The 225,018-nt window shown below is 68.4% G+C and carries 226 protein-coding genes, 3 tRNA genes and 7 pseudogenes (2 of these 236 only partly in view); 110 read left to right on the top strand and 126 right to left on the bottom strand.

Annotated features, from left to right (window positions below):
• On the top strand, positions 1–156 hold the 3' end of the coding sequence (gene trxA / locus JOD60_RS02250; RefSeq protein WP_076688247.1) for a thioredoxin. 168 nt of this gene lie to the left of the window's left edge; 156 of the gene's 324 nt are visible here — the last part of the coding sequence; the start codon falls outside the window, past its left edge; the stop codon is at positions 154–156.
• An 18-nt stretch (positions 157–174) separates the two neighbouring features.
• On the opposite strand, the gene JOD60_RS02245 is transcribed toward trxA (JOD60_RS02250), so the two are convergent.
• Genes JOD60_RS02245 through JOD60_RS02235 form a run of 3 tightly spaced genes read right to left on the bottom strand, consistent with a single transcriptional unit; the run spans position 175 to position 2,516 of the window.
• Positions 175–516 carry a tryptophan synthase subunit alpha gene (locus tag JOD60_RS02245; RefSeq protein ID WP_076688246.1) on the bottom strand — a complete coding sequence of 114 codons (342 nt, stop codon included), beginning with the start codon at positions 514–516 and terminating at the stop codon, positions 175–177.
• Positions 517–576: 60 nt separating this feature from the next.
• Positions 577–1,581, bottom strand: a complete 1,005-nt coding sequence (locus tag JOD60_RS02240) for a ParB/RepB/Spo0J family partition protein (protein ID WP_076688245.1) — start codon at positions 1,579–1,581, stop codon at positions 577–579.
• Positions 1,581–2,516 (bottom strand): ParA family protein, encoded by a 936-nt coding sequence (locus JOD60_RS02235; RefSeq protein ID WP_076692011.1) that lies wholly within the window; start codon positions 2,514–2,516, stop codon positions 1,581–1,583. Before JOD60_RS02235 ends, JOD60_RS02240 begins: the two co-directional genes overlap by 1 nt.
• 567 nt (positions 2,517–3,083) lie before the next feature.
• Between JOD60_RS02235 and JOD60_RS02230 the strand changes: the two genes are divergently transcribed.
• The gene (locus tag JOD60_RS02230; RefSeq protein WP_076688244.1) at positions 3,084–3,377 is read left to right on the top strand and encodes a GIY-YIG nuclease family protein; all 294 of its coding nucleotides are present in this window, start codon (positions 3,084–3,086) and stop codon (positions 3,375–3,377) included.
• Positions 3,378–3,476: 99 nt separating this feature from the next.
• Here JOD60_RS02230 and rsmG read toward each other — a convergent pair whose 3' ends face one another.
• The 6 genes from rsmG to rpmH are packed head-to-tail and all read right to left on the bottom strand — an operon-like array spanning position 3,477 to position 6,678.
• A complete protein-coding gene (rsmG, locus tag JOD60_RS02225) occupies positions 3,477–4,130 on the bottom strand; it encodes a 16S rRNA (guanine(527)-N(7))-methyltransferase RsmG (RefSeq protein WP_076688243.1) in 654 nt (217 codons plus the stop codon).
• A 6-nt stretch (positions 4,131–4,136) separates the two neighbouring features.
• On the bottom strand, positions 4,137–4,658 hold the full coding sequence (locus JOD60_RS02220; protein WP_076688242.1) for a Jag family protein: 522 nt from the start codon (positions 4,656–4,658) through the stop codon (positions 4,137–4,139).
• Between the two features lie 26 nt (positions 4,659–4,684).
• Positions 4,685–5,791: a membrane protein insertase YidC gene (gene yidC / locus JOD60_RS02215; RefSeq protein ID WP_084201850.1), complete on the bottom strand. Its 1,107-nt coding sequence runs from the start codon at positions 5,789–5,791 to the stop codon at positions 4,685–4,687.
• Positions 5,792–5,794: 3 nt separating this feature from the next.
• Positions 5,795–6,196 carry a membrane protein insertion efficiency factor YidD gene (gene yidD, locus JOD60_RS02210; protein ID WP_232321666.1) on the bottom strand — a complete coding sequence of 134 codons (402 nt, stop codon included), beginning with the start codon at positions 6,194–6,196 and terminating at the stop codon, positions 5,795–5,797.
• Positions 6,193–6,531, bottom strand: coding sequence for a ribonuclease P protein component (gene rnpA / locus JOD60_RS02205; protein WP_076688240.1), 339 nt, complete (start codon positions 6,529–6,531; stop codon positions 6,193–6,195). Before rnpA ends, yidD begins: the two co-directional genes overlap by 4 nt.
• Positions 6,532–6,540: 9 nt before the next feature.
• The gene (gene rpmH / locus JOD60_RS02200; protein ID WP_005054680.1) at positions 6,541–6,678 is read right to left on the bottom strand and encodes a 50S ribosomal protein L34; all 138 of its coding nucleotides are present in this window, start codon (positions 6,676–6,678) and stop codon (positions 6,541–6,543) included.
• Between the two features lie 284 nt (positions 6,679–6,962).
• Here rpmH and dnaA point away from each other — a divergent pair, with 284 nt between their 5' ends.
• The 9 genes from dnaA to JOD60_RS02155 all read left to right on the top strand — a co-directional run bounded on the left by dnaA (position 6,963) and on the right by JOD60_RS02155 (position 17,126).
• Entirely contained in the window at positions 6,963–8,393 is a 1,431-nt protein-coding gene (gene dnaA / locus JOD60_RS02195) for a chromosomal replication initiator protein DnaA (RefSeq protein WP_076688239.1), read from the top strand.
• Positions 8,394–8,835: 442 nt separating this feature from the next.
• Entirely contained in the window at positions 8,836–9,978 is a 1,143-nt protein-coding gene (gene dnaN, locus JOD60_RS02190; RefSeq protein WP_076692009.1) for a DNA polymerase III subunit beta, read from the top strand.
• A 52-nt stretch (positions 9,979–10,030) separates the two neighbouring features.
• The gene (gene recF / locus JOD60_RS02185) at positions 10,031–11,215 is read left to right on the top strand and encodes a DNA replication/repair protein RecF (RefSeq protein WP_076692008.1); all 1,185 of its coding nucleotides are present in this window, start codon (positions 10,031–10,033) and stop codon (positions 11,213–11,215) included.
• Positions 11,208–11,702 (top strand): DciA family protein, encoded by a 495-nt coding sequence (locus tag JOD60_RS02180; protein ID WP_076692007.1) that lies wholly within the window; start codon positions 11,208–11,210, stop codon positions 11,700–11,702. Before recF ends, JOD60_RS02180 begins: the two co-directional genes overlap by 8 nt.
• Before the next feature lie 133 nt (positions 11,703–11,835).
• Positions 11,836–13,896, top strand: a complete 2,061-nt coding sequence (gyrB, locus tag JOD60_RS02175) for a DNA topoisomerase (ATP-hydrolyzing) subunit B (protein ID WP_076692006.1) — start codon at positions 11,836–11,838, stop codon at positions 13,894–13,896.
• 29 nt (positions 13,897–13,925) lie between these two features.
• Positions 13,926–16,517 carry a DNA gyrase subunit A gene (gene gyrA / locus JOD60_RS02170; RefSeq protein ID WP_076692005.1) on the top strand — a complete coding sequence of 864 codons (2,592 nt, stop codon included), beginning with the start codon at positions 13,926–13,928 and terminating at the stop codon, positions 16,515–16,517.
• On the top strand, positions 16,514–16,915 hold the full coding sequence (locus tag JOD60_RS02165) for a DUF3566 domain-containing protein (RefSeq protein WP_076692004.1): 402 nt from the start codon (positions 16,514–16,516) through the stop codon (positions 16,913–16,915). Before gyrA ends, JOD60_RS02165 begins: the two co-directional genes overlap by 4 nt.
• Before the next feature lie 38 nt (positions 16,916–16,953).
• Positions 16,954–17,030 (top strand) — tRNA-Ile (locus JOD60_RS02160).
• Positions 17,031–17,053: 23 nt separating this feature from the next.
• Positions 17,054–17,126: transfer RNA gene (locus JOD60_RS02155), tRNA-Ala, on the top strand.
• 36 nt (positions 17,127–17,162) lie between these two features.
• On the opposite strand, the gene JOD60_RS02150 is transcribed toward JOD60_RS02155, so the two are convergent.
• Positions 17,163–17,555, bottom strand: coding sequence for a hypothetical protein (locus tag JOD60_RS02150; protein WP_076692003.1), 393 nt, complete (start codon positions 17,553–17,555; stop codon positions 17,163–17,165).
• Between the two features lie 53 nt (positions 17,556–17,608).
• Here JOD60_RS02150 and JOD60_RS02145 point away from each other — a divergent pair, with 53 nt between their 5' ends.
• On the top strand, positions 17,609–18,031 hold the full coding sequence (locus tag JOD60_RS02145; protein ID WP_076692002.1) for an NUDIX hydrolase: 423 nt from the start codon (positions 17,609–17,611) through the stop codon (positions 18,029–18,031).
• Positions 18,032–18,084: 53 nt separating this feature from the next.
• Here JOD60_RS02145 and JOD60_RS02140 read toward each other — a convergent pair whose 3' ends face one another.
• Both JOD60_RS02140 and JOD60_RS02135 read right to left on the bottom strand, forming a co-directional pair.
• Positions 18,085–18,567 (bottom strand): aminoacyl-tRNA deacylase, encoded by a 483-nt coding sequence (locus JOD60_RS02140; protein WP_076692001.1) that lies wholly within the window; start codon positions 18,565–18,567, stop codon positions 18,085–18,087.
• Between the two features lie 62 nt (positions 18,568–18,629).
• Positions 18,630–19,208 (bottom strand): DNA helicase, encoded by a 579-nt coding sequence (locus JOD60_RS02135; RefSeq protein ID WP_076692325.1) that lies wholly within the window; start codon positions 19,206–19,208, stop codon positions 18,630–18,632.
• Between the two features lie 113 nt (positions 19,209–19,321).
• Here JOD60_RS02135 and JOD60_RS02130 point away from each other — a divergent pair, with 113 nt between their 5' ends.
• Together JOD60_RS02130 and JOD60_RS02125 are read left to right on the top strand one after the other, a co-directional pair.
• The gene (locus tag JOD60_RS02130) at positions 19,322–19,879 is read left to right on the top strand and encodes a peptidylprolyl isomerase (RefSeq protein WP_076692000.1); all 558 of its coding nucleotides are present in this window, start codon (positions 19,322–19,324) and stop codon (positions 19,877–19,879) included.
• Between the two features lie 6 nt (positions 19,880–19,885).
• The gene (locus JOD60_RS02125; protein ID WP_076691999.1) at positions 19,886–20,731 is read left to right on the top strand and encodes a rhomboid family intramembrane serine protease; all 846 of its coding nucleotides are present in this window, start codon (positions 19,886–19,888) and stop codon (positions 20,729–20,731) included.
• 75 nt (positions 20,732–20,806) lie between these two features.
• Here the strand turns inward: JOD60_RS02125 and JOD60_RS02120 are convergent, their stop codons facing one another.
• Positions 20,807–21,055, bottom strand: coding sequence for a cell division protein CrgA (locus JOD60_RS02120; RefSeq protein WP_076691998.1), 249 nt, complete (start codon positions 21,053–21,055; stop codon positions 20,807–20,809).
• Between the two features lie 55 nt (positions 21,056–21,110).
• Here JOD60_RS02120 and JOD60_RS02115 point away from each other — a divergent pair, with 55 nt between their 5' ends.
• The 3 genes from JOD60_RS02115 to JOD60_RS02105 are packed head-to-tail and all read left to right on the top strand — an operon-like array spanning position 21,111 to position 22,646.
• Complete coding sequence (locus JOD60_RS02115) at positions 21,111–21,866, top strand: class E sortase (protein ID WP_076691997.1); 756 nt, start codon at positions 21,111–21,113, stop codon at positions 21,864–21,866.
• Positions 21,866–22,024 (top strand): hypothetical protein, encoded by a 159-nt coding sequence (locus JOD60_RS02110; protein WP_198159096.1) that lies wholly within the window; start codon positions 21,866–21,868, stop codon positions 22,022–22,024. The genes JOD60_RS02115 and JOD60_RS02110 overlap by 1 nt, the downstream gene beginning before the upstream one ends.
• Positions 22,017–22,646 carry an anthranilate synthase component II gene (locus JOD60_RS02105; protein WP_076691996.1) on the top strand — a complete coding sequence of 210 codons (630 nt, stop codon included), beginning with the start codon at positions 22,017–22,019 and terminating at the stop codon, positions 22,644–22,646. The genes JOD60_RS02110 and JOD60_RS02105 overlap by 8 nt, the downstream gene beginning before the upstream one ends.
• Here the strand turns inward: JOD60_RS02105 and pknB are convergent.
• From pknB to JOD60_RS02070, 7 genes are all read right to left on the bottom strand, one after another.
• On the bottom strand, positions 22,643–24,343 hold the full coding sequence (pknB, locus tag JOD60_RS02100) for a Stk1 family PASTA domain-containing Ser/Thr kinase (protein ID WP_076691995.1): 1,701 nt from the start codon (positions 24,341–24,343) through the stop codon (positions 22,643–22,645). The genes JOD60_RS02105 and pknB overlap by 4 nt on opposite strands.
• Before the next feature lie 89 nt (positions 24,344–24,432).
• Positions 24,433–26,148 (bottom strand): serine/threonine-protein kinase, encoded by a 1,716-nt coding sequence (locus JOD60_RS02095; RefSeq protein WP_076691994.1) that lies wholly within the window; start codon positions 26,146–26,148, stop codon positions 24,433–24,435.
• Complete coding sequence (locus JOD60_RS02090) at positions 26,145–27,605, bottom strand: peptidoglycan D,D-transpeptidase FtsI family protein (RefSeq protein ID WP_076691993.1); 1,461 nt, start codon at positions 27,603–27,605, stop codon at positions 26,145–26,147. The genes JOD60_RS02095 and JOD60_RS02090 overlap by 4 nt, the downstream gene beginning before the upstream one ends.
• A gap of 13 nt (positions 27,606–27,618) precedes the next feature.
• The gene (locus tag JOD60_RS02085) at positions 27,619–29,001 is read right to left on the bottom strand and encodes an FtsW/RodA/SpoVE family cell cycle protein (RefSeq protein WP_076691992.1); all 1,383 of its coding nucleotides are present in this window, start codon (positions 28,999–29,001) and stop codon (positions 27,619–27,621) included.
• Positions 28,998–30,236 carry a PP2C family protein-serine/threonine phosphatase gene (locus JOD60_RS02080; protein WP_076691991.1) on the bottom strand — a complete coding sequence of 413 codons (1,239 nt, stop codon included), beginning with the start codon at positions 30,234–30,236 and terminating at the stop codon, positions 28,998–29,000. Before JOD60_RS02080 ends, JOD60_RS02085 begins: the two co-directional genes overlap by 4 nt.
• A 10-nt stretch (positions 30,237–30,246) precedes the next feature.
• Entirely contained in the window at positions 30,247–30,789 is a 543-nt protein-coding gene (locus tag JOD60_RS02075; protein ID WP_076691990.1) for an FHA domain-containing protein FhaB/FipA, read from the bottom strand.
• A complete protein-coding gene (locus JOD60_RS02070; RefSeq protein ID WP_076691989.1) occupies positions 30,786–31,535 on the bottom strand; it encodes an FHA domain-containing protein in 750 nt (249 codons plus the stop codon). Before JOD60_RS02070 ends, JOD60_RS02075 begins: the two co-directional genes overlap by 4 nt.
• A gap of 153 nt (positions 31,536–31,688) precedes the next feature.
• Between JOD60_RS02070 and JOD60_RS02065 the strand changes: the two genes are divergently transcribed.
• Both JOD60_RS02065 and JOD60_RS02060 read left to right on the top strand, forming a co-directional pair.
• Positions 31,689–31,775 (top strand) — tRNA-Leu (locus JOD60_RS02065).
• A 263-nt stretch (positions 31,776–32,038) separates the two neighbouring features.
• Positions 32,039–33,013, top strand: a complete 975-nt coding sequence (locus JOD60_RS02060; protein WP_076691988.1) for an IS481 family transposase — start codon at positions 32,039–32,041, stop codon at positions 33,011–33,013.
• On the opposite strand, the gene JOD60_RS02055 is transcribed toward JOD60_RS02060, so the two are convergent.
• The 10 genes from JOD60_RS02055 to JOD60_RS02010 form a co-directional block, all read right to left on the bottom strand.
• The gene (locus JOD60_RS02055; RefSeq protein WP_076691987.1) at positions 32,969–34,687 is read right to left on the bottom strand and encodes a recombinase family protein; all 1,719 of its coding nucleotides are present in this window, start codon (positions 34,685–34,687) and stop codon (positions 32,969–32,971) included. The genes JOD60_RS02060 and JOD60_RS02055 overlap by 45 nt on opposite strands.
• 621 nt (positions 34,688–35,308) lie before the next feature.
• The gene (locus JOD60_RS02050) at positions 35,309–35,767 is read right to left on the bottom strand and encodes a hypothetical protein (protein ID WP_076691986.1); all 459 of its coding nucleotides are present in this window, start codon (positions 35,765–35,767) and stop codon (positions 35,309–35,311) included.
• The gene (locus JOD60_RS02045) at positions 35,764–36,609 is read right to left on the bottom strand and encodes a replication-relaxation family protein (RefSeq protein WP_084202112.1); all 846 of its coding nucleotides are present in this window, start codon (positions 36,607–36,609) and stop codon (positions 35,764–35,766) included. The genes JOD60_RS02050 and JOD60_RS02045 overlap by 4 nt, the downstream gene beginning before the upstream one ends.
• A 169-nt stretch (positions 36,610–36,778) precedes the next feature.
• The gene (locus JOD60_RS02040) at positions 36,779–38,917 is read right to left on the bottom strand and encodes a type IV secretory system conjugative DNA transfer family protein (protein WP_084202111.1); all 2,139 of its coding nucleotides are present in this window, start codon (positions 38,915–38,917) and stop codon (positions 36,779–36,781) included.
• On the bottom strand, positions 38,914–39,141 hold the full coding sequence (locus JOD60_RS02035; protein WP_076691985.1) for a hypothetical protein: 228 nt from the start codon (positions 39,139–39,141) through the stop codon (positions 38,914–38,916). The genes JOD60_RS02040 and JOD60_RS02035 overlap by 4 nt, the downstream gene beginning before the upstream one ends.
• Before the next feature lie 10 nt (positions 39,142–39,151).
• The gene (locus JOD60_RS02030) at positions 39,152–39,352 is read right to left on the bottom strand and encodes a hypothetical protein (RefSeq protein WP_076691984.1); all 201 of its coding nucleotides are present in this window, start codon (positions 39,350–39,352) and stop codon (positions 39,152–39,154) included.
• Positions 39,353–39,390: 38 nt separating this feature from the next.
• Positions 39,391–40,035 (bottom strand): MT-A70 family methyltransferase, encoded by a 645-nt coding sequence (locus JOD60_RS02025; protein ID WP_084202110.1) that lies wholly within the window; start codon positions 40,033–40,035, stop codon positions 39,391–39,393.
• Positions 40,036–40,231: 196 nt separating this feature from the next.
• On the bottom strand, positions 40,232–41,080 hold the full coding sequence (locus JOD60_RS02020) for a DNA cytosine methyltransferase (protein WP_076691983.1): 849 nt from the start codon (positions 41,078–41,080) through the stop codon (positions 40,232–40,234).
• A 238-nt stretch (positions 41,081–41,318) separates the two neighbouring features.
• Positions 41,319–41,591 (bottom strand): hypothetical protein, encoded by a 273-nt coding sequence (locus JOD60_RS02015; RefSeq protein ID WP_076691982.1) that lies wholly within the window; start codon positions 41,589–41,591, stop codon positions 41,319–41,321.
• A 1-nt stretch (position 41,592) separates the two neighbouring features.
• Positions 41,593–41,898 (bottom strand): hypothetical protein, encoded by a 306-nt coding sequence (locus tag JOD60_RS02010; RefSeq protein WP_157128023.1) that lies wholly within the window; start codon positions 41,896–41,898, stop codon positions 41,593–41,595.
• 100 nt (positions 41,899–41,998) lie between these two features.
• Between JOD60_RS02010 and JOD60_RS02005 the strand changes: the two genes are divergently transcribed.
• Positions 41,999–42,733 (top strand): hypothetical protein, encoded by a 735-nt coding sequence (locus tag JOD60_RS02005; RefSeq protein ID WP_076691980.1) that lies wholly within the window; start codon positions 41,999–42,001, stop codon positions 42,731–42,733.
• 851 nt (positions 42,734–43,584) lie between these two features.
• Here the strand turns inward: JOD60_RS02005 and JOD60_RS02000 are convergent.
• The 3 genes from JOD60_RS02000 to JOD60_RS01990 form a co-directional block, all read right to left on the bottom strand.
• Positions 43,585–44,562: a Gfo/Idh/MocA family protein gene (locus JOD60_RS02000; RefSeq protein WP_076691979.1), complete on the bottom strand. Its 978-nt coding sequence runs from the start codon at positions 44,560–44,562 to the stop codon at positions 43,585–43,587.
• Positions 44,562–45,218: a hypothetical protein gene (locus JOD60_RS01995; protein WP_204981585.1), complete on the bottom strand. Its 657-nt coding sequence runs from the start codon at positions 45,216–45,218 to the stop codon at positions 44,562–44,564. The genes JOD60_RS02000 and JOD60_RS01995 overlap by 1 nt, the downstream gene beginning before the upstream one ends.
• A gap of 301 nt (positions 45,219–45,519) precedes the next feature.
• On the bottom strand, positions 45,520–46,170 hold the full coding sequence (locus tag JOD60_RS01990) for a class I SAM-dependent methyltransferase (protein WP_076691978.1): 651 nt from the start codon (positions 46,168–46,170) through the stop codon (positions 45,520–45,522).
• Positions 46,171–46,489: 319 nt separating this feature from the next.
• Here JOD60_RS01990 and JOD60_RS01985 point away from each other — a divergent pair, with 319 nt between their 5' ends.
• Both JOD60_RS01985 and JOD60_RS01980 read left to right on the top strand, forming a co-directional pair.
• Positions 46,490–46,834 (top strand): ribbon-helix-helix domain-containing protein, encoded by a 345-nt coding sequence (locus JOD60_RS01985; RefSeq protein WP_084202107.1) that lies wholly within the window; start codon positions 46,490–46,492, stop codon positions 46,832–46,834.
• A 172-nt stretch (positions 46,835–47,006) separates the two neighbouring features.
• Positions 47,007–47,504, top strand: a complete 498-nt coding sequence (locus JOD60_RS01980; RefSeq protein WP_076691977.1) for a DUF3846 domain-containing protein — start codon at positions 47,007–47,009, stop codon at positions 47,502–47,504.
• A 109-nt stretch (positions 47,505–47,613) separates the two neighbouring features.
• Here the strand turns inward: JOD60_RS01980 and JOD60_RS01975 are convergent, their stop codons facing one another.
• The 6 genes from JOD60_RS01975 to JOD60_RS01950 form a co-directional block, all read right to left on the bottom strand.
• The gene (locus JOD60_RS01975) at positions 47,614–47,967 is read right to left on the bottom strand and encodes a histone-like nucleoid-structuring protein Lsr2 (RefSeq protein ID WP_076691976.1); all 354 of its coding nucleotides are present in this window, start codon (positions 47,965–47,967) and stop codon (positions 47,614–47,616) included.
• Positions 47,968–48,378: 411 nt separating this feature from the next.
• Positions 48,379–48,738 carry a hypothetical protein gene (locus JOD60_RS01970; protein ID WP_157128021.1) on the bottom strand — a complete coding sequence of 120 codons (360 nt, stop codon included), beginning with the start codon at positions 48,736–48,738 and terminating at the stop codon, positions 48,379–48,381.
• 116 nt (positions 48,739–48,854) lie between these two features.
• On the bottom strand, positions 48,855–50,498 hold the full coding sequence (locus JOD60_RS01965) for a hypothetical protein (RefSeq protein WP_157128020.1): 1,644 nt from the start codon (positions 50,496–50,498) through the stop codon (positions 48,855–48,857).
• Positions 50,499–50,563: 65 nt separating this feature from the next.
• Positions 50,564–50,845, bottom strand: a complete 282-nt coding sequence (locus JOD60_RS01960) for a hypothetical protein (RefSeq protein ID WP_076691974.1) — start codon at positions 50,843–50,845, stop codon at positions 50,564–50,566.
• Positions 50,846–50,859: 14 nt separating this feature from the next.
• Positions 50,860–51,156, bottom strand: a complete 297-nt coding sequence (locus tag JOD60_RS01955) for a WXG100 family type VII secretion target (RefSeq protein WP_039415117.1) — start codon at positions 51,154–51,156, stop codon at positions 50,860–50,862.
• A 112-nt stretch (positions 51,157–51,268) separates the two neighbouring features.
• On the bottom strand, positions 51,269–55,651 hold the full coding sequence (locus tag JOD60_RS01950; protein ID WP_076691973.1) for a type VII secretion EssC family protein: 4,383 nt from the start codon (positions 55,649–55,651) through the stop codon (positions 51,269–51,271).
• A 223-nt stretch (positions 55,652–55,874) separates the two neighbouring features.
• On the opposite strand from JOD60_RS01950, the gene JOD60_RS01945 reads away from it, so the two are divergent.
• Positions 55,875–56,213 carry a DUF6907 domain-containing protein gene (locus JOD60_RS01945; RefSeq protein ID WP_076691972.1) on the top strand — a complete coding sequence of 113 codons (339 nt, stop codon included), beginning with the start codon at positions 55,875–55,877 and terminating at the stop codon, positions 56,211–56,213.
• A gap of 23 nt (positions 56,214–56,236) precedes the next feature.
• Here JOD60_RS01945 and JOD60_RS01940 read toward each other — a convergent pair whose 3' ends face one another.
• Positions 56,237–56,467, bottom strand: a complete 231-nt coding sequence (locus JOD60_RS01940) for a helix-turn-helix domain-containing protein (RefSeq protein WP_076691971.1) — start codon at positions 56,465–56,467, stop codon at positions 56,237–56,239.
• A 169-nt stretch (positions 56,468–56,636) separates the two neighbouring features.
• Here JOD60_RS01940 and JOD60_RS01935 point away from each other — a divergent pair, with 169 nt between their 5' ends.
• Complete coding sequence (locus tag JOD60_RS01935) at positions 56,637–57,608, top strand: LPXTG cell wall anchor domain-containing protein (RefSeq protein ID WP_157128019.1); 972 nt, start codon at positions 56,637–56,639, stop codon at positions 57,606–57,608.
• Between the two features lie 280 nt (positions 57,609–57,888).
• Positions 57,889–58,488, top strand: coding sequence for a hypothetical protein (locus tag JOD60_RS01930; protein WP_157128018.1), 600 nt, complete (start codon positions 57,889–57,891; stop codon positions 58,486–58,488).
• Positions 58,489–58,540: 52 nt separating this feature from the next.
• Here JOD60_RS01930 and JOD60_RS01925 read toward each other — a convergent pair.
• From JOD60_RS01925 to JOD60_RS01910, 3 genes are all read right to left on the bottom strand, one after another.
• A protein-coding gene (locus tag JOD60_RS01925) for an IS3 family transposase (RefSeq protein WP_372430786.1) occupies positions 58,541–59,739 on the bottom strand; the annotation gives its coding sequence in 2 pieces (ribosomal slippage) (positions 58,541–59,463 and positions 59,463–59,739; 1,200 coding nt in all).
• Between the two features lie 91 nt (positions 59,740–59,830).
• Positions 59,831–60,781 carry an integrase core domain-containing protein gene (locus JOD60_RS01915; RefSeq protein ID WP_076691968.1) on the bottom strand — a complete coding sequence of 317 codons (951 nt, stop codon included), beginning with the start codon at positions 60,779–60,781 and terminating at the stop codon, positions 59,831–59,833.
• Entirely contained in the window at positions 60,778–61,095 is a 318-nt protein-coding gene (locus JOD60_RS01910; protein ID WP_022883238.1) for a transposase, read from the bottom strand. The genes JOD60_RS01915 and JOD60_RS01910 overlap by 4 nt, the downstream gene beginning before the upstream one ends.
• Before the next feature lie 86 nt (positions 61,096–61,181).
• Here JOD60_RS01910 and JOD60_RS01905 point away from each other — a divergent pair, with 86 nt between their 5' ends.
• Positions 61,182–61,934, top strand: coding sequence for a hypothetical protein (locus JOD60_RS01905; RefSeq protein ID WP_157128017.1), 753 nt, complete (start codon positions 61,182–61,184; stop codon positions 61,932–61,934).
• Positions 61,935–61,995: 61 nt separating this feature from the next.
• Here the strand turns inward: JOD60_RS01905 and JOD60_RS01900 are convergent, their stop codons facing one another.
• Complete coding sequence (locus tag JOD60_RS01900; protein ID WP_076690049.1) at positions 61,996–63,087, bottom strand: IS630 family transposase; 1,092 nt, start codon at positions 63,085–63,087, stop codon at positions 61,996–61,998.
• A gap of 425 nt (positions 63,088–63,512) precedes the next feature.
• Positions 63,513–65,030 (bottom strand): IS1634 family transposase, encoded by a 1,518-nt coding sequence (locus JOD60_RS01895; RefSeq protein ID WP_076689818.1) that lies wholly within the window; start codon positions 65,028–65,030, stop codon positions 63,513–63,515.
• 751 nt (positions 65,031–65,781) lie between these two features.
• Between JOD60_RS01895 and JOD60_RS01890 the strand changes: the two genes are divergently transcribed.
• Entirely contained in the window at positions 65,782–65,928 is a 147-nt protein-coding gene (locus JOD60_RS01890) for a hypothetical protein (protein WP_157128016.1), read from the top strand.
• Positions 65,929–66,019: 91 nt separating this feature from the next.
• On the opposite strand, the gene JOD60_RS01885 is transcribed toward JOD60_RS01890, so the two are convergent.
• On the bottom strand, positions 66,020–66,838 hold the full coding sequence (locus JOD60_RS01885) for an SDR family NAD(P)-dependent oxidoreductase (protein ID WP_076691966.1): 819 nt from the start codon (positions 66,836–66,838) through the stop codon (positions 66,020–66,022).
• Positions 66,835–67,638, bottom strand: coding sequence for an AfsA-related hotdog domain-containing protein (locus JOD60_RS17270; RefSeq protein ID WP_084202105.1), 804 nt, complete (start codon positions 67,636–67,638; stop codon positions 66,835–66,837). The genes JOD60_RS01885 and JOD60_RS17270 overlap by 4 nt, the downstream gene beginning before the upstream one ends.
• Before the next feature lie 319 nt (positions 67,639–67,957).
• Here JOD60_RS17270 and JOD60_RS01875 point away from each other — a divergent pair, with 319 nt between their 5' ends.
• The 6 genes from JOD60_RS01875 (at position 67,958) to JOD60_RS01850 (ending at position 72,732) form a co-directional block, all read left to right on the top strand.
• Positions 67,958–68,584, top strand: coding sequence for a TetR family transcriptional regulator (locus JOD60_RS01875; RefSeq protein ID WP_076691964.1), 627 nt, complete (start codon positions 67,958–67,960; stop codon positions 68,582–68,584).
• Positions 68,585–69,030: 446 nt separating this feature from the next.
• Positions 69,031–69,396 carry a lactococcin 972 family bacteriocin gene (locus tag JOD60_RS17095; protein WP_076691963.1) on the top strand — a complete coding sequence of 122 codons (366 nt, stop codon included), beginning with the start codon at positions 69,031–69,033 and terminating at the stop codon, positions 69,394–69,396.
• Between the two features lie 14 nt (positions 69,397–69,410).
• Entirely contained in the window at positions 69,411–70,022 is a 612-nt protein-coding gene (locus JOD60_RS01865) for a hypothetical protein (RefSeq protein WP_157128014.1), read from the top strand.
• A 176-nt stretch (positions 70,023–70,198) separates the two neighbouring features.
• The gene (locus JOD60_RS01860; protein ID WP_157128013.1) at positions 70,199–71,062 is read left to right on the top strand and encodes a hypothetical protein; all 864 of its coding nucleotides are present in this window, start codon (positions 70,199–70,201) and stop codon (positions 71,060–71,062) included.
• Positions 71,053–71,661: an ATP-binding cassette domain-containing protein gene (locus tag JOD60_RS01855; RefSeq protein ID WP_076691961.1), complete on the top strand. Its 609-nt coding sequence runs from the start codon at positions 71,053–71,055 to the stop codon at positions 71,659–71,661. Before JOD60_RS01860 ends, JOD60_RS01855 begins: the two co-directional genes overlap by 10 nt.
• A 12-nt stretch (positions 71,662–71,673) precedes the next feature.
• Positions 71,674–72,732 carry a hypothetical protein gene (locus tag JOD60_RS01850; protein WP_157128012.1) on the top strand — a complete coding sequence of 353 codons (1,059 nt, stop codon included), beginning with the start codon at positions 71,674–71,676 and terminating at the stop codon, positions 72,730–72,732.
• A 109-nt stretch (positions 72,733–72,841) separates the two neighbouring features.
• Here JOD60_RS01850 and JOD60_RS01845 read toward each other — a convergent pair.
• Positions 72,842–74,040 (bottom strand): IS3 family transposase gene (locus tag JOD60_RS01845; RefSeq protein WP_372430786.1). Its coding sequence is split into 2 segments (ribosomal slippage): positions 72,842–73,764 and positions 73,764–74,040, totalling 1,200 coding nucleotides; the frame shifts between segments, so codons are not numbered across the junction.
• Between the two features lie 526 nt (positions 74,041–74,566).
• On the opposite strand from JOD60_RS01845, the gene JOD60_RS01835 reads away from it, so the two are divergent.
• The 6 genes from JOD60_RS01835 to JOD60_RS01810 all read left to right on the top strand — a co-directional run bounded on the left by JOD60_RS01835 (position 74,567) and on the right by JOD60_RS01810 (position 80,245).
• Entirely contained in the window at positions 74,567–75,664 is a 1,098-nt protein-coding gene (locus tag JOD60_RS01835) for a radical SAM protein (RefSeq protein WP_076691959.1), read from the top strand.
• 5 nt (positions 75,665–75,669) lie between these two features.
• Entirely contained in the window at positions 75,670–76,251 is a 582-nt protein-coding gene (tmk, locus tag JOD60_RS01830; RefSeq protein ID WP_204981584.1) for a dTMP kinase, read from the top strand.
• A gap of 41 nt (positions 76,252–76,292) precedes the next feature.
• Positions 76,293–77,105 (top strand): endonuclease/exonuclease/phosphatase family protein, encoded by an 813-nt coding sequence (locus JOD60_RS01825; protein WP_198159094.1) that lies wholly within the window; start codon positions 76,293–76,295, stop codon positions 77,103–77,105.
• A gap of 47 nt (positions 77,106–77,152) precedes the next feature.
• Positions 77,153–78,076, top strand: a complete 924-nt coding sequence (locus JOD60_RS01820) for a 5'-nucleotidase (protein WP_076691957.1) — start codon at positions 77,153–77,155, stop codon at positions 78,074–78,076.
• 322 nt (positions 78,077–78,398) lie between these two features.
• Positions 78,399–79,265, top strand: a complete 867-nt coding sequence (locus JOD60_RS01815) for a sce7726 family protein (RefSeq protein ID WP_157128010.1) — start codon at positions 78,399–78,401, stop codon at positions 79,263–79,265.
• A gap of 50 nt (positions 79,266–79,315) precedes the next feature.
• Positions 79,316–80,245: a sce7725 family protein gene (locus JOD60_RS01810; protein WP_157128009.1), complete on the top strand. Its 930-nt coding sequence runs from the start codon at positions 79,316–79,318 to the stop codon at positions 80,243–80,245.
• A 217-nt stretch (positions 80,246–80,462) separates the two neighbouring features.
• On the opposite strand, the gene JOD60_RS01805 is transcribed toward JOD60_RS01810, so the two are convergent.
• The 7 genes from JOD60_RS01805 to JOD60_RS01775 all read right to left on the bottom strand — a co-directional run bounded on the left by JOD60_RS01805 (position 80,463) and on the right by JOD60_RS01775 (position 86,961).
• Positions 80,463–81,980 (bottom strand): IS1634 family transposase, encoded by a 1,518-nt coding sequence (locus JOD60_RS01805; protein ID WP_076689818.1) that lies wholly within the window; start codon positions 81,978–81,980, stop codon positions 80,463–80,465.
• A 286-nt stretch (positions 81,981–82,266) separates the two neighbouring features.
• Positions 82,267–83,730, bottom strand: a complete 1,464-nt coding sequence (locus JOD60_RS01800; protein ID WP_198159093.1) for a ThiF family adenylyltransferase — start codon at positions 83,728–83,730, stop codon at positions 82,267–82,269.
• Positions 83,731–83,749: 19 nt separating this feature from the next.
• A complete protein-coding gene (locus JOD60_RS01795; protein WP_076691954.1) occupies positions 83,750–84,130 on the bottom strand; it encodes a hypothetical protein in 381 nt (126 codons plus the stop codon).
• Positions 84,127–84,549, bottom strand: coding sequence for a multiubiquitin domain-containing protein (locus JOD60_RS01790; RefSeq protein ID WP_076691953.1), 423 nt, complete (start codon positions 84,547–84,549; stop codon positions 84,127–84,129). The genes JOD60_RS01795 and JOD60_RS01790 overlap by 4 nt, the downstream gene beginning before the upstream one ends.
• A gap of 91 nt (positions 84,550–84,640) precedes the next feature.
• Positions 84,641–85,642, bottom strand: a complete 1,002-nt coding sequence (locus tag JOD60_RS01785; protein ID WP_076691952.1) for an ImmA/IrrE family metallo-endopeptidase — start codon at positions 85,640–85,642, stop codon at positions 84,641–84,643.
• A gap of 52 nt (positions 85,643–85,694) precedes the next feature.
• Entirely contained in the window at positions 85,695–86,516 is an 822-nt protein-coding gene (locus JOD60_RS01780) for a helix-turn-helix domain-containing protein (protein ID WP_076691951.1), read from the bottom strand.
• A gap of 52 nt (positions 86,517–86,568) precedes the next feature.
• Positions 86,569–86,961, bottom strand: coding sequence for a hypothetical protein (locus JOD60_RS01775; RefSeq protein ID WP_198159091.1), 393 nt, complete (start codon positions 86,959–86,961; stop codon positions 86,569–86,571).
• 153 nt (positions 86,962–87,114) lie between these two features.
• Here JOD60_RS01775 and JOD60_RS01770 point away from each other — a divergent pair, with 153 nt between their 5' ends.
• The gene (locus JOD60_RS01770; protein ID WP_157128008.1) at positions 87,115–87,513 is read left to right on the top strand and encodes a hypothetical protein; all 399 of its coding nucleotides are present in this window, start codon (positions 87,115–87,117) and stop codon (positions 87,511–87,513) included.
• Positions 87,514–87,810: 297 nt separating this feature from the next.
• Here the strand turns inward: JOD60_RS01770 and JOD60_RS01765 are convergent, their stop codons facing one another.
• Entirely contained in the window at positions 87,811–88,053 is a 243-nt protein-coding gene (locus JOD60_RS01765) for a helix-turn-helix domain-containing protein (protein WP_076691949.1), read from the bottom strand.
• A gap of 177 nt (positions 88,054–88,230) precedes the next feature.
• On the opposite strand from JOD60_RS01765, the gene JOD60_RS01755 reads away from it, so the two are divergent.
• A protein-coding gene (locus JOD60_RS01755; RefSeq protein WP_372430786.1) for an IS3 family transposase occupies positions 88,231–89,429 on the top strand; the annotation gives its coding sequence in 2 pieces (ribosomal slippage) (positions 88,231–88,507 and positions 88,507–89,429; 1,200 coding nt in all).
• A gap of 577 nt (positions 89,430–90,006) precedes the next feature.
• Here JOD60_RS01755 and JOD60_RS01750 read toward each other — a convergent pair.
• The 6 genes from JOD60_RS01750 to JOD60_RS01725 form a co-directional block, all read right to left on the bottom strand.
• Positions 90,007–90,183 (bottom strand): hypothetical protein, encoded by a 177-nt coding sequence (locus JOD60_RS01750; RefSeq protein WP_157128007.1) that lies wholly within the window; start codon positions 90,181–90,183, stop codon positions 90,007–90,009.
• Between the two features lie 2 nt (positions 90,184–90,185).
• Entirely contained in the window at positions 90,186–90,644 is a 459-nt protein-coding gene (locus tag JOD60_RS01745) for a hypothetical protein (protein WP_076691947.1), read from the bottom strand.
• 26 nt (positions 90,645–90,670) lie between these two features.
• Complete coding sequence (locus JOD60_RS01740; RefSeq protein WP_076691946.1) at positions 90,671–91,090, bottom strand: DNA-processing protein DprA; 420 nt, start codon at positions 91,088–91,090, stop codon at positions 90,671–90,673.
• Between the two features lie 314 nt (positions 91,091–91,404).
• On the bottom strand, positions 91,405–92,091 hold the full coding sequence (locus JOD60_RS01735) for a hypothetical protein (RefSeq protein ID WP_076691945.1): 687 nt from the start codon (positions 92,089–92,091) through the stop codon (positions 91,405–91,407).
• Positions 92,092–92,236: 145 nt separating this feature from the next.
• Complete coding sequence (locus tag JOD60_RS01730; RefSeq protein WP_076691944.1) at positions 92,237–92,599, bottom strand: hypothetical protein; 363 nt, start codon at positions 92,597–92,599, stop codon at positions 92,237–92,239.
• Complete coding sequence (locus tag JOD60_RS01725; protein WP_076691943.1) at positions 92,581–93,009, bottom strand: LLM class flavin-dependent oxidoreductase; 429 nt, start codon at positions 93,007–93,009, stop codon at positions 92,581–92,583. Before JOD60_RS01725 ends, JOD60_RS01730 begins: the two co-directional genes overlap by 19 nt.
• A gap of 189 nt (positions 93,010–93,198) precedes the next feature.
• On the opposite strand from JOD60_RS01725, the gene JOD60_RS01720 reads away from it, so the two are divergent.
• Entirely contained in the window at positions 93,199–94,467 is a 1,269-nt protein-coding gene (locus JOD60_RS01720) for an IS110 family RNA-guided transposase (protein ID WP_239541894.1), read from the top strand.
• 58 nt (positions 94,468–94,525) lie between these two features.
• Here JOD60_RS01720 and JOD60_RS01715 read toward each other — a convergent pair whose 3' ends face one another.
• A complete protein-coding gene (locus JOD60_RS01715; RefSeq protein WP_076691942.1) occupies positions 94,526–95,653 on the bottom strand; it encodes a hypothetical protein in 1,128 nt (375 codons plus the stop codon).
• Between the two features lie 173 nt (positions 95,654–95,826).
• On the opposite strand from JOD60_RS01715, the gene JOD60_RS01710 reads away from it, so the two are divergent.
• Together JOD60_RS01710 and JOD60_RS01705 are read left to right on the top strand one after the other, a co-directional pair.
• Positions 95,827–98,427, top strand: coding sequence for a tetratricopeptide repeat protein (locus tag JOD60_RS01710; RefSeq protein WP_084202101.1), 2,601 nt, complete (start codon positions 95,827–95,829; stop codon positions 98,425–98,427).
• Positions 98,428–98,584: 157 nt separating this feature from the next.
• Positions 98,585–99,235 carry an HAD family hydrolase gene (locus tag JOD60_RS01705; protein ID WP_157128004.1) on the top strand — a complete coding sequence of 217 codons (651 nt, stop codon included), beginning with the start codon at positions 98,585–98,587 and terminating at the stop codon, positions 99,233–99,235.
• A 260-nt stretch (positions 99,236–99,495) separates the two neighbouring features.
• On the opposite strand, the pseudogene JOD60_RS01700 reads toward JOD60_RS01705, so the two are convergent.
• A pseudogene (locus JOD60_RS01700) lies at positions 99,496–99,621 on the bottom strand (helix-turn-helix domain-containing protein); the annotation flags it as partial.
• Positions 99,622–99,862: 241 nt separating this feature from the next.
• On the opposite strand from JOD60_RS01700, the pseudogene istA reads away from it, so the two are divergent.
• Both istA and istB read left to right on the top strand, forming a co-directional pair.
• Positions 99,863–101,421 (top strand): annotated as a pseudogene (gene istA, locus JOD60_RS01695) (IS21 family transposase).
• Positions 101,418–102,197 carry an IS21-like element helper ATPase IstB gene (gene istB / locus JOD60_RS01690; RefSeq protein WP_198159083.1) on the top strand — a complete coding sequence of 260 codons (780 nt, stop codon included), beginning with the start codon at positions 101,418–101,420 and terminating at the stop codon, positions 102,195–102,197. The pseudogene istA and the gene istB overlap by 4 nt, the downstream one beginning before the upstream one ends.
• Before the next feature lie 359 nt (positions 102,198–102,556).
• Here the strand turns inward: istB and JOD60_RS01685 are convergent.
• Positions 102,557–102,952 (bottom strand): annotated as a pseudogene (locus JOD60_RS01685) (transposase); the annotation flags it as partial.
• A gap of 71 nt (positions 102,953–103,023) precedes the next feature.
• Between JOD60_RS01685 and JOD60_RS01680 the strand changes: the two are divergent.
• Positions 103,024–104,370, top strand: coding sequence for an IS256 family transposase (locus tag JOD60_RS01680; RefSeq protein ID WP_372431321.1), 1,347 nt, complete (start codon positions 103,024–103,026; stop codon positions 104,368–104,370).
• 38 nt (positions 104,371–104,408) lie between these two features.
• Here JOD60_RS01680 and JOD60_RS01675 read toward each other — a convergent pair.
• Positions 104,409–105,242 (bottom strand): annotated as a pseudogene (locus JOD60_RS01675) (IS256 family transposase); the annotation flags it as partial.
• A gap of 198 nt (positions 105,243–105,440) precedes the next feature.
• Here JOD60_RS01675 and JOD60_RS01670 point away from each other — a divergent pair.
• Positions 105,441–105,779: an RNA polymerase sigma factor gene (locus JOD60_RS01670; RefSeq protein WP_076691939.1), complete on the top strand. Its 339-nt coding sequence runs from the start codon at positions 105,441–105,443 to the stop codon at positions 105,777–105,779.
• Between the two features lie 158 nt (positions 105,780–105,937).
• Here the strand turns inward: JOD60_RS01670 and JOD60_RS01665 are convergent, their stop codons facing one another.
• From JOD60_RS01665 to JOD60_RS01635, 7 genes are all read right to left on the bottom strand, one after another.
• Entirely contained in the window at positions 105,938–106,381 is a 444-nt protein-coding gene (locus tag JOD60_RS01665; protein WP_076691938.1) for a hypothetical protein, read from the bottom strand.
• A 336-nt stretch (positions 106,382–106,717) separates the two neighbouring features.
• Positions 106,718–107,065, bottom strand: a complete 348-nt coding sequence (locus JOD60_RS01660; protein WP_076691937.1) for a winged helix-turn-helix domain-containing protein — start codon at positions 107,063–107,065, stop codon at positions 106,718–106,720.
• Positions 107,066–107,071: 6 nt separating this feature from the next.
• The gene (locus JOD60_RS01655; RefSeq protein ID WP_076691936.1) at positions 107,072–107,917 is read right to left on the bottom strand and encodes a hypothetical protein; all 846 of its coding nucleotides are present in this window, start codon (positions 107,915–107,917) and stop codon (positions 107,072–107,074) included.
• A 72-nt stretch (positions 107,918–107,989) separates the two neighbouring features.
• A complete protein-coding gene (locus tag JOD60_RS01650; protein ID WP_076691935.1) occupies positions 107,990–109,447 on the bottom strand; it encodes an HNH endonuclease signature motif containing protein in 1,458 nt (485 codons plus the stop codon).
• Positions 109,448–109,498: 51 nt separating this feature from the next.
• Positions 109,499–109,732, bottom strand: a complete 234-nt coding sequence (locus JOD60_RS01645; RefSeq protein WP_076691934.1) for a LysM peptidoglycan-binding domain-containing protein — start codon at positions 109,730–109,732, stop codon at positions 109,499–109,501.
• A gap of 105 nt (positions 109,733–109,837) precedes the next feature.
• Positions 109,838–111,457, bottom strand: a complete 1,620-nt coding sequence (locus JOD60_RS01640; protein ID WP_076691933.1) for an acyl-CoA dehydrogenase family protein — start codon at positions 111,455–111,457, stop codon at positions 109,838–109,840.
• A gap of 49 nt (positions 111,458–111,506) precedes the next feature.
• A complete protein-coding gene (locus JOD60_RS01635; protein WP_076691932.1) occupies positions 111,507–112,148 on the bottom strand; it encodes a GntR family transcriptional regulator in 642 nt (213 codons plus the stop codon).
• Between the two features lie 346 nt (positions 112,149–112,494).
• On the opposite strand from JOD60_RS01635, the gene JOD60_RS01630 reads away from it, so the two are divergent.
• Positions 112,495–112,701 (top strand): cold-shock protein, encoded by a 207-nt coding sequence (locus JOD60_RS01630; RefSeq protein ID WP_076691931.1) that lies wholly within the window; start codon positions 112,495–112,497, stop codon positions 112,699–112,701.
• Positions 112,702–112,795: 94 nt separating this feature from the next.
• On the opposite strand, the gene JOD60_RS01625 is transcribed toward JOD60_RS01630, so the two are convergent.
• The 3 genes from JOD60_RS01625 to JOD60_RS01615 form a co-directional block, all read right to left on the bottom strand.
• Positions 112,796–113,488 carry an HAD hydrolase-like protein gene (locus JOD60_RS01625; protein ID WP_076691930.1) on the bottom strand — a complete coding sequence of 231 codons (693 nt, stop codon included), beginning with the start codon at positions 113,486–113,488 and terminating at the stop codon, positions 112,796–112,798.
• Between the two features lie 88 nt (positions 113,489–113,576).
• A complete protein-coding gene (gene nucS, locus JOD60_RS01620) occupies positions 113,577–114,272 on the bottom strand; it encodes an endonuclease NucS (RefSeq protein ID WP_076691929.1) in 696 nt (231 codons plus the stop codon).
• A gap of 243 nt (positions 114,273–114,515) precedes the next feature.
• Entirely contained in the window at positions 114,516–115,757 is a 1,242-nt protein-coding gene (locus tag JOD60_RS01615; protein ID WP_076691928.1) for an MFS transporter, read from the bottom strand.
• A 57-nt stretch (positions 115,758–115,814) separates the two neighbouring features.
• On the opposite strand from JOD60_RS01615, the gene JOD60_RS01610 reads away from it, so the two are divergent.
• From JOD60_RS01610 to mnhG, 7 genes are read left to right on the top strand one after another with little or no spacing between them, the layout of a single operon-like run.
• Entirely contained in the window at positions 115,815–116,870 is a 1,056-nt protein-coding gene (locus JOD60_RS01610; protein ID WP_076691927.1) for a LacI family DNA-binding transcriptional regulator, read from the top strand.
• A 50-nt stretch (positions 116,871–116,920) separates the two neighbouring features.
• Entirely contained in the window at positions 116,921–119,860 is a 2,940-nt protein-coding gene (locus tag JOD60_RS01605) for a Na+/H+ antiporter subunit A (protein ID WP_076691926.1), read from the top strand.
• Entirely contained in the window at positions 119,857–120,411 is a 555-nt protein-coding gene (locus JOD60_RS01600; protein WP_076691925.1) for a Na(+)/H(+) antiporter subunit C, read from the top strand. The genes JOD60_RS01605 and JOD60_RS01600 overlap by 4 nt, the downstream gene beginning before the upstream one ends.
• The gene (locus JOD60_RS01595) at positions 120,408–121,973 is read left to right on the top strand and encodes a Na+/H+ antiporter subunit D (RefSeq protein ID WP_076691924.1); all 1,566 of its coding nucleotides are present in this window, start codon (positions 120,408–120,410) and stop codon (positions 121,971–121,973) included. Before JOD60_RS01600 ends, JOD60_RS01595 begins: the two co-directional genes overlap by 4 nt.
• Positions 121,970–122,545 carry a Na+/H+ antiporter subunit E gene (locus JOD60_RS01590; protein WP_076691923.1) on the top strand — a complete coding sequence of 192 codons (576 nt, stop codon included), beginning with the start codon at positions 121,970–121,972 and terminating at the stop codon, positions 122,543–122,545. The genes JOD60_RS01595 and JOD60_RS01590 overlap by 4 nt, the downstream gene beginning before the upstream one ends.
• Positions 122,542–122,808 carry an MrpF/PhaF family protein gene (locus JOD60_RS01585; protein ID WP_076691922.1) on the top strand — a complete coding sequence of 89 codons (267 nt, stop codon included), beginning with the start codon at positions 122,542–122,544 and terminating at the stop codon, positions 122,806–122,808. Before JOD60_RS01590 ends, JOD60_RS01585 begins: the two co-directional genes overlap by 4 nt.
• The gene (mnhG, locus tag JOD60_RS01580; RefSeq protein WP_076691921.1) at positions 122,805–123,161 is read left to right on the top strand and encodes a monovalent cation/H(+) antiporter subunit G; all 357 of its coding nucleotides are present in this window, start codon (positions 122,805–122,807) and stop codon (positions 123,159–123,161) included. Before JOD60_RS01585 ends, mnhG begins: the two co-directional genes overlap by 4 nt.
• Before the next feature lie 4 nt (positions 123,162–123,165).
• Here mnhG and JOD60_RS01575 read toward each other — a convergent pair whose 3' ends face one another.
• The 3 genes from JOD60_RS01575 to JOD60_RS01565 all read right to left on the bottom strand — a co-directional run bounded on the left by JOD60_RS01575 (position 123,166) and on the right by JOD60_RS01565 (position 127,914).
• The gene (locus JOD60_RS01575; protein ID WP_076691920.1) at positions 123,166–124,605 is read right to left on the bottom strand and encodes a phytoene desaturase family protein; all 1,440 of its coding nucleotides are present in this window, start codon (positions 124,603–124,605) and stop codon (positions 123,166–123,168) included.
• A complete protein-coding gene (locus JOD60_RS01570) occupies positions 124,602–125,159 on the bottom strand; it encodes an SRPBCC family protein (RefSeq protein ID WP_076691919.1) in 558 nt (185 codons plus the stop codon). The genes JOD60_RS01575 and JOD60_RS01570 overlap by 4 nt, the downstream gene beginning before the upstream one ends.
• Before the next feature lie 109 nt (positions 125,160–125,268).
• Complete coding sequence (locus JOD60_RS01565; RefSeq protein WP_084202197.1) at positions 125,269–127,914, bottom strand: penicillin acylase family protein; 2,646 nt, start codon at positions 127,912–127,914, stop codon at positions 125,269–125,271.
• 224 nt (positions 127,915–128,138) lie between these two features.
• Between JOD60_RS01565 and JOD60_RS01560 the strand changes: the two genes are divergently transcribed.
• Positions 128,139–128,750 carry a DUF8616 domain-containing protein gene (locus JOD60_RS01560; protein WP_076691918.1) on the top strand — a complete coding sequence of 204 codons (612 nt, stop codon included), beginning with the start codon at positions 128,139–128,141 and terminating at the stop codon, positions 128,748–128,750.
• On the top strand, positions 128,747–129,136 hold the full coding sequence (locus JOD60_RS01555) for a hypothetical protein (protein WP_157128003.1): 390 nt from the start codon (positions 128,747–128,749) through the stop codon (positions 129,134–129,136). Before JOD60_RS01560 ends, JOD60_RS01555 begins: the two co-directional genes overlap by 4 nt.
• A 53-nt stretch (positions 129,137–129,189) precedes the next feature.
• On the opposite strand, the gene JOD60_RS01550 is transcribed toward JOD60_RS01555, so the two are convergent.
• From JOD60_RS01550 to argG, 3 genes are all read right to left on the bottom strand, one after another.
• A complete protein-coding gene (locus JOD60_RS01550) occupies positions 129,190–129,348 on the bottom strand; it encodes a hypothetical protein (protein ID WP_157128002.1) in 159 nt (52 codons plus the stop codon).
• Complete coding sequence (locus tag JOD60_RS01545; RefSeq protein WP_076691916.1) at positions 129,345–130,010, bottom strand: TetR/AcrR family transcriptional regulator; 666 nt, start codon at positions 130,008–130,010, stop codon at positions 129,345–129,347. The genes JOD60_RS01550 and JOD60_RS01545 overlap by 4 nt, the downstream gene beginning before the upstream one ends.
• A gap of 88 nt (positions 130,011–130,098) precedes the next feature.
• Complete coding sequence (argG, locus tag JOD60_RS01540; RefSeq protein ID WP_076691915.1) at positions 130,099–131,541, bottom strand: argininosuccinate synthase; 1,443 nt, start codon at positions 131,539–131,541, stop codon at positions 130,099–130,101.
• Between the two features lie 303 nt (positions 131,542–131,844).
• Between argG and JOD60_RS01535 the strand changes: the two genes are divergently transcribed.
• Positions 131,845–131,994 (top strand): hypothetical protein, encoded by a 150-nt coding sequence (locus JOD60_RS01535; RefSeq protein WP_157128001.1) that lies wholly within the window; start codon positions 131,845–131,847, stop codon positions 131,992–131,994.
• Between the two features lie 93 nt (positions 131,995–132,087).
• Here the strand turns inward: JOD60_RS01535 and JOD60_RS01530 are convergent, their stop codons facing one another.
• Positions 132,088–132,246 (bottom strand): hypothetical protein, encoded by a 159-nt coding sequence (locus JOD60_RS01530; protein ID WP_157128000.1) that lies wholly within the window; start codon positions 132,244–132,246, stop codon positions 132,088–132,090.
• 62 nt (positions 132,247–132,308) lie between these two features.
• On the opposite strand from JOD60_RS01530, the gene JOD60_RS01525 reads away from it, so the two are divergent.
• Both JOD60_RS01525 and JOD60_RS01520 read left to right on the top strand, forming a co-directional pair.
• Entirely contained in the window at positions 132,309–133,595 is a 1,287-nt protein-coding gene (locus JOD60_RS01525) for an adenylosuccinate synthase (protein WP_076691913.1), read from the top strand.
• Positions 133,596–133,602: 7 nt separating this feature from the next.
• A complete protein-coding gene (locus JOD60_RS01520; RefSeq protein ID WP_076691912.1) occupies positions 133,603–134,652 on the top strand; it encodes a lactonase family protein in 1,050 nt (349 codons plus the stop codon).
• Between the two features lie 163 nt (positions 134,653–134,815).
• Here JOD60_RS01520 and JOD60_RS01515 read toward each other — a convergent pair whose 3' ends face one another.
• A complete protein-coding gene (locus JOD60_RS01515; protein WP_076691911.1) occupies positions 134,816–136,009 on the bottom strand; it encodes an AI-2E family transporter in 1,194 nt (397 codons plus the stop codon).
• Positions 136,010–136,104: 95 nt separating this feature from the next.
• Between JOD60_RS01515 and JOD60_RS01510 the strand changes: the two genes are divergently transcribed.
• A complete protein-coding gene (locus JOD60_RS01510) occupies positions 136,105–136,428 on the top strand; it encodes a chorismate mutase (protein ID WP_076691910.1) in 324 nt (107 codons plus the stop codon).
• Position 136,429: 1 nt separating this feature from the next.
• Here the strand turns inward: JOD60_RS01510 and JOD60_RS01505 are convergent, their stop codons facing one another.
• The 3 genes from JOD60_RS01505 to JOD60_RS01495 are packed head-to-tail and all read right to left on the bottom strand — an operon-like array spanning position 136,430 to position 138,386.
• Positions 136,430–137,116, bottom strand: coding sequence for a hypothetical protein (locus JOD60_RS01505; RefSeq protein ID WP_076691909.1), 687 nt, complete (start codon positions 137,114–137,116; stop codon positions 136,430–136,432).
• Positions 137,113–138,021: an ABC transporter ATP-binding protein gene (locus JOD60_RS01500; RefSeq protein WP_076691908.1), complete on the bottom strand. Its 909-nt coding sequence runs from the start codon at positions 138,019–138,021 to the stop codon at positions 137,113–137,115. Before JOD60_RS01500 ends, JOD60_RS01505 begins: the two co-directional genes overlap by 4 nt.
• Entirely contained in the window at positions 138,018–138,386 is a 369-nt protein-coding gene (locus JOD60_RS01495) for a GntR family transcriptional regulator (protein ID WP_076691907.1), read from the bottom strand. The genes JOD60_RS01500 and JOD60_RS01495 overlap by 4 nt, the downstream gene beginning before the upstream one ends.
• A 345-nt stretch (positions 138,387–138,731) precedes the next feature.
• Between JOD60_RS01495 and JOD60_RS01490 the strand changes: the two genes are divergently transcribed.
• Genes JOD60_RS01490 through JOD60_RS01480 form a run of 3 tightly spaced genes read left to right on the top strand, consistent with a single transcriptional unit; the run spans position 138,732 to position 141,917 of the window.
• The gene (locus tag JOD60_RS01490; protein WP_076691906.1) at positions 138,732–140,021 is read left to right on the top strand and encodes a quaternary amine ABC transporter ATP-binding protein; all 1,290 of its coding nucleotides are present in this window, start codon (positions 138,732–138,734) and stop codon (positions 140,019–140,021) included.
• Positions 140,021–140,971 carry an ABC transporter permease gene (locus JOD60_RS01485; RefSeq protein ID WP_076691905.1) on the top strand — a complete coding sequence of 317 codons (951 nt, stop codon included), beginning with the start codon at positions 140,021–140,023 and terminating at the stop codon, positions 140,969–140,971. The genes JOD60_RS01490 and JOD60_RS01485 overlap by 1 nt, the downstream gene beginning before the upstream one ends.
• 55 nt (positions 140,972–141,026) lie before the next feature.
• Positions 141,027–141,917 carry a glycine betaine ABC transporter substrate-binding protein gene (locus JOD60_RS01480; RefSeq protein WP_076691904.1) on the top strand — a complete coding sequence of 297 codons (891 nt, stop codon included), beginning with the start codon at positions 141,027–141,029 and terminating at the stop codon, positions 141,915–141,917.
• 2 nt (positions 141,918–141,919) lie between these two features.
• Here JOD60_RS01480 and JOD60_RS01475 read toward each other — a convergent pair whose 3' ends face one another.
• The 5 genes from JOD60_RS01475 to JOD60_RS01460 all read right to left on the bottom strand — a co-directional run bounded on the left by JOD60_RS01475 (position 141,920) and on the right by JOD60_RS01460 (position 146,818).
• Complete coding sequence (locus tag JOD60_RS01475; protein WP_076691903.1) at positions 141,920–142,738, bottom strand: hypothetical protein; 819 nt, start codon at positions 142,736–142,738, stop codon at positions 141,920–141,922.
• 25 nt (positions 142,739–142,763) lie between these two features.
• Positions 142,764–143,831 carry a hypothetical protein gene (locus tag JOD60_RS01470; RefSeq protein WP_076691902.1) on the bottom strand — a complete coding sequence of 356 codons (1,068 nt, stop codon included), beginning with the start codon at positions 143,829–143,831 and terminating at the stop codon, positions 142,764–142,766.
• An 82-nt stretch (positions 143,832–143,913) separates the two neighbouring features.
• Positions 143,914–144,048, bottom strand: a complete 135-nt coding sequence (locus tag JOD60_RS16975) for a hypothetical protein (RefSeq protein WP_269746943.1) — start codon at positions 144,046–144,048, stop codon at positions 143,914–143,916.
• A gap of 16 nt (positions 144,049–144,064) precedes the next feature.
• Entirely contained in the window at positions 144,065–146,386 is a 2,322-nt protein-coding gene (purL, locus tag JOD60_RS01465; RefSeq protein WP_076692313.1) for a phosphoribosylformylglycinamidine synthase subunit PurL, read from the bottom strand.
• Between the two features lie 114 nt (positions 146,387–146,500).
• Positions 146,501–146,818, bottom strand: coding sequence for a hypothetical protein (locus JOD60_RS01460; protein ID WP_076691901.1), 318 nt, complete (start codon positions 146,816–146,818; stop codon positions 146,501–146,503).
• A gap of 126 nt (positions 146,819–146,944) precedes the next feature.
• Here JOD60_RS01460 and JOD60_RS01455 point away from each other — a divergent pair, with 126 nt between their 5' ends.
• From JOD60_RS01455 to JOD60_RS01445, 3 genes are read left to right on the top strand one after another with little or no spacing between them, the layout of a single operon-like run.
• The gene (locus JOD60_RS01455; protein ID WP_076691900.1) at positions 146,945–147,124 is read left to right on the top strand and encodes a VOC family protein; all 180 of its coding nucleotides are present in this window, start codon (positions 146,945–146,947) and stop codon (positions 147,122–147,124) included.
• Between the two features lie 4 nt (positions 147,125–147,128).
• Positions 147,129–147,683 carry a hypothetical protein gene (locus JOD60_RS01450; RefSeq protein WP_076691899.1) on the top strand — a complete coding sequence of 185 codons (555 nt, stop codon included), beginning with the start codon at positions 147,129–147,131 and terminating at the stop codon, positions 147,681–147,683.
• Positions 147,680–148,021 (top strand): TraR/DksA family transcriptional regulator, encoded by a 342-nt coding sequence (locus JOD60_RS01445; RefSeq protein WP_076691898.1) that lies wholly within the window; start codon positions 147,680–147,682, stop codon positions 148,019–148,021. Before JOD60_RS01450 ends, JOD60_RS01445 begins: the two co-directional genes overlap by 4 nt.
• Here JOD60_RS01445 and JOD60_RS01440 read toward each other — a convergent pair.
• From JOD60_RS01440 to JOD60_RS01430, 3 genes are all read right to left on the bottom strand, one after another.
• Positions 147,925–148,377, bottom strand: a complete 453-nt coding sequence (locus tag JOD60_RS01440; protein WP_307823833.1) for a hypothetical protein — start codon at positions 148,375–148,377, stop codon at positions 147,925–147,927. The two genes, JOD60_RS01445 and JOD60_RS01440, sit on opposite strands and share 97 nt — an antisense overlap.
• Before the next feature lie 179 nt (positions 148,378–148,556).
• Positions 148,557–150,563, bottom strand: a complete 2,007-nt coding sequence (locus JOD60_RS01435; protein WP_076691897.1) for a heavy metal translocating P-type ATPase — start codon at positions 150,561–150,563, stop codon at positions 148,557–148,559.
• A gap of 96 nt (positions 150,564–150,659) precedes the next feature.
• Positions 150,660–150,893, bottom strand: a complete 234-nt coding sequence (locus JOD60_RS01430) for a heavy-metal-associated domain-containing protein (protein WP_076691896.1) — start codon at positions 150,891–150,893, stop codon at positions 150,660–150,662.
• Positions 150,894–151,057: 164 nt separating this feature from the next.
• Between JOD60_RS01430 and JOD60_RS01425 the strand changes: the two genes are divergently transcribed.
• The gene (locus JOD60_RS01425; RefSeq protein ID WP_076691895.1) at positions 151,058–151,741 is read left to right on the top strand and encodes a Crp/Fnr family transcriptional regulator; all 684 of its coding nucleotides are present in this window, start codon (positions 151,058–151,060) and stop codon (positions 151,739–151,741) included.
• A 78-nt stretch (positions 151,742–151,819) separates the two neighbouring features.
• On the opposite strand, the gene JOD60_RS01420 is transcribed toward JOD60_RS01425, so the two are convergent.
• On the bottom strand, positions 151,820–152,044 hold the full coding sequence (locus tag JOD60_RS01420; protein ID WP_084202098.1) for a protein NO VEIN domain-containing protein: 225 nt from the start codon (positions 152,042–152,044) through the stop codon (positions 151,820–151,822).
• Between the two features lie 256 nt (positions 152,045–152,300).
• On the opposite strand from JOD60_RS01420, the gene JOD60_RS01415 reads away from it, so the two are divergent.
• Together JOD60_RS01415 and JOD60_RS01410 are read left to right on the top strand one after the other, a co-directional pair.
• Positions 152,301–152,681, top strand: coding sequence for an ArsR/SmtB family transcription factor (locus JOD60_RS01415; RefSeq protein ID WP_076691894.1), 381 nt, complete (start codon positions 152,301–152,303; stop codon positions 152,679–152,681).
• Between the two features lies 1 nt (position 152,682).
• Positions 152,683–153,651 (top strand): SRPBCC family protein, encoded by a 969-nt coding sequence (locus JOD60_RS01410; RefSeq protein ID WP_076691893.1) that lies wholly within the window; start codon positions 152,683–152,685, stop codon positions 153,649–153,651.
• A 327-nt stretch (positions 153,652–153,978) separates the two neighbouring features.
• On the opposite strand, the gene JOD60_RS01405 is transcribed toward JOD60_RS01410, so the two are convergent.
• Positions 153,979–155,343 (bottom strand): NAD(P)/FAD-dependent oxidoreductase, encoded by a 1,365-nt coding sequence (locus tag JOD60_RS01405; protein ID WP_076691892.1) that lies wholly within the window; start codon positions 155,341–155,343, stop codon positions 153,979–153,981.
• A gap of 178 nt (positions 155,344–155,521) precedes the next feature.
• Between JOD60_RS01405 and JOD60_RS01400 the strand changes: the two genes are divergently transcribed.
• Positions 155,522–155,845: a potassium transporter Trk gene (locus JOD60_RS01400; protein ID WP_076691891.1), complete on the top strand. Its 324-nt coding sequence runs from the start codon at positions 155,522–155,524 to the stop codon at positions 155,843–155,845.
• A gap of 106 nt (positions 155,846–155,951) precedes the next feature.
• Here JOD60_RS01400 and JOD60_RS01395 read toward each other — a convergent pair whose 3' ends face one another.
• Positions 155,952–156,554 (bottom strand): zinc-binding alcohol dehydrogenase, encoded by a 603-nt coding sequence (locus JOD60_RS01395; RefSeq protein WP_076691890.1) that lies wholly within the window; start codon positions 156,552–156,554, stop codon positions 155,952–155,954.
• A 68-nt stretch (positions 156,555–156,622) separates the two neighbouring features.
• Between JOD60_RS01395 and purM the strand changes: the two genes are divergently transcribed.
• From purM to JOD60_RS01380, 3 genes are read left to right on the top strand one after another with little or no spacing between them, the layout of a single operon-like run.
• Positions 156,623–157,747, top strand: a complete 1,125-nt coding sequence (gene purM, locus JOD60_RS01390; RefSeq protein WP_076691889.1) for a phosphoribosylformylglycinamidine cyclo-ligase — start codon at positions 156,623–156,625, stop codon at positions 157,745–157,747.
• A 27-nt stretch (positions 157,748–157,774) separates the two neighbouring features.
• Positions 157,775–159,256: an amidophosphoribosyltransferase gene (gene purF / locus JOD60_RS01385; RefSeq protein ID WP_076691888.1), complete on the top strand. Its 1,482-nt coding sequence runs from the start codon at positions 157,775–157,777 to the stop codon at positions 159,254–159,256.
• Entirely contained in the window at positions 159,253–160,512 is a 1,260-nt protein-coding gene (locus tag JOD60_RS01380; RefSeq protein WP_076691887.1) for an MFS transporter, read from the top strand. The genes purF and JOD60_RS01380 overlap by 4 nt, the downstream gene beginning before the upstream one ends.
• 39 nt (positions 160,513–160,551) lie before the next feature.
• On the opposite strand, the gene JOD60_RS01375 is transcribed toward JOD60_RS01380, so the two are convergent.
• Entirely contained in the window at positions 160,552–160,731 is a 180-nt protein-coding gene (locus JOD60_RS01375) for a DUF3073 family protein (protein WP_076691886.1), read from the bottom strand.
• 179 nt (positions 160,732–160,910) lie between these two features.
• Here JOD60_RS01375 and JOD60_RS01370 point away from each other — a divergent pair, with 179 nt between their 5' ends.
• A complete protein-coding gene (locus JOD60_RS01370; protein ID WP_076691885.1) occupies positions 160,911–161,438 on the top strand; it encodes a universal stress protein in 528 nt (175 codons plus the stop codon).
• 12 nt (positions 161,439–161,450) lie between these two features.
• Here the strand turns inward: JOD60_RS01370 and JOD60_RS01365 are convergent, their stop codons facing one another.
• Both JOD60_RS01365 and JOD60_RS01360 read right to left on the bottom strand, forming a co-directional pair.
• A complete protein-coding gene (locus tag JOD60_RS01365; protein WP_076691884.1) occupies positions 161,451–162,074 on the bottom strand; it encodes a PadR family transcriptional regulator in 624 nt (207 codons plus the stop codon).
• A gap of 2 nt (positions 162,075–162,076) precedes the next feature.
• Positions 162,077–162,973: a DUF4097 family beta strand repeat-containing protein gene (locus tag JOD60_RS01360; RefSeq protein WP_076691883.1), complete on the bottom strand. Its 897-nt coding sequence runs from the start codon at positions 162,971–162,973 to the stop codon at positions 162,077–162,079.
• A gap of 135 nt (positions 162,974–163,108) precedes the next feature.
• On the opposite strand from JOD60_RS01360, the gene JOD60_RS01355 reads away from it, so the two are divergent.
• Positions 163,109–163,870: a MerR family transcriptional regulator gene (locus JOD60_RS01355; protein WP_076691882.1), complete on the top strand. Its 762-nt coding sequence runs from the start codon at positions 163,109–163,111 to the stop codon at positions 163,868–163,870.
• Between the two features lie 86 nt (positions 163,871–163,956).
• Here the strand turns inward: JOD60_RS01355 and JOD60_RS01350 are convergent, their stop codons facing one another.
• Complete coding sequence (locus tag JOD60_RS01350) at positions 163,957–164,118, bottom strand: hypothetical protein (protein ID WP_198159089.1); 162 nt, start codon at positions 164,116–164,118, stop codon at positions 163,957–163,959.
• A gap of 118 nt (positions 164,119–164,236) precedes the next feature.
• Here JOD60_RS01350 and JOD60_RS01345 point away from each other — a divergent pair, with 118 nt between their 5' ends.
• The 4 genes from JOD60_RS01345 to crcB are packed head-to-tail and all read left to right on the top strand — an operon-like array spanning position 164,237 to position 166,311.
• Positions 164,237–164,506 carry a DUF7218 family protein gene (locus tag JOD60_RS01345; protein WP_076691881.1) on the top strand — a complete coding sequence of 90 codons (270 nt, stop codon included), beginning with the start codon at positions 164,237–164,239 and terminating at the stop codon, positions 164,504–164,506.
• A 10-nt stretch (positions 164,507–164,516) separates the two neighbouring features.
• Positions 164,517–165,479 carry a DNA topoisomerase IB gene (locus JOD60_RS01340; RefSeq protein WP_084202097.1) on the top strand — a complete coding sequence of 321 codons (963 nt, stop codon included), beginning with the start codon at positions 164,517–164,519 and terminating at the stop codon, positions 165,477–165,479.
• A gap of 20 nt (positions 165,480–165,499) precedes the next feature.
• Positions 165,500–165,937 (top strand): fluoride efflux transporter FluC, encoded by a 438-nt coding sequence (locus tag JOD60_RS01335; RefSeq protein WP_232321664.1) that lies wholly within the window; start codon positions 165,500–165,502, stop codon positions 165,935–165,937.
• A complete protein-coding gene (crcB, locus tag JOD60_RS01330; protein ID WP_076691880.1) occupies positions 165,934–166,311 on the top strand; it encodes a fluoride efflux transporter CrcB in 378 nt (125 codons plus the stop codon). Before JOD60_RS01335 ends, crcB begins: the two co-directional genes overlap by 4 nt.
• 16 nt (positions 166,312–166,327) lie before the next feature.
• Here crcB and JOD60_RS01325 read toward each other — a convergent pair whose 3' ends face one another.
• Genes JOD60_RS01325 through JOD60_RS01320 form a run of 3 tightly spaced genes read right to left on the bottom strand, consistent with a single transcriptional unit; the run spans position 166,328 to position 167,725 of the window.
• Positions 166,328–166,885: a GAD-like domain-containing protein gene (locus JOD60_RS01325; RefSeq protein WP_076691879.1), complete on the bottom strand. Its 558-nt coding sequence runs from the start codon at positions 166,883–166,885 to the stop codon at positions 166,328–166,330.
• 10 nt (positions 166,886–166,895) lie between these two features.
• Positions 166,896–167,021: a hypothetical protein gene (locus JOD60_RS16970; RefSeq protein ID WP_269746942.1), complete on the bottom strand. Its 126-nt coding sequence runs from the start codon at positions 167,019–167,021 to the stop codon at positions 166,896–166,898.
• Complete coding sequence (locus JOD60_RS01320) at positions 167,021–167,725, bottom strand: WXG100-like domain-containing protein (protein ID WP_232321663.1); 705 nt, start codon at positions 167,723–167,725, stop codon at positions 167,021–167,023. The genes JOD60_RS16970 and JOD60_RS01320 overlap by 1 nt, the downstream gene beginning before the upstream one ends.
• 184 nt (positions 167,726–167,909) lie before the next feature.
• Here JOD60_RS01320 and JOD60_RS01315 point away from each other — a divergent pair, with 184 nt between their 5' ends.
• From JOD60_RS01315 to JOD60_RS01305, 3 genes are all read left to right on the top strand, one after another.
• Positions 167,910–171,098, top strand: coding sequence for an efflux RND transporter permease subunit (locus JOD60_RS01315; RefSeq protein ID WP_084202096.1), 3,189 nt, complete (start codon positions 167,910–167,912; stop codon positions 171,096–171,098).
• Positions 171,099–171,445: 347 nt separating this feature from the next.
• A complete protein-coding gene (locus tag JOD60_RS01310; protein WP_076691878.1) occupies positions 171,446–173,536 on the top strand; it encodes a DEAD/DEAH box helicase in 2,091 nt (696 codons plus the stop codon).
• A 143-nt stretch (positions 173,537–173,679) separates the two neighbouring features.
• On the top strand, positions 173,680–174,324 hold the full coding sequence (locus JOD60_RS01305) for a hypothetical protein (RefSeq protein WP_076691877.1): 645 nt from the start codon (positions 173,680–173,682) through the stop codon (positions 174,322–174,324).
• 37 nt (positions 174,325–174,361) lie between these two features.
• Here the strand turns inward: JOD60_RS01305 and JOD60_RS01300 are convergent, their stop codons facing one another.
• Positions 174,362–175,447: an Rv2578c family radical SAM protein gene (locus JOD60_RS01300; RefSeq protein WP_076691876.1), complete on the bottom strand. Its 1,086-nt coding sequence runs from the start codon at positions 175,445–175,447 to the stop codon at positions 174,362–174,364.
• Between the two features lie 129 nt (positions 175,448–175,576).
• Here JOD60_RS01300 and JOD60_RS01295 point away from each other — a divergent pair, with 129 nt between their 5' ends.
• Positions 175,577–176,740 (top strand): acyl-CoA dehydrogenase family protein, encoded by a 1,164-nt coding sequence (locus tag JOD60_RS01295; RefSeq protein ID WP_076691875.1) that lies wholly within the window; start codon positions 175,577–175,579, stop codon positions 176,738–176,740.
• A gap of 117 nt (positions 176,741–176,857) precedes the next feature.
• Here JOD60_RS01295 and JOD60_RS01290 read toward each other — a convergent pair whose 3' ends face one another.
• The 8 genes and pseudogenes from JOD60_RS01290 to JOD60_RS01260 all read right to left on the bottom strand — a co-directional run bounded on the left by JOD60_RS01290 (position 176,858) and on the right by JOD60_RS01260 (position 183,335).
• On the bottom strand, positions 176,858–177,424 hold the full coding sequence (locus tag JOD60_RS01290; protein WP_076691874.1) for an ECF transporter S component: 567 nt from the start codon (positions 177,422–177,424) through the stop codon (positions 176,858–176,860).
• Complete coding sequence (locus JOD60_RS16965) at positions 177,424–177,828, bottom strand: siderophore-interacting protein (RefSeq protein ID WP_269746965.1); 405 nt, start codon at positions 177,826–177,828, stop codon at positions 177,424–177,426. The genes JOD60_RS01290 and JOD60_RS16965 overlap by 1 nt, the downstream gene beginning before the upstream one ends.
• A 54-nt stretch (positions 177,829–177,882) precedes the next feature.
• Positions 177,883–178,230: pseudogene (locus tag JOD60_RS16960) on the bottom strand (siderophore-interacting protein); the annotation flags it as partial.
• A gap of 21 nt (positions 178,231–178,251) precedes the next feature.
• Positions 178,252–179,061, bottom strand: coding sequence for an energy-coupling factor transporter transmembrane component T (locus tag JOD60_RS01280; protein ID WP_076691873.1), 810 nt, complete (start codon positions 179,059–179,061; stop codon positions 178,252–178,254).
• Positions 179,058–181,055, bottom strand: a complete 1,998-nt coding sequence (locus JOD60_RS01275; protein WP_084202094.1) for an ABC transporter ATP-binding protein — start codon at positions 181,053–181,055, stop codon at positions 179,058–179,060. Before JOD60_RS01275 ends, JOD60_RS01280 begins: the two co-directional genes overlap by 4 nt.
• A 329-nt stretch (positions 181,056–181,384) precedes the next feature.
• Positions 181,385–181,942, bottom strand: coding sequence for an ECF transporter S component (locus JOD60_RS01270; protein ID WP_076691872.1), 558 nt, complete (start codon positions 181,940–181,942; stop codon positions 181,385–181,387).
• Between the two features lie 56 nt (positions 181,943–181,998).
• The gene (locus JOD60_RS01265; protein WP_076691871.1) at positions 181,999–182,964 is read right to left on the bottom strand and encodes a pirin family protein; all 966 of its coding nucleotides are present in this window, start codon (positions 182,962–182,964) and stop codon (positions 181,999–182,001) included.
• Entirely contained in the window at positions 182,961–183,335 is a 375-nt protein-coding gene (locus JOD60_RS01260; RefSeq protein ID WP_076691870.1) for a GNAT family N-acetyltransferase, read from the bottom strand. Before JOD60_RS01260 ends, JOD60_RS01265 begins: the two co-directional genes overlap by 4 nt.
• A gap of 192 nt (positions 183,336–183,527) precedes the next feature.
• On the opposite strand from JOD60_RS01260, the gene JOD60_RS01255 reads away from it, so the two are divergent.
• The 10 genes from JOD60_RS01255 (at position 183,528) to JOD60_RS01210 (ending at position 194,837) form a co-directional block, all read left to right on the top strand.
• The gene (locus tag JOD60_RS01255) at positions 183,528–185,813 is read left to right on the top strand and encodes a carbon starvation CstA family protein (RefSeq protein ID WP_076691869.1); all 2,286 of its coding nucleotides are present in this window, start codon (positions 183,528–183,530) and stop codon (positions 185,811–185,813) included.
• A gap of 12 nt (positions 185,814–185,825) precedes the next feature.
• Positions 185,826–186,110, top strand: a complete 285-nt coding sequence (locus JOD60_RS16955) for a YbdD/YjiX family protein (protein WP_307823832.1) — start codon at positions 185,826–185,828, stop codon at positions 186,108–186,110.
• A gap of 40 nt (positions 186,111–186,150) precedes the next feature.
• Positions 186,151–187,482: a sensor histidine kinase gene (locus JOD60_RS01245; RefSeq protein WP_076691868.1), complete on the top strand. Its 1,332-nt coding sequence runs from the start codon at positions 186,151–186,153 to the stop codon at positions 187,480–187,482.
• Complete coding sequence (locus tag JOD60_RS01240; RefSeq protein WP_076691867.1) at positions 187,479–188,207, top strand: LytR/AlgR family response regulator transcription factor; 729 nt, start codon at positions 187,479–187,481, stop codon at positions 188,205–188,207. Before JOD60_RS01245 ends, JOD60_RS01240 begins: the two co-directional genes overlap by 4 nt.
• On the top strand, positions 188,204–188,626 hold the full coding sequence (locus JOD60_RS01235) for a heavy metal transporter (RefSeq protein ID WP_076691866.1): 423 nt from the start codon (positions 188,204–188,206) through the stop codon (positions 188,624–188,626). The genes JOD60_RS01240 and JOD60_RS01235 overlap by 4 nt, the downstream gene beginning before the upstream one ends.
• Positions 188,623–190,080, top strand: coding sequence for a sodium/solute symporter (locus JOD60_RS01230; protein WP_076691865.1), 1,458 nt, complete (start codon positions 188,623–188,625; stop codon positions 190,078–190,080). Before JOD60_RS01235 ends, JOD60_RS01230 begins: the two co-directional genes overlap by 4 nt.
• A gap of 194 nt (positions 190,081–190,274) precedes the next feature.
• Positions 190,275–191,471, top strand: coding sequence for a glycoside hydrolase family 3 N-terminal domain-containing protein (locus JOD60_RS01225; protein ID WP_198159088.1), 1,197 nt, complete (start codon positions 190,275–190,277; stop codon positions 191,469–191,471).
• Positions 191,472–191,737: 266 nt separating this feature from the next.
• Positions 191,738–194,275 (top strand): DEAD/DEAH box helicase, encoded by a 2,538-nt coding sequence (locus JOD60_RS01220; RefSeq protein WP_076691864.1) that lies wholly within the window; start codon positions 191,738–191,740, stop codon positions 194,273–194,275.
• 17 nt (positions 194,276–194,292) lie between these two features.
• Positions 194,293–194,445: a hypothetical protein gene (locus tag JOD60_RS01215; RefSeq protein WP_157127998.1), complete on the top strand. Its 153-nt coding sequence runs from the start codon at positions 194,293–194,295 to the stop codon at positions 194,443–194,445.
• Positions 194,442–194,837: a type II toxin-antitoxin system VapC family toxin gene (locus tag JOD60_RS01210; protein ID WP_076691863.1), complete on the top strand. Its 396-nt coding sequence runs from the start codon at positions 194,442–194,444 to the stop codon at positions 194,835–194,837. The genes JOD60_RS01215 and JOD60_RS01210 overlap by 4 nt, the downstream gene beginning before the upstream one ends.
• 174 nt (positions 194,838–195,011) lie before the next feature.
• Here JOD60_RS01210 and JOD60_RS01205 read toward each other — a convergent pair whose 3' ends face one another.
• Positions 195,012–195,929: a MerR family transcriptional regulator gene (locus tag JOD60_RS01205; RefSeq protein WP_076691862.1), complete on the bottom strand. Its 918-nt coding sequence runs from the start codon at positions 195,927–195,929 to the stop codon at positions 195,012–195,014.
• Between the two features lie 222 nt (positions 195,930–196,151).
• On the opposite strand from JOD60_RS01205, the gene JOD60_RS01200 reads away from it, so the two are divergent.
• Positions 196,152–197,468, top strand: coding sequence for a DUF2252 domain-containing protein (locus JOD60_RS01200; RefSeq protein WP_198159087.1), 1,317 nt, complete (start codon positions 196,152–196,154; stop codon positions 197,466–197,468).
• 250 nt (positions 197,469–197,718) lie between these two features.
• On the opposite strand, the pseudogene trxA (JOD60_RS01195) reads toward JOD60_RS01200, so the two are convergent.
• From trxA (JOD60_RS01195) to JOD60_RS16950, 9 genes and pseudogenes are all read right to left on the bottom strand, one after another.
• Positions 197,719–198,039: pseudogene (trxA, locus tag JOD60_RS01195) on the bottom strand (thioredoxin); the annotation flags it as partial.
• Entirely contained in the window at positions 198,033–198,569 is a 537-nt protein-coding gene (locus JOD60_RS01190; RefSeq protein WP_076691860.1) for an RNA polymerase sigma factor, read from the bottom strand. The pseudogene trxA (JOD60_RS01195) and the gene JOD60_RS01190, both read right to left, overlap by 7 nt.
• Positions 198,570–198,842: 273 nt before the next feature.
• Positions 198,843–199,004: a DUF8730 family Cys-rich protein gene (locus JOD60_RS01185; RefSeq protein ID WP_198159086.1), complete on the bottom strand. Its 162-nt coding sequence runs from the start codon at positions 199,002–199,004 to the stop codon at positions 198,843–198,845.
• 29 nt (positions 199,005–199,033) lie between these two features.
• On the bottom strand, positions 199,034–199,309 hold the full coding sequence (locus tag JOD60_RS01180; RefSeq protein WP_076691859.1) for a metal-sensitive transcriptional regulator: 276 nt from the start codon (positions 199,307–199,309) through the stop codon (positions 199,034–199,036).
• A gap of 11 nt (positions 199,310–199,320) precedes the next feature.
• Positions 199,321–199,542: a hypothetical protein gene (locus JOD60_RS01175; protein ID WP_076691858.1), complete on the bottom strand. Its 222-nt coding sequence runs from the start codon at positions 199,540–199,542 to the stop codon at positions 199,321–199,323.
• Positions 199,543–199,588: 46 nt separating this feature from the next.
• Positions 199,589–201,280, bottom strand: coding sequence for an FAD-dependent oxidoreductase (locus tag JOD60_RS01170; protein ID WP_076691857.1), 1,692 nt, complete (start codon positions 201,278–201,280; stop codon positions 199,589–199,591).
• Complete coding sequence (gene trxA, locus JOD60_RS01165) at positions 201,277–201,675, bottom strand: thioredoxin (protein WP_076691856.1); 399 nt, start codon at positions 201,673–201,675, stop codon at positions 201,277–201,279. The genes JOD60_RS01170 and trxA (JOD60_RS01165) overlap by 4 nt, the downstream gene beginning before the upstream one ends.
• A 31-nt stretch (positions 201,676–201,706) precedes the next feature.
• A complete protein-coding gene (locus tag JOD60_RS01160; protein ID WP_076691855.1) occupies positions 201,707–202,072 on the bottom strand; it encodes a rhodanese-like domain-containing protein in 366 nt (121 codons plus the stop codon).
• A gap of 5 nt (positions 202,073–202,077) precedes the next feature.
• The gene (locus JOD60_RS16950; protein ID WP_269746940.1) at positions 202,078–202,212 is read right to left on the bottom strand and encodes a DUF8730 family Cys-rich protein; all 135 of its coding nucleotides are present in this window, start codon (positions 202,210–202,212) and stop codon (positions 202,078–202,080) included.
• Between the two features lie 239 nt (positions 202,213–202,451).
• On the opposite strand from JOD60_RS16950, the gene JOD60_RS01155 reads away from it, so the two are divergent.
• The 5 genes from JOD60_RS01155 to JOD60_RS01135 all read left to right on the top strand — a co-directional run bounded on the left by JOD60_RS01155 (position 202,452) and on the right by JOD60_RS01135 (position 205,915).
• Positions 202,452–202,730 carry a recombinase family protein gene (locus tag JOD60_RS01155; RefSeq protein WP_307823881.1) on the top strand — a complete coding sequence of 93 codons (279 nt, stop codon included), beginning with the start codon at positions 202,452–202,454 and terminating at the stop codon, positions 202,728–202,730.
• Between the two features lie 439 nt (positions 202,731–203,169).
• Complete coding sequence (locus JOD60_RS01150; RefSeq protein WP_157127997.1) at positions 203,170–203,487, top strand: hypothetical protein; 318 nt, start codon at positions 203,170–203,172, stop codon at positions 203,485–203,487.
• A gap of 93 nt (positions 203,488–203,580) precedes the next feature.
• On the top strand, positions 203,581–204,138 hold the full coding sequence (locus JOD60_RS01145) for a copper resistance CopC family protein (RefSeq protein ID WP_232321662.1): 558 nt from the start codon (positions 203,581–203,583) through the stop codon (positions 204,136–204,138).
• Positions 204,135–204,692, top strand: a complete 558-nt coding sequence (locus JOD60_RS01140) for a copper chaperone PCu(A)C (RefSeq protein WP_076691852.1) — start codon at positions 204,135–204,137, stop codon at positions 204,690–204,692. Before JOD60_RS01145 ends, JOD60_RS01140 begins: the two co-directional genes overlap by 4 nt.
• Entirely contained in the window at positions 204,692–205,915 is a 1,224-nt protein-coding gene (locus JOD60_RS01135) for a Dyp-type peroxidase (RefSeq protein ID WP_076691851.1), read from the top strand. Before JOD60_RS01140 ends, JOD60_RS01135 begins: the two co-directional genes overlap by 1 nt.
• Positions 205,916–206,370: 455 nt before the next feature.
• Here JOD60_RS01135 and JOD60_RS01130 read toward each other — a convergent pair whose 3' ends face one another.
• Positions 206,371–206,646 carry a type II toxin-antitoxin system RelE family toxin gene (locus JOD60_RS01130; RefSeq protein WP_076691849.1) on the bottom strand — a complete coding sequence of 92 codons (276 nt, stop codon included), beginning with the start codon at positions 206,644–206,646 and terminating at the stop codon, positions 206,371–206,373.
• Positions 206,643–206,927: a type II toxin-antitoxin system Phd/YefM family antitoxin gene (locus JOD60_RS01125; RefSeq protein WP_198159085.1), complete on the bottom strand. Its 285-nt coding sequence runs from the start codon at positions 206,925–206,927 to the stop codon at positions 206,643–206,645. Before JOD60_RS01125 ends, JOD60_RS01130 begins: the two co-directional genes overlap by 4 nt.
• 102 nt (positions 206,928–207,029) lie before the next feature.
• On the opposite strand from JOD60_RS01125, the gene JOD60_RS01120 reads away from it, so the two are divergent.
• The 9 genes and pseudogenes from JOD60_RS01120 to JOD60_RS01080 all read left to right on the top strand — a co-directional run.
• Complete coding sequence (locus JOD60_RS01120; RefSeq protein ID WP_076691847.1) at positions 207,030–207,371, top strand: hypothetical protein; 342 nt, start codon at positions 207,030–207,032, stop codon at positions 207,369–207,371.
• A 202-nt stretch (positions 207,372–207,573) separates the two neighbouring features.
• Positions 207,574–209,667: a DNA helicase RecQ gene (gene recQ, locus JOD60_RS01115; protein WP_232321661.1), complete on the top strand. Its 2,094-nt coding sequence runs from the start codon at positions 207,574–207,576 to the stop codon at positions 209,665–209,667.
• Between the two features lie 102 nt (positions 209,668–209,769).
• A pseudogene (locus tag JOD60_RS01110) lies at positions 209,770–211,322 on the top strand (glycoside hydrolase family 3 protein); the annotation flags it as partial.
• A 313-nt stretch (positions 211,323–211,635) separates the two neighbouring features.
• Positions 211,636–213,741, top strand: coding sequence for an acyl-CoA dehydrogenase family protein (locus tag JOD60_RS01105; RefSeq protein ID WP_076691846.1), 2,106 nt, complete (start codon positions 211,636–211,638; stop codon positions 213,739–213,741).
• 36 nt (positions 213,742–213,777) lie between these two features.
• Positions 213,778–214,359, top strand: coding sequence for a DNA-3-methyladenine glycosylase I (locus tag JOD60_RS01100; protein ID WP_076691845.1), 582 nt, complete (start codon positions 213,778–213,780; stop codon positions 214,357–214,359).
• 224 nt (positions 214,360–214,583) lie between these two features.
• Entirely contained in the window at positions 214,584–216,941 is a 2,358-nt protein-coding gene (locus JOD60_RS01095) for an ATP-binding cassette domain-containing protein (RefSeq protein ID WP_076691844.1), read from the top strand.
• Positions 216,942–217,215: 274 nt separating this feature from the next.
• On the top strand, positions 217,216–223,323 hold the full coding sequence (locus tag JOD60_RS01090) for an Ig-like domain-containing protein (protein ID WP_076691843.1): 6,108 nt from the start codon (positions 217,216–217,218) through the stop codon (positions 223,321–223,323).
• Between the two features lie 52 nt (positions 223,324–223,375).
• Complete coding sequence (locus JOD60_RS01085) at positions 223,376–224,347, top strand: AAA family ATPase (protein WP_076691842.1); 972 nt, start codon at positions 223,376–223,378, stop codon at positions 224,345–224,347.
• Between the two features lie 56 nt (positions 224,348–224,403).
• On the top strand, positions 224,404–225,018 hold the beginning of the coding sequence (locus tag JOD60_RS01080; protein WP_232321660.1) for a DUF58 domain-containing protein. The gene runs 708 nt beyond the window's last position; only the first 615 of its 1,323 coding nucleotides appear in the window; the start codon lies at positions 224,404–224,406; the stop codon falls past the right edge of the window.

The raw sequence follows: 225,018 nt of genomic DNA, 5'->3' as shown, positions 1-225,018 counted from the left end.
CTCAACGTCGACGAGAACCCCAACCTCGCGATGCAGTACCAGATCACCTCGATCCCCGCGATGAAGGTCTTCAACAAGGGTCAGGTCGAGAAGACGATCATCGGCGCGAAGCCGAAGTTCGCGCTCGAGCAGGACCTCGCCGCCTACCTCGCGTAAGCCGCGCGCCGCGTCGCGCTACGACGCTTCGATCCGCACCGTCGCATCCCAGCGGCGGTGCGGTTCGCTTCCCAGCAGTCGCCACACCGCCCGGGTGAGCGGCGGGTAGTCGAAGGCGATCTGCCGCAGCACGCGGTAGTTGCGCGCCTGCGTCGGACGGTTGCCGCCGTCGGCGGCGATGTTCTCCGCCCGGAGCGTCAAGACCACGAGCTCGTCGACGGAGGGGAGATCCTCCATGAAATCCCACGGGTCCTCGCCGTCACGCAGACGCTCCTCGATGAGCACCGACAGCTCGTCGCCGGCCTCGGCGCGCAGCAGCTCGAGGCTGGCGCGGCGCGGGAGCGAGGGGCGATCAGTCACCCATCCAGCCTACGTGCGTGACGGCGGATGCGGCTCCGGCGGCGCCGGGTCATTGACCGCTCAGCGCGCGCCGAACTCCGTCTCGCCGATCTCCGCGAGGATGCGGTTGAGATCTTGGATCGTCGCGAAATCGACGATGATCTGGCCTTTCTTTGCGGCCAATGTAATGCGGACTTTGGTGTTGAGACGGTCACCGAGCCGCTCTGCGACGTCGTCGAGGTGGGCGCGGCGGGCGCCCGCCTTCGGCGCCGCCGTCTTGGTGCCGGCAGCGGCGACGTTCTTCGCGGCCGCCTCCGCCGCACGCACCGAGAGGTCTTCGTTGACGATCTTGTCGGCGAGCCGCTGCATCGCCTCCGCGTCGTCGAGCGACAGCACGGCCCGGGCGTGGCCGGCGCTCAGCACACCGGCGGCCACGCGCTGCTGCACCGGAACGGGCAGCTTCAGCAGCCGGATCGTGTTGCTGATCTGGGGGCGCGAGCGACCGATGCGGGTCGCGAGCTCCTCCTGGGTGATGCCGAAGTCCTCCAGCAGTTGCTGGTAGGCGGAGGCCTCTTCCAGGGGGTTCAGCTGCGAGCGGTGCAGGTTCTCGAGCAGCGCGTCGCGCAGCAGGTTCTCGTCCGAAGTGTCGCGCACGATCGCGGGGATCGATGTCAGTCCCGCCTCGCGCGAGGCGCGGGTGCGGCGCTCGCCCATGATGAGCTCGTACTTGCCGTCCTCGTTGGTGCGCACGACGACGGGCTGCAGCACACCGAACTCGCGGACGCTGTGTACGAGCTCGGCCAGGTCGTCGGGGTCGAAGTTCGTCCGCGGCTGGCGCGGGTTCGGCACGATCTCGTTCGGGTCGACCTGGATGAGGCGAGTGCCCGGGATGGCGAGAAGCTGCTCCGTGCTCTCGTCGGTGGAGGAGACCGGACTGCTCGTCTCGTCGGCGGCGGATGCCGCGGCATCCTGCCCTGCCGACTGCGCGGCGCCCGGGAAGAACACGTCCACCGGTCGCGCTTCGGCACTCTCGGCCGTGGGGATGAGCGCGCCGATGCCTCGGCCCAGTCCAGTTCGCTTCGCCATCAGGATGTCCCCTCGTCGGATGTCTTCAGTCGCTCTCGCTGCACGAGCTCCACGGCCGCCTCGCGGTACGAGACCGCGCCGGCGGACTGACCGTCGTAGGCGATGACGGTCTGCCCGAAGCTCGGCGCCTCGGAGACGCGCACGGAGCGCGGGATGATCGTGCGCAGCACCTCGTCGGGGAAGTGCGTGCGGACCTCTTCGGCCACCTGCTGTGCGAGTCGGGTTCGACCGTCGTACATCGTGAGCAGGATCGTCGACAGGTGCAGTTTGGGATTGAGGTGCTTCTGGATCATCCGCACGCTGCCGAGCAGCTGGCTGAGCCCCTCGAGGGCGTAGTACTCGCACTGGATCGGGATCAGCAGCTCCCCCGCCGCGGTGAACGCGTTGATCGTCAGCAGGCCGAGCGACGGTGGGCAGTCGATGAGGACGAAGTCGAGCTGCACGTCGGGGCGGGCGAGATAGTCGTCGAGGGCGGTCCGCAGGCGATGCTCCCGGGCGACCTGGGAGACGAGTTCGATCTCGGCGCCGGCGAGGTGGATCGTGCTGGGGGCGCAGAGGAGGTTTGGCGACTCGGGGCTCGTCTGCACGATGTCGGCGAGCGGGAACTCGTCGATGAGCACGTCGTAGACGCTGGGAGTGTCGGCGGTGTGCGGAACACCGAGGGCCGTCGAGGCGTTCCCCTGAGGGTCGAGGTCGATGACCAGGACGCGTGCGCCCACCGAAGCCAGCGCCGCGGCGATGTTCACCGTCGTCGTGGTCTTGCCGACGCCGCCCTTCTGGTTCGAGACCGTCAGAATGCGGGTCTGCCCGCTGAACTCGATCTCCACGGCATCCAGCGCCTTGCGGCGCGATGTGAGGTTCGCGAGTTCGCGGGCGATTGGACTGTCGTCGATGGAGAAGGGTGCGGGAGAGGTCGCGTTCTCCGATTCCGGCACCATCAACTCCTGTCATTCCGGGACCTCTCTACTGTAGTCGAGCCCGCACCCCCCGCCGTTTCACGTGAAACGGGAACCTTCTGCAGGCAGGGCCTCCCCACCCCCGGTGATCGAGTAGCCGCGAGGAACGAGTGGCGTATCGAGATCAACCCGCCCCAATGTTTCACGTGAAACGGAAACACCCTCTCCGGCAGGCACCAACCCGCCGCTTCGGTGATCGAGTAGCCGCGAGGAACGAGCGGCGTATCGAGATCAACCCGCCCCGATGTTTCACGTGAAACGGAAACACCCTCTCCGGCAGGCACCAACCCGCCGCTTCGGTGATCGAGTAGCCGCGAGGAACGAGCGGCGTACCGAGATCAACCCACCCCGATGTTTCACGTGAAACGGAAACACCCTCTCCGGCAGGCACCAACCCGCCGCTTCGGTGATCGAGTAGCCGCGAGGAACGAGCGGCGTATCGAGATCACGCCCGAACAATCTCTCCCCAACGTGACTCAACCGCGAGTTCTCCCCAGTTCGCGCTACTCATCACCCACCGCCACCCCTCGGGCGGGATCATCGGGCATGCCATACATGTACATCCTCGAATGCAGCGACGGCAGCTACTACGTCGGGAGCTGCCGCAACCTCGATCAACGCCTCTGGCTCCACGATTTAGGTGAGGGCGCCGAATACACCAAACGACGCCGGCCACTGAAGCTCGTCTACTGCGAGGAGTTCTCGAATGTCGGCGACGCCTTCGCTCGCGAGAAGCAGGTGCAGGGCTGGGGTCGCGCGAAGAGAACGGCGCTGATCGACGGTCGGTACGGTGACCTTCCGGCGTTGAGCCGCAAGGCGTTCGGGGGCGACTGGGGTTAAGGGTCGTGGTGGTTTCGATACGCCGCTCGTTCCTCGCGGCTACGCAACCACCGGGGGCAGGCTCGTTCCTCGCGGCTACTCAACCACCAGGGGGAGAGGTTAGCGGCGGGTGGCGCGGAGGACGCGGGTGGGCTCTGCGATGACGCCCTCGCCGACGATCTCGACACGCACGTCGTTGAGCTTGTACGTGCGGATGGCCTTCTCCGCCGCCGCGATCTCGTTCTCGGCGTTGGCTCCCTTGAGGAGGATCAGCTCGCCGCCGGAGCGCAGCAACGGTGCGGTCAAGGGGATGAGCGTGCGCAACGCGCTCACGGCGCGGGCGGTGACGGCATCGAGCACCGGACCCTGCTTCCACTCTTCGCCCCGGCCGCGGATCACCTCGACATTGTCGAGACCCAACTCGCGCTGCTGCTCGTTCAGCCACGCCACGCGTCGTTCCATCGGTTCGATCAGGACCCACTCGACATCCGGACGAGCAATCGCGAGCACCAGGCCCGGAAGACCGGCACCCGACCCCACGTCGGCAACGCGACCACCGGTCGGGAACAGGGGAGCGGCGATCGCCGAGTTGAGGATGTGCCGGTTCCACAACCGAGGCGGTTCGAGTGGACCGATCAGGCCGCGCTCCTCGCCGTGCGCCGCCAGCGCGGCGGTGAAACGGCGCGCCAGATCCAACCGGTCACCGAACACAACGGCAGCGGATGCCGGCTCGGGCTCGACCTCGCCCGATGTTTCACGTGAAACGTCGCTCATGACGCGTCAGGAGCGACGGATGACCGTGTGACGATCCGCGCCCTCACCGTAGGACTCAGAAACCAGTCCGCGCGCGGCCACGATGTCGTGGACGAGCTTGCGCTCGTAGCTGGACATCGCCGGGAGGGATGCCTGCGAGGCACCCTCGTCCAGACGGGCGATCGCACGGTCGACGAGTTTCTCGAGCTGCTGCTGCCGAGCGTCACGAGAACCGCCGACATCGAGGATCAGACGGGAGAAGCGCCCGGTCTTCGTCTGCACCGCGATGCGGGTGAGCTCCTGCAGCGCCTGGACCGTGTCGGGGTTCGACAGCACGCGCAGCGCCTCGGCATCGTCGTTCTCGACGGAGACGTATGCCCGTCCGCTGCGCACATCGAGCGCCAGGTCACCGTCGATGTCGGCGATGTCCAGCAGCCCCTCGAGGTAGTCCGCGGCGATATCGCCTTCCTGCTCAAGCTGTGCGACGGTCGCGGTGACACGCTCGGCGCCGTCGTGCTCGGTCGACGCCTGCTCCGGGGTGATGCTCATGGGGTCCTCGCTGTGATCTCGTGCGCTCAGGCGTCCGACTGGGGCTTGTTCTTCTGCTGCTGCTTCTTCGCGCGCTGCTTGCTCACCGGCTGCTGCCGCTTGGGCGCCTCGGCCTTGGCCTTCTGCGCCTCCTCGAACAGACGCTGCTGCTCAGCCTGGTACTTCTCCAGCGGAACGATCTTGCCCTGCGCGTCGATCGCCTTGCCCTTGCGCGCCAGTCGCTCCTCGCGCGCCTTGGCGGCCTCGGAGCCGGGGGTGGGAAGGTTCCGGATGACGAGGAACTGCTGCACCATCGTCCAGATGTTGGAGGTGAACCAGTAGAGCACCACGCCCAGCGGGAAGAACACACCCGAGAAGATGAACGCGAGCGGGAGGACGTACAGCATGATGCGCTGCATCTGGTACGCCTGGCCGGTCCTGGCCTCGGGGGAGAGGTTCTTCGAGATGATCTGCAGCTGCGTGATGAACTGCGACGCGATCATGAGGATCACGAGGATCACCAGGATCACCACGGTCGCGGTCTGGTTGTCGTTGATCGCTTCGATCATGTTGACGTGCAGGGGAGCGACGCCGAACAGCTTGGCCTCGTAGAACTGCCACGTGAGGTCCTTGTTCAGCAGACCCACGCCGCCCAGGCCCCACTCGGCGTGCTTCTTCACATCGCTGAGCGTGTAGAACATACCGAGCAGAATCGGCATCTGCACGAGCAGCGGCAGACAGCTCGACACCGGCGTCGTGCCGTGCTTCTTGTACAGCGCCATGGTCTCGCGACTCATGGCCTCGCGCGAGAGCTGATCCTTCTTGCCGCGGTACTTCTCCTGAACTTTTCGCAGTTCAGGAGCAATTTCCATCATCTTGCGCTGACTCTTGATCTGGCGCACGAACAGCGGGATCAGTGCGGAGCGCACCACGATCACGAGGCCGATGATGGACAGCACCCACGTCAGGCCGGCATCCGCCTCGAGCCCGAGGGACGTGAACAGCCAGTGCCAGAACACCAGGATCGCCTCGACGATCCACTTGAACGGCCACATGATGATCTGGAAGAAGTCCAGTTGCGTCCCCGGATAGGGGGTGGTCGGCGTCGGGACGACCGGGCTCGGTGTCGCGGCGGCGAACAGAAGATCCAGCACGGATCAGTCCTTTCTCGTCGACACGGATGCCGCGGTGCCGCCGTGCGATGAACCATCGCGCGGCGGGACGACGAACCCGTGTCGGGTCAACTCGTGTCGGAAGTTCTTGTGTGCGGGCACGTCGTCGATGCCGCCGCGCGCCCAGGGATGGCACCGCGCGAGGCGCGCCGCCGTCAGCGCCGAGCCCTTGAGGAGCCCGTGCTGCTGCACCGCACCGACCGCATACGCGGAGCAGGAGGGGTAGTACTTGCAGACGTCGCCGTAGAGATGGGAGACCGTCGCGCGATAGCTGTGCAGCAGGGCCAGTCCCGCGTTGCGCGGGATCAGGGGGAGGGCACGCAGGGCGGTGGATGCCGAGAGGCTGCCCGCTCCGAGTGCGTACGAGGGCAGAGTGGTGGCGGTCACGCCGCGGCCCGCCGAGCCAGGCACCGCGTCACCTCGGCGCGCAGCTGCGCGAAGTCGGCGGATGCGGCCGTGGGCAGCGCGCGGATCACGACATCCGCACCGCTGCGGACCTGCGGCAGCGCCTCGGCGCACACGGCCTTGAGCCGGCGGCGGACGGTGTTGCGGGTCACAGCGGTTCCCACCTGCTTGCTCACAATGAATCCGAACCGCGGTGGACGGTCTTCGGATGTGGCGACCACGTAGGTCACCGTGTGCACAGCGGCGCACCGGCTACCCCCACGGACGACGGCCTTGTATTCCGCCCCGCGGGTGATGCGATGATCCCGCGCCAGCACCGTGTCAGGTCAGGCGGACAGCTCGGTACGACCCTTGGCGCGGCGCGCCGACAGGATCGAGCGGCCGGCACGCGTGCGCATGCGGGCGCGGAAGCCGTGCTTCTTGGCGCGGCGGCGGTTGTTGGGCTGGAACGTGCGCTTGCTCATGAGGATCACTCCGGATCGGCGGTCACCGGAACGCTCTAGACCGGGGACACGGGTACAGGGGACTGCCCGCGAGGGCATAAGTCAACCGACTAAGGCTACGTCGCGAACCACAAGAACTCAAACCAGCGATCACTCAGGAAGGGCCGAGGGGACATTATCCACCGACTGTGGATAGCGTCTGGTGAAGACACGCGGGCCGGATCTACAGTGGATTTTGCTCTCGACGGGGTCGCTGGATACCGTGACTCGGGTAGTTATCCACAGGTGAAGGTTCCAGGGGGGACATGTCTCAGCACGAAGTTCCGGATGTCCCGGTCTGGACCGCCGTGCTGGACGAACTCAGCGGCGATGAGCGGGTGACCCCGCAACTCCAGGGCTTCCTGAACCTCGCCGTCGCCCAGGGTGTCATGAGCGGCACCCTCTATCTCGACGTGCCGAACGACCTCACCGCAGCGCAGCTGAACAAGCGGCTGCGCGCGCCGATCATGGAGGCGCTGGCGCGCGTGGACGCCGAGCCGGCCGCATCCGCGTTCCGTGTCGTGGTCAATCCAGAACTCGCCGACGCGCACCTGACCGCGCCCATCCCGGTGCAGTCCGCCGCCGCGCCGATGCCGATCGCGCGGCCGGCAGCCGAGGAGTTCAGCGAGCCGGCGTCGTTGCCGGCGCACGGCAACAGCCGCAGCGACACCCGACTGAACCCCAAGTACAGCTTCGACAACTTCGTCATCGGCCAGTCCAACCGGTTCGCGCACGCGGCGGCCGTCGCCGTGGCCGAGGCGCCGGCGAAGGCGTACAACCCGCTGTTCATCTACGGCGACTCGGGACTGGGCAAGACCCACCTCCTCCACGCGATCGGCGACTATGCCTTGAGCCTGTACACCGGCATCCGCGTCCGGTACGTCTCGAGCGAAGAGTTCACCAACGACTTCATCAACTCCATCGCCAACAACCGCGGCTCGGCCTTCCAGGCCCGCTACCGCGACGTCGACATCCTCCTCATCGACGACATCCAGTTCCTGCAGGGGAAGGCCGAGACGCAGGAGGCCTTCTTCCACACCTTCAACACGCTGCACGACCACGACAAGCAGGTCGTGATCACCAGCGACGTCCCGCCGCGTCACCTCACCGGCTTCGAGGACCGCATGCGCAGCCGATTCGAGTGGGGCCTCATCACGGACGTGCAGGCGCCCGACCTCGAGACCCGCATCGCGATCCTCCGTAAGAAGGCCCAGTCCGAGCGGCTGCTGGTCCCGGACGACGTGCTGGAATACATCGCGACGAAGGTCTCCAGCAACATCCGCGAGCTCGAGGGCGCACTCATCCGGGTCTCGGCGTTCGCGAGCCTCAACCGGTCGAACCTCGACATCTCGCTGGCCCAGACCGTCCTGCGCGACATCGTCGACACCGACGACGCCAACGTCATCTCCCCGACGGACATCATCACCGCGACGGCGCAGTACTTCCGGCTCTCCGTCGACGACCTGTACGGCTCCAGCCGCTCGCAGTCGATCGCCACGGCCCGCCAGATCGCGATGTACCTCTGCCGCGAGCGCACGAGCCTGTCGCTGCCGAAGATCGGTCAGCTCTTCGGCAACCGCGACCACACGACCGTGATGTACGCGTACAAGAAGATCAGCGAGCTCATGAAGGAGCGGCGCTCGATCTACAACCAGGTGTCGGAGATCACGACACAGCTCGGCCGCGTCGGCCGCTGACGGCAACACGCCGATATATTCCGCGTCCGGATCTTGACAGCCTTCACAGCTGTCGCCACTATTCGCGTTCTGCACAGTGTGGACAGCCTGTGGATAACTACATGTCGCGACGGGACTGCTGTGAGCCGATCGACGGATGCTGTGGATGACGGCGCTTCGCGAGCGTGCGCTCGGCTGCCGCTTTCCCCGCGGCATCCGCAGTTCGCCCACAACTTACACGCGTGTGGTTTCCCGCTCTCGACAGCGATCCACCGAGTTGTCCACAGTTTCCACAGCTGTTAACACCATGACAGAGATCTCCTTTGATGAAACCGGTTCGATCACCTCTGCGAGGCGAACGCCGGCCGACGTCGCCGGCGGAAGATCGCTCGACAATCCGGACGGAGGAGGGCACTAGCATGAAGTGGCTTGTCCTTTGTCTAAGCCCGAGTAGGGAGCGCCAGTGAAGTTTCACGTGAATCGCGACGTGTTCAGCGAGGCCGTGTCGTTCGTCGTCAAGCTCCTGCCGCAGCGCAACCCGCAGCCGATCCTGGCCGGTGTGCTCATCGAGGCGACGGAGGACGGACTCTCGCTCGCCGCGTTCGACTACGAGGCGTCGGCACGCACGACGATCGAAGCGACCGTCGACGAGCCGGGCACGATCCTCGTCCACGGCCGGCTGCTGTCCGAGATCGCGAGCCGTCTCCCGAGCGCTCCCATCCAGATCGAGGTCGGCGCCGACGACGGCATCGTCCTCACCTGCGGGTCGGCGCGGTTCACCCTCGCGTCGATGCCGGTGCAGGAATACCCCGCCATCCCCGAGGTCTCCGGCGAATCCGGGCTCGTCCCGGCCGAGGAGTTCGCGAGGGCCATCTCGCAGGTCGCCTTCGCCGCCTCCCGCGACGATGTCACCCCCGTGCTCACCGGTGTGCAGCTGGAGGTCGCCGGAACCGAGCTCAGCCTCGTCGCGACCGACCGCTATCGGGTCGCGCTCCGCGACGTCGCCTGGGACGGCGGCACCGTCGCGGGTGAGGAATCGACGACGGCGCTCGTGCCGGCGCGCACCCTCACCGAGGTGGGGAAGACCTTCGCGCACTCCGGCGACATCCAGATCTCGTTCTCCGGATCGGGCGATCGCGAGATCATCGCGTTCACGGCGGGCAACAAGACCGTCACCTCGCTGCTCATCAAGGGCAACTTCCCGCCGGTGCGCCGGCTGTTCCCCGAGCAGACCGACCACTACGCCGTCGTCAACACCGCCGACCTCGCCGAGGCCGTCCGCCGCGTCTCGCTCGTGCTCGACCGCTCGGCTCCGCTGCGGTTCACGTTCGGCGAGGACGGGGTGTCGATGGACGCCTCCGGCACCGAGCAGGCGCGCGCGACCGAGTCGGTCGACGCGACGCTCGCGGGCGAAGAGGTCACGCTGGGCCTGAACCCGCAGTACCTGCTCGAGGCGCTCGGCGCCGTCAAGAGCGAGTTCGCGCGCATCACGTTCACCTCGAGCGACAACGCGAACAAGCTCAGCCCGGTGCTCATCACCCCGCAGACCTCGGGCGGTCCCGAGAGCTTCAAGTACCTCCTGCAGCCGAACCTGCTGCTGCGCTGATCGCCGCACGGGCGGCGACCAGCGCGTCAGTGCCGCGGCCTAGGCTTGACCGGTGATCGTGGAACAGCTGAATCTCGTGGACTTCCGCAATTACGCGGCAGCCGACGTGACGCTCGCGCCCGGTCCGAACGTCTTCGTCGGGCGCAACGGCCAGGGCAAGACCAACCTCGCCGAGGCCATCGGCTACTTCGCCACCCTCGGGTCGCATCGCGTCTCGCAGGACGCGCCGATGGTCCGCGACGGTGAGGATGCCGCGATCGTGCGCATGCGGCTGGCTTACGGCGAGCGGCGGGTGCTGCTCGAGGCGCAGCTGAACCGCTCCGGGAGCAACAAGGCGCGCGTCAACGGGTCCGCGGTGAAGACCGCGGAACTGCCCCGGTACGCCCAGGTGGTCCTGTTCGCGCCGGAAGATCTGCAGATCGTCCGATCCGATCCCTCCGCCCGTCGCCGGTTCGCCGATCAGCTGCTCATCCAGCGCGCACCGCGCATGGCGGGCGTCCTCGCCGACTACGACCGGGTGCTCAAGCAGCGGACGGCGCTGCTGAAATCGGCGCGGGCCCGCGGCATCCGAGGCGAGAACCTGTCGACCCTCGAGGTCTGGGATGACAAGCTGATCCAGCTCGGCACCGACGTCATCCGCGCCCGCCTCGCCCTCGCGGCGGATCTCGCCGGTCCCGTCGCCGAGGCGTACACGGCGATCGCCGGCGCGGACCACCGCCCCGAGCTGGAGTGGCTGCTGTCGATCGGCGGCACCGATCCCGATGACGACGAGGAGCGTGTCGATGCCGCGGCATCCGACACGCCCTCCGCCCACGCCGCGCTTTCGGCGGCGGACATCGCCGGCGCGTTCCGGTCCGCGCTGACGAGCAAGCGCGCCGCGGAGCTCGAGCGCGGTCTCACCCTCGTGGGTCCGCACCGCGACGATCTTCTGCTGCGGGTGCGCGGACTTCCCGTCAAGGGATACGCGTCACACGGTGAATCGTGGTCGGTCGCCCTCTCGCTGCGCCTCGCGTCGGCGCACCTGCTGCGCGCGCAGTCGCAGCTGGGAGACCCGGTGCTGATCCTCGACGACGTGTTCGCCGAGCTCGACACCGATCGGCGGGCGCGTCTGGCCGGCATGGTGGAGGGCTTCGAGCAGGTCATCGTCACGGCGGCCGTCGAGGAGGACGTCCCGCCGGCCCTGCGCGCCCGCACGGTGCGGGTCGTCGCCGGCACGATCGAGGTGGCGCATGAGTGACGAGACGCCCGCGGTCCCCGAGACGATCGGCACCTACCTGCGCCTGCGCGGACTGGAGCCCTCGCCGCGCGCCGCGCGCCGACGCCGCAAGCGCGGCAGCGACGACGAGGACAAGCAGCCGTTCGCCCCCGGCCGCGACCCGAAGGGGGTCGGCGACGTGCTCGCCGACCTCACCAAGCAGTCGGGATGGGACTCGCAGCTGGCCCGCGAGGACCTCGTGCTGCAGTGGACCGACGTGGCCGGCGAGGAGACCGCCCGCCACGCGCACCCCGTGGCCCTCGCCGACGGACTGCTGACGGTGCAGTGCGACTCGACGGCATGGGCCAAGAACCTCCAGCTCATGCGCGGCGAGATCGTCACGCAGCTGATGCGCCGGTTCCCGGATGCCGGGGTGACCAACGTCCGTTTCGTGGGGCCGGACGTCCCCTCATGGAAATGGGGCCCCAGAGCCGTTCCAGGGCGCGGTCCTCGCGATACCTACGGCTGAGCCACGTCCTGCGGCATCCTGGCGATTTTCCGGGCGCCACAGGGCCGTTCTCGCGTCGATGGCGGGGAAAAAAACGATAGACTCGATCGTTGGAGGACCGCGCCTGCGGTCGGACCCAGGAGCACGCGAGCATATGACGTCTGATACCCCCGACAGCGTTCCTCAGGAACTTCCGCCCACGCCGTCTGAGAGGGCGGGGCAGCCGCAGAAGGTCGAGAACGAGTACGGGGCCGACGCCATCCAGGTGCTCGAGGGCCTCGAAGCCGTGCGCAAGCGGCCGGGCATGTACATCGGCTCCACGGGTGAGCGGGGCCTGCACCACCTCGTCTACGAGATCGTCGACAACTCCGTCGATGAGGCGCTCGCCGGATACTGCGACACGATCGCCGTCACGATCCTCGCCGACGGCGCGATCCGCGTCGTGGACAACGGCCGCGGCATCCCGGTCGACCCCCACGCGTCCGATCCGACGAAGTCCACCGTCGAAGTCGTCCTCACCGTGCTCCACGCCGGTGGCAAGTTCGGCGGCGGCGGATACGCCGTCTCCGGTGGTCTCCACGGCGTCGGCTCGTCGGTGGTAAACGCGCTCTCGACGCGGTTCGAGGTGGAGATCCGCCGCCAGGGCTACGTCTGGCGGCAGACCTTCAGCGGCGGGGGCAAGCCGGAGGGGCCGCTCGCGCGGGGCGAGGAGACGGAGGAGACCGGGACGATCATCACGTTCTGGCCCGACGCCACGATCTTCGAGAGCGTCGACTTCGACTACGACACGCTGCGCACCCGCTTCCAGCAGACCGCGTTCCTCAACAAGGGCCTGCGGATCACGCTGAGCGATCACCGCCCGGCATCCGCCTATGTCGTCGACGGCGATGACGGCCAGGCCGTGGAGATGCAGCCGCACGACGACTTCCACTACGAGCGCGGTCTCGTCGACTACGTCGAGTACCTCAACAAGGTGCGCAAGGCCGAGGTCGTGAACGACGAGATCATCGAGGTCGAGTCGGAGGACACCGAGCGCCACATCTCGCTCGAGCTCGCGATGCAGTGGACGACGAGCTACACCGAGAACGTCTTCACCTTCGCCAACACGATCAACACGCACGAGGGCGGCACCCACGAGGAGGGCTTCCGCGCGGCGCTGACCACCCTCATCAACAAGTACGCCCGCGCGAACAACCTCCTGAAGGAGAAGGACGACAACCTCACCGGCGAGGACATCCGCGAAGGCCTCACCGCCGTCATCTCGGTGAAGCTGTCCGAGCCGCAGTTCGAGGGGCAGACCAAGACGAAGCTCGGCAACACCGAAGCCAAGGCGTTCGTGCAGAAGATCGTGGGCGACCAGCTCACCGACTGGCTCGACCGCAACCCGCAGCAGGCCAAGCGCATCATCACGAAGGCGATCGACGCGGCGACCGCGCGCCTGGCGGCGCGCAAGGCGCGGGAGACCGCCCGTCGCAAGAGCGTGTTCGAGTCGGCATCCATGCCCGACAAGCTCAAGGACTGCACGAGCAAGGATCCCTCGATCAGCGAGATCTTCCTCGTCGAGGGCGACTCCGCCGGCGGTTCGGCCGTGCGCGGCCGCGACCCGGAGACGCAGGCCATCCTGTCGCTGCGCGGCAAGGTGCTCAACGTCGAGAAGGCGCGCCTGGACCGTGCCCTCGGCAACAACGAGATCCAGGCGATCATCTCCGCGTTCGGCTGCGGCATCGGCGAGGACTTCGACGTCGAGAAGGCGCGCTATCACAAGATCGTCCTCATGGCGGATGCCGACGTGGACGGGCAGCACATCACGACGCTGCTGCTGACCCTGCTGTTCCGCTACATGCGCGGTCTCATCGAGGCCGGCTTCGTCTATCTCGCGATGCCGCCGCTGTACCGGCTCAAGTGGTCCAACGCCGAGCACGAGTACGTGTTCAGCGACAAGGAGCGCGACGCGCTGCTCGCGGACGGACTGGCCAACGGCAAGCGGATCCCCAAGGAATCCGGCATCCAGCGCTACAAGGGTCTCGGTGAGATGAACCCGAAGGAGCTGTGGGAGACCACGATGGACCACAACACCCGGACCCTCCGGCAGGTGACCATCGACGACGCCGCCGCGGCGGACGAGATCTTCTCGGTGCTGATGGGTGAGGATGTCGAGTCGCGACGCGGGTTCATCCAGCGCAACGCCAAAGACGTCCGCTTCCTGGACATCTGACCCTTCGACGAGCTCAGGAACGATGACGAATGACTGACGACGTACGCCCCGACCCCAACGCGGGCCACAACCACGGCAACATCGACCAGGTCGACCTCCAGGTCGAGATGCAGCGCAGCTACCTCGACTACGCGATGAGCGTCATCGTCGGGCGCGCGTTGCCCGACGTGCGCGACGGGCTCAAGCCCGTGCACCGCCGCGTGATCTACGGGATGTACGACGGCGGGTACCGGCCGGACAAGAGCTTCAACAAGTGCGCGCGCATCGTCGGCGAGGTGATGGGTCAGTACCACCCGCACGGCGACAGCGCGATCTACGACGCCCTCGTCCGGCTCGTGCAGCCGTGGTCGCTGCGGTATCCGCTCGCGGAGGGCCAGGGCAACTTCGGCTCGCCGGGCAACCAGGGCGCGGCCGCCCCGCGGTACACCGAGACGAAGATGTCGCAGCTGGCCATGGAGATGGTCCGCGACATCGACGAGGAGACCGTCGACTTCGAGGCGAACTACGACGGCAAGACGCAGGAGCCGACGGTCCTGCCCTCCCGGTTCCCGAACCTCCTCGTCAACGGGTCGGTCGGCATCGCGGTCGGCATGGCGACGAACATCCCGCCGCACAACCTGCGCGAGGTCGCCGAGGCCGCGCTGTGGGCGCTGGAGAACCCCGACGCTCCGCGCGAGGAGCTGCTCGAGGCGCTGATGAGTCGGGTGCACGGCCCCGACTTCCCGACCGGCGCGCAGATCCTCGGCACGAAGGGCATCCGTGACGCGCAGCGCACCGGGCGCGGCTCGATCACGATGCGCGCCGTCGTGAACGTGGAGGAGATCCAGGGCCGCACGTGCCTGGTCATCACGGAGCTGCCGTACCAGGTCAACCCCGACAACGTCGCGCTGAAGATCCGCGACCTCGCCCGCGACGGCCGCATCACCGGCATCGCCGACATCCGCGACGAGACCAGCGACCGCACCGGGCAGCGCCTGGTGATCGTGTTGAAGCGGGATGCCGTGGCGAAGGTCGTCCTGAACAACCTGTACAAGCACACGCAGCTGCAGGAGAACTTCGGCGCCAACATGCTGGCGATCGTCGACGGCGTGCCGCGCACGCTCGCGCTCGACGGGTTCATCACCTACTGGATCGACCACCAGATCGAGGTGATCGTCCGGCGCACGCAGTACCGGCTCAACGAGGCCGAGAAGCGCATGCACATCCTGCGCGGCTACCTCAAGGCGCTCGACGCGCTCGACGAGGTCATCGCGCTCATCCGCCGCTCGCCGACCGCGGACGACGCCCGCGAGGGTCTGAAGACGCTGCTGGAGATCGACGACGACCAGGCGAACGCCATCCTGTCGATGCAGCTGCGTCGTCTCGCGGCGCTGGAGCGCCAGAAGATCATCGACGAGGCCACCGAGCTCGAGCTGAAGATCGCCGACCTGACCGACATCCTCGCCTCGCCGGTGCGTCAGCGCACGATCATCAGCGAGGAGCTGACCGGGATCGTCGAGCGGTTCGGCGACGACCGCCGCACGCACATCCTGCACGGCTTCGACGGCGACATGTCGATGGAGGACCTGATCCCTGAAGAGGAGATGGTCATCACCGTCACCCGCGACGGGTACATCAAGCGCACCCGCAGCGACAACTACCGGTCGCAGCATCGCGGCGGCAAGGGCGTGAAGGGTGCGCAGCTGCGCGCGGACGACGTCGTCGAGCACTTCTTCGTCACCACGACGCACCACTGGCTGCTGTTCTTCACGACCAAGGGCCGGGTCTACCGCTGCAAGGCGTACGAGGTTCCCGAGGCCGGGCGCGACGCGAAGGGCCAGCACGTCGCGAACCTGCTCGCACTGCAGCCGGGCGAGGAGATCGCGCAGATCCTCGACATCCGCGACTACAAGGTCGCGCAGTACCTCGTGCTCGCGACCCGCGACGGCAAGATCAAGAAGACGGCGCTCAGCGAGTACGACACCAACCGCCAGGGCGGGATCATCGCGATCCGTCTGCGCGGGCAGGAGGATGCCGAGGGCGGCGACGAGCTGGTCAGCGCGCTGCTGGTCGACGACACCGACGACATCCTGCTCATCTCGCGCCAGGGCATGTCGCTGCGGTTCACGGCGACCGACGACTCGCTGCGTCCGATGGGCCGCTCCACCGAGGGCGTGAAGGGCATGTCCTTCCGCGAGGGCGACACGCTGCTGTCGGCCTCGGTCGCGAAGGATGAGGGGTACGTGTTCGTCGTGACCGAAGGCGGCTATGCCAAGCGGACCGCCGTCGACCAGTACCGGCTGCAGGGACGCGGGGGCCTGGGCATCAAGGTGGCCAAGCTCAACGACGATCGGGGCAGTCTGGCGGGCGGTCTCATCGCCGCGGAGGACGACGAGGTCTTGGTGGTTCTTGCCAGCGGCAAGGTGGTACGCTCTGCCGTGGCCGAGGTGCCCGCCAAGGGCCGCGACACCATGGGCGTCGTGTTCGCCCGTCCCGATGACGATGACCGCATCCTCGCGATCGCCCGCAACGGCGAACGAGCCCTGCGCCACGAGCAGGAGCCGGCCGAGAACGCAGACGCCGCAGACGCCGCAGACGACCCCTCCACTGCGAGCCCCGAAGGAAGTGACACTGACGCATGAGCACGGTAGCCGACAAGCTCGCCAAGAAGTCCTCGAGCAAGACCAGCGCCAAGCAGGTGCGCCTGCGCCTGGTGTACGTGGACTTCTGGTCCGCCGTCAAGCTGTCCTTCCTCGCGGCGGTGGCCCTGGCGATCGTGACGATCGTCTCGGTGTTCCTCGTCTTCATGGTCATCAAGACGACGGGCCTGATCGGCAAGCTCGATGAGCTGTTCACGGCGTTCGACGACAACTTCACGTTGAGCACCTACATCGACCTGCCGCAGGTGATGGCGTTCGCCGCGATCGTGGCGATCCTCAACCTCATCGTCATCACGGTGCTCGGCGCCGTGGTCGCGGGGATCTACAACCTCATGGTGAAGGTGACCGGCGGACTGCTGGTCGGCTTCACGTCCAATTAGGGCTGAGCCCGAGAATCGGGTAAAGTCTACGAGGTTGCGGGGCTATAGCTCAGGCGGTTAGAGCGCTTCACTGATAATGAAGAGGTCCCAGGTTCAAGTCCTGGTAGCCCCACCAATTCCTCCCCTACAACCACATCCGGGGCCTTAGCTCAGTTGGTAGAGCGCCTGCTTTGCAAGCAGGATGTCAGGAGTTCGAATCTCCTAGGCTCCACATCACATCGATCCTTGGCCTCAGTAGGTAGCGGGATCAACCGGGCACGTCGATCGACCAGCCGATCTCGGGCGCCGCGCCGTGGATGAGGATCCACTCGACCACGGAGAGCGCGTCCGGGAGCGCGAGTGTGTCACGGTCCGCGTACTCGTCCTCCTGTCCGTTCTCGAGCAGGTAGCCACCGCTCGTCCCCTGCGCGCCGTCGTCGATCGCATGCCCGGCGCTCCCGTCGGCCCCCATGAGCATGACCATGACCCGCTGGCGGTTCGTGACGAGGTGCAGCATCAGGCCGGTGTCCGACTGCAGCACCGTGGTGAGACTCCCGGCGGCCGCCCGATCGGTCAGGAGCGCGCGGATCTCTGAGACCGTGAGCGGTGAGCCCTCGGCACCTGCCAGTGACCAGCTCGACGCACGGTGCTTCTCGTCCATGTCCCCCATCCTGCCTGACCGCCGCGGACCAGCGACCTCGGTAGGGTGGCGGGATGGACCTCCGCGTCGCGGCCTATGCCGTCATCGTCGACGACGAGGGGCGAGTGCTGCTGGCCCATTGGAACGAGGGGCGCCGCGCCGCGTGGACGCTGCCGGGCGGCGGACTCGAGCCCGGTGAGGATCCCGCCGATGCCGCGCGCCGCGAGGTCCTGGAAGAGACCGGGTTTCACGTGGAACTGGGCGATCTCCTCGGCATCCACTCCCGCGTGATCCCCGCGCGACAGCGCATCACGCCCGGCGCCGATGCTCCCCTCCACACCCTGCGCATCCTCTACCGCGCCCGCATCACCGGTGGTCGGCTGCGCAACGAGGTGGGCGGCTCCACCGACCGCGCGGGCTGGTTCCCCGTCGCCGAGATCGCCGACCTGCAGCACGTGCAGCTCGTCGACATCGGGCTGGAGATGGCGGGGCTCTGATCTCGGTACGCCGCTCGTTCCTCGCGGCTACTCGATCACCGGGGTGGGGGCCGTCAGGGCGCGGCGGGCTGTGAGATGTCGGCGACGACGGCCTGGTAGGCCGCGATCAGGTCGTCGGCATCGACGAACAGGCTGTAGCCGTGCGCGCCGGCGCCCATCGCGATGCGCCGGCCGGCGATTGAGGCATCCGCGTACACGGGCCAGTCCTGCGCGCTGCCGATCGGGGTGATCGTGCCCCGCTCGTATCCGGTCGCCGCGAGCGCAAGCTCCGGCTCGGGCAGGCGCAGCTTGTTCACGCCCACGAGCGCGCGCAGCTTCGGCCACGAGATCGCCCGGTCCCCCGGGATGAGCGCGAACAGGTAGCTGTCGTCGGACCGTTTGACCACGAGCGTCTTGACGATGTCGGCCAGCGTGAGACCCAGCAGTGCGGCGGCCTCGTGCAGAGAGGATGCCGCGGGTCGCTCGCGCAGCTCAATCTCGAGGCCGCGCGCGGCAGCGGCGTAGCGCACGCGCGCGAGGGCGTCAGGGGTGGTCATCGCGTTTCGTCTCGCTCGTTCCTCGCTCGCTCAACGACCGGGAGCGGCGGGTGCGGGGCGGGTCAGGCGTCGGGGGCGCGCAGCGGGTCGTCCGCGACCCAGAGCTCGTCGTCGGCGCGGAGCGTCTGCCACGCGGCGTAGAGAACACCGGCCGCAGCGGCGACACCGAGGATGATGGCGATCACGCCACCGGCGCCGATCCCCTTCTTCGCCGGGGCGGGCGCGGACACGGCGAGCTTCTTCGCGGCATTCTTCCCGTACTTGTCGGCCGCCTTCTGCAGCTTCGCGATGTCGATCGAGCCGAACCCGCGGCCGGCGGCGAGAGCCTCGCGCTTCTCGTTGGCGGCATCCCACACCGACAGCGCCGAGCCGATGAGAGCCCCGACGGCGGGCGCGACGCGCTGGTTGTAGACACGTGCGGAGGTCTGCAGACCCTGGTTCACGTACGGGGCGGCGTACTTCTCGTACGTGTGCTGCACGGTGGGAACGACCTGCTCGCGGTTGTAGTGGCCGAGCTGGCGACCGGCTTCGCGGGCGACGTGCCCGGCCTGGCCGAGCAGCACCTGCTGCGACTCCCACAGCGTCGATGCCTGCTCCTGGAGCTTGCGGAGTTCCTTCTTGCGCTTACGGCTGAGGCTCACGGTGCCCTCCCTGGGGTTCCGGCTGATGTCCGTCATCACGGCGGTACGAATATCCCCATCTTGCCAGACGGGCCCGATGGCGCGAGGGGTTGACAGGTGAGAGAATGCTAAGCATGCCGATCCACACCGCTGTTGCGACGATCCACACCAACCACGGCGACATCGTCGTGAACCTCTTCGGCGACCACGCGCCCCGCACGGTGCAGAACTTCACCGGCCTCGCCGACGGCTCGCAGGCCTGGACGCACCCCGCGACGGGCAAGCCCGGTGAGGGACCGCTCTACACCGACGTCATCTTCCACCGCATCATCCCGAACTTCATGATCCAGGGCGGCGACCCGCTCGGGCAGGGCGTGGGCGGACCGGGCTACAACTTCGACGATGAGATCCACCCGGAGCTGAACTTCAACAGCCCGTACATCCTCGCGATGGCCAACGCGGGTCTTCGCCGCAATGCCATCACCGGCAAGGCCGAGGGCACCAACGGCTCGCAGTTCTTCATCACGACCGACCCGACGCCGTGGCTGCAGGGCAAGCACACGATCTTCGGCGAGGTCGCCGATGACGCCTCGCGCGCCGTCGTGGACGAGATCGCCGCCGTGCCGACCGCGGCCGGTGACCGCCCGATCGACCCCGTCGTCATCCGTTCGATCGACGTCGTGGCGGTCTGACAACGCGTGACCGACTCCGACCCCCGCAGCAATCCGGACAACTTCTGCTACCGGCATCCGCAGCGGCAGAGTTTCGTCCTCTGCCAGCGATGCCTGCGCATGATTTGCCCGGAGTGTCAGACGCCGCTGCCGGTCGGGGTGATCTGTCCGGAGTGCCTGGCCGAGCAGCAGAAGGCCCACAAGGCGACGGTCACGCGGATGCCGCGGCGTCGCGCCGCGGGCCTCGACGGCCGGCCGGTGGTCACGTACACGCTGGTCGTCGTGACGAGCGTGTTCTTCCTCATCGGGCTGATCCCCGGAATGGGCGACGTCGTCACGTCGTGGTTGTTCTACTATCCCCCGCTCGCGTACGCGCAGCCGTGGCGACTGTTGACCGTCACCCTCGTGCACGCGAGCATCTGGCATGTCGCGCTGAACATGCTCGCGCTCTGGGCGCTGGGCCGCAGCCTTGAGCCCCTGCTCGGCCGGTGGCGGTTCCTCAGTCTGTACCTGCTGAGCGCGCTGGGCGGATCGGTGCTGGGCGCGCTGTTGGCGCCGACGACCCCGGTGGTCGGCGCGTCGGGCGCGGTGTGGGGTCTGCTGGGCGCGATGTTCGTGATCGGCCGGCACCTCGGAGCGAACGTCACCGCGATCGCGATCATCCTGGGACTGAACCTCGTGATCACATTCCTGCCGAACTCGAACATCGCCTGGCAGGCGCACATCGGCGGCGGTCTCGTCGGCGCGCTGGTCGGCCTCATCTTCGCCAAGACGCGCAAGATCCGCCAGCGCCGCACGCAGATCTGGCTGCTCGTCGCGGTGGCGGCGGGCCTGCTGACGCTGCTCGCGGTGCCGCTGCTGATCTACCGGTGAGCGTCCCGGCTGACCACGAGAGTTATCCACAGATTCATCCACACATGGGGATGAATCACACCGGTGTAATTCCTTTCAGCGCCAGCGGGTCGTCATGAGGAAGCCGACGAACGCGATCGCGAACCCGATGACGAGGTTCCATGCGCCGATGCCTGGGATTGGCAACGCGACATTGTTCCCGCCGCTCAGATAGAACACGATCACCCACAGCAGGCCGAGGATCATGAGGCCCAGCATGATGGGCTTGAACCACACCGGGTTGGGGGCGGACTCGCTCTCGCCGTACTCCGCGAGCTGCTCATCATCCTTGCCTGAACGTGCCATGGCGAAGATTCTACCTGGCAGCGGCGTCACAGCCGTGCTGTGGAAGAATCGCACCATGGGGGAAGCTCACCAGCGGCGCCGTGTCTCGGTGATCGGCGTCCTCGGCGAGATCCTCATCACCATCGGTGTCGTCGCCCTCCTCTACGTCGCCTGGCAGATGTGGATCGGTGACTGGATCATCGGCTCGCAGAAGCACAACGAGGCCAGCGCCCTCTCGCAGAGCTGGACGCAGCAGACCACCGCCCCGACCGAGTCCGCGACACGCATCCCGCCGCCGACGCCCACCGACACCGCCGATCTGATCGTCCCGGTGCTCGCCCAGCCCGAGCACGGCCAGCAGTTCGGCGTCATGTTCGTGCCGCGGTTCGGACCCGACTGGCAGTTCACGATCGCCGGTGGCACGACGCGCAAGGACATCCTCGACCAGGGCGAGATCGGCCACTACGTCGACACCGCCATGCCCGGCGACATCGGCAACACCGTCTACGCCGCGCACCGCTGGACCTCCGGTGCGCCCTTCGACCCGATCGACAAGCTCGTGATCGGCGACGCGATCGTCGTGCAGACCCCCGACGGCTGGTACACCTACCGGTTCCGCACCCTCGAGTACGTGCAGGACACCCAGGTCGAGGTGCTGCTGCCGGTGCCCCAGCAGGTCGGTGTCGCCGCCAACGGCCGCTACCTCACGCTGACCAGCTGCGCACCGAAGCTCAACATGCTGGAGCGCATCATCGCGTACGCCGTCTTCGACAGCTTCACACCGACCGCCGACGGGCCGCCGGCCTCGCTCACCGAAGGGGTGACCGCCTGATGTACGCCGCCCTCTGGCGCATTCTGCCCGGCCCGGCGTGGGTGCGGGTGCTGATCCTGCTCGTGCTGCTGGCCGCCGTGCTCTATGGCCTGTTCTGGTACGTCTTCCCCTGGGCGGGCCAGTTCATCAACCCGCAGGAGTCCACCGTCGGTGGCTGACGTCCTCGTCGTCGACAACCACGACAGCTTCGTCTACACGCTCGTCGGATACCTCCACGAGCTCGGCGCGACGACGACGATGATCGAGGCGGATGCCGTGGCAGACCCGGCGGCCGCGCTCGCCGGTGTCGCCGGGGTGCTCGTCTCCCCCGGACCCGGGAGGCCCGAGGCGGCCGGCGCGTCGGTGGGGGTCATCCGGGCGGCGGCGGGCCGCGGCATCCCGGTGCTCGGGGTCTGCCTCGGGCATCAGGCGCTCGCCGTCGCATTCGGCGCAGACGTCGATGAGGCCCCCGAACTGCGTCACGGCACGACGTCGCAGGTGCACCACGACGGGCGCGGCCTGTTCCTCGGTCTGCCGTCGCCGTTCACGGCGACGCGGTACCACTCCCTCGCGGTGGTGCCGGCATCCGTTCCGCCGGAACTGGAGGTCACGGCGCGCACCGCGGCGGGCGTCATCATGGGGCTCGCTCACCGCACCCTGCCGCTGTGGGGGGTGCAGTTCCACCCCGAGGCGGTGCTCACCGAGGGCGGGTACCGGCTGCTCGGCACCTGGCTGGAGCGCACCGGCGTGGCCGGCGCGGCGGCCCGTGGGGCGCGCCGCAGTCCGCTGCGGCAGCTCTAGGAGCCGGTGCAGACCGTCAGCTCGACGGTGGAGTGGATCGGCACGTCGCCCGGCGGGAGCGACTGCGCGGCCACGGTCCGATCGGCCGTCGCGGGGCAGCCGGGGTCTTCGATGACGACCGGGTTGAGCTTCAGCGCGTCGGAGGAAAGCTCCCGCTGCGCCGCCTCGACGGTGTAGCCGACGACGTTGTTGAGGGCGACCTTGCCGCTGGCGACCACGAGGTTCACGGTGGTTCCCAGGGGCACCTCGCTCCCCTCCGTCTGATCCGCCGACATGACGGTGCCGGCGGCGAGGTCCGGGTCGCTGCGTGTCGTGATCGCCCCGAGCGTCAGCCCGGCCTCGGCGAGGGCGGCCTCGGCATCCGTCGACGACAGTCCGGTGAGCGTCGGCACGGTGCTCATCTGCTGACCGGTGGACACGTACACCTTGATCATCTGCCCCGGCGCGACGGTGGTGCCGGCCGACGGATCGGTGCGGATGACGTTGCCGGCCGCGATCTGATCGCTACTCTCCTCGAGCCGATCGGCCTGCAGGTCGTTCTTGAAGAGCTCCTCGTTGGCCCGCTCCCACGACATGTCCGTGATGTTCGGCACGATGCGGGCGTTCGGGTGCAGAGTCGGGCCGGGCCGGGCGGTCATCACCCAGATGAGCACCGAGATCAAGACGACGGCGAGCACGGCCACGCCGGCCCAGATCCACGCGACGGGCGGACCCGACTGGGTGCGCCGCATCGTCGTGTCGGTCGTCAGCTGCCGCAGCGACCGCGCCGTCTCGGCCGCCTGACGCGGGTTCGCGCCGTACAGCTCGCTCGTCAGGGCGCCGAGCTGCTTCTTCGTCGGGGCGCGCCCCTCCAGCGTCGCGTCCAGCGCCTCGCGGAACGATGCGGCGTCCTGATAGCGCTGGAACGGGTCCTTCGCCAGGGCGCGCAGCGCGACGGCATCCAGCGATCGCGGCACGGTGTCGACGAGCTCGGAGGGCGGGACCGGTGTCTCGCTGACGTGCTGGTAGGCCACCGCGACCGGCGACTCGCCGCGGAACGGCGCGCGTCCGGTGAGCAGCTCGTAGAGCACGACGCCCGCCGAATACAGGTCGGCGCGCGCGTCGACCGGCTCGCCCTTGGCCTGCTCGGGAGAGAAGTAGGCGGCGGTGCCGAGGATCGCGGTCGTCTCGGCGACGGTCGACGACGAGTCCGACACCGCGCGCGCGATGCCGAAGTCCATCACCTTGACCTGCCCCGAGCCGGCGACCATCACGTTGCCGGGCTTGATGTCGCGGTGGACGACCCCGGCGCGGTGCGAGTACTCGAGCGCCTCGAGGATGCCGTCGAGGTAGCGGACGGCGTCGGTCATCGGCACCGGACCCGACGCGATGATGTCCTTCAGCAGTGTGCCGTCGACGAGCTCCATGACGATGTACGGAACCGAGTGGGTCGTGCCGTCGGCATCCGTCTCGGTGTCCTCGCCGGCATCGAACACCCGCACGATGGTGGGGTGCGACATGCGGGAGGCCGCCTGCGCCTCGAGGCGGAACCGGGTGCGGAACGCGCTGTCGTCGGCCAGTTCGCGCTTGAGGATCTTGATCGCGACCTCGCGGCCGAGCCTGAGATCGCGCCCTCGGTAGACGCTGGCCATGCCGCCGCGGCCGATGAGTTCATCGACGCGGTAGCGATCGGACAGCACGCGTGGCTCTGCAGACACTTCACTCCCAAAGCCCTGACCAACGGGGCGGATTCGACAGCCAGCCTAACCGACCGGCCTGGGCGAGAACCCGGCGCGATCGGCGACGATCAGGGGGCGGTGTCGGGTGTCGGACTCGTCGTCTGCGTCGGGATCGGCGCCTGGCCTTCCGGTGAGGCGGGCGACTCGCGGTCGCCGCACTGCGCGGTGTACGACACGAGCACGAGCGAACCCGGCTGGGCATCGGCGTTCGCGGTGACGGTGAGGCTGCGCGGGCTCGGCGGCGCCTGGTAGGTCGTGCCGTTGTTCGCGTCGAACGTGCCGTTGATCACCGACATGTTGAACGCCGTGAGCGACGACCCCGCGGGGCACGTGAAGGCCGGCCAGGTGACGGTGAACGACGACGATCCGGGCGGGTTGTTCACCACGGTGGGGGCGCCCGGCGTGTCGATGGCGGACTGCTCGTCGTAGAAGGTCAGCGTGATCGACGTGTTCCGCTGCACGTTTCCGGCGGCGGGGTTGGTCTGGTAGATCTTCCCGACGTCGCCGGCCGTCGGCGCAGGGGTGCCGCGTTCGCAGACGACGCCGGTGAGCTCGTTCTCCTGCGCGATCGTCATCGCCTCGTCGCACGTCTTGCCGATGAAGCCGAGGCTGGTGATCGGGATGTTCGTCGGCTCAGGGGTCGGGGTGTCCGAGGGCTCGGTCGGGGTCGTGCTCGGCGTCGACGACGACGGTGCCGGCTCACCGCCGGGGTTGGCGAAGAGGGCGAACAGCGTGCCGCCGAGGACGAGCAGCAGGATCGCGATGAGCGCGATCAGCGGCCATGTCCAGGGACTCCGCTTCTTCTTCTCGGGGGCGGGCTCCTCGGCATCCGCGGCGGGCGCGGCCTGCGGCAGGATGCGCGTGGCCTCGGCGGTGCCGAGAGCACCCGGAGTGAGCAGCTGCGTGACCTCATCGACGGGCACGCTGCCGGCGATCGCCGGCACGATCGCGGCGGCGCCCGCAACGTCGCCGCGGCGCAGGGCGGTCGCCGCGCGCGCCACCGCGGAGGCGGTGGCCGGGCGGTCTTCGGGCTTCTTCGCGATCATGCTCATCACGAAGTTGCGCACCGGCTCGGCGATCGTCGCCGGCAGCGCCGGCGGGGTGTCGTTGATCTGCGCCATCGCGATCGCGACCTGCGATTCGCCCGTGAAGGGGCGCTTGCCGGCCAGGCACTCGTAGGCGACGATGCCGAGCGAGTAGATGTCGGTGGCGGGGGATGCCGGGTGACCGGACGCCTGCTCGGGCGAGAGGTACTGCACGGTCCCCATGACCTGCCCGGTTGCCGTCAGCGGCACCTGGTCGGCGATGCGGGCGATGCCGAAGTCGGTGATCTTGACACGGCCGTCGGGGGTGATGAGGAGGTTCCCGGGCTTGATGTCGCGGTGGACGAGGCCGGCCGCGTGCGCGGCCTGCAGCGCGGCGGCGGTCTGCGCGACGATGTCGAGCGTCTTGTCGGTCGACAGCGACCCCTCGCGCTCGAGGATCGTCGACAGCGCCTCACCGGGGACGAGCTCCATGACGAGGAAGGCGGAGCCGTTCTCCTCGCCGTAGTCGAAGACGCTCGCGATGCCCTCGTGGTTGACGAGTGCGGCGTGGCGGGCCTCGGCGCGGAAGCGCTCCAGGAACCCCGGGTCGCCCATGTACTCGTCCTTGAGGATCTTGATCGCCACGGTGCGGCCGATCACGTGATCGGTGGCCTCCCAGACCTCGCCCATGCCGCCGATCGCGATTCGCGAGTCGAGTTCATAGCGCCCGCCGAAGCTCACACCCTGTGTCGGTCTCATCTGCTCAGCACCGCCTCAATGACTTTCTTCGCGATCGGGGCCGCGATTCCGTTGCTCGTGCCGTGCTGGCCGAGTCCTCCGCCGTTCTCCACCATGACGGCGACGACGACCTGCGGGTCATCCGCGGGCGCAAATCCGGTGAACCACAGCGTGTACGGATCCGAAGGACCGTGCTCCGCGGTACCGGTCTTCCCAGCCACGTCGACCCCGTCTATTCTTGCACCGCTCGCCGCGCCGTCACTGACATTGGCGACCATGAGAGAGGTCATCGTCGCGGCATCCGCCGTGCTCAGCGCACGACCGAACTCGCTGTCCTCGAAGGTCTGCTGCACCGTCAGGTCGGGGGCGACCACGCGGTCGACCAGTCGCGGGTTCATCACGACGCCGTCGTTGGCGATGCCGGCGGCGACCATCGCGATCTGCAGGGGCGTGGCCTGCACGTCGCCCTGCCCGAAGCCGGTGAGAGCGACCTTGTCGTCGGAGAGCTGCCCGGTCGGGTACACCGAGGGCGTGACGGCCAGCGGGATGTCGAACCCGGAGTTGAAGCCGTACTTCTCCGCCTCGGTGCGGATGGCGTCCTCGCCGAGGGCCACGGCCAGCTGGGCCATCGGGATGTTGCAGCTGAGGCGCAGCGCCGTCGCGATGGTGACCTCGTCGCCGGCTCCGCACGTGCCGCCGTCGAAGTTGCTGATCGAGGTCGACGTGCCGGGCAGCGTGTAGCGGGCGGGATTGGGGAAGGTCGAGTCGGGGGTGAACTTCCCCGAGGAGAGCGCGGCCGAGGTCACGACGAGCTTGAACGTCGACCCCGGCGGGTTGAGGTTGCCCTCGATCGCGCGGTTCCACAGCGGGTTCAGGGCGTTCGCGACGAGCTCGTCGTAGGTCGCGTTGACCTGCGCGGCGTTGTGCACGGCGAGCGTGTTCGGGTCGTAGCTGGGGCTCGTCACCATCGCGAGGATGCGGCCGGTCTTCGGCTCCATGGCGACCACCGCCCCCTCGTCGTCGCCGAGGGCGTCGAACGCCACTTTCTGCAGTGCCGGGTCGAGGGTCACCAGGACGTTGGACCCCCGCGCCGGCTGCCCCGTGATGATGCGCTCGATGCCCGCGAGGAACTGCGAGCTCGCCGTGCCGGACAACTCGCGGTTCATCGCCCGCTCCAGCCCCGTCGCGGACTGCAGCAGTGGATTGATGAAGCCGGTCACCGGCGCCCACATCGTTGCATCCGCGTACTGCCGCTGCCAGCTGTAGATGTCGTCGCTCGGCACCGACGTGGCGATCACCTCGTCACCGGCGATGATCGATCCGCGCTGCACCTCGAACGAGTCGTAGAGGGCGCGCTTGTTGTGCGGGTTCTCGCCGAGGTCGCCGGCTTGGACGACCTGGATCCAGCTCGTGGCGCCGAACAGCGCGATGAACATCGCCAGCATGATGAAGCTGAGGCGGCGGAGCTCTTTGGTCATGTGGTCACCCCCCTCATCCGATCACCACGCGGGGCCTCGAGCGGACCGCGTCGGAGATGCGCAGCAGCAGGGCGACGATGATCCAGTTCGCCACGAGCGACGAACCGCCCGCGGCGAGGAACGGCGTCGTCAGCCCCGTCAGCGGGATGACGCGCGTGACACCGCCGACCATGATGAACACCTGCAGCGCGATCGTGAACGACAGTCCCGTCGCCAGCAGCTTTCCGAAATCGTCCTGACCGGCGATGCCGATGCGCACGCCGCGGCTGGCGAAGACCATGTAGAGGCAGAGGATCGCGAAGACGCCGATGAGGCCGAGTTCCTCGCCGAGACTCGGGAAGATGTAGTCGCTCTGCGACAGGGGGGTCAGTCCCGGGCGGCCGCGGCCGAGTCCGGTGCCGATGAGTCCGCCGTGCGCGAGGCCGAAGATGCCGCTGGCCAGCTGCATGCTGGAGCCGTCGATGGTGTCGGGGTTGAAGGTGTCGAGCCAGTTCGTGAACCGGGCGCGCACATACGGCAGGATCTGCGTCGCCACCGCGACACCGACCGCCGCCAGCGAGAGCCCCAGGAAGACCCAGCTGGTCTTGCCGGTGGCGGTGTAGAGCATGGCGATGAACATGCCGAAGATGAGCATGCCAGTGCCGAGGTCGCGCTGCAGCACGATGATGCCGAGGGACGCGAACCAGATGAGCAGCAGCGGGCCGAGGTCGCGCGCGCGCGGCCAGGTGATCCCGAGGAACCGCCGGCCCACCGAGCTGAGCGCCTCGCGGGTGCGCACGAGGTAGCCGGCGAAGAAGATCGCGAGGCAGATCTTCGCGAGCTCGCCCGGCTGGAAGGAGAAGATGCCGCCGATGGAGATCCACACGTCGGCGCCGGCCTCGACGCCCAAGCCCGGCACGAACGGCAGGAGCAGCAGGACGACACCCGCCAGGCCCGAGACGTAGGTGTAGCGGAACAGCACGCGATAGTTGCGCAACGCCAGCACGAGGGCGACGGCGCCGGCCAGCGCGATGCCGAGCCACACCAGCTGCCGGGTCGACAGCGCCTCCCATCCCGAGATGCTGCGGCCGATGTCGATGCGGTAGATCATCGCGAGCCCCAGGCCCGACAGCACGGTCGCGATGGGCACGACGAACGGGTCGGCCTGCGGGGCGCGATAGCGCAGCACGATGTGAAGGCCGAGGACGAGGGCGGTCAGCGCACCGCAGTAGTACAGGAACGTCCAGTCGATGTGGCCGAGGGCGCCGAGCTGCACGAGGGCGACCGCGGCGCCGTTGATGAGGAACGCGAACAGCAGCAGGCCGAGCTCACGGTTGCGCTGTGTCTGCGGCATCCGGAGTCTGCGCAGTGCCTTCACGACGGTGGTGTCGGCCTGGCCGGTGTCGACGGCGGTCATGGCGTGTCCTCCACGGTCTCGCGGAGGGTCTCCACGATCGCCTCAGCGTCGGCCAGCGACCGCGCCGAGATCGTCGCGGTGACCGCGAGCCGCTGGTAGAAGGGCAGTTCCGACAGCAGGATGCCGGTGTCTTCGTGCACCGACGAGAGCGGGATCGGGCCGAGATCCTGCTGGATCCCGCGGTAGATCACCACGGAATCGTCGTCGGCGCCGACGAAGTAGCGCGACTGCGTCCAGCTGTAGGCGCCGAACAGCGCCCCCGCCAGGGCGGCGAGGATGACGACGAACCCGACGACCCACCAGATGCGCCGGCGGCGGGCGCGGCGGCGATCCTCCTCGATGAGCTCTTCGAGGAACTCGGCGGCCGGCTCGAAGTGGGTCGGCTCGTTCGCCGCCTGCCGGGCGGGGTGCAGCCAGCTGGTGCGGCCGGGCCGGGCGGCGGGCACGTCGACGCCCTGCGGGTTCGACGCCGAGCCGACGATCGTCGGGGTGCCGCTGAACATCGGGTGGCTGCCGCCGACGTCGACGATGACGACGGTGACGTTGTCGGGGGCACCGGCGTCGAGCGCCTGCTTGAGCAGCAGATCGGCGGTGCGCCCCGGCGGGAGCTTCTGCCCCAGCACCTTGCTGGTGTGGGCGTCGTCGACGACGCCGGAGAGGCCGTCGGAGCACAGCAGCCAGCGGTCACCCGGCTGGGTCGGCATGATGAACGTGTCGATCTCGGGATCGGGGTCCATGTCGCCGAGCACGCGCATGAGCACGGAGCGGCGCGGGTGGTAGCGGGCCTCTTCGGGGGTGATGCGACCCGAGTCCACGAGGCGCTGCACGAAGGTGTGGTCGGTCGTGATCTGGGTGAGCGCGTCGTCGCGGTACAGATAGATGCGCGAGTCGCCGATATGCGCGATGACGGCGTAGTCGTCGACCATGATGAGGCCGCTGACGGTGGTGCCCATGCCGGCGAGCTCGGGTCGGCGGGCGACGGTGTCGATGAGGACGGATGCCGTGGACCCGATGGCGTCCTGCAGCGCGCGCTCGGCCTCGCCGGTCGACGCGAAGGGGTGGTCGAGCTCTTTCAGGCGGTGCACGGCGAGGCTCGAGGCGACGTCACCGCCGGCATGGCCGCCCATGCCGTCGGCGACGACGAACAGGTTCGAGCCGGCGTAGCCCGAGTCCTGGTTGTTGGAGCGCACCTTTCCCGTGTGGGAGATCGCGACGCTCGATCCCTCGAAGACCATGCGGCGCCGGCTACTTCCTCAACTCGAAGGTCGTCGCGCCGACCTTGATGGGGGCGCCGATGCGCACGGGCACCGGGGTGCTGACGCGGTGGCCGTCGTGCCAGGTGCCGTTGGTCGAGTCGAGGTCCTGGATCATCCACTGGTCGCCCCACAGGAGGAGCCGGGCGTGGTGGCTGGAGGTGTAGTCGTCGCGGATGACGAGGCCCGACTCGCTGGAGCGGCCGATCGTGAGGGCGTCGGTGCCGAGCGGAAGTTCGAGCCCCGCCTTGGGGCCGCTCGTGATGACGATGCGCGAGACGGCGTCTCGCGTCGCCTTCTGCGGGCTGGAGGGGGCCGGGGCGCTGGCCGCGGCGGGCGCGATCGGCGCCGTCGCCGCCTGCGCGGGCGGGGGCGCGGCGGCGGCCGGGGCCGCCGCCGGTGCCGGATCGGGGAGCTTGCGCACCTTCACGCCGAACAGATCGGCGCGGAGGGAGTAGACGACCGCGAAGACGAAGAACCACAGCAGGATCAGGAAGCCGATCTGCAGGAGCAGCAGGGTCAGTTCGCTCGTCACCGGGCGCCCCCCTCGAAGCGGGGACCGTCGAACCCGAAGGCGCGCGTGGCGTCGGAGGCCGACACGCTCGGGCGGGGCGGCGTGGCTTGGGCGATGACGCGGAAGACGATCTCGGTGCGCCCGATCTTGATGACGGAGTCGGGCGGCAGGGGGGCTTCGGAGACCTTGCGGCCGTCGAGCTCGGTGCCGTTGGTGGAACCGAGGTCGCGGACCATGGCGCGCTCGCCGTCCCACAGGATCTCGACGTGACGGCGGCTCGTCCCGGCATCCGCGATCGTGATGTCGGCGTCGCTGCCGCGGCCGATGACGGTGCGGCCCTTCGCGAGCGGATGCCGGGCGCCGGCGATGTCGACGACGCCGCGCCAGGCGACCTGGCCGGCCGCGGTCTGCGAGTCGACGCGCAGGGTGCCCGTGGAGAGTTGCTCGTCGGTGGCGAGGGAGACGGTGACGGGCCCGGCGAAGCTGAAGCCCTGCGCCTTGGCGTGCTTCTGGACGAGGCTCAGCAGTTCGTCGTCGAGTGTCGAGCCCAGTGAGCGCATGCGCTCGGCATCCGCCGGGGCCAGGCGCACCTCGAAGGCGTTGGGCGCGAGGATGCGGTCACGGCTGACGACGGCGGCCTTGGCGTCGAGTTCGCTGCGCAGGGCGGCGGCGATCTCGACCGGTTGAATGCCGCTGCGGAAGGACTTCGCGAACGCGCTGTTGACCGCGCGCTCGAGTCCCTTCTCGAAGCTGTCCAGTAGTCCCACGGGGCTCCTCATGCTCGGGGGCCGGTGGGTACATGCTAGTTGTACAGCCTGAGCGAGTACGGAAACCCCCGCCGGTGCGCGGATTCGGGACCACGCGCGCGCCGTGATATCCTCGGGAAGTTGAGTCCGTGGGATCTTCGGATGCCGCGGCTCGCGCGAGTGGCGGAATAGGCAGACGCGCTGGCTTCAGGTGCCAGTGCCCGAAAGGGCGTGGGGGTTCAACTCCCCCCTCGCGCACCATAGGAGGCTTACTGCAATCGCCCCGGCTTTGCAGGGCGGTAAGCAGGTCACCTACGGTTCCAACGAAAAGGTCACCCTTCGGGGTGGCCTTTTCTGCTGTTTCCGGGCTTCTGCGGGCCGCTTCCGCACTGGCTACGACTATGGCCGTTTCGAGGCTCTGCCCGGCTTCTAGGTGTACTGACCCGGATCGTTGTTGACGTAGGAGAGACCTCCGTAGTCGAGTTGGAGCTGTCTAGGTTCCCTCGAGTCCACGGAGGTCTCTCGTGTCCCACGCTAATGCCCGGCTGACTCCGGCCGGCAGGTTGATCATGGTCCAGCGCATCGAGTCGGGGCGTGCGGTCGCGCATGTCGCGGCGGAGATGGGGATCTCGCGCACGACTGCGTGGCGGTGGTGGCGTCGGTTCCGGGAACACGGCTCCGCAGGTCTGCAGGATCGTTCCAGCGTCGCCCACTCGCACCCGCGTAGGACGGCGGCATGCGTGGAGACGCGGGTGCGGATCATGCGACACGTCACTCGTCGCGGTCCGGTGTTCATCGCGGGCCGGCTCGGCCTGCAGCCCTCGACGGTGGGGCGGGTGCTGCGCCGCCACCACGTCCCGCTGCTGCGGGAGCTGGACCCGGTCACCGGGACGGTGATCCGCGCGACCCGCCGGACGGGACGGCGCTACGAGCACGACCATCCCGGGTCGTTGATCCACGTCGATGTGAAGAAGCTGGGCCGCATCCCCGCCGGCGGCGGGTGGCGCCTCCACGGCCGCGGTGAACGACCCGCCCGCAAGCGAGGGCTGGGTTACGACTACGTCCACACCGTCATCGACGACCACTCCCGGGTCGCTTACGCGGAGATCCACGATGATGAGAAGGGCACCACCGCGGCCGGTGTTCTCGAGCGGGCGATCGCGTTCTACGCGACCCTCGGAGTGAAGGTCGAGCGGGTGATCAGTGACAACGCGTTCGCATACCGCCACTCGACCGCGTTCCGCGCGGTGATCGAGCAGCACGGCATCAAGCACCGGTTCATCAAACCGCACTGCCCCTGGACCAATGGGAAGGTCGAACGCCTGAACCGGACCCTCGCGACCGAGTGGGCCTACGCGAGACCCTGGACCTCGAACGAGGACCGGGCCTCCGGCTTGACGACCTGGCTCGACCACTACAACCTAGACAGGCGCCACCTCGGCATCGGAGGCATCTCACCCATCGACCGCATCAACAACGGTCGAGGTCAGTACAACTAGGGCCGTCCAGCCGCGTTCAGCGGCCAACAACTCGACCAGCGGTGAATTCAGCTCGTCGCCGACCACCTCGTCATTCACGACGTAGATGCGGTTGAAGAATGCCTGGTTCAGTTGACGACGCATCTCGTCCGATGCGCGGCGGTAGAGTTCCTGGGGGTCGGCGAGTAGCTCGAGGTGGGCGTTGATGTATGCCAGTCCTCCGGACAGGTCGAGTTCGACCGCGTCAAGTTGGGCGGCGAGCTTCGCGCGATCGCGGCCAATCTCATGCAGTTTGACCTTGATGCGGGCGGTCGGCAGCTCACCATCGGCGGCGAGGTCGAGGAGATTCTCTTCCTTGACCGCCAGCTGACGGAGTTGGTTTTCCAGCTGCTTTCGGAGTAGCTGCTGGGCTTTCACTTTGTCGGCAACTGCTGACTCGAGGTTCTCGCGGACCGCTGCGATGAACTCGGTGCTCAAGCGGATGGTCTTGTAGTGAGCCTCGATGGCACGCTCAACGCGCTCCATGTTGGAGTAGGGCGCGTCGCAGACATGGTCTTGGACGCCGCGGCAGAAGAAGTAGGCGTACTCTCCGCCGTTTCGACCGGTGGCGCGCATGATGATCATGCGCTTGATCACGCGGTCTTCGAGGCGGCACCTGCCGCACCAGATGGTGCCCTTCAGGTAGTGGTCATTCTTGATGCGCCGTTCGCCAGATTTGTTCCGTGCGTCGAGGAGTGTTTGGACCTTCTCGAAGAGTTCCGGATCGATCAGAGGTTCATGCCTGCCGTCGTAGGTTTCGCCTTTGTATTCGATTTCGCCGAGGTAGTAGCGATCGCGCAGGAGGCGTTGCACCTTCGAGACCGCAATCGGAGCCGCGGGACGCGCTATGGTGGGGCGTGACCGAAGACCGCGATCAGCGAGCTCCGTGGTGACGTCGTCCAGTGTGTAGGTGCCGGATGCATATAGTTCGAACGCGAGCTTCACGAACGGAGCGCGCTCTTCGTCGACCGCGACCGAACGAATCTCCCTACCGTCGATGCGGTCGAGCGTATTCAGATAGCCGATGGGCGCTCGCCCGAGGGTGCCGCCATTCCTGGCCTTCTGGCCCATCTTGTAGGCGATGTCCGCCCCGTCGGCGGCGGACCGGTACTGGTTGAAGGTCGCCAGGATGCCATGCATGAGCTGGCCTTCAGGGGTGCTGTCGATCTGCTCGGTTGCGGAGATCAGCGTCACGCCACGCTTCTTGAGGTCGGCCATGACGATCGCGTCGTCCAGGCGGTTGCGCGCAAATCTCGACAGTTTGTGCACGATGACGTAGTCGACGTCCCGCTCTCGCCGAATCCGCTCAAGCATTTGTTGGAATGCGACGCGCTTGGTCATCTCGGTCGCTGAACGTCCTGGCTCGACGTACTCGCCGACGACGACCAGGCCGAGCTGGTCAGCCTTACGCGCGCACGCAGCACGCTGCGCCGGAATCGAAAGCCCCTCTGGGTCGTAGTCCGTGTTGAGCTGGCCCTTACTGGACACGCGCACATAGACCACGGCGCGGCTTCCGCGCGGTGCGTCTGTTGTCGTGAGCGAGCGGACTTCATCAGAGTCCTCGTACTCATCGTCTCGGGTGACGGGTGCGATGTAGCGCAGCGGTGGTGGGGCATTGTCGAAGACTTGGTGGTTGGTTGCTTGGCGCGGGTTCATTGGCTCCCTCCTTCGGTTAGGTCCTCCGCATTAACGCTCGATTGGGCTTGAAAGTCGAGGGCTTCGACATCGTTGATTGACACTTCGGAACTCCCCACCCCCGTCGCGCTATCGATGTATTTTTCGCATCGATGAGGCGCAACTTTGCCTCCGTCGCCGAGTGAGTGTGTCTGTTGGGCGCGGGCTTCAGCTTCGAGACGAGCCTGTTCTAGACCGGCGGCAACCAGGACCTTGGCGAGGTGTTCTGGCCGCAGGTGGTGATTGAGTTCGGAGAACACCCATACCCGGCGCCCCTGCGTCTTGCGGTAGCGCCGCCGACTTCGTCTATCCGTCATGAGGCACTCCGTTGTGATGAGCCGACGGGCGGCAGAAGGCAATCGTTGGGGGACGACGCGCCGATGAGGTGATGAGGCGCGGCGCGAAGGAAGGAATCGTCGCCCGCTTCACGTCAGTGCCCGAGAGGGGTTCCAGCCTCTCGGCGGGCTGATTAGTTGATGTGGTCATAGTCGCCTCCTTTCGTCGGATCAGCAGGCCCAGTCGGTGCCTCCGGTCTTTGGTTGTCGTTCTTCTCTTGTTGGGTGCGCTTGTGTCCACTTCCACGCGACGGCGGGATGGAAGTCGTTACTTCTGGAAGATGTGCCACCAGCCGTCGAGGTGGACGGCGTCGTAGGTCTCCAGGATCTGGGCGTCGATCGCACCTCGGTTCCAGACGAGATGGTCGGCGGTGATGCCTTGCTCGGTCATGACGTTCTTCACGGCGTCGAGCCAACCGAGGTTTTCCAGGACGACGGTGCGGAACTGGTCGAAGTGTTGCCAGGCGTCGAGGTAGCTGTCGTAGAAGGTGTCAATGATGTTCTCGGCGGCCAGGTTGGTGTCATGGAGCATCAGGTAGGCGGCGAACGCGGCGCCGTTCTGTTCGACGCCACTCAGGATGCGGAGGGCGTCGTCGGGGTCTTTCAGTTGGGCGAGGGAGTGTTCGACGGACGCTACTGCTTCCGGCCCGAACGGCGGGTTGCTGTGTGGGCGCCAGGGCTCGTTCTCGGGTTCCCGCTGGTGTGGTGGGGGTGCTTCGGGGCTCATGGGTTCCTCCCTTCGACTGCTGCGGTGTCGGCGTCGTCTCGGATGGTCGATTCGAGTTGGTCCGGCGTGATGACGGTGAATAGCCGGTCTGGCAGGTCCTTGTTCGTGTGGATGGCGGTGGTGAGGCGCTGCACGCGCCGCTGTGTGGGCACGACCCAGAGGACTCGGGGGAACACGCCGTGCTCGGCTTTGGCGCGGCCGGTGGCCTTATAGGCGGCGTAGGTGCGGCATTTGGCGAGGAGAACGGGGAGGTGTTCGGTGCCGCGGTCGACTTCGATGTACCAGTGGTCGTCGTAGGTTTCCGTCGATACCTTCACGTAGAGGTCGGGCTTGAGGATGGCGGTGGTGCCGTGCCGGGTGAGGAAGCTGCGCCACGCGGCGGTCTCTACGGCGATGCTGCTGAGGTGCGCGTCCCCACCGCGGGTGAGTTCGTGCAGCGCGACGACGGTCTCGGTGACCTGCAGGGTGTGGTCGAGGTATGCGAGGGCGGGTTCGGTGTAGCGGCGTCGTGGTGTGTTTTGTCCGCGGGTGAGGCGTTCGCCGGCGGAGTCGAGGTGCCAGATGTAGGCCGCGGAGCCGCGGGTGGATCCGCCGATCTTCCGCTCCATTCGGGTGATGAGTCGGAGCGTCAAGAGCCGGTCGAGGACGCGGACGGTGGCGCGCGTGGCGGCGCTGGGGGTGGCGTGGTCGGTGAAGAAGACTCGCTGCAGGTGGGCGGTGGAGGCGTAGCGCTGGGCGCTGAGGAAGCGCAGGACGGCGAGGTCTCGGCTTGAGAGCCGCTTCAGGAGGGCGGCGATCTGGTTTCCGCTGATGCGCGTCGCGGGTATGGAGTGTTCGCTCATCTGCGCGTCTCCCTCTCGGCCCTCGCGACGAGCGAGAGGGGTCCCGCCAAGGGCGGGACAGTCCCCTCCCTTACGCGGCGAAAGGTACCGTCGTTACGCGGGGTGCTCGGCTGGTTTCTGCTATCGAACGGTCGGGCGACCGGACACGTTCTCTTCTCTTGCAAGTCACTCATTTCGGGCTCCGTTTCTGGCGGCCGATGGGTTCGTCATCATCTGTGAGGTCGCCGCTCGGCGCGGCGCTCGATGATGCGGGTGACGTCGAGGCCATGGGGTGGGGGCCGTAGCGGGCCTGGGCTTCGGCGATGATCGCGTCGGCCGAAGAGATGGCCTTCGGTGGTGGCAGGACGCGGGCGGAGAACCAGCCGGTGCGAGTGCCTGTGTTCTGGAGGCTGGCGTAGATCTCGTACGGCGGGAGGCGGGTGAAGTCCTCGGCGTCGAGGCCGGTCGTGCGGGCGGCTGTTTTCGCTTCGTCGTCTTCGAGGCCGAAGATGATCTTGTTTCTCGCGTTGGCGTCGATGGCTTTGAGGAGCTTGTCGGGCATCTGTGCGCGGTGTTGGTGGGCGAGGTGCCAGGCGGCTCCGAGTGAGCGCGATTGTTCGAGGGCTTCGGCGAGGTCGCCGAGGTGGAGGAAGTTCTGCGCCTCGTCGATGTAGATGCTGACCGGTTTCCGCTTATCTGCGGGGACGGCGGCGCGGGCGAGGATGAGTTGCCATAGCTGGGCGACGACGAGGGAGCCGAGCAGGCTCGCCGTCTGCGTGCCGAGGAGTCCCTTGTTGAGGCTGACCACCAGGATCCGCGGCTTCACGAACAGGTCTTCGAGCTGGAACGCCGGGGTGGTTTGTTCGAGGACAGCGCGGACGCCGGGGCGCAGGAGGAACTGGCGGAGCCGGGTCATGACCGGGCCGATGGCGGCCGCTTGCTGGCCCGGACTCTTCTGCTCGTATTGGGCCCAGAACTGCAAGAGCGACGGTTCGGTGATGGTCGCGACGACCCTTCTCCGGTAGCGGTCGTCGGTGAGCAGCCTTGGGAGTGCGGCGAGGGAGGCGTCGGGGGCGTAGGTCAGGGTGAGGAAGGAGGCGTGGAGGGTGTCGGCGGTGAGCGGGCCGAAGGCGTTCGGGAAGAGTCCGCGGAAGAGATCGAGCATGATCTCCGCCACCAACGCGCGGTGGTCATCGCCGTCGGGTCCGGCGAGCCCGGCGAACGGGTTGATGCCCGCCGGGCGCTCGAGGGACGGGTCGATAATCGCGACGTCACTCGTCCGGCGCTCGGGGATGAGGGCGAGGATGTCCATGGCGAGGTCGCGCTTCGGGTCGACTACGACGACCGACCGGCCAGCGTCGATGTCGGCCTTTATGAGGTGCAGCATCAGGGTGCTCTTGCCTGCCCCGGTCGGTCCATACAGGTGGGTGTGGCGCAGGGCGTCGGTGATCGCGATCCCGACGGGGACGCTGTTGCCGGGGGACGTCGACGTCGCGAAGGTCCGACCCTTCGGCGGCGTGTAAGTCTTCGGCGGCGGCAGAAGTGCTGGGTGCCGGTTCGGTAGACCCGGGAGGTCGTCGTCGCCGATCGGCCACGCCAGCAGGGGGAGCAGTTCCTCCGGGGTGAGGCGCAGCGGCTGACGCAGTGGGACGAGGCCGGCGTCGAGGTTGGCGGGGTTCTTGGTGGTGAGGGAGATCTTCACGCCGCTGGACTGCAGAGTCCGTATGGCAGCGAGCAGCCCGTGGATGAGCAGACGCCTGCGTACGGTTGAGGGGCTGGTGACGCCGATGCGCACGACGGTGCGGAACCGGTACTGGGCGAGCTTGTCCTGCATGCGCGCGTGCATGCTCCGCTCCGCCGGCTTCGGCCCGCTCAGGAGCACCTTCCCGAGGGACGCGCTCGGATCGGGGGTGCTGGTCGGGAGGAGCTCGGGGGCGAGGGCGCGGCCGAGCACGACTTGGAGGACGAGGGTGTCGTCCTTGCCGGTGGCGCCGGAGAGGGCAGCCAGGACGGCGCGCAGTGTTTCGGTGCGGGCGTCGAGGGCGAGGTTCAGGTACCGGCCGCGCATCTGCACCCTGCCCGCCCGTTCTGCCTCGCGGCGGGGATCCGGTGTCGTGACGGCGACGTTCGGCATGAGGCGACGCAGCGTGGAGAGCGTCGCGGACAGGTCGGTCGGGTCCGCGCCGACGAGGTAGCGGGTGCGCCCGGCCTCGGTACGGATCTCCCAGACGACGCCGCCTCGCCCTTCGGTTGCGGCCAGAGCGCGGAGAAACCCGAGGGCGTGGGCTTCGTCGACCGCGGACAAGTGGAGTTCACGCCACGTCGTCATGAGGCGTTCCCTTCCGTCTCCGAGGTCGACGGCGTCACCGCGCCGTCGACGGACTTCTCGGGCGTGGACGATGCGTCGCGATGGGCGCGTTCTTGCATGGCGGCGTGCTCCAGGAGCGCGCGGGCGAGCTTGTCGTAGTCCGGGTGCTCACGGCGTTCCCCACGGACGCGGATGCGGTACTCGCGCCGGCGCCTGCCCCGACCGCGGCGGGTCGGGCCGCTCATCGGCCGCCTCCTACCGAAACCACCGGTCGCGGCGTCCGCGCAGCACGATCACGACCACCGTCACGATCGCGGCGATGAGCAGGATCAGGAGCAGCCAGCCCCAGATCTGCTGCAGCAGCCACACGGCGAGCCACAGCAGGAAGGCGGCGAACGCGACGGTCGCACAGACGGACACGAGCCGCTGTAGGACGGTCTTCTCGGATGAGGACATGAGGAACCTCCGAAGGGATCAGGGGGAGTTGGATCAGGTCAGGCATGGTCGACCTCCGAACGCGGACCGGCCGTGCGGGGCGGGAGCGCGTCGCTGGGGACGGGGTAGCCGGGGATGGAGATGTCGGATTCGACTTCGTTGCCCCAGATGTCCCACCCCTGCATGGGGCGGCGGGCAAAGAGCTCGACGTACGGGCCGGGGCTGAGGCGCTCGATCATGACATGGACCTCCTCTGGCTTATGACTGTGAGACTGGCGGGGCAGCATCGTGAAGGAGCGTTGCCCACGGAACTTGACCGGGAGCTTCCCCTTCACGCCGAGCAGGAGGGTTTCGTGAGCGTGGCGGAAGTACTGGCCCAGGCCCATCTGGTCTTTCCCCCAGACGAACTCGTCCTTGAACTCGAACCCCCACTCGCGCATGACGTCCTCCGCCACATACCGGGTCGACGGGTAGCACCAGAGGTAGAGGTGCGCATTGTCGTCGGCGAGCTCGGCGACGGGCATCGCCTTGATGCGCTCGAGGCTCATGAGGTCGTAATGGGTGGCGGCGCCGTACTTTCCCTTCTGGCCGGCCTGCCAGGGCGGGTCGGCAAGGATTGTCCGGTAGCGGCGGATGCAGTCCGGTGGTGAGCCCTCGGGGTCCTTCTCTGGGATCTCGGGGACGTTGGTGTTGGTGGTGTGCATGTGTGTGCTCCTTCCCGCAGCGGTCTTAGCCCGCTGGGTTGACGAATATCGCGGTCGTGCGGGGCTGCCTCCCTGGTTATGCGCTCTCAGGCCGGTTTCAGCAACCGTCCAATCGCGCACGGCACAGGCAGCGACGGCAGGCTTCTTGAGGTGGGGTGTGGACAAGTCCGGTGGGTGTTGCAAAAATCACACGGCTTCATCCACAGCTCGACAGAGCGGCGACGACGCTGCGGGCAACGGCCGCCGCGACCGGCACGGCGACCGCGTTTCCGAGCTGCTTACGTGCCTGCGCCTCAGAGACCGGGAAGGTGAACCCGTCCGGGAAGCCCTGCAGCCGACACATCTGCTCGATGCTCAGGTAGCGGGGCTCGCCGTCGACGAGGTACCCGTCGAAGCAGTGCGGGTCGCTGAGCGGTCGGCGGTGCCAGGAGGCCATCAAGGTCCGCCCGATGACGCGGTCGACCTTCCCGCCGAACAGATCGCTCATGGTGAACTCGAGCGGCACCGGCTCAGGGAACGAGAACTCCGTCGACGGATCACGGAACCCAACCATGTAGACCCGAGGCCTCGCCTGGGGGAGGCCGTAGTCCGACGCGCGCAGCACCTTCCAGTGGAACGAGTAGCCGAGGTCACGGGTCAAGATCCGCTGGATGCGGGTGAAGGAGTGCCGCTGGTCCTTGTGCGTGAGCCCACGGACGTTCTCCAACACGAACGCCCCCGGCTGCTTCGCGTCGATGATGCGGGCGATGTCGAAGAACAACGTGCCCCGCGCATCGGCGAACCCACGCCGCAGACCGGCGTTGGAGAACGGCTGACACGGGAACCCGCCAGCCACCACATCGACGTCCGGGACATCGGCCGTGTCGACGGTGCGGATGTCGCCGGCGAACTGGCTCGTATCGAACAACCCCGGCGTGCGGGAGCGGAAGTTGGCCTCGTAGGTGGTGCGGGCGTGGCGGTCGTTCTCGGACGCAAACACCACCTCCCCACCCGCCTGCTCGAACGCGAGGTGGAACCCGCCGATACCGGCGAACAGATCCGCCACCCGAACCGGCGGGCGAGTGCCCACCGGCCGCGACCCGATGCGCGGCCTCCGTGGGGTGGGTGCGACGGTATCCGGGCGGAGAGGTGGACGTGAGAGAGTGACGCGGCGACGAGCGCCACGAGTGATGACAGCAGACATGGATGCCTCCAGGCAGAAGAGGAAGAAAAGGAGTGGGAAGGGGCCGGGGCGGTGCGCTGCAGTCGCGGTGCTGGTGTGCACCGCCCCGGCCGGCCTGAGCTCAGGCGTCCGGAAGTTGGCCCGAAGCGCGGTAGGACTCGCGGATGAGCGCCTTACGGGCCTCGTGGGCTTCCATCCCGAGCGCATCGGCGAGGCCCAGGATGGTGCCGCGCAGCTCCGCCTGCGTCCGGTCGAGCTCCGCCTCGATCGCGGCACGCTTACGGGCCCGGTAACGCTCATACAGGTTCATGAGCCATCCCGCGGCGTACGTGACGCCTTTGATGATCCAGCCGACCAGCAGGATCGGCAGGGAGAGGAGTGCGAGCGCGGCCATGTCAGTGCCACCGCCGGATCGCTGCGGCCGCGCCGAGCGTGTAGCTGTCCACGATCTCCCGATAGCGGGCCTCCCCGAGCGGGGCGATCGTGATGAGATGCTGCTCCATCGCCGTCAGTGCACCGATGTGCTCCAACGCGACGTTGCTGAGTAGCGCGCGCCCGTCCTCGGTGAGCTTCGCGACAACCGCACGTCGCTGGATCTGCTCGACCTCACGGCGCGTCTGCCGCTGGATACCCAGCGACATCGACCCCAGTCGCGTGGGACCCGTCAAGCTCCCGGATGGGAGCAGCTCAGTGGTGGTCATGATGATCCTCCGTTCGTGGTTCAGAGATCCGGTCGGATCTCTGGAATCATCGAATCGGAGGGCGATGTTCACGGTCGTGACAAGAAAGTGACACCCGCTGATGGAAGCTGAGACGCTAAAGGATCGCGTGCTCGCCGAGCTACTCGCGCTCAGGAAGATGAGTTCGGGTGTCACCGTTGATGCGCTCGCGGGCACCCGAGTGATTTGTGACCTTCTCGGCGGTGGGGATCCGTTTGTCGCCTATACGCGTCTGTGTCACGAGATCCTTGACTCAGATCTTGGCCTTGCCGTCAAAGCGGCAGCGGCCTCGCTTGGTCTGCTCGCCGAGGGAGACACGCATCTCAAGCGGCTCGATGCGTTCGGTGCGGATATCGGTATGGAGCAACGTCAAGTGCGGCGCTACTCAGACCGAGGTGTGCGACTACTCGCGCGGCTGATCGCGAGCAACTGGCCCACCGAAACTGTGCCCAGCCTCACGGTCATCGCGGTTCGCGGTCAGGGCAAGTGGGAGCTGCATCTCGCGTCTGGCCGACTGCAGGTGATTCAGATGCGGCCAGTCCTCATCACCGCCCTTCGAGGGGACTTGCAAGACGAGCTCCCACTTCAGTGGACTGTGAATGATCAGGAAGTATGGCAGTTCGCGCACACTGCCGAGTCCATATCCGTGCCAGACGACGCTGTCGAGACGTCACTTGTGATTGTCTGGCGTGGAGAGCTCTGGCCCAAGTTCAACGTGCGTTGGCAAGGAACCAGCGCCGATGTGACGAGCGAGTCGCTTGGTAACAAGCTGGTTCTACGACTTGTGCCTTCAAAGCATCGAGCGCTTCCGGAATGATGCGAGTTGCGGCGCGAGTCACCTGCGCGTCATCACCAAATTGAAACCGGGTCGCCCGTAGGGGCGACCCGGTCGAGGGGACAGGCCCGCTCGCCTAAAGTCTCGGCGGCAGTTCTGTTGCGATCGTGAGCGGTAAGGGACAGATCTCCAACTTGACGATGTCCGCGAGGTGGTAATCGCGAGCATAGTCGTGATGAATCCTGATTCTTACCCGGAACGGACCTCCCAGATAAATCCGGTATCGGACGTTATCGGCAAGACTAACGCGGGGATCCCAGATCGGGACCCACGCCACCATGCTTTCTCTTAAATGTCCGAGCAGAAGCCCGTTAAACGTCCGTGTGCTCATTCTCCACCGCCGTATTCGCGACAGTTGCATCTCGCCTTCGACTGCGCGTCGATGATCTGCGGTGCTTAGCCAGTACGCCTCCACGGTCGACCTCAGCAGTAGTGACCTCATTCGAGCCGAAAGGAAGGCGATATCCACTTCAAGTCGCTGACCGGACTCGCCTTGTCTTAGCAGCACCCGTTGCCCCCCAGCGAGTGTGACGCTTAGGCCAAGCTCAACGTTCTCGTCCGGAGCGAAGAAATTCAAGCACACCTGATCTGCGTGCATTGTCCCGTCCTTCCCATTCACAGTGCAGCGCACCTTCCTGCACCTTGCAGGGCCCCTCACTTCGCAGACGAAGATGAAGAACCCCACAAGCTGCTTGCGGCGGGACCGGAAACGGGGACGCGTTGGCTAGACGAGATGCCTCGCGACAACTGGCATCCACAAGCCCTGGGGAGTCAACGTCGACAAAGACGTAACATCAACCCTCACTCACTTCTACTACTAATCGCTTCTAAAGTCAAGCAATATTCACGCCGCTTTGCTTTGAAATTTGATCAATTAGCTCTAGTCCCATCAAAGCGCGATCCACCGATGCGGCGAGCTCGTTGCTCGCTACTCCGCTCTCCACGGACTGCAGAAAGACCGTCAGCTCATTCACATAGCCGCCTAGATCCCAGTCGTCATGAAGGGTGGAGGGGCGCCAGACTGACTGGTAGCGGTCTCCGCTCGATTCCTCTTCATAGTCGACATATCTCAGTCCTCGCGAGGAGACTCGCTTCCTTTCGGATCCAACGAGCGAGATATCTAGTGAAAATCTCGGAGCGGCATTGGTTACGTGCAGATTGAGTACCCCTCCTGACCCGCCTAGTGTAGCGACGAGAGCATGATTTCCATTGCCCAAGGTGTGCATATTGGCGTGCTCAATCCGAGTTTCTGCTCCAAGAATAAGAGTTGCAATGTCGAGCGCGTGCGTTGCATGCGAGAGAAGAAAAGAGTATCGGTCGCCCACTAGGCCCCACCTTGCACCGTTGGGCTTGCTTGCGTGAAACGAGAGGGAGCCGATCGTGAAATCACCGAATGTGGATCCATCTGCCCACCGCTTCAATTGCATGATCGCCGGACTAAAGCTGAAATTGTGCCCGACGCCTACAATATGACCGTTACGAGTGGCGTCGCGGAACCGTTGGGAGTCTTCTACCGAGACCGCCATAGGCTTTTCGACGAAAACAGGCTTGCCGGCAACAAGGCATTCGTCCAGTACCAATGAGTTTAGCTGAGGGGTAGCGGCGACGATCACCGCATCCACGTCCCCGGCGTGTACTACGTCGCGATAGGTATCAACGATGCGTATGCTTTGCGCAGCTTCTAGGGCGCTTCGATTCTCGGGATCGCAACCCACCCGAACTACTGACGCCTGAGTTCCCGCCAAGGCCGGAATTAAAGCCTCCCGGACATGCTCACCGAATCCGACTATGCCGATCCTGGTCGCCGTCATTATTCCTGCTCGGCTTTCGTGATTCCTAAATTTGGTTCTTCAACATCGCGGCGATGAAGGACGTGAATCCACTCTTGAACCGAGCTGTAGATCATGGGGTCCATCGAAAACGCCGGGCCTCGGAACTCGCCACTCACGGTCTGAACGACTCGTTTGCCCCCAATCGTCGCGGGTTTTCGGCGCTGAGTTGTGTAGGTGGAGAGCAAAATCAGGTTGTCGTCGAAGCGCGCGGAGCAAATCCATCTGAGGTCGGTCACGTAATGGTGATTGACGCGACCTTTGTCGACCTCAATCTGAAGACTCTCGGCGAGGCTGATGGTTGCCTCGATTTCGGACACTTGACTCGCGAGGTCCTTACCGGTGCGCCGCGCTATTACTTCCAGGTTCCTGGTGGAGACCTCGTTTATCTCGGAGCTTTGTGCGCCGTTAGGAATTCGGGGAAGTATCAGTGTCAATGTTCCATCATTTGCGAAGAACTGTTTCCACGCTTTCGCTCGCGGCGATTCCGCCCAGCCGGCCTTCAGTTTACCCGCTGCGTCTTTCTCGTCAGGTCCGGTGAAGAGCCCGTCCCACCCGTGAACGCTCACCTCAATGAGGCTCGCTGTTCGTATCTCGCGATTCCAAGGGAAATCGTCGACTCGTGAGTACTCGTCCACATTCCGTATATATCGCGCCGCAATGAGGAAGGCGACTATGGTCCAGATCGCTGTCGCGGTGAGTCCAACTAAAAGGTCTGCGTAGAAGCCTTGCGCGCCACCAACAGGCTGTGAGCTTTCGCCACTGCCTGCAGGTGGACTGTTCCAGGGCTGGACGTACACGAGCCAGGCGAAAACCCATAGTGCTCCGGCTAAGAGGACTAGTGCCACCAACATCGCCCAGTATCGGCGAAATATTCCGCGTGCTCGACGAGTAAATCGCCGTTGCGACACCGTGAGTCGTGGGGGCATCACAGGTCTCCTAGTCTCGAGTGCAGATGAGGTTCATCCAGTTCTTATTGTTACGTCGGTCGGTGTTGCGCCATTCGCAAACTATTGACAAACCTGCTTGCTTGGCTAGCTCATGCCATTCACCCGGCGTCCATCGGCTCCGGAATCGCGCAGGCGAGCCTTCATAATCGGACTTGTTCTCGAATCCTTCGCTAGGGGTCTGGTGGGCCGTCGTTGCGATATAGATGATTCCGTCGTTCACGAGAAATGAAGTTAGGTGATTGAGAACGTTGAAGGCGTCCACCTTCGGGTACAGGTGAAGAAACGCCTTCGCAAAAACGATGTCAAAGGATTCGCGCCTCTCAATTTCCATGACATCACCCTCAAGCACTTGCGCGGCCGGAGCGTTCTCCTGGGCAATCGTGACCATCTCGGGCGATATGTCAATGCCGGTCACCACGCAACCTTCGTTGGCAAACATTCTCAGGTTTACCCCCGCACCGCAACCGACATCCAGCAACCGTGGCGTACCTTCATGACGGCTACGCCATGCGCTCATCACAGCCGCGACGATCGGAACGTCATTGATTGCGTCGCTAACAGCTCGTGTCTCATACTGCTGTGCGACCCGGTCGTACGCCATCCGGTTCAGCAGCGGCAACTCTGTAACGTCGACCCGCATTTCGCTCCAATGATCCGGGCTCAGGATACATCTCTCGTTGCGACGCTGGCGACCGCTGGCGAGGGGGCGTGGAGGATGTGTAGAGCGATTCATCGCGGACGTACTCGTCCTAGGACCAGTCCTCTTCGCCGCTTCTTGTAAGCACATGCCAGGGCGGCTCTGTGCGCGCAGTGTCGCCATCCGGTCTCCCATCGGACGGTTGTCGTTCGGTGGTCATCCTCGTTCACTGGAAGGGTAGCCATGCTCGTTGCCGGTCTGCGGTCTCGTAGAGAACCAGAAGAGTTCTCGGCCGCACCCGTCAAGGAGGTGACCCGCCCACATGAGCGAGTCCAACGTCAACACCCCACCGGCCACTGCTGCGTCCGCCAACGGACTCGGCTACGGCCCGATCAAACCCCTCGCGGTCAGACTCAACGAGTCCACCCGTACGCAGCTGGACATCATCGCTCAACTGCGTGATCGCAATGTCACCGACGAGGTCCGCCTCGCTATCGACGCCTGGATCGAGCTCGCCAAGGCAGATCCTGCTCTGCAGCGGCTGGCCGAGGCGGCTCGTGAAGAGATCGAACGCGAGGCTGCCGGCAAGCGTGACGCGATCGCCGCCATCTTCGACGCCGCTCCGGCGACGAAGACCACGCGGTCCGCGAAACCAGTCAGCGGCTGACGCCCACCTTGCGGGCGACCGGTCGGGATAGAGCCGTCCTTACGGACGTTGCTCTCCCGCCGGTCGCCCGCGCACCACTCTTCATCTTCATAACACCGTCTCGTTCGCATTCAGCGGTTCAGACAGAGAGCATTCCTCGCTCTCTGGCCGCATGTGTGAAGGAGGACATCTCATGGTGCACGGCATCATCATCCCGGCATCCGACTCGGAGCCATTGGTCGGCGTTGAGTTCGCGAAGCTCGAGGACTACCAGCGCGTGGTCGGCGGCTGGATCGAAGCGGTCGACATCCCGAGCATCGACGCGACAATGTACGTCAACGAGGAAGGACTGCTTCGTGCACTGCCATTCAACCGACGTGCGACGTTCCTCTGGTGGTTTCATGTGCCCGCGAGCCGTGGCCACGCTCAACTTGACGGCAATGCGGTACTGGTCGGGGGAGTGAACTCCGCCGGCCATAGCACCGACCTTTCACCTGCGGTCTCGAAGCTGCTCCTCGGCGCCGGAGAATGCAACGTCAGTACCCGCGAGCCGGATAGCAAGCGGTGGCGATCCGAGCCGGATGTGCACGAGGACTATCTCGAAGCGATCATCTGGGCCACGTTGCTTCAGGAGTACGCGCCCGGTTTACAGGTCCGCGTCACTCCCACCAGTGACAGTCAGAGCGAGTAGCCACCTCCGCACAGCGGTGGGCGCCGGCGAGAAGTCATTCTCTGCCAGCGCCCACCGCTTTTCACTTCTTGCACATCGGCCCTTTCGCCGTCGGTGCAGCCCGTGCTGATTACTGCGCGGCGGCGTACGCCTCAAGCACCGCGGCGGGAACACGTCCACGCTCGCTGACCGTGTGGCCATTGGCGCGTGCCCACTCGCGAACGGCCGCGAGATCGACACCTGAAGCCTTGCGGGCCGAACGTGAAGTGCCACGACGCGCACCAGCGGCGGGTGCGCTGGAGGAAGGGCGTGCGGCGTCGATGAACGGCGCGAGGGCCTTCTCGAGCTTGGCGAGGTTCGCGTCGGAAAGGTCGATGTCATAGGACTTCTTGCCCAGCGCGAAACTCACCGTCCCGCCCTTGCCGTCCTTGATGGGGGTACCGTCGAGATCGTCAACAAGTTCGACGATGACTTTCTGTGCCATGAGGGGTGCTTCTCTCAGAGTTAGTTCGGTGATAGGTAGTCGGGTCCACCTGTTTCGTAGCCACTGTAGTCACACATGCAGGAGATATGTCGGAAGTAGTAGCACGCTTGACAATTGAATCAAAGCCTGATCGGGCTGAGGGGCTCTTCAGGAGGTTATGCCGGGTCTCAGATAGGCGGGGTCATCTGCTAAGTCACGCGCTCGTTGACGCTTTTTTGAGCGACTGCGATGTCGCGGCCAAGGTGGAAACGCGCGACACGCGAGCGCTACTTCGTCTCTCCAGAGTGCGGCAAATTCGAGTGAGCTCACGATGACTCATACTCCGGAGTGGAGCAAGCAATGTTCGCCTGATCGCAGCGGGCCACCTCGCAGTAGAAGGTGGTCTTGCGAGCCCCAATAAGACCGGCGATCTTAGTCCGACGACTTCTTCCCGCATGCAGAGGTTGCCAGGATATTGATCCGTGGACCTGAGGCTGGATCCGACGCATCGGTCACTGAAGCGCCCACATGCTTTTCGGAGTCTGTGACGTCGACGTACGTTGCGGAACGGGGAAGAGATCCTTTCGTCACCGCCCATTGAGCTCCCGCGCTCGCTGGAAGAGCTTCGATAAGCTTCGCGATATCAGTGGATTCGCGGAATGTGATGTCCCACTGGCCGGTGTACATGTAGCCTGCGTTGGAAGAGTCGCCCGTCTTGCAGGCATACGGCTCGCCGTCTGGGCGTTGGACAACGACCGCATCGCTCGGGAAAGTGGCGATGATCTCACCCACGGCAGACAGGGTGTCGTCGCGGACCTCGTCGTAAGACCGAGTTACGGTCACTGTCGAACACCCTCCAACTGCCAGCACTGCGATCGCGAGTGAAGCGATCTTCAAACTTGTCTTGCTCAACGCCTGGACCCCAGCTCACTCAATATCTGACGAACGTTTCGGAGTGAAGTGCCGTTGACGCTTTCATCATCGCTCATGAGGTTGATGTGACTTTCCACGCCCGCGGGCACTTGGACTGCAACGGCGAGGGGGCCAGCAACAGCGGTCTCGAGCTGAGCGATTGTGGGGTTTATTGGTAGTCCACTCATGCCTGAATCGAGGATGTTTATGCCGCGGATTGACTCCGGGGCGACTCCAAATCCTACTTCCCATGCTTGTTGACCAGCGTAGATGCGGTTCACATCGTTTGGCGCCTGGATAGCGTAGCGGGTGACATTGTCCGCGGGTTCGTATCCGTACATCGCGCCGACGCCTCCCGCAAGCACCCGAGCGGTCGGTGTGCCACCATATGCCTCCGCGGCAGACCCTACGGCCGTGGCGTACGAGTGCTCGTAACTCACGGTGGGAACGGCTGGTATGGCGGCGAAGATGCCCCGCTCAAACGCGGCAAGCTCTGGGGCGCGCGCGGAAGCGAAGGCGTTGTTCTGTGGCCCGTTGGACCAGAAGTCCACGGGGGCCGGAGTGAGGTAGGGCATTGGCCCCGTCAACACGGTGAACGCGAGAACACTGTGGCTCGCCGATTTCTCAACCTGCCAGCTTGCGAAGCGGGTTGTGGGGTTGTCGCTGGTGAACTCGCTTATGCTCGCGTTCGTGCCGGGCACCACGAACAGTGCGGACTTCGCGGTGCGTGGGTCCCCGGCCATTTCGATGATTGCGCCCTTCTCGGGGCGCCAGAGGTAGAGCTGCACGTCTCCGTCGGCTACGCGGCGGAGGTAGTTGACCAAGTGTGGGTCGACGAAGTTTGTGTTAACGGTCACAAGGTGGTCGAAGTCAGCGGTGAACTGACGTCGTTCCAGGTCTGGCAGTTGATTCGCCGCGTTGATGCGGTTCGCGGCGACACGGATTGCTGGCGGGAGCCCGTCGAGTGCGCCGATGAGCGTGGATCCGCCGAGGACGAGGGCGTGCTGCTGGTCGAGGGTGAGGCTCTGCCACCATGCTGCGGTCTGTGCGGGGGTCTGTGCGGTGAGGAGCTTGTCGATGAGTTCGGGGTGTGCGGCGAGGAGGGTGGCGATGTCGGTCTCACTCATGCCGGCGAGCTGTCCGAGAGTCACGCTTGCGGGCGCGCCGGGGGTCGACCAGGCGGCGAGCGTTCCGCGAGATGTGATGCCACCAAGGGCGATGAGGGCGGCGTTGTCGGCGGCGGCGCGTTCATTGGCGAGCTGATCGAGCTGAGTGTTCAGTCCTCGTAGACGCCATTGCGTGTCGGCGATACGGGACTCGGAGCGTTCGATGAGGTCCGGGTCGTCCCACAGTTCGAGGTCGCGGCGCAGGACGCGCATCCGGGAGGTCGCTTGGTCGATCTGGCTGGTGATGCTCGTCTGCCGCATCTTGATCGACTCGACCTGTGTGGCATACGCGGACAGCGCGTTCGCGTCTGCCGTGGCCTGCTCGGTGATCTGCTGTAGCTCAGCGGACCCGGAGGTGAGGCCGGACGCGAGAGCGGTGGATGCGGTCGCCTGCCATCCCTGCTCTCGCGCGGCGCCCGCAGCGCTGAGGTCTCCGAGCGCATCGGCAGCTCGTGAGGCGACGGTCGAGTTCATGCCCGCGCCCGCTCGAATGTCCGCAGGGCTCCCTGCGCCCGGGTCGGCCTCGGACCACTGCGCGCTCATCGCGCCCCCACGGCGTTCGCGGCGGCCGTGTCGGCGTCGATCATCGCTGACACCGCGTTGCGTACCCCGTTGGCCCGCAAGAGGAGCGCATCGGATATGACACGCACCCGCGCTGCGCGCAAGCGGCTCGACTCGACGACCGCGCCGGCCACGGCGGCGGAACCCGTCCAGGATGCGTCCCGGATTTCGGTCAACCCGTCGAAGCGTGACGCGGCGGTGTTGATGTGGGTCGCAACCGTGCCGACAGCGGCGTAGTCCGCTATCAGGTTGCCCTGCATGATGACTCCGGGTGTCAGCGGCCGATGCGGGACGCGATCTGCGTGTCGACCTCTTGGAGGGTCTGCGCCGTGGTGCGCAGGAACGCGGCGAGATCCTCAAGGCCACCGATCGTGTTCGTCGCCCCCGACGTGAACCGGTTGTACGCCTCCTGGTAGGCACCCGAGGAACGGTCGGTGACGAAGCCCTGCGCGACGAGCGCGTTGATCTGCGACTGGAGTCGCTGCAGGGTCGTGTTGATCTCGTCGCGGCCGGCGATGAGCTGATCGGCGCGCGAGGTCATTTCACCGTAGGTGACGTTCATGTTGGCCATCAGAGTTCCCCCTCTGTTGTTGCTGCCCCTCGCTTCGCGCGAAGGTGTGTCTCATGTGATGAGACGTTCCGTCTTCCACTTTATGACGGGGTTTCGTGACGAAATGGCCGGATCATGTCCCCTTTTCGGGGGACACGATCGCCACCTGAACCCGCCGCACACGCCCCGCCGTCACCGCGAAACCCCGCCCGACCGGGAAATCCGCCCGCGTCGAGCGCGGGAACTGCACACGGAAGATACTCGCCCCGTCGGCCTCTTCGGGCTGCAGCACGATACCGGCGCGGGCAGTCTTCAACTCGCTGAAGATCTGCCACGCCGATCCCGCGGTGACCGTGTCGGTCTCCACCAGCATCCGCGTCCGCGGGCTCCGGCGAGCGGCCTTCATGAGCTGCGCGACGGCGGACTCGGCGGGAGTGCCCTCGAAGTCACCACTTCCCTCGATGACCACGAAGATCGGTTCCGCGTCCGCCCGACCCAGCAAGGCCGTCAGCGTGCCCGCGAGAAGGCCGGCGGCATCGGGGTCGACGGCCGACTCGGTCCACGGCAGCGCATCACCGAGTTCGCCGGCACGACCGGAGATCAGGTACGCGGGCAGGTGCGGGAAGGCGACGTGCGTGGCATGGGCGATCGTGCGCATCGCTGTCGTGCGGCCGGAACCGAACGGCCCCGTCACGACGAACAGACCGTCGGGGATCGCGACGGCATCCAGCGTGTCGTCGGCGACACCATAGGTCGGCGCTGCGCCCACGGTCGCAGGAAGCGACGACCACGCGATGTGCTCCTCCAGCCGGCGCACGGCCGGAGCCGGCAGCGACGGAGCCGGCACTGCTCGCAGCGCCGCAGCCTGCGTGGCGAGCTCCGCGGTACCCGCCGGCAGCGCGATCTGCACTTCGAGGCCGTGCGCGTAGGCGCGCCCGGGCTCGGCGTCGTCGAGGAGGTCGCGGGGAAGGCCCGCGATGTCGGCTTCGGCGGCCGACGGCATCCGCAGCACGACCCTCTCCGGGACGGACGCGAGGATCGACTGCGGCAGCGCCGCGTACCGTTCGGCCGTGACGACCACGTGGATGCCGACCTGGCGTCCCGAGCTGAGCAGTTGCGCGAACGTGTCGAAGAGTCGACCCGAATCGGTGAACTCGTACTCGGCCCGAAACGCCGCCATCCCGTCGATGAGCAGCACGATCCGCGGCAGCGGTGTCGCCGCCTGCCGGTTGTAGTCGGTGAGGGTCGCGGCGTCCGTGTCGGCGAACCGGCGCGCACGGGTCTGCGCCTCCTCACTCAGCCAGCTGAGCAGACGGTTGACTCGCTCGCTGTCGCCTGCGCCGATCACGGCGCCGACGTGCGGCAACTCCCGCAGCATCGCCAGACCACCCGCCGTATCGACGGCGTAGATCCATACCGGCTCGGGTCCCGACGCCGCAGCGACGGCCACCGTGCGCAGCAGCGTCGTCTTACCGGTGCCGCCGCCGCCGAACACGGCCACGCTGCCGGCGGCATCCCACTCCCACCCGAACGGGCTCTGGCGCTGACGCGCCGGTTCGTCCTGGATGCCGATGACCACCGCGCCCGCGGTCTGGGTGAGCTCTCCGAGCGCCAGCGTCGCGGGCAGCGGGTCGAGCCACGGCCGGCGCGGCGCGGCCAGAGCGAGATCGGCTGCGGCGGCACGGATCGTCTCGGTGATGCGTTCGATGTCGCGCGGCCCGGAGCGGTGCCGCCGCGGGGCGGGGTCGCTCCAGGACTGACCGGGGGCGAACGGCAGGTCACGCACGTGGATGGCCGCATCGGGCGTCACGGCCGATGCCCGCCCGCCGACATAGGCGGTCTGGAAGTCGCGCACACGACCGGCGCCCAGCTTCGCCGCCGCACGTCCCGGGGTATCGGCGTCGAACCAGGCGGCGCGCGGTGTTCCGAGCACGTCCGTCGAATCGGCCTCATCGGCAACGCGCAGCGCGACGCGGAGGTTCGTGTTCGCGCGCAGAGACTCCTTGATGACACCGGCCGGCCGCTGCGTGGCCATGATCAGATGCAAACCGAGCGAGCGCCCGCGCTGCGCGATGTCGATCACTCCGTCGACGAACTCGGGAACCTCCGTCACCAGTGCCGCGAACTCGTCGATCACGATCACCAGCGCGGGCGGCGCGTCCGGATCGCCGCGCTCCTCCAGCGTCGCGAGATCCTTCGCGCCCTTCTCCGCGAACAGCTCCTCGCGGCGCTTCAACTCCGCGCGCAAGCTCGTTAGCGCGCGGGCCACGAGGTGCGGGGTGAGGTCGGTGACCAGGCCGACCGTGTGCGGCAGGCTCACGCAGTCACCGAACGCCGACCCGCCCTTGTAGTCCACCAGGAGGAACGTCAACCGGTCGGGGGACTGCTCGACCGCCATGCCGAGGATCCAGGTCTGGAGGAACTCGCTCTTACCCGCCCCGCTCGTCCCGCCGACCAGCGCGTGCGGCCCGTCGCGGCGGAGATCGATGCGCAACGGTCCCGCGGCGCCCTGCCCGACCAGGGCGGTCAGCCCCGCCGGCTCACGGTTCGCATCCCCCGGCATCCACCTCGCCGTCAGCGAGTCGGAACGCACCCAACGTCCCCGCACCGCGTCGGGGTCACTGGCGATGTCGTCCTCGAACAGGTCCACCAGGCGCACGGCGCGCGGCAGGTCCGACTCGTCGAGCACCGGCGCCCCGTCGTCTTCCAGCGGCGCCAGCGACCGGGCCGCGGCCACCGCGCGCTCACGATCGACCGTCTCGACGGCCTCGAGCGCCACGGTGGAACCGTGCCGCACGAATGACGCGGTCGGCGCGCCGTACTCGTACGACACGAACGTCCGGCACACCACCGGAAGCTCCTGCGGATGCCGTTCAAGCCAAATCGTGTACACGCCCACATCCGGGCCGTCCTCGGCGAGCTGCACCAACCGTCCCCGGTCCACGCCCGCCGCGTCGGCGACGAACAGCACCACCGCCGGGGTGACCGGGTCGCTCTGCACCGGCTCCCACACGTCCACCGCGCCGGGCGTCGCACCCTGCAGATGCGACCGCACCCGGCGCACCCCACCGCGACCCTCGGCGCGTTTCGCGACCAGCTCCTCCAGTTCGGCGAGCAGCCGCGATGCCGCCGGCACGTCGGAGGCCAGTGGCGTCGACACCGGCGTGTGCGGCGAGTCCACGTGCGGCAGCCATTTCATCCACGACCACTCGTCGGCCGCCGCACCCATCGCCAGCGCACACACCGCGACATCGGCCGGGGAGTGCAGCGCCGTCACCTGCAACAGCAGAGCACGCGCGATCCCCGCCGCCGCCGCGTCTTCGGCCGCGATGCCGATCGCGCCGGCATCCGCGAACCGCTCCACGACGGGCACGCCGTCGAGCCGGGCGTGCTCATCCACCAGCGAGCGCAGCCGTTCCCACTCCGCGGTCGCACCGAGATCGCGCGCCGGTAACTGCACCCGGGTGCGGGACGGCAGCTCGCCCAGACCCAGTCTCACCGACAGGAACGCCGCGTGCTCCGGCATCCGCGTCCACACCAGCGAGGAGCGCTCCGCCACCGCGGTCAACGCTTCTCGCGTGGAGGGAGCCTCACGGAGTCGATGCTCCCGCTCCCTGACTATGCCGTCGGCGAGCTCAGCGCGCAGGCTCTCCAACCCGTCGGCGAAGCGCTTCTGCTCCTCACGCGACTGTCGCTTCTGCCGCACCCGCTGGTCCCACCACGACGCGAGCATCAGCACCGGACTCAGTGCGATGAACACCAGCATCAGCGCATTGCGCGTCAACGCGAACAACACCGCGCCCGCCACGATCGGCGCGACCACCGCGATCCACGCCAAGCGGGGCCGCTCACCCGCCCGGGGCAGCGCGGGCGCGGCGACCTCACCCCCCAACCACGGCTCGACCACCCGCGGCGACCGCGAGAACGACGACACCATGCTTGCCGCCACACCCCGAGACGGCAACACCTCGACGCGCAGTTTCGAGTCGCCGATCACCAGCCGATCGCGCGGCGTCAACACGGCCCGCTCAGCACGCGCCCCGTTGACCTCGATGCCGTTCGCCGAGTTCAGATCGTCGACGACCGCCGACTCGCCGCTGACCGTCACGCTCGCATGCCGACGCGACACCAAACCATCCTGCAACCGCACCTGCACCGCCGGGTCACGACCGATGAAGTTCACACCCTCACCCAGCAGGAACACCGCCCCCTCATCGGGACCCTCCACCACCGTCACACGAGCGCGCGCATCATCGCCGGTGACTATCTCCGCCACCGGCTCCGCTACGGCCACCCGGGCGCCCGACCGCACCCCCGACTCGTGGATCGACAGCAGCGGATTCACCACCCGTGGCGCCGCTCCCTCTCCCGCATCGACCCACAGGGTGAGCGGCGTCGACCGCGCCGCACCCGCCAGACGACGAGCCACATCACCCACCGTCGCCGTCGCATCACACGTGACCACCACATCGCGTGGAGCCGCCTCCGGCGACTCCACAACCAGCTTCAGCTTCACACCAACCCCCTCGAGCCATCGCCGGCCGTCAGGCTACAACGACACGTCGCGGGTACCACCTCGCGACGAGCGTCCAGTCCCGAGCAGTCGTGTATCGCGGCTCTCAATTTGTTACGGCGCATTCAGGAAACCGGTGTCATCTAATCCCTCGACAACTTCGCGGATATGAGGCTTACTGGCTTCCGCCCAGTCCGTGCACTGAGATCGAGAGGAGCGTCGCGGCGTGCCAAGAGAACGTCTGTCCTGGCTCACCGAGCCATGCCCAGCGTGGTGCCGGGCGGACCACCAGGACCAGAGCTACCCCGACGATCGGTTTCATCAGAGCCGACAGATCCTCGTCCCCGTCGTCGTACCGAAGCGTGTGACAGTCGAGGATGTCAGCGCCTCGTCAGACCGCGCGGTCGAACCTGATGAGATGGCCGTCGTTGCGTTGCAGCCTGTCGGTCAGATTTCGCAAGCGTGGGTTGCCGTCGTCGGAGAGCGTCAGTTCATCGAGGTGACTCTAGAAAGCGCAGTTCGGCTTCACGCGGCGCTGGGGGAGATCCTCGACGAAGTTCGCTGAGCACGGACCGCCGCCGCGTGTGCCTACTCGGTCGCTGGTGAGGCCTCACGCAGAAGCTCAAGCGGATCGATGTTGAGATCCAGTGCCAGCCGCTCGAGTGAGCGGAGGCTGAGGTTGCGAAGGCCCTGCTCGATGCCGCCGACGTAGGTGCGGTGGTAGCCGAGGCGTTCGGCGAACTGTTCCTGGCTGAGACCCAGCTTTTGGCGGTGCGCGCGGAGGTTGCGGCCGAGCGTGCGCTGTAGGTCACCTTCCACCCATCCAGGCCACCAGGGTGCTACCTATTGGTCTACATACTTATAAGTCGCATTGAGGCGTGCTATGTGCTACTGATAAGTAGCAAGACCAATCGGCTCCACTGGGACACGCCCCCTCGCGATCACGGTGAGTGCCGGCCATGCACCGAAACCTCTGGGGAGTCCATCCATGTCCCGCCCATATTCCGTCACCCGTTCCCGAAGCCTTCGCCGCATCGGCGCCGCCGCAGCGGTGGCCGCGCTGTCGGTTCTGTCCGCAGCGACGCTCGCGACGGCGGCGTCCGCTGCAGATGAGCCGTGGGTGCCGAAGACCAACCTGGTCTACGGCCCGATCTACGACGACCCCGCCCACGACTGCGAGCTACCCGGGAACGGCAAAGGCGACGACCTCTCCTACGTCTACATCGTGAGCGGCTCGGTCGCTGAAGGAGAGTCGGCCAGCAACGTCACGATCGACGGTCACCTCGACCCCGGGGACACCCTCCTCTATTACCCCGCCGGCACGCATACCTACAGCTACACCGTGACCAACCTCAACAGCACCGCGGACCCGAAAGAGACTGCCGTCATCTCGGGCTTCTTCACGATCAAGCGCTGCGACACCACTCCGACGGTCACCCCCGCGACCGCCACCGCGACGTTCAGCGCCACGCTGGTCAACAACGTCCCGACCGTGCAGTACACGATCACCTACGACGCCGGCACCGAAGGCGCGGGCGACGTCGTCATCGCCATCACGGACGCTCCGGTGACGACCGTCCACTTCGACGGCTCCGGCACCCAGACAGGCTCCTTCGCCTACCGGTGCGGCGCGGCGACCTTCTTCCTCGCCATTCAGGGGCAAGACACGGTCAGCGGGACCCCGTACCCGGTCAGCATTCCGTGCGCCGTCGACAACAGCGGCACGGGCAGCACGGGCGGGACGGGCAGCGGGACCAGCATTGGCGCAGGAAGCGGCACGGACCCGTCGACGAGCACTACGACGTCTCTTGCGTCCAGCACGACGACTAAGCGCCTGCCCGACACCGGTCTGAACAGCGCTGCGACCGGCGCGGTGGCTGCGGGATCCGCAGGGCTGCTCCTTCTCGGCACCCTGTCGGTGCTGTTCGCTCGGCGCACGCGGCGTGCTGCCACCCGCTGAGCCCTTCCATGCGGTGCGGGCTCACCATTCGCTGATTAGCGGGTGGCGAGCCCGCCGCGCCGCGATGACCTCCCCACATCGAGAGAGATCCATGATCCAGACCACCAGAGTCCGTCGCTCTGTCACCTCCCAGCCGCGTTCGAGCGAATCACGCAGGATCCTTCGACGCGTCGGGCTCGTCGTCGGCGTGGGTGTGGTGACGGCGTCAGTCGTCTTCGGGGCCGCCGGCTGCTCCGCGCTTCCGGGTAGCGCGCCGAAAGCTGCCAACGCCAGTGCCGCGATGTTCACCGACTCACAGGTCCAACAGGCCTTCGCTTCCCTCGAGACCATGCTGAGCGACCCGTTCATCTACAACGGCAACATCGCTTCCGACCTCACACCGGTCCCGGACTTCACGGCCACGGGCGTCCCCGAGCAGTGCATCCCCGTCGCCGGCGCCTTCACCCTCGCCGTCGCTGCCGACGCGCGAAAGGACATCCGCATCACTGGCGTCTCGACGGGACGCTACGACGGACAGGTCAGCGTCAGCTATCGCACCGCAGCCCGCACCTTCACCAGCGTCGAGGACGCCACCATCTCCCAGCAAGCGCTGGTCGACGCGGCTGGCGACGCCACGTGCACGACGGCAGCGGCTGCGGCGATGAAGCAGCGCAGCCTCACCTTCGACTGCCAGGAAGCCTTCTGCGACATCAAAGCCAGCAGCGGCGAGGGTTCGGCCGCGCAGTACGCCGTCGTCCGGCGCTTCGCGTACGGCAACCTCCTCGTCAACGTCACCGCCAGCGTCTACGGCGACGGGTCATCCCTCGACCAGATCAACCCCGACGACCTGAGCCAGATGGTCGCCAAGATTCAGTCCGCACTCGACGACACGACTCACTAGCCGCTCCTCTCGAGTGAGGTTGCCCCCGAATCCCGGACAGGTGGTTGGTTGGTCAGGCTGCCAGCGCGAGCTGGCGGCGTTCGTACTCTAGCGGGCTGAGGTAGCCGATGCCGGAGTGGCGTCGGCGGGCGTTGTACCAGCCGTCGATCCAGGCGTATGCGCCGCGGCGAGCAGCGTCGATCGTGGCGAACACGTGCCGGTGGTAGTACTCGTTCTTGAAGATCGACCAGAACGACTCGGCGGCAGCGTTGTCCCAGCACACGCCGGTGCGGCCCATCGACCGGAGCACCCCAAGCTCCCTCGCGGCGTCCGCGAGCTGGCCGCTGGTGTACTGGGTGCCCCTGTCCGCGTGGAAGATCACCTTCCGCGGCAGCGCACCGCGGAGCGCGACTGCTTGCCGCAGTGCCGCCTCCACGAGGTCGGTGTGCATGTTGTCGGCGACGCAGCGTCCGAGGACCCGGCGGGTGTGCCCGTCGCGGACGACGCACAGGTATGCCCATCCCTCACCGGTGCGCAGATAGGTGATGTCCGAGAACCAAGCCAGGTCCCTCTCACCCTGGTCGAACTGCCGCTCAACGAGGTCGGGGACGGGGAACGGGTCATCCCCGTGGACGGTGGTCGGCGGGTGCCAGGTGCGGGGGCTGATACCCGCGATCCTCTTGTCCCGCATCAGGCTGGCGACCTTCTTCCGCGATACGGCGACACCGGCGTCCTGCAAGTCGGCGTGGATCCGCGGCGCCCCGTAGGTGCCATCCGATGCGGCGTGGAACGCCGCGATCTGGACGGTGAGGTCCGCGTCCCGCTGCTGCCGCGCAGAGGGGCCCGCGGACTGCCGGGCACGCCACTCGTAGAACCGCCGCCGGTCCACCCCCAGCAGACGGCACATCCGGGTGACCGTCATCGTCGTGCTGCCGGCCTTCTCCGCCTCGATCACCGCGAACCGCTCCTCGGGTTCTGCTTCGACGCGAAGAAGGCCGCCGCTTTTCCCAGGAACTCGTTGTCCATCCGCAGTTCCTGCACCTCACGACGCAGCCGTTCCAGCTCGGCCCGCTCGTCCAGATCCAGCGGCGCCGCCTCGCCGTCACCGGTCCGGGCACGCTCGGTATGCACCCACCGGCCCAGCAGCGCCTCGCCGACCCCGATCTCGCGGGCGACCGCCGCGATCGTGCGATCCGTGTCGATCACCAGCCGGGCCGCCTCACGGCGATACTCCGGCGTATACGACTTCCTCTTCTTGCTCGTGCCCATCACGGACATCCTCCCTGACAGGCCCGCGAACACGCGGATCCCGCCTGGTCAGTGTCCGGGATTCGGGGGCAACCTCACGAGCGCTTGTCCCGCGTCAAGTAGTTGGCAGGATTTCTTCTGTTTCAAAGGTGGGGGTGGTGGGGTCGGCCAGGCCGAGGTGCACCTCCAGTGGCCGGTTCCAGGCGATCGCCTCATGAGGGCGCTCGGTGTTGTACTCGACTCGGTAGTCCTCGGCCCGCTCGATGAGCGTCAAGGCGTCCGGGATCTCGTCGAGGAACAGCCGCTCGTACTTCAGCGTCCCGAACCCGCGTTCGCGTGACCCGTTCTGGCCTGGCGACTTCACCCGGGTGCGGACATGCCGAAGCTCGGGGTGACGCATGATGAACAACTCGAAGTTCAACGACCGGAACGGGCCGCCATTGTCCGTGACGATGGTGAGGACCGGCAGCAGCTCCCCGGTGCCCGCATCGACCTCACACTCGTCGACGAGCGGGTGCCCGAACAGACGCTCGTACTCGGCCAAGGCGAGTTCGATCGCGGCGATCGCGTCGTACTGGTTCGCCGTCGGCGACACATGGAACGGGTACTCGAGCTTCGAGAACCAGTCCCGACACCCCGCGATCCGCCAGGTCCCGCCCTGGGTGGTCTCGAACTCGCTGAAGTCCAGCTGCCACACCTGGTTCGGTCCGTTCGGGTTGCGAGCGAACGCTGCCTTCCGGTCCTTCGCCAACTCCCGACGCTGCTTCTGGTACTCCGACGGCAGGATCAGCCCGTCGTCACGCAGCAGCCGCAGCACCGTCGCCTGCGACACCTTGTGCCCGTCGTGCCGCGTCATCGCCCAGATCTTCCGGTGACCCCACGCCGGCTTCGCCAACGCATGCTTCACCACCAGCGGCCGAGCGGCATCCCTCGCCGGCTGCGGCCACGGCCCCTTCGGCGGCTGTTCCTGCCGCGCCTTGGCCTGCCAGCGTCGCCAGGTGCGTTCGGGCATGTCGATCAGCTTGCAGAACCTCGCGGTCGACATGCCCGCCTCGACGCGGATCACCTCGAGGTCCTCGAAGGGCCCAAGCGTCCCTCCGCGGACTTCTTCCATACCCGGATCTCGACCGCCGCCTCACCGAGCGCCTGGGTCAGCTCCGCGACCTCCGCCTCGAGCTGCTGCTCCCGGGTCGAGGGCCCGTTCTTGCCCGCCGCGAGACTCGTCTTCCCGGCCTCGAGGAAGTCCGCCTTCCACCGGCCGATCGACTGCTCGCTGACCTTCTCGCGCCTGGCCGCCTCGGCGATCGTCATCTCGCCGGCGAGGATGCTCAGCACGATCCTCGTCTTCTTCTCCACCGGGATCACTGGTGGTCTTCCCATGTCGAACTCTCCGCTCAGGACTCAATCAATGGTCCTGCCACAAAGTCTGACGCGCGACACGCTCAACAAGAACAGAGGTGATGTCCATGCCGCAACCAGACCTGGCCGAACGCGAACCGCTCGGCGACGTCACCGCGCTCTGCCGCACTCCAACGAAAGAGAGGCGGCGATCGGCAACCGTCAAAGCACTACGCGTCGCGCTCTCCGGTGGGATCATCGCCGCGTCCCTCGCGGGCTGTGCGGCGACGACCAGTCAGGAAGAAGCGTCGGTGCTTCCCAGCACCCCGATCACCGAGCTCCTGCCCACCACCGAGCAGTACGCCGACTTCAACGGCGACCGCTCGTGGGGAGCAACCACTTCACTCGTTCCCGAGGACCTCTACGGACGGCTCAGTCTCAGCGGCGCCAGTGTGAGCGCCGTTGACTACGGCGAGAGTTGCGCGAAGGCGTTCGAGGCAGCCGGAGCCGTGGACGCCACGATCAAGGAAGCAGCCACGCAGGAGATCGGCATAAACGGGACCGACGAGTTCGCGACCCTCATTCGCTACGACACCGTCGACGAGGCGCGGAGCGTCTTCGATGTCCAAGTGAACCTGCTCAAGGAGTGCTCCAAAAACGAAGGGACCGCCGTCTTCACGCCGGTCGACGTCAAGGTTGAGGACACGATCGCCTACAACTCGCGCACGCCTCACACGGACGACGACTTCATCGGGTTCGGCCGAAGAGGAGACCTGCTTCTCGTAGTCACCAACACGAACGCCGATGCCACTGAGGTCGGGCCAAAGACAATCCGATACGCCATGAATAAACTCGCCGATGGAGTCGCGAGGGATAAATAGGCGGCGCGCGCCCTAGAGGGCTGAGTCGAGAATATGTGCCAGCTCAACGTGAAGCTGCCGCCTAGTGTCCTGATCCGTTAATTCGTTTCAGGTATCGGGCGATGGAGTCGAGGATGTCTTCGGCGGTCTTGGTCCAGATGAATGGTTTCGGGTTCTCGTTCCAGGCTTTCACCCAGTCGCGGAGGTCTCTCTCCAGGGACTGAACGTTGCGGTGGTCGGAGCGTTGCAACAGGTCGCGGGTGACTTCGGCGAAGAGCCGCTCGACCTGGTTGATCCAGGAGGAGTACGTCGGGGTGAAGTGCATGTGGAACCGGGGATGCTTCTCCAGCCACGCCTTCACAGTCGGATGTTTGTGCGTGGAGTAGTTGTCGCAGACGACGTGCACGTCGAGGTGTTCGGGAACGTTCTTGTCGATCTTGGTCAGGAACTTCTTGAACTCAACCGAGCGGTGCTTGCGATGCACCGAGGAGATCACCGTGCCGTCGGCGACGTTCATCGCGGCGAACAGGCTCGTCGTGCCATGCCGGACATAGTCGTGCGTGCGCCGCTCGGGGACGCCCGGCATCAGCGGGAACGCGGGCTGCGAGCGGGCCAACGCCTGCACCTGGCTCTTCTCGTCGACGCTGAGCACGACGGCAGACTCCGGCGGGTTCAGGTAGAGCCCGACGATGTCGTAGACCTTCTCCGTGAACAATGGGTCGTTGGAGAGCTTGAAACCCTCCTCCAGATGGGGCTTGAGTCCGAATGCCTTCCAGATCCGCCCCACCGTCGAGCGCGACAGCCCGGAACGTTCGGCCATCTTCGCCCTCGACCAGTGCGTCGCATTCTTCGGGGTCGATTCCAGAGTGTCGACGATGACCTGCTCAACCCGGTCCACTCCGATCAGCGGCGGCCGTCCCGGCCGCGGCTCGTCGACGAGCCCATCGAGACGCTGCTCAAGGAACCGGGTCCGCCACTTGCGCACCGTGGGCAATGACACCAACAGCCGCCTGGATACCTCGGAGTTGGAGCTGCCCGTCGCGCATTCCAGCACGATCCTCGAACGCAGAGCGAGATCCTGCGCCGACTTGCGGCGACGCACCCACCGCTCCAGCTGATCACGCTCCACATCCGAGAGGGTCAGCTCGGGAAGCACAGGTCCTCGTCGCGACATACTCCATTCTACAAAACTAGAAATGAATTAGCGGTGCAACACACTAGCGTGTCCGACCCGATAGGTTCGCCTCATGGCGTGTTCAGATCTGCTCTCGTGCGCTGCTGCGCTCGTGCAGGCAATCGACGACAGCAACTCTCCGTCATGGCTGGACGGCCTCAATGCGGCCCTTGCCGTCCTCATCGCGGCAACGTCCGTCCTCATCGCGTGGCGAGTATTCACCTTCGACAAGGCGCGTACGCTCCGTGGAGATCGAGAACAGCTTCGAGAGAATCTGCGGCTCTGGTTTCAATCGCTCAGCAAAACTGCACCACGCAAAGTTCGCGAAGCAAGTGGACGGCTCCGATCGGAGTGTGAGGAGATTGCTGATGCCGAGGGTGCGAAGGAGATACTCATTCTCATGCTCTGGCCTGGATCGTGTCAGTTTAGTGCCCCACGCCCGGCCGGAGTGCGGCGATGATGTCGGCGGCTTCCCCCGTTGGCGGGGTGGTCGCGGTGAGTTCGTGTCCGTCGATGGTGATCGTGACGTCACGCAGCGGGCGCAGCGCGCGGACGATACGGCGGACCGTCACGCCGGTGGTCTTGTAGAGGTGCCGGCTGATCGCGAGAGCGCAGAACACGACGGTGAGGTGCGCGTGGATCGAGTCCGCGGTCGACGCGAACATCGGCCTCGCCCGCAGGTCGGTCTTTGCCATCCGGAACGTCGCCTCGACCTGGAACAGGTCATGGTAGGCCGCCACGATCTCTGCAGCGGAAGCCGTCGCGGTGCTGAGGTTGGTGACGTACCCCTTGAGGCCGATGTATTCGCGGGCCTTCTCGACTCTTGCCCAGTTCACGCCGGGCTTGGTGCCGAGGGTGACGAACCGGTCCTTCTTCGCCGGGCGGGTGCCGGCAGCGATCTGCTCGGCGCGTTCGATCTGCTTGTTCAACGTGATGTTGTCGCGGATCTTCCGCTTGTGGGAGTACTGCCACACCACTCGCCGCTCCCGCGCGTTCACACCCGCACCCATGGTTCGGGTGGTCTCGACCGTCTCCCCATCGGTGACGATGTTCCCGACGGTCGCGTAGTGCTCGGCGAGATCGTATGGCGCGGAGGAGGTGCGGGAGCCGACGATGAAACCGAACCCGGCGTCCTCCAGCCGGTTCAGGTTCGCTGCGGACAGCATGCCGGCGTCCGCGACGACCACGACCTCGGTCGCGGAGTGACGTTCGCGGAACTGGTCGAGGACGGGCAGCAGGGTGAGAGTCTCGCCCCTGTTGCCCGCGAACTCGTGGACTTCGAGGGGGAACCCGCCCTGGTCCACGAGGAGGCCGACGAGGATCTGCGGGTCGACGCGGCGCTCTTTGCTCATCCCGACCTTGCGGAGCTTGTCTTCACGCTCCGCCTCGAAGTAGAGGGTGGTGACGTCGTAGAGCACGACGGTGAGCGGGCCAGATCGGGTCGCATGCGCGTAGGCTGCGGCGGCGATCTTCGACCGCCAGTCCTGCTCAACGCTGCGGGCGAGGGTCCGCCACACGGTCGACAGCGACGGCGCACCCGGGACACCGAGCTCGTCCCACACCCGCAGCGTGTCCGCCTTGCTGGTCGGCTCGACGACGCGGGCCAGGACCAGCTTCTTGAATGTGTCGTTGCCGACCGCGTCGAACCCGAGACGGGCGTAGGCGTCCTCGAGGACATCCCACAACAACCTGGACCTCGACCCGGTCACCGTCGGCGCGGTCGTGGCCGGCGGCGTCGCGCCCAGCCCGTCCAGATCGAACGGGACATGCCCGGCCAGCTCCGCGATCCGCTCCCGCGCGATCGCGACCAGCACCGCGAGCTGCTCATCGTCGTGCGCGGAGCCGAGGTGCTCCACGATCGTCCGCACACCACGGGTCTTCGACGCGATCTGCACCGCCGTCGCACCCGACGCGGTGCGCACCTTCCGCACGAACCACCCCACCGAGCGAGTCTAGATCGACGCCGTTAGTGCCCCGCACGAGGCACCAACACCCCCGGAAAATCAAGCCTCAACGATCCTCAACCCGCGAAATCACCCGACGGTGACACGATCCAGGTCTGGGCGCAAGAGATGCTAGGTGAGTCCTACCGGCAAGCCGAAGGGCACAGACTTTCTGCGCAGATTGCGCACGAGCGTCGCGTTGTCATCAAGCGTCGCTTTCGCCAGTTCATCGCGGTCTGGTCGCGCCGGCCGAAGCGCGGCCGGCGACTCATTCTCGACTACACAAGCCGAGGCTGGCCAGCAATTGCGAGCGAGCCATTGGCCTCGACACGTTCCGCTCAGTTCCTTGCGCCGCGCCGAAGCTGGGTGACTCTGTCCTCAGTCTGGCCCGCCGCGGCGTCTGTCGATGAGTAGCCACCCCGGGCAGTGCTGCGTGATCGCCTCCTGAATATGGACGGATGCCGCCACCCGGGGCCTCAAGCGCGGCACCAGGTGATGTTGGCAGGATCGTTGAGGGCCGCCCTCCTGATGCGTACCCGGAGGCTGGGTACAGCCGCCGGGGCTTGGCCAATGCAGCCAGGGACCGTGGCCTCGTCGGAGTTGTGCGGGTGCCTGGCCACCGCGAACGCTCAATGGGCCGCCATGTTGAATCGACATCAATCTCGAGAACACCGTCGCCTACAACCCAAGCACGCCCCGCACGGACGACGACTTCACCGGATTCGGGCACATAGGAGATCTGCTTCTCGTGGTGACTAATGCGGACGCTTATGCCGCCGAGATCGGGCGGAGGACTATTCGATACATCATCAACAATCTCGCAGGCAAGCTGGCGGAGGGCGAGCAACTGCTTGCGATGAGTGCGGGACAACTGGAGGCAGAGCTGACTGATGTGTAGGTACCGCACGTCATCCTGCAGATCCGGCCGGTGGCGCTTCGAGTGCATCCGCAGTATCCCGGACACTCGGAGGTTCAAGGGGCTACGGGGACTAGGAGGTTGCTCTCGCATCAGATCTCGGGGCCAGTTCCGATACGCTTCCGATCTGCGAGGTTCTGGGGCTGAGCGTAGTACCGCCGCTGACATCGAGCAGGCTACCCGTAGTGCGCGCAGCGAGGTCCGAAACGAGAAAGCTCACAGCGTGCGCGACGTCGGCAGGCGAACCAACGTCACCGAGTGGGGCGGCGGAGGCCATGTATTTCAGGCTACTTGGATCGCTGAATGCCGCGTGGCCGTTGTTTGTATAGCCGGGAATGACTGCGTTCACGCGAATGCCGCGAATGGCGAGCGCTGCAGCGAAGTTCTTTGTCATCGATTCGAGGGCTGCCTTACTCATCGCGTAAGCGATGTTCGCGGGACTCGAAATGTGAGCGGACGCCGATGAGATGTTGACGATGCTTCCCCCGCGCGGCATCGACTGCGCCAGCTCCCGAATGAGGAAGAAAGGCGCGCGCGTGTTCACATCGAGGAAGCGGTCGTAATCCTCGACTGTGATTGATTCCCAGCTCGGACCGACCATTACGCCCGCGTTATTTACAATGGCTTTGAGCGCGGATGCGGGGTGGCGGTCTAGGAACCGACGCACCTCTTTTGTCAATGAGGCCAATCCGCTTGGTTGGCTCAGGTTGGCTTGGATCGAGTGGTGAACCCCACCGCTCGCCTTCAGCTCCGTACTCAGCCGCGCTGCGCCGTTCGCGTCGCGGTTGTAGTGAGCCAGGATCACGTACCCGTCATCGACGAGGCGCATGGCGATCGCTCGCCCAATTCCACCCGACGCTCCCGTGACGAGCGCAACACGTGCCGGTCTCATTGCCCTCCACCTGACTCAAGAAATAGCTCTACGGTTCCCCTAGCGCGTGGTACACCACCCTGATCGACCAACGCTAAAAACGTGCCATCCATTTTCGGGGTCAGCGACAAAATGGGGGTCTGATCCGGCTCTAGGTATGACTCAAAGGCCAGAGCGAGGCGCCTCAGTAGTGGGCGTCTCTCGGAGAGCCCCCGCACTGTGTCTTCGATGCTCCTCACGACGGCCATCGCAGTTATGTGGTCCGACTCGTGATCGTACAGCGCTGGGTCGTTCCTGTTCGGCATGACCGGAAACTGCATCGTCGAGTTAGAGTAGCCGAAGCCGGCATAGGTATCTAGGTTCGACCCCATTACGCGAAGACGTCTATAGATCTCCGGCGATAGGAATCTGGCGATTGAACTACCGCGGGCAAACACCGCTTCTCCGTCCGTGAACTCGAATTCTTGCTGGGCTGCCCGCGGCTTGCGCGCGGCGCGCTCTTCGGCGCGAACGAATGCGGCAACCCGTCCTTCGCTCGGATATTGCGCGTATGGCGACGAGGTCGCGAAGCCCAACTCAATCCGATCGAGCACGAACACCTGCGAGTGCGGGATGTCGAGCTGCCGATGAACTTGCGCTAGGCCTGCCTGCCGTTGAACCTCCATGAGGTCCGTGAAACTCGGGTGCCCACGTTCCTCGGGCAATCGGTATGACACCTCCATCTTGTGAGGTGGGGTCTCACTCGGTGAGTGAATCCATACATGCGTCGGCTGTGACTTGTGCACATCGCGTTGGATTGACGCTGGAGATTCCCCATTCATCAAATGGGACTCCCGCGGATATGGGTACAAATCATTCTCCCTGCGTCCTGTTTCGCTATGCGAATTGAGGCAGACCGCCGCACGTCGGCGTCTAGCTAGCCGGGCCAGTTTCGCGTTGGAGCCGCGTAACCGTCAAGGTTGCGAATCTGCCTGGGCACATTGACGCGACGGATCCGAAGTGTCGGTCCCGATGGTGGCAAGTCGGCGGATCACCACGCTGAGGAATCGAAGGTCTCGGCGGCGATGCTCGCTTCGTGTGCGTCCGGATGCTGAGTCCGTCGGAGCGAGTTGCTAGCCTTGCAGGCATTGAGGAGGTGGGATGCCGGAGGCGGATGAGAAGCGGAAACGCGCGCACGGACTGCTGACCCGGCAGGCCCTGTTAGTCGCCGCGGGCACTGTCTTCTCCAGAGTTCCCTATGCTGACGCTCGTCTGAAGGACATCGCGGACGAGGCGGGAATCAGTCAAGGCTCCCTCTACTTCCACTTTGGGAACAAGGCTGATGTCGCGAAGGCCGTGCTGGAAGAGCAACAAGCGCGGATGGCTGGCGTACTGCTGCGAGTCACGGAAAGCGAACGCCGGGGTCTCGAGAGACTGATCCGACTGTTCAGCGGACTTGCTGAGCTTGTTGCGACGGATGAGCTCGTGCAGGCAGGCATTCGGCTAGCTGTGCAGCCGGCGATCGACGTTGAAGACGAAGCGCGTACTCCCTACGCCAGTTGGGTGCTAGTCGCTGCCGAGATTCTCCGCGATGGCGTTGAGGACCGGAGTGTTAGCGGCGATGTTCCAATCGGGCAGATGGCGGAGTTCCTCAACGAGGTGTTTGTTGGGGCGCAAACGCTTGCTGGTCTCGAAGACAAATGGGCGTCCTTGCCGGCCCGCGTGCGCGCGGCCGAGCCGATGATTCGACTCTTGCTGTCGCCTCAACGCGAGCATGGTGCTGCGTAGACAACGCGCGCGGCTGTGAACTGACTCCCTGTATCTGACGTCTTCGGAGCGTGGTGTGGCGTCGTCAAGACGCGTCCCTATGCCTCGAGTCGGGCCGACGTCGACTGGAGCGGGCTCACTCAAGAGCCCCCGATTCCCTGAGGATCGAGCTCGATGGGATGGTGCGAACCGCTACGACGTCAGGACCTCGTACAACCAGGGTTGCGCCTTGCGGCGGTCTGGACTTTGAGTCGACGCTCGGCGTGTGTGGTGCCGACGCGTCCGAATGAGAAGGAGTGTTCGGCCGATTTAGTTGGACCACCGACTAAGTAGCTGCTAGCGTGCGAGTGTGCCGATCCGGCGCGACATAGAGGGTGCAACGTTTGAGGATCGACGATTTGTGGGTTCGAAGCATGTGGGTCGAACCAGTCGTTCTTCATGTCCGAGCGCCGAAAGTTGGGAGAAACGTGAAGATCAGCAAAATCGCAGCGGGCACCGTGCTTGCCGCCGTTCTTGTCTTGGGGAACGCGGGCATCGCGTCGGCGCACAACAACGGTTACGGCGGTGCGCCGAACCACTATGCCTCGAACACGTACGTGACTGGATCGTCCGTCGGCGGGGGGAGCATGTACTACGGAGTGCACTCCATGATCAATGGGTCTGACACCGCGAACGACAGCAGCTACTACCACGGCAGCTTGCTGCACCGTTCGAGTGTCAAGAACTCGACTGGGCAGGTTATTCGCTCTGGGGACAAGGGTGGGGGAATCTGGGCGCAAGCTACCCAGAACGCCACGGCGTGGGGGAACGAAGCGTATTGGTACGTCTATTGATCTCCGGGCCCGCCGTGCGCCGAGCGCTGTCTTTGGCAGCGCTCGGCGCGATCACTATTGCGCTTGCAAGTGGATGCGCGAGCACCGACGGTGATGGGCACGCTTCGACGAACGGCGACTCGGGGATGCCTTCGTTCAGCGGCCCATTTGCTGCCGAGTACCAGGAGGCATGGCAGCGGAGTGAGACGGACGCAGTCCGTGGTGTTCTTCAGGATGGTCACATCTCTGACCAGGAGTGGTCTCAGGTGCTCCAGTCGCTCAAAGACTGCCTGAGCAGCCAGGGGATAACGGTCACCAGCTACAACGAGAAGGACGGATCCTACGAGTCGAACGTCGGCGAAGTTGACGGTGATTCAGCAAACGCCAGTATGGGCAAGTGCGAGGTTCAGAGCGGCGAGCCGTGGATTGGCCGACTGTATCGCGCCCAAACGAGCAATCCGGAGAATATCCCGGAGACACAGCTCCTCACCGACTGCCTGGTGCGCAACCACGCTGTGCCTGAGTCATACACGGTCGAGAAGTACCTCGAGGATGCGCCAACGATGAAGTTTCCATTCATCGATGAAGGAGGCGAGCAGACCTTTGCTCTGTGCAACCAAGACACTAGCTACACTCACACGCATTAATGCAGGCTAAAGCATCTGGGTTTGCATTCGCTGGTGTGGCGCTTGTTTCGGGGCTCGCGATCGGCGCCGGGGTCGCATTGACCTTCTTCGTGCCGACCACTCCGGAAGTTCTTCAGTCCTCTAGTTCTGCGCGCACCGTTCCGGTCACGATGCAGGATTTCACGGACCCTCGCACAGTGGATATCGCGGTCTCCGTCGGCGCACCACAGGGTGTGTCTGTCTCACGGTCGGGCATCATCACCGCGTGGAGTTGTCGGCCGGGAGAGTCGATAGAGTCCGGTAAGTCGGCTGTCACGCTCGATGGTGTTCCACTGGTGAGTCTGTCTACGTCAGTGCCGCTGTGGAGGGATTTGTCGGTGGGTGATGACGGGGCTGACGTGTCAGCGTTGGAGGCCGAGCTTGCGCGGCTCGGATACGCCGTCGACGGGAACGGAACGCTCTCCTACCGCGATCTGGCTGCCTTCTCCAAACTTGCCTCGAGTGTGGGAGCAGACGTCAAGGATGTGGTGCCCCGTGATGCGGTCGTCTGGCTTCCCGCCGCTGCAGTCGAGGTTGATAAATGCGAGATAGGCCTCGGATCGAACGTAAGCGCCGGTCAACTCCTCGCCTCGGTCAGTGCCGATGTGGAGGTCGCGCCTGTGGCGCTACCCGAAGGGCGAATCCCGGGGCCGAGGCTTCTCAATGCGTTCGGCGAGCCGCTAGCTCTTGGTGACGCTGGCGAGCTGCCAACGGACCTGCCAGCAGGGCTCGTACGCAAGTCACCGTTGTTTCGGGAGGCTGTGGGAGGTTCGGACAACGTCACGTCGGTGACCCTGAAAGGCACGGCTGTTCTAGCTACGCCCGTGCAGGTGGCGGCGGTCCCGGCGACGGCGGTCCAGGTCTTGGACAACGGCAATGGATGCGTCTTCACTGACACTTCGCCATATGCGGTCAAGATCGTTGGATCGGAGTTCGGCAACTCATTCGTACTCTTTGCTGATGCCACACCTCCGACGTCCGTCCTGTCCTCCGTGCCCAAGGAGCATCAAGAGTGCGGTTAGCCCTAGAGGACGTCGGACACGCTTACGGCGACGCTTCTCTGTTCCACGAGCTCACTTGGACGTTCACTCCCGGAACCAGCTACGCAATCACCGGAGCCTCTGGATCCGGCAAGAGTACGTTGATGGCCATAATTTCGGGATGGATCGCTCCCGCCGAAGGTCGAGTTCTTCGGGACGAGGTCGATTCAATTAGCTGGGTTTTTCAGAACCCGTTCGGTGTTCCACGCAGGACCGCAGTAGATCATGTGTCTTATCCGTTCGTCGCGAGGGGATTCACGGGTGAGGAGGCAGACCAACGCGCGGCACAGTTGCTAGACGACTTCGAGCTAAGTCACGTTGCCGATCGGCAGTTCAAGCACCTCTCTGGGGGAGAGGCCCAGCGCTTGATGCTGGCGCGTGCGACAGCCGTGTCGCCGGATCTGCTGCTCGTGGACGAGCCAACGGCGCAGCTCGACCGGGCCACGGCCCGCGTTGTAAACCGCGTGCTCTCAAACGTGGTCTCTTCTGAAACGATCGTGATCGTGGCGACCCACGACGAGGAGACGCGCGACGCGTGTGACGCGCATCTGGACCTCACGTCATATCTGAAGGGGAACTAGTTCTCCGTGCGAGTGACAACATTCCTGCGCGAAATTTCACGCAACCTGACCTCGGGCACCGCACGCGTCGGCGTCCTTACCGGACTTGCCGCGGCCCTGCTCACGGCACTGATACTCCTAGAAGTTCTGACGATTGCGGGCTTCGTGAAGCAAGGCGTCGACTACCGGGCTGGGGGAGCATCGATCACGACCTTGGCGTTGACGGGTCGTATCGATGGTCAGGCGTGCGAGGAGCTATCTGCTGTCCCCGACGTCATTGCATCCGGTGCGATGAGGGAAGAGGTCGCCACTGTGTTGGATGTTCTGCCGGCTTCCCCGATCAAGCACTACACCAGTACCCCCTCATTTGCTCGCGTGCTCGGCGCTGGCGATAGCGGCGAAGGGCTCTACTTCTCCGACGCAGTTGTCGAGGCCGTCGGGACCGGTGCCATCGCTGTAGACGGCCGGGAGATCCCGGTGCGGGGCACGTACAACTACCCTTCCGATGGGCGACGTGCAGGTTTTGGCTGGGCAACGTTGGTGCCGACTTATGCCACGGATGGTGTCTTCGATGAATGTTGGGTCCAGGTGTGGCCGGAGCGGGGGGACACCAGGCAACTGCTGCTATCGACTCTGACACCTCCGAAGGACGCGAAGTCGAGTGACGAACCGAAAGTGTCGCAGCTGAACACCAGATTTGGCACCACGTTCGAAGGTGCGCGCGAGTACGCCAAACGCCCAACGCTTTACGCTCCCGCGGTCGCCCTGATCGTCGGCCTGATCATCGCAGCTGTCGCTGTGCGAGCACGCCGGGTTGAGATTGCAGCAAACCTTCACGCAGGCACATCTCGCACGGTGATGACCCTTCAGCAGGTGTCCGAAGCTGGCGTATGGGCGCTTGCCGCCGCAGTCATCTCGTGGGGAGCGAGCGTTCTGGTTATCGCGCTCGTCATTCCGACCGAGATGCATACCCTCGCACTGCGCACAGCTGCGATCGTTCTTGCCTCGTTGGTCGGCTCGTTGATCGGGTCACTGATCGGTACGACTACCGTTCGCGAGAGCAAGTTGTGGGACTACGTGAAGGGTCGATAGGTGGTCGATGTGCGGTCACTAGAACCCTCGACGGTCATCCTCCGACCCGCGATGGCGTGGCCAAGTCGAGGTGAGGTTGCCCCCGAATCCCGGACAGGTGGTTGGTTGGTCAGGCTGCCAGCGCGAGCTGGCGGCGTTCGTACTCTAGCGGGCTGAGGTAGCCGATGCCGGAGTGGCGTCGGCGGGCGTTGTACCAGCCGTCGATCCAGGCGTATGCGCCGCGGCGAGCAGCGTCGATCGTGGCGAACACGTGCCGGTGGTAGTACTCGTTCTTGAAGATCGACCAGAACGACTCGGCGGCAGCGTTGTCCCAGCACACGCCGGTGCGGCCCATCGACCGGAGCACCCCAAGCTCCCTCGCGGCGTCCGCGAGCTGGCCGCTGGTGTACTGGGTGCCCCTGTCCGCGTGGAAGATCACCTTCCGCGGCAGCGCACCGCGGAGCGCGACTGCTTGCCGCAGTGCCGCCTCCACGAGGTCGGTGTGCATGTTGTCGGCGACGCAGCGTCCGAGGACCCGGCGGGTGTGCCCGTCGCGGACGACGCACAGGTATGCCCATCCCTCACCGGTGCGCAGATAGGTGATGTCCGAGAACCAAGCCAGGTCCCTCTCACCCTGGTCGAACTGCCGCTCAACGAGGTCGGGGACGGGGAACGGGTCATCCCCGTGGACGGTGGTCGGCGGGTGCCAGGTGCGGGGGCTGATACCCGCGATCCTCTTGTCCCGCATCAGGCTGGCGACCTTCTTCCGCGATACGGCGACACCGGCGTCCTGCAAGTCGGCGTGGATCCGCGGCGCCCCGTAGGTGCCATCCGATGCGGCGTGGAACGCCGCGATCTGGACGGTGAGGTCCGCGTCCCGCTGCTGCCGCGCAGAGGGGCCCGCGGACTGCCGGGCACGCCACTCGTAGAACCGCCGCCGGTCCACCCCCAGCAGACGGCACATCCGGGTGACCGTCATCGTCGTGCTGCCGGCCTTCTCCGCCTCGATCACCGCGAACCGCTCCTCGGGTTCTGCTTCGACGCGAAGAAGGCCGCCGCTTTTCCCAGGAACTCGTTGTCCATCCGCAGTTCCTGCACCTCACGACGCAGCCGTTCCAGCTCGGCCCGCTCGTCCAGATCCAGCGGCGCCGCCTCGCCGTCACCGGTCCGGGCACGCTCGGTATGCACCCACCGGCCCAGCAGCGCCTCGCCGACCCCGATCTCGCGGGCGACCGCCGCGATCGTGCGATCCGTGTCGATCACCAGCCGGGCCGCCTCACGGCGATACTCCGGCGTATACGACTTCCTCTTCTTGCTCGTGCCCATCACGGACATCCTCCCTGACAGGCCCGCGAACACGCGGATCCCGCCTGGTCAGTGTCCGGGATTCGGGGGCAACCTCAAGGGCGAACTCTCGGGATATTGCCGATGGACACAAATCGCACGGCCTGTGTCGAGTTGTTCTCATCGTCCGAGAGCAGGAGTCTCTCTGGAGCATCGGCTGACGAGGCGTCCGTGATGGCTCATCTTATGGCTGTTCCTTCACCGGCTGCGGACGGCTGCGCAACGTGGGCGGCGGCTCGGATTAATGGGGATGTGCGCCAAGCGCGCTGGCGAGGTGAACGCTGGTGCGACTGTGCACATCGGCAGCAGTTTGGTGCGGCGAATGCGCGCTCTTTTGGGAGAACCGGCGCTTCTTCGGCTCAGCGAGGTGCTAGCGGACGGCCTCCTTCGGGCCGGACCCCCACTGCCGGTATCGAAAATATACGCGTTCATTGGTATGAAGGAGGATGACGGTGCCATGCTGTCAGATTGATTTGCAATTAAACGGGGATAGCCTCGGGAGTTTTGGGCGATGAAGAACAGCCTGATTGTCGAGAGCTCTGCCAACTCGTGCTATTTCCGAACCTCGGTCGATGATGGGAGTCGAAAGGCGCTCGTGCAGATCACGGAAAGATGCAATTTGCATTGCGCTCACTGCTTCGTTTCGTCGATGAGAAATGGACGCGACATGGCGATCGACGACTTTGTTGATGTCGTCATTCCACAATTGCGAGCAGCAAGTGTGGAACGTGTCACACTCACCGGCGGTGAGCCGTTTGAGCACCCAGAATTCCTCGAATTTTGCCGGCACCTGATCGCCGAGGGTATCCCGGTCGGAGTCTGCACGAATGCCACCCTAACGGATGACTGGCAAATCGATGAGCTAAAGGCTCTCGGCGGCGTCCACATCAACGTCAGTTTCGATGGGTTTCGCCCGGAGTCCCATGGAAAGTTCCGTGGCAATCAGGCATCCTTCGCCGCCACGCTTGAGACGACGCGAAAGATTGCGGCTGCCGGCCTACTTCAGGGAATACTCTCGACACCCAACTCGCTCACGACGCCAGACGAGTTCGCTGCCCTTTGCGAGTTCGCCCTTGAGGTGGGCGCGAAGTACGTGCTGATGAACCCCCTGTCCGCCTTCGGTCGCGGCATCAAGAGCAAGGGTCGCCTGGAGGCTCCTTCTGTAATGATGCGGAAGATCAAGCAAGCCACCGCTCGCTTCAACTCTTCGGAGCTTCAGGTCGTCGACATTCGGTTTCCAAACGACACGCTCCCACTCGGCGGCTGCGATGCGGGCAAGCTCATCTACGTTTTCACTGACGGCACAACCGCAGTTTGTCCATATCTGGTGTTTGCTGCTCGGAATCCTGTTTCGCGGCACGATCCGGCAGAGTTTATTGTTGGAAATGTCTTAAGCGACGACGTCGCGAAAGCACTCGACGATTACAGGTTTCACGAACGCTACAGCGTGGGGAACAACTCGGCATGTAGGAGCTGTTCCCTGAACACCACCTGCGGCAAGGGATGCCCCGCTGCGGTGATCGCTGACGGCGGCTTCATCGGCAGCGTGGATTCGCTCTGCCCGGTCCCCTCCGCTACACGTGAACTGCTCCCGCTACGGGCAGTGTGACGACCATGTTCGTAGTCATCGAGGGTCCGGACGGTGCAGGCAAGTCGACGCTGGTCAGTGAGCTCGCCGCGCTGGTCAGCAGCACCTCTGGTCGGACCGTTCGGGCCACGCGGGAGCCCTCTGACTCCCCGCTCGGTGCCTTCATCCGTGCTGAACACGCCGCCTTCTCGCCTCGCGGTCGCGCGCTTGCCGTTGCGGCTGACCGTGCGAACCATATTGACGGCGTAATTCGGCCATCGCTTGAGGCGGGCGACGTTGTGATCTCTGACCGATACGTGCCCTCGTCGCTAGTTCTTCAACGACTTGATGGGCTTTCGCTAGAGGAGATCTGGCGGTACAACTCTTTCGCACCGCCGCCTACGCTAACCGCGATTCTCGTTCCGGATCCTCAAACCGTCTCTAAGCGACTAGATGCCCGTGCATTGCTGACACACTTCGAGGAGCGATCTACTCCCGCCCTCCAAACGCTGCTGTATGGAGAGGCGGCAGACTTCTTGCGGGCGCTGGGCTGGAACGTTGTAGCGATTGACGTCGCTGCGAGCAGCCCGAAGGAAGTCGCTCAGCGTATCCTCGCGCATTTCGCGTGACGCGCCAGTTAGAATCTGGTAAAATCAAACGGGATTAGATGATGACCATTAGCATTACGACTATAAATATCGGCGCTACGTCGAAGGAGCGAGCTGAGCAATTCACCAATTGGTTCGATGAGCGCGGTGATGACGTGTACGTCATCACCGAGGCCAGTGGTGGTGAGGGGACGGCACGTCTCCTCGATCGTTTTCGCGATGCCGGGTACCAAGTGGCAACCAACGGCAACTTCGGTCCTGAACGCGGCGTGGCGATCATCAGTCGTATCCCTTTCCGTACTGATCAACTCGCGCCTTTCGTGGACGTAACAATCCCGTGCCGTGCTGCCGCGGTGGTCCTCGACACTCAGCCGGCTCTTTCTCTAGTCGGACTCTATATACCCAGCCGTGACGCATCGGCAGATAAAGTCGAGCGCAAAAAGTCCTTCCTCGAGTCGCTTCAGCATGCTTTGCGCGCGCTGCCCGCGGTGACTCGAAGCTCAATCATCCTGGGCGGCGATTACAACGTCGTGTCGCGAACCCATCTTCCGAAGTACTCGACGTTCCTTAAGTTTGAGTACGACCTCTTCGACACATTGAGCGAACTCGGACTTGGTGACACGCACATGGCGCTGCACCCCGGTGACCAACCCCATAGCTGGGTTGGCAGGACGGGCGATGGCTATCGGTACGACTATTTTCATGCTGGCGGCGCAGTCCTTCCACTTGTGAAGAGCTCTGAGTATCTCAGCACCACGCGTGATTCTAAGCTCACTGACCATTCCGCGGTGCGTCTTGAAATTGATGCGAAGGCCGATCGTCTAGAAACACGGGGGCTTCGCGATAGTTCCGCTCAGACGCTCTTCGACTTCTAGTCTCCGCTCGGGGTCAGAGTCATCCTTTCGAACGAATTGAGAGCAGCATGGCATACGATCTGGAACACATGCTCGTTGTGGGCGTCGCGTCTAGCGCGTTGTTCGACCTCACTGAAGCCGACCGGGTTTTCCGCGAGCATGGCGAGGCCCGTTACCGTGAATATCAAGAGACGCATATTGCGGACTCGCTTGAACCAGGTGTCGCTTTCCCGTTCATTAAGCGTCTCCTCTCGTTGAATGATCTGTCCGAGGATGGTGCTCCGCTCGTGGAGGTGATAGTGCTCTCGCGGAATGACCCGGAGACCGGTTTGCGCGTCATGCGCTCGATCTCAGATCATCGGTTGCCCATCACGCGCGCTATTTTCATGCAGGGTCGCTCCCCCTACGCATTCATGGGTGCACTCAATATGTCGCTATTCCTCTCTCAGAACGAGAAGGACGTGCGTGTCGCCCTTGAGATGGGCTTCGCGGCGGGGCAGGTCATCGGCTCCCCTGCAGCTGATCCAGAAGGAACGGACCTCAGAATCGCGTTCGACTTCGACGGTGTCCTCGCTGACGACTCTTCGGAGCGCGTTATGCAAGAAGAAGGACTTCCGGCCTTCCACGCACATGAGACGAAGCATATTGACGAACCTTTGCCCGACGGCATGCTCTCAGATTTTCTTCGGGGCATCAACCGTATCCAGGACATCGAAGAGGCGCGGGCATCGGCGGATCCCGGGTATGACCGGCGAGTCCACGTCGCAATCGTGACTGCCCGGAACGCGCCATCTCATGAGCGCGTCGTCAAGACGCTTCAGTCGCGCGGTGTTCGCGTCAATGATGCCTTCTTTCTCGGCGGAATTGAGAAGGCGAAAGTGCTCCGGGTCTTGAAACCCCACATCTTCTTCGATGACCAGATCGGTCACCTTCGTGGGGCGGCCGATGAAGTGCCGAGCGTTCACGTTCCGTTCGGGGTGATCAACGAATAGCGTGCGTTCGTTTACACATTCGAGACGATGTGGTGTCTCGAGACGTCGATCGCTTCGGTGGAAGCTGCTGCTTCGCCTTTCCTTCATGTCGAGGTGATCCTTGAGGCTTCAAAGCCTACGCGAGTGCCGTCCAGCGCATCGTTCATCTCAGAGTCACCATGCCTGCCGCCGGCATACCTGAGGCACCAACCTCGGCGACTCGATACGGCTACTGAGCGGGCCCTAACAGGGCGAACCTAACAGCGGCGTGATGAGTCGCTCGCAGGAAGAAGGTGCTCGAGGTTAGCCCACGCCGGCGCCAGGCTTAGGTAGGCTTCCGTTCGTGGTTCAGCTGGGGGTGCAGGAGGCGCGCAGTCTGGCGACTCTCTTCACCACGGCTACCCTTCGGTCGCTCGCTGCTCCGACACCGTGGGATGCGATACGGCGGCTCGAACCTTTTCCCGACATAGTCGACGCCGACATTCCCCTGGGTGAGGTCCTCGACGAGTTGTTCAACAGTCTCGCGCGCACTCGTGCATCCGAGTACGTCTATAAGAACGCGATTGTGTCTCGCTTAGTCTTCGGGCGCCACCGTCCGACGACAGCCGGCGCAACGACTGAGATGCCAATTGGTCGTTCCTTCGCCGACGTCGTTGTAGTGAACGGAACGATCACGGTCTATGAGATCAAGACTGATCTCGATAGCTTCGCCCGTCTAAACGATCAGCTTGCTGACTATTCAACTGTGGCCGAACACGTGTATGTCGCTACATCACAGCGGCGCGCCGAAGCGGCGCTGCGGATGGCACCGCTGCATGTCGGCGTACTTACAGTGGACAAGCGCGGACGGATCTCGACGCAACGTGAGTCGGCGGGCGGTACTGGCCGCATCTACGCATCGTCACTGTTCGGATCGCTTCGCCAAGCCGAGCGGGTCGAGGTACTTCGCGAGCTTGCAGTGTCCGCGGTCGGATCTAGCACCGGGGCGTTGCGCGAAGCTTTTACGACCATTCCGATCGAGGACCTCTATCCGTCAGTGGTCAGGATACTTCGCACGCGCCTGATGTCCCCGGCCCGTCTGGTCGGTGAGGATAAGTTTCCGCTCTCACTTAGGGCGCTTGCATACGGGGCCGACCTCAATCCGTCTGCTCGGGCGCGCCTTGTATCGAGACTTCGAGGACTTCCTCGAGAACTCTTTGAAATCCCATAGACTTTTATCGCCGCTTCAATGGGGTGCGGCGAGCCTGTTGAGGGGGACAAATGTACTTTCCTTACCTGTACGGTCTGGCCAGCGAATTGCTTGCGCTTCGGGACCTGATCGACGATGAGTTTCAGGGACCACTGCATCCCATCATTGAGCCGGTCAGGGCTGACGCTTCGGCACTCAACACGGCTTTGAGGGCTGTAGGAACTGGAGGCTTCGGGGCCTCGGTCGTGGTGAATCCTTCCCTGCGTGATTTTCAAGTGCCTGCCGCCCGCGCTTCGTGGTGGGAGATGGCTGGCCCGCAGCTCAGTGACGGGTCAGTGCGGCCCGCGTTGGTCATCGACTCTCACACTCGAAGATCTGAAATCGAGGACTTCGAACGCACCTTCGACGGGGGCGCCCTAACCGTGGTTGTGCGATCTGGCGCTGTTGATGCCAGCATGGTTGCCGGCCTGCTCGAGGTTCAAGACGTACTTGTGGTCGTGCACCACAACGTGGACGATGCCGCGTACTCTCAGGCGTTCGGCCCCTCCGCGGTTGTGCGGCTGACAGACTCGTTCAGACGGCAGCCTCGCAATGCTGACTATGAGGGTAGCGACTGGTTCTCAGATGGTCATCGAACCTACGGCGATGGGGGTCGGCCCGGCTTTGGTGACTATACGGTCCTCGCACCTACTCCGTCAGATCCCGGTGGCGGACCCGCGGCGGCTGTTGTGGTGCACGCGTCCTACCTCGGTAGCGACGGCGACCTGTGGGTTGCTCACTATGTTTCAGATGCAATTGAGCGTGGTGAGGGCAGCGCGGGCGAGAAGCTCCTTGAGGCGCTTGATCATCTCGCCGTTGATCGTGACCTTTTCGACAGCACGTCGGGGATGCTTCGTTTCGATGAGCTGAGGGCAGTGCGTCGCTTCACGAATCTCGCAACCAACAAGCGCCACCAGATCTCCCACCACATCGCCATTGCTACCCAGGCAGCTCGCGGTTGAGATTCTCTTCCTCACCTCTGAGCGAGAGGCTTCAGCGCACGATCACGGATCTGACGCCGGGGCGCGATGTCATCCTTTGACGCACCCTCCGGGCAACCCAACTCAGATGTCACCTACTGGTGTGGCGGACCCCCGGGCGTAGAAAATGCGTGAGCTGCGGCTAGGTGATCGCTGCTCAAGAACTAAGGCTTCGCGTCGACGCCTGGATCGTGTCAGTTTAGTGCCCCACGCCCGGCCGGAGTGCGGCGATGATGTCGGCGGCTTCCCCCGTTGGCGGGGTGGTCGCGGTGAGTTCGTGTCCGTCGATGGTGATCGTGACGTCACGCAGCGGGCGCAGCGCGCGGACGATACGGCGGACCGTCACGCCGGTGGTCTTGTAGAGGTGCCGGCTGATCGCGAGAGCGCAGAACACGACGGTGAGGTGCGCGTGGATCGAGTCCGCGGTCGACGCGAACATCGGCCTCGCCCGCAGGTCGGTCTTTGCCATCCGGAACGTCGCCTCGACCTGGAACAGGTCATGGTAGGCCGCCACGATCTCTGCAGCGGAAGCCGTCGCGGTGCTGAGGTTGGTGACGTACCCCTTGAGGCCGATGTATTCGCGGGCCTTCTCGACTCTTGCCCAGTTCACGCCGGGCTTGGTGCCGAGGGTGACGAACCGGTCCTTCTTCGCCGGGCGGGTGCCGGCAGCGATCTGCTCGGCGCGTTCGATCTGCTTGTTCAACGTGATGTTGTCGCGGATCTTCCGCTTGTGGGAGTACTGCCACACCACTCGCCGCTCCCGCGCGTTCACACCCGCACCCATGGTTCGGGTGGTCTCGACCGTCTCCCCATCGGTGACGATGTTCCCGACGGTCGCGTAGTGCTCGGCGAGATCGTATGGCGCGGAGGAGGTGCGGGAGCCGACGATGAAACCGAACCCGGCGTCCTCCAGCCGGTTCAGGTTCGCTGCGGACAGCATGCCGGCGTCCGCGACGACCACGACCTCGGTCGCGGAGTGACGTTCGCGGAACTGGTCGAGGACGGGCAGCAGGGTGAGAGTCTCGCCCCTGTTGCCCGCGAACTCGTGGACTTCGAGGGGGAACCCGCCCTGGTCCACGAGGAGGCCGACGAGGATCTGCGGGTCGACGCGGCGCTCTTTGCTCATCCCGACCTTGCGGAGCTTGTCTTCACGCTCCGCCTCGAAGTAGAGGGTGGTGACGTCGTAGAGCACGACGGTGAGCGGGCCAGATCGGGTCGCATGCGCGTAGGCTGCGGCGGCGATCTTCGACCGCCAGTCCTGCTCAACGCTGCGGGCGAGGGTCCGCCACACGGTCGACAGCGACGGCGCACCCGGGACACCGAGCTCGTCCCACACCCGCAGCGTGTCCGCCTTGCTGGTCGGCTCGACGACGCGGGCCAGGACCAGCTTCTTGAATGTGTCGTTGCCGACCGCGTCGAACCCGAGACGGGCGTAGGCGTCCTCGAGGACATCCCACAACAACCTGGACCTCGACCCGGTCACCGTCGGCGCGGTCGTGGCCGGCGGCGTCGCGCCCAGCCCGTCCAGATCGAACGGGACATGCCCGGCCAGCTCCGCGATCCGCTCCCGCGCGATCGCGACCAGCACCGCGAGCTGCTCATCGTCGTGCGCGGAGCCGAGGTGCTCCACGATCGTCCGCACACCACGGGTCTTCGACGCGATCTGCACCGCCGTCGCACCCGACGCGGTGCGCACCTTCCGCACGAACCACCCCACCGAGCGAGTCTAGATCGACGCCGTTAGTGCCCCGCACGAGGCACCAACACCCCCGGAAAATCAAGCCTCAACGATCCTCAACCCGCGAAATCACCCGACGGTGACACGATCCAGGTCTGACGCCGGGGCGCGATGTCATCCTTTGACGCACCCTCCGGGCAACCCAACTCAGATGTCACCTACTGGTGTGGCGGACCCCCGGGCGTAGAAAATGCGTGAGCTGCGGCTAGGTGATCGCTGCTCAAGAACTAAGGCTTCGCGTCGACGGGGCACAGCGCCAGGCGTACTAGCCGACCATGCGATTTGTGAGGCGTTGCGCCCAGCTCTCCAGCCTGGCGAGAACACGCAGCCGCAGCGGGTGCTTCTTCGACGCCCGTGCAGCGACGATGGATCGCCAGTCGTCCTGGCGTTCTGCGATGAGGGTGCGCCGGTCTCCCGCCGCGGTGGCGTTCTCGTACGGGCAGTAGGGGCCCGAGACTACGGTGGAGTGCTCAAGGCGATGAGTCGACAGGATGTACCGCAGCGGCGCCGGGACCCCGCGACGGCCGGGGTGGGCGGTAAGGCTGACGAACTGAGTCAGCAGCGCGCCGCTCACGCTCGCGGATAGCGTCGCGACGTTCTGGCGCGCGGGCGCCTCTCGGTTGGCGACCTTGATGTACTCGGCGTCGTCGAGGAGTCCGAGCTTGTCCAGGGCGACGTCACCGGCGACGAGCTGACCGATGCAGGCCATGCATGGCCGCCCGGGGACGAGGGTATGGGCTCGCCAGATCCCGTTGCGCATACGGCCGTCTTCAAACGTGTCCAGGGCGATTCCGCCGTCGATGACGGGGATCAGGTCGGCGTAGGCAATGCCGTTGAGTACAGCCCGCGGCCAGGGGCCGTCGACGCAGGAAAAGATCACGTCGTAGTCCAGGGCGATGCGCACTCCTTCAGGGTCGGTGATGCTGTTCTCGTGACGGCGAACCTCGAAGCTGCTTGCTGTCGCGGCGGACCTCATCAGGCGAGCGGCAACGTCGACTTTCGAGCGCTGGAGAGCGGCATCGAGGCGAGTTGCGCCGATCAAGCGGTCGAGGTTGCGGGTCTCGACCGCGTCGAAATCCATCACTCCGACGGTGAGCAGACCTGTCGCTGCGAGACGCTGAGCGACGTCGAGGCCGACACTACCGCCGCCCACGACGAGGACCCGCAGCCGGGAGATCAAGCCTTGAGCGCGTTCGCCCCACGAAGAAACGGTGCGCTCCTGTGAGGCGGTGACGCGGGGCACAGCGCGGAGTTCGTCGTTCCAGGTCACCGTGAAGGTCGGAGCAACGGACCGAACCGACTCGGCCCAAGTTGGTTCGGTCCGGTCGAACCAGAAACGAGCCGACCATGCAGTGTCGTGGGTGCCGAGTGTCATCCCGAGAAGCGGCATCTTGGTTGTAGAGCGAGCGACGCGCTCGTACTCGGACTCGGTGTCCCAGTCCATCCGCGAGAGTAGTTGCCAGCCCTCTGCGCCCGGGTGGGAGTGCAGCAGCACGAGGCCCTCCCCGGCGGCTCGAGCTTCGCTTGCAGCACGGAGGACGTACGCGCTGGTGAACGAGGCGTTGCCGTGCACGAGGCGCTCACCGTCACGGGGGAGGATGACGGATCGGATCAGGGCGGTGGTGCGCTCGAGGCCGGTTGAGAGGACATAGGTGGCGATGAGGACGTCTTCCTGTCCGTCCTCTCGAATGAGGCGGTCGAGCACTGCCGCTTCGGTTGCGCCCGTCATGGCGACCGAGTACCGCATGTCACACCTCCGCGGCGATTGCGATCGAAATGAAACCGCGGACGTGGCTCAGCCATGCCCGCGCCGGCGGCACTGACATGTCGGTGTAGTTGTACTCGCGGGAATGACGTACGAACCCTGGGGCGCAGTCGGTGCTGTCCATGTTGGTCTGCTCGAACAGAATCGTTTCGGGCAAATGGACCCAGTGCGGCGGCACGGCTGGCCAGCTCTGAACCTCAGAGATACTGACGCCGGTGGTAACGACCTGGCCGGCGAGGGCACCGCCCACAGGAGTGACCTCGTAGAGGATGCGGGGGCCGTCGGCCCTCGCCGGGGCGCCCGCAGCAGTCATGTCGTCGATGAACTCCTGGGTCGCCTTGGTGAGGTCCTGGGTGTCGCTCACGCGACACCGCCGACGTGCTTCGCGGTGACGAACTCGTCGCCGTCGACGATGATCACGATCTCGTCAGCGGTGAACGGAGCCGAGGAGCCGACGCGAGCGAGGTCGTAAACGGTCGGGCTCATGCCCGCGAGGCGAAGCAAGTCGGCGGCCGTCTGGTCGTCGTCGTAGGTGCGGAACGGCTCGCCGTCGATGGTGAAGCGAACGCGCTGACGGGAGCGAAACCGCTTCCCATCCTTGAGGTCGATGATCTGGCCGTCCTTGATCTTCTCCTCGACGCCGTTCTTGGCGATGAGGAAGAGGTCGAAGATCTTCGGGTCGCGGCCGGCGAGGCGCAACAGCGCGCCCGCTGTATGGTCGCTATCGGTCGTCGTGTAGCGGTTGTCGTCAATCGTGATGGTGAGGCGGTCCGAAATGGGCATATCTACTCGCTAGGGTTTGCCCCGTGCTGGCCGGGTGGTTCGCATCGGGGGGATGTTTCCATCCGCCCAAGGCAGACGACGTAATTCGGAACTAGCCGGCGCAGCCGACGCAGACGTTCACCTGAGCAGACTGTTCAGCTATCGGCTTGATCAGAAAGCACTCCACGCAGTTGAATTCGTCGACCGTCCGGCACTCGCAGTAGTTGCATTCGGGACATACGGGGGTGCCGCAGGTCTTACACACGTCAGTGGCTACGAAACTGGCGCCACAGCTTGTTCTCTCGCATGTCCAGGACTTGCCGTAGCGTACCCGCGTATCGTGGTAGACCGACAGTTGCCACGGCACTCGTTCGACGGCGGCGACGATGACAACGTGCCCCTTGCCAATCGTGGTGGCCTGCGCATACATGGTCTCGCCTGCCTCAAGACCACTCGAGTAGCGAAATCGAGTCCGGGTCTCCGCAGTGGCGCCGTGGGTTCGAACGTGTGCATCCCAGATCGCTGTGTGCTGTTGGTGGCTTCCCCGGGGAAGCCGGAATGCTCCCCGCGAGGCGCAGATCTCGACGACACCCTCCTCGGTGAGGAGAACGATGTGTCCATCAGTCTGCAGGTTCTTGGACGCGCGGACGACGATAGCCTGGCGGGAGACCGCTGGTAGCCTTGCCCATAAAGCTGCGACGTCGGTCGCTGCGGGCGTGGCATCTCCAAGAACATCGGATGCGATCTGGTCAGGGATCAGTACCGCGGCCGCAAATGCGTCGCACGCCGCTTCTTCGAGCGCCTCGCCAACATCGTCGCGGACGCCGAGGTTGTCGACCAGCTCGTCGGTGGTGCGCTGCAGATGATGGCCCAGTTCGTGCAGAGCCGTGAAGTTCATCCGTGCAGGAGTGGAACGACCGATACCGATTCGCGGGATCAGTGCGGTCGCCCGGTATCCGCCCTCGACATCACAGCGGGGTGAATCTGCTGGAATGTCGGGTCGGGGTCCAAGTAGGCGCAGGTCGACTTCGCTCCATGACTGGAGCCAGGAGATGGGGTCTCCCCGTAAGTCTTCAAGGGCTCCCGGGGAGCGACGCTCGAGTTCGCGAAGCATGATTTCGACCTGCGAGGGGGCATCTAGACGTGCGCGCAGGCGCTCAGCAGGGTCAGTGGTCATTGTCTACCTCGAGGTAGCGCTCGATGCGAGGTTCCCAGTCCTCATCGGTATGGCCCCCTGTTGTTCGGTAGGCCATCGCGAGTGTCCCGAACGCGATCTGTTTCCATGCCGTCGAATCGCTCCAGTCCCACTTTCGTGCCTGGGCGCGGACGGCGTTGCGGAATCGCCGCTTTGACAGGTCTCGCCGGAGGCCAGTCGGGATGGCTTCTAGTAGTCCAAACACCGCTGCGGGAGAAATGCCCAGAAGTTCAGCTATCGAGTACGCCATTGGTGGAGTCGGGACTAGTCGTCCGCGGAACAGGTCGAGCGCTTGTCCAACGCTCACGCCAAGTTGCCTCGCGAGCTGGCTTGGGGTGGTGCCTACCGCTTTGAGTCGAGCCGGCAGGAGCCCGTTGCCGCCTTCGTCAAAGGCATCGAGGCCGTCCCAAAGTTCTTTAGCTCGGGTGTCGTTAGCTGATGCCTGAGGCAAGGTATGGGCGATACGAACGTCGGACTCGATCAGGCTGCCGAGGGTTATCGCCGGGATAGCTCTCGGAGCACCCCAATGCGCGCGTCCATCTCCGAGTGCGCCGGATTGCACGTGCTCCGGTCCGTTGAGCTCATGGGTGTCGTCGAAGGTGACGGGTACGACGACGGGGAGGGACGCGTCCGCCTGTGCGACCAGAACCAACTCCCTGAACGTGTCCCACCTGGCGACCCAGAGCTGACCCGCGCAGACGGTGCGCTCGTCATTGGCAACATCCGGGATAGATACCCGTGATGCCAAGCGCAGGAGATCGTCGACGGTGATCGGCCGAATCTGATCGTTCACGACCGCTGGCCCTTCTGTGTGTAAGCCCGTTCGTGGTAACTGACGACGTAATTCATGCGTGTACCTCAGTTGAGCACATTCGGAGCAGCGGCCCAAGCGCGTCTCTGCCGACATCGGACCCGACCAACACCCGAAGATGGTCGCGGAGCGTGTCGGCGGCTTCAAGTCCCGCATCGCCGAACGACGATTCAATCGCGTCCGAATCCCCGAGGATGGGGACGATCGACCGCTCAAGCGGGCTGAGTTCTGCGAAGAACTCTTCAGCTAGCAACTCAGCGTCGAGATCGGACACTGCGTGTTCGGCCTCGGCCTCAGATGCCGCGCGATCACCGTCAAACCCCGCCACTTGGGGTGGATCGATCAAGTCGAAACGCACCCCGAGGAAGTGAGCGAGGGTCTGAGCGCGTAGCGCGGCGTTCAGCCTTTCGAGGACTCCGTAGGTCATCGTGAGTAGGCTCTCTCGCGCTGGCTTCGGGGTCCTCCCGGCGCGCGGCAGCGAGAGGATTGGTGCAGCCTCGATTCCTATAGAAAGATCGAGCAACTGCCCGACGTCCGCCTGAGAAGGAACCGGAAGGCTACTCGGGAGAGACCAGGCGTCTTGACCCTGATGGAGATCCGATGCATCGATGAAGCGGTCATCCTGCCGAAGCAGAGTCTGCATCCGACGGCGGAGTTTGCCGATCGGCTGCGACTTCGCCTCATCGATCAAATCGTTACGGATCGCGGCCAGCAACAAGCGTTCGAGCGACGCCTGGTCGTCTGCCTTGAGAAAGCAGGCGATGACGAACCCGAATCCGTTCTTGCGCAGGAGAAGCTTGGCGATGTGATCAATCACAGCCTGATCTGTCCATGCGACATGCCCACCTCGGGGCGGGAAAGTGCTAGTCCGAGTGACCTGAGCGACGAGCCGCTGGAGAAGTGCGAGCGTCTCGCGCCCGGGCTGGCGGTGCGCTTTCAGTTCCTCGAACGCGGTCATAGTAGGGCCGCCCCCAGGTGACGACACGCATAATCCTGCAATGTGCTCACTCCCCGCGCTACGGAACAGGCGACGCCGAACCGCTCCGCATTGAGCGGGCGCCCTGTTCTCTGCCTCCAAACGTGTCCCATGAAGCACAGGATTCCCTCAAGTCCGGCTCAGGATTCCCCTAAGACAGCATCGCTCTCGCCCAATGCTCGAGTGCTACGACGCAGCGCTAGGTGATCAGAGGGATCGAGCGCTGAGCTCGAGGACGGAGTCGCTCACCTTCTCGGCACCCGATTCGGCGATCGGGGTCGGATCCTCTTGGTGACGATGTCACGTTGAGCGACCAAGCATGTTCCTCACTGTCGTCGCCGAGAACTCGACCCGTTCCGCAATCTGGTCATACGTCCACCCATCTGCCCTCAGCGCCTGGGCGAGTTCAATCTGCTGTTCACTCATCGACTGAGGACGCTTTCTGATACCGGCGCGCTTCAGTCGATGATGCACCGTCCACTCGTTGATCTCGTACTTGCGTGCGATTGCGGTCGACTTCATCCCGGACTGGTAGTCCGCCACGATCGCAGCGTTTGTCTCCGGACTTAACCGCTTCGGGCCGCGAGCCACATGAACCGGCACCGCACGCCGAGCACCACACTGCCCCTCCGCCTGGGCCTTCAGCTGAGGTTGCCCCCGAATCCCGGACACTGACCAGGCGGGATCCGCGTGTTCGCGGGCCTGTCAGGGAGGATGTCCGTGATGGGCACGAGCAAGAAGAGGAAGTCGTATACGCCGGAGTATCGCCGTGAGGCGGCCCGGCTGGTGATCGACACGGATCGCACGATCGCGGCGGTCGCCCGCGAGATCGGGGTCGGCGAGGCGCTGCTGGGCCGGTGGGTGCATACCGAGCGTGCCCGGACCGGTGACGGCGAGGCGGCGCCGCTGGATCTGGACGAGCGGGCCGAGCTGGAACGGCTGCGTCGTGAGGTGCAGGAACTGCGGATGGACAACGAGTTCCTGGGAAAAGCGGCGGCCTTCTTCGCGTCGAAGCAGAACCCGAGGAGCGGTTCGCGGTGATCGAGGCGGAGAAGGCCGGCAGCACGACGATGACGGTCACCCGGATGTGCCGTCTGCTGGGGGTGGACCGGCGGCGGTTCTACGAGTGGCGTGCCCGGCAGTCCGCGGGCCCCTCTGCGCGGCAGCAGCGGGACGCGGACCTCACCGTCCAGATCGCGGCGTTCCACGCCGCATCGGATGGCACCTACGGGGCGCCGCGGATCCACGCCGACTTGCAGGACGCCGGTGTCGCCGTATCGCGGAAGAAGGTCGCCAGCCTGATGCGGGACAAGAGGATCGCGGGTATCAGCCCCCGCACCTGGCACCCGCCGACCACCGTCCACGGGGATGACCCGTTCCCCGTCCCCGACCTCGTTGAGCGGCAGTTCGACCAGGGTGAGAGGGACCTGGCTTGGTTCTCGGACATCACCTATCTGCGCACCGGTGAGGGATGGGCATACCTGTGCGTCGTCCGCGACGGGCACACCCGCCGGGTCCTCGGACGCTGCGTCGCCGACAACATGCACACCGACCTCGTGGAGGCGGCACTGCGGCAAGCAGTCGCGCTCCGCGGTGCGCTGCCGCGGAAGGTGATCTTCCACGCGGACAGGGGCACCCAGTACACCAGCGGCCAGCTCGCGGACGCCGCGAGGGAGCTTGGGGTGCTCCGGTCGATGGGCCGCACCGGCGTGTGCTGGGACAACGCTGCCGCCGAGTCGTTCTGGTCGATCTTCAAGAACGAGTACTACCACCGGCACGTGTTCGCCACGATCGACGCTGCTCGCCGCGGCGCATACGCCTGGATCGACGGCTGGTACAACGCCCGCCGACGCCACTCCGGCATCGGCTACCTCAGCCCGCTAGAGTACGAACGCCGCCAGCTCGCGCTGGCAGCCTGACCAACCAACCACCTGTCCGGGATTCGGGGGCAACCTCAAGCTTCTCAAGGTGAGCAGTTTGGCGCTCTCGATTGCAGTAGGAGCGCAGGAGGCGCACAGTGTGGCTCTGTTTGGAATTGCAGAGCCCAAGTGTTTGGAAATCGCGACAGGAATCAGGCTGAGGCTTCGAGCTTCAGCCTGAGTCTCGTTTTGGGCGTCGCACGCGCCCGCGGCGGCGTCGAGAGCGCCGTTCCCCGGACATGACCCCACGACGAATAGCCCCTTTCGGGGCTATTTACGTTGTTGTTCGGTTGAGGGTTGAACCGGGGATTCAGTGTGGGAGCGGCATGCCGTGTTCGTCGGTTCGTCGCCTGGTGCGCTGTTTCGGCGTCGTGTCGGTCGCTTCGTCGTGTTGTGTTTTGAGGAAGCTGACGATGCGCCGCATGTTCGAGGCGGCGAAGGCGAGCCCGGCGGTGAGCGCCTGATACGCGTAGGTGCGGGGGCGGCGGCTTTTCGGATTGCCGAGATCGGTGCCGGCTTCCTACGGCAGCGAGACTCGCGACGGTGAGTGCCGGCAGCGCGGGGGAGCGTCTTGTGGTCATCGCTGGCCTCCGTCTCCGCCGGCTCGCTGCGGCAGACGGGTCCATCCGCGGTCGGCGAGATCCGCGATCGCGCGCTCGAGCTCGGGGTTGGGGATGTAGAACGTGGAGGCGTTCTCCAGGCACTCCTGCAGGTCGAGGTAGAACTCCTCTTCGGGCCAGTTGCTACGGGACATGGTCACCACCCCCGGATCCGGTCTTCGACGTATCGTGCGAACGCCGCTCGCTGCGCCCCAGTGAGGGGTCGCGCCGCGTGAGTCAGGGCCTCGATGTGCTGCTCGAGGTGCGCTGCCTGCTTCGCGGCTCTCTTGGATGCGTCGGCATCCGCCTTGAGCTGGTAGGCGGCCCGGTCGGCGACTTGCCAGGCAGTAAGGGTCGGCTCGTCGACGTCGGTGACGTGGCCGGCGATGCGCGGCCCTCGCGGGCCTTTCGAGAAGTAGACGTCGGGCTCGTCGGCAGGCGAGGTGATGGTGATGCGCGCCCCGATCTGCGCGCCGGTCACGAGCGGGGCGGTGTAGTAGCGGGTGCGCTGGCCTTCGAGGTAGGCGTAGCCGAGCTTGCCGTTGCTGGCCAGGGTGCGCCGGCCGATGTAGGTGACGTCTGTCGAGACCGGCTCGGGCGTCTCTGTGGTGCTCATCGTGGTTCCTCTCTGGTCCCTGTAGGTCATAGGTGCGCGAGCGCGTGCGGATCGGACAAGGCGTCGAGCTCGTCCGGGGTCTGGACGAGGGTGGCGAGATCTGCGGCGAGCAGCTGCCGGGTGCCGCGGCCCGGCCGGGACTGATCGGTGGGGGTGACGGCCACGGCCCGGGAAAGTCCGCCGGCGATCGCAGCCGCGGTCATGCCTGCGGATCTCGCCCCGATCTCGACGAGGACGAGGCGAGGCGCGAGTGCGGCGATGAGGCGTGCGCTGCGGTGGGAGGTGGCGCCGTCTCGTGACGGCGGGGCCTCCCAGAGGATCAGCCCATCGCGCTCGAGGATCTCCATCTGCGCGGCACGGGAGACGTAGCCGGCCTCCGCCTCGGCGCCGGCATCCAGCCCGTTGATGACGAGCTGGTCTCTCAGGTCCAGGATCCGTGCTCGCACGATGCTCGGCGTTCGCGTGGGGCTCGAGGCAGGTCTGCGGGAGCGGGGCTGGAAAGCCTCGTCTTCCTCGTCGAGCCACCGTTCACGATGTCCTGAAACCAGACACCACCGTCACCGCCAGCGTCGAAGCCCCGACATCCCTTGCAAACACTGGGATGTCGGGGCTTTCGCTTGTCCCGGAAGTGGCCAGGTGTGAACAAAGTGTGGACAACCGTTTGAGTCACCCCTTTCGATGTCTCAGGACATCGTGAACGGATGAACCCCCGGTGTGGGGTTCACGTCCTTTCCTTGGTGAGCCCGCGGACCCGGCAGCCTCAGCAGCGCGACCCCGGCTGCGTGCGGCTCTCGGCGCTGAAGCCGATCGCGGCGATGAGGAGCCAGAGCGCACCCGGGCCTGCCGCCATGTACTGCAGGGGCGAGATCGCGAGCAGGAGCGTCAGTGCACCCAGGATCGTGCTCGTGATCCCGAGCCAGCCGGACACACCGCCGTGCCGGCGCGCTGCGCCGACGGCGAGCGCGGCGACGCCGCCTCCGAACCACAGCCACGGAATCGTCGCGATCCAGTGGGAGTAGAAGCCGATGTCGCTCGGGAGGTTGATCGCGCTGTCGCCGATCCCGAAGAGGAACTCGGTGTCGAGCCCCGTGCCGAGCATCTGCGCTGCGACCACGAGCAGCAGACCCGAGAACGCGATGAGCGGCACGAGAGAGGCGGACGGCAGAGCGGACGTCAAGCGTCGATGCAGACCGGCCGCGAACACCATGAGCAACCCCGCGGAAGCGAGCGTCACGATGTGGAAGGCGATCATCGACGGGCGTTCTGCCATGAGGCCGGCATCGATGGCCTCGGAGGTGATGACGCTGCCGGGGATGTACTCCGGCGAGAGCGACATCGAGAGGAAGACGCTCGCGAGGGAGCCGATCGCGGAGGCGACGCCCGTCGCGGCCCACCTCCTCGAAGCGGTCGAGACGGGGACGGTGGACGAGTTCACGACGGCGGACATGGTGCCTCTCTGTGGCAGCGGAGTGACGTGCGGATGCGTGCCGGACTCGGCCGGACGATTCCACCGTGACGGTCCCGACGTCCCGGGCGAGAGGGGCCGATGTCGTCGATCGCTGGGACGCTCGCCTGGGACGGCTCGCCTGCGGCTATCGCGTCTCGTCGCGCAGCCGCGCCGCGACCTGGACGAACCGCGCGTAGTCCTCGGACGCGTCTGTGGGCGTGATGGCGCGCAGCACCACCTCGTCGACGGCATCGCGGTAGCGGGCCATGTCGTCCGCCGCAGCCTCGGGCGTGATCGCGGTGTGCTCGGGGTCGATGCCGAGGCGCTCGAAGTGCGCGGCGTACTGCGGGAACCCCGCGTACATCCGGGTCTCTTTGCGCAGCCGTGGGACGGCGGCATCCTCGAGCGCCGCGCGCACGTACAGCGCCACATGCACCGTGGGCTCCACGGCGTGCAGATCACGGGACTGGGATGCCACGGCATCCGTCGTCAGCCAGCTCGGCAGCACGCCATCGGCCTCCGTCGCCCCGAGCCGTCGCATCTTGGGGCCGAGGGCGCCGACGACCACTCGCGCGCCCTCGCGGCGAAGCTGCGCAGCGGCGTCGCGCACGAGGTCCAGTGCGCCGGTCGTGGCGCCCCCGAGCCGATCCCGACGACGAGACGCTCCCGCGGCAGGTCGCCGAGGGCAGCTGCGATCTCGCCGGCGGGGCGACGCGCCACCGGTACGACGCCCGTCGCGAGCGTGAGGTGCTGCGTCGTGCGCGCCGCCGAGGCGAGCCCCGCGAGGGAATCCGCACCGGGGGTGTCGTTCACCCACAGCGCGTGGAAGCCGTGCGCCTCGACGACGGGCGCGATCTGCGCGATCTTCTCCGCACCGAGCGAGCCGGCGACGCCGATGGACAGGAGTGCGTGGGACATACTCCCCCGTTACTTTCTTCGTGACCCGCTCGGCGGCCATGCTGGGCGGTGACGGCCTGCCGGGCCCGGCATGATTGCTGCCCCCTGTCCCTTGATGATCTGGGGGGTGTTGTCACCGGGCCTGGTTGGCGGTGTGTGATCGCTGATAGGGGCTGGACCCGAGCATGCTCGAGGCCGTTCGTAACGTGGATGCCGAGACGCGCCGCCGCGGACGCCGTCACGAGTGAAGCGGAGGACGAAGTGGTCACCAGCATCGACAGATACGACGAGGTCGACGTGTTCGTTGGGCTCGACGTCGGCAAGGGCGAGCATCACGCGGTCGCGCTCGACCGGGAAGCCAAGCGACTATTCGACCGAGCACTCCCGAACGACGAGCGCCAATTGCGGGCGGTGATCGACCAGCTCGCCTCGCATGGCGTGGTGCTGCTGGTCGTAGATCAACCCGCGACGATCGGTGCACTCCCGGTCGCGGTCGCGCAAGCCGCAGGTGCTCTCGTTGGTTACCTGCCGGGGTTGGCGATGCGGCGCATCGCGGATCTGCATCCCGGTGAGGCGAAGACCGACGCGAGAGACGCGGCGATCATCGCCGAAACGGCCCGCACCATGCCGCACACGCTCCGGTCGATCCAGGTAGCCGACGAGAAGGTCGCGGAGCTGAGCATGCTCTGCGGGTTCGACGACGACCTCGCCGGTCAGATCGTCCAGGTCTCCAACCGGATCAGGGGTCTGCTCACCCAAATCCACCCGGCGCTGGAACGCGTGCTCGGGCCGCGGCTGGATCACCCCGCGATCCTGGACCTGCTGCAGCGCTACCCGTCGCCGGCGGCGATGAAGACTGCGGGTGAGAAGCGGCTAGGGAACCGGCTGCTGAAGAACGCGCCCCGCAAAGGTCGTGTCTGGGCGGCAGAGATCATGACCGCGCTCGGCGAGCAGACCGTCGTGGTGACCGGCACCGACGCCGCCGCGCTGGTGCTCCCCAGGCTCGCAGAGCAGCTCCAGGCGTTGCGACGGCAGCGTGATGAGATCGCCATCGAGGTCGAGAAGATCGTCGACGCTCACCCTCTTCAACCGGTCCTGACGAGCATGCCCGGAGTCGGCGTCAGGACCGCAGCCCGGCTCCTCACCGAAGTCACCACCAAGACCTTCGCCACTGCCGGGCACCTCGCCGCCTACGCCGGCCTCGCACCCGTGACCCGACGATCCGGCACCTCGATCCGCGGCGAGCATCCCTCCCGGCGCGGGAACAAGATCCTGAAACGGACCATGTTCCTCTCCGCGTTCGCCGCACTCCGAGACCCCGAATCACGCGCCTACTACGACCGCAAGATCGCCCAAGGCAAACGCCACAACCAGGCCCTCATCGCCCTAGCTCGACGCCGCTCCGACGTCCTCTACGCCATGCTCCGCGACGGCACCCTCTACCAACCGCGACCAGCCCAACCCGCCCTCGCCGCTTGACAGAGGACATAGGGGCACCCCCCTCTCGCATCGGGAAAGGATGCGGGGTCTCGATGCCTCAGCAGTAGACGAGGACGAGGCTGCCGCCTCCGCCGGGCGAGGGGCGGTAGCGCGAGCAGAGGCGCGATCCCTTCGATCCGCCGCCGCTGTTGCCCTCGCGGTTCGCATTCTGCCGGCGCTCCGCCTCGGCGCGGGCGGCCGCTTCAGCCGCTTCCCGTTGCACGACGGCCTCGTGCTCGGCCTGTGCGGCTCGCGCGGCCTCGACATACGCGGCGAGGCCGTCGAGGATGCGAGCGGCGTCTTCCGTCGATGCGATCTCCTGCGCCTGGTGAGCCGCGGTCACCGCGACGTTCGAAGCATCCGGCGCCTTCGGCGCGTGCTCGACGAGCTGTGGTGCCACTGCCGCAGCGCCTTCCGCCGCAGCGCGCAGGGTGGGAACCGTGGATTCGATGGCGCCCGTGAACTCGGCCATGCGCTGCTCCTCGGTGCGGATCAGCGCCGCGAGGTCGGCGGTCTCCTCCTCGATGGACGCCACCTCGGTGCGGGTCTCCTCGATGAGTTCGGGCGTGACGTCGCCGTCGGCGACGGCCCGGACCTTCTCCGGAACGGGCTCGGCCCCGATGACAGCCGCGGCGGCATCGATGTCCAGGGACAGGTACGACGCGGGCGCGAGCGGCTCCGGCAGCTCTTCGCCGGCTGCCTCCGCTTCCGCGCGGGCGGCCTGATCCTGCGCCTGCAGCTCGGCCACGCCCGCGACGAGCCGCTCGTGCGCCTGCGCACGCTGCTGCTCCGGCTCGGTCGCCTCGCCGATGACGGATGCCACGGCCTCGCCGGCCGCGGCGAGCTCGCCCGCGTGCTGCGCGGGCAGGATCGGCTCGGGCGTCTGGCCCAGATCGGCCAGACGCTGCGCGAGAACCCCGGTCTCGCTCTGCTGGGCCAGCGTCAGGGCCATCGCCGCCTCCAGCGTGGCCTCGGCCTGCGCGCGATCGGCGAACGCGGTGTCGCGCAGGCTCACGAGCTCGGCGTACTCGCTCACGCGCTGCGCGTGCACGATCTGCGGAACGGCGACGATCCCGCCGGCGACGAGCACCAGAGCGACACCCCCGCCGATCCACGACAGCCGGCGTCGGCCTCGCTTCTGCCCGTGTCCGTCGACGGGGGGTGTGTCGCCGGTGTCCTCGCTCATCGTGTGCTCCTGCCGATCTCTGTGAAATCGCGGCTGCGCGTCGCTCGCCGCCTCACCACTCTGTCGCCGGGAGGCCAGCCGGCGCACGAATCCCCAACAACCCCGGACACTCCTCCGGCTCGGGTTCCCGGCAGAATCGGGAGGGCCGACGATGCACACGGACGAGGAGCGACATGAGCAGGCCGCCGCTGCGGATCGAGGACGTCCCCGGGTGTCTCCGCTCTTTGAGGGCGGAGGCCGGCGACCCTTCCTATGCGGAGATCGCGCGGCGTGTCACCGCGCAGAGGAGTGGCCACGGCGTCGTCGTCTCGCGTGCGACGGTGTACGACTGCTTCCGCGAGGGGCGCCGGCGCTTCGACGTCGCCCTCGTCATCGGCATCGTCCGGGCACTGGTCACCGAGCCGACCGTGCGCAGCTGGGTTTCGGCTCTCGCCGTCCTGGGTCAGCGAACGGCAGCGGCCGCGCTCGTGGACGTCACGGCGACGGTTCCCCCGGCGACCGCTCCGTTCGTCGGCCGCACGCACGAGCTCACCCGGCTGGCCCGCCCGTCCAGCGCGCACTGGATCCACGCCATGCCCGGCGCAGGCAAGTCGACGCTCGCGCGCCAGGCCGCTCGCAACGCGATCGCGGCCGGCGCCGTGGAGGGTGCGATCATCGCCGACCTGCGCGGGCACAGTCCGGCCGGCCCGCCGGTCGACCCCGATGCGGTCACGCGGGCGGCGCTGCGGCTTCTCGGCGAGAAGAGCAACGGGCTCTCGGCATCCGCTGCTCGCCGGATGCTGCGCAGCCGCCTGCAATCGAGCAGGACGATGCTGGTGCTCGACGACGCAGCATCGCTCGAGCAGGTGCGCAGCATCCTTTCCCTGCCGTCTGGTGTCTCCGTCATCGTGACGAGCCGCGTCGTGCCCGCCGAGTCGAGGTTCCAGCCCCTGCCGCTGGCGCTGTTCGCGCCGTACGAATCGCTTGCTCTGCTCGATGCGATGGCAGGCCGGGACGCCATCGCGCAGGACCCGGCCTCGGCCGAGGTGCTGCTCGAGCTCATGGGGCATCAGCCCCTCGCCGTCAGCATCACTGCGGCGCGCGTCGCCGCTCGCGACACCTGGACCCTCGCCGACCACGTCGAGCTCGCCCGCGCGCGGCGGGCGGGCGTGCACCTGGACGAGCCGATCACGAGGTCGCTCGACCTCACCTATCAGCTGCTGCCGGACACGGCGCAGCGCCTCCTTCGCGCTCTCGCCCACCATCCTGTCGCGCTGCTGGACCGCGACAGCATCGATGCGGTCGCGGGGGACCTCGCACCGGAGACGGATGCTGCGCTGGACGTCCTCGAAACGCACAGCCTCATCGCTCGGGCAGCCTCCGGCCGTATCCACATGCACGAGCTCATCCGCGTGTACGCCGCGGACGTGGGGCTCGAGATCGACTCGCCCTCCGAGCGCCAGGCAGCGGCCGACCGACTGCGGCGGAGCGTCGTCGACCGCGCGTGGTCGGCTCACCGCACCCGCAGCCGGTCGAGGAGGGCGGTGGGCCGTGCGCCCCGAGCGGCGGTGCGCGACGCCGGGCTCTCGGAGGTGGAAGCCGAGGAGTTCCTCGCCGGATCGCTGGATCTTCTGCTCCACATCGCACTGACGGCTGACCGGCACGGCGACGGCGGGGTTGACGGCGGCGGCCGCGGCGACGGCGGTGTTGAGGGCGACATCGCCATCGTGAACCTCATCGCGGAGACGATCGACGACGCGCTGCACCGGGCGGGCCGGGGCGAAGACGCCGTCACCCTCTTCCGCGAGGCTTTGCGGGTCGCCCGACTCCGCACCGACGCGGAAGGCGAGCTGCGCGCGCTCGTCGATCTCGGCGCGACGCTGACCCTGATGGGTCGCGCCGCCGAGGCCGAGGCGGTCCTCTCGAGCATCGACGAAGAGGCGGAAGGGTGGTGGTCGGAGGCGCCACTCGCCCACAACGCGCGGGGAACCAGCCGCCTGCTGCAGGGCCGGTTCGACGAGGCGCGTTCCGCGCTCGAAGCGGGGCTGGCCGCGGCATCCCGTCTCGGTGATCGGTGGCGGGAAGGGCTGCTGTGGAACAGCATCGCGCTGCTGCACCTGCACACGGGCGACCTCGCGGCGTGCCGCATTGCACTCGAGCGATCGATCGACATCAGCACGGAGTGCGGTGACCTCTCGGCCGCGGCCCGCGGCCGGGTCAATCTGGCCAAGCTGCTTCACGACCAGGGCGACCACGCCGCCGCCGAGACCGAGGCGCGCACCGCGCTGTCCGAGATGGAGGCCCTCGGGTATGTGCCCGGCATCGCCGTGGCGTACTCGAATCTGTCGGCCGCGGTGTGCGCCTTGGGCAGGTTCGCCGAAAGCGCCACCCTCGCCGAGCGCGGCCGAGCGGTGGCACGGGATGCCGGCATGCGGCAGACGGAGCTCGAGCTCCTGCGCACCTCAGGCCGCAGCCGGCTGGGCGAGGGGCGCGTCGACGACGCCCGCGGGGCGTTCGAGCTCGCACGCGATCTCGCCGACGCGCTCGGCGATCGCCTGGCCGCCGCAGCGTGCGCCGAGGACCTCGGCGATTGCGCGCACGCGGCGCGCGATCGTGCCGAGGCGCGTAGCCGGTGGGAGCAGGCGGTGGAGGGATACCGGGCGGTGTCGTCGCCGGATGCCGCGGACGTCGAGGGCAAACTCGCCGCCCTCCTCGGCCGCCGGGGTGGCGGCGATGAGGCGGCCCTCACCGTGCCGTCGCCGGACGGGGTGGGTCGCGAAAAGCCCGGCCGGTGACGGCGACACGCCGAGATCCCGGCCCCTCGCCCGGCGCGTCGCACGACGCGCCGGGCTTTCCGCCGACGCGTGTACCGTCAATGTCAGACAAGTATCGAATTTGACTGATCAGCGATCGTGCCGAAGGCCGGGTACCCGGATGGACAATCGGGCGGCCGTGAGCGCTCCTCAGATCGACGGCGTGGTGTTCGACTGCGACGGCGTGCTCGTCGACAGCGAGAGCCTCTCGACGCAGGTCACACAGAAGATCGTCGCGGATCTGGGCTGGCACGTCGAACTCGACGTGCTCGGCGACCTTCTGACCGGCTGCTCCCACGAGTTCTACGTGGAGCAGGTCGAGAAGAACATCGGCCGCACGCTCGAGCCCGGTTGGGATGATCCGTATCGAGGCTGGCTCGAGCGCGCGCTGCGGGCCGAGCTGACGGCGGTGCCCGGCATCCATCGTGCTGTCGCCGACATCGACCTGCGCACTGCGGTGGCTTCCAACAGCAGGCACGAGCACGCGCTCGCGCGCTGTCTGTGCAACCTGCTGAGTGGACTTGCGCAGATTCCACGCAAGTTTGTCCGCGACGTCCTTCGCTCCGCCCTTGTCACCCTCCTCGAGCTTCTGTTGGAGGACGTTCACGAGAGGTTTGAGCTGTTCCTTCGTCAGGAGAAGATCGTCCGCGGAGAACGGGGTGCCCACCAGCTTCTGGAGCTCGCCGATCTGAACCTCGATGGTCGGCAGTGCGCTCGCAACGAGACGGAGGGTGATGCGGCTGTCGTCGGCCCCGATGGTCTGCTGTGTCAGTGCGTGCGTGACACTTGATAGCGACTGGCCGAGATTCATGCTGATCGACCGGATGTGGTCCTTCAACTGTTCGCGAGCTTCGTTCCGGCCGAGGTTCTTCGACACGGCGTGCGAGATGACGACAGGACCAAACGCCGTGAGGATGCCGCCCAGAATCAAGTAAAGACTGCGGTTGTCGGCCTCCGTGCAAGGACCCCGAGAACGATTGACAGCCACGGCACATCCGTCGCGTTCCGCTTCCACCACTCGACAACCTTCGCCAAGTTTCACTCCCGTTCGTCCGACGCCAACGCCGCACGCACCGTGTTCCTCGCGACGCCGAGCCTACGCACGATCGCTTTGATCGGCATGCCCTCGGCCTTATGCAACCGGCGGATCTCCGCCCAATCTTCCACTGAGATCACCCTCCAAGAGTGTCGGAGGGGTCAACATTCAAACGTCACCTCGGGGTCTGTCGGTGGCCATGGAAAACTGCCCGTAGGCGGTCACGAGACCTGCCCGTAGGTGGCCAGGAGAACTGCCCGTTGGTGGCCATGAGTTCTGCCCACGTCTGATGGTTCCGCCCCGCGCGTCGTCGCGATGGTGGGGCCCCTTCCCGGTTCGATGACGGGTGCTTAGGTCGTCGTCGCCCGGGAAGGGGCTGTGTTGAAGTCTGACGGAGAAGTCATGGAGATTCTGGAAGCGTTCGATGCGACGGGGTCGTATCGGGCTGCGGGGCAGCTCGCGGGTTGCTCTCATCACACGGTCGCCGCGTATGTCGCGGCGCGGGACGCGGGCCGGCCTGTCGGCGCTGCGGCGCGCAGGCCGCGCGTCATCGACGAGTTCCTGCCGAAGGTCGAGGAGTTGGTCGAGAAGACGAAGGGCAAGGTTCGGGCCGACAAGGTCCACGAGGTGCTGACCTCGATCGGGTTCGAAGGGTCGGAGCGGTCGACCAGGCGGGCGGTCGCTGCGGTGAAGGCGTCGTGGCGGGCGGGGAACCGTCGGGTGCATCGGCCGTGGGTCACCGAGCCGGGGCTGTGGTTGCAGTACGACTTCGGCGACGGGCCCGTGGTCGGCGGGGTGAAGACGGTGCTGTTCGTCGCCTGGCTCGCGTTCAGTCGGTTCCGGGTGGTGATCCCGATCCGCGACAAGACCCTCCCGAGCGTGTTCGCCGCGTTGGATCGGACGTTCCGGGCGGTCGGGGGCGCGCCGACGTATGTCCTCACCGACAACGAGAAGACGGTCACCACGATGCATATCGCGGGGGTCCCGGTCCGCAACGCGCAGACGGTGTCGTTCGCCGCGCATTACGGGGTCACGGTGCTGACCTGTCAGCCCGCGGACCCGGCCTCGAAGGGTGGCGCGGAAGCGTCGGTGAAGCTCGCGAAAGCGGACCTGGTGCCCACCGATGCGAACCTCCGCGACCAGTACGCCTCATTCGGCGAACTCGAGGCGGCCTGCGACGCGTTCATGGACGACGTCAACGGGCGAGAGCACCGGGTGACCAAGCGGCGCCCGGTCGAGGTGCTCGCTGAGGAGCAGCAGCGGCTGCACCCGGTCCCGGGTCGTGCTCACACCATCGCGTTCGGAGTGTCCCGGCGGGTCGGGGAGAACACGCCGATGGTCGCGTTCGAGAACGGGCAGTATTCCGTCCCGCACCTGCTGATGGGCGCGGAGGTGTTCGTCCGTGTCCAGGGCGCCGCTGACTCCGAGCGGGTCGTGATCGTCCACCACGGCATCGACGGGCCCGTCGAGGTCGCCCGACACGACCGCGCCCGCCCCGGGACCCCCAGGATCGACGACGCCCACTTCCCCGCCCAGCCGGGGTGAAGGTTCCCGGCGACTACACGATCAAGGCCCGCAGCACCGAGGAGGCGGAGTTCCTCGGTATCGGTCACGGCGCCGCGGCCTGGCTGCTCGAGGCCGCAGCGGCCGGGACGCAGCGGATGAACCAGAAGATGCGGGAAGCCGTCCAGCTCGCCCGGATCCACGGGATCGAGGTCGTCGACGAAACCCTCGGCACCGCAGCCGCGTATGGCCGGTTCGATACCGGTGATCTCACGTCGATCCTCGGCAGCCGGATCACCGCGACGCCGGCGAGGGCGGCGTCGGAGACCCGGTCGCTCGCGCAGGGCACGTCCGGGTGGGCCGCGATCGGCCAGCCGCGGGGTGTGATCGTCCCCGTCGTCGAGATCATCGCGACGGACGAGGAGGACGAGCTGTGAGCGTCGCGACCCCTGCCGCCCCGCCGATCCCGGCCGAGTTGGAGCAGACCATGCGGCAGCTGAAGATGCCCTACGCCCGCGGCATCGCACCCGACGTGTTCGCGACCGCAAGGGCACAACGCTGGGAACCCGCGGAGGTTGTCAAAGCACTCCTCGACGCCGAGATCGCCGGCCGGTCCCGGTCCATGCTCGCCGCCCGCCGCAAGGCCGCCGGGTTCCCCACCGGGAAGACCTTCGACTCCTGGGACCAGTCCCTGTCGACGATCCCGGCGCCGACCCAGCAGGCGTTGCGGACCCTGGAATGGGTGCACCGGCGGGAGAACCTCGTGATCTGCGGGCCCGCCGGGACAGGGAAGACGTTCTTCCTCGAAGCGCTCGGCCAGCACGCCGTCGAACAAGGCCTCCGCGTCGCGTGGTTCCGGCTCGAGGACCTCGGCGCGCTGATCCGCGCGCACCGCGTCGACGACACCGTCACCCGCACCGTCGCCCGGATCCTCCGCGCCGACCTCGTCGTCGTTGACGACATCGGTCTACTCGGCGTCGGCGACGACGCCGCGGAAGGCCTCTACCGGCTCGTCGACGCCGCCTACGAGAAACGATCGATCGCGATCAGCTCGAACCTGCACCCCTCCGGGTTCGACGAGCTCATGCCCAAGACCCTCGCGACCGCGACCGTCGACCGGCTCCTCCACCATGCCCACCTCGCGCAGACCACCGGCGAGTCCATCCGCCTCGCGCAGGCCCTCGCCGGCACGGGGGTGACCCCCATGACCTGACCCGGCGGGACTGCCTCACGCGGCCAGGGCCACCACAACCCGGTGGGCAGAACTCCTGGCCGCGAATGGGCAGTTCCACTGGCCACCAGCGGGCACTTCCGCTGGCCGCCTATGGGCAATTCCTACTGGCCGTTGACAGGGTCAGTATTCACCCGTCGTCGACATCTTCGGATTGCCGAGGTCGGTGCCGCCGATTTCACGTACTGGTTGTTCGACTCGACGTGGCTGCGCATCCCGTACCAGGCCCGCCCAAGAGGCTGCCAGCGACGCGACATCGGAGACCTTTCTGGTTCTGTGGCGCCGGTGACGTCCCGCTGGTTGGTGGAGTTTCTCGACACCGTGCGGGTCAGCTTCTGTGATTATGCCGCAGCGAGTTCGGGGATCGCGACCTCCTCTGCTTCGACTTGCAGGAGCTTCATGGAGTGTTCGCTGAAGTAGCGGCGGTCGGCGCCGTCCCATTCGTCGTGTTGCTCGATGAGGACGTGCCCGGCCAGGCGCAGTAGCGCGGCGGGGTTGGGGAAGGTTCCGACGACGTCGGTGCGGCGTTTGATCTCCTTGTTGACGCGTTCGAGCGGGTTCGTGGACCAGATCTGCCGCCAGTGCTGCTGCGGGAATCCGCAGAACGCGAGGATGTCGTTCTTGGCGTCCTCGAGCATGTCCGCGACCTTCGGATGCGACCTGGCGAGCATGCGGACGACCTCGTGGAACTGCGCGAACACGTGCTCCGTGTCCGGCTGCGCGAAGATCGTGCGGATGATCGACGGGGGGTATCAGATGGTCTGTGTAAGGGGTGAGGTTCATCTCGAAGGAGAACATCATGGAGACCATGGCTATCAGTCCGGAGCGCGAGGAGCGTCGTCGCCGGCAGAAGGAGCTCGCTGACCGGCTCAAGGCGTCGGGCGCGATGGACGAGATCTTCGCTCAGATCGACGCCGGCGAGCCCCTCACGGGCGAGCACGGCCTGATCGGTGGAATGCTCAAGGCCGCGCTGGAGCGCGGGTTGGAGACGGAGCTGACCGAGCACGTCGGCTACGAGCGCGGCGACGCGGAGGCCTCGTTGCACCCGAACTCCCGCAACGGCACGAGCGCGAAGACGGTCGCGACCGAGATCGGAGACATCGAGCTGGCCGTCCCGCGGGACCGGGCTGGGACGTTCACCCCGATGCTGGTCCCGAAAGGGCAGCGCCGGCTGGACGGCCTCGATGGGATGATCATCTCGCTGTACGCGGGCGGGATGACCGTCCGCGACATCCAGCACCACCTCGCCTCGACGCTGGGCACGGACCTCTCGCACGAGACGATCTCGAAGATCACCGACCAGGTCGCAGACGAGGTCCTGGCCTGGCAGACCCGTCCGCTGGACGCGCTGTATCCGGTGATCTACCTGGACGCGATCGTGGTGAAGGTCCGCGACGGCGGCCACGTGCGGAACAAGGCCGCGCATATCGCCGTCGGTGTCGACATGGACGGCATCAAGCACGTCCTGGGAATCTGGGTGCAAGCGGTCGAGGGTGCGAAGTTCTGGGCGGCCGTGTGCGCCGAACTCGCCAACCGCGGCGTCCGCGACGTGCTCATCGTCTGCACCGACGGGCTGACCGGGTTCCCCGAAGCGATCGAGGCCACCTGGCCGCAAGCGACCGTGCAGACCTGCGTCGTGCACCTCATCAGGGCAGCGATGCGGTTCGTGAACTACAAGGACCGCAAAGCCGTGGCCGCAGCGCTCAAGCCGATCTACCAGGCGGTGAACGAGGACGCCGCGCTCGAAGCGCTGACCGAGTTCGCGGACTCCGACCTCGGCAAGCGCTACCCGTCGGCGGTGAAGACGTTCCAAGACGCGTGGGACCGGTTCACGCCGTTCCTCGCGTTCCCGCCCGAGCTGCGCCGGGTGATCTACACCACCAACAGCATCGAGTCGCTGAACTACCAACTACGGAAAGTCACCAAATCCCGAGGGCATTTCCCCAACGATGCCGCCGCCGTCAAGCTGCTCTGGCTGGCGATCTGCAACATCGAGGACAAACGAGCCCGAGACCGGCTCAAGGAACGAGGCAAGCCCTCCGAACAGCGCAGAGCCGAGCCCCGACTCATCGAGGGAGCCGTGACCACGAACTGGAAGAAGGCCCTCGAACAGCTCGCCCTCGCCTACCCCGACCGCATCGAACCCCACCTGTAATCAAACCGACACCAAGCCGCTTACACAAAAGTCTTGACACGCCCGATCGACGCGACCATCGGGCCAGCCGTCTTCGGGACGTTGGCGAGCACGTTCCGCATGAAATGCACTCGGCAGCGTTGCCAGGCGGAGCCGACGAACACGGTCTCGATCGCTGCGATCAGCCCGGTGTGCGCGTCGCTGATCACGAGCTTCACCCCGTCCAGCCCACGCGCCTTCAACGAGCGCAGGAACGTGGTCCAGAACGGCTGCGACTCGGTGTCTCCGACCTCGAAGCCGAGCACCTCCCGCCGCCCGTCGGCCGCGACTCCCACGGCAACGACGACCGCCTGCGAGACCACCCGCCGGCCGACCCGGGCCTTGCAATAGGTCGCGTCGAGGAACACGTACGGGTAGGCGCTGTCGGCGAGGGGCCGGTCCCGGAACGCCGCGACGTCCTCGTCGAGGTTGCCGCAGATCCGCGACACCTCCGACTTGGAGATGCCGGTGTCCGCGCCCAGCGCCTTGACGAGGTCGTCGACCTTGCGGGTCGAGACGCCGTGGACGTAGGCCTCCATCACGACCGCGAACAACGCCTGATCGACCCTCCGGCGGCGTTCCAGCAGCGACGGGAAGAAGGACCCGGCCCGCAGCTTCGGGATCCGCAGCTCCAGATCCCCGGCTGTCGTCGACAGGGTGCGGGGCCTGGAGCCGTTGCGGACCGCGACGCGGCCCTCGGTGCGCTCATACGGGGCGGCGCCGATGAACGCCGCCGCTTCCGCGTCGATCAGCTCCTGATAGAGCGTCTCGGTCGCGACTCGGATCCGGTCGGTGACATCGGTGAGTTTCAGTTCCCCGAGGAGCTCGAGGAGGGCAGACTGGTTAAGAGCCATCGTGCGTTTGTGTCTTCCTGTGAGTGACTTTGATCGGTACTCACTGACCATCGCACGATGGCTCACCAACGTCTACGACGCCGACGACCCTGCCGGAAAACCCACCACCCCAGGGGACGTCACCTGTGGCGCCGGCGGAACGATGTGCCAGCGGACCCGTCGGAAGCTGCTCCATATGCATTCGGGGTAGCGCGCCTCGTGCTCCAGAACTTTCAACGACAAGCACGCCGGAAGTTCGAGCGGCACATCCCTCTCGACGACGAGACTCCCCGCGGGGGTGACGACCCAGTCGACTCGCGCTTGGACATTGAGATTGCGCTCCGTAGATTGAAACCCGCCGACCGCGAGCTCATTACCCTCGTCCACTGGGATGGGCTTTCGATTGTCGAAGCGGGGCACTCGCTCGGGCAGACAGCGGCTGTCGCGTATCGACGCCACCGCAACGCTCTCAACGAGCTCCGGATGGTGCTGGAATCAGCTGACGAAACCACACCCGTTCTCGCGGTTCTGATGAAAAGTCCGGCGACGGAGTCTTGACGGGCTCACTTGTCAGGTGTTGAGTGCGACACGGCTCGTCAATGAGTTCTCGACCGGACCCCAGCCTTCGTTGAGTCCCGCATCCAGTCGAATCGCCCGTGGACGGACCGCTCTCCCCGGTGGCGCGGGTCGGGTGGCTCGGCCGACGGCTTGCGAGCTTAGCCGTTGTACTCCTCGTCGATGAGGTCGTCGGCATTGCCCGGGACGCACAGGGCTGAGCCGCGGATGTAGTAGTTGCCGGGGCCAGTCCCGAAGCTCAATCCCGTGACCGGTCCGCCCGTGGCGAAGACCACCGGATCGCTGGAGGTGTCGACACGGACCGTCATGCCGAGTGACCTCCAGTAGTTGGCGACGGTGTTCGCGTCGGCGAGGTGGTCGCCGTCGGGCGGGGGCGACGAGTAGCTGTACCCGTACTTGACACCGTTCCCGCCATCGCACTCTTGGATCGTGGGCGCGGAGGCGCGCTTCCACCCGGGTACGTCGAGCAGTGCGCCGGTGTCTTCGATGGTGGTGACGAGCTGGTCGCGGGCCTCGTGCGGGGTCTCTCCTGGCTGGCAGGCGGTGAGCAGGCCGCCCGTGACCGCGAGCACAGCGATGGTCACGACCCGGTTAGTAGATACCACCGCGTGCTCCTTCGATGAGTGCCCTCTGAAGCGTTGTCGGCTCAGATGGGAGCCGCTCTGTGAGCCTATCTGCGTGGCCTGTCGTCGCGTTCGCGACGTTGCGCAGAGATTCCGTCTCGTTGTCCAGGTATCCGTTGCCGGTGGGTGTGGTGGTGTCGTGGTCGGTGACGGGGGCCGCTCGGGCTCGCCTAGATGATGCGTCCGGTGGCGGGGTCGCGTTCGCTGCGCCACGGGGTCTTGTCCTTCGAGCTCCTCTTCCCCGGTCGAGAGTTCGGGTGACCCCATGAAAGTGAGGTGAGTCGTCGTTGCCCTCTCTCACGACGAATGAGACGAAAGTCGCCAGCCCAGCTCCTGCGAGTCAGTAGGCGATGCCGGTGAGGCGATCTCCTGCAATGCGCGCACGTGAGTGCGGAACGCGCTCGAGCCCTTGGCCGTCGCAGTGACCCACGTCCGGGGGCGGGTTCCGGCGTACCCCTTCGTGACCTTGACGTACCCCGCCCGCTCGAGGTGTGAGATCGCTTTGCTCAGCGTCGAATCGTCCGACTCGAGTAGCTCGCGGAGGGTGCGGAAATCGACCTCATCCCGCGTGCCGAGGGCGGCCATGAGGGAGAACCGCACCGGGGTCTGAAACGCATCGTCCAGCCGATGCCGCGGATGCACCATGCGCGGCTACTCGCCTGCAGCGGGCAACGGGAGGAGCGCCGAGATGATCATGACCACAAGGATGAACACCCCGACGGCGATCGCTGCTCCTGGGCCCACGGAGGACATGGACAGCGCCGCCGTCAACGCGAACATGGCCGATGTGGCAGCGGCGAAGAAGGCCCAGTTCACCGGACCCCAGTGATATCCGGTGCTCCGCAGGCCCCACGGGAGCCGCCAACTGATGAGCACCACACTCAGGGTCACCAACAACGTCGCGGCGGAGATGATCGGATACCAGACCACCGCCGTCGTCGCGGCGAGCAGCCCGAGCACGACCCCGATCCCCGCCGTCGCCCATCGCGCGGGGGTGGGAGGTGGTGTGTTCTCCCACCGGTCTGTGGGAGGCGTGGAACGGTCAGCGACCAGCCTTCGTAGGGGACTGATCGCCATCACCGCGAACAGAACCACCGGGGCTACCACGTTCATCCACGCCGGATACCCGACGTCGGTGATGCTGAGCCATCCGAGGATCATGACGACGGCGATGGCCGCGACCGTTCCGACGACCTGCGCGACAGACGCGCGGTTTCGGATGCCGAACCGCTCGCGAGCGCCGTTGGCCAGGGCGCTGTAGAGCAACACCGGCAACAGCATCAGGTTCGTGTACGTATATCCGCTGCTCCCCGCGGTTGACCCCGACGTCGAGAAGGCGAAAAGGAGCACCCCGGCGTACACGCTGAGCAGGACGGCGCTGCACACGAGAAACCACTGATACCCGCGCGACGGACCGCGACGCTCAAGCCGAAACCGCACCACTTCCTGCTGCTGCAGCAACTGCGCAGCTGTAGTCGCCTCGTCTCTACTTTCCATCTGGAAAGTAGATGCAAATCGGCAAACCGTTCACCAGGTGTAGCCGGCACCACCTCGGGCTCACGCTCGCGTCTAGAAGGGCGGCGGATCTTCGGCGATCCGGTATCCGCTCGGACTCGTCCAGATGATGCGCCCGGTGGCGGGGTCGCGTTCGCTATGCCACAGGGTCTCGTCTTTGATCGGGTGATGCGGGTCGTCGAGAGGCTCCCCGTTGCCGACGGAGGTCGTGCCGCCGTCCTTCCACCGTTTTCGATGGTCGTAGTCGCAGTCGTCGGCGGGTCTCGAGCAGCCCGGGAACACGCACGTCGGATGCAGGGTGTGCAGGAGTCTTCGCATATCGGCCGGCACCTTGTACATGCGGCGGTCGACGTCGACGACTGTGCCGGTGACGGGGTGCGTCAGCACCCGGATCCACGACGTCGCCGCGCCGGCGAGTTCCTTCGCGGTCTCGAGCGGAATCGGGCCGTATCCGTCGAGCGTCGCGGGCTCGTCACCCTGGCCGAGAAGCGTCAGGGCGGGGATCGTGATCCGCACGGTCGCCCGCACACGCGATGCCTTCCCCCGCGTGCCCGTCGCGCCGACGTCGATCGGCTGGGTGAGGAGCAGATCGGCGAACACGTCAGCCCGGATCTGCGCGAGGGTGCGCGTCTCATCGGCCAGGCCGTGCAGGTGCCGGGCGCGCTGCTCGAGATCGGCGTCGATCGCGTGCGCCTGCTCGGCCGGGAGCAGTGCGCTGAGCAGCGCCATCCCGTCGAAGTCGGGAGTGAGGTCGACCTGCCGATCCTTCGCGGCACGCGTGTGGCGTTCGCGGAGCGACTCGGGGTGCACGCTCTCGCGGACAGCGCGGGCGCGCACCCGGAATCGACCCGGCACCGCGGTCGTCGCCGGTGCGGCGATCGCGGCATCGAACGCCGCCCACGCCTCCGGATCGTCGGCGGGGAGCGAGCCGGCGACCTCGGCCGCGATCATCATGTTCTGCTCGGACACCTCACCGGCCAGGCACGCCGCCCACACGCCCGGGGTGCGCTCGCTGAGCGTCTGTGCGCGGTAGGCGCGGCGACGCACCTGGTGGTCGGTCAGCTGCACCCGCGCCCCGATGTCGGCGGCTGCGGAGCGGACGGCGAGGACCCGCCGATACGCCCGCACGTCCGCGTTCGACCACCCCCGCGGGTCCTGCCACAGCGGATCCACCGTCGGGTCGGGGCCTACCCACGGCACCGGATAGGCGGCCGCTGCGGCGAGGACCTCGTGGAAGAGCAGATCCTGCCGCGCCGTCGCGGCCCGCGTGGCGCGGGCGGCAGCGTCGACGCCGTTCACGAGGGCGAAGGGATCGGCCGCAGCAGGGGGTTCGTCCATTCCATCGGGCGCCACGGCGCCGTCGGGCAGCAGCCACGGATCGATGTCCGACGCCCAGGGGCCCTCCGCGCCGCACAGCGACGCTTCGGTGGCGGCACTCCAGTACGCCTCGGTGAAGGCCGGGTCGTTCCAGACCTCGGCATCCGCCGACCCGTCGTGGAAAGTGACCTTCATATCACCCACGATAAGGAGGGCCTCCGACATCGCGACGGGCGGATCAGTCGTTCACTCGGGCACGTCGGCGAAGTAGTCCGCGGCGGCACCGTCGGGGAAAAGTCGGATGGTCTCGCCGGCGTAGAGCTCTGCCGAATCACGGCGGTTGATCATCGCCAGATGAATATCCTCGATGCAAAATCGCTCACCGATGCCCGTGAAGGTGTCGCCGGGTGCAACGACGTACTCGGTGAGGTCATCGTTGGCCGTGCCGGTCGCATGCTCCTTGGCGCCGGCTGCCGGCATCGGCGCCCGCGCTCGGTCGCGTCCGCGACGTCAGATCTTCGGGCGCTCCGGTCGGTGATGTCCCGACGCACGAGACCAGCGGTGCAATGGTAGCGCTCGCCGCCCTCACGCCCGCGCGGCGATGGCCCCGGCATCCGTCCCCGCGGGAAGGTCGCCGTAGAGGGCGCCGCCGAAGGGGCGATCGCCCAGGCGCGTCGCGACGAACGCGTCGGCGACGATCGACGGCGCCGTGCGCAGCAGCAGCGACGCCTGCAGCGCGAGCGCCATCGCCGACACGAGACCGCGCGCTCGTGCCTCCGGCGCCGGATCGGCGGTCACGTCGCGCACGAGCGACCGCACACGCTCCAGATGCGCGTCGAACAGCGGGTGCGTCCCCGCCGCGAGCGCGACCTCGGCATCGAACGCCGCGAGCGCCTCCGGCTCGCGCCCCAGCGCCCGCAGCACGTCGAGCGCGATCACGTTGCCCGACCCCTCCCACACCGCCATGACCGGCTGCTCGCGATACCGCATCGCGAGCGGGAATGCTTCCGTGTACCCGTTGCCGCCCAGGCACTCCAACGCCTCGTACGCGTGACCCGGCCCGCGCTTGCAGATCCAGTACTTCGCCACCGCCGTCGCCAGGCGCGCGAAGGCGCGATCGGATGCCGTGGCATCCTCATCGTGCGCCCGCGCGAGCCGCAGGGCCGTCGCGGTCGCGGCCTCGGTCTCGAGCTGCAGATCGGCGATCACCGCCGTCATCGCCGGCTGGTCGATCAGCGTCCGGCCGAACGCCGCCCGATGGCGCGCATGCCACGCCGCCTCCGCGGTCGCCTGACGCATCCCGGCGGTCGTGCCGTAGATGCAGTCCAGCCGCGTGCGCGCCACCATGTCTATGATCGTGCGGACCCCGCGTCCCTCCTCGCCGACGAGGATGCCGACGGCATCCTCGTACTCCACCTCGCTCGAGGCGTTGGCGCGGTTGCCCAGCTTGTCCTTCAGCCGTTGGATGCGGATCGCGTTGCGCTCGCCGTCCACCAGCCGCGGCAGGAGGAAGCACGACAGGCCGCCCGGCGCCTGTGCCAGCACGAGGAACGCGTCGGACATCGGCGCCGAGCAGAACCACTTGTGCCCCGTCAGGGCATACCGCCCGCCGCCGAGCGGGCGCGCCGCCGTCGTGTTCGCGCGCACATCCGAACCGCCGTGCTTCTCCGTCATCGCCATCCCGAACAGCGCGCCGGGCTTGTCCGCCCGGAGCCGTCCGTCATAGCTGCGGCTGTACACACGCGGCAGCCACTCCTCCCCGACGTCCGGATGCTGCTGCAGCACCGGCACGACCGCGTGCGTCATCGACACCGGGCAGGCATGGCCGGGCTCGACCTGCGCGTACAGCATGAAGGTCGCCGCGCGGGCGACGTTCGCGCCGGGCCGCGGCTCGGCCCACGCCGAGGTGTGCGCGCCGTCGGCGATCGCTGCGCCGATGATGCGGTGGTAGCTCTCGTCGTACTCGACCTCGTCGATGCGGTTGCCGTACCGGTCGTGGGTCTGCAGCACCGGCTCGACGCGGTTCGCCGCGACCGCGTCGGAGTGGAAGGATGCCGCGCCCACGCGCTGTCCGGTCAGGTGCAGCTGATGATGCGCCCACCCCGCGTCGTAGCGCTCGACGCCCTCGAGGAGGGCGGTGTTCGTCGCGTACTCGTCGACGTCGACGCGCGGCGGTGCCTGGTTCACGACAGCGTGGGTGGCCATTCCCTCATCGAACCAGCCGCGTCGCGGCCCGGCAATGGCGCGGCGGCGCTCAGGCGACGCCGTGCAGCTGGCGCAGCGTGAGCTCGGCGCCGTCGGCGTCACGCGCGGCGATCTGGTCGCGCAGCCGCAGGTACGCGTCGGCGCGCGACAGCGGGCCCGCGACGAACGGCGTCCAACCGCGGAGGTTCCGCTGGATCGCGAGCGACGCCTCGCGGATGAAGCCGATGAACACCGAGTTCCCGCTGGCCCGCGTGATGGTGATGAACATGTTCGTGGAGTTCTCGAACAGCGCGAGGCCGTCCTTGCGCAGAGCGCTGTCGACCACGGCATCCGCCCGCTGGAGGATCTCGGCCAGCTGCGCGTCGTCGGCGTGCTGCAGGGCGAGCCGCAGCGCGTTGCCCATGAAGTACGCCGTGAACACGCCGGTCTCGTCGCGCACCCGCTCGTCGGGCGCCGACACCCGCGTGTACCGACCGACGGCGATCTCCACCAGTCCGAACCGCTCCAGGCGCTGCAGTGCCTCGCGCACCGGCGTGCGGGAGACCCCGAGCTGCGCGGCGAGGTCGACGTCGCGCAGGCGCTGCCCCGGGCTGAGGGTGCCGTCGAGGATGGCGGCGCCGATGCGGGCGTAGACCTCGTCGCCGAGGATGGTGCCGCTGCGGAGATCGATCGGGGCGAGGGGCGCGGACATGGCGCACTCAGTGTATGTTGCGCTCCTATGGAACCGGGATCCGTCGATGATGAGACGGCGTTCCGCGCCGACGATTCTGGGCGTTTTCTCGGATGCCGCCCCCTGCCGGCGGGTCTGATATATCGGTACAGTGTGCTCAGTCACGCTTCGCGTGGCCTATCCGGGGGGATCCGTCGACGCCCGGGCGACGCGCATCGCGCGAGCCCGGGCGTCGAATGGTTCACCGGAGCGTCGTGCAACGTTTGTGTCACCATCTGACGTCGGGTAGCGCGGGAGGGAGCATTCCCCATTAGCGTGGGACCCGTCGGCGCAGTTGCGTCGTCATCGCACGTACGTAAGGCAGTTCATGGCAACGCAGGGCACCGTCAAGTGGTTCAACTCGGAGAAGGGCTTCGGGTTCATCGCTCCCGATGAGGGCGGCGCAGACGTCTTCGCTCACTACTCCGCGATCGATTCGAGCGGCTACCGCTCCCTCGAGGAGAACCAGCGCGTCGAGTTCGAGATCGCACAGGGCCCCAAGGGCCTCCAGGCGGAGAACATCCGCCCCCTGTGAGTTTCTGACGGCCCGCCCGGTTTGCCGGCGCGGGCCGTCTCTCTCACACCCGGGCCGCGCTTGCGCGGCTCTTCGTCGTGGCGCGACGACCGGGTCAGACCCGGTCGGCCGCGTCGTCGTCGATCAGCAGGAGTGCGCGCAGCTCGTCGATCGTCTCGACGGATGCCGCCGCGCCGTCAGCCTCGTGCGGCCAGCTGAACCCCCAGCGCACGAAGATCACCGGCACGCCCTGTGCGGCGCCGCCCTCCACATCGTGGTGACGGTCGCCGATGAGCACAGGTCGGCTGATGTCACAGCCCGCCGCCGCCAGTCGCCGCAGCGCCTCGGCCACGATGTCGGCCTTCGACGCGAGCGTCTTCTCATCCGGCGTCGCCCCCGCCATCGCCTGAAGATGCGGCGCGAGGTCGAAATGCTCCATCAGCGCGACGACCTGCACCTCGGGCTTCGAGCTGGCCGTCGCCTGGGCGATGCCCGCGGCATCCAGGTCTGCGATGAGCTCGCCGACGCCGGGGTACAGTCGCGCGCCCGTCGTGTAACCGTCGGCCTTGCCGATCGTCCGGTAGTACGCCACCGCCTCGGCGGACTCCTCCGGCGTCATGCCGACGTTCTTCTGGAACGACTCGAACATCGGCGGGCCGATCCAGTGGACGAGCTCGGCGCGTGTCGGCGCGGGCTTGCCGAAGTGATCCAGGGCCACCGTCAAGCGCCGCAGGATCCCCTCGGAGGCGTCCACGATGGTGCCGTCCACGTCCCACAGCACGCAGGTCCAGGGTGATCTCGAGGCCATCGCTTCAGCCTATTGCCGGGGCGTGGGCGCGGCCGCCGCGCCGTCGTGGGCCGCGGCGCCGGGGCGTCGTCCGCCGCGGCGGCGAGGGTCAGAACAGGCGCGGGGCGCCGGACTCGTCGCCCTTCATGCCCTCGTAGTCCAGCGTCACGCACCGGATGCCGCGGTCGGCGGCGAGCACTTTCGCCTGCGGCTTGATCTCCTGCGCGGCGAACACCCCAGTCACCGGCGCGAGGTGCGGATCGCGCCCCAGCAGCTCGAGATAGCGGGTCAGCTGCTCGACACCGTCGATGTCGCCGCGGCGCTTGACCTCGACGGCGATCGTGCCGCCGGCGGGATTGCGCAGCAGCAGGTCGACCGGACCGATCGCCGTCGGGAACTCGCGTCGCACGAGCGTGAGCCCGTCGCCGATGACGTCGACCTGCTCCGCGAGCAGGCGCTGCAGGTCGGCCTCGACGCCGTCCTTCTGCAGCCCCGGATCGATGCCGAGCTCGTGTGCCGAGTCGTGCAGCACCTCGTAGATGCGCACGAGCAGCGCATCGCCGGTCTTCGCGTGGGTGACCCGCCAGTGCTCGAGCACGCCAGCCGAGCGCGACTCGGCATCCGGCTCTTCGACCGTCAACGTGCACGGCGGGCTCATCCAGTTCAGCGGCTTGTACGACCCGCCGTCGGAGTGGACGAGCAGCGACCCGTCGCCCTTGTGCACGAGCAGGCGCGTCGCGAGCGGCAGATGCGCGTTGAGTCGGCCGGTGTAATCCACGGAGCAGCGGGCGATGACAAGACGCACCCGACGAGTGTACGCGGCGCGCCCGACCCTCGGTCCCGCGCCCGGTCCACGCCCCGGTCCACGCCCGGCCGCGCTCGGTCCGCGCCGTGTCTCCGCCGACTGCGCCCGTTCCCGCCGAGCGGGCCGGGTATCGGCGTGCGATAAGGGGCGCGCTCGGCGAGAAGGGGCGCGCTCGGCGCAGGAGGGGGAAGGCGGGCGCAGGAGGGCGCAGGCGGGCGCAGGGGGTCGCCGCGTCGCGGCGGGTCAGTGGTGGCCGGCGCCGACCTTCGACCCGGCGCCGACCTTCGACCCGGCGATGGGCTTCGCGGCCGTCGAGGCGATGCCGCTCATCGCGATCAGCGCGACGATGATCCAGAGGGTGTTCAGGATGCCGATTCGATGGCTGATCCAGCCGAGCACGGGCGGGCCGCACAGGAACGCGACGTAGCCGATGGTCGCCGCCGCCGAGACGGATGCCGCGGCCTTGCTCGGGTTGTCCGCGGCCGCCGACATCCCGAGCGGAAAACCGAGCGAGGCGCCCGCGCCCCACAGCGCGATGCCGACGAACGCGACCGGCAGGTTCGGCGCGAGGATGAAGACGATGAGGCCGGCGCCGGCGGCGATCGAGAGGATGCGCAGCGTCCACACGCGCCCGATGCGGTCGACGATCGGGCCGCCGATCATCCGGAACACCGTCATCGAGACCGAGAAGACGGTCAGCGCGATCGCGCCGGTGGCCTCGGTCTCGCGGTGGCCGTCGACGACCGCGATCGTGAGCCAGTCGTTGGCGCTGCCCTCGGCGAAGGCCATGCCCAGGATGATCGCGCCGATCGCGTACGTGCGCGGGTCGCGCCACACCTCCAACGCCGCGGCGAGCCGCTCGCGGCGGGAGGGCGTCTCGGCGACGTCGTCGTCGGTCGCGGCCTGCGTCGGGACGAAGCGCAGCGAGACGACGCTGACAACGAGGCCGACGGCGGCGGTGACGCCGAGGTGCCACGAGACCCCGACCTGCAGCGTCGCCATCGCGACGCCGATGCCGGCTCCGGCGACCGTCCCGAGGCTGAAGAAGGCGTGAAACAGCGGCATGAGCGTGCGCGCGAACGCCTGCTCGACGGCGGCCGCCTCGACGTTGATCATGACGTCGGTCGATCCGAAGCACAGTCCCATGAGCGCGAGGCCCGCCGCGGCGATGGGATACGAGCCGAGCGCGTCCACACCGAACGCGGCGATGAGCAGCCCGGCCGCGACGCCGACGAGCGTGACCGACAGGCCGCGCCGGGCTCCCCAGCGCGCGACGATCACGTTGGCGAGCATGACGCCGGCGAGAGAACCCGCCCCCATCGCGAACAGCAGGATGCCGACCTCGAAATCGTCGATCCCGAGGTTCTGCTTCACCGCCGGCAGGCGCGAGGCCCACGACGCGAACACGAGTCCGCACAGCAGGAACAGCGTGAAGATCGCCGTGCGCCAGTGGACGAGTCGGGTTCGAGTCAGCGTGCTGTTCACCGGGTGAGTCTACCGAATCGATTCGACGACCGGATACCCGCGGGTTACCATCGGGTCATGACGAATCGTCGCGCCACGATCGCCGATGTCGCCCGCGTCGCGGGCGTCTCGCCGTCGACGGCGTCGGTCGTTTTCAGCGGCAAGACGCCGGTCTCCGACCCGACCCGCCAGCGGGTGCTCGACGCCGCGGCATCCCTCGGGTACACCGGACCCGACCCCCGCGCGGCGTCACTCCGGCGCGGACGCAGCGGCATCGTCGCCGTCGTGGTGGGATCGTCGCTGAACTTCATGTTCCTCGATCCGGTGCAGCGCCTGCTGATGGACGGGCTCGCCGAGGCCGTGGCGCCGCTCGGTGCGGGGCTGCTGCTGCTGCGCCGCGACGCGGGCATCGACAGCGAGAACGCCCCCACGCTGACCACGGCGTCCATCGACGCGGCCGTCCTCATCGGCTGCGACCGGTCGCTGCGCGAGACGCTCCCCGACGTGCAGGCCCGCGGCATCCCGATCGTCGTCGTCGAAGGGGATGCCGGGGACGACGTCCCCCGCATCGCCCTGGACAACCGCGAGGCTCAGCGCCGCGCCGCCGAGCACCTGAGGGACCTCGGGCACACCCGCGTCGCGATCGTCACCCTGTGGCAGGACGCCGCCGGAACCCGCGGGTGGATCGCGCCGGATGCCGACATCACGATCGACGTGACACGCGACCGCCTCCGCGGCGCGCGCGACGTCTTCCCCGACGCCCCCGCGTTCGCGAGCGCGCACAGCTCCATCGACGACGGCTTCGCCGCCGGACGCGTGCTCTTCGCCGATCCGCAGTCACGACCCACCGCCGTCATCGCACAGAGCGACCTGCTGGCCACCGGCGTCATCCGGGCGGCGGAGGAGGCCGGGCTGCGCGTGCCCCAGGACGTCAGCGTGACCGGGTTCGACGGCATTCCGGTGGACGGCCTGGCGCCGTACGAGCTCACGACGCTGTTCCAACCGGCGACCGACAAGGGCCGCGCGGCGGGCGCCGCCGTCGCCGCGATGCTGGAGGGGCAGGTCCCGGCATCCGTCCTGCTCACCTCGACATTCCGGCCCGGGAATACGACCGCCCCGCCGATGGCACCCTGAGCGCCCGGTAGACTGGGGACCCGACCCCCGCGACCTGTCAGGAGGCCCGCTTGCTCGTGCTCCTGGCTGCGTTCGCGGTTCTGCCGCTGGCGTTGCCGTGGTTGTACGCCCGCATCGGACCCCGCGCATTCCTCGTCGCCGCGCTGCTGCCGGTCGTCGCCTTCGGTCACGCGCTGACGCAGACCGGAGCGGTGATCGCGGGCGACACCCCCGAGGAGTCGTTCGCCTGGATCCCGCAGCTCGGCATCGACCTGTCGATGCGCATGGACACGCTCGGCTGGGTCATGACGCTCATCGTCACCGGCGTCGGCGCGCTCGTCCTCGTCTACTGCCGGTGGTACTTCGACGGCGGGGTCAAGCCGGGCGTCGGGCTCTTCAGCGCGGTGCTCCTCGGCTTCGCCGGGGCGATGTACGGCCTCGTCCTCACCGACGACGTCATCGTGCTCGTGATGTTCTGGGAGATCACCAGCATCCTGTCGTACCTCCTCATCGGCTTCTACCACGCGCGCGGAGCGAGCCGTCGTGCCGCCCTGCAGGCGCTGCTGGTGACGACCCTCGGCGGGCTCGTCATGTTCGTCGGCGCCGTCATGCTCTCGGTGCTCTACGGCACCAACAGCCTCGACGCGATCATCTCCGGCGCCGCGAGCCTGCAGCCGGGCGGCGAGGGGCTGCTCAACGTCGCGATCGTGCTGCTGCTGGTGGGCGCGCTCAGCAAGTCGGCGATCTTCCCCTTCCACTTCTGGCTGCCCGGTGCCATGGCCGCGCCCACTCCGGTGAGCGCGTACCTGCACGCCGCGGCGATGGTCAAGGCCGGCATCTACCTCATCGCGCGGCTCGCGCCGGCCTTCGCCGACAGCGATCCGTGGCGGCCGATCGTCATCAGCCTCGGTCTTCTCACAATGCTGCTGGGCGGCCTGCAGGCCATGCGCGAATCGGACCTCAAGCGCATCCTCGCCTTCGGCACCGTGAGCCAGCTCGGCATGCTGACCGTCGTGCTCGGCTACGGTGAGCGCAACTCCGCCCTCGCCGGGCTCGCGCTCCTCATCGGGCACGCCCTGTTCAAGTCGGCGCTGTTCCTCGTCGTCGGCGTGATCGACCGACAGCTGTCCACCCGCGACATCGGCGAGCTGTCGGGGGTGGGGCGCCAGGCGCCGACCCTGGCGGCGTTCTCGATCGTGGCCGTCGCCTCGATGGTCGGGCTCGCCCCCACCGTCGGCTTCGTCGCGAAAGAAGCCGCGCTGACCTCGCTGCTGGATGCCGGGTCGTCGCCGGAGGCGCTCATCCCGCTCATCGGCATCGTGCTCGGCTCGGTGCTCACGACCGCCTACGGCATGCGCTTCATCTGGGGCGCGTTCTGGACCAAGCGCGACGACGCCGGCCAGACGCCGCCCGTGACGACGTGGCCGGACCCGCCGATCGGCTTCCTCGCGGCCCCCATCGTCCTGTCGGGACTCACGGTGGTCGCCGGCTTCGCCGCGCCGCTGCTCGACGTCGCGTTCTCCGGCTACGCCGACACGCTGCCGAACCCGTTCGGCGACGAGGCCCATCCATACCACCTGGCGCTCTGGCACGGCCTCGAGCCGGCCCTGTTCCTCTCGCTCGGCAGCATCCTCGTCGGCGCGGTCCTGTTCTGGCTCACCTACCGCGCCCGCCGCGTGCCCCGCCGCATCCTGCCGTTCACGGCCGCCGACGTCTACAACGCGACCCTGCGCGGCATCGCCCGCGTCGCGGTGTGGACGACGACCTTCACGCAGCGCGGCTCGCTGCCGGAGTACGTCGGCACGATCTTCGTCGTGTTCGTGGCCGCCCAGGGCACGGCGCTCCTCGCCGGCGACGGGTGGCGGATCGCGCTGGACGCGTGGCAGACGCCGATGCAGCTGATGGTCGCGCCCATCATGATCGTCGCGGGCATCGTCGCCGTGCGCGCCCGCAAGCGCTACACCGGCGTCGTGCTCGTCTCGGTCACCGGCCTCGGCATGGTGGCGCTGTTCGCCACGAGCGGTGCGCCCGACCTCGCGCTCACGCAGATCCTCGTCGAGACGGTCACCCTCGTCGCGTTCGCCCTCGTGCTGCGGCGCATTCCCGCGCGCCTGGGCGAGCACAACGCGTCGGTGTGGCCGGCGGCACGCGCCGTGCTGGCCGTCGCCGTCGGCGCGACCATGGCGATGGTGGCGATGGTCGCGACCGGCGCGCGCGTCGCCGAGCCCATCTCCGACCGGTTCCCCGAGCTCGCCTACGAGGTCGGGCACGGCAAGAACGTCGTCAACGTGGCGCTCGTCGACCTGCGCGGCTGGGACACCATGGGCGAGCTGTCGGTGCTCGTCCTCGCGGCCACCGGCGTCGCCTCGCTCGTGTTCGTGACGCATCGCTCCGACCTCATCTCCCGCGCCATCTCCTCGCTTCCCACCGGCGCGACCCGCACGCGGCGGCCCCTCGTGGAGACCGACCAGGGCCCGCGGCCGCGCACCGCCGACTCGCGCAGCACCCGGCAGGCCTGGCTCGTCGGCGGGCAGCGCCTGCGCCCCGAGAACCGCTCGATCATGCTCGAGGTGATCGTCCGCATCCTCTTCCACACGATCATCGTGGTATCGATCTACCTGCTCTTCGCGGGCCACAACCTGCCCGGCGGCGGTTTCGCGGGCGGACTCGTCGCCGGCATGGCGCTCGTCATGCGCTACGTCGCCGGCGGCCGCTACGAGCTCGGTGCGGCTGCGCCGACGGATGCCGGGCGCCTCCTCGGCGCCGGCATGACCCTCGCTGTCGGGACCGCCGTCGTGCCGCTGCTGTTCGGCGCCGCGCCCCTGACGAGCTGGTTCTGGGAGGCCGAGCTGCCGGTCCTCGGCCACGTCGAGTTCGTCACCTCCACGCTCTTCGACATCGGCGTGTACCTCGTCGTCATCGGGCTCGTGCTCGACGTGCTGCGCTCGCTCGGCGGCGAGGTCGACCGCCAGGCGCAGGCCCTCCGCGACCGGGGGGTGAGCGTCTCGTGACCGTCTCGGGCGTGCTGATCATCATCATGGGCGTGCTGTTCGCCGCCGGCGTCTACGCGATGCTCGAGCGCAGCCTCACCCGCGTGCTCATCGGCTTCCTGCTGCTGGGCAACGCCACCAACCTCTTCCTGCTCGTCGTCATGGGCCGCCCCGGTGAGGCGCCCTTCTCGGGTTCTGCGGATCCCGACGCCATGAGCGACCCGCTGCCGCAGGCCCTCACCCTCACGGCGATCGTCATCACGTTCGCGGTGTCGGCCTTCCTCCTCGCCCTCATCTACCGTTCGTGGCAGCTCGGCCAGGCCGACACCGTGCACGACGACGAAGAGGACATCGCCGTGCGCGGCCGCGGCGCCGAGGAAGAGGACCAGATGGACGACGAGACGTCCATCGAAGACGAGGACGACGACGCAACGACCGACTTCATCGGGACCGACGCCGCCCCGATCACGATCCTGCACCACCGCGATGTCGACGGCATCCGCGACGATGCGCCCACCGACCGTCCCCGTCCGTCGTCCGTTGACGACGGTGAAGGGGGGATGCCGCGATGAGCGCCCTGATCCCGCTGCTCGTGACCCTGCCCCTGCTCGGCGCGGCCGTCGCGCTGTTCTTCGGGCGCGCCCGCCGCGTGCAGGTCGGCGTCTCGCTCGTGACGCTCACCCTCGTGCTCGTGATCGCCGCGGTGCTGCTGTACACGGTGGACTCGACCGGGCAGGCGCTCGCCGTCTCGGTCGGCGGCTGGCCGATCCCGTTCGGGATCGTGCTGTACGTCGACCGGCTCGCGGCGCTCCTCGTCGTCGTCTCGAGCGTCGTGCTGCTCGCGGTCCTCTTGTTCTCGGTCGGCCAGGGTGCCGCCGACGGTGACGACGACACCCCGGTGACGATCTTCCACCCGTCGTATCTGATCCTCGCGGCGGGCATCTTCAACGCCTTCATCGCGGGCGACCTGTTCAACCTCTACGTCGGGTTCGAGATCCTCCTGGTGGCCTCGTACGTGCTGATCACGCTGGGGTCGACGGAATCCCGCATCCGCGCCGGCGTCGTCTACATCGTCGTCTCGCTCGTCTCGTCGATCCTGTTCCTCGCCGCGATCGCCGCGATCTACGGTGCCCTGGGAACGGTGAACATCGCGCAGCTGTCCGAGCGCATGGGCGAGCTCCCGCAGTCCACCCAGCTGGTGCTGCACCTCATGCTGCTCTTGGCCTTCTCGATCAAGGCGGCCGTCTTCCCGCTGTCGTTCTGGCTGCCCGACTCGTACCCGACCGCGCCGGCTCCGGTCACGGCGGTGTTCGCGGGCCTGCTGACCAAGGTCGGCGTGTACGCGATGATCCGCACTGAGACGCAGATCTTCCGCGACAACGACGTCAACACGCTGCTGCTGGTCGTCGCCCTGGCCACCATGATCGTCGGCGTGCTCGGTGCCCTCGCCCAGGCCGAGCTCAAGCGCATCCTGTCGTTCACGCTCGTCAGCCACGTCGGCTATCTCGTGTTCGGCCTTGCGATCGCGACGCCCCTCGCCCTCGGCGCGACCATCTACTACATGGTCCACCACATCATCGTGCAGACGACGCTGTTCCTCGCGGTGGGCCTCATCGAGCGCCGGGCCGGCTCCACGTCGATCCTCAAGGTGAAGGGCCTCATGCGTGCGGCGCCCGTCATCGCGGTGCTCTACTTCCTGCCCGCCGTGAACCTCGGCGGCCTGCCGCCGTTCTCCGGCTTCATCGGCAAGTTCGCGCTGTTCGACGCGGCGGCCGAGGTGGGCACGCCGCTGATGTACATCCTCATCATCGGCGGGATCATCACGTCGCTGCTCACCCTGTACACGCTCATGCGCGCCTGGAACCTGGCGTTCTGGCGCGAGGACGACGACCAGGCCGACGAGCCGGCGATCGTCGAGCGCATCGAGTACCTGGGCGACGCGCCCGCCGCCGACGAGCAGAGCAGGCGCCGGGTCATCCCGCGCATCATGACCGCGGCGACGGCGGGCATGGTGGCGGTCGCCGTCGCGCTGACCGTCTTCGCGGGCCCGCTGTACCAGCTGTGCACCAGCATCGGCGATGCGCTGCTGACGCCCGTGACCCTCGTGCAGCTGGAACAGGAGGCGGGACAGTGAGCCCGACGGCGAAGGCTGCGGCGGTGGCGGTGTGGCGCCGGCTGCCCTTCTTCCTGTGGCTGATCGCGCTCTGGATGCTGCTGTGGGGACAGTTCACGGTGCTCGCTGCCGTCACCGGACTCGTCGTGGCGCTGTTCGTGACGCGTGTGTTCCGTCTGCCGCCCGTGGAACTGTCGGGTCGGGTGAACCTCTGGTACGGCGCCGCGTTCGTCGTGATGTTCTTCTTCGCGGTGCTGCGCGGATCGCTGCTGGTCGCGTGGCAGACGATCAACCTCGCGCGCTACCCCGGCACCGCGATCATCGCCGTGCCGCTGCGCACCGACGACGACCTCATCATGGCGCACGTCGGGGTCACGGCATCCCTCATTCCGGGTTCGCTCATCGTCGACGTCGATCGTGACCGCCGCATCCTGTACCTGCACGTCATCGGCGTCTCGAGCGATCGCGACGTCGAGGCGCAGCGCGCGTCGGTGCAGCGCTGGGAGGAGCGCATCGTGCGGGCCGTCGGCTCGCGGGCGCAGCTCGACGCGATCCGCCGCACGCCGGCGCCGAGAGGAGGTGCGGGCCGATGACCGTGCTCGTCGTCGTCATCTATGTCGTGTTCGCGATCGCGGCGCTGCTCACGCTCTGGCGGATCATCGTGGGACCGTCGATCCTCGACCGTGCCGTCGCCTCGGACGTGCTGCTCACCCTCGTCATGTGCGCGCTCGGCGCCGACATGGTGATCCACCACCACACCCGGACCCTGTCGGTGCTGCTCATCATCGCCGCGGTGGGCGTGTTCGGCTCGATCGCGATCGCCCGCTTCGTCGCACGGAGGGACTCCACCCGATGAACGAGATCCTCGACACCGTCGCGCTCGTGCTGGTGCTGATCGGCGCCCTGCTGTGTCTGACCGCGGCGATCGGCCTGCTGCGCTTCCACGACGTGCCGACGCGCCTGCACGCGGCCACAAAGCCCCAGGTGCTCGGCCTCATCCTCATCTGCATCGCGATCGCGCTCGCGCTGCGGGCGTGGCCGGTCGTCGCCTTCCTCGTGCCGATCGTCATGATCCAGCTCGCCACCGCGCCGCTGTCGGCGCACATGGTCGCTCGCCAGGCCTACCGCAATGGCACGATCGACGAGCGCTCGCTGTACGTGGACGAGCTCGCCGACGCCGGACGCACGCCACCCGCCGCCGGGGGCTGACCCGTCAGGGCGCGAGCGAGGGCGTGTGGCGGATGCCGAACTCGTGCTGCAGGGCGCTGCGCGCGGCGAACCATCCGGACTGGCCGTGCACGCCCGGGCCGGGCACCGTCGACGCCCCGCACAGGTAGACGCCGCGCATCGGGGTGCGCCACGGGTCGGTGCTCAGCACCGGCCGCGCGAGCAGCTGTCCGATGGTCGCGGCACCCGCCCCGATGTCGCCGCCGACGTAGTTGGGGTTGTGGGCGGCGAGGTCAGCGGCGGTCGCGCTGTGCGAGGCGATGACGACGTCGCGGAAGCCCGGCGCCACCCGCTCGATCGCCCGCGTGATCGCCTCGGTCTGGTCGACGGTGGAGCCGGTGGGCACGTGCGTGTAGGTCCACAGGGCGTGAGAGCCATCGGGCGCCCGCGACGGATCGAACACCGACGGCTGCGAGACGAGCACGTAGGCGGATGCCGCGTGTCGCCCGGCCAGCACGGCGTTCTCGCCGGCGGCGATCTCCTCCCGGGTGCCGCCGATGTGGACCGTGCCGGCGCGGGCGATCCGCTCGTCGGCCCACGGGACGGGCGCGGACAGCGCGAAGTGGACGGTCGCGGCGCCGCTGCCGTAGCGGAACCGCTCCAGCGCCCGGCGATAGCGCGCCGGCATCCGCCCCCCGGCGAGACGGACGAGCGCGCGGGGCGTCACGTCCAGCACGACCGCGCGGGCGGTCAGCTCGTCGAGGGAGGCGACCTCGTGGTCGGTGACGATCTCGCCGCCGTGGGCGCGCAGGTCATCGGCGAGGGCGTCGGAGATGGCCTGCGAGCCGCCCAGCGGGATGGGCCACCCGGCCGCGTGGGCGTGCGCCTGCAGGGCGAGGCCGGCGGCGGCGGCGACGGGACTGGGCTGCGGCACGATCGCGTGCGCGGCGACGCCGGTGATCATCGCGGGCGCCGTCGCGCCGGTGAACCCGGCCCCCCACAGCGGCGACCCCTGCCACAGGACGCGGAGGCCGAAGCGGGCGGCGACGATCGGATGCGGCGGCACCCGCAGCAGCGTCGACCCGGTGAAGCGGGCGACCTCTCGAGCATGCGCCGACAGCGGGCCGAGCAGGCGTCGGTAGGCGGCGCCGTCGCGGCCGAGCTCGTCGGCGGTGCGCGCGAGGTCGCGGTAGGCGATGCCGGAGGCGCCGCCGGGCAGCGGGTGCGCGAAGGAGACCTCCGGCGTCACGAACTCGACGCGGCGCGCAAGTCCGAATGCGCGGAAGAACGGCGACGCCAGCGCGAGCGGGTGCACCGCCGAGCACGTGTCGAACCGGAAGCCGGGGGCGGCCTCCTCCCGTGTGCTGGCGCCGCCGCCGAGCTGCGACAGCCGCTCGTACACGCGCACCGACAGACCCGCACGGGCAAGCGTCACCGCGGCCGCGAGCCCGTTCGGCCCCGACCCGACGATCTCGACGTCGGTCATGCCCCTCCTGCGGCGTCGGTCGCCGCGGCCGCGTCGGCGGCGGCATCCGGGGCGGCAGTGCCCTCGTCCGGCTGGGGGACGGCCGGCCGCGCCGTCTTCTCGCCCGCTTCGCGCTCGCGCCGTCGCCCCTCGCTGAGGAAGGCGAGCCGGCGCATGGTCTCCTCGTTGCGCAGGTGCAGCAGCGGCGCCCAGACGAATCGGGGCAGCAGACCCGCCGGGCCGCCGACGGGCTCCTCGCCGATGCGCACGACGCAGCCCTCACCGCGCGGCTTCACCTCGATCACGACGACCGCCCGGCCGAGCGGACCGGCCTTCGCGCGCAGACGGATGCGGCGCGGCGGCGACCACTCCACCATCTCGGTCTCGTCGTCGATGAGGATCGGCCACGCCCCCAGCGAATGGTGGATGCGCGCGCCTTCCGCGGGCCACTCCGGGTCGACGTCGCGCATGCGCGACGCGCCCACGACCCACACCGGATACACCCACCCGTCGCCGAGCACGGCGAACACATCGTCGGGAGTGCAGTCGAACAGTCGGACGCTCGTGGTGGCCATGGGTCTCCTTCGCCGTCCCTCCCGATGCTAGGCGAGGGTGCCGATGAGGACAGGGGGGTTGCGCTCGCCGGCCCGGCGACTCGTGCCGCCGAGGATGACGGCGCGCGACTCAGGATGCCGGGGTCAGCACGAGCGTGTTCGTCGCGGCATCCGCCACCTTCTCCCGCGTGAACAGCCACGGCGTCTGGCGCTGCTGCTGCCAATCGGCGAACTGGTCGTCGTAGTTGGGGTGGAAGGCGTGGCCGCTCGTGCCGGTCAGATGGTTCCAGCGCGAGGCGTCGATGTCGGAGAGGTCGACCGTCATCCGCATCGAGGGCACCGTGTGGGTCGCGAAGGATCCGTCGCCGAGGTACCAGCCCGTCGCGTCGACGACGGCGGATCCGCCGCCGACCGGGAACGGGCCGCGGTTGAACAGCCACTCGATCGGGGCGATGCCGCTCGATCCGAACGTGTCGCTGGTCAGCGTGATGGCGTGCAGGTCGCCCCAGTTCCACGCGTCGGGGTTGTCGCCCTGCAGCGCGACGAGCCGCGCGTAGGCGTCGGTCGCGGCGCGCTGGAGCATCTCGGACTGCCCCGACACGTCGAGGCGGTCGTTGGTCCACCAGGGCGACCCCGGTTCGTCGAGCAGCGTGTCGACGACGAGGAACAGCCGCGCCTGATCCGACAGCGGCGCCGGGTCGTCCCGGCGGGCGAACAGGTCCTGCGCGAGTTCGTCCCAGAGCACGTTGGCGAACGCGGCGGCCGGAGAGTCGGGCGTGTTCTGCGCGTCCCAGCTGTCGAGCAGGTCCAGGGCGCGCTGGGCGTCGGCATCCTCGAGCGTGATGTCGGCATACGCGGCGACGAGGCGCTTGCCGATCCAGAACTCCTGGTCGGTCTGGACCGCGCTCATGTCGTCGGCGGTGAGCTTGCCGCCCGCGATCGCCCGCTCGAGGAGATCGGTGATGCGCGCCGCGCGCCAGCCGTAGTCGAAGTCGGAGCCGAGGAAGTACGGGTAGTCCTGCCCCACCAGCGGGTTGTTCGCGGTGACGATGTACCCGGATGCCGGGTTGTACGACACCGGCAGGTCGTCGAACGGGATGAACCCGGTCCAGTCGTACGCCGAATCCCACCCGGGTTGCGGCATGGTCCCGTCGCCGGCGCCGCGGAGGGGGAGGCGCCCCGGCGCCTGGTAGCCGATGTTGCCGTCGCGGTCGGCGTAGACGAGGTTCTGCGCCGGCACGTCGAACAGCGTCGCGGCGTGGCGGAACTGCGCGAAGTCCTGTGCCCTGTTCAGCGCGAAGATCGCGCTCGCCGTCGTGCCGGGATCGAGCGCCGTCCAGCGCAGCGCGACGGCGTACTCGCCGGCCGGCCCCGTCGGGGCGGGCGACGCGGCATCCGTCGACCCGGTGTACGGATCGGACGCGACCGCGGTGAATCCGTCGGTGAGCCCCGACACGATCGGGCCGTGCACGGTGGAGCGCACCTCGAGGGTGACGTCCTCGCCCCCGGCGACCCGGAACGTCTCGGTGCGGGTCTCGAGCGGCACGAGCGCGCCGTCGCGCCAGTACGCGTCGCCGTCGATCTTCTCGAGGTAGAGGTCGGTGACGTCGGCGGTGAGGTTCGTGAACCCCCACGCGATCTGCGCGTTGTGCCCGATCACCACGCCCGGCACGCCCGAGAACCCGAATCCGGCGACGTCGAACGGGCAGTCCTCACTCACCGTCCGGCAGCGCAGCCCGACCTGATGCCACACGCTCGGCAGCGACGCCCCCAGGTGCGGGTCGTTGCTCAGCAGCGGCAGACCGCTCTCGGTGAGCGCGCCCGAGACGACCCAGGAGTTCGAGCCGATCCCCTCGCCGACTCCTCCCAGAAGGGCCGAGGCCGCTTCGACGACCGAGCCCACCTCTTTCCAGGCGACGGATGCCGTGGGCACCGCGGCCGGGTCATCGCCCGGCGCCGGCGCGGGAGCGTCGGTGGTGATCTCGGGCACGATCACGGGGTTGGTGTCGTACGGGTACCCGGGGTAGAGCTCGGCGATCTGCTCGGGCGAGAGGGTCTGGGCGAGGATCGCGCGCTCCGTCTCCTCCTCGACGTTGCCGCGGAGATCCCACGCCATCGCCTTCAGCCAGGCGACCGAGTCGGCGGGCGTCCACGGCTCGATCTCGTACGACGAGTTCTGCATGCCGAGGATGGCATATTCCAGCGAGACGTCGGCGCCGTCGTGGTCGGCGAGGTAGGCGTTGACACCGTCGGCGTAGGCCTCGTAGTAGCCGCGGGTGGTGTCGTCGAGCGCCGCCACCTCCTCTTCGGCGACGTGGTGCCACCCGAGCGTGCGCAGGAACGTGTCGGTCGGCAGCTGCGACGCCCCGAACAGCTCCGACAGGCGGCCGCTCGTCACGTGGCGGCGGAAGTCCATCTCCCAGAAGCGATCCTGCGCATGCACGTACCCCTGTGCGTGGAAGAGGTCGTGGCTGTCACCGGCGACGATGGTCGGGATGCCGAGCGCGTCGCGGTGGACGGTGACCTCGGCGTCGAGCCCCGCGACCGCGACGGTGCCGTCCAGCTGGGGGAACGAGCGCTGGATCGTCCACACCACGACGCCCGCGGCGATCAGGGCGATGACGGTGAGTCCCGCCACGACCGAGAACGCGATGATCCCGATGCGCCGTCCCAGCGAGCGACGCGCGGGACGGGGTGGGGCGTCGGATGCCGGTGCACCGGCATCCGGCTCGGCATGCGTGGCGTGGGAACCGGTGAGTGCGGGGAGATCGGACATCGTCGTCAGAGTGCCTTCCGGGGGCGGCGGCTTCGGTGCGGCACGCACGGCTCGGGTGCCGCGGACGGATCCACGCCCCCAGTCGGCGGATCCGTCATCGCATGCTAACCCGGCGGACCGACGGCGCGCGTGCACCGATGGGCAGTTCTCCCCATGGGACCACGGCCCGCACCGGCGCTATCGTGTCGGGAGAGCGCATCGGGCGCGGCGGGGAAGGGGGTCGGATGTCGGCGATCAAACCGGTGTTCCGGGAGCTGCGCGAAGCGGTGGTGCACGGCATGGGGCACGCGCAGCGCAGGCTCCACCAGGTCGCGGACAACCTCGACGATCACCTCGACGACGTCGTGAAGGCCGTGCGCGACCAGGACACCTACGACGACGCGGTCTCGCGCGGCTGGCTCAAGAACCTCAAGCTCCGCCGTGGTGAGAAGACCGACGCGGGCTGGCACTTCCTGCCCGAGAAGGATCGTGTGGCGTCGGGCGATGTGCCGAACTACCCGGGCGAGTACACGCTCGACCTGCACGGCTCGCCGACGCAGGTGCAGGGCCCGACCGGATCGATGCTGGACGCCGCGGACTTCGCCGACATGATCAAGAAGCGCACCGACTGGGACGGCGAGACCCCCATCCGCCTGTTCTCGTGCGACACCGGCGCGCGGCCCGACGGCTTCGCGCAGCAGCTGTCGACCATCCTGAAGGTCGATGTGACCGCGCCGACGAAGCCGGTATGGTCGCAGAAGGGCGGCGCGCCGTTCGTCACCGACATCGACCCGGTGACAGGTGCTCCGGTCATTCCGCCGAACGGCACCTGGGTCACCTTCTCGCCGAAGGAGTGAGCAATCGCATGGTCAAGCAGGCATCCGTCTTCCAGTCCGGGTGGGTCGCCACCGCAGAGGGTGAGCGTCCGCCGCTGAACGAGGAGCGGTTGAGCCCCGAGGAAGCCGCCAAGGTCGGCGCGTACCTTGAGAACGGGGCCGTTGTCATGCACACCACGGCGCGTGGCGTGGACGTCCTGGCCGACGACGCCCGGGTGGTGCCGCTGACGATCCGCACCGACGGCGAGTACGTCTGGACGGGGCCGGTCACCTATTACGTGCAGACCTACGGCGTCGCCCCCGACCCGGAGTTCCTCGCCCACGTCCGGGGGCAGGGCTACGAGGCGCGCACCCCGACGGACGACGAGATCGCCGCCGCCGCGAAGGTCTTCGCTCCGCCGGCATAGCCGACGCTCTCCGCCGGCGTAGCCGACGCTTCCCGCCGGCGTAGCCGTCGCGCTCAGCCGATGAGGCTCGGCTGCAGATCGCGCAGGGTGCGCCGGTGCGTCATGCGCGTGACGCCGAGCGTGGCACGCCCGGAACGGTAGGTGAGGGCGGTCGCCGGCAGGGCTTCGTCGCGGCGGCCCTCGGCGACGCCGGTGAGGTCCACGCGCATCACTCGGCCTCGCTCTCCGTGGCGGACGGGCTCGCCGTGTTCTCCGCGGTGTCGAGGAGGGCGGGGTGCGCCGCGAGCAGCGCCTCGCTCTCGCGCCACGACAGGCCCGCGACGCTCAGCACGGTGCGTACCGCGAGCGAGGCCGCGGCGGGCGAGGAGGCGTCGAAGCGGGTGATCGCGAGGCGCGCGGCCTCTTCGATGAGGCGTCCGAGCGTGGGGGCGGCGATGTCGGTGCGCAGCGACGCGTCCTCCTGCCCGGCGCGCACGATCGCCGCGACCGTGCGGCGCAGCGGCGCGAGGGCGGCGCCGGTCTGCTCGACGTGCGCCTCGTCCAGGGCGAGGGCCGCGGCGACCTGGACGTGCGCGGCCTCGGCCCACAGTGCCGCGGTGAGGCGCGCGAGGGCGAGCGGCGGCGAGGGCTCGTCGAGGGCGGAGGCGATCGCATTGAAGCGCTGCGCGCCCGAGGAGATGAGTTCGGCCAGCAGGGACTGACGGTCGTCGAAGTGGCCGTACAGGGCTCGACGCGACAGGCCCGCGGCGCGGGCGATCTGGTCGATCGACGCGCTGGGGTCGGTCGCGAGGGTGGTCGCGGCGGCGCGGAGGATGCCGGCGCGGTTGGCGGCGGCATCCTTCCGGGGACGGCGGGTGGGAACGGTGGACGTCACTCGTTCAGTGTATAAACCTGCACACGCTTGTGCAAGTTTTCACCGAGCCGTTCCGTCTCGGTGCGCTCGCTCGACGACCGGGGACGGGTCAGTCGGCGCCGAAGTCGTACATCGCCGACTCGGATGCCGCCTCGACCGCCTCGGCGAGGGCTTCGGTCTCGGCATCCGGCTGCTGCGCCGACTCGGTGATCTCGCCGGACTCGCCGGCCGTGACGCGGCCGACGAGCTCGCCGGTGGCGCCGCCGATGAGGCCCATGCCGGCGTACTGCTCCAGGCGCGAGCGCGAGTCGGCGATGTCGAGGTTGCGCATCGTGAGCTGGCCGATGCGGTCGGTGGGGCCGAAGGCGGCGTCGCCGACGCGCTCCATCGAGAGCTTCTCGGGTGCGTAGGAGAGGTGCGGGGCGGTGGTGTCGAGGATCGTCCAGTCGTCCCCGCGACGCAGGCGCAGCGTGACCGTGCCGGTGATGGTCGACCCGACCCACTTCTGGATCGACTCGCGCAGCATGAGCGACTGCGGCTCGAGCCAGCGGCCCTCGTACATGAGGCGGCCCAGGCGCCGGCCCTGCTCGTGGTAGGTCGCGAGGGTGTCTTCGTTCAGGATGCCGTTGACCAGGCGCTCGTAGGCGATGAACAGCAGCGCCATGCCGGGCGCCTCGTAGATGCCGCGCGACTTCGCCTCGATGATGCGGTTCTCGATCTGGTCGCTCATGCCGAGCCCGTGGCGCCCGCCGATGCGGTTGGCCTCGAAGACGAGCTCGACGGGGTCGTCGAACGTGACGCCGTTGAGAGCCACGGGGCGCCCGCCCTCGAACGCGACGGTGATGTCCTCGGTGGCGATCTCGACGGACGGGTCCCAGTACTTCACGCCCATGATCGGGTCGACGGTCTCGAGAGACACGTCGAGGTGCTCGAGGGTCTTCGCTTCGTGCGTCGCGCCCCAGATGTTCGCGTCGGTCGAGTACGCCTTCTCGGCGGAGTCGCGGTAGGGGAAGCCGTGCGCCACGAGCCATTCGCTCATCTCCTGGCGCCCGCCGAGCTCGGTGACGAAGTCGGCGTCGAGCCACGGCTTGTAGATGCGCAGGGCGGGGTTCGCGAGCAGGCCGTAGCGGTAGAACCGCTCGATGTCGTTGCCCTTGTAGGTCGAGCCGTCGCCCCAGATGTCGACGCCGTCCTCCTTCATGGCGCGCACGAGGAGGGTGCCGGTGACAGCGCGGCCGAGCGGTGTCGTGTTGAAGTACGTCTTGCCGCCGGAGCGGATGTGGAAGGCGCCGCAGGCGAGGGCGACGAAGCCCTCTTCGACGAGCGCCGTCTTGCAGTCCACGAGGCGCGCGACCTCGGCGCCGTACTCGAGTGCGCGTCCCGGGATCGCGGCGATGTCGGTCTCGTCGGGCTGGCCGAGGTCACCCGTGTAGGTGCAGGGGATCGCGCCCTTGTCGCGCATCCACGCGACGGCGACGGAGGTATCGAGGCCCCCGGAGAAGGCGATGCCGACGCGCTCGCCGACGGGCAGGGACTGGAGGACCTTCGACATGGGACTCAAGTTTAGTGAGCGGATGCCGGGCTCTGCGCGGCCGCATGAGCGAGCGCGCCCGTGCCCGACTCACCCTGGTCGGGTGACGGTGTCGGGTGCGCCGATGCCGCGCGGGTCTCGCGGATCGGCGCCGGACGACGGCGCACGGATGCGCGCGGGCCGCTTCGCCGGGGTGAACGGGCGGAGAGTCCCCTCTAACCTGAGTGGGAGTTGTGCCCGGGGGCGTGCGCCTCGGGCTGGAAACGCGATGGTGGGGGCGCCATGCGCAGAGGTGGCTACGTGACATCGGCGAGAAGCCGAGTGGTGGCGGGATTGACGGCGGTGCTCCTCGCCGTCGGAGGCGTGGTGGGCGGTGTCGCGCCAGCCGCCGTCGCCGCGGGTGACTACCTGCAGATCGACAAGAGCGTCGACAAGCCGCTTCCCCTCCCGGGCGACACTTCACCTACTCGGTGAAGGTCACGTGCTCGGAGGTCGACTGCCTTGACCCCCAGCTCACCGACCTCCTGCCTGCCGCGCTCGCGGGCTTCCCGATCGAAGACGTGGTGTTCACGCCGCAGACGACGCCCATCGTGGTGACTGGTCTTCGACCGGTGATGACACGCCTCCGGCGACCGTGGGGACGAACGCCGCCGACTGGCCTGACGTGACGGGGGCGGATGCCGCGGCATCCGCCCCCGTCACGGCCTGGGCAGCCCCGGTGCCCATCTCGATAGGATGGGGTGTACCGGCATCCGCGGTATGACCGTGCGCAAACGGGGGAGTAGCTCATGCCAGGAATCGTCATCGTCGGCGTCCAGTGGGGAGACGAGGGCAAGGGCAAGGCCACCGACCTGCTCGGCGACCGCACCGACTGGGTCGTCAAGTTCAACGGCGGCAACAACGCCGGGCACACCGTCGTCATCGGCGACGAGAAGTACGCCCTGCACCTGCTGCCCTCGGGCATCCTCTCCCCGGGCGTCAACGCCGTCATCGGCAACGGCGTCGTCGTCGACCTCGAGGTGCTCTTCGCCGAGATCGAAGCCCTCAACGCCCGGGGGCTCGACACCTCGCGCCTCAAGATCAGTGCCAACGCGCACGTCATCACGCAGTACCACCGGACGCTCGACAAGGTCACCGAGCGCTTCCTCGGCAAGCGCATGATCGGCACGACCGGCCGCGGCATCGGCCCCACCTACGCCGACAAGATCAACCGCGTCGGCATCCGCATCCAGGACCTCTTCGACGAGAACATCCTGCGCCAGAAGGTCGAGGGCGCCCTCGAGCAGAAGAACCACCTGCTCGTGAAGGTGTTCAACCGCCGCGCGATCACGGTCGACGAGATCGTCGACGACCTGCTGTCGTACGTCGACCGCCTGCGTCCCATGGTGTGCGACACCGGACTGCTGCTGAATCAGGCGCTGGATGCCGGTGACGTCGTCGTCTTCGAGGGTGGCCAGGCGACCATGCTCGACGTCGACCACGGCACCTACCCGTTCGTGACGTCCTCGTCGGCGACCGCCGGTGGCGCATCGACCGGTTCGGGCGTCGGCCCCAACCGCCTGGACCGCATCGTCGGCATCGTCAAGGCGTACACGACGCGCGTCGGGTCGGGCCCGTTCCCGACCGAGCTGTTCGACGAGCAGGGCGAATGGCTGCGCAAGCGCGGCTTCGAGTTCGGCACGACGACCGGCCGCCCGCGCCGCGTCGGCTGGTACGACGCGCCCATCACCCGCTACGCCACCCGCGTGAACGGCATCACCGACCTCGTGCTGACGAAGCTCGACATCCTCACCGGGCTCGACGAGATCCCGGTGTGCGTCGCGTACGACGTCGACGGCGAGCGGTTCGACGAGGTGCCGGTGAACCAGACCGACTTCCACCACGCGAAGCCGATCCTGGAGTACTTCCCCGGGTGGAAGCAGGACATCTCGGGCGCCCGCACCTTCGAAGACCTGCCGCTCGAGGCGCAGGACTACGTCCTGGCCCTCGAAGCCATGAGCGGCACCCGCATCTCGGTGATCGGCGTGGGCCCGGCCCGCGACGCCGTCATCGTGCGCCACGACCTCGTCGACTGACCGCGCCGTGCGCCTGTTCGCCGGCGGCTACACGGCCGACATGGACGCGCACGCCGAGGGCATCGGCGTGCTCCACGCGGGGTCGCCGGACGGGGTGCTCGCCGGCGGCGCGCTGCGCTGGGCGGGCACGGCTGCGGCATCCGCTTCGCCGTCGTGGATCGCGTGGCATCCGACGCAGGACCTGATCTACGCGGCGCAAGAGGGCGCCGGCACGGTGCAGGCGTTCCGCCGCACCGGCGAGGAGTCGTTCGCCTCGCTCGGCGCCGCGGTCGCCGTCGGCGACGCGCCGTGCCATGTCGCCGTCGCGCCCGACGGCAGGTCGCTCATCGCGTCGTGCTACGGCGACGGTCGGGTCGTCCGGCTGTCGCTGGATGCCGCGGGCCGCCCGGCCGCGCCTGCGGCGGCGCCCGCGGCGGCGCTCGTCGCGGACGTGCCGGGTCTCGCGGAACTTCCGGCAGGCGCGCCCGCCCCGCATGCGCATCAGGCGCGCTTCACGCCGGCCGGACTGATCACGACCGACCTCGGGCTCGATCTCGTGCGCAGCTGGGACGTGCGCGGCGACGGGCTCGCGGAACGTCACCGCGTCGCGCTCCCCGCCGGGAGCGGTCCGCGGCACAGCGTCTGGCACCCGAGCGGGCACCTCTATGTCGTGACGGAGTACTCGAACGAGGTGTTCGTGCTGCGGCCCGCGCCGGGCGGCGCCTTGGCCCTCGTCGGCGGCGCGCAGCTGGTGGGCGCGCAGGTCGGTGCGGACTATCCGGCCGAGATCGCGCTCACGCGCGACGCGCAATATGCCGTGGTCGGCATCCGCGGCAGCAACACGCTCGCGACGCTCCGCGTCGGCGGCGACGGCAGCGCGCTCGCGACGGTCGCTCTCGTCGAGTCGGGCGTCGACTGGCCGCGCCATCACGTCATCGCGCGCGACACCGTGCTCGTCGCCGGTCAGCGCTCCGACGAGGTGGTCTCGCTCACGATCGACGAGCGCACCGGTGTCCCCGGGCGTGTGCGCCACCGCGTCGAAGCGCCGACACCCACCTGCCTGCTGCCCGACCGCTGACACTCGGTGATCGCGTAGCCCGCCGTCACTCCTCCGGTGATCGAGTAGCCCGTGAGGAACGAGCGGGCGTACCGAGATCAACCCGCGCCTCGCAGGGTGGGGGACGTTGGTTTTGGTACCGCGCTGGCGCACCTACTCACCACCGGTGGGGCGGCTTCGGCAGCTAGACCGCGGCATCCTGCTTCGGGATGAAGACCTTCTTCACGATGAGCAGAATCGACGCCGTCACGGGGATCGCGACGAGCGCGCCGAGCAGCCCCATCAGCGTGCCGCCGACGAGCGCGCCGATGACGACGAGCGACCCGGGGACCGAGATCGCCTTGTTCATGACGCGAGGCGTCAGCACGTATGCCTCGAGCTGCATGTAGACGAGATAGGCGAGCGCGAAGATCAGCGCGGCCAGCGGGTTGGCGATCAGGGCGACGACCGAACCGATGCCCCAGAACAGCACTGTTCCGACGAGCGGGATGATCGTGATCGAGAAGGCGATCACGGCCATGAGGGCCGGGAACGGCAGGCCGAGCACCGCGTAGAGCAGCAGCGTGACCATCGAGTTGAAGAACGCGAGGACGACCATGCCGCCGAGGTATCCGCCGACCGAGTCGGTGATCTCCTCGGTCAGTTCCGCGGTGAGCGGCCGCGAGCGCGCGGGCACCATGCGGTAGAACGCCAGCTTCATCTCCGGGAGCGTCGCGAGGAAGTACAGGCTCAGCACGATGACGATGATGAGGCCCGAGATCGTCGTGCCGATCGAGACGCCGATGGAGAGCACCCCGCCGCCGATCGCGGCGATGTTGCCGGGGTTGGTGAGGAACTTCTGCAGCTCGGCGAGCAGGTCAGGCGCCTGGTCGCCGAACTGCGTCACGAGCCACGCGTAGAACTCGGTGCGCTGGAAGGCGGTGATCATGCCCGGCAGGTCGCGGAAGAACTGCGCGATCTGGCCGATGACGGTCGGCAGCACGAGCCAGAGGATCGCCACCATCACGATGGCGAAGACGAAGTACACGATGGCGATCGCCCACGGCCGCTTCGTGCCGTGGCGCTCCAGCCGCCGCACGACGGGATCGAGACCGAGCGCGGCGAACAGGGCGAACGCGATGTAGATCCAGATCGTGACGAGGTTCGAGATCGCCATGCCGAGCGCGATCGCCGCGAGCGCACCGAACGCGAGGAAGAAGCCCGCGACGAACGGCCGGTTCACGCTCGCGAGCACCGGGCGGCCACGCCGCGACTCGGCGGGCGGAGCGGATGCCGCGGCGAGCGGCTCCGGCGCGGTGACGGTCGGACCCGCGGGGGTGGACGCTTTCGCACGACGCAGAAGCGATCGCTTCGGGGACGCGTCCGAACCTGCTGCCATGGTCACACTCTAGAGCCCCCCTCGCGCGCCCGCGGGGGCAACCATCCGGCGAGGGTGACCGCGTCGAGCCGGTAACCTCGGCGGGGGAGGACACCATGACCGACGCCACGACGCAGCTGCACCGCCTACGCGCCAGCATCGACAACATCGACGCCGCGCTCATCTTCCTGCTGGCCGAGCGCTTCCGCAGCACGCAGCAGGTCGGTGTGCTCAAGGCGGAGCACCGGATGCCGGCATCCGATCCCGCTCGCGAGGAGCAGCAGATCGCCCGGCTGCGCGCCCTCGCCCACGACGCCGACCTCGACCCCGAGTTCGCCGAGAAGTGGTTCAACTTCGTGGTCGCGGAGGTCATCCGCCACCACACCGCCGCCGGCGCCCCCGAGGGTGACGCCGGCGGCGACGCGGCCATCGACGACTGACTTACGGCACTGCGCGGCGCAGCGTCAGGAACGAGATCGCCCCGAGCGCGACGGTGGCCACGGCCATTCCGCCGGCGAGTCCGCCCGTGCCGAGTCCTGCGATCCACTCGAACACGGCTCCCCAGGCATCGAGGCGGCCGATCAGCCACATCGCGGCGACGAGGACGACGCCGATCGCGATGAGGGTGATGGTGAGCCCGAACGCGCCGAAGCGGCGGTAGAGCGTCGCGCCCCAGAAGCCGACGACGAACAGCAGCAGCGAGAGCACGGCGAAGAACACGCCGGCCATGAGCGCACCGGAGCGCCATACCCAGTCGAGGTAGAAGAAGTATCCGTTGACGCCCCAGCCGCGCGTCGCCTGTTCGAGGAACCCGCCGACGACGAACGTCACGCCGAGGATCACCGCGGTGACGACCGCAGCGAGCATCGTCCCGAAGAAGAACTCCCTGCGGGTGATGCTCATCGCCTGCGAGAACGGGAACGTGTAGCTGAGCGCCATGATCCCGAGCGCGAAGAAGTACCAGATCGGCGCCTGGCTGCCACCACCGTACTTGGCGCCGTCGTAGGGGATCATCGCGAAGATGACGAGGGACATCACGAACGACGCCCCGAGGATGATGAGCGGCATCCAGATGAACGTGTACTTGTTCACGAACTGCATGCGCACGACGTTCACAGTGCGGTTCATCGGAGTGCTCCTTCGTCAGACGAGATCTGATCCTGCTGTGCGCGCTGGGTCGTGCGCACGATGAGCTGCTGCAGTGAGACCGGCGTGGCCTCGAGCCCGGCAGCTGCCAGGCGGCTGCGATCGGACGCCGTGAGGGCGCCGAGCACGGTGACGGATGCCACGTGGCCGAGCGACTCGCGATGCAGCACCTCCCGCCCGGCGACGAACGCGTCGACCGCGCCGGCGTCACCGACGATGTTCGCGGCCCGCCCCCGCACGGCGTCGGTCTCCTCATCCATCACGATCCGGCCGCCGTCGACGACGAGCACGCGCTCGAGCAGGTCGGAGACCTCGTCGATGAGATGGCTCGAGAGGATGACGGTGCGCGGATGCTCGGCGTAGTCCTCGAGCAGGCGGTCGTAGAAGATCTGGCGCGCGACAGCATCCAGCCCCAAGTACGGCTCGTCGAAGAACGTGATCTCGGCCCGTGAGGCGAGCCCGATGATGACCCCGACGGCCGAGAGTTGCCCTCGGGAGAGCTTCTTGATGCGCCGCTTGAGCGGCAGGGCGAACTCGCGTGCGAGGCGATCGGCGAGGCCTTGGTCCCAGTTCTCGAAGAACAGTCGGGCCATGCGGAACGCGTGACGCGGTGTGGCGTCGTCGGGGTAGCGCTGGCTTTCGCGCACGAAGCACAGGCGCCGCAGCACGCGCGCGTTCTCGTAGGGCTGCTCGCCGAACACGCGGACCTCGCCCGAGGTCGCGAAGTTCTGCGCGGTGAGGATCGACATGATCGTCGTCTTGCCGGCGCCGTTGCGTCCGAGCAGGCCGTAGATCGTGTTCTCCTCGATGCGGAACGAGACGTCGTCGAGCGCGAGGGTGTCGCGATAGCGCTTGGTGAGGTGGTCCACCTCGATGACGGTGGTCATGAACGGCTCCCTTCGGCGCGTTCGTGGATGAGTGCGGTGAGGTCGTCGGCGCTGAGGCCGAGCGTGCGGGCCTCGGCGAGCAGCGGAGTGATGAAGCGATCGGCGAAGGCCGAGCGCCGCTCGGCGAGAAGCTGCTCGCGCGCGCCGACCGCGACGAACATGCCGATGCCGCGGCGCTTGACGAGCACGCCCTTGTCGACGAGCATGTTCACTCCTTTCGCCGCGGTGGCGGGGTTGATGCGGTAGAAGGCGGCGAGCTCGTTGGTCGAGGGCGCGCGGGTGTCCTCCGGGAGCGAGCCGTCGACGATCGACTCCTCGACGCTCTCCGCGATCTGGAGGAACAGGGCCCGGCCCTCTTCGATCACGCCGTCTCCTCTCGGTTCAGTGGTTAGTCACTTGAGTAATTAACCACACAGGCGGCATGACTGTCAAGCGGATGCCGCAACGCGCCCGCGCGCGATAGCGAGCCCGCCGCGCGATGTCCAATTTGCGACCGATTCAGACGCATGAGACGTTGGAAGCGGCCCGTTGCGGGCCGTTACCAGACCAGTCCGCGATCGCCGGAGGTGCTCTGGGGCACCTGACCGACGACCGTATGGTCGGCAGCCTTTGCGCGGATCCGATGTCCGCAGCCGTGCGCCGTCGTGCGCCAGTGGCCGCCACCCGGGCGTGACCGATGCAGCCGATGCACCGGGCTGCCGAGGTGTTCTGTGACCGATGCTCCTGCCGCCGCGCCCGTTCTCGAGGCGCGGAACCTCTTCAAAGTCTTCGGACGTGCCCCGAAAGACGCCGTGCGGCGCCTGCGCGCCGGACAGACCCGCGCCGATGTGGCGGATGCCGGGACCGCCGCCGTCATCGACGCGAGCTTCACCGTCAACCGCGGCGAGATCTTCGTCATCATGGGCCTGTCAGGCTCGGGCAAGTCGACCATCATCCGCATGCTCAACGGGCTGCTGACCCCCACGGCGGGCGACGTCACGATCGAGGGCCGCAGCGTCACGGCGGCCTCGCCCGCCGAGCTGCGCACCATCCGCCGCGAGTCGGTGTCGATGGTGTTCCAGCACTTCGCGCTGCTGCCGCACCTCACGGTGCTCGACAACGCCGCCTACGCGCTCGAGATCCAGGGCGTCGGCAAGACCGAGCGCCGCGCCCGGGCGATGGAGATCCTCGAGCGGGTCGGTCTCGGCGACCGCGCCATGGCCATGCCCGACGAGCTCTCCGGCGGCATGCGGCAGCGCGTCGGCATCGCCCGCGCGCTCACGGCGGGCACCGGCATCCTGCTGATGGACGAGGCATTCTCGGCGCTCGATCCGCTCATCCGCCGCGAGATGCAGGAGCAGCTCGTCGAGCTGCAGCGCGAGCTCGGCCGCACGATCGTGTTCATCACGCACGACCTCAACGAGGCGATGTTCCTCGGCGACCGCATCGCGGTCATGCGCGACGGCCGCATCGTGCAGAACGGCACCCCCGAGGAGATCCTCACCGACCCGGCCAACGACTACGTCGCGCAGTTCGTGCAGGACGTCGACCGGGCACGGGTGCTCACGGCATCCGCCGTCATGGAGCCGCCGTCGCTGGCGACGCCCATCACGGCCGGCGTGCGCGGCGCGCTGCGCGCCATGCGCGAGAACCAGGCCGGGGCCGTCTTCGCCACCGAGAACCGCCGCCTCGTCGGCGTCGTCACCGACCGCGCCGTGATCCGCGCGGTCAAGGCCGGGCAGACCGACCTGCGCCAGATCGTCGACACCGACGTGCCGACGGTCGGGCCCGACGACCTGCTCACCGACATCGTCGAGACGGCGGTCGAGGCGACCGTGCCGCTCGCCGTGGTCGACGACCGGCGGCGCCTCATCGGCGTCATCCCCCGCATCACCCTGCTGGCGGCGCTCGGCAACGTGCCGGCGACGACGCGCGAGATGCCGATCATCCAGACGCCGCTCGAGATGGTCGCCGAGTTCACGCCGCTGGTGGATGCCGCGGCGGAGGGGAGCGTGCAGTGATGGACCAGCTCGAAGACGCCATGCGGCTGCCCGTCGGCCAGTGGGTCCGCAGCTTCGTGGACTTCCTGAAGGACTACCTCGGCGGGCTGTTCGATGTCATCGCCACGGTGTTCACGGCGATCTACGACGTCGCCGCGTGGGTGTTCACGACCCCGCCGTTCTGGGTGATCATCCTCGTGTTCGCGGCGATCGCGTGGCTCGTGAAGGGCTGGAAGCTCGCGCTCGGCACCGTGATCGGCTTCGTCGTGGTGCTCGCGGTCGACCAGTGGGAGAACGCGATGCTCACGCTCGCGCTGACCGTGGTCGCCGTGCTCATCGCGACGCTCATCGCGGTGCCCCTCGGCATCTGGGCCGCGCGGTCGCGGGCCGTCTCGAACGTCGTCCGCCCCGTGCTCGACTTCCTGCAGACGATGCCCGCGTTCGTCTACCTGCTGCCGGCGATCTTCCTCTTCAGCGTCGGGGTCGTGCCCGGCATCGTCGCGACGATCCTGTTCGCGATCGCTCCGGGTGTGCGCCTCACCGAGCTCGGCATCAGGGGAGTGGACGCGGAGGTCGTCGAGGCCGGTCAGGCGTTCGGTGCGACCCCCGGCCGCATCCTGCGTCAGATCCAGCTGCCGCTCGCGCTGCCGTCGATCATGGCGGGCATCAACCAGATCATTATGCTGTCGCTGTCGATGTCGGTCATCGCGTCGATGGTCGGCGCTCCCGGCCTCGGCCGCCCGATCGTGCAGGCGCTGAGCTCGGTGAACATCCCGCTCGGCTTCGAAGCCGGCCTCGCCGTCGTCGTGATCGCCATGATCCTCGACCGCATCACCGGCGCCCTCGGCGCGCCGCGCCGGCCGCGTCGCGCGGTGGCGCCGGCATCCGCCGCCCCCGCCACCCCTGCCGCCTCCGCCACGCCTGGCGCCGAGACCGCGGCATCCGCCGAGAAGACCCCCGCGACCGTCTGAGTCGCGGGCATCCCCAACATCCGCGACACAGCACGCGGAAGGAAAGGAACATCACATGAAGAAGCACCACGCACTGGCCACTCTGGCCCTCGGATCGGTCGCGGCGCTCGCGCTCGCCGGCTGCTCCGGCGACGCCGGCACGGGCTCCGACGCCGACGCGAAGGAGATCACGATCGGCGTGTTCAACGGCTGGCCGGAGGGCGAGGCCGCGTCGTACCTGTGGAAGCTCATCCTCGAGGACAAGGGCTACGACGTCGAGCTCGAATACGCCGACGCCGGGCCGGTCTTCCAGGCCGTCGCGGGCGGCGACTACGACCTCGCGCTCGACGGCTGGCTGCCGCTCACGCACGCCGACTACTTCGCCGAGTACGGCGACGACATCACCGACATCGGCGCCTGGAACGACGACGCGAAGCTCACGATCGCCGTGAACGCCGACGCGCCGATCGACTCGCTCGACGAGCTTGCGGGCGCCGCCGACCAGTTCGGCAACCGCCTCATCGGCATCGAGCCCGGCGCGGGGCTGACGAAGGCGACGCAGGATGCCGTCATCCCGACCTACGGCCTGGAGGGCTTCGACTACATCACGTCGTCGACCCCGGCCATGCTCGCCGAGCTCGACACGAAGCTCGCCGCCGGGGAGAACGTCGCCGTCACGCTGTGGCGCCCGCACTGGGCGTACGACGCGTACGACATCAAGGACCTCGCCGACCCCGAGGGCACCCTCGGCGACGCGGAGTCGATCCACACGTTCACGCGCACCGGGTTCGACACCGACTTCCCGGAGGTGAACACCTGGCTGACCGACTTCCGGATGGATTCGGACGTGCTGTTCTCGCTCGAGAACGCGATGTACAACACCGACGAGCAGGTCAGCGACTACACCGACATCGTGCGGGCGTGGATGGACGAGAACAAGGAGTGGGTCGACTCCCTGACCGCCTGATCTCAGCTCTGCGGTGTAGCCGCCCCGTCGCCGTCGCGCGGCGGGGCGGCTCCGGTCTGTGGCGGGGTGGGCCCGGTCTGGGGTGGGCTGGTCCCGGTCTGCGGCGCAGTGGTCCCGGCATCCAACTGCAGCGCGACCTTCTTCTCGAGGCGTTCGACGGCCTCGTCCGACAGGGCCAGCAGACCGTCGACCTCGTCGCGCACGCGCCGGTAGGCGATCTGCCGCTCGGCGGGCGTCGCGGACTGGTCGAGCGCGACCGCGAGCAGCTGCTGCGCCGTCGCGAGGCGCTTGCGCTCGGTCTCGCTGAACTGCGAGTCGCGCACGCGGCGAGCTTCGCGCTCGGCCAGGTCGAAGGCGACCTCGTAGTCGGTGACGGCATCGCGGTATTCGGCGAGCTGCTCGGCGGTGAGCCGGGCGTCGGCACTCGGCGGCCGCAGCCGGTCGGCGACCTTCTTCGCCCGCAGGAATGCGGCGGTCAGCGGCTGGCGCCCGTCGCTCATGGTCGGGAAGGCGATCATCCGCGCGACGTCGAGCTCGTACTCCAGCCAGCGCGCGGTGATGGCGTCATGGGTCTGGAACAGCTGCTCCAACTGGTGCGGGATCGCGGCGGGCCGGGTGATCGTCTTGGGCTCGGTGGCCGCCGTCACCGTCGGCGCGGTGCGAGCGGCGCGCAGCTGCGCCTTGGCCGACATGACCTCGAGGCGCCGCTTGTGGTGCCGGTCGAGCGCCCGGTCGACGCCGCGGACGGCGCCCCCCAGCACACCGGCGAGGGGGAACACGAGCCACCAGTACCCGCCGACGAACTGCCAGAACTGCTCCACCGTGCCACCCTACTTCTCGGGCGGGTCAGGATCCGGGAGGACGTTGCGTCCGCGACGGCACCGGCCAGACGCGCGGCGGCGACGGCGCCTGCGCGGGCGGGGCCGTGCGGTCGGGCCCAGGCGTGCGGTCGGGCTGCGCCGTGCGGTCGGGCTGCGCCGCCGGGTCTCGGGGCGCCGGGTCTCGCTGCGCCGCCGGATCGGATCGCGGGGGCGGATCGGCGGAGGCAGGCGGCGAGGGCGGTGCGGATGCCGCGCGTGCGGCGCTCGCGCGAGCGATCACCTCGGCGGAGCGGGCGATGACGGTCTGCGCGAGCCCCTGCGCGAAGTCCTGTGCCGCCGTGCCCCACTGCGAGAGGGCCGAGGGCGCCGCGGCATCCGGGTCACCCTCGCGCGGCGTCGCCGGCATGTCACCGGCGGCCCTCGCCCGGCGCCAGGCGTCGGCCTCGGCGGCCTCGAACGCTCGGGTCTCGCGGAGCACGGCGTCGCGATAGGCCGTGAACTGCGCGGCGGTGATGCGCGCCTGCGGCGACGCCGGACGCAGCTCGCGGGCCGCGCGCTGTGCGGCGAGGAAGTGAGCGGTGAGCGGTTCGCGGGCATCGGTCATCGCCGGGAACGCGATGAGCCGTGCGGGGTCGGTCTCGTACGCCATCCATCGTGCCGTGACCTCGTCGTGGGCGGCCATGAGACGCGCGAGCGGCAGCGCCGCCGGGTCGGTCGCGGCGGCGGGGAGGGCCGTGCGCGCGGCATCGACGTGTGCGCGGCGCACGCGCACCGTGGCCGCCGCGGCCTTCGCCTCGCGCTGCGTGCGCTCGAGGTTCTTCCGGGCGGCGGCGGTGTCGGCGCTGGAGGCACGGCCCGTGGCGCGCTCGGCCTGGATGCGCGCGAGTTCGGTGCGGGCGACACGGACCGCGACGCGCGCGCTCGCGGCATCCCGGCGCGCGGCCTTCAACTCGCCGCGCGCGGCGTCGAGTTCGATGCGCCGCAGCCGCGCCGCGCGCTCCTGACGCAGGCCGAACCAGCCGGCGGCACCGGCCCCGATCAAGCTCGGCCCGATCCACCAGAACTCGGCGACTGTCGCCCACAGCGGGTCCACAGGGTCATGCTAACCAGCATGCCTGTGAGGGGCATCCGCTGCACCCGGGTGCCGGAGCCGCCTGAGGCGGACGCGGAAGGAATCAGCCGAACAGCAGCGCGAGCACCGTGGCGCCGCCGCCGACGAGGATGAGCGCGACGATCACGACCCACGCGATGATGCGGGTGCGGCGCGTGCGGGCCTCGTTCATGCCCTGGTACTCGTTGTCGTCGCTCATGCGCCCAGCCTACGGGTCAGAGCGCGGGCTCGGTGATCGTGGCGCCGAAGACGTCCGGGAGCGTCGCGGTCGAGACGGCGCGCAGCTCGGACACGGTGAGCGTGAAGACGTCCTGGATCTCCAGCGCCGGCTCGTCGCCGTCCGCGGCGGGATCGGTCACGCCGATGCGGAGCACCGGGTAGCCCCGGCCCTCGCACAGGCCCCGGAACTTCACGTCCTCCTCGCGCGGCACCGACACGATGACACGGCCGGTCGACTCGCTGAACAGGGCGGTGGCGGCGTCCACACCGTCACGCTCCATGATCTCGCGCAGCCACACGCGTGCGCCGACGCCGAAGCGCATGACGGCCTCCGCGAGGGCCTGGCCGAGTCCGCCCGACGACAGGTCGTGCGCGCTCGAGACGAGTTCCTGCTGGGATGCCGCGTGGATGAGCTCCGCGAGCCGCTTCTCCTGCGCCAGGTCCACCGCCGGCGGTCGGCCGCCGAGGTGGCCGTGCACCGTGCCCGCCCACGCGGAGCCGCTGAGCTCCGTGGACGTCACGCCGAGCAGGTAGATGTTCTCGCCGGCATCCTGCCACCCGCTCGGGATGCGGCGGGCGACGTCGTCGATGATGCCGAGCACGCCGACGACCGGCGTCGGGAAGATCGGCACATCGCCGGTCTGGTTGTAGAAGCTGACGTTGCCGCCCGTGACCGGTACGCCGAGCTCGAGGCACGCGTCGGCGAGGCCGTCGACGGCCTGCCCGAATTGCCACATGACCTCGGGATTCTCGGGGCTGCCGAAGTTGAGGCAGTCGGTGACCGCGGTGGGCACGGCACCCGTCACGGCGACGTTGCGGTACGCCTCGGCGAGCGCGAGCTGCGCACCGGCGTACGGGTCGAGCTGGCAGAAGCGGCCGTTGCAGTCCGTGGCGATCGCGAAGCCGAGGCCCGACTCCTCGTCGACGCGGATCATGCCGGCGTCGTCGGGGAAGCTCAGTGCGGTGTTGCCCATGACGTAGTAGTCGTACTGGTTGGTGATCCAACTGGTGTCGGCGAGGTTCGGGCTGCCGAGCAGCTGCAGGAACTGGTCCTGCAGCGCAGCCGGGTCGTCGGTGCGGGGCAGGGCGGATGCCGAGTCGTCGCGCAGTGCGTCGATCCAGGTCGGGTAGGCCACGGGACGCTCGTACACCGGGCCGTCGACCGCGACGGTGGACGGGTCGACGTCGACGATCTGCTCGCCGTGCCAGAAGATCTGCAGCCGGCCGTCGCCGGTGACCTCGCCGAGGACGCTGGTTTCGACATCCCATTTGCCGACCACCGCGAGGAAGGCGTCGAGCTTCTCGGGAGCGACGATCGCCATCATGCGCTCCTGGCTCTCGCTCATGAGGATCTCCTCGGGCGTGAGCGTGGGGTCGCGCAGCAGCACGTTCTCGAGGTCGACGCGCATGCCCGATCCGCCGTTGGCGGCGAGCTCGCTCGTCGCGCACGAGATGCCCGCGGCGCCGAGGTCTTGGATCGCCTCGACGAGTTCGCCCTGGTAGAGCTCCAGGCAGCACTCGATGAGCACCTTCTCGGCGAACGGGTCGCCCACCTGCACGGCGGGACGCTTGGTCGGGCCCCCGTCGGCGAAGGTGTCGGAGGCGAGGATCGACGCGCCGCCGATGCCGTCGCCGCCGGTGCGCGCCCCGAACAGCACGACCTTGTTGCCGGCGCCGGTGGCGTTGGCGAGCTTGATGTCCTCGTGGCGCATGACGCCGACCGCGAGCGCGTTGACGAGCGGGTTGCCCTGGTAGACGGCGTCGAACACCGTCTCGCCGCCGATGTTCGGCAGGCCCAGGCAGTTGCCGTAGAAGCTGATGCCGCTGACCACGCCGTGCACCACGCGTTCGGTGTCGGGGTTGTCGATGGCGCCGAAGCGCAGCTGGTCCATGACGGCGACGGGGCGCGCGCCCATCGAGATGATGTCGCGCACGATGCCGCCGACGCCGGTCGCGGCGCCCTGGAACGGCTCGATGTAGCTGGGGTGGTTGTGGCTCTCGACCTTGAAGGTGACCGCCCAGCCCTCACCCACGTCGACGACGCCGGCGTTCTGCCCCATGCCGACCATGAGGCGCGTCTTCATCTCGTCCGAGACCTTGTCGCCGAAGCGGCGCAGGTAGATCTTGGAGGACTTGTAAGAGCAGTGCTCGCTCCACATGACGGAGTACATCGCCAGCTCGCCGCTCGTGGGGCGCCGGCCGAGGATCTCCTTGATCCTCGCGTACTCGTCGGGCTTGAGCCCGAGCGCCGCGTACGGCTGCTCCTTCTCCGGCGTCGCCAGGGCGTTCTCAACGGTGTCTGCAACGGGGGTGCTCACGCGGCTGTGCTCCAAGAGATCGCGGGATGCCGGGGGACGCCGTCCAGTCTAGTTGTGGCCCCGGCGCGGGCGGTTCCGCGGTCCTTCTGCGGGGCGGGCGAGCGTGTTCGCGCGTCAGTGGGAGGGCTCGCCGGTGTTGATGACTCCGATGCCGGTAGCTTCGTGACTCGGCTCGGCGGCGGAGGGCGAGACCGTCCCGGGCTCGGCGGGGTTCGGGGCGGGCGTCTCGTCGGGTGTCGGCACCGTCGGCTCGGCGGGAGTGGGCGCGAGCGGCTCGCTCGGGTTCGGTGCCAGCGGCTCATCGGGGTTCGGGGCCTTGGGCTCCTCGCCCGGCTCCTTCTCGGTGCTCGGCTCGGTGAGCTGATCGGTCGACGGCTCGGCCGTCGGCTCGGTGGTGTCGGCGGCGGGTTCGGGGGTGCCCTCGTCGGACATGGCGTCTCCTTCGGTCGGTTCGCGTGTCGGTTCGAGTCTCGGCGTCGTCGCCCCACCAGGCACGGGGGTTGACAGGGCGCGGGCCGCCATCTCGCGCCTGTCGCCGGCGGGTCGTAGAGTCTGCCCATGACCGGACTGACGCCCTATCTGCACTTCGCCGGCACCGCTCGCGAGGCGCTGACCTTCTACCGTGATGTCTTCGGCGGTGAGCTCGTGGACCCGCTCGCGCTCAAGCCCTGGGGCGACCACGACGGGCAGGTGCGCGACCGGTTCGGAGTGACCTGGCTCATCGGATATCAGGGGTGATGACGTGATCGACGACGCGTATCCGCGTGACCTGGTGATGACGGCGGCGATCTTCGGGGTCGCGGCGTTCGTGTGGTCGGGGTGGGCGCAGGAGCGTCCGCCGCGCGGCGTGTTGTGGCGTGTCGTGCTGGCGGTGTTGGGCGTCGCGGGCCTCGCCGTCGCCGGGTTCGCGATCCCGCTCGCGGTGCGGCATTGGTCGACCGCGACGGCGGTCCGCTTCGAGGGCCCCGCGTGGGTGGCCTACCTCGTGGTCGTCGCGATCGAGGTCGTGGCGTGCATCGTGCTCGCCGTGTGGGCGAGCCGGTCCGGCCGCTCCGATCTGATCGCGCCGCTGATCCTCGCGGTCGTCGGCATCCACTTCATCCCCCTCGCGTTCGTCTTCGGCCAGCCGATCATGGCCTGGACCGGGGTCGCGCTCGCCGTCGTCGCCGTTGTCGCTGCGGTGATCCCGTCATCCGATACCACGCGCAGCTTCTGGTGCGGCCTCATCGGGGCGCCGGTGTTCCTGCTCGCGGCGGTGCCGTGCCTGGTCGTCGGCCGCGCGGCCTTCGCGGCATGACCGTCCCTGCCGTCGCGCTGCTGCGCGCCCGCGCCGCGGAGATCGACGCGATGCTCGCGCGCCTCGACGACGCGGATGCCGCCGTGCGCTCCGACCGTGCCGACGGCACCGCCGACGACGAGCACGACCCGGAGGGGTCGACGCTGTCGGGCGAGTGGCAGCGGATCGACGCTCTGCAGCGCGCCCTCGCGGCGGAGCGGGCGGAGATCGCGGCGGCACTCGAACGGGTGGATGCCGGGACCTACGGCATCTGCGTCGTGTGCGGGCAGCCGATCCCCGCCGCGCGGCTGGAGGTCCGGCCGATGGCGACCACCTGCGTCGCGTGCTGCATCCGGTAGAAGTGCGCGCCGAACCCGCCATCGATACTCAGCGCCACGAGTTCATCCAGCCAAGGCATCAGCATCCCGGTCCGGTCCTCGCCCAGCCGCAGCGCCTGAGCCGGTTCGGTGTAGATCGTATCCACCAGCTCCTGGGCATCGAGCCGGTCCTGGAGCAGCCCGGCGTGCTGCCAGAACACCTGGTCCACCAGGTAGTCGGTGTCCAGGTAGACCGTGGTGACGGTGATATGGTCCTCCGGTTCGCTGCCACACAAGACATTCGCACTCAGGACCACCACATCGCCCGCGCTGACCGGCTTCTGCCCGAACTCACTGAACAGGATCGCCGAGCCCGACCGGACCACGATCACCTTCACGCAGTCATACGCCACCGGACCCACCGGAGAATGCACCGTCCGGGTCCGAGCGAGTGTCGGACAAAACCGCCGACGGCTGGCGCCCGCAGGGAGTGCGGAGTTGCTCCCGGCCGCGGACGATCCCATCAGCCGTCCCCGCCGTCAGCGCGGCCGACGTCATCAGCGCAGTGGGTTCGGTGTCAGGCGGCAACCTGCTCGGCCGCTGTCTCGCTGGTCCGTTGGCTCTTCGGCATCGTGGTGGAGCCTCGGGTGTTGTGCAGCAGTCGCATCGCGTTGGCGATGACGACGAGTACGGACGCTTCGTGGACGAGCATGCCGATGGACATGGTCACCCCGCCGGCGAAGACCCCGGCCAGCAGCAACACCACGGTGATCAGGGCGATCGCGATGTTCTGCCGCATCACTGCCACCGTCCGCTTGGCCAGCCCGATGGCTTCGGGCAGCTTGAGCAGGTTATCGCCCATCAGCGCGATGTCGGCGGTCTCCACGGCCACGGCCGAGCCTGCCGCACCCATCGCGACACCGATGTTCGCCGTCGCCAGGGCGGGGGCGTCGTTGACGCCATCACCCACCATGGCGATGGTGTGCCCCTGACGCTGCAGCTCGGTAACCGCGTCCAGCTTGTCCTCGGGGAGCAGGGAGGCGTGGATCTCATCAATCCCGGTGGCCTTCCCGATCGCCTCGGCCACCAGCCGGGTGTCGCCGGTGAGCATGACGACCTTCTCGACGCCGGCCCGGTGCAGCCGGGCCACCATCTCGGGTGCATCCTGTCGGATCTTGTCGGCGACGGCGACGACGCCGACCACTGTCTGATCGACGGCGACGATCATCGGGGTCTTCCCAGCGGCGGCCAGGCCCTGGGCTGCCTGTCCTGCCCGAGCGGTGGCGTCTTCTCCGATGCCGTGCTGCTCCAGCAGCGGCGGGTTGCCGATCAGCACCCGGCGACCATCGACCTCTGACACGATGCCCTTGCCGGGAACCGGGGTCACAGTGCCGGGGATACCTTGTGGTCCGACGCCTTCCGCGCGGGCGGTCTCCAGGATTGGCCAGGCCAGTGGATGCTCGGAGCCGGCCTCCGCCGCGGCGGCCCAGCGCAGCACCTCAGTACGATCGAGTGTGGAGTCCAAGACGACGATGTCGGTCAGCTGGGGACGGCCTTCGGTAAGGGTGCCGGTCTTGTCCACGGCCACGGCTGAGATTTTCGCCGAGGTCTCCAGGAACTCGCCACCCTTGATGAGGATGCCGTTACGAGCGGCACGGCCGATGCCGGCCACGATCGCGACCGGGATGGAGATCACCAGCGCGCCGGGGCAGCCGATGACCAGCAGGGTCAGGGCCAGCACCACGTCGCCGGAGATCAGCCCGGCCACCAGTGCCAGGACCATCACCGCGGGGGTGTACCAGCGGGAGAAGCGGTCGATGAAGGCCTGGGTCTTCGCCTTGGCGTCCTGGGCTTCCTCCACCCGATGGATGATCCGGGCCAGGGTGGTGTCCGCGCCGATGCCGGTCGCAAGTACTTGCAGAAAGCCACCGCGGGAGACGGTGCCGGCGAAGACCTGGCCGCCCTTGGTTTTCTCCACCGGGATCGACTCACCGGTGATGGAGGCCTCATCGATCGCTCCGGTTCCGGAGACGACCTGACCGTCCACGGGGACCTTCGCGCCGTTCTTGACCAGCACGATCTCGCCCATCCTGACCTGGCCGGCGGGAATCTCCTGTTGCTCGCCGTCGCGTACCACGATCGCGGAATCCGGGGCCACGGCGACGAGTTCGGCCAGCGCCGAGCGCGTCTTGTTCAAGGTGGCAGCCTCCAGGGCGTGGCCGATCGCGAACAGGAACGTGACCGCCGCGGCCTCCCAGAAGTTGCCGATGATGACCGCGCCGATCGCTGCGACCGACACCAGCAGGTCGATGCCGATGACCTTGGCGATCAGCGCGCGCACCGACTTGATCACGATCCCGTAGCCGGCGACCACGGCCGCGGCGATCATGAAGATGTCCCCGAGGGTGAACACCGCGTTGGCGTGGGTGGCGTGGGCGCCGGCGTCGAGCCACCATTGGGGGCTGACGGTGAGATTCGCGACGCCCCCGGCCGTCCACTGGATGGCGAAGGACATGACGATGAGCACGCCGGACACGACGGGAACCGACCAGTTCCCGTAGAACCATTTCTGGAGCCTGTTCACTTTCGGGTACGACCTTTCCGGGTCTCGTGCCGGCGGACCGGCAGAGTGGAATGGGGAGAAGGATGCGCGAGCGTCGCCCGCCGGGCACCGGTGGCCTTAGAACGCCGACGGGGTGGCCTTGTAGCCGGCCTTGGCGATAGCGGCCACGAGGTCGTCCACGGAGACGCGCTCCGCGTCGTGGTCGACCTCGATGCGGGCGGACGCGAAGCGGACCTTCACGTTCTCGACACCCTTGAGGCGGCCGACCTGCTTTTCGATCTTGGCCACGCACGACGGGCAAGAAAATCCCTCAGCCCTCAGGACGGTATGAGTGGTGGTAGAGGTGGCCATTGTGGACCCCTTTCGTGATGTGTTCGTTATTGACACCTTCACGGTAGGTTCGACGCACCGCGAACTCCTTGATATAGATCAAGTTCGCGTATGCCGTGCTCTTGGACCGCTACTGAGGGTGTCGGCCCCCGCTGGGGTCCAGCCGACTCCGGTAGGCTTGGACCATGCCCCAGGGCGATCTGTGTGTCACCCGCGTCCCGATCTTCCAAGGACTCTCCCGCCAAGAGCAGATGCGGGTCGCGGAGTTCGTCCGGCCCGCGCACGTCGCCAAGGGTGAGGTCGTCTATACGCCCGGACAGTCGGTCTCACGCCTGCTGGTGATGCACAGCGGACAGCTCAAGGTCAGCCAGGCGGCGGCCAATGGCCAAGAACAGATCCTGCGCACGGTGACCGATGGCGATGTCGTGGGCGAACGGGCCTTCCTGACAGGTCACCGCCCGAATGACCTCGTCGTCGCGCTGGAAGACAGCCGGATGTGCGTCTTCGACCACGCCGACCTCGCCGGCCTGCTGCGCGACTACCCGGACGTCGGTCTTCGGATGCTGCGCACCCTCTCCGACCGGCTTGCTTCCGTCGAGCGGCTGCTGGCCGCCATCACCTCCAGTGATGTCAGCGCCCGCATCGCGGCCTACCTGCTGGATCTGCCCGGCAGCATGCGAGACGGTGTCCTCACCCTGCGGCTGCCGATGGCAAAGCAGGAAATTGCTTCCTATCTGGGCACGACGCCGGAAACCCTGAGCCGCCGTCTTGCCGCTCTCGCCGCCTCCGGTGTTATCGAACTCCACGCGCGCCGCGAGGTCTCCATCCTCGACATCGATGCACTCGAAGACGTCGCCACACCTCGATAGCCCGGTGCCGTCAGTATGCATCCGAGAGGCATCGACACTCCGACCACGGAGGGGAAGTCCGGCAGCTACAGGTGACTGCTACTGGTAGTTTCGGTCGAAGGCGGCGGTCACGTAGCGGATCTGGTCACGGGCGGGTCCTGCAGGCGAGACGCTGACAAGCGCGAGCCTGTGCCGCTCGCCCTGAGTCTGCGCGAAGGTGACCTCGTTCGTGGTGATCGTGAAGGTCTCGGAACCCTCGATGCGCCCCTTCACTTGGATGTAGAACACACGTCCGTCGGTATCCGTTCCATCTACTGGCCGCATCGCAGCCCCTCTCGCACGTGATCCGCGTTCGGATGATGCGAAGACGAAGGGGCTACCGGAGCCCCATCGCTCCTGTATCTGCTGCTGATGTTCCTCCCGAGAGGGCCGGTCAGGTCGGTAGGCATCGGCGTTTCGTGACACACGGTGTCACTCCAACGGAGCCCTGTGTCATCTAAAGGCCGGTTGTGTCACCGCAACGCGTTCCCGACACGAGAAGGGTTGACACTCGGCATCCGCGGTCGTAACGTACAACCAAATGGTTGTACAAACTGAGTTGAGTGACGATGAGACCGACCGCGTGTTCCACGCCCTGGCCGCGGCGACGCGGCGCGACATCCTGCGGCGCACGATCGCTGCGGAGCAGTCCGTGTCGGCGCTCGCGGCGGACTACGACATGTCCTTCGCCGCGGTGCAGAAGCACGTGGCCGTGCTCGAGGCCGCCGGCCTCATCGTCAAGCGCGCCGAGGGACGCGAGCGGCTCGTCCGCGCCGACCCCGTCATGATCGCCCGCGCCCGCGCCCTGCTCGCCCGCTACGAAGAGCTCTGGCGTGCCCGCATCGACCGCCTCGATGCGCTGCTCGCCGGGCCCGACCCACACGCCACGTCCACCGACCGCACGCCCGACAAAGGAGACTGACATGCCCGTCACCGACATCACCACCGACCCCGAGAACCTCACGATGACGCTGGTGGCGGATGCCGCGGCATCCGTCGATCGGCTCTGGAACGCGTTCACCGACCCGCGCCAGCTCGAGCGCTTCTGGGGTCCTCCCGGCTGGCCCGCCACGTTCACCACGTTCGACCTGCGCCCCGGCGGCCGCGTCGACTACCACATGACGAGCCCGCAGGGGGAGCGCTCCGGCGGGTCGTGGGAGGTCCTGAACGTCGACGAGGGCCGCAGTTTCGAGGTGCTCGACGCGTTCGTCGGCGAGGACGGCGAGAAGCTCGACGGATTCCCGTCGATGCGCATGACGTTCACGTTCGAGCAGACGGATGCCGGGTCGCGCCTCACCAACGTGACCTACTTCCCCTCCCACGAGGCGCTCGAGCAGGTCGTCGCAATGGGCGCGGTCGAGGGCTCGCGCATGGCCATGGACCAGCTCGATGCCGTGCTGGTCTCGCTCCGCGAATACGCGCAGGGCAAGGGCACGCGCACCGAGATCCTCGACGACCAGCACGTGCGGATCACCCGGCTGATCGACGGCCCGCAGGAACTCGTCTGGCGCGCGCACCACGAGCCCGCGCTGATGGAGAAGTGGATGCTGGGTCCCGACGGCTGGCAGATGGTCGAGTGCACCGTCGGCGACACCTACCGCTACGTCTGGCAGCAGGGCGACGACGAGTCGACGCGCTTCGGCTTCGAGGGCGAGACGGTGCTGAGCGAGCCGCAGTGGCGGGAGGTCACGACCGAGAAGATGATCGGGATGGACGGCCCCGGCACGCTCAACGACATGCAGCTGTACGAGGAGGACGGCGCGACGCTCCTCACCCTCGTGATCGAGTATCCCGACAAGGAGACGCGCGACATGATCCTCGCCACCGGCATGACCGACGGCATGGAGGCCTCGTACGCGCGACTGGAGGAGACGGTGCTCGCGGCGCGCTGAGGTCGGCCGGTCGGCTGGTCGGCGGGCCGGTTCGCGGCGCCGTGCCGTGCGAAAAGCAGGCTGGATCGACATCTCCCGAGGCCGTGGGCCTGCCGGAGGTTGATTCAGCCTGCTTTTGCGACGTCGGCGGCTCGATACGGGCTGGCGAGCGGGACGGCGGCGGATCCGGGATGCGCGGCTGACGTGGTGGCCGGGAGCGGTACGCGCGGCCGAACCTGGCACGCGCGGCCGAGAGTATCGATAGCGGATGCCGATTTCGATAGCGCGAGCGGGATGCGCTCGGCCGAGGCTCGCCACGCGCCGCGGCCTCGGCTCGGGTGTCAGGCGTCAGGCGTCAGCTGAGGCGCCGGGCGCCGAACCGGTGCGGGGGGTGCGGGCGACGCGGTGCGGGCGGATCGCGGGAACGTCGCCGACGATCGGGACCGGGGTGCGCCACAGGTGCGCGCCGTAGCGCGCGATGAGCCCGACCATGACGGTGAGCTTGTTGCGAGGTCCGAGCAGGCTCGCGATGTGGACGAACAGCCAGACGAACCAGGCGATCGTGCCGGTCAGCGGGATCGTCGCGCGCAGCAGGGGAATCCGCTGCAGCGGGCGGATGCGGTGCAGGATCGGCAGGTTCGCGATGCCGGGCACCTCGCCGATCGCGGAGCGACGCCCGATGATGGCGAGCTGACCCTTGTCGTAGTAGGAGAACGGCTCGCCCTCCTCGCCCGCGATCGCCCGCAGGATCTGACGCGCGACGTGCGCGCCGCTCTGGATCGCCGGCTGCGCCAACTGGGGGAGCTGTTGCGGCGTGGCAGCGACATCGCCGGCGGCGTACACGCCCGGCATCCCGAGCACCTGCAGATCCGCTCCGACGCGGATGCGGTCGCCGTCGTCGAGCGGCAGACTCCACTCGCGCACCTCTTCGTGCGGGGCGACGCCGGTGGCCCAGACGGTGAGGTCGGATGCCAGTTCGGTGCCGTCGGAGAGGATCACCGAGTCCTTCCGCACCTCCTGCACCCCGGCGCCCAGCCGCAGCGCGACGTCGCGGTGGCGCAGCTGCGCCGCCGCGTAGTCCCGCAGCTTCGGGGTGAACGGCTTCAGGATCTCGCTGCGCTGCACGAGGGTGATGCGGAAGGCCGCGCCGTCGAGCTCGGGGTATGCCGGCTCGAGGCCCTGATCGCGCAGCTCGGCGAGGGCACCGGCCATCTCGACCCCTGTGGGACCGCCGCCGATGACGACGACCGAGAGGCCCTTGTGCCGCTCGGGGCGCACCGCGGCCCGCTCGAGTCGGGTGAACAGCGCATCGCGGATCGCGATCGCCTGCGACCGGGAGTAGACGGCGAACGAGTTCTCCTTCGCGCCCTTCGTCCCGTGGTAGGCCGTCGTCACGCCGGTGGTGATGACGAGGTAGTCGTACGAGAGGGTCTCGCCGTCGAACAGGCGCACGGTGCGGGCGTCGTGGTCGATCTCCATCAGGTGCTCGTGCACGACGTCGAGGTTGCGCTGACGGACCCGCAGGCTCCGCAAGAAGTGGGTGACGTCGCCGGGGTTCAGGCCTCCGGTGGCCACTTGGTAGAGCAGCGGCTGGAACGTGTTGTAGACGCGGCGGTCGACGAGGGTCACCCGGACCGGAGCCTTGCGCAGCGCGCGGGCGGCCGAGATGCCGGCGAATCCGCCCCCGATGATGACGACGTGAGGGACTGCCATGCTTCCACGCTACTCTCGCCCGCTCGGGGCTGCGTTCGGGAGGAGATTCGCATTCGGGAGGTGATTCTCCGGAGGATTCGACCTCCCGAATGCAGATCTCCTCCTCAACGTGCCGCTGGCTGTTGCGCCGGCCGGCCCCCGGGGCGCCGGATCCAGCGCGCGGTGGGACAATGGACCCATGACGTCCTCGCCCGAGCACCACCTCGAGACCGTGCAGCTGCGCCGCAGCCCGCGCTACGGGGTGTTCCTCGCCGCGGGAGCAGCCCTCGGCATCCTCGTCGCCCTGATCCTCACCTTCGCCTTCCACGGCACCGATCAGGCCAGTGCCAGCACCGGCGTGGAGTACTCCTCGAGCCAGGTGTTCGGGTTCCTCTGCCTGTTCGGCATCCCGCTCGGCCTCGCGCTCGGCGGCGCCGTCGCCCTCCTGCTGGACCGCACCGTCGGCCGACGCACCCGAGACGTGCGCGTCGACGTCGAGCACGTCACGACCCCGGAGGGCTGAGCGGGCGGGTGGGGCGTTTCGTCTCGCTGCGCTCGCTCAACGACCGGGGGAGGTCAACGACCGGGGAGCGACCGCTCAACGACCGGGGGAGCTCGACGACCGGGGGCTAGGCGATGTCGGCGATGACCGGGCCGATGGCGGTGTCGAAGGCCGCGATGTCGCCGCGCAGCCCGTCGGTCACCGCGACGGTGAGCGCGCCGATCCACCACACCCCGCGCTGGGTCAACGGCAGCACCTGCACGTTGAGCTCGAACGAGTGCGCGCGCCGTCCCACGGCCCGCTCGTGCTCGGCGATCGCGCTGGCGTACGCACGGTAGGACGCTCCCGTGCCCAGGCCCGCCCGATAGCGCGCGTGGGCCGCTCGGGCGAACGCCACGGCATCCGCCCCGTGCGGCGCGATCGCCGCCTGCAGCTCCGCGAAGCCCTCCACCGGCAGCGCGACGAGCATGTCGAACCCGTCGACGAGCTCGAGCGGCACCGGCGACGGGTTCGCCTGCGGCTCGACCGTCATGTCCCAGTACGCGCGCCACTGCCGCTCCAGCGTCGCGGAATCGTCGTACTCGCCGGCCGTCGTGGGCGGAACGCCGCGCAGATGCGGCAGCTCCTCGGGGAAGCGGATCGCCAGCACCTGGCGCAGGTACAGCGCGACGAGCACCGGAAGTCCGGCGTCTTCGCGCACGACCCACTCCGGTCCCGCCGCTGCAGCCATGCCGACATCCTAGGCAGACGAGCGGATGCCGGGGCGAGTGCTCGCCCCGGGCCGGGTAGGCTGGTCGGGTGGCACAGGCCCCACAGAACCCCTATACCGAAGCCGGCGTCGACACCGCGGCGGGAGACCTCGCCGTCGAACTGATGAAGTCGGCCGTCCGGCGTACCCACGGTCCCGAGGTTCTCGGCGGCGTCGGCGGGTTCGCCGGCCTGTTCGACGCCTCCGCGCTGCTGTCATACACGAAGCCGCTGCTGGCGACGAGCACCGACGGTGTCGGCACGAAGGTCGCGATCGCGCAGGCCATCGACAAGCACGACACGATCGGGCAGGACCTCGTCGGCATGGTGGTCGACGACATCGTCGTGGTCGGCGCGAAGCCCCTCTTCATGACCGACTACATCGCGTGCGGCAAGGTCTTCCCCGAGCGCATCGCCGACATCGTCCGCGGCATCGCCCTCGGGTGCGAGCAGACCGGCACGGCCCTCGTCGGCGGCGAGACCGCGGAGCACCCGGGCCTGCTGGGTATCAACGACTACGACGTCGCGGGAGCGGCGACCGGCGCCGTCGAGGCCGAGCAGGTGCTCGGCGCCGAGCGGGTCCAGCCTGGCGACGTGGTGCTCGCACTCGCCTCCAGCGGCCCCCACTCCAACGGATACTCGCTCATCCGGCACATCGTCGCCGGCAAGGGCATCAGCTACGGCGCACACGCGGCCGACTTCGACCGCACCTGGGGCGAGGAGCTCCTCGAGCCCACCCGCCTGTACACGCTGCCGCTCCTGCGGCTCATCGAGCAGTTCCCCGGCGCCATCCACTCCCTCAGTCACGTCACGGGGGGCGGCATCGCCGCGAACCTCGCGCGCGTGCTGCCGCAGGGCACCTGGACCGAGCTCGACCGCTCGACGTGGTCGCCGCTGCCGGTGTTCCGCGTGCTCGCCGACCTGGGGGGCCTGGGCCTCGAGGACACCGAGGGCACCTGGAACCTCGGCGTCGGCTTCCTCGCGGTGGTGACGGCCGAGACGGCGGATGCCGCGGCATCCGCGCTCCGCGCCGAAGGCATCGCGACCTGGCAGGTCGGCGTCGTGAGCGACGGCGCGCGCCCGGGCGACGCTCACGGACACTTCGAAGAGGGCGCCAAGGGCGTCGACGGCGGCGCCGTGCGCCTCGTCGGCACGTACGCGTCATCGGCGCTCTAGGCGCAGAAACGGACTGAGCAACAACCCATGTGCGGAATCGTCGGCGTCGTCGGTCAGGCGGGCGTCAACCAGGAGATCTACGACTCCCTGCTGCTGCTGCAGCATCGCGGACAGGACTCCACCGGCATCGCCACGGCGGAGCGCAACGGCGTCTTCCACCTGTTCAAGGCGAAGGGTCAGGTGCGCGAGGCCTTCCGCACCCGCGACATGCGGGCCCTGCTCGGCAACATCGGCCTGGGGCACGTGCGCTACGCCACGAAGGGCACCGCCTCCAGCGAGGAGGAGGCCCAGCCGTTCTACGTCAACGCGCCGTACGGCATCGTCCTCGTCCATAACGGCAACCTCACGAACACCCGCGAGCTCACCGAGGAGCTGTTCCGCACCGACCGCCGGCACCTGAACACCAGCTCCGACACCGAGCTGCTCGTCAACGTGCTCGCGAACGAGCTGCAGGCCGGGATCGCCGGGCTCGAACTCGATCCGCAGCAGATCTTCCAGGCCGTCTCGCGGGTGCACGAGCGCGTCGAGGGCTCGTACGCGGCCATCGCGCTGATCGCCGGCTACGGTCTGCTCGCCTTCCGCGACCCCTTCGGCATCCGCCCGCTCATCCTCGGCACGCGTCCCGCGGTCGACGCCGAGGGCGCTCCGACCGGCAGCTACGAGTGGATCGTCGCGTCGGAGTCGCTCGTGCTCGAGAACGGCGGCTTCGAGGTCGTGCGCGACGTCGAGCCGGGAGAGGCGGTGTTCATCGACCTCGACGGCCGACTGCACACGCAGCAGTGCGCGTCGAACCCGCAGCTCGTGCCGTGTTCGTTCGAGTACGTGTACCTCGCCCGTCCCGACTCGGTCATGAACGGCATCTCGGTGTACGAGGCGCGGCTGCGCATGGGCGAGCGCCTCGCCGACACCATCGCGAAGTACACGCCGGGGGGAGCGATCGACGTCGTCATGCCGATCCCCGATTCGTCGCGTCCCGCCGCGATGCAGGTCGCGCGCAAGCTCGGCATCGAGTACCGCGAGGGCTTCTACAAGAACCGCTACGTCGGCCGGACGTTCATCATGCCGGGGCAGGCCGTCCGCAAGAAGAGCGTGCGTCAGAAGCTCAACGCGATGTCGAGCGAGTTCAAGGGCAAGAACGTGCTGCTGATCGACGACTCGATCGTGCGGGGGACGACCTCGAAGGAGATCATCCAGATGGCGCGGGATGCCGGGGCGCTCTCGGTCACGTTCGCCTCGGCCGCCCCGCCGGTGCGCTACCCGCACGTCTACGGTATCAACATGCCGTCGCGTCACGAGCTGGTCGCCCACGGCCGGACGATCCCCGAGATCGCCAAGGAGCTCGGCGCGGACTACATGGTCTACCAGGAGATCGACGACCTGAAGGCGGCGATCCTGGAGGGCTCTCCCGACGTGGAGGACCTCGACATGAGCTGCTTCGACGGCCGGTACATCACCGGCACCGTCACCGACGAGTACCTCGCCTGGGTCGAGGGCACGCAGGAGTCGTGACCGGCCGGTCACTGTGGCGCGGGCGCGCGCTGGCCCTGGCGGGCGTCGTCCTCGTGGCGTTCTCGCTGCGCTCGGCGGTGGCCGCGCTGTCGCCCATCCTCACCGAGATCCAGGCCGACTTCGCCGTCCCCGCGTGGGTCGCGGGCCTCATCGGCACCGCACCGCCGGTGTGCTTCGCGGTGTTCGGCATCGTCACCCCGGCGCTCGAGCGCCGGTTCGGGCTGGAGCGGCTCGCCGCGGCCGCCATGGTCGTCGTCACGCTCGCCCTGCTCGGCCGCGCCGTCGCCGGCGACGCCGGCACCCTGCTCGCCGCGACCGCGGTGCTCTTCGCGGCCGTCGGCGTCGGCAACGTCGTGCTGCCCCCGCTCATCAAGAAGTACTTCCCCGACCGCGTCGGGACCATGACCGCCCTGTACTCGGGGCTCCTCGCCGTCGCGGCGTTCCTGCCGCCGCTGGTCGCGGTTCCCGTGGCCGACGCGGCCGGGTGGCGCTTCTCGCTCGGAATGTGGGCCGTCTTCGCGCTGCTGGCGATCATCCCGTGGGTCACGCTCGTCACGCGCGAGCGGGCGGGCGCACGGCGGGCGGATGCCGCAGTCACGGCATCCGGCGCCCCGGCACCGGTCGACATCGACGAGCCGGCGCCGCGCGTGCTCGGCCGGCTGCCGCGCTTGCCGCTGGCGTGGGCGCTGGCCATCACGTTCGCGATCTCGTCGGCGAGCGTGTATGCGCTGTTCGCGTGGCTGCCGGCGATCCTCGTCGAGCACGCCGGGGTCTCCCACGCCGCCGCCGGCGCTCTGCTCTCGCTGTTCGGCGCGATGGGTCTGCCGTGGTCGATCCTCGTGCCGATCGTCCTCACCCGGTGGCGCCGGGTCGGCGTGCTGTACGCGGTGGCGCTCGTCGCCGGTCTCGCGGGCGTCGCGGGCATGGTGTTCGCCCCGACGGCGGCGACGGTGCTGTGGGTCGTGCTGCTCGGAACGCCGCAGGGGCTGTTCCCCGCGGTGCTCGTCCTCATCCAGCTGCGGGCGCGCACGCACGAGGGCGCCGTCGCGCTCAGCGGGTTCACGCAGAGCGTCGGCTACGCGATCGGGGCGCTCTTCCCGCTGTCGTTCGGCATTCTGCACGAGGCCACGAACGGATGGCCGCCCACGCTGCTGCTCCTCGGCATCCTGTTCCTGGCGATGATCCCCGCGGGGATCATCGTCGCGCGACCGCACACGATCGAAGACGAGTGGGAGCGCCGGCACGGCGCATGGTGAGAAGTCCCGCGCGGGACGCGCCGGACGGATGCCGCGAGGTCAGGCTTTTTCGAGCTCGTCCTCGTCGTCGGCATACTGATCCGCCCACTTGTCGACGTACGGATCGTCGTCGTGGTGACCGAGTTCCTTCTCGAGTGCGGAGTAGTTGACGTTGTAGGTGTCGTACTTCAGCTCGCGAGCGATCTTGGTGTGCTTCGCTTTCTGACGGCCACGCCCCATGCGAGACCCCCTCATTTCTGAGTCACGGGCTGTGCGGCGGCCCGTCACATTGCCCGGCGTTTGCCTCGTGCATTCACGATGCGGTTTACGATCCGGCTGGAAACCGGCAAGAGTAGCATTCAGGATAACACGGTGCCCTCCAGGCCTCGCTGTGGAGGGCCGATGACAGAGAGGGCGTCATGAGCGATTCCGAAGCGGGCCCGGTCCCTCAGCATGCCGTGATCGTGGGGGTCATCCCCGATCAGCCGCCGCGCGTCCTCAAGGAGGCGGCGCGCTACGCACAGCTGTTCGGTGCACCCCTGATCGTGGCGCACGTCGACGTCACCCGCTTCGTCACGTACGAGGATCCGGACGGATACGTCCACTCCGCGCCGATCGATCTCGACATCGCGGTCGGGGAGGCGCAACTGGCGTCGGTGACGGCTGCCGCGGCATCCGTTCTCGACGGGACCGGGGTGGACTGGTCGGTGCGCCAGCTCGTCGGCGACCCGGCGCTGGCGATCAAGCAGCTGGCCGAGCAGTCGCAGGCGCGGCTGATCGTCGTCGGCACCCGCCGCCGCGGGTTCGGCGAGTCGATCCGGGAGTTCTTCACCGGGTCGGTGGCCGCCCGGCTCGCCCACCGGCAGTCCCGACCGGTGCTGGTCGTGCCGCTGGAGGAGCCCGCCGCGGACGACGAGCCCCTCTGGCCGCACGACGACGCCGGCTGACGCCGCCCCGGTTCAGCGGCGCAGCGCCTGGGTGAGCGCGCGGGAGGCGTCATCGAGCGCGCGGGACAGGTCGTCGATGATGGATGCCGCGAGGCTCCCGCCGTGCGCGAGGTGCGAGCGCAGGTCGGCGCGGACGTTCGCGCGGAACTCGCCGACGAGCGCCTCCGCGCGGCGCACCTGCTCGCGCGAGGCCGCGCGGTCGTCGTCCGCCGAGGCGGATGCCGACGTGGCACGCTCGCTCGCCGTGTGCCGCTCCGACTGTGCGGAGGCCGCGAGGTCGGCGCGCAGGCTCTTCATGGCCTCGCGGACACTCCCGCGCACCTCCTCGGCGATGAGCCGGACGCTGTCGGCGAGACCCGCCTCGATGCCCTCCAGCTCACCCGCACGGGCGGCGACCTCGGCGCGGCCGGCGTCGGTGATCTCGTACACCGTCTTGCGACCGTCGACCACCTTGGTGACCAGGCCCTCCTCCTCGAGCTTGGCGAGGCGCGGGTAGATGGTGCCGGCGCTGGGCGTGTACGTGCCGCCGGTGCGATCGGACAGCGCCTGCATGAGGTCGTAGCCGTGTCGGGGCGACTCGTCGAGCAGATTCAGCAGGTACAGGCGCAGATCGCCGTGCGAGAACACGGGGGCCATGCTCAGACCTCCTCGGGGAAGGACGGCTCGGCGGGCTCCGGCTCCGGGCTCGGTGACACGGGGGCGGATGCCGCGGCATCCGGCTCCTGCGTCGCCGCGCGGCGCAGCACCGTCACGTCGCCCGAGACGGAGTTGGCGCGCACGTCGACGAAGCTGCCGCTGAGTTCGCCGACCGAGTCGACGTAGTTGGACGGACCGGACGTCGAGCGCTTGATGCCGTCGACCGTGAGGCGGCCGCTGACGCTGCGCAGCACGAAGTTCGCCGGGTGACCCTCGTCGATGCGGACGGTCGCGTCGCCGGAGACGGTGTTGAGGCTCACGGCATCCACCCGACCGGTGGAGTCGACGAGCATGTTGCCCGAGACGGTGTCGATCGTGGCCTTGCGGATGCTGCCGGTCGCAGCGACCTCGCCCGAGACCGAGTTGGCGTTCAGCGTGCCGGTGAGGCCGCGGATCTGCACGTCGCCCGAGACGGCGTTGGCCGACAGGTCGCCGGTCATGCCGTCGACGATGATGTCGCCGGACACGGTGTTGAGGCGCGCGTCGGTCTCGAGGCCCGACACGAGGGCGCTCGCGGAGACGACGCCGAGGGTCAGCGCGATCTGGCGGGGGACGGCGACGCTGATCTCCGCCTTCGGCCCGGTGACGCTGAAGTTGCGGAACACCTCGAGGAAGTTGTCCCAGCGCAGCTGCGGGTGGTCGATCTCCACGACATCGCCCGAGGCTTCGATGCGCAGATCCTTGATCGTGACGGCGTGGACTTCGATGCGCACGCCCGGTTCGTCGTGGGCGACGACGTCGATCTGACCGCCGATGAGGCCGACCTTGAGCTTGCGGACGTCTTCGAGGTCGATCACCCGGGTCTCGCCCGGCTTGATGAGCCACTTCTCGAGAGTCATGGGGTTCTCCTGTGTTCGGTCGCGAATCGAGATATATCGCGTTGAAAGACGGTAACACGATATATCTCGATTTTCCAGAGGGCCGAGGAAGATGCACTTGACCTTGACGTAGCGTCAACCTCTACCGTGGTCCCCATGAAGGAATGGTCGATTCAAGAGATCGCGAAACTCGCCGGCACGACGAGCCGGACCCTCCGGCACTACGGCGAGCTCGGCCTGCTGACGCCGTCGAGCGTGGGGGCCAACGGCTACCGGCGGTACGACTCCGCAGCCCTGCTGCGACTGCAGCGCATCCTGCTGCTGCGCGAGCTCGGACTCGGGCTGCCGCAGATCGCCGAGATCCTCGCGCGGCCGGCGGCCGCCGAAGCCGCTCTCGCCGCGCACCTGGCCTGGCTGCGCGACGAGCAGCACCGGCTGGCGCGGCAGATCGCCTCCGTGGAGAAGACCATCACGACACTCGAGACAGGAGAGGAACCCATGGCTGAGGACATGTTCGACGGGTTCGACCACACGCAGTACAAGGACGAGGTCACCGAGCGCTGGGGAGAGAAGGCCTACGCCGACTCCGACCGGTGGTGGCGCGGGATGGACGCCGCGACGCAGGCGGACTGGAAGGCGCAGACCGCCGCGCTGAACGCCGCGTGGCAGGATGCCGCGGCATCCGGCCTCGCCTCCGACAGCGCCGAGGCGCAGGAGCTCGCAGCGCGTCATGTCGCGTGGCTGCGCGGCATCCCGGGCACGCCCGCCGCCGACCCGCACGGCGACATCGCCGGCTACGTGCGCGGTCTCGGCGAGATGTATGTCGCCGACGAGCGCTTCGGCGCCAACTACGGGGGAGCGGAGGGCGCTGCGTTCGTCCGCGATGCGCTCGCCGTCTTCGCGGACCGGAACCTCTGAGCCCGGGCGGGGAGAGCACGGTAGGCACGGCAATGGCCGGGTGCCGAAGGCTCCCGGCCATTGCCGTGTCGTGTGCGGGGTGGGGACTAGGCCCGGCCCCCGCGCACGACACGCAGCAGGAACGCGATCAGCGCGATGACGCCGACGATCAGCGCGACCCACAGCAGCCAGTTGAGGGCCTGGGACATGCCTCCCACGATCGCGAGCACGATGGCGACGACGATGATGATGATCAGAGCGATGTTCATGTGATTGCTCCCTTTCTCCGGGATGTCCGGGGACTCCATGACGCACCGAATCTAGCCCTGACCGGGCACGGTGGCACCCCCCTTGCCACCCGGACCGAATCTGCGATAGGGCCGTTATATGCCCCAGAATCGCACGCCCAATTCCCTGAAGGACCCCGAGCTCTACGAGGAGCTGCGCAAGGACGGCGCCTCCAAGCAGAAGGCCGCGCGCATCTCCAACGCCGCCGCCCGCGACGGGCGCAAGAAGGTGGGTGAGCGCGGCGGTGTGGCCGGGTCGTACGACGACTGGACGGTCGCCGAACTGCGCGCTCGCGCCAAGGAGCTCGGCATCAGCGGCTACTCCGGCAAGCGCAAGGCGCAGCTCATCGACATGCTGCGAAACTCCTGACGGCGCCGGCGTGGTGCGTTTGAAGAAGGTCCATCCCGGGGTGGACCTCGGGTACCGGCGTGCGCGTTCCGGCTCGGGATTCCGCTACACGGATGCCGACGGGGCCGCCCTCCCCGCGGCGGAGCGCGACCGTGTGGTGGCACTCGTGATCCCCCCGGCCTGGAGCGATGTCTGGATCAGCGCCGCGGCGAACGGGCACATCCAGGCGACCGGGGTGGACGAGGCGGGGCGTCTGCAGTACCTCTATCACCCGGACTGGTCCGCGGGTCGGGACAAGGGCAAGTACGCGCGGGCGCTGCAGCTGGCCGAATCGCTGCCGCGGGCGCGCGGGCGGGTGACGACCTCGATCCGCCGCGAGGGGCTGGACCGGGAGCGGGTGCTCGCGACGGCGTTCCGCCTGCTCGACCAGGCGGCGCCGCGCGTCGGCAGCGAGCGCTATCTCGCCAAGCACGGCAGCCGCGGGCTCACGACGCTCCGGCGGCGGGATGCCGCGGTCGAGGAGACCGTGACGAGCCTGCGCTTCCCGGGGAAGAGCGGCAAGCGGCAGAGCCTCGAGATCGACGATGCGGAACTCGCCGCCGTCATCGCGCTACTGGTCGCCGGTCGCCCCACCTCACCTCTTCTCGCGTACGAGCGCGGCCGGCGGCGCGTGCCCCTCACGCCGAAGGAGGTCAACGCGTACGTGCGGACCATGACCGGCGGCGCCTTCACCGCGAAGGACTTCCGCACGCTGCGGGGCACGATCCTCGCCGCCGAAGCTCTCGCGCGCATCGGCGCAGTCGACACCAAGACGCAGCGCAAGCGCGCCGAGGTGCTCGCCGTGAAGGCGGCCGCCGAGGCGCTCGGCAACACCCCCACGGTGGCGAAGAGCTCGTACATCGATCCGCGGGTGTTCGCGCGCTACCGGCAGGGGAGGATGCTCGATCGCACCGTCTCGCCCGAATCGGCGATCCGCTCCCTGATCCTCGGCTGATCGGCCGATAATCTCGGCTCGTGGCCCGCGCGGGATGGTTCTCACCGGCCGCCCTCGTGCTCGTCATCGTCGGCGGTGCGGTCGGCGTCGCCGCCCGGGCGCTGCTCGTCGTGCCGCTCACGGTCGGCTCGGCCGTGCATCCGCTGGCCGTTCCTGCGGTGACCCTCGGGATCAACCTCGTCGGGTCGCTGCTGCTGGGGGTCATCATCGGCTGGCTCGACGACCGGCATCCCCTCGGCCGTCTCTTCCTCGGCACGGGCGTCATGGGCGGGTTCACCACCTACAGCGCGTTCGCGGTGCAGTCAGTCACGACCGCGAGCGCCTCGCCGTTCGTCGGCCTCGCCCTCATCGCCCTGTCGCTGTTCGGCGGCGCGCTCGCCGCGGCGGCGGGACTGGCCGTCGGGCGGCGCATCGTCGACCGGCCCGGCGAGGTCGAATCGCCGGAGGATGCCGAGTGAACGGCCTGGACTGGACCCTGCTCATCGCCGGCGGCGCGCTCGGCGCTGGCGCGCGCTACCTGCTCGACGGCGCGATCATGCGCGGTCGCAAGGCCGCCTTCCCCGTCGGCATCCTCGTCGTCAACATCATCGGGTCGTTCCTGCTGGGCCTCATCACCGGCCTCGGTGCGCTCGTGTTGCCGACATGGGTCGCGATCATCGGCGTCGGGGTGCTCGGCGGTTTCACGACCTTCAGCACGGTTTCGGCCGAGACCGTGCTGCTCGCCCAGCGCGGGCGTCGCGACTGGGCGTGGCTGAACCTGCTCGGCACCCTCGCACTGTGCCTCGCGGCGGCGGCGCTCGGCCTGCTGCTGGGCGGTCTGCCGCCCCGCTGACCCGGTCGCCGATGACTCAGTGGCCGATGATGCCTTGGAGGTCGACGGCGACCTGGATGGAGGCGATGGTGTCGCGCTTGTGGAGGTTCTCGACCTTCGCCTCGCCGCCCATCGACAGCAGCGGGACGAAGATGAACGACTGATCGTACGGCAGCTCGCCGTGCGCCGCGACCGCCTCGGGGAAGATGTCCCAGTTCAGCGTGTCGGAGAGGTGCTCGGCACCGTCGAGATAGGTGAGCGTGAGGAAGGCGTCCATGCTGCCGAGCCCGACCGTCCGCATCTCGCGGTAGAGGATGCCGATGACACCGACGCTCGGTTCCCAGGTGATGAGGTCTCCGAGGCCGGTGGTCATGACCGGGATGGCGATGCCGTCGCCTTGGGTCTTGCCGATGCAGTCGCCGACCTCGGCCTCGTAGAGATTCGGGTCGATGATCCGCAGGAAACCTTCACCGAAGGTGCCGTACCCGTACGTCTCCCAGACCTCGATCAGTTCGTCGGGCACCCGCCCGCGATACTCGTCGACGATCTCCCGGGGGACGGGCGCGTGCGGGACGAAGTCAGCGATCTCGACCATGGATCCCAACCTATCTGAACAGCACCTCGGCGGAATCGTGCCTCCTGTTGCGCTTGAAGCGCTTGAGGTTCACGTCGATGGCGTCGTCGAACCGATCGTCCTCCAGCTCCCGGATGATCGGCTTGAACGCGCTCATCAGTCCCCGCCGAAGTCCAGCGCCGAGAACTCGGCGAAGAACGTGGAGGTCAGCGACTGGATGTCGGCGCCGTGCAGCTTCATCGTCGACTGTGCATCTTCGAGCGCCGCGAGGTCGGCGTGGAACTCGTCGGTGTCGCCGACGGCGCCCTCGACCATCGGGGCATCGAGGATCGCGTCGATGACCGCGGGCAGCTGCTCGGCGAGCGGCTCGATCGCCATGGGGGCGACCTGGGCGATGAGCTGCTCGACGGCGATGTCGACGGCCGCGTTCAGCAGCTTCTTCTTGATCAGCAGCATGGGGCCGGCCCCGACAGCGGTGATCGGGTTCGTCAGCATGGCGACCAGCGTGACCAGCGTCGTGGTCACGTCGACGATCACCTTGACCTTCAGCGCGGTGATCGCCCCGGCTCCGATGTCCATCGCCGTCGCCGCGGGCGGCATGATGTCCACGAGCCGCTGCAGATTCTGCGAGCGGTTGGTGTTCCATGCCGACAGGGTCGCCGGTCCGGCGTTGCCCTGCAGCGCTGCCGCGAGGTCGCCGTTCATCTTGCGGTCCACCGCCTGGATGACGTCCTCCAGGTCGGTGCCGAGGTTCCGCACCAGGGTCGCGCCCTTGCGCACCTCGTCCTCGTCGATGTCCGGCCACTCGAATCCGAGCTTCTCCATCACCCAGACGAGCTCGTTCGGCAACATCATCCCCATTGCAGCACCTCCGTGTTCACCGTAAACGCCGCACCCGCGATCAGGCCATGGGGAGAACTACCCATCGGCCGCGGAGACCGCCGGCTGCGACGGCGAGGCGTGCGACAATGAACTGGATACATTCGTGTATCGACAGCGTCCGCACCCGTCTGCAGCCCGCCGGCATCCACAGCAAAGGCCCTCCGTGTCGAACCTCGCCGTCCTGAGCCTGAAGAACCGGGCGCTCATCGCCCTCATCACGATCGTCGCCGCGATGTTCGGCGGGCTCGCCCTGACGAACCTCAAGCAGGAGCTCATCCCCTCGATCGAGTTCCCGCAGCTGTCGATCCTCTCGACCTACCCCGGTGCGTCGCCCGACGTCGTGAACAACGACGTGTCGACCCCGATCGAGACGGCGATCCAGGGCATTCCGGGGCTCGAATCGACGACCGCGACGAGCACGACGAACGCCTCCATCATCCAGGCGTCGTTCACGTACGGCACCGATCTCGCGACCGCCGAGCAGAAGATCCTGCAGGCGATCAACCGCATCAAGTCCACGTTGCCCGACAGCGTCGAGCCCAACGTCGTCTCGTTCTCGATCGATGACCTGCCCGTCATCGCGCTCGCCGTCACCGGCTACGACGACGAGGAGACCATCCAGGCGCAGCTCGAAGCCACCGCGGTCCCCGACCTCGAAGACGTCGCGGGCGTCAGCGCAGCATCCATCATCGGCGGTCAGGGGCAGCGGGTGACCATCACCCCCGACCAGGCGAAGCTCGCCGCCGCCGGCTTCACGCAGACCGCCATCACCGACGCCCTGGACCAGAACGGCGTGCTGTTCCCCGGCGGGTCGGTCACCGAGGGCGACCAGACCCTCACGGTGCAGACCGGCGCGAAGCTCACCAGCGTCGACGAGATCGCCGCGCTGCCGCTCGTCCCGACCTCCGCGGAGCAGCTCGCCGCGGGCACCGTCACGATCGCCGACGTCGCCACTGTCGTCCTCGGCCAGGACCCGGTGACGTCCATCTCCCGCGTGAACGGCGAGCCCGCCCTCACCATCTCGATCACGAAACTCCCCGCCGCCAACACCGTCGACGTCAGCCGCGCGGTCACCGCCCTGCTGCCGCAGCTGCAGGACTCGCTCGGCGACAAGGCCGAGTTCACCGTCGTGTTCGATCAGGCGCCCTACATCGAGCAGTCCATCGAGTCGCTCGCGCAGGAGGGGCTGCTCGGCCTCGTGTTCGCGGTGCTCGTCATCCTCGTCTTCCTGCTGTCGGTGCGCTCGACGCTCGTCACCGCGATCTCGATCCCGACGAGCGTTCTCATCACCTTCGTCGGCATCCAGGCATTCGGCTACTCGCTGAACATCCTCACCCTCGGGGCCCTGACGATCGCGATCGGCCGGGTCGTCGACGACTCGATCGTCGTGATCGAGAACATCAAGCGCCACTATGTCGAGGGCGCGGACAAGAAGGCCTCGATCCTGCTGGCCGTGCGCGAGGTCGCCGCCGCCATCACCGCCTCGACCATCACGACCGTCGCGGTGTTCCTGCCGATCGCCTTCGTCGGCGACATGACCGGCGAGCTGTTCCGGCCGTTCGCGATGACCGTCACGATCGCGATGTCGGCGTCGCTGTTCGTGGCGCTGACGATCGTGCCGGTGCTGGCGTACTGGTTCCTGCGTCCCGGCAAGCCTGTGCGGGATGCCGAGGGCAACCCGATCGACCCGGAAGACCCCGCCGCGCCGCCCTCGAAGCTGCAGAAGGCGTACCTGCCGATCCTGTCGTGGACGCTGAAGCACTCCTGGGTCACCGTGCTGGTGGCGGTGCTCGTGCTCGGCGGCACCCTCGCGGCCGCCCCCTTCATGAAGACGAACTTCCTGGGCGACAGCGGGCAGAACACCTTCACCGTCACGCAGGAGGTCGCGCAGGCCGCGTCGCTCGACGCGGAGGACGCGGCGGCGAAGAAGGTCGAGGGCGTCCTGCTGGGCGTTCCGGGCGTCGAGACCGTGCAGACCTCGATCGGGTCGTCCGGCTCCGCCATCCGCGACGCGTTCTCCGGCGGCGGCGCGGGCATCACCTACTCCATCACCACCGACCCCGACGCCGACCAGGTCGCCGTCCGCGAGGACGTGCAGTCCGCGCTCGCCGACATCGACGATGCGGGCACGATCACCGTGGCCGCCGGCCAAGGCGGCTTCGGCTCCAGCGACGTCGAGGTCGATGTGACCGCGCCCGACGCCGACGCGCTGCAGCAGGCGACGGATGCCGTGGTCACCGCGCTCGAGGGCAAGGAGGGCCTCGGTCAGGTCACCTCGAATCTCTCGGCATCCCTCCCCTACGTCGCCGTGTCGGTCGACCGCGACAAGGCCGCCTCGCTGGGGCTGTCGGAGGTCGCCGTCGGCGCGCTCGTGTCGAACACGATGCAGCCGCGGCAGGCGGGCACGGTCGAGATCGACGGCACGTCGCTGACGGTCTACCTGCAGGCCGCGTCGGTGCCCGGCACCATCGACGAACTGCGGGCACTGCCGATCGCCTCGGCGGCGGGTCTCATCCGCCTGGATGAGGTCGCGACGGTCGAGCAGAGCCAGGGCCCGACCTCCATCACGACGCAGCGCGGACAGCGCACGGCGACCGTGACGGTGAGCCCGTCCACCGACGACCTCAACGCGGCATCCGCCACCGTCACCACCGCTCTCGACGGAGTCGACCTGCCGACCGGCGCCGACGCGAAGATCGGCGGCGTGCTCACCCAGCAGCAGGACGCGTTCGCGCAGCTGGGTCTCGCGATGCTCGCGGCGATCCTGATCGTCTACATCGTCATGGTGGCCACGTTCAAGTCGCTGCGGCAGCCGCTGCTGCTGCTCGTCTCGGTGCCGTTCGCGGCGACCGGCGCGATCCTGCTGCAGATCGCCACGGGCGTGCCGCTGGGCGTCGCCTCGCTCATCGGCGTGCTCATGCTGATCGGCATCGTCGTGACGAACGCGATCGTGCTCGTCGACCTCGTCAACCAGTACCGCGAGAAGGGGCTGAACGCCCACGACGCCGTCATCGCCGGCGGATCGCGACGTCTGCGACCGATCCTCATGACCGCGCTCGCGACGATCTTCGCGCTCACGCCCATGGCGCTCGGGATCACCGGCCACGGCGGGTTCATCTCGCAGCCGCTCGCGATCGTCGTCATCGGCGGTCTCGTGTCGTCGACCGTGCTGACCCTGCTCGTCCTGCCGACGCTCTACAACCTCGTGGAGGGTGCGCGCGAGCGCCGCGAGGCGCGCCGGTCGCGGGCGGCGAGCCCCGACCTCACCCCCGTCGACACGAGCGACCTGCACCCGCGCCGCGCGCTGCGCGCATCACCGGGACAGGAAAAGTCGCCGACACAGGAGGCGTGAGCGCTCACACGTCCTGTCTCGGTGAGATCTCCTGTCTTGGTGCGCTGCGGCGCCGGGTGCTGTGGGGCCGGTGAGCTGCGGCGCCGGGTGCTGTGGGGCCGGTGAGCTGCGGGCCGGGTGGTCTCACAGGTGGGACCGGTACAGTGGTGCGGTCGGCTCTGAACACCGCGCATGCGCGGATGGGTGTGTGAGTCCCGTTTGTATGTTCATGGGGCCGATGGTGAGCGTCACTCGATGCACATCACCATCACTGTGAATGGCCCCCGGCCGACGATTGTCCGGGTTGCTCTGCGCCGTCTCGGCGTCGAGCGCTGTTCTCGCACGAGACAACCCAGAAGGACACTCCCATGCCCAAGAACAAGAAGCCGGCCGGCGGCCGCGCACAGAACTTCGAGCCGCGCTACGGCGCGAAGAAGACCTCGTACCACGACCGGTCGGTGGGCGAGACGAAGCGCACCCGCCCTGGTCAGGCGTCCGCCGGCACCGCCGGCAGCAAGAGCCCGAAGCACCGCGGGTATCGTCCAGCCGACGAGCAGGCGCCCGAGAAGAAGCAGCGCTGGACCGCGCAGGAGCGCGCCGGCCGCGACGAGGCCCGCGGCATCCGCAACCAGGCCCAGGGCGCGCGACGCGACGACCGCGGGGGCTGGCCCGACCGGGGTTACAACGACCGGCCCGACCGGGGTTATGGCGACCGGGACCGCCGGAACTCCACGGATTCGCGCGCAGATCGCCGCGAACAGCCCGATTTCGGCTCTCGTGGCACGGATCGGTGGAGTTCTGACCGCCCGGCGCGTCGCTCCGACGACCGCCCGCGGCGCGATGACGGCCGCCGTGGGGCCGACGACCGGCCGCGCGGCGAGCGTCAGCCCCGCGATGACCGCCGCACGTTCGGCGATGCCCGGCCGTCCTTCCGCGACGACCGTCCGCGCCGTGACGACCGTCCGGTTCGGTCGTATGACGACCGGCCTGCTCGCAACTCCTTCGAATCGCGTCAGGATCGGCGCGATCGGCCTGCGGCGGCCTCCAGCGGCTCGGATCGAAGGAGTTACGCACGCCCCGAGCGCGGCTTCGACGACCGCCCGCGTCGCGATGACCGCCCGCGCCGTGACGAGCGTCCGGCCCGCCCCGCCTACGGCGGCAACCGGTCGGACTGGAAGCAGGACGAGAAGGATGCCGCACGTCGCGCCGCATACGAGCAGCACGCCGACACCGTCCACGAGAAGCTGCAGGCTCAGGCCGTGCAGGCCGAAGAGGTCGCCGATGTGACCTTCGGAAGCCTCGGGCTCGGTGACAACATCGTCCGCACGCTCGCCGACCTCGGTGCGGCATCCCCGTTCCCGATCCAGGCCGCGACGATCGTGCCGATCCTCGAGGGCAAGGACGTGCTCGCGCGCGGGCGCACCGGCTCGGGCAAGACGATCGCCTTCGGCGCGCCGCTCGTGGAGTCAATCCTCCGCAGCCAGGCCGGCAAGCGCCGCGAGTTCGGACGCAGCCCCAAGGCCCTGATCCTCGCGCCGACGCGCGAGCTTGCTCTGCAGATCGACCGCACGATCCAGCCGATCGCCCGGAGTGTGGGCCTCTTCACGACGCAGATCTACGGCGGTGTGCCCCAGGCGCGCCAGGTCGGGGCGCTGAAGAAGGGTGTCGACATCATCATCGGCACCCCGGGCCGCATCGAGGACCTGCAGAACCAGGGCAAGCTCGACCTCTCCGAGATCCGCATCGTCGTGCTTGACGAGGCCGATCACATGAGCGAGCTCGGCTTCCTCGAGCCGATGCAGCGCATCCTCCGCCTCGTTCAGGACGGGGCTCAGAAGCTGCTGTTCTCGGCGACGCTCGACCGCGAGGTCGCCGCGCTCGTGGATGAGTTCCTCGTCGACCCGGCCGTGTACGAGGTGGCCGGGGAGGACCAGGATTCCGGCACGATCGACCACCGCGTGCTCGTGATCGACCACCGCGACAAGGCCGAGATCCTGACGAGCCTCGTCGACCGCGACGGCAAGACGCTCGTCTTCGCGCGTACCCGCGCCTACGCCGAGATGCTCGCCGAGCAGTTCGACGACGCCGGCATCCACGCCGTCGCCCTCCACGGCGACCTCAACCAGGCCAAGCGCACGCGCAACCTCGAGCGCCTGACGTCGGGCCGCGTGAACGTGCTGGTCGCGACGGATGTCGCGGCCCGCGGCATCCACGTCGACGACATCGACCTGGTGATCCAGGCGGATGCCCCCGACGAGTACAAGACGTACCTGCACCGCTCCGGACGCACCGGCCGCGCCGGGCGCAGCGGCACCGTCGTGACGCTCATCACGCGCCAGCGCCGCCGCCGCATGACCGAGATGCTCGAGCGCGCCGAGATCGACGCACCGTTCGAGGAGGCTCGCGTCGGCGACGACGTGCTCGAGGAGCTGTCGGGACGTCAGGTGGTCCCGGCGTAGCAGCGGTTCGTCGGGGTCTCACGCAGGGGCCGGATGCCGAGAGGCTGCGCTTCGGAACGGGACGAGCGGCCGAGGGTAGCCGAGCCCCTGCGGAATCCGCAGGGGGTCGTCTGCGGTGCGGCGGCGTCCGTAGGGTCGGGCGCATGCGACTCCGATATCGACATCGAACCACCGCATCGCTGACGCTCGCCGCCGCTGTGCTGACGGCATCCCTCAGCGGCTGCACCGCCCCGCAGTCCTCCCAGACCGGCGAGCCCACACCGACGGAGACCGTGACGGTCACGGCGTCGCCGTCCCCCGCGGCGCTGGTCATCCCCGATTGCGAGCAGCTCGTCCCCATCGAATCCGTCCGGCAGGTCGAGCGGTGGAGCGAGGTCATTCTGATCCAGACGATGGAGGGCACGGCGCTCGCCGGCAACCTGCCGGGTCCCCTCGCACGGGATGCGGCGAGCCGCGCGCAGCAGAACCGAGGGTGCCTGTTGGGCGTGCCGCAGTCGGATTCTGCCGTCGGCGTGTACACCCTCGACATCGACGTCCCGACGCGGGACAACCTCATCGACGCGCTGCGCGCGGACGGCGGTTTCACCGAGTCGGAGATCGACGGCGCGCCGTCCTTCGCCATCGCGACGGACGAGGGGCTCGGGGGCACGACCGTCTCCTACACGTTCGTGGGCGACGCGTGGCTCATCCTCCGGGGCAGCCTCATCGATCCGGAGACGGCCGCACACGTTGCAGCACCGGCCGTCGCGGAGCTGCGCGCGGCCAATCCGGGCCTCGACGAGCGCTGACGCGCGCGGTGCGCCCGACGGCGCATCCGACCGACCCTCAGAACAGCCGGGCGGGTGCGAGGGTCGCCGTCGCGGCGGACGCGCGGGCGCCGCGCGCTGTCGTCCGCACCGGGCCAGGTCGGGCGGGTCGCGTCTCGACCTCTTCCTCGGCACCCCCGCCCAGCCGGTGCCTCCGCAGCAGCGGGCGCACTCGCGCGGCGAGCCACTTCCGATACCCGGCCGGTGCGTAGACCGACGCACCAGGGTAGAGCCCGCGATACGCGGGCACGAGTTCGGGGTGCTCGCGCTCCAGCCAGGTCCAGAACCACTCCCGCGCGCCTGGCCGCAGATGCAGCGCCCCGTAGACGACGCGCACGGCGCCGGATGCCGCGATGCGCGCGAGCGCGTCGTCGAGCTCCGCGGTCGAATCGGTCAGGTGGGGCACGATCGGCATGAGGAAGACGGTCACCGGGAACCCGGCATCCGTCGCCGCGCGCACGGTGTCCAGACGTGCCTGGAATGTGGGGGCGCCGGCCTCGAGGGTCTGGCGCAGCTGTTCGTCGGGCATGGCGATCGACATGGCGATGCTCACCGGAACGCGCGACGCGGCATTCTGCAGCTGCGGCAGGTCGCGCCGCAGCAGGGTCCCCTTCGTGAGGATCGAGAACGGCGTGCGGCTGTCGGCGAGTGCGTCGATGATGCCGGGCATGAGCCGATAGCGTCCCTCGGCCCGCTGGTACGGGTCGGTGTTGGTCCCGAGGGCGACCGACTCGCCCGACCAGCTCGGCGCCGCGAGCTCGCGCCGCAGCACGTCGGCGACGTTGACCTTCACGACGATCTGGCTGTCGAAGTCGCGCCCCGCGTCGAGGTCGAGGTAGGTGTGCGTGTTCCGAGCGAAGCAGTAGGCGCAGGCGTGACTGCAGCCCCGGTACGGGTTGACGGTCCAGTCGAACGGCATCGCGGAGGCGCCGGGCACGTGGTTCAGGGCGGACTTCGCGTGGACCTCGTGGAAGGTCATTCCGGCGAACTCGGGCGTCGTGACGGTGCGCACGTGACCCGTCATCGCTCGCAGACCGGCCATCGAATCCAGACCGGGCAGGGCCGCGGCATCCACGCCATCGATCATTTGTCCCTGCCACCGCATACGAAAAGTAGAACATAGATACGACGGGACGACAATCCCCGCCGCGTGACGCCGCGTGAAACCGAGTACCATTGCTGCTGGGATTGCATCCCACATCTTCGACACTCGACGACGAGAGGCAGGCGCAGCATGGAGCGCGAGATCTACGACGAGGACCACGAGGCGTTCCGCGACGTCGTCAAGGAATTCCTCAAGCGCTACGCGACCGAGGAGAAGCGCAAGCAGTGGGAGGCGGACGGCGAGATCGACCGCGCCACCATGCTCGCCGCCGGTGAGGCCGGCATCATCGGACTGTCCGTGCCGGAGGAGTTCGGCGGCGCCGGGATGCTGCAGGACTACCGCTTCCGAGCGATCGTGCTCGAGGAGACGATCGGCGCCGGACAGGGCTCGCTCGCCGGCGCGTTCGGCATTCAGGACGACCTCGCTGTGCCGTACATCGTGCACATGGGAACGCAGGAGCAGAAGGAGAAGTGGCTGCCCGGAATGGCGACCGGCGAGATCCTCGGCGCGCTCGCGATGACCGAGCCGGGCGCGGGGTCCGACCTCCGCGGCATCAAGACGACCGCCAAGAAGGTCGACGGCGGCTACCTCGTCAACGGCGCGAAGACCTTCATCTCCAGCGGCAAGACCGCCGACATGGTCGTCACGTTCGTGAAGACCGGCGAGGGCAACCGGCCGGACGCCTTCAGCCTCCTCATCCTCGAAGACGGCATGGAGGGCTTCGACCACAGCAAGAAGCTCGAGAAGATGGGCTTCCACGGCTGGGACACCGCCGAGCTCAGCTTCACCGACGTCTTCGTCCCCGACGCGAACCTCATCGGCGGCAAGGAGGGCATGGGCTTCATCCAGCTCATGATGAACCTGCCCCTCGAGCGCCTCTCGATCGGTGTCGCGGCCGCCGCCGCCGGCGAGGCCGCTTTCCACTGGACGCGCGACTACGTGCTCAGCCGCGAGGCGTTCGGCGAGCGCATCGCCGACTTCCAGAACACCCGCTTCCGCCTGGCCGACATGGCCACCACCGTCGACGTCATGTGGGCCTACAACGACCGCGCCATGATGCTCTACAAGGACAAGAAGCTGACGGCCGAAGAAGCGGCGAAGGTCAAGTTCTGGTCGACCGACCGCGAGGCGGAACTCCTCGACGTCGGCGTGCAGCTGCACGGCGGCTACGGCTACATCACCGAGTACCCCATCGCCCGCGCCTACCTCGACGCCCGCGTGCACCGCATCTACGGCGGCACGAACGAGATCATGCGCGATCTCGTCTCGCGTCAGATCGTCGGCAAGAAGTAGTTCACGACGCCGGATGCCGCGACCGCCCCGTTGGGCCGTCGCGGCATCCGGCGTTTCGCGTTCGGAAAGCAGGCCGGATCGACCGAAACGGACGCCGCGGCACCCGGATCGGCCGGTTCAGCCTGCTTCTGCGACGTCGGCGGGCCGCCGCCGGGCGAGACGCGCGACGCCCGCGGCGCGCAGCCGGTCGGCGATGACGAGGCCGAGGGCCACCGCCCCGAGCTCCGACGCGAACAACACGACGACGTAGAGCGCGACGACCCACCCCTGGAACGCCTGCATATCGGCGGCGGTGACGGTCCAGACGGAGTAGAACGCCGCCAGCAGCGTGGCGCCCACGAGATACAGCCACCGCGACCAGCGCCGGTACAGCGTGACCAGGAACGGCAGCTCGATGAACGCGGCGAACATCACGTTCGTGACGACGATCGCCGCGCCCGTCGTCGACAGCGGGGTGGCCACGAGGCGCGAGATCAGCCCCGTCAACAGTGCCGCGCCGGGGCGCTCGATCAACCGCATCGCGACGACGAACCCGATGACCCACGCACCGGCGACGATCGCGGAGACGGGTGGCATGGTCGCGTAGGTCGCCGTCGAGAAGGCCGTCGCCGGGATGATCAGCAGGCCGGTCGCCACGCCGATCGCGGCGCAGGTCAACAGGTACGCCGTCGTCACCTTGCCCATCAGTGCGCTCCGCCGACGGCGGCCTGAGCCTGCTGCGACTTGGGGGCGGGCGACGCCGCCCCCACGCGCCAGTAGCCGACGAAGCTGATCCGGTCCTTGTCGACGCCCTGCGCGACGAGGTGGCGGCGCGCGGCGGTGGGAAGGGACTGCTCGCCGACGATGAAGCAGTGCGCGTCGGATGCCGGTGCCTCGAGCTCCTGCAGCGTCTCGAGCGCGAGGGCGCCCGGCTTCACGTCCGCATCCCGCACCAGCCACCGCACCTCGACGCCCGCCGGCGCCGGGAATTCCAGCACGTCGTCCGCCGACGGCGCCTCGATCAGCGCGACTCCGGTGGCCGAGTCCGGCAGCGACGCGCAGATGCCGGCCACCGCGGGCGCACCCGTCTCGTCGGCCACGAGCAGCACGCTCTCGACGCCGCGCTGCGGATTGAAGCCGAGCCCCTCGTCGATCACGACGACAGACTCGCCCGGCACCGCGGCATCCGCCCACCGCGATGCGGGACCGGCCGTCGGACCCGAGGCGTGCAGCACGAAGTCCACATCGATCTCCGGGCCGCCGCTCGGACCGGACGCGCGGTACGCGCGCACCGTGTAGTTGCGCATGACGGGGCGGACGCCGTCGGGGATCCGGAGGTACTTGAGGTACCCGAAGATCTTGTTCGCCTTCGCGGGGATGCGCTCGAGCCCCTCATCGCCGCCCTCGCCGCTGTGTGGCAGGAAGATGCGGAACCACTGGTCGTAGCCCATCGGCGTGAAGCGCGCGATCTCGCCGCCGCCGAGCGTGATGCGCATCCAGTGCGGCGTGAGGCGCTCGGTGCGGCTGTCCCTTCAGAGTGTCCAGGGGAAGAAGGCGATGAGGATGCCGGCGCTCAGCGCCCAGAACGCGATCACGAACGCGGTGTCGCGGCCGCGCCACGGCACGAGGTGGCGCTCGGTGCGGTCGGGGTGCGCGCCGAAGGCGCGGGCATCCATCGCGAGGGCGACGCGCTCGGCGTGGCGGATCGCCCCGGCCAGCAACGGCACGATGTAGCCCCACCACCGGGCGAGCGCCGCGAATGGGCCGCGCCCGCCGTGCGATCCGCGGACGCGATGCGCCTGCCGGATCACCTCGAGCTCGTACCCGAACCGCGGCACGAAGCGGAACGCCGCCAGCGCGGTGTAGCCGATGCGGTACGGCACGCGCAGCTGCTGCACCATCGCGCGGACGATGTCGGGGCCGGTGCTGGTCAGACCGGCGATGAGCGCCAGCGCGATGATCGCGGCCAGGCGTACGCCGGTGGCCATGCCGATGAGCAGGGCACCGCCGTACAGCGACCAGTCGCCCACCTGCAGGATCGTGACGGCGGTGTCGACACGCGAGGCGTCGGCCCACACGGCCATGCTCACGCCGATCAGCGCCGCACCGGCCGGCAGCGCGACGAGCAGCAGCAGCGCGAGGCGCCTGCTGAGGCGGGCACCGGCCAGCAGCACGGCGTAGGCCAGGGCGATGAACGCCACCGGCGTCGCGATGTCGCGGACGAAGACCAACAGGATCATCGCCGGCACGGGGGCCGCGAACTTGGCGAGCGGATTCAGGCCGTAGAGGAACCGACCAGCCGGCGCCTCGACCGCCCACGGGTCGACCACCGCGGCCGTCACGACGCCACCTCCCCGGTGGGCGTGCGGGCGGCGGCAGGGCCGTGGTCGGGCGCGGACGGGTGATCGGGTGCGGACGGCAGGTCTCCCAGGCGGACGACGTCCGCGAGCGCCGGATGCCGGCGGAGGCCGGCGAACGCGCGACGCAGCGGCGGCTGCCGCAGTCCCGCGGCGCGCAGCAGTGCATCGTCGGCGAAGACGGCGGAAGTTTCGGCATCCGCCACGATGCGACCATCGCCGACGACGATCGTGCGGTGCGCGTACTCGGTGACCAGCTGCATGTCGTGGGTCACGACGAGGATGGTGGTGCCGGCCTCGCTGAGCTCGCGGAGGAGGTGCATGAGCTCGTCGGCGCGCGCCCGGTCCTGTCCGAACGTCGGCTCGTCGAGGGCGAGCACGGGAGCCCCCGCGACGAGCGCCGTGCCGACGGACAGTCGCCGCTTCTGCCCGCCGGACAGGAGGAACGGGTGCACGTCGGCCTTGGCCTCCAGGCCGAACCGGCGCAGGACGTCGAACGCGCGCTCGCGCACCTCGGGCTCGGGCAGCCGCTGCAGCCGCAGGCCGTGGGCGAGTTCGTCGTACACGGTGTGTGCGATGAACTGATGCTCGGGGTTCTGGAAGACGAACCCGATGCGGCGCGACAGCGTGCGCAGGTCGGTGCGTGCGACATCGACGCCGTCGACCGTGACCTGGCCGCGCGGCACCCGCACGACGCCCGCGATCGACTGCAGCAGGGTGGTCTTGCCCGCGCCGTTGGCGCCGACGATCGCGACGAACTTCCCAGCGGGCACGTCGAGGTCGATGCCGTGCAGGATCTCGGCGCGCCCGCGACGGGTGCGCAGGCCGGTGACCCGGATGATCGGTCCCGAAAGCAGGCTGGATTGCGCCTTCGGGCCGGGCTGCGGGGCAGAAGTGTCGATCCGGCCTGCTTTTGGAACGGAAAGGGCGGATGCCGGGGTGCTGGCTGCGGCGAATCCGGGAGCGGGGGTGCTGGCTGCGGCGGCTGCGGCAGATCCGGGGGCCGCGGATGCCGGGGATGCCGGGGCGCCGGATGCCTGCGTGCTTGCGGCGGATCCCGGGGCGGCGACTGCCGGGGCCGCCGCGGCCTCGAGGGCGGCGTGCAGCTCGGCGGGCTCGAGCGGCAGCGGATCCAGCGTCCAGCCGGCGGCGCGCAGGCGCAGCGCGGCGATCGTCGACACCGGCAGCCATACCCCCATGGCGTGCAGCTCCTCGGCGCGGGCGCGCAGGACGGCGTCGACGGTCCCGTCGGCGTACGTGCGGCCGTCGTGGTCGAGCACGACGACGCGGTCGGTGATGCCGACGACGGCGTCGAGGTTGTGCTCCACGAGCAGGATCGCCCGGTCGCCCGCGGCGACGAGCTCGCCGAGCGCGGCGTACACCTCCTCGATTCCCTGCGGGTCGAGATTGGCCGTCGGCTCGTCGAGCACCAGCAGCGGTGAGCCCATCGCGAGCGCACAGGCGATCGCGAGTCGCTGCTTGCCGCCGCCGGACAGCCGGTCGGGGTTCTCGTGGCGCCGGTCCCACAGCCCGACGCGGCGCAGGGCGTCTTCGGTGCGGGCCAGCACCTCGTCCACCGGAAGGCGCAGGTTCTCCGGCCCGAAGGCGACCTCGTCGAGGAGCGTCCCCGTCACGAGTTGCGCGTCGGGGTCCTGGAACACCATCCCGACGTGCGTGCTGAGCTCCGACACCGGCGTCGTGGCCGCGTCGCGTCCGTCCACGAGCACCGTCCCGGTCACGGTGGCCGGCACGGCGTGCGGGATCAGCCCGTTCAGCGCCAGCGCGAGCGTCGACTTGCCGGCGCCGCTCGGGCCCAGCAGGAGCACGACCTCGCCGCGGGAGACCTGGAACGACGCGGATGCCGGGGCCGCGGCATCCGCTCCGTCGTGACGGATGCCGAGGCCGTCGACGCGCAGCAGCGGTGTCGGCGTCGTGGCGGGGTCGGCCGTGGGGGCCGCTCCGGGGACGGCAGAGGTCACGGGAAGTCCCAGCGGTCAGAACAGAGGAGTCACCTTAGGTTAGCTGAGCCTAAGTTCCGCGCCAACATTGCGCCGCCGACCCTGCCCCGCCCTGGCCGCCTCGCCGCTTCGGCATCCTCGCCGCCCCGGCACTCTCGACGCCCCCGGCGCCCCGCCCTGGCGCCCCGCCCTGACGGATTCCGAGGAGACGACGGATGCCGAGGAGCGAACCCCGGCATCCGGTCCTCGGAATGCGGCTTTCTCCTCGGAATCTGGCGCCCACGCCGCTGCGCCCACGCCGGTGCGTCCACGCCGCCCCCCACGCCCCGCCGCCGCACCGCCGGCCGGCGTCAGCGCGCGGCGGTCTGCCGGGCGACGCCCGCTCGCCGCAGCGAGGCGCCGATGCCGAGGCCCAGCGCCGTCCACGCCACGGGGCCGAGCACCGACAGGATGAGGTAGGCCACCTGCGCCCACGGCGCGAACGCGCTCAGGTGCGCCGCGAAGAACACCGCGACGGCGACGATGACGCCGATGATCACGGCGGAGATGAAGAAGCGCCACGGCCCCCAGGCGCGGTAGCGGGTGAGGGCGGCCACGCCCTCCTGGATCGCGCCGAACAGCAGCGCCGTGCCGATGAACCGCAGCGCCCACGCCGGGTTGAACGCCGTCGCGACGAGCGCCGCGAGCACGTGGGTCAGGATCGCGACGAGCGGCATCCGCAGCACTTCCTGCGCGACGATGCCGGGCAGCACGTGCGCGCCGAGGACGAAGCCGTAGGCGATGGCCAGCGGCGAGGCGAGGATGAACGGCGTGAGGATGCCGGCGATGCCGCCGACGATGCCCGTCGCGACCCCGATCGCCGCGCACACGAGCAGCACGCGCGTCGAGAGGAGCGTGTGTCGGGCCACCCATCCAGCGTAGCCGCCCGCCTCCGCCGGTCCGGCCGTGAAAACCCGTCCGCGCGTCAGCCCCGCCGCCGGCGCTGCGTGAGGCGCACGGCGGGCAACGGCGGAGCGGGGATGCGCTCGGCGCCGTGACCGACCACGTGACCGAATCGCGGCGCGCCGGCCTCCCAGTCCTCGCGCGCGGCGACGATCTCCTCGTGGGTGCGGCCGACGAAGTTCCACCACATGACGATGTCCGCCTCGAACGGCTCGCCGCCGAGGACGAACAGGGTGCTCTCGCGCTCGGCGCGGACCTCGATCTCATCGCGACGGATGCCGAGATACAGCAGGCTCTGGTCGGCCAGGGTCACCGGTTCAGGGGTCGACACGATCGGTGCGCCGTCGACCCCGACGAGGGCGTACTCCCACGCCGGTTCCAGCGGCAGAAGCACCCGCCCTCCAGCGGGGATGCGCACCTCGACCCCCGCGATCGGCGTGTACATCGCGGCGGGTGAGGTCGCCCCGGCGAAGGCGCCCACGACGACGGTCGCAGTGGCGCCGTCGCCGAGCTCGACCACGGGGAGATCCTCGTGCCGCTCGAAGGCGGGCGCCCCGTGGCGCCGCGTCTCGGGCAGAGCGACCCACAGCTGCAGGGCGTCCAACGCCACGGCATCCTCGCCGACGGAGTACTCCGAGTGCGCGATGCCCGCCCCGCTGGTCATGAGGTTCAGCGCCCCGCGCCGGACGAGGACGTCACTGCCGAGGGCGTCGCGGTGCCGGACCTCGCCGACGAAGGGCCACGTCACGGTCTGCAGGCCGATGTGCGGATGCGGCTCGACCCGCATCTTCGCGACCTGCGGCCCGAACCGGTCGAGGAAGCACCAGGCGCCCACCATCGGCAGCTCCCGCTGGGGGAGGCTACGGTGCACCTCCATCGCGCGGACGCCGCCGAGCGGCACCTCGCGCGCCTCCAGCAGCAAGGCCCGCGGGCCGTCGCAGACGGCCGGCGCCTCGAAAGTCTCGGGCCCCGCGTCGAGTCTCGTCATCCCCGCATGGTCCCGACGCCCTCGTCGCCGGGCAGCCGATCCTCCAGCGGTGCGGCGTCGGCTGTCTCGACGTCGCGCGGGCGCCACCGGACCTCCAGGCCCGGGACCTCGTGTTTCTGCAGGTACTTCACGACGAACGGGCACACCGGCACGACCGTCTCGCCGCGCGCGGCGACATCGGCCATCGCTCCGCCGACGAGGGTCGAGCCGAGGCCCCGGCCCCCGAACGCCGGGTCGATCTCGGTGTGCGGGAAGACGAGCCTGCCCTCGGCATCCGCCTCGAATTCGGTGAACCCTGCCACCGTGTCGTCGACGATCACCTCGTACCGGTGCTTGTCGTCGTTGCGGACGATGCGGACCTCGTCGGCCATGTCGGCTCCCTCCGTCGGTGTGTGTCTCCAACGTAAGCGCGCGGGCTTCTGTTCCGCCAGGGAGGGAGGGGCGGATGCCGCTTGTCGCGCCATCGGCGCCGTTCGTCGCATCGTGCGCACTCCGCCCCGACACCCGGACGTCGCCCTTCTTACTCTGGTGCGGCGCGATGATGCGCCCTGTGAGGAGATCCGATGAGTGCACCTTCATCACGCCGCGGTTCCGCCGTGGCCGACGATCCCGAGATCGTCACCGACCCGTCCCTTCCCCCGGTCGCCGTCACCGACGAGCAGGAGCGCGAGGCCAGCCGCTGGACCTGGCCGAAGATCGTCCTGTGGGTGGCGATCGCGCTGCTCGGCGGCCTCGCGTGGGTCATGCTCGCCATCGTGCGCGGCGAGACCGTCAACGCGATCTGGTTCGTCTTCGCGGCCGTCTGCACCTACCTGATCGGCTACCGGTTCTACTCGAAGGTCATCGAGCGCTACATCACGCGCCCCGACGACCGGCGGGCGACTCCGGCCGAGGTCCGCTCGGACGGCAAGGACTACGTCCCCACCGACCGCCGCGTGCTGTACGGCCACCACTTCGCCGCCATCGCCGGCGCCGGACCGCTTGTCGGCCCCGTCCTCGCGGCGCAGATGGGATACCTCCCCGGCACGATCTGGATCATCGTCGGCGTCGTGCTCGCCGGCGCGGTGCAGGACTACACGGTGCTGTTCTTCTCGATGCGCCGCGGCGGCCGCACGATCGGCCAGATGGCGCGTCAGGAGCTCGGCCGGATCGGCGGCACGGCCGCGATCATCGCGTCGCTGCTCATCATGCTGATCATCGTCGCGATCCTCGCGCTCGTCGTGGTCAACGCCCTGGGTGAGAGCCCGTGGGGTGTGTTCTCGGTCGCGATGACGATCCCGATCGCCCTGTTCATGGGCGTGTACCTGCGTTACCTGCGCCCCGGCAAGGTCACCGAGGTCTCGCTCATCGGCTTCGTCCTGCTGATGTTCGCGATCGTCGGCGGCGGCTGGGTCGCCGGCACCGAATGGGGTCAGGCGATCTTCCACCTCGACCGCACCACGATCGCCGTCGGCATCATCATCTACGGCTTCATCGCCGCGGTGCTGCCGGTGTGGCTGCTGCTCGCCCCCCGCGACTACCTGTCGACGTTCATGAAGATCGGCGTCATCGTCATGCTCGCCGGCGCCATCGTGCTGGTGCGGCCGGAGATCTCCGTGCCCGCCGTCACGATCTTCGGCGAGAACGGCCTGGGCCCGGTGTTCGCCGGACCGCTCTTCCCGTTCCTGTTCGTGACGATCGCCTGCGGCGCTCTGTCGGGCTTCCACGCGCTGATCGCCTCGGGCACCACCCCGAAGCTCATCGAGAAGGAGAAGCAGACCCGCTTCATCGGGTACGGCGGCATGCTCATGGAGTCGTTCGTCGCGATCATGGCGCTCGTCGCGGCCGTGTCGATCGACCAGGGCATCTACTTCGCGATGAACGCCTCGGCCGCCGCGACCGGCGGCACCGTCGAGGGCGCCGTCGCGTTCGTGAACTCGCTGGGCCTGACCGGGGTGCATGTCACCCCCGAGATGCTCACGACCACGGCCGCCAACGTGGGCGAGGAGTCGATCGTCTCGAGAACCGGCGGCGCGCCGACGCTCGCCCTCGGACTCGCGCACATCATGCACCAGTTCCTCGGCGGAACCGCCCTGATGGCGTTCTGGTACCACTTCGCCATCATGTTCGAGGCGCTGTTCATCCTGACCGCGGTGGATGCCGGGACGCGCGTCGCGCGCTTCATGCTGCAGGACTCGATCGGCGCCTGGGTGCCGAAGTTCCGCGACGTGACGTGGCGGCCGGGTGTCTGGATCTGCACCGCCATCATGGTGGCCGGCTGGGGCACGATCCTCATCCTCGGCGTCACCGACCCGCTCGGCGGCATCAACACCTTCTTCCCGCTGTTCGGCATCGCCAACCAGCTGCTCGCCGCGATCGCGCTCGCCGTGGTCATGGCGATCGTGGCCAAGCGCGGTCCGAGCTACGTGAAGTGGCTGTGGATCATCGCCGTGCCGATGGTGTTCACCGCGGTCATCACGATCACGGCATCCGCCTACAAGATCTTCTCGCCGGTCCCGGCGATCGGATACTGGGCGAACAACGCGAAGTACCGCGCCGCGCAGGCGGCCGGCGACGGCTCGCTCGGCACGCCCGAGGTCGTGAACGCCGTCATCCGCAACACCGCGGTGCAGGGCACGCTGTCGATCATCTTCGTGGTGCTCGCGATCATCGTGATCATCGCGGCGTCGGTCGTGACGATCAAGGCGATCCGCGCCGGCGGCGGCGAGAACACCGAGGACGCCCCCGTGCCCTCGCGCCGGTACGCGCCGGCCGGGCTCATCCCGACCAAGCCCGAGCGCGAGCTCGAGAAGCAGTGGGAGCCGATCCTCGCCGAGGAGCGGCGCGAGCTCGCCCACCGCGGGCACTGAGGGGCGGCGGCCGTGGCTGACTCCTTCGATCTGCACACCGATGCGGCCGATCCGGCCGGATCCGGGACTGTGCGCACCCGATCGAAGGAGTTCGCCACACGGCTCGGCGCGCACCTCACGCGGGCTGCCCGCGGCATCCGCTGGTACATGACGAGTCTGATGGGCGACAGCGCCTACGCGACGTATGTCGCCCATCAGGCTCGCCACCACCCCGGCGCGCCGGTGCCCACCGAGCGCGAGTTCTGGCGGCAGCGGATGGACGACCAGGACCACAACCCCGGCGCGCGGTGCTGCTGAGGACCGATGCCCGCGGCAGGGGACTGCTTAGGCTGGCACCGTGACCGATGCCGTCGTCCTCGCCGCCGTGCTCGGCGTCGCGGGCGGCGCCGGCCTCGTCATCCTGCTGCTGCTGGCGCGGCGACTGGGCCGCGGCGGCGCTGACCTCGGCAGCGACGCCGAGCAGGCCGCCCACCGCGCGCTGCACGAGGCGGGTCTGGCCGCGGTGCATCTGCGGGGCGGGCTCGGCGCCGATGACGTCGGCCGGGCGGCGCGGCACCTCCGCACTTTGCTGGGATCGGCCGCCGTCGCCCTCGTGCAGGACGGACGGGTGGTCGCCGCCGACGGTCCGGTGGACGAGGCGGCCGCCCGCCGGGTCGCCGCGCGTGTCGTGGAGACCGGCCGGCGGCAGGTCCTCCGCGCCGGCGAGGCCGCGGGAGCCGGCGGCCCGGGCGGGGGTGGCGCGGGCGCCGGCGGTGCGGGCGCGGACGAGGGCGCGGGTTCCGATGCGGGCGCGGACGCGGGCGTCCCGGGCGGGGGCGGTCCCGGCGCGGGCGGTCCCGGCGCCGGCGGTCCCGGCGCGGGGGATGCCGCGGCCGCCCCGATCGTCGTCGACGGAGCACTCGCGGGCGTCCTCGTCGCCTTCGCCGCCCCGGTGCGCGCCGCCCTCGTCCGCGCGGTGGCCGAGGTCGCCGACTGGTGCGCCGCCCAACTCGCGCTCGGCGAGCTCGACGCGTCGCGCACCGCGCTCGCCGAGGCGGAGCTGCGCGCCCTGCGGGCGCAGATCTCGCCGCACTTCATCTACAACGCGCTCACCGCGATCGCCTCGTTCATCACGACCGACCCGGCCCGCGCCCGCGAGCTGGTGCTCGAGTTCGCCGACTTCACGCGCTACTCCTTCCGCCGCCAGGGCGAGTTCACGACGCTCGCCGAGGAGCTGCGCAGCATCCACTCCTATCTCGAGCTCGAGCGCTCTCGCTTCGGCGATCGCCTCGCCGTGACGCTGCGGATCGCGCCCGAGACGCTGTCGACGGTCATCCCGTTCCTGTCGGTGCAGCCGATCGTCGAGAACGCCGTGCGACATGGGCTCGAGCCCGGGGAGCGCGGCGGCGGCATCCGCATCGAGGCGCGCGACGACGCCACGCACACCGAGATCACGGTCGAGGACGACGGCGTCGGAATGGATCCGGAGCAACTGCGTGCGCTGCTGAACACGGATGCCGACGGCGCGCACGTCGGCATCCGCAATGTCGACACGCGGCTGCGGCAGCTGTACGGCCCCGGCGGCGGCCTCGTCGTGGAGACCAACACCGGAGCGGGGACGCTCGTGCGGATGCGGATCCCGAAGTCGCAGCCGCAGCACGCGCTCGACACGTCGGGAGCCGGCGCATGATCGACGTGCTCATCGCGGACGACGAGGCGCCGGCCCTGGCGGAGCTCGCGCACCTGCTGCGGGCCGATCCGCGCATCGGCGACATCGTGCAGGCCCGCTCGGGCGCCGACGCGCTGCGGCACCTGGCCGAGCGGGCCGTGGCGGTCGCGTTCCTCGACATCCACATGCCGGGGCTCGACGGCTTCGCGCTCGCCGCCGCGATGAGGGGATTGGCGGCACCGCCGGCGATCGTGTTCGTCACGGCAGACGACGCGCGCGCCGTCGACGCGTTCGAGGTGCGCGCCGTGGACTACCTGCTGAAGCCCGTGCGCGCCGAGCGGCTGCGCCGTGCCGTCGACCGCGCGATCGAGCTGGCGGGGGCCGGCGCCGACGGCGACGATGAGCTGCTGCCGGTCACCGTCGGCCAGGCGGTGCGGTTCGTGCGCCGCCGCGACGTGCGCTGGGTGCACGCGCAGGGCGACTACTCCCGGCTGCACACCGACGACGGCGCGCACCTCATCCGGGCGCCCATCTCCGAGCTCGAGGAGCGGTGGGCGCCGCACGGCTTCGTCCGCGTGCACCGCTCGTACCTCGTCGCCGTCGGAGCGATCGCCGAGGCGCGGCTGAGCGGCGCGGAGCCCGCGATCGTCCTCGTCGGCACCGTGCCCGCGACGATCCCCGTCAGCCGGCGGATGCTGCCGGCGGTCCGTGAGGCGCTCGTGCGCGCACGGGAGGCGGGACGATGAGCGACGCGCCGCGGCGGGTGCCGCCGCGCGTGCCGCAGCGGGTGCGCGTCAGCGCCGATCCGTCGCCGCCGCGAGGTCCCGGCATCCGTCGCCCCGTCACGCGCTCCGTCCCCGTCCCCGCGTCGGCGTCGCCCGGCGCGTTCGACGAGGCGGATGCCGTGTACGACCGCGCCCTGCGGCGGTCGCAGCTGCGGCTCGCGCTCGGCGCCGTCGCGGGGTTCGTCGTCGTGGTGGTCGCGCTCACCCTCGCCGTCGCCCTCATCCCTGAACTCGACCGATGGACGCTCGCGGGCGTGCCGGTGTCGTGGCTGCTGCACGCGTTCGCGTTCTACCCGGCGATCGTCGTCTTCGCGGTGCTGTACACGCGCGGCGCGACGCGCAACGAGCGCCGCTACCGGGCGCTGCGGGAGCGCGAGTGAACGCCCTGCTCGACCTCGCCGCGGTGGCCGCGGTCATCCTCGCGACGGTGCTCATCGGTGCATACGGCCTCCGGATCTCGCGGACGACGAGCGACTTCTTCGTCGCCTCGCGCACGGTGCGTCCGGTGTGGAACGCGTCGGCGATCAGCGGCGAGTATCTGTCGGCGGGGACCTTCCTGGGCCTGTCGGGACTGGTCCTGCTGGACGGCGCACGCGGATTCTGGTTTCCCATCGGCTACGCCGCCGGATACCTCCTCGTGCTCGCGTTCGTCGCCGCGCCGCTGCGCCGGAGCGGCGCGTACACGATCCCCGACTTCGTCGAGGCGCGGCTGGAGTCGCTGCTCGCCCGCCGGGTCACGAGCGTCGCGGTGCTCATCATCGGGTGGCTGTACATCGTGCCGCAGCTGCACGGCGCGGGGATCACGCTGCAGGTCGTCGCCGATCTGCCGCCGTGGACCGGCGCGGCCGTCGTCGCGGCGCTCGTCGCGGCGCTCGTCGCCGCCGGCGGGATGCGGGCGATCACGTTCGTGCAGGGCTTCCAGTACTGGCTCAAGCTCACGGCGCTGCTCGTGCCGGTCGTCGTCATGGCGTTCGCGCTGTACGGAACCCCGCACGAGTTCGATCCGGCCGTCGCCTTCCCGAGCTCTGCGGGGCCGGCGGGGATCGACGCCTACGCGACCGGCTCGCTGCTCGTCGCGCTCCTGCTCGGCACGATGGGTCTGCCGCACGTGCTCGTGCGGTTCTACACGAGTCCCGACGGCGTCTCGGCGCGCCGCACGACGGTGCTCGTCATCGTCATGGTGAGCGCCTTCTACGCCGTCTCGAGCGCGATGGGCCTCATCTCCCGCGTCGTCGCGCCGGACCTCGCCGAGCCCGGTGCGGCCGACACCGTCGTCCTCGTGCTGCCGGCGCGGGTGTTCCCGGGGATCGTCGGCGAACTGCTGACGGCGCTCATCGTGGCGGGCGCCTTCGCGGCGTTTCTTGCGACCTCGGCCGGTCTCGTCGTCTCGCTCGCGGGGGTCGTGAGCCAGGACGTCTTCGGCGGATCGGTGCGCTCGTTCCGCGTGTCGGCACTGCTGTGCACCGCCGTGCCGTTCGTCATCGCGCTGGTGACGGCGCCGGCGGGCCTCGGCTCGAGCGTCGGGATGGTGTTCGTGTTCGCGGCATCGTGCCTCTCGCCGGTGGTGCTGCTGGGCGTGTGGTGGTCGGGGCTCACCGCCCGCGGGGCCGTCGCGGGGATGGTCAGCGGTGGCGTGGCATGCGGGCTGTCGCTCCTCATCTACGCCGCCGTCGGCGGCGTCGGGGTGGCCGCCCCGTACCTGGCACAGCCCGCCGCCTGGACCATCCCGCTCGCGACCGCGGTGACGGTCGTGGTGTCGCTGACCGACCGCCGCGGCGCCCCGCGCACCGCGGAGCGCTACCTCGCGCGGCTTCACGCCCCCGAGCGGGTGTGACGCGGCCGGGTTTGCCGTCGGGGGGCCGCTTCCGCTGCCGTGTCACCGAGACAGGAGAAATCGCGGACACAGGACGTGTGACCGTCACCACGTCCTGCCTCGGTGACTTCTCCTGTGTCCGTGAGGCGGATGCCGGGCGCCGTGGCCCCGGGTTGCCCCTATCGCGCTGGCGGCGCAGCCGAGAGGATGGGCGCATGCCTCGCACCGCGTCCGACCCGCGCCGCACGACGAACGCGCTGCGCGCCGCGGGCGCGCTGGTGCTGGCGGGGATGCTGGTGCTGGCCGGGTGCGCCCCGGCATCCGCCCCCGCGCCCACCACGACGACCGCCGCACCGACGCCGACTGCGATGCCCACGCCCACGCCGACGGCGGACCCGCTGGCCGGGCTCAGCCTCGAGGAGCGCGTCGGGCAGCTGTTCATGGTCGGCACCGACGTGTCCGCCGCGACGCCGGCGACGCAGGCGGCGATCACCGACCGGCACGCGGGCAGCATCTTCCTGCACGGGCGCACCCAGAGCGGGACGGCCGCCGTCGCCGCCGTGGTGGACCAGTTCACGGGGCTGGTCGGGAGCGGGGCGACCGGCGGCATCCGGCTCTGGGTCGCCACCGACCAGGAGGGCGGCGAGGTGCAGGTGCTGCGCGGTCCCGGGTTCGACGACATGCCGTACGCGATCCGGCAAGCCGACCTCCCCGACGATCAGCTGCACGCGCAGGCGGCGGTGTGGGGCGGTCAGCTCGCGGCGGCCGGCGTGGACATGAACCTCGCGCCCGTCGCGGACATCGTCACGAGCCACGACACGCGGTTCTCCAACCCGCCGATCGGCGCGCTCGGCCGCCAGTACGGCTACGACGAGGCGACCGTGGCCGCGAAGGCGGGCGCGTTCGCGCAGGGGATGAGGGATGCCGGGGTGCTGCCCGTCTTCAAGCACTTCCCGGGCCTGGGGCACGTGACGGCGAACACCGACACGACCGCGAACGTCGTCGACACGACGGTGACGGCGGATGGCCCCGACGTCTCGGTCTACCGGTCGCTGACCGCCGGAGGGCCGTCGGCCGTCATGGTGTCGACGGCGATATACCAGAACATCGACCCCGCCGCGCCGGCGGTGTTCTCACCCACGGTGGTCGGGCTCGTCCGCAGCACGGTCGGCTTCGACGGGGTCATCATGACCGACGACCTGTCGGCTGCGGCCGCCGCTCAGGCGTGGAGCCCGGGCGATCGCGCCGTCCTCGCGCTGTCGGCGGGGGTCGACCTGGTGCTCGCGTCGGCCGACCCGACGGTCTTCGCGGCCATGTACGACGCCGTGCTGGCCAAGGCGCAGTCCGACCCCGCGTTCGCCCGCCGCGTCGACGAAGCCGCCGCCCGCATCGTCGCCGCCAAGGCGCGATAGCGACCCGGCCCGGCGGCCCGCTCGGACTGCCGGGCCAGCCCGGAGTGCCGGCCAGCCCGGGTTGCCGGTCCTGCCGGGGCCTGCCGGGCCCGCCAGGTCCTGCCGGGTTTGCCGGGTGCGGCGCGGGCACGGTCCCTAACTCAGTCTGCGCGAGCCCGCTCCGTCGGGCCGGGCGCGCCATTCCGGGGCCGCCGCGGAGTGGCGGCCACGTCCAGACTGAGTTGTGCCCGTGACGGAGGGAGCAAGGGGGCTGGCAGACTCGAGGGATGACCGACCTGCCGCGCCTCGTCGACCTCGTGCCGGCCGGCGCCGGGGCGGATGCCGCGTACGACGGGTTCGTGCAGTGGGCGGCCGGCCGCGGGCTGACGCTCTACCCGGCGCAGGACGAGGCGGTCATGGAGCTCGTCTCGGGCGCGCACGTCATCCTGTCGACGCCGACCGGGACGGGCAAGTCGCTCGTCGCGATCGCCGCCCACGCGGCGGCGCTCGCCGCCGGCGGTCGCTCGTACTACACCGCGCCGATCAAAGCGCTGGTGAGCGAGAAGTTCTTCGCCCTCGTGGACGTCTTCGGCGCCGAGAACGTCGGCATGGTCACGGGCGACTCGTCGGTCAACCCCGACGCGCCGATCGTGTGCTGCACCGCGGAGATCCTCGCGAACGTCGCGCTGCGGCTCGGTCCCGACGCCCCGGTCGATCAGGTCGTCATGGACGAATTCCACTACTACGGCGACCCCGACCGCGGGTGGGCGTGGCAGGTGCCGCTGCTGCTTCTGCCGCGCGCGCAGTTCCTACTGATGTCGGCAACGCTCGGCGACGTCACTCCGATCGCGGACGATCTCGAGCGGCGCACCGGCCGCCCCGTGGCACTCGTGACCGGCGTGGAGCGGCCCGTGCCGCTGCACTTCTCCTACGAGCGGCGCCCGGTGCACGAGGTGCTCACGATGCTCGTCGACGAACGCGAGGTGCCCGTCTACATCGTCCACTTCGCGCAGGCGGCGGCGCTGGAGAGGGCGCAGGCCCTGGCATCCGTGAATCTCACCACCCGTGCCCAGCGCGACGAGATCGCCGACGCGCTCGGCGGATTCCGTTTCACGACAGGTTTCGGCAAGACGCTGTCGCGCCTCGTGCGGGCGGGGATCGGCGTGCATCATGCCGGGATGCTGCCGCGCTACCGGCGGCTCGTGGAGACGCTCGCGCAGCGGGGACTGCTGAAGGTGATCTGCGGCACCGACACGCTCGGCGTCGGGATCAACGTCCCGATCCGGACCGTCATGATCACGGCGCTGTCGAAGTACGACGGGACTCGGATGCGGCAGCTGAGCGCGCGGGAGTTCCACCAGGTCGCGGGGCGTGCGGGCCGCGCCGGCTACGACACCTACGGAAACGTTGTCGTGATGGCGCCGGAGTGGGAGATCGAGAACGCCGTTGCGCTCGCGAAGGCCGGTGACGACGCCGCGAAACGCAAGAAGATCGTGCGCAAGAAGGCGCCGACGGGCGTCGTCAACTGGGGTGAGGGGTCGTACGAGCGACTCATCGCGGCGGTGCCCGAACCGCTCGTGCCGCAGCTGAAGCTCTCGGCGGCGATGCTCATCAACGTCATCGGTCGGGGCGGCGACGTGTTCGCGAACGTGCGCGCTCTCGTGTTCGACAACCACGAGCCCCGCGCGCGGAAGTACGAGCTGGCGCGTCGCGCGATCGCGATCTTCCGCACGCTCGTCGACGCCGGGATCGTCGAGGTGGAGCGGGAGCCGGCATCCGCCCCGCGAATCCGGCTCACTGTCGACCTGCAGCCGAACTTCGCGCTCAACCAGCCGCTGTCGCCGTTCGCGCTCGCCGCGATCGATCTGCTCGACCCCGAAGCGCCGACGGATGGCGTCGGCACGGGGCACTACGCGCTCGACGTCGTGAGCGTCATCGAGGCGACGCTCGACGATCCGCGCGCGATCCTGTCGCAGCAGGAGTACAGGGCGCGCGGCGAGGCGGTCGCGGCGATGAAGCGCGACGGCATCGAGTACGACGAGCGCATGGCGCTGCTCGAGGAGGTCAGTTGGCCGAAGCCGCTCGCGGAGCTGCTCGCGCAGTCGTTCGAGGTGTTCGCGTCGAGCCAACCGTGGGTGCGCGACTTCGAGCTGAGCCCCAAGTCGGTCGTGCGCGACATGTTCGAGCGGGCGATGTCGTTCGCCGAGTACGTCTCGTTCTACCAGCTCGCCCGCAGCGAGGGTCTCGTGCTGCGCTACCTCTCCGACGCGTACCGCGCGATCCGCCAGACCGTGCCGGCCGATGCCCGCACCGACGAGCTGATGGACATCATCGAGTGGCTCGGCGAGCTCGTGCGGCAGGTCGACTCCAGCCTCGTCGACGAGTGGTCAGCGCTCATTGACCCGGCCGCGCACCTGCCCGAGGACGACGCCGCGGTCGTGCCGCCCGCGCCGCCGTCGATCCTCACCAACCGGCGCGCGTTCACGGTGCTCGTGCGCAACGAACTGTTCCGGCGCGTGCAGCTCGCGGCTCTCCAGGACGATGACGCGCTCGTCGCGCTCGACCCCGACGTCGGCTGGCCCGAGGTGTTGGATCGGTACTTCGACGAGCACGACGAGATCCTCACCGGCGGTCCTGCGCGCTCGCCGCGGCTGTGCGTCATCGATGACACGGATGCCGCGGCATCCGGGATCTGGCGCGTCGAGCAGACGATCGACGACCCGGCGGGCGACCACGACTGGCGCATCCGGGCGGAGGTCGACCTCGCGGCATCCGTCGACGAAGGCTCCGCCGTCGTGCGCGTTACCGAGGTGCTGAGGCTCTGAGGGTAGAAAGTCGGAGCGTGAGGGTAGAACTGGACGCGGGAGCGGCGCAGGAGGCGAGGGTCGCGCGCATCCGGGCGGCGGTCGCCGCCGCTCAAGAGGCCTTCCGCGGGGTGGACCTCGATCCTTTCGCTCGCGAACTCTACGACTCCGAGACGGGACTGCCCGCGTGATCGTCGACAGCTCGGCGCTCGTCGCGATCGTGAAGGGGGAGGCGGATGCGGAAACCCTTCTCGAATCCCTGTTGACAGTGCCTCGGCCCGCGATTTCTGCGGCGACGCTGGTGGAGGTATCCATCGTGATCGACGGGACGCGCGACCCCGTCCGCGTCACCAGGTTCGAGGAGCTTCTCGCCTCACTCGAACTCGACGTCGCGCCTCTCACGGCCGCTCAGGCGACGATCGCCCGGCAGGCCTACCGCGACTACGGCAGAGACTCGGGCCACCCGGCGCGGCTTAATCTTGGCGACTGCTTCAGCTACGCGCTCGCCAAGGAGCGCGGCGAGCCCCTGCTGTACATCGGCGATGATTTCGCGCGCACGGATATTGCCTCCGCCTCCGGGTGATCGTCCCGGTCGGTGGTTCAGGGGCGACGCCGTGGCACCGGTCAGCATGCGCAACGGTGTCGCAGCTGGGCCGCCGCCATCGCGCATTCCACCGTGCGGGTCTTGAGAGCATCAGCAGGGCTTACAGGCGTCACCAACTGCGATGATGTCGTGGACTGAACGGTGAGGGACCGGCTACCGGGCGCCGGGCGCATCCTCGTGCACGCGAATTCGGCGGATGCCGCATCCACGGAGCGCATCGCCTGGAATCTCATCCGCTGGCCGACGCACAGGCGATCCCGGTTCGCTACGGACTCTCCACCCAGCTCGGATGGGCAGCGCGATCTCCATCACGTGGCCGTTCGCGCCGGTCCCGAACTCGGGATGATAGATCTCTCGATTGGGCCCTGCGCGCAGCTGTTCGTATTGCGCGGAGAGATAGTCATGCACGGCTACCACCAGCCGCTGATCATCGGCGGAGGCTTGGTCGAGGCCGACGGACAGTTCGTCGTGGGCCGGGTCGAACGTGATGTCCATGTCCGCGGGCGGGTGGATCGCGCCCCCGAACGGAGCGCAGAGTCGGATCTGCCCGGCGAACTTCTCGGTGGCGCGTGAGCAGAACTCGGCGTAGATGGGCCCTGCGAGCGGTGCATCCGCGTTGGTGAGCGCAGAAAAGAGCCGACCACTCAGCTCAGCGAGCACGGATGCCATCGCCGGCAGCGCCGCTTCGCCGGTGATTCGGAGCACCGACCGGCCCAGAACGCTGCGCGGCCTCACCTTTAGCCCCTCCGGCAGCACGGGCGCTGCGGTCAGCGCGCGCCGAACGTACTCGCTCGCCCGGTCTCGGCGCGCGACGTCTCCCCGACGTTTTTCCCACACGAGGTCGAAAGCAGCTGCTGGATCGGGAGCGTCCAGGACCGCGCCCACATCGGCCAGCGAGAAGTCGAGCATCCGAAGGAGTGCGATCCGCCGGGCTCGGTCGATTTGATCCTCCAGGAACACCCGGTGGTTCGCGCCATCTCGGTGCGAGCGGAGCAGTCCCCGATCGGCGTACATGCGGATGGCCTTCTCCGAGAGCGCAGTCCCTACGGCAATCTGACCTGTTGTGAGCATGCCCTCACGCTAGGACCTCCCCTTGGGGAAGGGACAAACGCGCCCCGCCGTCGCACGCGCCGGGTCCGGGGACTTGACCCCGCTCCGGCACAGCCGGTGGCCGCCGTGGTCGGATGCTGCCACAACCGTCACGGGGTAGCATGCCCTATGGGCAACGGCAAACCGCGGTCATCCGCGAACGAACTCGGGCGTCGGTTGCGGAAGCGTCTGCCGCGGCGACAGTTGGCTGAGCTGGTCCTCCCCGCCGACCGGGACCCCCTCGGCATCCTCGAGGAACAGCACGCGTCGAGGCTGAAGGACCTCGTGCCGGTGCGGGTGGGACGGATGCTGCAATCGCCGTTCGCGTTCTACCGGGGCACGGCGGCGGTCATGGCGGCCGACCTGCGCGGTGCACCCACGACCGACCTCGAGGTCGTCTCCTGCGGCGACGCCCACATCTCGAACTTCGGCTTCTTCGCCTCGCCCGAACGCGCGCTCGTTTTCGACCTCAACGACTTCGACGAGGGCGGCGTCGCGCCGTGGGAGTGGGACGTACGCCGGCTCACCGCGAGCGTGCACCTCAGCGGGCGCGATATCGGGTTGAGTGAGGACGCATGCCGCGACGCCTCCTTCGCCGCAGCCGACGCGTACCGCGAGACGTTGCGGAACTACTGCCGCCTCTCCACGCGGGAACGCTACTACGCCCGTGTCGACACGTCCTCGGTCGCGCGTCACCTCGGCGAGAAGGGCGAGCAGACGGTCCGCGAGGCGGCGAAGAAGGCCCGCGCCCGCACGTCCGAGCGGGTCCTGCAGCGTCTGACAACGGTCTCGGTCGACGGCGGCATCCGCATCGTCGATCAACCTCCCATTTTGCGCCACGTCGACCACGCGACGTTGGGCGAGGTCACCGATCTCTTCACCGAGTATCGCGCGACCCTGCGCGAGGACATCGCGTTCCTGCTGGAGCAGTACCGCGTGGTCGACTTCGCCCTGCGCGTCGTCGGCGTCGGAAGCGTCGGCACTCGCTGCTACCTGGTCGCCGTCGAGGGCCCCACCGGCGACATGCTGTTCCTCCAGATCAAGGAGGCTCCGCCATCCGTCTTGACGACGTACGGGGGCCGGCGGTCGACTATTCCGGGTCGCCGCGGCGTGACGGACTTCAACGAGGGCCACCGGGTCGTCGCCGCCCAGCGGATCCTGCAGGCGAACTCCGACCTCTTCGTCGGATGGATGCGCGGCTGGGCCGGTGACTCCGCGGACCGCTACCGAGTGGACTACTACTGGCGGCAGTTCCGGGACATGAAGGGGTCTATCGATCCGGCGACGCTCGACACCGACCAGTTCCGCTCGTACGGTGCGCTCTGCGCCGCACTCCTGGCTCGGGCGCACGGGCAGTCCCCCGCCTCGACCGCAATCGTGGGCTACCTCGGCCGATCCGAGCAGTTCGCCGAGGCGACGGCGGGATGGTCGGCCGCCTACGCCGACATCGCCGAGGCCGACTTCGAGCAGCTCGGTCGAGCCGTCGCATCCGGTCGCCTCCCGGCCGAAACCGGCGTCTGAGTCGGGTCGCGAGCCGATCCGCCCCGCTGCGGGAGTCGCCGATCGGCGAACACTCCGGGCGCGCCGAGGTCTCGAGGGCTACCGGCGCGAGTCCGGGCATACCGCATGGGTGACGAGCCGACTCTGCCGCAGGTGAGGCACAGTCGGGGGTGGACCTATCGGGAGCCGACCGCCATGCAGTCCTCGCAGAACCCCAGGACACGCGGCGTCACCCGACGGACGAAGACGATGTGGGGATCGGGGCGCGCCATCACCGACCACGTCCCCGGTCCATGCCGGTACCGGCCTGTTGCTCGTTCTCGGCATCCTTGGCCATGGCGTCGTCGAACCATCGGCGCAGCACCTCCACGGGTGCAGCGCCCGCCTGGCGTGCGATCACCTTGCCGCGGTGCATGATCAGCAGTGTCGGCACCGCCTGGACCGTGAACCGCGACGAGAGGCGAGGCGCACGGTCGACATCCACCTTGACCAGCTTCACTTCGCCCGCCCGCTCGGTCGCCAACTGCTCGAGCACTGGGCTGACCATGCGGCATGGGCCGCACCAGGTCGCCCACATGTCGACGATCACCGGCGGGCCTTGGCCCGGGACAGGCGGGTCCGCGCCGCGGATACCGTGATACCCACTGCTTCAGCGGCTTCACCGGTGGAGTACCCCTCGACCGCGGTCAGCATCAGCAGCAGATACTCCGTCCGCGGCAGCGACCCCAGGTGTGCCGCGAGATCCCCATCGACGATGTCGACGACGGGAAGGCCGGCGAAGGCTACAGTTTCGGCGGACTCGGTGTGCTCACCGCGCGGCAGCGAACCCAGCAGCGCCCGGTAACGCCGACGGGATCGAGCCAGGTTGCGGGCGCAGTTCGCCGCGGTGACCAACAGCCATGGCAGCACCGAGCCGTCGATCACCCAGACCGCCGCGCGCCGCCGCCACAGCTCGAGGAATGCCGCTGCGGTCGCGTCCTCCGCGTCTTGCACATCCCGCAGCACCGCGAACACATGCCGGAACACTCGATCGGCGTGCAGGTCGAACACTCCACCCAGTGCCGCACCGTCACCGCGGAGCGCACGAGACCACAACTCGACCTCCGACACCTCGCGCTCCATACTCTGAAGTGTCCAGCACCCGCCAAGATGTTGCACGCCGACGGTCACCGGTCCAAGAGGGCTTCGGCCGCGTTCGTTGAGGGATGGGAGGATCCGGGTCGGCTGCTCGCCGACGACGACATCCACGGGCCACAGCACGCTCGACGCCCGGAGCTGGTCACGCCGACCACCGTGAGGTAGGCGCGACGCTCCGGCGTGTCTACGACGCAAACCCGCCCGGGCGTCGCAGCGACGACCGGGCGGGGTTCGACGGGGCTGGTGCTTCGCGGGGCCTCAGCGACCGAAGAGTCTGGCGAAGAAGCCGTTGCCCGGCTCGTTCTGGTGCCCGCGGCAGCGCTGCGCGGCGGGGACCCCCCGCATGACCTGGTCGACGTGCTGGCCGCAGCCGGACCAGGTCGTCTTGCCGCACTTGCGGCAGGTGACTGCGTAACACATGGGTGCTTTTGTCCTTCGTGGTTCAGCGCTTAGGCGAGCATGAGGAAGAGCTTCTCGAGCTCTTCGGTGGTGAGGCCTTGCTCGTCGCGGGTGGCATCGGGGTCAGCGATGCAGTCCTTCATCGCGGTCGAGACGATCGCGAAGCCGGCACGGTCGAGCGCGCTGGAGACGGCCGAGAGCTGGGTGACGACGTCGCGGCAGGGGCGTTCGGCCTCGACGGCGGCGATGACCGCGTCGAGCTGGCCGCGGGCGCGGCGCAGGCGGTTGACGATGCGCTTCTGTGTCTCGGGGTCGGTTGTGGGCATGGGAGGTCCCTTCAGGGTCGGGAGTGGATGTCGATGGGCTGGCGGGCTTCGTCGTAGCCGAGGGTATTGACAGGGGTGGGGTCTTCGCGAGAGAGGACCAGTTGTGTCGGGCACCAGCCGGTGATCGCGCCGATCGCGAGGAACGTCGCGCACACTCCAGCGGGGATCGCGCACCACGGCTGATTGAGCGAGCTCAGCGAGACCGCCGTCAGGAAGACCGAAGTGATCGCCATGAGGGTGCGCTCCGACCTGCTGCGCGAGCACGCTGCCCCGGTGGGCCTACGCACGTGCGAGCACCTCGGGCCGCTCGAGCACGTCGGACTGACGTGCACCGAGCCAGGCCTGGAGCGTCAGCATCCCGCCCGACAGTGACGCAGAGTCGAAGCCTGACTGCGCGAGGACGCGGTGGGCAATGCCTGACCGCACGCCGGACTGGCACATGACCCGCACGGGTCGTCCCGCGGCCGCGTCGCGGACCTCGTCGAGTCGGTCTCGCAGCTCGGTGTGCGGGATGTTCAGCGATCCGGGCACGAACCCGGTCGCGTACTCGGCCGGGGTGCGCACGTCGAGGATCAGCGCGCTGTCGCGCACATTGTCGAGATGCTCGGGGTACCAGAGTGTCAGCGTGCCGGTCATGACGTTCTCGCCCACCATGCCGGTGAGGTTGATGGCATCCTTCGCTTGCCCGTACGGCGGCGCGTACGCGAGGTCGAGATCGATCAGGTCATCGACGCGCATGCCGGCGCGGATCGCGGTGGCGAGGACGTCGATGCGCTTGTCGACACCCTCGTTGCCGACCGCCTGTGCACCCAGCAGCAAGCCGTCGGACGCGCGGATCTGTACGACCAGGTGCACCTGCGACGCACCCGGGAAGTAGCCCGCGTGTTGGTTCGGGTGCAGGTGGAGCGTGCGGTGGCTCACGCCCGCGGCGTCCAGCGATGAGCGATTGGCTCCGGTGAGCGCGGCGGTCAACTCGCCGACGCGCACGATCGCGGTGCCGACCGGCTGCGGCACAGCCCGGGCGGTGTCGGGTCGCAGGATGTCGTCGGCGATCAGGCGACCTGCGCGGTTGGCCGGCCCGGCAAGGGTGACAGGCCGACGGATACCGGTGACGGCGTCGACCGAGACGGTGGCGTCGCCGGCGGCCCAGACCCCCGGCGCCGACGTGCGGCCGTGGGCGTCGACCACGATCGCACCCCGCTCGCACGCGATCCCGGCGGCTTCGAAGGGGGCCGTGTCGGGGCGCACGCCGACCGAGAGCACGATGATGTCGGCTTCGAGCCGCGAGCCGTCGGCGAGGACGACGGTGTCAGCGTCCTCTCCGCGTTCCACGCTTGCCGCGGCGATGCCGGTGCGCACCGTGATGCCCAGCTCGACGAGCTGCTCGGTGACGAGCCACGCGAGCTCGGTCTCGAGCGGCGGCAGCGGATGCGGGGCGAGTTCGACGACCGAGACGTCGAGTCCCTGCTGGGCGAGCGCCTCGGCGGCTTCGATGCCGATGAACCCGGCGCCAAGCACGACGGCGCGGCGGGCGCCGTCGTGAACCTCGTCGCGCAACGAAAGGGCATCCTCGACCGTACGCAGCGTGCGCACGCGCGGCGAGTCGAGCCCGCGCAGCGGTGGGCGCAGCGCCGACGCACCGGGCGAGAGTACGAGTGCGTCGTACGATAGCTCGTACACGTCGTCTTCGGCGCGGACCGTGACGTTCTTCGCCGCGGTGTCGACCGCGATGACCTCACTGCGGGTACGGACGTCGAGGTCCAGCGCTGCGCGTAGCGACTGCGGAGTCTGCACGAGAAGCTTGCTCGCATCGGTGATCTCACCGCCGACGAAGTAGGGCAGACCGCAGTTGGCGAACGACACGTGCGCGCCGCGCTCGAGCACCACGATCTCGGCATTCTCGTCGAGCCTGCGAGCTCGAGCCGCGCTGCTCATCCCTCCGGCGACACCGCCAACCACAACGATCCTCATCGCACGGCCTCCTTCTGCGTCTGCTCCGCTCTCTGCTGTTGGTGCGCTGCGACATCGGCATGCACAGCATCCATGTCCAGCCCTCGCACACCGGTGATCAGCTGATCGAGTTGCTGCGCGCCGAGCGCACCAGGCTGCGAGAAGACGACCACACCCTCGCGGAACACCATGAGGGTCGGGATCGACGAGATGTGGAACGCGGCGGCGAGCTCGCGCTGATCCTCCGTGTCGATCTTGCCGAAGACGATGTCGGCGTGCTGCTCCGACGCCTTCTCGAAGACCGGCGCGAACATGCGGCACGGACCGCACCACGCGGCCCAGAAGTCGAGGAGTACGATGTCGTTCTGCTCGACGACCTCGGCGAACCCCTCGAGGGTGATCTCTCTGGTGGCCATATCAGACCCTTCCTTTCTCGGTCGTCGCCCGTCAGCCGACGACGGTGAGTCCTGTCGCTGCGGCGGCGTCCGAGATGCCGCCGGCGTCGTGGACGGAGGTGAAGCCCCCCTGCTCCATCTGCGCCACGGCGCGAGACGAGCGGTTGCCGGACTGGCAGTAGACGACGTACTCGGCGGACGGATCGAGCTCTGCGAGCTCGGCCGTGAAGTCGGCGGCGCTCACGTCGATGTTTACCGCACCGTCGAGGTGCCCGCCGGCGTACTCCTCAGGGGTGCGAACGTCGACTACGGTGGTCTCCTCGGTCACCTCTACGGGGGTGACCGCCGGAGCACATGCCGTGGCGGCGCCAAACATGATCGCAAGTGCCGGCAGCGCCAGCAGTCGAAGGCGGCGCATCGTATTCACGCGACCTCGGCCTGGTCGTGGCCGGGGCACCGTTCCTCTGCCGGCACACCCCACAGCGCATCCTCGACGTGCTGGCCGCACCCGGCCCACGTCGCCTTGCCGCACTCCCCGCAGGTCACTTTGCTGCACACGCTTGTTCCTCCTCATCCGTCGGTACCCCTGGGGGTATACGTAAACTATACACCCGGGGGTATCTGTCGGGCGAATCGGCGAAGCGAGATGGGGAGAGACGACGCTCGCGGCCGGGCGCTCAGCGCGCACCGCACGCGAGAGATGGCAACCGCGCGCAGCTTCAGCCGCTCACGAACCTCCCCTACCGGTAATGCCCGCTTGGGGATCCCGGTAGTCTCGTCGCCTTCGGCGGCGCACCCTGAGCGTTCTGGCGATGGTCGCCGAGTTCGAGCGGGACCTCATCAGTATGCGGACGCGTGAGGGGATGGCCGTTGCGCGTGCGAAGGGACGGTTGAAGGGCAAGCAGCCGAAATTCACCGGGCCGCAGCGGAAGCTGCTGTTCGAGATCTACGACCGGGGCGAGTACAGCCAGACGGAACTTGCGGGACTATTCAGCGTGTCCCGCGCCACTGTGTACCGAGAGCTCCAGAACCGTCATCAGGCACGCCTCGATTCGTATGAGGCCCACATCTTCTAGACCACGGCCCGAGGGCAACTGCGGTGCCTTGCCTCGGAAAGGGGCGCCCCGCAGATGCCCGCGGCCGCGATGGTGCCGCTATCGGAGCGATTGCCGGCCGAAGTCGCTCAGGTCCGGGACCTGGCACACTGGGCGTATGCGTTCCTCCCGTGCACCGCGCGTTGCGCGTGGCGTCTTCGTCGCGTCCGTCGCGACGTTCACGGCGTTGCTGTCGCACGTGGTTGCAGGCGGAGATATCCCGGGGTGGGTGGGCATCGCCGCTCCCTGGGTGCTCGCGGTCATGGTCAGCACCCTGCTCACCGGTCGCGGGCTTTCGAGGCTGCGTCTGGCTGTGAGCGTGATTGTGAGCCAGCTTCTCTTCCACACGCTTTTCGTTATGGGTGCGGTGTCCGCATCTGACTCGAGCTCCACATCGTCAGGGCATCAGCATCACTCGGGGATGCCGGTGCTTCCGAGCGGCGGCGAGTCGACGGTGGCGGCGCTGTGCGCCGACCCCTCGATGTGGGTGGGGCACGGGATCGCTGCGGCGGTGACGATCGCGGCGCTGTACCAGGGGGAGCGCACGCTGCGGGCTCTGCTCGCGCTCGGTCATCGACTGCGCGCGTGGGCGCGCCGCGTCGTGACACACGACGTGATCCCCGCACTCACCGTGACGCGCCCCGCCGGTGTCGCAGACGCGCCGGGCTGGATTGTCCGGCCGGCGGCACGCCTGTCGGTTCACCGCCACCGCGGCCCCCCTCTTCCGATCGCGCTCTGACTCTGCTCGGCCGACTGTTTGTCGGCTGGCTTCGTGTGCGCGCCTTCCGGGTGCGCGATCGATTGGTGGTGCCCGATGTCCCGTTCCCCGTCCGTGCTCTTCGCGGTCGCCGTTGCGGCGACGATCGTGCTGGTCAGCGCGTCGCCCGCTGCGGCGCATGACGAGCTGATTTCCAGCACTCCCGCGTCAGGTTCTCAACTCTCCGAAGCGCCGGCGGAGATCTCTCTGACGTTCTCCGCAGATGTGCTCACGATCGGCGCCGCGGTGATCGTGGCGGATGGTGCGGGGCGCGACTGGGCCGTCGGTGAGCCGACGGTTCAGAGCGGCACGGTGACCGTGGAGCTCGGTGCCGGGATGCCCGAGGGCGGGTACGAGATCCGTTGGCGGGTCGTTTCGGAGGACGGGCATCCGATTAGCGGGCTGGTCCCGTTCACCGTGGGTGAAGCGGCACCGCTCACACGCACACCGGCCGCCACCGACACACCCGAAAGCGCATCGACCGACCCTGCCGTCGCGATGCAGGACCAGAGCACACAAGAGGACCAGGGAGTGCTCCGCATTCTCCTGGTCGGCGCCGGCGGCGCCCTCGCAGCGACCGCCGTCTACGCCCTCATTCATCTCATTCGCCGTAAGAAAGGCACTTCCTCATGAACACTCGCATCAAGACCGGCGCGCGCCTGAGCGCCCTACTCGCCGCCGCCGTCCTCGCCCTGTCCGGCTGCGCATCCACCACCACCCCTGAAGCAGCGGCGACCTCGGCACCCGCCGGAGACGCCGTCACCATCACCGACGCGTGGGTCAAGGCCGCGGACTCGGGCATGTCCGCCGCGTTCGGTACCCTGAACAACGAGTCGGATGAGGACATCACACTCGTGTCCGCGGAGTCCCCGGCATCCACCATGCTGCAGCTGCACGAGACCGTCGAGAACGACTCGGGCGAGATGGTCATGCAGGAGAAGGACGGCGGCTTCGTCATCCCCGCCGGGGGCAGCTTCGTGCTCGAACCGGGCGGAAACCACATCATGCTGATGGACCTCACCGCCCCGCTCGCAGCAGGCGACGAGGCGACGTTCACTCTCACGTTCTCCGACGGATCGACGTACGAGTTCACCGCCCCGGTGAAGGACTACTCGGGCGCAAACGAGAACTACGAGGGAGACGACATGGACATGGACATGAGCCCGAGCCCCACTCCGAGCAACTGATGGCAGCGCCCGAATCGGGCGCCCGTCGATCAGGTTCGACGCGGCGACAGTTCCTCCTCGGGGGGACTGTCGCCGGCGTCGGCGCCGCTGCCGCCATCGGCATCGACCTCGCGCTCACCCCTTCCATCACCACGGTCGCCTCACCTTCCGCACCTTTGAACGGCGATGAGATCGTTCCGTTCCACGGCGCGCACCAGGCGGGCATCGACACGGATGCCCAGGCGCACGGGACCTTCATCGCGCTCGACCTGCACGACGACGTCGACCGCGACCAGCTGCGGCGTCTCATGCGCGTCCTCAGCGACGACGCCGAACGCCTCACCCAGGGACGGGCAGCACTGGCGGACTCCGAACCGGAACTCGCGCTGACCCCGGCGCGGCTCACGGTCACCTTCGCGTTCGGACCAGGCTTCGTGTCCCGAGCCGGCGGCCAGGCGCCCGCCTGGCTGCAGCCGCTTCCCGCCTTCGGCGTCGATCAGCTGCGCGACGAGTTCAACGACGGCGACCTTCTGCTGCAGATCGCGGCAGACGACCCCGTCACCGTCGCGCATGCCACGCGCATGCTCCTGAAGGACGCACGCAGCTTCGCCGACGTGCGGTGGACGCAACAGGGATTCCGTCGCGCATACGGATCGGTCGCGCCCGGCACCACCATGCGGAACCTGTTCGGACAGGTCGACGGCACCACCAACCCGAGACCGGGCACCACGCACTTCGACGATGTGGTCTGGTCCAGCGACGGCTGGCTCGCCGGCGGCACCGGCATGGTCGTCCGCCGCATCCACATGAATCTCGACAAATGGGACAAACTCGACCGGCCCGGCCGGGAACAATCCGTAGGACGCAGCCTCACCAGCGGCGCCCCGCTGACCGGCACCGCCGAGCACGACGAACCCGACTTCGCCGCGAAGACGACGATCGGGTTCCCCGTCATCCCCGAGTTCTCACACATGCGCCGCGCCCGGCCCGACGACGAGACGCAGCGGATCTTCCGCCGCGCCTACAACTACGACGAAAGACCCATCGGAACCGAGGTATCCGACTCCGGACTCATCTTCGTCTCCTTCCAAGCCGATATCGACGCCCAGTTCACCCCCATCCAGCGCAGACTCGACGAACTTGACCTCCTCAATGAATGGACCACCCCCATCGGATCAGCCGTGTTCGCCGTCCCGCCAGGATGCTCGCCCGGCGGCTACATCGGAGAAACACTCCTCGCCTGACACCACATCATTTCCGAGCCCTTGGGCGGTCCCTTGCGCTCCAGTTCGCACCTCGCCTCTCGTGGAAGCTGCGAGTAGATAGGGATGCCAGGCAGGGGCTTCCACTGGCCCGACGGCCAGGTGGTCACAACCTTGCCCACCACCCGGCCGATCCCCACTACCGTTACACCACTAGGCTCCTGGACGGCGAATCTTGAGTCATCGGGAAGGTCTCCGAGGATGATGCTGGCGCCGTCCATTGCCGCACCGAATTCGGCCATCGCATCGAATGTGCCGTCATCGAACTTCTCCAGCCCCGTCGGCTTCCCGGTCATCTGACCGATAGCCCGCATGAGGGGCAACATCGAGAGAATTCCCTTCGAGTCGGAGAGCTGTGAAACATCAAGCGCACATCTTCTGAAGTAACGGCTCCGCCGCGTCGACGGCGGGCCCTCCCTGGTTGCCCGAGACGATGTTCAGCGACGGTGGTAGGCGTCGCGGCGATGTTCGATCGTGACGATCTCGATGACCAGTCGTTCGTCCTCGATCCGGTACAGCACCCGGTACTCGCCCCGGCGTGCTGAATACAGGGGCGCGAGCGGCTCACGCAAAGGCTTCCCGACCCTCCGTGGGTTCCCGGCCAACGTGCCGATGATGAACTCGAATGCCGCTGCCGCCACGGCCTCTGGGAGCGTGATTTCCAGCGCGCGCCTGGCCGATCGGGTGAAGACGACCTCGTACGCGGCGCTCACCCGGCGAGCCGACCGCGCGCGACCATCGCCGCGCGAACCTCATCGGCAGACGACACGTCGCCCGACTCGAGCTCGGCGATCGCTGTCCGCAGTGCTGCGACCTCGTCTGGGTTGCTCAGGATGTCGACCGTCTCCACGAGCGCGTCATAGTCCTCAGCGCTCATCAATACCGCGACGCGTGCGCCGTTGCGGGTGATCTCGAAACGCTCATGTGTGGTAACCGCTGATTCAACGTGCTTGCTCAGCGATGCGCGCGCGTCTGCCAGAGAGAGTACGGTCATGTACAGAATTCTAGCGCGAGAGGCGCGAGATGGCGCCGTCCTGCTTCGTCCCTACTGTGCAGCGCCCACATACCGATCCGCAGCGCCTGCGATGATTACCGCGTGAGCCTGCAGCACCACCTGAGCGTGATGCTCGGCGATTGGCTGGTCGTGGAGGGAATGGACGCCAGCGGCTTCGTCATAAGGCCGACCGCGGGTGCTCGCGTTCGGATCCTCGCAACGGAGGCAAGCCTCAGCGAGTACGCCGCCAGAAACGCAGCCGATGGGCTGATGGCGCTCGGCGACGTGGGAGACGACAGCTCCGGCGTCCTGGCAGCGCTCGCCCTTCTATCGGTGCACATCATGGAGACGATCGAGGCTCAAGATGGCGACGCCGTGACGCTTCTCTCCGTGGCGAACGGTGTGCTGTCCGTGCAGCGCACCCGCAGCGCGGTCGCTGAGTAGGACTCGCCGCGCGCACGCTGCGTTCAGTGCGTGGAGTCACGCGTCGATGTCGGGAGAGCTGCCCCCATACGGTCCCACACCGGCCGAGCAGTCTCTGTGGGCAGCAGGGTCGATGGCGCTGTGGATCTCGTTCGCCGCCCGGATCGCTGCGAAGGCGCCTCCCGCCACCGCCCGTGTCAGCCACCCCGGTTAGCCTGGGAGGGTGACTGATCGGGGAGTGCGCGACGCGGTGTTCGACGACCCGTACGGCGACGTCCCGTGGGATGTCGACGAGCTGACTCCGCCCGACGAGTTCGACGCACCCCCGCCGCCGGATCCCGCCTTCGACGGGTACGGTGGGGCGCTCGCACGCGCGACTCGCAGCGCCTCACCGGACGCGCCGGCTCCGCCACATCGCCCGGCCGCTCCCTCCCCGGCATCCGCCGCCCCGACGCGCGACACCGCGAGCGCACCCGTGACCCCGCGCACCGAGCACACCGGCAAAGACCCGCGGGCCGTGCTCAAGGAGGTCTTCGGATACGACGACTTCCGCGGCGACCAGGCGGACATCGTCGCCCGCGTCATCGCCGGCGGCGACGCCGTCGTGCTCATGCCCACGGGCGGCGGCAAGTCCATCACCTACCAGGTGCCCGCGCTCGTCCGACCTGGCACCGGCCTCGTCATCAGCCCGCTCATCGCCCTCATGCATGATCAGGTCGACGCCCTCATCGCCAACGGCGTGCGCGCGGCCTACCTCAACTCCACCCAGAGCCCGACCGAGCGCGCGGGCGTCGAGCAGGCCTTCCTCGCGGGCGAGCTCGACCTGCTCTACGTCGCCCCCGAACGCCTGAGCGGCGCAGCGACCACGCAGCTGCTGCAGCGCGGGCGGCTGAGCGTCATCGCGATCGACGAAGCCCACTGCGTCAGCCAGTGGGGCCACGACTTCCGGCCCGACTACCTGGCGCTCGGCGACCTCGCCGAGCGCTTCCCCGACGTCCCGCGCATGGCACTCACCGCGACCGCCACCCGCGCCACCCATCAGGAGCTCACCGAGCGGCTGCGCCTGCCCGCCGCCCGCCACTTCGTCGCGAGCTTCGACCGCCCCAACATCCAGTACCGCATCGTGCCCAAGGTCGACCCTCGTCGCCAGCTGCTCGACTTCGTGCGCGCGCAGCCGGCCGCCAGTGCGGGCATCGTCTACGCGCTCAGCCGCAAATCGGTCGAGCAGACCGCCGAATACCTCCGCACGCAAGGCGTCGACGCGCTGCCGTACCACGCGGGATTGGATGCCGCCATCCGCGCACGCAATCAGGGTCGGTTCCTGCGCGAAGACGGCGTCGTCATGGTCGCCACGATCGCGTTCGGCATGGGCATCGACAAGCCCGACGTCCGCTTCGTCGCGCACATCGACCTGCCGAAGTCCGTCGAGGGCTACTACCAGGAGACCGGCCGCGCCGGCCGCGACGGCGAGCCCGCGGTGGCGTGGATGGCCTACGGCCTCGGCGACGTCGTGCAGCAGCGCCGCCTCATCGACCAGTCACCCGGCGACCGCGCCTACAAGATGCGGCTGGGCCAGCACCTCGACGCGATGCTCGCGCTCTGCGAGACCGTGTCGTGCCGCCGGCAGAACCTGCTGAACTACTTCGGCCAGGAATCCGGCCCCTGCGGCAACTGCGACACCTGCCTCGACACCCCCGACACGTGGGACGGCCTCGTTCCCGCGCAGAAGCTGCTGTCGACGATCGTGCGCCTGCAGCGCGAGCGCGGACAGGCGTTCGGCGCAGGGCACCTCATCGACATCCTCCGCGGCGCGTCGACCGACCGCATCCGCCAACAGGGACACGACAAGGTCGCCACCTACGGGCTCGGCGCCGACCTCAGCGACCAGGACTGGCGCAGCGTCATCCGCCAGCTGCTCGCCCGCGGCGTCATCGTCGCGCAGGGCGAATACGGCGTGCTCGCCGTCGGCGAGGAGGGCGCGGCCGTGCTCCGCGGCGAGGCCGCCGTGCCCCTCCGGCGCGACGTCCTCGGCCGAGGCGGCGCGACACGTGCGAAGGCCTCGCGGCGCGCTCAGGGAGCGACGGATGCCGTGGCCGACGCCGACCGCGACCTGTTCGAGGCGCTGCGGGCGTGGCGTGCCGGCGTCGCCAAGGAGCAGGGGGTTCCCGCCTACATCGTGTTCGGCGACGCGACGCTGCGCGCGCTGGCCGAGCGACGCCCGGCATCCGTCACCGACCTCGAGGGCATCACCGGGATCGGCGCGAAGAAGCGCGACGCCTACGGCGACGCCGTGCTGCAGGTCGTCGCCGCGCACTGAGCGTGCGCGGCCGTCTGACCGGCTCCGGCCCCGGCTGCCTCCGACGTCCCCATCGCTAGAAAACCAAGCATCGCGAACTTCGGCATCGCCTCGAACGAGGACTATGTCGTCGGTCGCCACATGAGCCACTTCAACCTGCTGATGGTCCCCGGCGACGCGACCCTCATCGCGCGCTGGCACAACCGGTTGCAGGAACTCGCGGCATCCACACGTCTCGGCATCCCCGTGACGATCTCCACCGACCCCCGCCACGGCTTCAGCGAGAACCCCGGCGCGGCACTGCTCGCCGGTCCGTTCTCGCAATGGCCCGAGCCGCTCGGCCTCGCCGCCACCGCCGACCCCGAACTCGTCGAACGGTTCGCCGACATCGCCCGCCGCGAGTACACAGCGGTCGGCATCCGCGTCGCTCTGCATCCGCAGGTCGACCTCGCGACCGAGCCGCGCTGGGCGCGGCAGCTGCAGACCTTCGGCGAAGACGCGGACCTCTCGGGCGCGCTCGGCGCCGCCTACGTCCGCGGATTCCAGGGCGAGAGCTTCGGACCCGAGTCGGTCAGCACCATGACGAAGCACTTCCCCGGCGGGAGGACCCCCACTTCGACTACGGCCGCGAGCAGGTCTACCCCGGCGGCCAGTTCGAACTGCACCTGAGGCCCTTCGAGGCCGTGTTCGCGGCGGGCGGCCGCCGGATCATGCCGTACTGCGGGATGCCGGTCGGCACCGAGTACGAGGAGGTCGGCTTCGGCTTCAACAAGGGTGTCCTCACGGGCCTGCTGCGCGAGCGCTACGGCTTCGACGGGATCGTCTGCACCGACTGGGGACACATCACCGATCAGCCCATCATGGGCACCGACTTCGCCGCTCGGGCATGGGGCGTCGAAGACCTCACCCCCGCCGAGCGCATGGTGAAGGTGTTGGATGCCGGGGCCGACCAGTTCGGCGGCGAGCATGACCCCTCCCTCCTCATCGGACTCGTCCGCGACGGCCTCGTGTCCGAGGAGCGCCTCGACGTGTCGGCGCGGCGCCTGCTGCGTGAGAAGTTCGCGCTGGGCCTTTTCGAGAACCCCTACGTCGATGAGGCGGCTGCCGCGTCGATCGTCGGCGCGTCCGAGCATCGCGCCGCCGGCCTCGACGCGCAGCGGGCGTCGATCACCGTGCTGTCGAACGCCGGCGCGCTGCCGTTCGCGCGCGGCGCGAAGCTCTACGTCGAGGGCATCGACGCCGAGGTCGCTGCAACGTACGGCCGGGTCGTCGCGACCCCGGCGGAGGCCGACCTCGCCCTCCTGCGGATCGCGGCGCCGTACGAGCAGCGCTCATCGATGTTCGAGAACTTCTTCCACGCCGGGTCGCTGGAGTTCCCGGACGAGACCCTCGCCCACATCCGCGAGGTCGCGGCATCCGTGCCGACCGTCGTCGACGTGTTCCTCGACCGGCCCGCGATCCTCGGCCCGATCGTCGAGGTGGCCGCCGCCGCCACCGGCAACTGGGGCGCGCACCCGACGGCCCTCCTCGACGTCCTGAGCGGCGCGGCGCCAGCGCGGGGGAAGCTGCCGTTCGACATCCCTAGCTCGATGGCCGCCGTCGAGGCGTCGCGCCCCGACGTGCCGTTCGACACCGCCGACCCGCTGTTCCGGTTCGGCCACGGCCTCTCGCTGTAGCGGGCACCGCGGCATGATGTCGCGAAAGCAGGCTGGATCGACTCCCGCGGGCCGCTGACGGTCGGCAGGATGCGTTTCAGCCTGCTTTTGCGACGTCGGCGGCGCGAGACACCGCCGCGACCGGCGCCCGACCGAGCGCCCCAGCTGCCCCGCGATGACACTGAGTCTCACCCTTCGTGGGTGTGGGTCTCACACAGGAGGGATGCCGTGGCGCGCGCGGTCGTTGTGGACGCTGCGCAACGGGTTTGCGGAGACGTTGTGGCACTCCTACCGTCGACAGTGACTCTCCCTGTCCGCTGTCGAAAGGCCCGCCATGACCGACGCCGCCGTCCGTCCCAAGAAGCCCGCCACCAGCAAGCGCACTCCCGCCGGTGGCGCACCGACCGCCGCGCACTCCGCCGACGAGGCGCACGAAGCCCGCATCCACCTCGACACCGTCACCGACCTGCTGCTCGGGACATGGGGCGAGACCCGCCGCGAGGCCCGCGAGATGATCAAGGACCCCGCGTTCTGGCGCATCGAGGGTCAGCCCATGCCGGAACACCGTGACCGCGTGCTCGGCCAGCTGCGACTCCTCGTCGAGCGGGGCGGCTCGCGCCGCGCGTTCCCGAAGGAGTACGGCGGCCTGGAGAACAACGGCGCCAACCTCGCCGGGTTCATGGAACTCGTGCTCGCCGATCCGAGCCTGCAGATCAAGTCCGGCGTGCAGTGGGGACTGTTCGGCTCCGCGATCCACCAGCTCGGGACGAAGAAGCACCACGACGCGTGGCTGCGCGACGTGATCGACCTCGAACTGCCGGGCGCGTTCGCGATGACCGAGACGGGGCACGGCTCGGATGTCGCGGCCATCGGCACCACCGCGACCTACGACCCCGCCACCGAGGAGTTCGTCATCCACACGCCGTTCCGCGGCGCCTGGAAGGACTACCTCGGCAACGCCGCGCTCCACGGCAAGGCGGCGACGGTGTTCGCCCAGCTCATCACGGGCGGCGTCAACTACGGCGTGCACTGCTTCTTCGTGCCGATCCGCGACGACGAGGGGAACTTCCTCCCCGGTGTCGGCGGTGAGGACGACGGCGTCAAGGGTGGCCTCAACGGCATCGACAACGGCCGGCTGCACTTCGACCAGGTCCGCATCCCGCGCTTCAACCTGCTCAACCGCTACGGCGACGTCGCCGCCGACGGCACGTACTCGTCCGAGATCCCGAGCCCCGGCCGCCGCTTCTTCACGATGCTCGGCGCCCTCGTGCAGGGGCGCGTGTCGCTGGACGGCGCGGCGACCACCGGCACGGCGCTCGCCCTCCACATCGCCGTCACCTACGCGAACCAGCGTCGCCAGTTCGACTCCGGCGCGGGGACCGACGAGGTCGTGCTGCTCGACTACGGAAAGCACCAGCGGCGCCTGCTGCCGCGGCTCGCGCAGGTCTACGCGCAGTTCTTCGCCGGCGACGAGCTGCTACGCACCTTCGACGGCGTCTTCTCGGGCGCCAAGGACACCCCCGCCGAGCGCGAGAACCTCGAGACCCTCGCCGCGGCCCTGAAGCCCCTGTCGACCTGGAACGCCCTCGACACCATCCAGGAGTGCCGTGAGGCGTGCGGCGGCTCGGGATTCCTCGCCGAGAACCGGCTCGTCGGCCTGCATCAGGACCTCGACGTCTACGTCACCTTCGAGGGCGACAACAACGTGCTGCTGCAGCTGGTCGGCAAGCGGCTGCTCAGCGACTACGCGAAGCAGTTCAAGGGGGCGGATGCCGCGAAGCTCGCCTCCTTCGCCGCTCGCAAGACCGCGGGCAAGGTGTTCCACGGCGCGGGCCTCCGCCAGTTCGGTCAGGCCGTCGCCGACCTGGGCTCGACCGCGCGCTCGGTCGAACTGGGACTGCGCGCCGAGCAGCAGCACGACCTGCTCGCCGGTCGTGTGCAGCAGATGATCGCCGACATCGCCGCGCGGCTGCGCCCGGCATCCAAAGCCTCTCCGGCCGAGGCCGCCGAGATCTTCAACGCCAACCAGGCCGAGCTCATCGAGGCGGCCCGGGCCCACGCGGAGCTGCTGCAGTGGGAGGCGTTCACCGACGGGATCGCCCGCGTCGACGACGAGGGCACGGCGCAGGTGCTCACCTGGCTGCGGGACCTCTTCGGACTGTCGCTCATTGAGAAGCACCTCGCCTGGCACCTCATCAACGGACGGCTCTCCACGCAGCGCGCCGCGTCGGTGTCGAAGTACATCGACCGGCTCTGCCGCCGCCTGCGCCCCCACGCGCAGGATCTCGTCGACGCGTTCGCCTTCGCGCCCGAGCACGTCCGGGCGCCCATCGCCTCGGGCGCCGAGCGCGCGCGGCAGGACGAGGCGCGGGCGCACTACGCCGACCTTGCGGCATCCGGTTCTGCGCCCGTCTCGGAGAAGTCGCTCAAGAAGAAGTGACGCGGGCGCGTCGGCGCCCGTGGATACGCTGGCCGGGTGAACGACCTGCGCATCGGCCCCGACGGACTGTCCCGCTGCGGCTGGGTCGGTGACGACGCGGAGTACCGCCGGTATCACGATGAGGAGTGGGGTCGGCCGCTGCACGGCGACCGCGCCCTGTTCGAGAAGATGAGCCTCGAGGGGTTTCAGGCTGGGCTGTCGTGGATCACGATCCTGCGCAAGCGCCCGCGCTTCCGTGAGGTGTTCGCCGGGTTGGAGCCCGCTGCCGTCGCCGCGTTCGACGAGGCGGATGTGGAACGGCTGATGGCGGATGCCGGCATCATCCGCAATCGCGCGAAGATCCTCGCCACGATCGGCAACGCTCGCCTGGTCGTGGCGATGGCGCCGGGGGAGCTCGACGCCCTGATGTGGTCGTTCGCCCCCGCGCCGCGGGCCGAGGCCGACCGGCCGCGGTCCTTCGCCGACGTGCCGGCGGTGACCGCGGCATCCGACGCCCTGTCGAAGACGCTCCGGAAGGCGGGCTTCCGCTTCGTGGGATCCACGACGATGTACGCGCTCATGCAGTCGGCCGGGATGGTCGACGACCACCTCGTCGGCTGCCATCGCGCGCGTGCCTAACTCAGTCTGCCGCCCGCGCGCGGCGGCGCGCGGGCGCATGATTCCGCGGCGGCTCCCGCTGCCGCAGCGCGGGCAGACTGAGTTACGCACACGTGACCCCGCCATGGGCCAGCGCGGGCGGACTGAGTTACGCACGCGTGACCCCCGCCATGGGCCAGCGCGGGCGGACAGAGTTACGCACGCGTGACCCCCGAGACCGCGGCCGGGCAGGGCAGACTGTCGCCATGGCACCCGAACCGCAGCCCGCGCACATCGCCGACTCGCACGAGGTCATCCGCGTCATCGGCGCTCGCGAGAACAACCTGCAGGGCATCGACGTCGAGATCCCCAAACGCCGGCTGACGGTGTTCACGGGGGTCAGCGGCTCCGGCAAGTCCAGCCTCGTGTTCGGGACGATCGCGAACGAGTCGCAGCGCCTCATCAACGAGACCTACCCGACGTTCGTCCAGCAGTTCATGGGGCAGCTGAGCCGCCCCGACGTCGACGCGCTCGAGAACATCAGCCCCGCGATCGTCGTCGACCAGGAGCGGATGGGATCCAACGCCCGCTCGACGGTCGGCACCGCGACCGACGTGCACGCGATGCTGCGACTCCTCTTCAGCCGCATCGGCGTTCCCCACGTCGGCTCGCCGCAGGCGTTCTCCTTCAACGTGCCGTCGGTCTCCGGCGCCGGCGCGGTCACGTTCGAGAAGAGCGGCCAGAAGGTCAAGGAGCGCCGCTCGTTCGAGATCACCGGCGGCATGTGCCCCGCGTGCGAGGGGCTCGGCCAGGTCAGCGACATCGACCTCGATGAGCTCCTCGACCGGTCGCTGTCGCTCGCGGCGGGCGCCATCCGCGTCCCGGGGTACAACCCGGACGGCTGGATGGTGAAGGGCTTCACCGAATCGGGGTTCCTCGACCGCGACAAGCCCATCGCCGACTACACCGAGGCCGAACTGCACGACTTCCTCCACAAAGAGCAGACCAAGGTCAAGATCGCCGGCATCAACATGACCTACGAGGGACTCATCCCCAAGGTCACGAAGTCGATGCTGCAGAAGGACCGCGACAGCCTGCAGCCCCACATCCGCGCCTTCGTCGACCGCGCCGTCAAGTTCATGCCCTGCCCGGCATGCGGGGGAACGCGCCTGAACGACGGCGCGCGCTCGTCGAAGATCGCCGGAGTGAGCATCGCGGATGCCGCGGCGATGCAGATCACCGACCTCGCCGCCTGGGTCGCCACGATCGACGACCCGGCCGTGGCGCCCCTTGTCGCCGGCCTCACCCAGGCGCTCGACTCCTTCGTCGACATCGGACTCGGCTATCTCTCGCTCGACCGCTCCAGCGGGACGCTCTCGGGCGGCGAGGCCCAGCGCACCAAGATGATCCGCCACCTGGGATCGAGCCTCACGGACATGACCTACGTGTTCGACGAGCCGTCCACGGGTCTGCACCCGCACGACATCCAGCGCATGAACGACCTGCTGCTCCTGCTGCGGGACAAAGGAAACACCGTCCTCGTCGTGGAGCACAAACCCGAGGTCATCGCGATTGCCGACCACGTCATCGACCTCGGCCCCGGCGCCGGCCGGCACGGCGGGCGCATCATGTACGAGGGCGACGTCGCGGGGCTCCGCGCCTCCGACACGATCACCGGCCGGCACTTCGACCATCGCGCCGAGCTCAAGCCCACCACCCGCACCCGGACGGGCGCGATCGAGATCCGCGGCGCGAACCTACACAACCTCAAGGACGTCGACGTCGATGTGCCGCTCGGCATCCTCACCGTCATCACGGGCGTCGCCGGATCCGGCAAGTCGTCGCTGATCCACGGCAGCCTGCCCGCGAGCGCCGAGGTCGTGGTCGTCGATCAGACCCCCATCAAGGGGTCGCGCCGGTCGAGTCCCGCGACGTACACCGGCATCCTCGACGACATCCGCAAGGCGTTTGCGAAGGCGAACGGCGTGAAGCCGGCGCTGTTCAGCGCGAACTCCGACGGCGCGTGCCCGGCCTGCCGGGGGCTCGGCGTCATCATCACAAATCTGGGCTTCACCCAGAGCGTCGAGACCCGATGCGAGCTGTGCGAGGGCTCCGGGTTCAGCGACGACGTGCTGGAGTACACCCTCGACGGGCGCACCATCGCGGAGGTGCTCGCGATGAGCGCCGACGAGGCGGCGGCTTTCCTGGGAAAGGGGCCCGCCCACACGACGCTCCTCCGCATGATCGACGTCGGGCTCGGCTACATCACGCTCGGTCAGGCGCTGAACACCCTCTCCGGCGGCGAGCGGCAGCGCCTCAAGCTCGCGATCTCGATGGCGAAGACGGGCGCCGTCTACGTCCTCGACGAGCCGACGACGGGCCTGCACCTCGCGGACGTCGACAACCTTCTGGCGCTCCTGGACCGGCTGGTGGATGCCGGCAACTCCGTCATCGTGATCGAGCACCATCAGGCGGTCATGGCTCACGCCGACTGGATCATCGACGTCGGCCCCGGTGCCGGCCGCGACGGCGGCACCGTCGTGTTCGAGGGGACCCCTGCCGACCTGGTGTCTCAGGGTGAGACGCTCACGGCCCAGCATCTCGCCCGGTACGTGGGCGCCTGAGCGGTCCGGTCCCGCCTCGCTCACCCCGCCGAACCCTCCCTCCCGGGACGAACCCTTATCTCCGGCACGCTCTGGGAGTGAGGGGTCGGTCCAGGGGCGAGGGTTCGCGCAGGGGGGCGGATGCCGGGGGATGGGCAGTTCTCCCCATGCCGGGCGTTTCAGTGCGCGCGGGAGTGTGACGTAGGCTAACGGCGTCTGCACGAGTGTGCGCCTGCTTCAGCACCAGGTCCCGACGCCACGCAACAACCGAGTCCGGAGGGGGAGCCGAGCCTCAATGAAGTCCTTTGCGTGGCTTCGCGCGCGTCCGCGCGCCCTCGCCTCGGCTGCTGTCGTCACCGCCGTGGCACTCACCGTCGGCTACTTCGCCTACGCCTACGAGGGCAAGCCCACCACCGAGGTCGACCTCAACGACGGCGGCGTCTGGGTCACGAAGCAGTCGAGCCTGCTCGTCGGACACTTCAACCACTCCTCCCGCGTCCTCGACGGCGGACTGCGCACCGGCTCCGCGGATTACGACCTGCTGCAGAGCGGCTCGCGCGTGCTGGTCGTCGACGGCACGGCATCCTCCATCTCGGCGATCGACCCGGCGCGCGTCATCATGTCCGACTCCGCCGACATCGCCCCCGGCTCCGAGATCGCGATGGGGTCGGGCACCGTCGCCGTCCTGGAGCCGTCCGGGTCGCTGTGGGCGAGCCCGTTCACTGCGGTCAGCGGCATCGGCGCCGAGGGCAGCGAACCGGTCGCCGACGTGGGCGAGAACGCCCAGGTGGCGGTCGGTGTCGACGGCACGGTCTACGCGGTCTCCGCCGAAGACGGCGCCCTGCGCTCCTACGGCCCCGGCGACGAGGGCGCGACGGTCGAGAAGTCCTCGCGCACCCTCGAGGGCGTCGCGAAGGACCACGAGCTGTCGATCACCGTCGTCGGCACGATCGCGTTCGTGCTCGATCACGACACGAACACGCTCTACGGCAGCGACGGCTCGCGGGTCGAGGTCCCCGCCGATGCCGTGCTGCAGGAGCCCTCCGGCACGGCGGATGCCGTGACGCTCGCGACCCCGACGGCGCTCGTGCGCGTGCCGCTCGGCGGCGGTGACCCGGTGACGACGGATGCCGGCGGCGCTAAGGGCACGGCCGCGCAGCCCGTCTACGTCGCCGGGTGCGCCTACGGCGCATGGTCGGGGTCCGGCCGCTACGTGCGCGACTGCCCGGGCGAGGCGGACGACGTCGTGCAGGAGGTGCCCGGCATCGAGCCGACGAGCATCCTGCGCTTCCGGGTCAACCGCGACGTGGTCGTCCTCAACGACGTGTTCGGCGGGGCGGCGTGGATGGCGTCGGACTCGATGCAGCGCGTCGACAACTGGCAGGACATCACGCCGCCGGAGGGCGAGGGCGAAGAGGAGGAGGAGACCACCGAGGAGACGGTGCAGACCACCCTCCCCGAGCGCACCGACCAGAACACCCCTCCCGTCGCGCAGGACGATGAATACGGCATCCGTCCCGGCCGCACGACGGTGCTCCCGGTGCTCGACAACGACACGGATGCCGACGGCGACGTCCTCGTCGCGGCGGTCTCGCAGGTCCCGGGCTTCGGCACGGTCGAGCCGATCCACAACGGCGCCGCCCTCCAGATCACGACGCCCGACGACGCCACCGGGTCGACGAGCTTCCGGTACACCGTGCAGGACGGCCGCGGCGGCGAGGCCACGGCATCCGTCACCCTCTCGGTCCACCCGTTCGACGTGAACTCCGCGCCGGTGCAGAAGCGCACGACGCCCATCACGGTCGAGTCGGGCGGCACCGCCTCGTACAACGTGCTGCCGGACTGGATCGACCCCGACGGCGACGACATCTTCCTGCTCGACGTCGTCGCCGACGGCGGCGACGAGGCCGACTTCACCTCCGACGGGCAGATCACCTACCGCGCGATCGGCGGGGTGCAGGGGCGCAAGGACGTGCCGATCGTCGTCTCCGACGGCACCGATCGCGGCGCCGGCGTCGCGCGCTACGACATCCGACCGCTCGGCACGACCGTGCCGATCACCAACGCCGACCACGTCGTCACCCGCGCCGGGCGCTCGGTGACCGTCGCGCCGCTGACCAACGACACCAGCTCCGGCAGCGAGCAGCTGCGCCTGACGCGTGTCGACGAGGTGCCCGGCGCCACCATCACGCCCGACTTCGCCGACAAGACCTTCACCTTCACGGCGGCAGCCCCCGGCACCTACTACGCCCAGTACCTCGTCTCGGCGGGCCCGAACTCGGTGCCCGGCCTCGTGCGCGTGGACGTGCTGCCGGAGTCCAACGAGGACCTGCCCCCGGTCGCGGTGCGCGATGTGGCCCTGCTGCCGAGCGGCGGCGAGGTGCTCGTGAACGTGCTCTCCAACGACACCGACCCCGCCGGCGGCATCCTCGTCGTGCAGTCGGTCACGGTCGACTCCGGCACGGGTGTCGCCGCGGCCGTTCTCGGTCACGAGACCATCCGCATCACCGATCTCGCCTCGATCGACCAGCAGGTGCGCGTCGGCTACACGATCTCCAACGGCTCGCAGTCGGCCGACGGCGAGATCGTCGTGATCCCGGTGCCCGCCCCCGCGCGGCTGCGCCCGCCGGTCGCCAACGACGACCAGGTCGTCGTGCGCGTCGGTGACACGGTCACGATCCCGGTGCTCGAGAACGACTACCACCCCAATGGCGACACGATCCACGTCGAGCCCGACCTCGTGCCGCCGCTCATCGACGCCGCCGACGGCGAGGCATTCGTGTCGGAGGACACCGTCCGCTTCCGCGCCGGCGACGAGCCGAAGACCGTCTACGCGACGTACCAGGCCGTGGATTCCACGGGCCAGCACGATGCCGCCTACGTCACGATCCAGATCCTGCCGCGCAACGACGAGGCCAACTCCGCCCCGCGCCCCCGCGACCTCACCGCCCGGACGCTCAGCGCGTCCCGCGTCGAGATCCCGGTGCCGCTGGACGGCATCGACGAGGACGGCGACTCCGTCGAGCTCGTCGGCATCGCCGACGCTCCGAAGAAGGGCCGCATCGCCGAGACGACGTCGAACAGCTTCACCTACGAGGCCTACGACGACGCGATCGGCTCCGACACCTTCACCTATCGCGTCCGCGACCGGCTGGGCAAGGAGGGCACCGCGACGATCCAGGTGGGCATCGCCCCGGCCGCCTCGACCAACCAGGCGCCCTACGCGGTGCGGGATGCCGTGGTCATGCGCCCCGGGCGCGAAGTGGCGCTGCCGGTGCTCGCGAACGACACCGACCCCGACGGCGACGAGGTCGGCTTCGCCCCCGACGACGCCGTCACGGTGCCCGACGGTGTCCCCGGCCTGAAGGCGAAGACGAGCGGCAAGTACCTGCTGATCACCTCGCCCGACGAGGAGATGAACACCTCGGTCCAGTACGCGATCACCGACGAGCGCGGACTGCGCGCGACCACGAGCGTGCAGATCACCGTCGACGAGGACGTGCCGCTGGAGCGCCCCATCGCCCGAGACGACCGTGTCCGCGCCGAAGACGTGCAGGACGATGGCACCGCCGACGTCGCCGTGCTCGACAACGACGACGACCCCGACGGCACCAAGAGCGCCCTCACCGTCACGCTCGGCGCCGGCGGCGACGGCGCCCGGGTCCTCCGCGACGGCACGGTGCGCGTGACGCTCGGCGAGACCGCGCAGCTGATCACCTACACCGTCACCGACGAGGACGACCAGTCGGCATCCGCCTTCATCCGCGTTCCCGCCCTCAGCGAGCTGCCGCCGAGCCTCATCTCCACCAACGCCGTCGAGGTCAAGAGCGGCGAGACGATCGAGCTGCCGCTGAAGGACTACGTGCGCGCCGCGGGAGGAAAGGACGTCGTCATCACCGAGGCCGCCAAGGTCACGGCCGCGCACGCGAACGGCGACCAGCTGTTCACCGACCAGCGCACGCTCGTCTACACCTCCGCCGACCGCTACTTCGGCACCGATGCGCTGACGTTCGAGGTGACCGACGGCGACGGGCCGGACGATCCCGCCGGCCGCAAGGCGACGCTCACGATCCCGATCACGGTGCTGCCGCCCGACAACCAGTCGCCGACGATGGTGGGCGCCTCGATGAACGTCGCGCCGGGCGAGGAGGCGTCGGCGCTCGACCTCGCCGCGCTCGCGACCGACCCCGACCCCGAGGACCAGGGCAACCTGACGTTCGAGCTGAAGGGCTCGACCCCCCAGGGGCTCACGGCCGATGTCGACGGTACGACGCTGCGGGTCTCCGCCGCGGCGAACACGGCGAAGGGCACACGGGCGCTGCTGACGGTCACCGCCGACGACGGCGAGACCGAGCCGGCCGAGGCGACGATCTCGGTCGAGGTCACGGCATCCACCCGCCAGCTCGCGAGCGCGAACGACGACGTCATCGAACAGTCCGACCAGGGCTCGACCGAGTCGGTCGCCGTGCTCGCCAACGACGTCAACCCGTTCCCCGACAAGCCGCTCACGCTCGACAGCGCCGTGCTCGAGACCGGTCAGGCCCAGGTGACGCTGAAGGGCGACCGCGTCGAGGTCACGAGCAACAAGACCTACGTCGGCACCGTCGTGGTGCGCTACCGGGTGATGGATGCCACGGAGGACGCCGACCGCGCCGTCGAAGGCCGCATCCGCATCACGGTGCAGGGGCGCCCCGACGCGCCCGGCAAGCCCGTCGTGTCGAGCGTGCAGAGCCGCACCGTCGTGCTGTCGTGGACGCCGCCCATCGACAACGGCTCGCCGATCACCGGCTACACGGTGACCTCGACGACCGGCGGCTACATGAAGCAGTGCGCCTCGACGACGTGCACCCTCGATGGGCTCACGAACAACGTCGAGTACAACTTCACCGTCATCGCGACCAACAAGGTCGGCGCCTCCGACCCGTCGGTGCCGTCGGAGACGGCGCGCCCCGACGTGCGCCCCGACACACCGGCCCCGCCGACGCTCGCGTTCGGCGACCGGAGCCTCAAGGTCGCGTGGACGACGCCGCGCACCGAGGGCTCGCCCGTCGAGACGTACACGCTGGAGATCTCGCCGGCGCCGCCGTCGGGCATCGTGCAGAAGACCGGTGTCGGAGCCACGAACACCGTCTGGGAGGGCCTGGAGAACGGGGTCGCTTATCAGGTGCGCGTGCGGGCGCACAACCGTGCGCCCGAGCCGAGCGACTTCAGCCCGTGGTCGGCCACGATGGTGCCCGCCGCGCCCCCGGTCGCTCCGAACTCACCGACGACGACGCTGCTCGACCCGGTCGGCTCGCAGGCGCAGATCGAGGTGAACTGGAACCAGCCCGCGAACAACGGCGACGCGATCTCGGGTTACCAGTTGCGCGTCAAGCAGGGCTCGACCGTCGTGAAGACCGTGCCGGTACCTGCCGGGCAGACGAGCCAGGCCGTCGTCGTGGACACCTCGACGACGAACTACACCTTCGACGTGCGCGCCCAGAACAAGGCCGGGTGGGGGGAGTACAGCCCCACCTCGGCGCCCCGTCGCGGCGTGACCGCGCCGGGTGCCCCCACGGGTGTCGCGGCGAGCGAGGGGAACAACCAGGTCGGCGTCACGTGGATAGCCGGTGCGGCCAACGGCGCCGCGTCCTCGGAGATCCAGTACCAGTACTCGGTGGACGGGGGCACGTGGAGGGGCGACTGGGCATCGGGCGGCTCGGGCGGCTCCGGCACGATCGCAGGTTCCCAGGTGGCCAACAACGGCACCTACACGGTGCGCGTGCGCGCCGTGTCGACCGTCGACGGATCGCAGTTCGCGAGCACGGCATCCAACACCTCCAACGCTGTGGCACCCTACGGCCCGATCGGAAACCCGAGCGCCTCGGCGAGCGGTGGAGACCGGGCGATCAGCTACTCGTGGAGTTCGCCGGGCCGCAACGGACGGGACATCTCGACGGAGGTGTACGTCGACGGGGCCCTGATCAGCCGCGATGCGAGCGGATCGTACTCGAAGGGGTACGGCTACAGCGCGACCGGCACCATCGAGGTGCGCACGAGCGCTGCGGGGCAGACCACGACGGTGTCGAGGTCGGCGACGACACAGCCCAAGCCCCCGCCGCGGGTGTGGGTCACGCGCGGTGCGGCCGCCCCGCAGTCGTGTGTCAACGGCTGCTACTACTTCGTCGTCAACTGGCAGAACATGGATGCCGGTCCGCGCGGTGTCGACTGCTACAACGGTGCACTGGGCGGTGGTGGCGCCGGCGACGGCTTCAACAACTACCGAGCGACGATCGACTTCACCGGTAACGGCTCGGCCCAGTTGGAGTGCCGACTGGGCGCGGACGGCTACGACGTCTGGGTGGACATCATCGGCTGGGGCGGCGGCGTCGACACCGAGAAGACATGGTGGCCGCGCGGTTAGCGCCGTCAATGTCACCGCACGACAAACCGAGAGACACGAGGAACGAGAAGACATGAGCATGACCCCGGAACAGGCGGCGTGGTTCCGCGACACCTTCACGCGCCTCGTCGACAACGTCGACCAGGCCCTGCTCGGCAAGCGCGAGGTGGTGGGCCTCGTGCTCTCGGCGATGCTCGCCGAAGGCCACGTGCTGCTGGAGGACGCGCCGGGCACCGGCAAGACGAGCCTCGCCAAGGCGATCGCGGCGAGCGTGCAGGGCACGAGCACCCGCATCCAGTTCACGCCCGACCTGCTGCCCTCCGACGTCACCGGCGTCACGATCTACGACCAGCAGAACCACCGGTTCGAGTTCCACCGCGGCCCGGTGTTCGCCTCGATCGTGCTGGCCGACGAGATCAACCGTGCCTCACCGAAGACGCAGTCGGCCCTGCTGGAGGTCATGGAGGAGTCCCGCGTCACCGTGGACGGCGTCGCGCACGAGGTGGGCAGGCCGTTCCTCGTCATCGCGACGCAGAACCCCATCGAGCAGTCCGGCACGTACAAGCTGCCCGAGGCGCAGCTGGACCGCTTCATGCTGAAGACCTCGATCGGCTATCCCTCGCTCGCCGTCGCCGAGCGGATCCTCGCGGGCGCCGTCGACCGCAACCCCTCGGCGAACCTGTCGCCGGTCATCACGACCGGTGCCGTCGCCGACATGGCCGACCTCGCGGCATCCGTCCACATCGATCCCGCGGTCGCGCGCTACGCGGCGCAGCTGGTCGAGGCCACCCGCGCGTCGGAGGCCACGCGTCTCGGGGTCTCGGTGCGCGGCGCGATCTCGATGATGCGGGTCGCGAAGGTGTACGCCGCTTCGCAGGGCCGGCACTTCGTGATCCCCGACGACATCAAGACCCTCGCCGTGCCGGTGTGGGCGCACCGTCTCGTGCTCGACCCCGAGGCGGAGTTCTCCGGCACCACTGCTGAGACCGTCGTCCAGCGTGCGCTCACGGCGGTCGAGGCTCCGCTCGCGCGGGCCGCGAGCTGATGACCCAGGCGCCGGAGACCCTGGCCCCGTCGCGCCGTGCGCGACGGGACGCCGGCGTGTCCGGCGCACCCGTCGCACCGGATACGCAGCCGGCGGACGACGTCGCGGAAGAGGCGACGGATGCCGGGGCGACCCTCGTCGCGGCGCGCGAGGCGACCCGGGGCGAGAAGTGGCGGGAGCGCGTCGAGTCGGCGTGGCGGTCCACCGCCCGCGTCGGCCGTGCCGTCGCCGAGGTCATCCGCCCGCTCGGCTGGGTGCTGATCGCCTCGACCGTCGTGGTGTGGTGGCTCGCGCTCGCGTTCGGCTGGGAGGAGTTCCTCGTCGCCGCCGCCGTGCTGTCGGCCGTGATCGTGCTGTGCGTCGCGTTCCTGTTCGGCCGCACGAGCTACGACATCGAGCTCGACCTCACCCGCACGCACGTCGTCGTCGGCGAACGGGCGGTCGGCGGTCTCACGCTCGTCAACAACACCTCCCGCACGATCCTGCCGTCCGAGGTCGTGCTGCCCGTCGGCGCCGGCCGCGGCGTCTTCCAGGTGCCGCGCCTGGCGCCCGCGCAGGAGCACGAGGAGGTCTTCGCGATCCCGACGTCGCGGCGCGGCGTGCTGTCGGTGGGTCCCGTCAGCGTCCGGCGGGGCGATCCGCTCGGCCTCTTCGAGCGCACCAACGACCGG

The organism is Microbacterium aurum (assembly GCF_016907815.1).
In the GTDB taxonomy this organism is placed as follows: Bacteria; Actinomycetota; Actinomycetes; order Actinomycetales; family Microbacteriaceae; genus Microbacterium; species Microbacterium aurum.
Note: the sequence above shows the minus strand (reverse complement) of the source record. Positions and strands in the feature narration are given on the sequence as shown.

What these genes read in the sequence shown, in the direction of transcription:
- JOD60_RS02240 (WP_076688245.1), bottom strand. Translation starts at nt 1,581, where the DNA reads ATGGCGAAGCGAACTGGACTGGGCCGAGGCATCGGCGCGCTCATCCCC.
- JOD60_RS02230 (WP_076688244.1), top strand. Translation starts at nt 3,084, where the DNA reads ATGCCATACATGTACATCCTCGAATGCAGCGACGGCAGCTACTACGTC.
- rsmG (WP_076688243.1), bottom strand. Translation starts at nt 4,130, where the DNA reads ATGAGCGACGTTTCACGTGAAACATCGGGCGAGGTCGAGCCCGAGCCG.
- JOD60_RS02220 (WP_076688242.1), bottom strand. Translation starts at nt 4,658, where the DNA reads ATGAGCATCACCCCGGAGCAGGCGTCGACCGAGCACGACGGCGCCGAG.
- rpmH (WP_005054680.1), bottom strand. Translation starts at nt 6,678, where the DNA reads ATGAGCAAGCGCACGTTCCAGCCCAACAACCGCCGCCGCGCCAAGAAG.
- dnaA (WP_076688239.1), top strand. Translation starts at nt 6,963, where the DNA reads ATGTCTCAGCACGAAGTTCCGGATGTCCCGGTCTGGACCGCCGTGCTG.
- JOD60_RS02180 (WP_076692007.1), top strand. Translation starts at nt 11,208, where the DNA reads ATGAGTGACGAGACGCCCGCGGTCCCCGAGACGATCGGCACCTACCTG.
- gyrB (WP_076692006.1), top strand. Translation starts at nt 11,836, where the DNA reads ATGACGTCTGATACCCCCGACAGCGTTCCTCAGGAACTTCCGCCCACG.
- gyrA (WP_076692005.1), top strand. Translation starts at nt 13,926, where the DNA reads ATGACTGACGACGTACGCCCCGACCCCAACGCGGGCCACAACCACGGC.
- JOD60_RS02165 (WP_076692004.1), top strand. Translation starts at nt 16,514, where the DNA reads ATGAGCACGGTAGCCGACAAGCTCGCCAAGAAGTCCTCGAGCAAGACC.
- JOD60_RS02150 (WP_076692003.1), bottom strand. Translation starts at nt 17,555, where the DNA reads ATGGACGAGAAGCACCGTGCGTCGAGCTGGTCACTGGCAGGTGCCGAG.
- JOD60_RS02145 (WP_076692002.1), top strand. Translation starts at nt 17,609, where the DNA reads ATGGACCTCCGCGTCGCGGCCTATGCCGTCATCGTCGACGACGAGGGG.
- JOD60_RS02140 (WP_076692001.1), bottom strand. Translation starts at nt 18,567, where the DNA reads ATGACCACCCCTGACGCCCTCGCGCGCGTGCGCTACGCCGCTGCCGCG.
- JOD60_RS02130 (WP_076692000.1), top strand. Translation starts at nt 19,322, where the DNA reads ATGCCGATCCACACCGCTGTTGCGACGATCCACACCAACCACGGCGAC.
- JOD60_RS02120 (WP_076691998.1), bottom strand. Translation starts at nt 21,055, where the DNA reads ATGGCACGTTCAGGCAAGGATGATGAGCAGCTCGCGGAGTACGGCGAG.
- JOD60_RS02115 (WP_076691997.1), top strand. Translation starts at nt 21,111, where the DNA reads ATGGGGGAAGCTCACCAGCGGCGCCGTGTCTCGGTGATCGGCGTCCTC.
- JOD60_RS02110 (WP_198159096.1), top strand. Translation starts at nt 21,866, where the DNA reads ATGTACGCCGCCCTCTGGCGCATTCTGCCCGGCCCGGCGTGGGTGCGG.
- JOD60_RS02095 (WP_076691994.1), bottom strand. Translation starts at nt 26,148, where the DNA reads ATGAGACCGACACAGGGTGTGAGCTTCGGCGGGCGCTATGAACTCGAC.
- JOD60_RS02090 (WP_076691993.1), bottom strand. Translation starts at nt 27,605, where the DNA reads ATGACCAAAGAGCTCCGCCGCCTCAGCTTCATCATGCTGGCGATGTTC.
- JOD60_RS02085 (WP_076691992.1), bottom strand. Translation starts at nt 29,001, where the DNA reads ATGACCGCCGTCGACACCGGCCAGGCCGACACCACCGTCGTGAAGGCA.
- JOD60_RS02080 (WP_076691991.1), bottom strand. Translation starts at nt 30,236, where the DNA reads ATGGTCTTCGAGGGATCGAGCGTCGCGATCTCCCACACGGGAAAGGTG.
- JOD60_RS02055 (WP_076691987.1), bottom strand. Translation starts at nt 34,687, where the DNA reads ATGAACCCGCGCCAAGCAACCAACCACCAAGTCTTCGACAATGCCCCA.
- JOD60_RS02050 (WP_076691986.1), bottom strand. Translation starts at nt 35,767, where the DNA reads ATGAGCCCCGAAGCACCCCCACCACACCAGCGGGAACCCGAGAACGAG.
- JOD60_RS02045 (WP_084202112.1), bottom strand. Translation starts at nt 36,609, where the DNA reads ATGAGCGAACACTCCATACCCGCGACGCGCATCAGCGGAAACCAGATC.
- JOD60_RS02040 (WP_084202111.1), bottom strand. Translation starts at nt 38,917, where the DNA reads ATGACGACGTGGCGTGAACTCCACTTGTCCGCGGTCGACGAAGCCCAC.
- JOD60_RS02035 (WP_076691985.1), bottom strand. Translation starts at nt 39,141, where the DNA reads ATGAGCGGCCCGACCCGCCGCGGTCGGGGCAGGCGCCGGCGCGAGTAC.
- JOD60_RS02030 (WP_076691984.1), bottom strand. Translation starts at nt 39,352, where the DNA reads ATGTCCTCATCCGAGAAGACCGTCCTACAGCGGCTCGTGTCCGTCTGT.
- JOD60_RS02025 (WP_084202110.1), bottom strand. Translation starts at nt 40,035, where the DNA reads ATGCACACCACCAACACCAACGTCCCCGAGATCCCAGAGAAGGACCCC.
- JOD60_RS02015 (WP_076691982.1), bottom strand. Translation starts at nt 41,591, where the DNA reads ATGGCCGCGCTCGCACTCCTCTCCCTGCCGATCCTGCTGGTCGGCTGG.
- JOD60_RS02010 (WP_157128023.1), bottom strand. Translation starts at nt 41,898, where the DNA reads ATGACCACCACTGAGCTGCTCCCATCCGGGAGCTTGACGGGTCCCACG.
- JOD60_RS02005 (WP_076691980.1), top strand. Translation starts at nt 41,999, where the DNA reads ATGGAAGCTGAGACGCTAAAGGATCGCGTGCTCGCCGAGCTACTCGCG.
- JOD60_RS02000 (WP_076691979.1), bottom strand. Translation starts at nt 44,562, where the DNA reads ATGACGGCGACCAGGATCGGCATAGTCGGATTCGGTGAGCATGTCCGG.
- JOD60_RS01990 (WP_076691978.1), bottom strand. Translation starts at nt 46,170, where the DNA reads ATGCGGGTCGACGTTACAGAGTTGCCGCTGCTGAACCGGATGGCGTAC.
- JOD60_RS01985 (WP_084202107.1), top strand. Translation starts at nt 46,490, where the DNA reads ATGAGCGAGTCCAACGTCAACACCCCACCGGCCACTGCTGCGTCCGCC.
- JOD60_RS01980 (WP_076691977.1), top strand. Translation starts at nt 47,007, where the DNA reads ATGGTGCACGGCATCATCATCCCGGCATCCGACTCGGAGCCATTGGTC.
- JOD60_RS01975 (WP_076691976.1), bottom strand. Translation starts at nt 47,967, where the DNA reads ATGGCACAGAAAGTCATCGTCGAACTTGTTGACGATCTCGACGGTACC.
- JOD60_RS01965 (WP_157128020.1), bottom strand. Translation starts at nt 50,498, where the DNA reads ATGAACTCGACCGTCGCCTCACGAGCTGCCGATGCGCTCGGAGACCTC.
- JOD60_RS01960 (WP_076691974.1), bottom strand. Translation starts at nt 50,845, where the DNA reads ATGCAGGGCAACCTGATAGCGGACTACGCCGCTGTCGGCACGGTTGCG.
- JOD60_RS01955 (WP_039415117.1), bottom strand. Translation starts at nt 51,156, where the DNA reads ATGGCCAACATGAACGTCACCTACGGTGAAATGACCTCGCGCGCCGAT.
- JOD60_RS01935 (WP_157128019.1), top strand. Translation starts at nt 56,637, where the DNA reads ATGTCCCGCCCATATTCCGTCACCCGTTCCCGAAGCCTTCGCCGCATC.
- JOD60_RS01930 (WP_157128018.1), top strand. Translation starts at nt 57,889, where the DNA reads ATGTTCACCGACTCACAGGTCCAACAGGCCTTCGCTTCCCTCGAGACC.
- JOD60_RS01910 (WP_022883238.1), bottom strand. Translation starts at nt 61,095, where the DNA reads ATGGGAAGACCACCAGTGATCCCGGTGGAGAAGAAGACGAGGATCGTG.
- JOD60_RS01905 (WP_157128017.1), top strand. Translation starts at nt 61,182, where the DNA reads ATGCCGCAACCAGACCTGGCCGAACGCGAACCGCTCGGCGACGTCACC.
- JOD60_RS01900 (WP_076690049.1), bottom strand. Translation starts at nt 63,087, where the DNA reads ATGTCGCGACGAGGACCTGTGCTTCCCGAGCTGACCCTCTCGGATGTG.
- JOD60_RS01885 (WP_076691966.1), bottom strand. Translation starts at nt 66,838, where the DNA reads ATGAGACCGGCACGTGTTGCGCTCGTCACGGGAGCGTCGGGTGGAATT.
- JOD60_RS17270 (WP_084202105.1), bottom strand. Translation starts at nt 67,638, where the DNA reads ATGAATGGGGAATCTCCAGCGTCAATCCAACGCGATGTGCACAAGTCA.
- JOD60_RS01875 (WP_076691964.1), top strand. Translation starts at nt 67,958, where the DNA reads ATGCCGGAGGCGGATGAGAAGCGGAAACGCGCGCACGGACTGCTGACC.
- JOD60_RS01835 (WP_076691959.1), top strand. Translation starts at nt 74,567, where the DNA reads ATGAAGAACAGCCTGATTGTCGAGAGCTCTGCCAACTCGTGCTATTTC.
- tmk (WP_204981584.1), top strand. Translation starts at nt 75,670, where the DNA reads ATGTTCGTAGTCATCGAGGGTCCGGACGGTGCAGGCAAGTCGACGCTG.
- JOD60_RS01825 (WP_198159094.1), top strand. Translation starts at nt 76,293, where the DNA reads ATGACCATTAGCATTACGACTATAAATATCGGCGCTACGTCGAAGGAG.
- JOD60_RS01820 (WP_076691957.1), top strand. Translation starts at nt 77,153, where the DNA reads ATGGCATACGATCTGGAACACATGCTCGTTGTGGGCGTCGCGTCTAGC.
- JOD60_RS01810 (WP_157128009.1), top strand. Translation starts at nt 79,316, where the DNA reads ATGTACTTTCCTTACCTGTACGGTCTGGCCAGCGAATTGCTTGCGCTT.
- JOD60_RS01800 (WP_198159093.1), bottom strand. Translation starts at nt 83,730, where the DNA reads ATGACGGGCGCAACCGAAGCGGCAGTGCTCGACCGCCTCATTCGAGAG.
- JOD60_RS01790 (WP_076691953.1), bottom strand. Translation starts at nt 84,549, where the DNA reads ATGCCCATTTCGGACCGCCTCACCATCACGATTGACGACAACCGCTAC.
- JOD60_RS01785 (WP_076691952.1), bottom strand. Translation starts at nt 85,642, where the DNA reads ATGCTTCGCGAACTCGAGCGTCGCTCCCCGGGAGCCCTTGAAGACTTA.
- JOD60_RS01775 (WP_198159091.1), bottom strand. Translation starts at nt 86,961, where the DNA reads ATGACCTACGGAGTCCTCGAAAGGCTGAACGCCGCGCTACGCGCTCAG.
- JOD60_RS01750 (WP_157128007.1), bottom strand. Translation starts at nt 90,183, where the DNA reads ATGTCCCGTAGCAACTGGCCCGAAGAGGAGTTCTACCTCGACCTGCAG.
- JOD60_RS01745 (WP_076691947.1), bottom strand. Translation starts at nt 90,644, where the DNA reads ATGAGCACCACAGAGACGCCCGAGCCGGTCTCGACAGACGTCACCTAC.
- JOD60_RS01735 (WP_076691945.1), bottom strand. Translation starts at nt 92,091, where the DNA reads ATGTCCGCCGTCGTGAACTCGTCCACCGTCCCCGTCTCGACCGCTTCG.
- JOD60_RS01725 (WP_076691943.1), bottom strand. Translation starts at nt 93,009, where the DNA reads ATGTCCCACGCACTCCTGTCCATCGGCGTCGCCGGCTCGCTCGGTGCG.
- JOD60_RS01720 (WP_239541894.1), top strand. Translation starts at nt 93,199, where the DNA reads ATGCCGAGACGCGCCGCCGCGGACGCCGTCACGAGTGAAGCGGAGGAC.
- JOD60_RS01715 (WP_076691942.1), bottom strand. Translation starts at nt 95,653, where the DNA reads ATGAGCGAGGACACCGGCGACACACCCCCCGTCGACGGACACGGGCAG.
- JOD60_RS01710 (WP_084202101.1), top strand. Translation starts at nt 95,827, where the DNA reads ATGAGCAGGCCGCCGCTGCGGATCGAGGACGTCCCCGGGTGTCTCCGC.
- JOD60_RS01680 (WP_372431321.1), top strand. Translation starts at nt 103,024, where the DNA reads ATGGCTATCAGTCCGGAGCGCGAGGAGCGTCGTCGCCGGCAGAAGGAG.
- JOD60_RS01660 (WP_076691937.1), bottom strand. Translation starts at nt 107,065, where the DNA reads ATGGTGCATCCGCGGCATCGGCTGGACGATGCGTTTCAGACCCCGGTG.
- JOD60_RS01655 (WP_076691936.1), bottom strand. Translation starts at nt 107,917, where the DNA reads ATGGAAAGTAGAGACGAGGCGACTACAGCTGCGCAGTTGCTGCAGCAG.
- JOD60_RS01650 (WP_076691935.1), bottom strand. Translation starts at nt 109,447, where the DNA reads ATGAAGGTCACTTTCCACGACGGGTCGGCGGATGCCGAGGTCTGGAAC.
- JOD60_RS01645 (WP_076691934.1), bottom strand. Translation starts at nt 109,732, where the DNA reads ATGCCGGCAGCCGGCGCCAAGGAGCATGCGACCGGCACGGCCAACGAT.
- JOD60_RS01640 (WP_076691933.1), bottom strand. Translation starts at nt 111,457, where the DNA reads ATGGCCACCCACGCTGTCGTGAACCAGGCACCGCCGCGCGTCGACGTC.
- JOD60_RS01635 (WP_076691932.1), bottom strand. Translation starts at nt 112,148, where the DNA reads ATGTCCGCGCCCCTCGCCCCGATCGATCTCCGCAGCGGCACCATCCTC.
- JOD60_RS01630 (WP_076691931.1), top strand. Translation starts at nt 112,495, where the DNA reads ATGGCAACGCAGGGCACCGTCAAGTGGTTCAACTCGGAGAAGGGCTTC.
- JOD60_RS01625 (WP_076691930.1), bottom strand. Translation starts at nt 113,488, where the DNA reads ATGGCCTCGAGATCACCCTGGACCTGCGTGCTGTGGGACGTGGACGGC.
- JOD60_RS01610 (WP_076691927.1), top strand. Translation starts at nt 115,815, where the DNA reads ATGACGAATCGTCGCGCCACGATCGCCGATGTCGCCCGCGTCGCGGGC.
- JOD60_RS01595 (WP_076691924.1), top strand. Translation starts at nt 120,408, where the DNA reads ATGAGCGCCCTGATCCCGCTGCTCGTGACCCTGCCCCTGCTCGGCGCG.
- JOD60_RS01585 (WP_076691922.1), top strand. Translation starts at nt 122,542, where the DNA reads ATGACCGTGCTCGTCGTCGTCATCTATGTCGTGTTCGCGATCGCGGCG.
- mnhG (WP_076691921.1), top strand. Translation starts at nt 122,805, where the DNA reads ATGAACGAGATCCTCGACACCGTCGCGCTCGTGCTGGTGCTGATCGGC.
- JOD60_RS01575 (WP_076691920.1), bottom strand. Translation starts at nt 124,605, where the DNA reads ATGACCGACGTCGAGATCGTCGGGTCGGGGCCGAACGGGCTCGCGGCC.
- JOD60_RS01570 (WP_076691919.1), bottom strand. Translation starts at nt 125,159, where the DNA reads ATGGCCACCACGAGCGTCCGACTGTTCGACTGCACTCCCGACGATGTG.
- JOD60_RS01565 (WP_084202197.1), bottom strand. Translation starts at nt 127,914, where the DNA reads ATGTCCGATCTCCCCGCACTCACCGGTTCCCACGCCACGCATGCCGAG.
- JOD60_RS01560 (WP_076691918.1), top strand. Translation starts at nt 128,139, where the DNA reads ATGTCGGCGATCAAACCGGTGTTCCGGGAGCTGCGCGAAGCGGTGGTG.
- argG (WP_076691915.1), bottom strand. Translation starts at nt 131,541, where the DNA reads ATGTCGAAGGTCCTCCAGTCCCTGCCCGTCGGCGAGCGCGTCGGCATC.
- JOD60_RS01530 (WP_157128000.1), bottom strand. Translation starts at nt 132,246, where the DNA reads ATGGGCACCGGGGCTGCCCAGGCCGTGACGGGGGCGGATGCCGCGGCA.
- JOD60_RS01525 (WP_076691913.1), top strand. Translation starts at nt 132,309, where the DNA reads ATGCCAGGAATCGTCATCGTCGGCGTCCAGTGGGGAGACGAGGGCAAG.
- JOD60_RS01515 (WP_076691911.1), bottom strand. Translation starts at nt 136,009, where the DNA reads ATGGCAGCAGGTTCGGACGCGTCCCCGAAGCGATCGCTTCTGCGTCGT.
- JOD60_RS01510 (WP_076691910.1), top strand. Translation starts at nt 136,105, where the DNA reads ATGACCGACGCCACGACGCAGCTGCACCGCCTACGCGCCAGCATCGAC.
- JOD60_RS01505 (WP_076691909.1), bottom strand. Translation starts at nt 137,116, where the DNA reads ATGAACCGCACTGTGAACGTCGTGCGCATGCAGTTCGTGAACAAGTAC.
- JOD60_RS01500 (WP_076691908.1), bottom strand. Translation starts at nt 138,021, where the DNA reads ATGACCACCGTCATCGAGGTGGACCACCTCACCAAGCGCTATCGCGAC.
- JOD60_RS01485 (WP_076691905.1), top strand. Translation starts at nt 140,021, where the DNA reads ATGGACCAGCTCGAAGACGCCATGCGGCTGCCCGTCGGCCAGTGGGTC.
- JOD60_RS01480 (WP_076691904.1), top strand. Translation starts at nt 141,027, where the DNA reads ATGAAGAAGCACCACGCACTGGCCACTCTGGCCCTCGGATCGGTCGCG.
- JOD60_RS16975 (WP_269746943.1), bottom strand. Translation starts at nt 144,048, where the DNA reads ATGAGCGACGACAACGAGTACCAGGGCATGAACGAGGCCCGCACGCGC.
- JOD60_RS01460 (WP_076691901.1), bottom strand. Translation starts at nt 146,818, where the DNA reads ATGTCCGACGAGGGCACCCCCGAACCCGCCGCCGACACCACCGAGCCG.
- JOD60_RS01455 (WP_076691900.1), top strand. Translation starts at nt 146,945, where the DNA reads ATGACCGGACTGACGCCCTATCTGCACTTCGCCGGCACCGCTCGCGAG.
- JOD60_RS01445 (WP_076691898.1), top strand. Translation starts at nt 147,680, where the DNA reads ATGACCGTCCCTGCCGTCGCGCTGCTGCGCGCCCGCGCCGCGGAGATC.
- JOD60_RS01430 (WP_076691896.1), bottom strand. Translation starts at nt 150,893, where the DNA reads ATGGCCACCTCTACCACCACTCATACCGTCCTGAGGGCTGAGGGATTT.
- JOD60_RS01425 (WP_076691895.1), top strand. Translation starts at nt 151,058, where the DNA reads ATGCCCCAGGGCGATCTGTGTGTCACCCGCGTCCCGATCTTCCAAGGA.
- JOD60_RS01420 (WP_084202098.1), bottom strand. Translation starts at nt 152,044, where the DNA reads ATGCGGCCAGTAGATGGAACGGATACCGACGGACGTGTGTTCTACATC.
- JOD60_RS01415 (WP_076691894.1), top strand. Translation starts at nt 152,301, where the DNA reads ATGGTTGTACAAACTGAGTTGAGTGACGATGAGACCGACCGCGTGTTC.
- JOD60_RS01410 (WP_076691893.1), top strand. Translation starts at nt 152,683, where the DNA reads ATGCCCGTCACCGACATCACCACCGACCCCGAGAACCTCACGATGACG.
- JOD60_RS01405 (WP_076691892.1), bottom strand. Translation starts at nt 155,343, where the DNA reads ATGGCAGTCCCTCACGTCGTCATCATCGGGGGCGGATTCGCCGGCATC.
- JOD60_RS01400 (WP_076691891.1), top strand. Translation starts at nt 155,522, where the DNA reads ATGACGTCCTCGCCCGAGCACCACCTCGAGACCGTGCAGCTGCGCCGC.
- JOD60_RS01395 (WP_076691890.1), bottom strand. Translation starts at nt 156,554, where the DNA reads ATGGCTGCAGCGGCGGGACCGGAGTGGGTCGTGCGCGAAGACGCCGGA.
- purF (WP_076691888.1), top strand. Translation starts at nt 157,775, where the DNA reads ATGTGCGGAATCGTCGGCGTCGTCGGTCAGGCGGGCGTCAACCAGGAG.
- JOD60_RS01375 (WP_076691886.1), bottom strand. Translation starts at nt 160,731, where the DNA reads ATGGGGCGTGGCCGTCAGAAAGCGAAGCACACCAAGATCGCTCGCGAG.
- JOD60_RS01370 (WP_076691885.1), top strand. Translation starts at nt 160,911, where the DNA reads ATGAGCGATTCCGAAGCGGGCCCGGTCCCTCAGCATGCCGTGATCGTG.
- JOD60_RS01365 (WP_076691884.1), bottom strand. Translation starts at nt 162,074, where the DNA reads ATGGCCCCCGTGTTCTCGCACGGCGATCTGCGCCTGTACCTGCTGAAT.
- JOD60_RS01360 (WP_076691883.1), bottom strand. Translation starts at nt 162,973, where the DNA reads ATGACTCTCGAGAAGTGGCTCATCAAGCCGGGCGAGACCCGGGTGATC.
- JOD60_RS01355 (WP_076691882.1), top strand. Translation starts at nt 163,109, where the DNA reads ATGAAGGAATGGTCGATTCAAGAGATCGCGAAACTCGCCGGCACGACG.
- JOD60_RS01350 (WP_198159089.1), bottom strand. Translation starts at nt 164,118, where the DNA reads ATGAACATCGCTCTGATCATCATCATCGTCGTCGCCATCGTGCTCGCG.
- JOD60_RS01345 (WP_076691881.1), top strand. Translation starts at nt 164,237, where the DNA reads ATGCCCCAGAATCGCACGCCCAATTCCCTGAAGGACCCCGAGCTCTAC.
- JOD60_RS01325 (WP_076691879.1), bottom strand. Translation starts at nt 166,885, where the DNA reads ATGGTCGAGATCGCTGACTTCGTCCCGCACGCGCCCGTCCCCCGGGAG.
- JOD60_RS16970 (WP_269746942.1), bottom strand. Translation starts at nt 167,021, where the DNA reads ATGAGCGCGTTCAAGCCGATCATCCGGGAGCTGGAGGACGATCGGTTC.
- JOD60_RS01320 (WP_232321663.1), bottom strand. Translation starts at nt 167,725, where the DNA reads ATGGGGATGATGTTGCCGAACGAGCTCGTCTGGGTGATGGAGAAGCTC.
- JOD60_RS01310 (WP_076691878.1), top strand. Translation starts at nt 171,446, where the DNA reads ATGCCCAAGAACAAGAAGCCGGCCGGCGGCCGCGCACAGAACTTCGAG.
- JOD60_RS01305 (WP_076691877.1), top strand. Translation starts at nt 173,680, where the DNA reads ATGCGACTCCGATATCGACATCGAACCACCGCATCGCTGACGCTCGCC.
- JOD60_RS01300 (WP_076691876.1), bottom strand. Translation starts at nt 175,447, where the DNA reads ATGCGGTGGCAGGGACAAATGATCGATGGCGTGGATGCCGCGGCCCTG.
- JOD60_RS01295 (WP_076691875.1), top strand. Translation starts at nt 175,577, where the DNA reads ATGGAGCGCGAGATCTACGACGAGGACCACGAGGCGTTCCGCGACGTC.
- JOD60_RS01290 (WP_076691874.1), bottom strand. Translation starts at nt 177,424, where the DNA reads ATGGGCAAGGTGACGACGGCGTACCTGTTGACCTGCGCCGCGATCGGC.
- JOD60_RS01265 (WP_076691871.1), bottom strand. Translation starts at nt 182,964, where the DNA reads ATGACGAGACTCGACGCGGGGCCCGAGACTTTCGAGGCGCCGGCCGTC.
- JOD60_RS01260 (WP_076691870.1), bottom strand. Translation starts at nt 183,335, where the DNA reads ATGGCCGACGAGGTCCGCATCGTCCGCAACGACGACAAGCACCGGTAC.
- JOD60_RS01255 (WP_076691869.1), top strand. Translation starts at nt 183,528, where the DNA reads ATGAGTGCACCTTCATCACGCCGCGGTTCCGCCGTGGCCGACGATCCC.
- JOD60_RS01240 (WP_076691867.1), top strand. Translation starts at nt 187,479, where the DNA reads ATGATCGACGTGCTCATCGCGGACGACGAGGCGCCGGCCCTGGCGGAG.
- JOD60_RS01235 (WP_076691866.1), top strand. Translation starts at nt 188,204, where the DNA reads ATGAGCGACGCGCCGCGGCGGGTGCCGCCGCGCGTGCCGCAGCGGGTG.
- JOD60_RS01225 (WP_198159088.1), top strand. Translation starts at nt 190,275, where the DNA reads ATGCCTCGCACCGCGTCCGACCCGCGCCGCACGACGAACGCGCTGCGC.
- JOD60_RS01220 (WP_076691864.1), top strand. Translation starts at nt 191,738, where the DNA reads ATGACCGACCTGCCGCGCCTCGTCGACCTCGTGCCGGCCGGCGCCGGG.
- JOD60_RS01205 (WP_076691862.1), bottom strand. Translation starts at nt 195,929, where the DNA reads ATGCTCACAACAGGTCAGATTGCCGTAGGGACTGCGCTCTCGGAGAAG.
- JOD60_RS01190 (WP_076691860.1), bottom strand. Translation starts at nt 198,569, where the DNA reads ATGGAGCGCGAGGTGTCGGAGGTCGAGTTGTGGTCTCGTGCGCTCCGC.
- JOD60_RS01185 (WP_198159086.1), bottom strand. Translation starts at nt 199,004, where the DNA reads ATGTGTTACGCAGTCACCTGCCGCAAGTGCGGCAAGACGACCTGGTCC.
- JOD60_RS01180 (WP_076691859.1), bottom strand. Translation starts at nt 199,309, where the DNA reads ATGCCCACAACCGACCCCGAGACACAGAAGCGCATCGTCAACCGCCTG.
- JOD60_RS01175 (WP_076691858.1), bottom strand. Translation starts at nt 199,542, where the DNA reads ATGGCGATCACTTCGGTCTTCCTGACGGCGGTCTCGCTGAGCTCGCTC.
- JOD60_RS01170 (WP_076691857.1), bottom strand. Translation starts at nt 201,280, where the DNA reads ATGAGGATCGTTGTGGTTGGCGGTGTCGCCGGAGGGATGAGCAGCGCG.
- trxA (WP_076691856.1), bottom strand. Translation starts at nt 201,675, where the DNA reads ATGGCCACCAGAGAGATCACCCTCGAGGGGTTCGCCGAGGTCGTCGAG.
- JOD60_RS01160 (WP_076691855.1), bottom strand. Translation starts at nt 202,072, where the DNA reads ATGCGCCGCCTTCGACTGCTGGCGCTGCCGGCACTTGCGATCATGTTT.
- JOD60_RS01150 (WP_157127997.1), top strand. Translation starts at nt 203,170, where the DNA reads ATGCCGGTGCTTCCGAGCGGCGGCGAGTCGACGGTGGCGGCGCTGTGC.
- JOD60_RS01140 (WP_076691852.1), top strand. Translation starts at nt 204,135, where the DNA reads ATGAACACTCGCATCAAGACCGGCGCGCGCCTGAGCGCCCTACTCGCC.
- JOD60_RS01135 (WP_076691851.1), top strand. Translation starts at nt 204,692, where the DNA reads ATGGCAGCGCCCGAATCGGGCGCCCGTCGATCAGGTTCGACGCGGCGA.
- JOD60_RS01125 (WP_198159085.1), bottom strand. Translation starts at nt 206,927, where the DNA reads ATGACCGTACTCTCTCTGGCAGACGCGCGCGCATCGCTGAGCAAGCAC.
- JOD60_RS01105 (WP_076691846.1), top strand. Translation starts at nt 211,636, where the DNA reads ATGACCGACGCCGCCGTCCGTCCCAAGAAGCCCGCCACCAGCAAGCGC.
- JOD60_RS01095 (WP_076691844.1), top strand. Translation starts at nt 214,584, where the DNA reads ATGGCACCCGAACCGCAGCCCGCGCACATCGCCGACTCGCACGAGGTC.
- JOD60_RS01090 (WP_076691843.1), top strand. Translation starts at nt 217,216, where the DNA reads ATGAAGTCCTTTGCGTGGCTTCGCGCGCGTCCGCGCGCCCTCGCCTCG.
- JOD60_RS01085 (WP_076691842.1), top strand. Translation starts at nt 223,376, where the DNA reads ATGAGCATGACCCCGGAACAGGCGGCGTGGTTCCGCGACACCTTCACG.